This is a genomic window from Rhodococcus sp. W8901 (genome assembly GCF_013348805.1).
In the GTDB taxonomy this organism is placed as follows: domain Bacteria; phylum Actinomycetota; class Actinomycetes; order Mycobacteriales; family Mycobacteriaceae; genus Prescottella.
Map to the genome: position 1 here is coordinate 3540227 of NZ_CP054690.1, position 230686 is coordinate 3770912.

Sequence of the window (230686 nt, forward strand, 5' to 3'; positions counted from 1 at the left end):
GGCAGGGCCGCCACGGCGGGGAACCACCACGCCTGATCCATCAGACCGGTGGTGGCACCGACCTCCTGCGCGAGCCGGATCGCGTCACCGGTATTACCTTCCGCACCGAGGCTCTCGTGATCACCGAGCTGCTCGGACTGGTACTTGTGCCGCATCGCCATGTCGTGGTCGAACCCGCCGGCCGCGAGCACCACGCCCCGGCGCGCGGTGACGGTGACCTCGCGGCCGCCCTGCGCGACGACGGCGCCCGTGACCCGATCGCCCTCCGTGACCAGACGCACCAGCTCGGTCTCGGTCCAGACGGGAATGCCCGCGCGCACCACGCCTGCGAACAGACCCGCAGCCAACGCCTGTCCACCGGCCATGTACTCGCGGCGCAGCGCGAGGCCACCGACTCCCTGGGCGAGACGCTTGACGACACGCGGGATGCCCTTGGTGGGCACCCGCGCCATGAGGTTCATCCACTTGTAGTCGGCGCCGGTGGTGGGCATCGGCATAGGCGCTTCCATCAGGCCCGGGCGCAGACGCGGCCGCTCCGCCCCGAGGACCGAGGCGTCGAACGGGCGGCACTCACAGGTGCGACCGATCGCCGATCCGCCCGGCAGCTCGGGGTGGTAATCCGAGTAGCCCTCGGCCCAGAAGAACTTCATCGGCGTCGTGCGCTGCAGCAATTCGACCGTGGCAGAAGAATTCTCGACGAAGGCGGTGCCGCGTTCGGCGGGCGCTGTGCCGCCGACGACGGAACGCACGTAGGTTTCCGCCCGCTCGCGAGAGTCTCCGGCGCCCGCTTCACGCAGGATCGGGTTGTCGGGCAGCCAGAAGGCACCGCCCGAGCGGGCCGTCGATCCGCCCACGTACTTCGTCTTCTCGACGATGAGCGTGGACAGCCCCAACTCGTTCGCGGTCAGGGCGGCGGCCATGCCGGTGCCGGCCCCGACGACGAGTAGGTCGACGGTGATGTCGCGTGCGGGGGTAGGGGTCGGTGCGGGACGGGTGGTCATAGTGCTCCTTCGCCTAGTTCTGGTGTGGAGGCTAGGAAGGTCCGCCGCGCACCGAAACCTGCAATCCCATCCGCTGGGATGTCGCGGCGGTCCGGGTTCCGGCGGGGACCCTCCCACGCAGCGGGACAGCTCCTGACATGTGATCTTCCCCACTCCAGAATGGGTGGGCGGAGTGTCGGCCACAGGCTCGGTCGGCCCCCCCGGCCGTGGTCCACATCCGTTGCCCCGTCGCGTCGGTTCGCCGACCGCCACTCGACCGAAGGAACACCACCGTGCGATTCACCTACGCAGAGGCCATGACCGACCCCGCCTTCTACGTGCCGCTGGCGCAGGCCGCCGAACGCGTCGGCTTCGACTCCATGACAGTTGCGGACAGCATCTGCTACCCGGAAGATTCGGATTCGGTCTACCCGTATACGCCCGACGGGAACCGCGAGTTCCTCGAGAACAAGCCGTTCGTGGAGGCGATGATCCTCGCCATGGCCCTGGGCGCGGCGACGAGCACGCTGCGGTTCACGACCTTCGTGCTCAAGCTCCCCATCCGCCCACCGGTGCTCGTCGCCAAGCAGGCCGCCTCGGTGGCATACATGACGAACAACCGGCTGCGGCTCGGCGTCGGGGTGAGCCCGTGGCCCGAGGACTTCCAGGTGATGGGGGTGCCGTGGGAGCGACGCGGCAAGCGCACGGACGAGGCGATCGACATCGTGCGGGGACTCACCGGCGGCGGCTACTTCGAGTACCACGGTGAGATCTACGACGTGCCGTCGATCAAGCTCAATCCGGTTCCCACCCAACCCGTCCCGATCCTGATCGGTGGGCACAGCGACGCAGCACTGCGCCGGGCCGTGGTGCGCGGGGACGGCTGGACGCACGCCGGCGGCGACCCCGCCGAACTCGATCGGATGCTGGAGAAGCTGCAGAAGATCCGCGTCGCGGAGGGCAAGGCGGAGACACCGTTCGAAATCCACGTCGCCTCGGCGGACGCCTTCACCGTGGACGGAGTCCGACGACTCGAGGACAAGGGCGTCACCGACGTAATCGTGGGCTTCCGCAACTCCTACGAGGTCGCGCCCGACGCCGAGCCGCTGGATCGGAAGATCGCGAACCTGGAGCGCTACGCGGAATCGGTGATCGCCAGGATGTCCTGACCACGGCGGGCATCGCGGGCCGTGGAGGCCGGCTCGCGATGCCCGTGCACGGCCACTACCGAACCCCGGCCACCCGACTAGGTAACCGGTCCACCGCCCGCAACGTCGTGTCAACCAGGTCGCGATCTCGATGGCGTCGAAAGGCATGCTGGGCACGATGTTCCCGCAGTTCCTCGACACCCCGGTGGTCGCGGGCAACGACTTCGTCCCGAACGTCGAGCACATCCTGAGCCTGAACCCGGACGTCGTGATCCAGTGGGGCGACAAGGGTGACGACATCGTCGCGCCGCTGCGCAACGCCGGCCTGAAGGTGATCCTGCTCGAGTAAGGCACGCAGGAGGACCTCGAAGCCTGGATCACGATCTTCGGCAAACTGCTCGGCAAGAAGTCCGAGGTGGACGCGGTTCTCGCCAAGATAGCCGGCGACCGCGCGATGGTCGAGAAGACCGCCGCGTCCCACGCCTCGGCCGCCCCGCGCGCGATGTACCTCTACAACGCGCCCGAGATCAAGGTCGGTGCCGACAACAGCTACATGGACTTCTGGATCAAGCTGGCCGGCGGCAAGAACGTCGCATCGGGCGCGGGCAGCGGATCGAGTTTCGCCGTCACCCGCGAACAGGTTCTGGGTTGGGACCCGGAGGTGCTGATCCTCGGCAACTTCGAGCCCACCACCCCGGCCGACGTCTACGCCGACCCCAAGTGGGCCTCGCTGTCCGCGGTGAAGAACAAGCGCGTCTACAAGGCCCCGATCGGCGGCTTCTCGTGGGATCCGCCGTCCAACGAGGCCAACCTGATGTGGCTGTGGGTCAACTCGGTCTTCTTCCCCGACGTCGACCACGAACTGCGCGAGCGCATCCGGGAGACGTACCGCACGCTGTACGCGTACGACGTGACCGACGCCGACATCGACCGGATCCTGATCAACGAGGCGGTCACGCTCCCCCGCACGTGGACGGATGCCGAGGCGAACGTCGTTCTCGGCGTGCGGCTTCCGCGCGTGTTGCTCGGCATGCTCGTCGGTGGCGGTCTCGCGCTCGGCGGCGCCGCGCTGCAGGCCGCGTTCCGGAACCCGTTGGTGAGCCCGCAGATCCTCGGCGTCTCGTCCGGTGCGTCGTTCGGTGGCGTGTTGGCAGTCATGCTCGGCCTCGGCTCGACGTTCCTCGTCGGCGGCGCGTTCCTGTTCGGCCTCGTGGCCCTCGGCATGGTGCTGCTGATCGGGCGCAGCCGGTCCGGCGGCGCGATCCTGATGATCGTCCTCGGCGGCGTGGTAACGAGCGCGTTCTTCTCGGCGCTGGTCTCGTTCATCACGTACATCGCCGACCCGTATTCGACGCTGCCGTCGATCGTGTTCTGGCTCATGGGGTCTCTCGCGACTGCCGACATGGCGAAGGTCGCGGTCGCGGCCGTGCCGATCCTGCTGGGCGCCGCGCTGATCCTGCGGTGGCGGATCAACATCCTCTCCCTCGGCGACGACGACGCCGCCTCGCTCGGGGTGAACCCGGGACAGCTGCGCGCGGTGCTGCTGATGATGGTCGCACTCATGACAGCCGGCGCCGTCGCGGTGTCCGGCGTGATCGGCTGGGTGGGCCTGGTGGTTCCGCACATCGCCCGACTGTGGGTGGGCCCCGATCACCGGATCTCGATGCCGACGACGTTCGTTCTCGGCGCCGCCTATCTGACGATCATCGACACGCTCTCGCGCACCGTCACTTCCGGGGAGATCCCGCTCGGCATCCTGACCGCGATCATCGGTGCGCCGGTGTTCGTTCTGCTGCTTCAGAATTCGCGTAGACAGGCCTTCATCGATGCTTGAGGTTCATGGCGGCCTCGAAATGCGGGACGGCGGTTTCCACTATCCCCGCCGCGACTGGGTGTTCCGCCACGCGAACCTGCGGGTCGAGGGCGGCATCACCTCCATCCTGGGCCCCAACGGCCAAGGCAAGACGACGCTGCTGCGCTGCATCGCCGGGCTGACGCCGCTGCGCGAAGGGCACGTCGAGCGCGACAATGCGATCGGGTACGTCCCGCAGGCGAGCCTGTCGAGCTTCGCTTACTCGGCGCTGGCGTCGGACGCCACGTTCATGATCCTCGACGAGCCTGTCTCGGCGCTGGACCTGCGCAATCAGGCCCGGGTGCTGGAACTGCTGCGCGACCTCGCGGCCGACGGCATGGGAATCCTCCTCACGACGCACCATCCGGACCATGCCCTTCACCTGGGCGGCAATGCCATCGTGATGCGAGCACCCGAGGACATCCGGCTGGGCCCTGTCACCGAACTGGTCACCGACGGCATGCTCACCGAGCTGTACGGCATCGAGGTGGTCAGTGCCACCGTCGACGACCGCGGCGCCCCGCGCACCGTTCTCTACACCCGCTACGACAATTTCACGGCCGGGGAACCGGCCACACTTGGGAAAGTACCTCGATGACACTCGATTCGGCTGCGCCGCAGTCCCTTTCACCCGTCCTGCATCTGGTGATGGGTTCGAACACCGGCATGTCGGGCGGCACCACCGCCGCCCGGCTGGTCCGGCCGGTCGACCTCTACGACCTCGACACCTTGGACCTCGCCGGCGTGCACGGTCTCCTGATCAACGGCAACTGCGACCAGATATTCCTCGAGCGGCGCCGCGGCGTGCTCACCGACTTCGTCACCGCCGGTGGCCGCATCGCGATCATGGGCCACCCGCTCACCGACTTCCTGCCCGGCCTCGGCCAGTGGCGCAAGCTGCAGTACTCGGGCCCCAAGGATCTGGCGATCACCGCCGGCGACCCGCACCCCGTGTGGGACGGCGTCGATCCCGCCGACGTCAGCTTCCGGCGGGGCGTCTCCGGCTTCTACGGCCGCGGCTACAGCCAGAAGCTGCCCCACGGCGCCGTGGTCACCAACCGCATCGGCCGGCACGCGCTGCCCGTCGACTACGTCTACCCACTCGGAACGGGCCAGGTGCTGGTCCACGGCGGCATCGATCTCGCTGTCTACCAGGAGGATCCGAACACCTCCGCGCGCATCTTCCCGCAGCTGCTGACGTGGCTCGGCCAGCAGGAGGCACAGGCATGACCACCATCGAACCGTTCGCCCGCACCGACCGCGCACCCCGCTCGCGCCGCCGGCTCGCACTCGTGCACGGCGGATCCCACTTCCACCTGCAGACGCTGAAGGATCCGGCGGTGATCGCGCACCAGCCCGAGTTCCTGTATCTCGCGGGTCTGACCGACGGCGACCTCGACGCGTTCGACACCGTCATCCTTGCCGACCGTCTGCACCCCGAACTGCTTCGCAGGCACACCGCGCAGATCCTCGCGGTCGCGCAGCGTGGCGGCACGCTCGTGGTGCTGGGTGAGAACGCCGCGCACACGTGGTTGCCCGGCATGTCGTGGACGGCGCGGCCCACCAACTTCTGGTGGTGGCTCGAGGGCGAGGATCCGTTGATCCGCACCCGTAGCCCCGAACACGAGGCGTGGGAATACCTTTCGACCAAATCGGCGATCTGGCACCACCACGGCCTGCTGCACACCGACGCCGACGTCGTGCCGCTGCTGGTGTCGGAGGAGCCCGACGAGAACGGCGACCTCCACGACGCCGGGATGATGCTGTTCGAGGACACCGTCACCACGCCGGGCCGGATCATCGCGACCACACTCGACCCGACGTACCACCACGGCAACAACTTCATGCCGGGGTCCACGCGCTTCCTCTACGCGCTGCTGCGCTGGCTGGACAACACCGGGTCCTGGTCAGGAAGTGTGCATCAGCCCACCGATCCCAGTGGCAGGCCGAGTCCCGCGAGCGATCCGAGCGACCCGGTACCGGGGCCCTCCGAGATCGGACAGTGGATCGCGACCGTGCGGTGACCGCCTGCCGCGATGGCGGTGTAGACCCGACCTTCCGGCGGTGCGGGAAGGTCCAACTGGCCCTTGTCGTTCTGGCCGACCGCCACGATTTGCCCCGTCGAGGTCAGCGCCACCGAGTGGTAGGTGCCCGCCGAGATCGCCGTGTAGGTCACTCCCGACGGGAAGGCGAACTGCGAACTTCCGCTGGAACCCCATCCGACGACCTGTCCGCCGGAGGTCAGGTCTACACCGACATCGCGGTCGGCGGTGGACACTCGCTGCTCCTGCGATCCGACGGCAGGATCGTCGCGATCGGGCGCGGCGACAACTACCTGCAGACCATCGTCCCGGCGTTGCCGGAAGGCGTGACCGTCACCGCCGCCGTCGCCGGAATGAACCACTCGGTGGCACTACGTTCCGACGGTCAGGTCCTCGCGTTCGGCAAGAGCACGGAGGGACAGTTGCTGTTCCCGCCGGCACCGGAGGGCACCCGGTAGCTGTCCGTGGCCGCGGGTGAGGACTTCTCCCTCGCGGTCCGAACCCTCGCCCCCGGCGGCGAGGGCCCCGGGGAGCCCGGAACCGGTTCGCTGGGAAGTCTTTTCGGCAACTGAGCCCGCGCCCGGGTGAAGGGACCCCTCGAGCGCTGACAGGCGCCGAGGGGTCCCTTCAGCCGTCACGCCGGTGTGTCAGTCGACGTCGTAGACCTCGGTGGCCGACGCCGCGAGCAACCGATCGGTCATCTCGTGCTCGAGCACGACCAGGCGCGCCTCGTCCGTACCGGCCACCCGTGACGGCCCGCGTGACCATCTCGAACGCGTCCCGAACACCCGGCCCCCGTGCGCGGTGGCGATCTCGACCTCGCGGCGCTCAGCCGGCCCCTCGGGATCGAGCAGCGGCAGCGCCCGCTCGAGCACCTTGAAGGCGTGCGCGACGCCGCCCGGTGCGTTCGGGCCGTGGTACTTTATCAGGTCGTCGAACGAGACGGTGATCGGCGTGCCCAGCTCGGCCACCTCCAGTCGAGCCACGGCCGCCACTACTCGCCTCCGAACACGCGCTGCACCACGGCCTTTGCCCGGCGGGTGACGCGGAGGTAGTTGTCGAGGAACTCGTTCGCGTCGCCGCCCGGCCAGCCGGCGACCTGCGCGACCGCCGCGAGGATCTTGCCCGGCCCGGGGAGCTGGTCGGTCGGCTTGCCGCGCACCAGCACCAGCGCGTTGCGCGCCTTGGTCGCGGTGAGCCACGCATCGCGCAGCAGCTCGATGTCGGTCTCGCTCAACAGCTCCGCCCCGCCGATCGCATCGAGCGTCTCGAGGGTCGACGTGTTGTGCAGTGACGGGATCTCGTGGGCGTGCCGCAACTGGATCAGCTGCACCGTCCATTCGATGTCGGCGAGACCGCCGCGGCCGAGCTTGGTGTGCGTGGCCGGGTCGGCACCGCGTGGAAGTCGCTCGGAGTCGACGCGGGCCTTGATCCGACGGATCTCGCGCACCGCTTGCTCGGAGACGCCGCCCTCCGGGTAGCGGGTCTTGTCGATCATGTGCAGGAATCGCAGACCCAGATCGGCGTCACCCGCGACGGCGTGGGCCCGCAGCAGCGCCTGGACCTCCCACGCCTGGGCCCACTGCGCGTAGTACGCCTCGTACGACGTCAGGGTCCGCACCAGCGGTCCGCTGCGCCCCTCCGGCCGCAGTCCGATGTCCACCTCGAGCGGCGGATCGGTGCTGGGCGCGCCGAGCAGGGTCCGGACGCGGTCACCGACGATGTTGGCCCACTTGACCGCCCGGGTCTCGTCGACTCCCTCGCGGGGCTCGCACACGAACAGCACATCGGCGTCCGAGCCGTAGCCGAGCTCTCCGCCGCCGAGCCGACCCATGCCGATCACGGCGAACTTCGCGGGCGCGGGCGCACCGGTCTCGGCCTCGCTCGACCGGATGACGGCGGCGAGAGAGGCATTGAGCACCGCCGCCCACACCGACGACAACGCCCGACACACCTGCGGGACGTCGAGCATGCCGAGGATGTCGGCGCTCGCGATCCGCGCCAGTTCGTAGCGGCGCAGCGATCGCGCCGCCCCGACCGCGCGGGCGGGGTCGACGTACCGCGAGGACGACGACAGGATGCCCCGCGCGACGTCCTCGGGTCGGGGGTCGAGCAGGCGCGGACCGGAGGGACCGTCCGCGAACAGCCGGATCACGTCGGGCGCCTTGATCAGCAGGTCCGGGATGTAGGCGGACGAGCCGAGCACCGTCATCAGTCGCTGGGCCACCGACGCCTCGTCGCGCAGCAGACGCAGGAACCACGTCGCGTCCACGAGCGCGTCGGACAGGCGCCGGTAGGCCAACAGGCCCGCATCGGGATCCGGGGTGTCGCTGAGCCATTCGAGCAGAGTCGGCAACAGCAGCGCCTGGATGCGCCCCTTGCGGGAGGCTCCGCCGGTGAGTGCGGTGAGGTGACCGAGCGCGTTCTCCGGCGCCGAGTAGCCGAGGGCCGACAGCTGTCGCACCGCGGCGTCGGGGCTCAGCCGCAGGGCCTCCTTGTCGATCCGGGCGACCGACTCGAGCAGCGGCCGGTAGAACAGCTTGGCGTGCAGCCGCCGCACCCGGTGCGAGTTGCGCTTGATCTCGGCGTTCAGCACGCCGAGCGCGTCGTTGCGGCCGTCCGGCCGCATGTGCGCGGCGCGGGCGAGCCAGCGCAGCGCCTCCTCGTCCTCCGGCGGCGGAAGGGTGTGCGTGCGCTTGAGCTTCTGCAACTGCAGCCGGTGCTCGAGCAGTCGCAGGAACTCGTACGAGGCGGTCAGGTTCGCGGCGTCGTCGCGTCCGACGTAGCCGCCGGCCGCGAGCGCGGTCAGGGCGTCGACGGTGCTCTTGACCCGTAGCGACGCGTCGGCGCGGCCGTGCACGAGTTGCAGGAGCTGGACGGCGAACTCGACGTCGCGGAGGCTGCCACGGCCCAGCTTGAGCTCCCGCTCGCGCAACTCCGGCGGCACCGATTCCTCCACCCGGCGGCGCATCGCCTGCACCTCGGGCACGAAGTCCTCACGCTCGGCCGCCGTCCACACCATGGGGCCCAGCGCGTCGGTGTACTGCCGGCCCAGGTCGAGGTCGCCGGTCATGGGCCGGGCCTTGAGCAGCGCCTGGAACTCCCACGTCTTGGCCCACCGCTTGTAGTAGGCGATGTGCGAGTCGAGCGTGCGGACCAGCTCGCCACGCTTGCCCTCCGGCCGCAGCGCCGCGTCCACCTCGAAGAAGGCCGACGATCCGATGCGCATCATCTCGCCGGCGATGCGGCTCGACACCGCGTTGGACGGCTCCGCCACGAACACGACGTCGACGTCGCTGACGTAGTTCAGTTCGCGCGCACCGCACTTGCCCATCGCGATCACCGCGATCCGGACGGGACACGGCTCGTCCGGGCACACCGCGGCCACGGCCACCGACAGCGCGGCCGTCAGTGCCGCGTCCGCCATGTCCGAGAGCTGATGTCCCACAGTCTGATACGGGACCACCGGCTCGTTCTCCACCGTCGCGGCCAGGTCGGCCGCGGCCAGGACCATCATCTGGTCGCGGTAACAATCCCGCAGGGCCGCAACCGCTTCCGGCCCGGTGACGGCAGCGCGATAGAACATCGAGGACGCGTTGGGGCCGGTCTCGGGCACCGCGCCGACACACGCCAGCAGGCGCCGGGTCAGCTCGTCCTTCGACGGCAGCGTCATGTCACCGGCGAGCAGCTTCCACGACATCGGGTGCGCGACGAGGTGATCGCCGAACGCACTGGACGCGCCGATCAGCCCCAGAAGCCTCCCGCGCAGACCCTTGTCGGTGCGCAGCGCCGCGTCGAGCTCGGCCCAACCGTCACCCAGGCTCTCCTGCAGCCGTACCAGCGTCCGCAACGCCAGGTCCGCGTTCGCGGCCCGCGACAGCGACCACAGCAACTCCACCCCGTCGAGGTTGGACCAGCCCAGCACCTTCAGCTCTTCCGGAGCGGTCGGCTCGACCAGGCCCAGCCGACCCGCACCGGGCACCGCCGAACGGGCGTACGGAGGCTTCACCGGATCACCCCGACCCAGACGTCGTCACGATCGGAACGTGGACTGACCGGACAGGGCACGCGTGTCACCTCTTCGGGGATCGTACGGTTCGGGTGGGCCGTTCTACAGGCCCAGGTACGCCTTCAATTCGAACGGCGTCACCTGGCTGCGGTAGTCCTCCCACTCCCGGCGCTTGTTGCGGAGGAAGAAGTCGAAGACGTGCTCGCCCAGCGCCTCCGCCACGAGTTCGGACTTCTCCATCTCGAGCAGTGCTTCCTGGAGGCTCCCCGGCAGCGACTTGTAGCCCATCGCCCGTCGCTCGGCGTTGGTCAGCGACCACACGTCGTCCTCGGCCTCGGCGGGCAGTTCGTAGCCCTTCTCGATGCCCCGCAGACCGGCCGCGAGCAGCACCGCGAACGCCAGGTAGGGGTTGCACGCGGAGTCGGGGCTGCGGATCTCGACGCGACGCGAGGACGCCTTGTTGGGCGTGTACATCGGGACACGGATCAGCGCGGACCGGTTCGACGGCCCCCACGTGGCCGCGGTGGGCGCCTCGCCGCCGTGCACCAGACGCTTGTAGGAGTTGACCCACTGGTTGGTGACGGCACTGATCTCGTTGGCGTGCTCGAGGATGCCGGCGATGAACGCCTTACCGGTCGCCGACAACTGCATCGGATCGTCCGGGTTGTGGAACGCGTTGGTGTCGCCCTCGAACAGGCTCATGTGCGTGTGCATCGCCGAGCCGGCCTGATCGCCGAACGGCTTGGGCATGAACGACGCCCGGACGCCCTCGTCGATCGCGACCTCCTTGACGACGTAGCGGAACGTCATCACGTTGTCGGCCATCGACAGCGCGTCGGCGTAGCGCAGGTCGATCTCCTGCTGGCCGGGTGCGGCCTCGTGGTGGCTGAACTCCACCGAGATGCCCATCGACTCGAGCGCGTCGATCGCGTGGCGCCGGAAGTTCGGCGCGCGATCGTGCACGGCCTGGTCGAAGTAGCCGCCGCTGTCGGCCGGTACCGGCGGGGTGCCGTCGATCGGCCCGTTCTCCAACAGGAAGAACTCGATCTCGGGGTGCACGTAGCACGAGAAGCCGAGGTCGCTGGCCTTGCTCAGCTGACGCCGCAGCACGTGCCGCGGGTCGGCCCAGGACGGCGTGCCGTCGGGCATCGCGATGTCGCAGAACATGCGTGCCGAGTGCTGAGCGCCGTCCTTGTGCGCCCATGGCAGGATCTGGAACGTCGACGCGTCCGGCTTGGCGACGGTGTCGGCCTCCGAGACGCGGGAGAAGCCCTCGATCGCCGAGCCGTCGAATCCGATGCCTTCCTCGAAGGCACCCTCCAGCTCCGCGGGGGCGATCGCCACCGATTTGAGGTACCCGAGCACGTCGGTGAACCACAACCGCACGAACCGAATATCGCGCTCTTCGAGGGTGCGAAGCACGAACTCCTTTTGGCGATCCATGTCCGCGAGACTAAGCAAACCGCGTTAAATCTGTGTTACATCGTGAAATCGGTCTCGTCCGGCCAGCTCAACACGTCAGGTCCGGATCGGGAACGGTGCGATCGACGAAGTACGCGGAGACCGGATCGTCGACGCAGGCGACGCCGTCGAACACCGCGGTGTGCTGGGTCCCGCGGTACGTGATCAGCGCACCGCCGAGCTGCTTCGCCAGATTCACCCCCGCCTGGTAGGGCGTCGCCGGGTCCTCGGTGGTCGAGACCACGACCACCGTCGGCAGGCCCTGGAGTGCCGCCGCATCGATCGTGTGCGGCGCGCCGGTGTTCGGCACCGGCCAGAACGCGCACGCATCGAGCGGGGCGTTGCCGGTGCCGCGACCGTCGTCGAGGAACGGCGCCGCCTGCCGGTACCGCGTGTCCGCCTCCCCCTCGATCGCGCGGTCGGTCACCGGCGGATCGTCGACGCAACGGACCGCGTTGAAGGCGTCCTCGAGGTTCGAGTAGCTGCCGTCGTCCAGGCGACCCTCGTACATGTCGGCGAGCAGCAGCAGCTCGTCGCCGCGCCCCGCGGAGAGTTCCTTCAGCCCGGCGCGCAACGGCCGCCACAGGCTCGGTGAGTACAGCGCCTGCTGCACGCCGGTGATCGCGTCGCCGTAGCTCAGCCCTCGTGGATCCGTCGTCGCAGCAGGGCGGTCCACCAGCGGGTCGACCAGCGCCCGGAACCGGGCGTCGACCCGGCTGGGGTCGGATCCCAGCGGGCAGTCCGCCGACCGCGCGCAGTCGACGGCGAAACCGTCGAACGCCTGCTGGAAGCCCGCGCCCTGCAACACCACTTCCTCGACCGGATCCTGCTCGGGGTCGAGCGCCCCGTCGAGCACCATCGCGCGCACGTTGCCGGGGAAGGTCTCGGCGTACGCCGTGCCGATCCGGGTGCCGTACGAGAAGCCGAGATAGTTCAGCTGCGGATCACCGAGCACCGAGCGGATGACGTCCATGTCGCGGACCACCTCGCGGGTCCCGACGTGCGCCAGCAGCGGCACACCGGACCGTTCGGCACAGCGCGCCGCGTAGGTGCGGTTCTTGTCCTCGGTCCGCGCGATGCCCGCCGGACTCATGTCGACATTCGGCTCGCGCCGCTCGGCGTCGGTTTCCTGCGGGGTCTGGCACCGGACCTGCGGAGTGGACGCACCGACGCCCCGCGGATCGAACCCGATGACATCGAAACGCTCGGCCACGTCGGTGCCGTCCGCGACCGACGCCGTGCTCAGCCCCGACGCCCCCGGACCACCCGGATTGACCAGCAGCGAGCCCACGCGCGCGCCCGTCGCGGCCGACCGCGAGATCGCGATCTGCGCGGTATCCCCGCCCGGGTTGTCGTAGTCGAGGGGCACGGTGACCTTCGCGCACTCGAGGGTCGGGCTCAGCTCGCCGCCGTCGGTAGCGAAGCCGTCGCACGAGCCCCACCGGATCTGCTGCGTGTAGAACGCTTCGAGACCCGGTGGAACGGTCCCCGCTCCCGCCTCACCCGCCTCGGCCGCCACCGGGGTGCCGGAGACGGTCCCGGACGACGGTTCGGTGGTGCATCCGACGGCCAGCACGGTCACCGCCGCGATCGTGGCGACGAGCAGTGTTCGACGTCCGGTCCGCATACCTCCGATCGTGCCATGCCCCGTCGAACGCCCAGGAAACACAGCATCCGAGGCCCATTCCGGCGGCGCTGCGCGCGTGCCCACGGCACGCCCGCCGATGTGACGAACTGCACTGGAAGCGCACTTCGTGGGCCTCGGTCGCGGTGGCAGACTGAAGGCGTCATCACCCAACCCGGGGACCCGCAGAGGCGGGCCTCGAGGCCAGAAAGGGACAACGATGTCCGAGACCGCTCCGTACGGCTCAACAAGCTCGACTTCTTCCGACGCCCCCAAGCGCAAGACCCGGATCCATCACCTGCAGGCGATGAAGTCCGAGGGCACCCGCTGGGCCGAGCTGACCGCGTACGACTACTCCAGTGCTCGCCTCTTCGAGGAGGCCGGCATCCCCGTCCTGCTCGTCGGCGACTCGGCCGCCAACGTCGTGTACGGCTACGACACCACCGTTCCCGTCACGATCGACGAGATGCTCCCGCTCGTGCGCGGTGTCGTCCGCGGCGCGCCGCACGCCCTCGTCATCGCCGACCTCCCGTTCGGCACGTACGAGGCCTCACCGCAGCAGGCACTCGAGACCGCCTTCCGCTTCATGAAGGAAGGCCAGGCGCACGCCGTCAAGCTCGAGGGCGGCGAGCGGGTGGCCCCGCAGATCGCGGCGCTCACCGCGGCCGGGATCCCGGTCCAGGCGCACATCGGCTTCACCCCGCAGTCCGTCAACAGCCTCGGCGGCTTCCGTGTACAGGGTCGCGGGGACGGCGCCGAGCAGCTCATCGCCGACGCCATCGCGGTGCAGGAGGCCGGCGCCTTCTCCGTCGTGATGGAGATGGTGCCCGCCGAGCTCGCCGGTCAGGTCACCCGCAAGCTCACGATCCCGACCGTCGGCATCGGCGCAGGTCACGAGTGCGACGCCCAGGTGCTCGTGTGGCAGGACATGGCGGGCTTCACCAGTGGGAAGACCGCCAAGTTCGTCAAGCGCTTCGGCGAGGTCGGCGGCGCCCTGCGCGACGCGGCCGCGGCGTACGCGGCCGAGGTCGGTGCCGGCACGTTCCCCGGCCCCGAACACAGCTTCTGACGTCACCGCGTTTCGGTTCCGAGATCGGGGACCCCGGTCGAGAAATCGGACGGGGTCCCCGATCTTTGGCACACTCGACATTCCGGGCTCACCGTGAGCCGGCCCCGACAGAAAGCTCAGGTGCACCATGCTCGAACGCCGCGGACGTCTCGCCGCCACCGTCGCCGCGACCGCTGCAGTGGCCGCGCTGATCGGCGGGTGCAGCAGCACCGAGTCCCCGACGCCGGAACAGAGCGCGCACACCGCGGAGTCGACCTCGCCCTCGAAGACGCCGCCGGCGACCACCGGGAACTCCGGGAACTCCGGCGCGGGCGGCGGTGCCGTCGCCGGCGTGACGGCGGAGCAGGCGGCACAGCTGTGCTCGGACATCGACGAGCAGTTGCAGAGCTGGCGCACCTACACCCCGACCATCGGGAAGGGTGGGCTCAACACGGTCGTCGTCACCTGGGCCACCTCCAACGGGATGAACCTGATCGAGCTCGCGGGTGACCGCGATCGGATCGACGCGATCACCACCGCGCAGTGCCCGCAGGTGCGGGACGGGGCGCTCTATGCGCTCGAACTGCCCACTCTCGCGGCCGGGTTGATCGGATTCTGATCGAGGTGCGCACCCTGTACCCCGAGATCGTCCCGCACGAAACCGGTTTCCTGGCTGCCGGCGACGACCAGCACGTGTACTGGGAGGTCAGCGGGAACCCGGACGGCAAACCGGTGGTGTTCCTCCACGGCGGACCCGGCGGGGGCACCGACCCGGCACACCGACGGTTCTTCGATCCCGACGCCTATCGCATCGTGCTGTTCGATCAGCGGGGCTGCGGCCGCTCCACTCCGCACGTCGCCGAGGGGGCGGACCTGACGGTGAACACCACCGACCACCTCCTCGCCGACATCGAGTTGTTGCGTGGGCATCTCGGCGTCGAGCGCTGGCAGGTGTTCGGCGGATCCTGGGGTTCGACACTCGCACTCGCCTACGCCCAGCGGTTCCCGCAGCGCGTCACCGAGCTGGTGTTGCGCGGCATCTTCCTGCTGCGGCGCAGCGAGATCGACTGGTACTACAACGGCGGGGCCGGGCACATGTTCCCGGAGCGGTGGGCGGAGTTCCTGGCGCCGGTGCCGGTCGCCGAGCGCACCGGCGATCTGGTGGAGGCCTACCACCGGCTGCTGCACGCCGACGACCCGGACACGGCGCTGCGTGCGGCCATCGCATGGTCGAGCTGGGAGGGCGCGACCAGCTCGTTGCTGCCCAAGCCCGAACGGGTCGCCGAGACGTCCGAGCCGCGGTTCGCGTTGGCGTTCGCGAGGATCGAGAACCACTACTTCCGCAACGCGGGCTTCATCGAGGAAGCACAGTTGCTCCGCGACGCCGGGGTCCTGGCATCGATACCCGGGGTGATCGTCCAGGGCCGCTACGACGTGGTGTGCCCCGCGACGAGCGCGTGGGAACTGCACCGGGCGTGGCCGGCGTCGGAACTCCACATCGTCGACGACGCCGGGCACGCGGCCGCCGAGCCCGGGATCACCCACCACCTGGTGGAGGCGACGGACCGCTTCCGCGGCTGACGGTTTCGGTCCTCGACTGGACCTGTGTGCACTGGTAGACCTGAACTGTGGCAGGACGGAAGCAGGGATCCGGCAGTACCGTCACCGACGTGATCGTCCCCGCGGCACGGGGCCACTACGAGCGGTTGGTCTCGCTCGCCGCCGACGTGCGGGACGACGCCGACGACTCCGTGCACCAGATGCGGGTTTCCGCGCGCCGCCTGCGCAGTCTGCTGGGCACCTACCGTGACGCCTTTCCCCCGGACGCGACGGTCACCGCCCGCTCCGAACTACGGTGGCTCGGATCGGTTCTCGGCAAGGCCCGCGACGCAGAGGTGCTCGCGGCCCGGTTCTGCGAACTGATCGACGCCCAGCCCGCCGATCTGGTGGTCGGCTCCGTCCACCAGCGACTGGTCGGGACACAGGAGGATCTGTACCGGGCCGCTCACGCGGACGCGGTCGACGAGTTCGCCCGGCCGCGCTACGCGGCGCTGTGCGCGCTGCTCGAGGAGGTCACCTCCGGGCGCGAGGCGGCGCCGGTGGATCTGACGCTGCGCAGCGGCCTCGACAAGGCGTACCGACAGCTCCGCAAGGCCGCGAAGAAGGTTCGCGCGCTGCGGCACGAGGACGGCGCGGATCTCGGGCCCGCCCTGCACCGGGTCCGCAAGCGCGCCAAGAAGCTGCGCTATGCCGCCGAGGCGGTCTCGGCAGCGGAGCCGTCGGCCGCGGATCTCGGGTCGGCGGCCAAGGCCCTGCAGTCGATGCTCGGCGACCACCAGGACGGCGTCCTCGCGCGAGACTGGATCATCGACGCCGTCGCGCAGGCGCGCATCGACGACGAGGACACCTTCACCTACGGACTGCTGTACGCCGCCGAGGAAGCACGTGCGGCCCGGACCACGAGCGAACTTCCACGGCTCGTCAAGGCCATCAAGAAGGCGCACCGCACGCTCGACCTCCGAACGTGACCTAGGCGGGGAACGCGAACTGGACCGAGCGCCCCGCGACGTCGGCGCCCACCAGGCGCACCTTCACCTCGTCGCCCTCGGCCGGGTCGCCCGCGCACTTCGCAATGACCGACACCGCCGGCACGAACACCTCCGCACCCCTCTTGTCCCCCGCCGCGCGCAGCACGGTCGCGTCGAACACCTCGCCGACCCGGCCGGCCAACAGGGTCGCCTCGGTGAGGTCCACGCACGCCCGGTCGATCTTGCCCGCACGGGAGTCCGACGCCCTCATCAGCGCGGGCAGGGTGGGCAACGCCTCCCGCACCCATTCGGGTACGGGCTCCCCCGCCGACACCGCGAGGCACACCTCTGTCGTGAACCGGTCCGACAGACGACGCAGCGGCGCGGTGACGTGCGCGTAGGGTCCGCCGATCCCGGAATGGGCCACCACCGCGGGAAGCTCACCGTCGAAGGCCACGTAGTCGGCGCCCCGCATCAGGGAGGTCGCCTCCGTCATCATCACCAGTGACGCCGCCGCGTTCGGATCGAGCCCGGCGAGCACCTCACCCACCCGGGTGCCGTCCGCCCAGGCGACGCCGAGCGCACTTGCGGTGCGCCGCAGCGACTCCACCGCGCGCGTCGCGGGCGGCGGCATCGTCCGCAGCAGCCCGACACCCGCGTCGAGCATCAGCCGCGCCGCGCACATCCCGGTCAACAACGACACCTCGGCATTCCAGTCGTCGGCCTCGGTGCGCGGCTCCATCTCGACCCGCCAGCCGTTGCCGTGGCGCACCACTCGCTGTTCGGGCAGTCGCAGTTCGATCGCGCCACGCTCGGTCGCCGCGACCGCCCGCAGCCTGCCGAACGCGGGCAGTGCCGCGATCGACGGATGCAGGGTCCCGGACGCGGAATGCGCCTGCACGGTGGCGTAGTCGAAGCGGGCGACCGACCGCACCAACGCACGGGTGACGGCCACCCGGACCGGCTCGGCGTGCTCGTCCAGGTCCATCCGCCACAGCACCGCGGGGCGCACGACGTCGGGCAGCAGGCTCGCCGCGTCCTCCGACAGATCCCGCGGATGCAGCGGCACCGAACCGTCGGGGAGATAGAAGGTCTGGCCGCGGTCACGCGTCTCGCGGTCCAGTGCACCACCCGGCAGCACCACCGCGGCCACATCGGCGATCGCGTAGTGCAGCACGAAGCCGTCGCCGTTGCGCTCGAGGTGCAGCGCCTGGTCGAGATCCATGGACCCCGGCGGGTCGATCGTCACGAACGCGAGATCGGTCCGGTCCTCCCGCTCCCCGGCGCGCGCGTCCACGGCGGCGGCCACCTCCGCGAGCACGGCCTCCGAGAATCCTTCCCGGAGCGCGAATTCGGCTCGCACCGCGTCGAAATCGACGCCGCGCGCGATGACCCGGGCCATCCCGACCGGCCGCGGGCTACCGTTCAGTCGTTCCACTCGGCGTCGGCGTCGTCGGCCGCCTTGTTGCGTTCGGCCGCGATCTGCAACGCGCGTTCGGCGCTCTCCCGGTCGGGATACGGTCCCATCCGGTCGAAGACGTTGCTCGCCTTGCCCTGGGTGACCGAGCCGTCGGAGGGGCTGAAATACCACTGCTGGTCGTCGTCGCTCATGTCCTCAGTGTGCCTCGGACGCGGCGTCGTCACCATCGCAACGCGAGGGAAGGGGCATAGGTCTGTGACATCGCCGCTCAGGCTGCTAATCTCTGCGCGTACCGCGCTTTCTCGTCGACGCACCGCGTCACCGAACCATCGACGCGCTGCGTCAAAGATCGGAGCCCCGCATGTCCTACATCCTCTTCGATACGCTTCTCCCCGTTCTCGGCAAGACCGGCGCCGAATACTGGGCCAAGCTGCTGATGATCAACCCGCTCAGCGGCATCCAGGCGTAGTACCCGCAGACAACGAGAAAGGCCCCCGGCAGCGCCGGGGGCCTTTCTCGTGTGTGATTCGGGCGGACGAGTTGGCGTGTAAGCCGGATCCTGTCCCCGACGCGAGCGCCGGGTGGCGACCATCCATCTGGGCACACCGTTGCCGGGTACCTCAAGCGGTTCACCCGCAGGCTCGGGCGAGCAGCCCTCGAACACCTGCGCAGCCGCACCATGTCCCGGAGGACACCGGTGCGGCCTTCAACCTTGCTCCGGGCGGGGTTTACCTAGCCGCCCCAGTCACCTGGGGCGCTGGTGCGCTCTTACCGCACCTTTTCACCCTCACCGACCGCTGTGTCACAAGGACACAGCCGCATCGGCGGTCTGTTTTCTGTGGCACTGTCCCGCGAGTCACCTCGGGTTGCCGTTAGCAACCGCCCTGCTCTGTGGAGTCCGGACTTTCCTCGGCATCGGGCCTGACATCTCGAGGATGTCGGTTCCCGTCGCCGCGGCCGCCCGGCCAACTCGTCCGCACGGTAAGCCTACTGGGTCGCCGCGCCGTGTCCGAACCGGCGGTGTCGGAGTGCCGGGCTAGGGTCCGGAACATGACCCGATACGTGTCACTGCTGCGAGGCATCAACGTCGGTGGAATCAACATCAAGATGGCCGATCTGAGCCGGGTGTTCACCGAGTTGGGCTTCGACGACGTCAAGACCGTGCTGGCCTCCGGGAACGTCCTGTTCTCCAGCGACTCGACGGACATCCCGGCGCTGAAGTCGGACATCGAGGCCGCGTTGCGCGCCGCATTCGGCTACGAGGCGTGGGTGTTCGTGCTCAGCACCGAGACATTGGCCCGAATCGTTGCGTCCTACCCGTTCGACCCCGCGCACGACGGCTGGCATCCGTACGTGATGTTCACTGCGGAGCCGACGGTCCTCGCGGGTCTTCTCGACGCACATACCGACCTCGATCCGGACATCGAGCGGATCCGGGGCGGCGACGGCGTCCTGTACTGGGAGGTCGAGCGCGGGATGACACTGAAGAGCAGTTTCGGTAAGAACACCGGCAAGCCGAAACTCAAGGCGGTCACCACCACTCGCAATCTGCGGACCCTGGTGAAGCTCCTGAAGTAACCGCGGGCCCCCGGTTCTCACGGGCAACAGCCGCCGGCCCGAGCTCGGTTCGTTCGAGCTCGGGCCGGTCACCATCCCACTGACGATCCTCGGCGCCCGTCACCGCGCTGTGGGCGGTGCGGTAGGCGCCGTGGCCGTCAGCTCCGGGCCGGCTCCAGCGACTCGTCCGCGAACGGATCGCCCTGGCGCGGCGCGTTGTACAGCGTCTCGTCCAGGATCTTCTCGCGCTTGGCGACGATGGTCGGCACCAGCGCCTGACCGGTCACGTTGAGCGCGGTGCGCCCCATGTCGACGATCGGTTCGACCGCGAGCAGCAGGCCGACACCGGCCAGCGGCAGACCGAGCGTGGACAGCGTCAGCGTGAGCATGACGGTCGCACCGGTGGTGCCGGCGGTGGCCGTCGAACCGATCACCGACACCACGATGATGAGCAGGTAGTCGGTCAGGCTCAGGTCGATACCGTAGAACTGGGCGACGAAGATCGCCGCGATCGCCGGGTACACCGCGGCGCAGCCGTCCATCTTGGTGGTCGCGCCGAGCGGCACCGCGAACGACGCGTACTCGCGCGGCACACCGAGATTGCGTTCGGTGACCCGCTCGGTGAGCGGCAGTGTGCCGATCGAGGAGCGTGAGACGAACCCGAGTTGCGTGGCCGGCCACACTCCCGTGAAGAAGTTCTTCACCGAAAGCCCGTGCACCCGAATCAGAATCGGGTAGACGACGAAGAAGACGATCGCCAGTCCGATGTACACGGCGAGGGTGAACACGCCGAGCTGACCGATCGCGTCCCAACCGTAGGTGGCGACGGCCTTGCCGATGAGGGCGGCGGTGCCGATCGGCGCGAGGCGGATGATCCACCACAGCACCTTCTGCACGATCGCCAGCAGCGCGGCGTTGAAGTTCAGGAACGGCTCGGCCTTCTCCCCCACCTTCAGGGCGGCGATGCCGATCGCGATCGCGACGACGAGCAACTGCAGGACGTTGAAGCTCAGCGACGTGGTCGCCGAGAAGCCGGAGGCGGCGTCACCGGTGACGGTGGTCCGGGCGCCGAGGCCGAGGAAGTTCTGCGGCACCAGACCGGTGAGGAACGCCCACCACGATCCGGAACTCTTCGGCTCGGAGGCCGTCGTCGCGTCGACCGTGGTGTTCGCGCCGGGCTGCATGACCAGGCCGACGGCGATACCGATCAGCACCGCGATGAACGCGGTGATTGCGAACCACAGCAGCGTCTGGACCGCGAGGCGGGCCGCGTTCGCGACGTTCCGCAGATTCGCGATGGAGCTGACGATCGCGGTGAAGATCAGCGGTATCACCGCGACGGTGAGGAGGGCGACGTAGCTGGAACCGATGGTCTTGACGGTTCCGACCAGCCAGTTCTCGTTGCCGTCGGCGGCATCGGGCATGGACCGGGCGATCAGACCGATGACGACGCCGAGGATCAGGCCGGCGACGATCTGCGGGCCGAACGAGGTTGCCCACTTGGGCAGGGCGCGCCGGGGCGCGTCGAGGGTGGGGGCCGACATGAGGGCCTTTCGGGTGGAGATGTGGAGACGGCGCACGACGACGCGCGCGACCGAAGGGGACGCACGGAGGGCTCAGAGGGAGGAGCCGTCCCGGGACTCGAGATGTCTACCGGGTGTCAGGCGTGACAGACCGCGCTCGCCTGCAGACAGTTGTCGACGTAGCGGCGACAGGTCAGCAGGGCGTTCACAACGAGGAAGGGTACGCCCATACCGGGCATCGATTCCAACCGGGCGGCACCGGCGAGCGAATCGGCGGACAATGGGACCACGATCGACGACACCGGCCGCGGAAGATCGCGGCCGCCGGAGGAGCGATTGTCATGGACGAGTCCGAGGGCTTGGCCCGGACCACGACTCAATTGGCGGCGACCGTCGTCGCCGCGATCATCCTGTCGATAGGCATCGTCGGGTTCGTTCCGGGCATCACGTCCGACGTCGGCGACATCACCTGGGCCGGCCCCGGGACCGACGCGCGACTGCTCGGCACCGTGGAGGTGTCGATCCTGCACAACCTCGCGCACATCGCGGCCGGCGCCGTCGGTCTGGCGATGTCCCGCACACTGGCCTCCGCCGAGATGTTCCTCATCGGCGCCGGATTCCTGTCGGCGATGCTCGCCGTGTACGGGTTGGTCATCGACGCCGCGACGGCGTCGAACTTCATGCCGATCGACACCGCCGGGAGCTGGCTGCACCTGCTCGCCGGCGTCGGACTGGTGTTCCTGGGCGTCGCGCTGCCGCGACACGACGACGGACCTACAGATGCGACGTATCGTTGACCAGCCGCACCGACGAGCCACCGTCCGGGTAGAACTCCGCGATGCTCAGCGACGCCAGATCCAGGTGCAGGCGGTACAGCAACGACGGACCCACGTCGAGCGCCAGTTGCAGCAGTGTCTTGATCGGCGTCACGTGCGTGACCACCAGGATGTTCGAGCCCGCATACGACGCGGTGAGCTCGTCACGCACCCGCTCGATCCGGGCCCGGACCTCGTCGAAGCTCTCGCCCTCGGGTGGGCGCACGGACGTGTCCGACAGCCACCGGCGATGCAGGTCGGGGTCCCGCTCGGCGGCCTCACCGAACGTCAGGCCCTCCCACTTACCGAAGTCCGTCTCGGTGAGTCCCTCGTGCACCGTGACCGGCAGTCCCAACGCGCGGGCGGCCGCGTCCGCGGTCTCCCGGGCTCGCCCGAGCGGCGACGACACCACCGCGGCGATCGCGCCGCGCTCGGCGATCCGCTCCGCCGCCGACCGGGCCTGCGACCGGCCGAACGCCGTGAGTTCGGGATTGCCGCGGCCCGAATAGCGCCGTTCGACGGACAGTTCGGTCTGGCCGTGCCGCAGCAGCAGCATCCGGGTGGGGGCGCCGACCGCGCCGGTCCAACCCGGAGCGGTGGCCGCGGCCGGCTCCGCCGCGGATTCCTCGGTGGTCTCGGCGACCGCACCGGAGGTGATCGCGTCCTCCCCGTCCATCGCCTCGTTCGCGAGCCGGTCGGCGTGGGAGTTCTCGGCGCGCGGGATCCACGTGTACGTGACCCGCGCGAACGATCCCGCCAGCGTCCGCGCCTGCTCGGCGAGCGGAATCATGTCCGGGTGCTTGATCTTCCAGCGCCCGGACATCTGCTCGACGACGAGTTTGGAGTCCATCCGGACGTCCACCTCGCGGGCGCCGAGGTCGCGGGCCGCGGTCAGGCCCGCGACGAGGCCGCGGTACTCGGCGACGTTGTTGGTGGCGACACCGAGGAACTCGCGGCGCTCGGCGAGCACCCGGTTCCGATCGGCATCGAACACCACCGCGCCGTACCCGGCCGGGCCCGGGTTACCCCTCGATCCGCCGTCGGCCTCGACGACGACCCGGTCAAGAGTCACAGACCGGACTCCTTGGTGCGCACCATGATTGCGCCGCATTCGGGGCAGCGGACGACGACGTCCGCAGCGGTGCCGGCGATCCGGGAGATCTCGCCGCGGTCGATCTCGATGCGGCACGCGCCGCAGCGACGGGCCTGCAGCAGGGCCGCGCCGACACCGCGCTGCTCGCGCTGCTTCTCGTAGATCGCGAGCAGGTCCTCGGGGAACTGACCGACCAGGGCGGCGCGGTCGGTGTCGCAGCGCTGCTGCGTCTTCTCGAGGTCCGCGACGGCGTCGTCGCGGCGACGCTCTGCGTCGATCAGTTCGTCCTCGACCTGCGTCAGGCGGGCACCGGCGTGGTCGTGATCGGCCTGCGACGCCTCCCGGCGCTCCATCACCTCGAGCAGTTCGTCCTCGAGCACGCTCTGTCGACGCTCCAGGCTGCTGAGCTCGTGCTGCAACTCCGACAGCTGCTTCGCGCCGACGGTGCCGCCCTCGAGCAGCTTCCGGTCCCGCACCTCGCGCTGGCGGACCGCGTCGACCTCGCCTTCGAGCTTCTTGATGTCCCGGTCGAGGTCGTCGAGGACGATCTCGACGGACACCGCCGCGTCCTTACGGGAGAGGCGCTCGGCTTCGAGTCGCTCCACTTCCTGCTGCTCGGGCAGTGTCGAGCGACGGTGCGCGAGCCGTGCCAGCTCGGTGTCCACACCCGCGAGCTCGAGAAGCTTGGACTGCACTGAGGGATCGACGTTCACGCGTGGAAGCTCCTGCTGTGTTCTTGATGTTCTTGGGGTCGGACCAGTGGTCGTTCGTCGTAGCCGACGAACTCGTACCGGCCGAGATCAGGTGTCAACCGTACCCCGACAATGCGGTGCGCCGACCACATCAGCCGACCGCTTCACCGGCACCCGTCAGTGGCACGCGACGGTCCACGGGTCGGTGCGCAGTTCCGTCACCCGCACCTCCCAGCCGTCGACGTCCGAGAACCGCTCGTCGAGCACGCCCTTCGCCTGTGCGCACCACGGTTGTTCGCTGGCCCAGTGCGCCACGTCCACGAGCGCCGGCCCGCCCTGCCGCAGATGCTCGTCGGCGGGGTGGTGACGCAGGTCCGCGGTCACATAGGCGTCGACGCCGAGGCCGGTCACGGTGTCGAGCAGCGAGTCGCCCGAGCCCCCGCAGACCGCGACAGTGCGGACGATCCGGTCCGGATCTCCGGCTGCGCGAACACCCCATTCGGTGCGCGGCAGCGCCGCCGCGACCCGTTCGGTGAACTCGCGCAGCGTCTGCGGCCGCGGCAGCTCCCCGACCCGGCCGAGGCCCCGGCTGCCGGGGAAGTCGACGGTCTCGAACACGTCGAACGCGGGCTCCTCGTACGGGTGCGCCGCCCGCAGGGCGCGCAGCACGCGTGTTCGGGCCGAGCGCGGCGCGATCACCTCGACGCGGTCCTCGCGCACCGCCTCCACCTCGCCGACGGTGCCCAGCGTCGGGTTGGCGCCGGCGAGCGGCCGGAACTGTCCGTCGCCGGTCGCCGTCCAACTGCACTCGCGGTAGTCACCGAGCTCGCCGGCGCCGGCCGCGAACAGTGCGTCGCGCACTCGGCCCGTGTCGGTCGTGGGGACCATCACCACCCACTTGTCGGTCACCGTGTCGGGGATCGGGACCAGCGGGCGCGTGTCCACGAGGCCCAGCGCGCCCGCGAGCGCGTCGGACACGCCCGGATCGGCGCGGTCGGCGTTGGTGTGCGCGCTGTACAGCGCGCATCCGCCGCGGATCAGCCGGTGCAGCAGCGCCCCCTTCGGCGTGTGCGCGCCGACGGTGTCGACGCCGCGCAGCAACAGCGGGTGGTGCACCAGCAGCAGTTGTGCACCGGTCGCCAGCGCCTCGTCCACGACCGCGGCGGTCGCGTCGACGGCGACGACCACCTTGCGGACCTCGTCGGCGGGGTCGCCGGCCACCAGGCCGACCGAGTCCCACGACTCGGCGAGGGCCGGCGGGTAGGCCGTCTCGAGGGCCGCGATCACCTCGGCCAGCGTCGGGGTCGTCGTCGGGGTTGTCATCACGGCATCTCCCTCGTCAGTTCACTCATGGCGGCGATAAGTTGCTCGGCCTTCCCGCGCGGCCGGACCGCGACGCGCAGGAAGTCCGGGCCCAGGCCCGGGAAGGTGTCGCAGCGGCGGACCGCGATCCCCCGCTCGCGCAGGTGGGCGCGCGCACGCTCGCCGTCCGGCAGACGCAGCAGCAGGAACGGCGCCGACGCCGGCAGGTGGACGTCCACCCCGGCGTCGCGGAGCAGCGCGGCCATGTCGCCGCGGTCGGCGGCGATCCGGTTCGCCATCTCCCCGGCCTGCTCGACGGCGGCGGGTTCGCTGCACGCGGTGATCGCCTCGAGTTGCAGGCTGCCCACCGGCCAGTGCGCGCGCCCGTGCTGCATCCGCGCCAGCACGTCCGGGTGGCCCAGCGCGTAGCCGCACCGCAGCCCGGCCAGCGCCCACGTCTTCGTCAGGCTCCGCAGCACCAGGACGTCGGGCAGCGAGAGGCCGGCTACCGACTCGGTCTCCCCCGGGACCGAGTCCATGAACGCCTCGTCGACGACGAGGATCCGGCCGGGCCGGCGCAGCGCGAGGACGTCATCCGCCGCGTGCAGCACCGACGTCGGGTTGGTGGGGTTGCCGAGCACCACGAGATCGGCGGAGTCCGGCACGGCGGCGGGATCGAGGCGGTACGGCGCCTCCAGGGTCACGTGCGTCACCGGGACGCCGGCCTCGCGCAGTGCGAGTTCGGGCTCGGTGAACGACGGATGGATCAGCGCCGCCTTGCGCACCCCGAGCCGCGGCAGCATCGCGAACCCCTCGGCGCCGCCGGCCAGTGGCAGCACCTCCTCCGGCGTCCGGCCGTGCCGGACGGCCACCTGTTCGCGGGCGCACCGGTCGGCGTCGGCGGCCGGATACCTGCCCAGGCCCGCCAGGGCGTCGGCAAGCCTGCGCCGCAACCACTCCGGCGGCCCGTCTCCCTGCACGTTCACCGCGAAGTCGAGCAGTCCGGGGCCGGTCTCGGCGTCGCCGTGGTGCCGCAGGGCCGCGAGAGTGTCCGCCGCCGATCCCGATCCGAATTCCATAGCCGTCGAGCCTACGGCGCGTGCGGTGGCGCACCTGCCCGGGCGTCGGTGGACGTCGGCAGCACAATGGAGCCGTGACACTTTCCTCTTCCTCCCCCGGCCTCGCCTCGACACCCACGACGATCGCCCCGGTCATTCTGTTCGACCTCGACGGCACCCTCACCGACTCCGCGCTCGGCATCCACAACGGCTTCCGGCACGCCCTCGCCGCGGTCGGCGGTCCCGAGCCCACCGCGGAGATGCTGGCGACGGTAATCGGCCCGCCGCTGATGGACTCGATGCGCGGGATGGGACTCGACGCCGACACCACCGCGGCGGCGCTGGCCGCGTACTTCGAGCGGTACGACGCGATCGGCTGGTCGGAGAACGAGGTGTACGAGGGCATCGAGCCGATGCTGACGGCCGCCCGGGGCACCGGCGCCCGCCTCGCGGTCGCGACGTCGAAGACCGAGAAGTTCGCGATCCGGATCCTCGAGCACTTCGGCCTCGCCGACTACTTCGAGGTGATCGGCGGGGCCAGCAGCGACGGGTCGCGCCGCGCGAAGGCCGACGTCGTCGAGCACGTCCTCGGCGGGCTGGGCCTGCCGGCGACCGTGGGCGGCACCGCCGACGTCGTGATGATCGGCGACCGCGAGCACGACGTGCACGGCGCGGGGCACTGGGGCATCCCGACGGTGTTCGTCGAGTGGGGCTACGGCACGGCAGACGAGGCGGCCGCCGCCCGCTGGACGGCGCCCACCGTCGCGCATCTCGAGCGGATCCTCACGCGGGCCGGGTGAGCCGGGCATGATTCACGTCACCTTCGTGTGCACCGGCAACATCTGCCGGTCCCCCATGGCGGAGCGCATCTTCGCCGAGCACGTGCGCCGCGCCGGTCTCGACGATCGGGTGCGGGTCAGCAGCGCGGGCACCCACGGCTACCACGTCGGCGACGGCGCCGACGGCCGCACCGACCGGGTGCTCGTCGATGCCGGCTACCCGACCGGGCACCGCGCCGAGCAGGTCGGGGACGACCATCTGGCCGCCGACCTGGTGGTCGCGCTCGACCGTGGACACGATCGGGCCCTCGCTCATCTCGGGGTGCCCACCGAGCGCCGCCGACTGCTCCGCAGCTTCGATCCGGATGCGGACGGCGATTCGGTGCCCGACCCGTACTACGGCGACATGACCGACTTCGAACTGGTCCGCGACCAGATCGAGGCAGCCGTTCCGGGCCTGCTGAACTGGGTGCGGGGGAGCTGACCGGCAGCCGAGCCGCTACCGTGGACACGTGCGAAGGCTGAAGTTTCTGCTGCGTCCCGGCTGGCTTGCGTTGGCGGCCGTGGTAGCCGGTTTCGCCTTCATGTGTTTCACCGTCCTGGCGCCGTGGCAGCTCGGCAAGAACACCAGGACCGAGGAACGCAACGGGCTGCTCGAACAGTCCATCAACGCCGACGCGGTGTCGATCGACACCCTGCTCGGTGGTGCCGGCCCGGCCCCGGACGACGAGTGGCGCAAGGTCGTCGCGACGGGAACCTATCTTCCCGACAGCGACCTCCTGGTCCGGCTCCGCTCGGTGGAGGACGCGCCCGCGTACGAGGTGCTCACCCCGATGCGACTGAGCGACGGCGCCACCCTGCTCGTCAACCGCGGTTACGTGCGCCCTGTGCAGGGCACCGAGGCGCCGCCCATCCCGGCGCCGCCCACCGGCGAGGTGTCCGTCGAGGGCCGCGTCCGCATGTCCGAGGGCACGGTTCCGGGCAAGGAACCGATCACCGAGGCCGGCACCGAGCAGGTGTACTACATCGACTCCGGCCAGATCGGGCAGTTCATCGGCACCGACCTGGTCAACGGCTACCTGCAACTCGACGACGCCCAGCCGGGCGGGCTCGGCACCATCCCGCTGCCGATGCTCGACGCCGGGCCGTACCTGTCGTACGGGTTGCAGTGGCTGGCGTTCGGCATCATGGCGCCGCTGGGTCTGGCCTACTTCGTCCGCGCCGAACTCCGCGAGCGCCGCAAGACCAAGGCGACCGCGGCGGCGCCGCCGGCGCCGGAACCGGCCGACGAACCAACCACCGCGACGCCACCGGTCGACGAGACTCCGGCCGGTGCGGCTCCCGAACCCACCGTCGACGAGTTCGCACTGCCCACCCGCCGCCGTGGACTGCGCAAGAAGGACGCGGCCCCCAGCGCGCCGCTGTCCGCCAGCGAGGCCAAGATGGCCGACCGCTACGGCAGACGTCGCTGACCCGGTCCCCCCACCGACACGGAGAAGCCGCCGGCCCCTCGCGGGTATCGGCGGCTTCTCTTTATGACAACGCCGCCCGGCCCCCGGTATTCCGATCCCCCGGTATTCCGATCCCCCGGTATTCCGATCCCCCGGTATTCCGATCCCCCGGTATTCCGATCTCGGCCTCGGCCCGGGGTCAGAGCGCGGTACCGCTGTCGCATTCGAACTCACTCACCTGCGCCTGGACGATTCGGGCGCCGAGATCCTCGCCGGATCCGTCCCCGCGAAAAGCGGTCAGAGTGTGCCGGTCCTGCCACCGTTCGAGGACGTTGATCCGGTCGGGTTCGATCGGATCGGGACTGAGGGCGAAGTCCAGGCATCCGTCGGCGGCCCGCGCCGCCGTCACGACGCTCCGGCAGGCAACCAGGTAGCCCTCGCGGTCGTCCGGGGCGACCCGCAGATATCCGGCCACGATGATCATGGTTCTGACTCCGTTCGTCTCGAGCTGTCGTGAGGACAGACTCCGGCGGACCGGAGAACTCGTCGCAGCCGGTCAGCGTCGTCGGCGCCGACCGACGACGAGGGCCAGCGCCGCGGACGTGACGGCCGCCCCCGCCTGGACGATCGTCGACAGCCGCGCCGCTCGCTCGAGGTCGGCGACGACCGGCGCCGGGCCCGATCCAAGGGTCGGCCGCATCTCCACGCCGTACGCGTACTCGGTGCGTCCGCCGAGTTGGATCCCGAGCGCTCCAGCTGTGGATGCCTCCGCGACGCCCGCGTTGGGGCTCGGATGATTCGACGCGTCCCGCCGCCACGCCTGGAGGGCGTCCCGAGCCGAGCCGCCCACGGCGGGTGCCAGGGCCACGGTCAGCGCGCCGGCGAGGCGGGCGGGCGCCAGATTCACGACGTCGTCCCAGCGCGCCGCAGCCCACCCGAAGCGGTTGTACTTCGCCGAGCGGTAGCCGATCATCGCGTCGAGCGTGTTGGACGCGCGGTACGCCAGCAGCCCCGGCACCCCGGCCACCGCGCCCCAGAAGAGTGCGCCGACGGTCGCGTCGGAGGTGTTCTCGGCGACCGATTCGAGGCTCGCGCGGGCCAGCCCGTCGGCGTCGAGCACGCTCGGATCGCGACCGCACAGCGACGGCAGCAGCGAACGTGCCGACTCCAGGTCCCCGGCTTCGAGGTGTCTTGCCATTGTCCGGCCGGTGCCCGCGAGGGAGGTACCTCCGAGTACGGTCCACGTCGCCGCCGCGGTCACCGCCGTCTCCCCGACCCAGCCGCACTTCGCGCCCAGGCGCTGCGCGAGCACACCGCCGACAGCGGTCGCGCCCACCAGGATCGTGGTGTGCGCGGCTCCGGACAGCCGACTGTCGGCGTACGTCCGCTTCTCCAGTTCCATTGCAGCAAGACCGAATCCGGCGACCGGATGCCACCGCCGCGGGTCCGCGAACACGCGATCCGCGGCGTAGCCGAGGAGCAGGCCGACAGCCCTCGCGGTGGAGCTCGGACGACGAACAGCGGGTTCCCGACGGGAGTTGTGGAGCACGACGGTATTTCTATCAATGCCTAGGTCGACGGGCCGGCACCGGGCTGTGGGGATATGCCCGTCGGAGCACATGGGGTCGAGGTGCTGTGTCTCCCCCGGTCCACGTCGTGCTGCAGCGGTGACGGTGGCAGGCTCGAACCATGCCCGATTCCACCGCGTCGCCATCCGTCCTACTCGTCGAGGACGACGCCCCACTCACCGATCTGCTGTGCGATCTGCTCGCGGAGGAGGGTTACGCCGTGGAGGTCGCGACCGACGGTCACCGGGGGCTCCACCTGGGGCTGACCCGCCGGTTCGATCTGATCGTGCTGGACCGCGGGCTTCCCGTCCTGAGCGGTCTCGAGGTGCTGCGTGCACTGCGCCGACAGGCGGTGGACACTCCCACTCTCGTGCTCACGGCCAGGGGCGCACTCGACGACAGGGTCGAGGGTCTCGACGCGGGCGCCGAGGACTACCTGGTCAAGCCGTTCGAGGTGCCGGAGCTGCTCGCCCGGCTGCGCGCGTTGCGCAGACGCCGATTCGAGGGCGCGGAGCAACTCCCGGTGGGCCGACGCCGCCTGGACCTGGCGAGCCGGACGGTGATCGGGCACGACACGGCTGTCGAGTTGTCTGCCAGCGAGTGCGCTCTGCTCGCCGTCCTCGCCGAAGCGCCGGGTCAGGTCTTCACCCGGTCGCAATTGTTGCTGTCGGCGTTCGACGGCGCCGACGACCCGGGCACCGTCGATACCTACGTGCATTACCTGCGACGCAAACTCGGTCGCGACGTCGTGCAGACCGTGCGCGGTGTCGGATACCGGCTCGGTGCCCGATGAGGCGTCGGCGGCGACCGACCGTCGCGACCCGCCCGGCCGCCGTCATCGGCGACGAACAGTTGCTGCGCCGCGCCGGACGTTTCGCAGCACTGCAAGCCGCGGCGGCTCTCGCACTCGTGCTGCTGGTGGTGGGCCTGGTGGCGTATCTCGTCGACGCCCGCGTCCAGTCACGGCAGATCGACACGCAACTGCAATCCGTGGTCGACACCGTCGAGGACGTCGACGATCCCCCGCCCGGCACGGCACTCGCGTTGCGGGGACCCGACGGTGAGACGCAGGTCAGCGCCGGCGCACCACCGCAGATCGCGGGGCTGCTCGACGGACCCGCCGGGTTCTCCGACCTACGTGCGGGCGGACGGTACTACCGCGTACTGGTCGGCGGCAACACTCACGGCCAGGTTGCCGCGGCCCTCGACCTCGAGCCGTTCGAAGCGGGACGCCATCGACTGCTCTCGGCCCTGATCCTCGCGGAGATCGCCGGTATCGCAGCATCCGCGGTCGTGGTGATCCTGCTGTCCCGCAGATCGATTCGGCCACTGACCCTGGCGCTGTCGCTGCAGCGACGTTTCGTCGCCGATGCGTCGCACGAACTGCGTGCCCCGCTCACGGTCCTGCATACCCGCGCGCAACTACTCGCCCACCGTGTCGGACGACTCGAGCCCGAGGAGGTCTCCCGCCAGCTCGACGGGATCGTCGCCGATACCCGCGCGCTCGGTGAACTGGTGGAGGATCTGCTCCTCTCGGCGGCCATGGAGACCGGACCCGACACCCGGGAACCTGTCGACGTCGCCGCGCTCTGCGAGCAGGTCCGCGACAGCGTCGAGGCGCACGCGCGATCGCTGGGCGTCGACGTCGATATCGTGCGCGGCGACGCGCCCTGCGTCGTGAGCGGGTCTCGCCCGGCATTGCGACGCGCAGTGTACGGACTCGTCGACAATGCCGTCACCCATGTACGCCCCGGCGGACGGGTCACGCTCCGTGTCGACGGCGACACCGACGTGGTGCGAATCGCTGTGACCGACACTGGTCCGGGGATCGAACCTCAGCAGCTGAGTCGACTGTTCACCCGCTTCGCGCACGGCCCTGAGCAACCGGCCGGAGGCCGCCGGTATGGCATCGGGCTTGCTCTCGTCCGTGAAATCGCGACCGCCCACGACGGCGAGATACTGGTCGATCCGAGGCCTGGTCGCGGGGCCACCTTCACGCTCGTCCTGCCGAGGCACGCCTAAGACGTTCCCAGAAGGCTCCAAGAATTCGCGCCTACCGTGAGAACCGGAACACCGGGAACACGCGACGGAGGCGAGTCATCATGGGGCCCACAACGTTCAACGGCCTGCCCATCCACCCGTTGCTCGTGCATTTCGTAGTGGTGCTGGTACCGCTCTCCGCACTGCTTCTACTGCTGTCCGTATGTTGGCCCGCAGCGAGGCGACGGATCGGGGTCTTCTCCCCCGTGGTCGCCCTCATCGCCCTGGTTCTCGTGCCACTCACGACCCACGCCGGCGAGTGGCTCGAACACCGCACCGCGCCTGATCCGCTGGTGCGGATCCACGCTGAACTCGGGGACCAACTGATCTACTGGTCGGCCGGTCTCTTCGTCGCCGCACTGGGATGGTGGGCCATCCACAACCCCCGTTTCCAGGCGTGGCGGGCCGAACGCGGCGGGTCGACGAGCAGTACGGCGTCGCGGGTCGTCGCCACCGGACTTTCCGTCGTCGCGGTGGTGCTGGCAGTCGGATCGACGGTGCAGGTCTACCGGATCGGCGAGAGCGGCGCGGCCGCCGTCTGGAGCGATACGACGGCTGCCGATTCCCCGGCCGCACAGTGACGCCGGACCACTTCGGACAGCCTTGCATAGCTGGTGACACCGTGGCGTCGGCAATACGATTCGCGCTGTGACCTCGAACCAGGAGTCCCCGAATGCCGGCGAGCAGGCCGGAACCCATGCAGCGGAGCCGCACACCGCAGGGTTGTCGTCGCGCCTGAACTGGCTTCGCGCGGGGGTACTCGGCGCGAACGACGGCATCGTCTCGGTAGCGGGTCTCGTCGTCGGTGTCGCCGCGGCAACCACCGACCGCGGCCCGATCCTCACCGCCGGTCTGGCAGGGCTCGCGGCCGGCGCCGTCTCGATGGCGCTGGGCGAGTATGTCTCCGTGAGCACCCAGCGTGACACCGAGCGCGCTCTGCTGGAGAAGGAGCGCCTCGAACTGACCACCATCCCCGACGCCGAACTCGACGAACTGGCATCCCTGTACGAGGCGAAGGGTCTGTCCCCCGCCACCGCCCGTACCGTCGCCGAGGAGCTCACCGCGCACGACGCGTTCGCGGCGCACGCCGAGGCCGAGTTGGGCATCGACCCGAACGACCTCACCAACCCCTGGCAGGCTGCGTCTGCATCCGCGATCGCGTTCACCGTCGGCGCGATTCTGCCGATGCTCGCGATCCTGCTTCCGCCGGCGAGCGCGCGCATTCCGGTCACATTCGTGGCCATGCTGGTCGCCCTTGCCATCACCGGCAGCATCAGCGCCCGACTCGGCGGCGCCGACCGGTCCCGGGCGGTGATCCGTGTGGTCAGCGGTGGCGCGCTCGCGATGGCCGTCACCTACGGGATAGGGCAGCTACTCGGCGTCGCCGGGGTCTGACGCGGGGTCCGGCGACCCCTCGCCCCTGGATCGCCCCAGCAACCAGGCCTCGAACGACGGGTTGCACAGGCAGGCCGGCGACCGCCGCGCCCGGAGCAACGCCACCGCGCCGGCCGGGTCCGCCTCGCCGGACAGCACCATCGCCCGACCCGCGATCAGACTCGACCGGTTGAGCCCCACCTGACAGTGCACGAGAACCGGACCTGTCTTGCGGCACGCGTTCACCCAGGCGGCGAGGGCATCGACCTGATCGAAGCCCTGTTCGGCACTGTCGTACATGCGGACGTAGACCTCGGAATCGACGACGTGCGCGATCTCGTACTGCTCCCACGGGTACAGCGACACGAGGTGGGTGACGAACGTCGGCAGCAGCAGTCCGTCGCGGCAACCGCCCTGCCACAGATTCGGGGCGATCTCGCTGATGACCGGAACGTCGAAGGGCAGGTGTCCGTGCGCCGTGATCCCGACCAGGCGCTGGCGCAACGGGTCGAGCCTGATGTCGATCGCGGTCGGATCGACGGAGTCGTCGTTCACGCTCGGGGTCCGTTCGGAGTGTCGGCCGGGGATTCCAGTATCGCCTGGTTCCCGACCGTCGCGCGTTCCGAACACTTCCCAGACTTCCCTGGTCGTTTCGGCGGACCAGTGGTCGGGTTCGGGCTACGATCCCCCGGACGCGCAGCCTGAGCGCGAGAAATATTTGGGGGAGGTTCCGAAGTGCCTGATCGATCAGTCATGTCCGTGCGCAAGCCGACGAATTGGGTTGCGGGAGCGGTCGCCGCAGCGGCCACAGTAGCGATTGCGGCGGGCGGGGCCGGGGTGGCATCAGCCGCTGACGCCGGCTCTTCCGGATCGCTGGGCGTAACCCCGTCGAGGATCTTGATGGACGGCGTCTACAAAGTCGGCTTCGACGTTCAGCCGGGAACGTACACGACGGCCGGCGCCTGGCCCGGCAGTCTGCTGCCCTGCTCGTGGACCCGCATCGAGGCGCTGCCTACCGGCGGCATCAACGCGATCGAACGCGGGGTTTCCTACGGACCGGTCACCGTCACGATTGCGCCGGACGACGACGGGTTCGAGACCGCCGGCTGCCGCGGGTGGAATCCAGTTCGTGAGCCCGACTCCGTCGACGCCGGATCTTCGAGTGGTTCGCTCGACTTCGGCTCACTGAGCACGGGCTCGCTCGGCTCCTGATCGGCTTCGGCTTCCGGCCACGACGAAGTCGTATCGAGACCCATCAAGACCCATCGAGACCCACGGATTCAATCCAACTTTCGCCCATGCATTTTCGATCGTGGGCCGACCGATCGAGCTCCCCGGAACGCCCCGCCCCGTGCGGGGCGTTCTGCGTTTCGACTACGGGTGTATCGACCGTGTCGCGGGAACTGTCGAGCGATCTGACTGAAGTTGGCCGGCATCCGTGCCACGATCCGCGAATGAACGACTGCTTGTGGGCGCGGAGGGTTTCGAACCCCCGACCGCTGGTGTGTAAAACCAGAGCTCTACCACTGAGCTACACGCCCGAATTCCGGCGGTGGAATTCCGCCGGAATCGCATCAGGACTTTAGCGCGGTGAGCGCTTTCTCCCAAGCTGCCTGGTCACGGGGCTCGCCGGGGCCGTTCATCTCCGCGAAGCGGATGATGCCGTCCTTGTCGATCGCGAACGTGCCGCGGTTGGCGAATCCGAGCTTGTCGTTGAACACCCCGTACGCCTCGGCAATCGCGCCGTGCGGCCAGAAGTCGGACAGCAACGGGAAGGTGTAGCCCTGTTCGGCGGCCCAGATCTTGTGGGTCGGCGACGGGCCCACCGAGATCGCGAGGATCTCGGCGTCGTCGTTCTGGAACTTCGGCAGTTCGTCCCGCACACGGCACAGTTCGCCCTGGCACACACCCGTGAACGCGAGCGGGTAGAAGACGAGCAGGACGTTCTTCTTGCCACGGAAGTCCGACAGCGTGACTTCCTGGTTGTTCTGGTCCTTGAGGGTGAAATCGGGCGCAGTGGCGCCCACTTCGAGAGGCATGCCTGGTCCTAACATCGGGTACGTCGGCGCATCCGTCACGACAAACGTACGCCGCACGGATGAACCGAATGTGGTCTCGGCGAGATCAGCGCTTGGGTGCGCGAGCCTTCGGCTGCACCAGCCGGCTACCGCTCCACATCCCGAGGTTCGCGGCCGACGTCTGGGTCAGCCCCGCCGTGGGCGCCGATTCGGCGATCTCGCTGGGCTCGACATGCCCGGACTGGCCGGTCTTGGGGGTGAGTACCCACACGAAGCCCTCGTCGGACAGCGGTCCGATCGCGTCCATCAGGGCGTCGACCAGGTCACCGTCGCCGTCGCGCCACCACAGCACCACGACGTCCATGACCTCGTCGGAGTCCTCGTCGACCATCTCTCCACCGATGGCCTCCTCCACCGCCGAACGAATGTCGTCGTCGGTGTCCTCGTCCCAGCCCAGTTCCTGAACCACCATGTCGTGGGTAATGCCAAGCTTCTGAGCGTAGTTCTGAGCGTCCGCCGCGGCGACCACGGTGGTGTCCTCCTCTGTTCGGTGGGTGGCGGGCCCGAATGGGCCCGACCGACTCCAGTGACGATCGAGCGTGTGTCGATCAATAGGTGAAAGCGAACATGGTCGAAGCCGTTCGCGCAAGCCGACGTCCCCGAAAATCTCGAGAAAGTGCGATCGGCACGCCGTCGACGACGGTTGCCAGGGCGAATTCCGACCCCCACCGTATCCCGCGACGCGCCGAAGACCGAACAGCAGGAGTGGGGGTGCCTCCGCGGACTGGATGGTGAAAGATGAGGGTTGCGCCATATTCATATGGAAACTCGGGCGGCCCTAACAAGGACCGTCCGGATGGAGCGGACGCGACACCGCGCGTCCCACCACAATGAGGAGCACACCTTGTCAGACCTGATCCAGGGGCCCGCGTCTCAACCGAACGCCGACACACCAGGCGTATCCGGAGCGGCCTCGTCACCCGCCGCGAACGCGCAACCCGGCACAGACGGCCGGGTCCGCGTCATCCGCGAGGGCGTGGCTTCCTACCTGCCGGACATCGATCCGGACGAGACCACCGAATGGCTCGAATCGTTCGACGGTCTGCTCGACCGCTCGGGAGCCGCCCGCGCCCGCTACCTGATGCTGCGCATGCTCGAGCGCGCCGGCGAGAAGCACGTGGCGATCCCCGCACTCACCTCTACCGACTACGTCAACACCATCCCGACCGAGAACGAGCCGTGGTTCCCCGGCGACGAAGAGGTCGAGCGCCGCTACCGCGCGTGGATCCGCTGGAACGCCGCGATCATGGTGCATCGCGCGCAGCGGCCGGGCGTGGGCGTCGGTGGTCATATCTCGACGTACGCGTCGTCGGCCGCGCTCTACGAGGTCGGTTTCAACCACTTCTTCCGCGGTAAGGACCACCCGGGCGGCGGCGACCACATCTTCGTGCAGGGCCACGCCTCGCCGGGCATCTACGCCCGCGCGTTCCTCGAGGGCCGGATCCCGGCCGAGCAGCTCGACGGCTTCCGCCAGGAGGCCAGCCACGCGCAGTCCGGCGGCGGCCTGCCGTCGTACCCGCACCCGCGCCTGCTGCCCGATTTCTGGGAGTTCCCGACGGTGTCGATGGGCCTCGGCCCGATGAACGCCATCTACCAGGCCCGCTTCAACCACTACCTGCACGACCGCGGCATCAAGGACACCGCGGATCAGCACGTGTGGGCGTTCCTCGGCGACGGCGAGATGGACGAGCCGGAGTCGCGCGGTCTGGCGCACGTCGCGGCCACCGAGGGCCTCGACAACCTGACCTTCGTCGTGAACTGCAACCTGCAGCGCCTCGACGGACCGGTCCGCGGCAACGGCAAGATCATCCAGGAGCTCGAGTCGTTCTTCCGCGGCGCCGGCTGGAACGTCATCAAGGTCGTCTGGGGCCGCGAGTGGGACGCGCTGCTGCACGCCGACAAGGACGGCGCGCTCGTCAACCTGATGAACGAGACGCCCGACGGCGACTACCAGACGTACAAGGCCAACGACGGCGCGTTCGTCCGCGAGCACTTCTTCGGGCGGGACCCGCGCACCAAGGCCCTGGTCGACAATCTCTCGGATCAGGAGATCTGGAACCTCAAGCGCGGCGGCCACGACTACCGCAAGATCTACGCGGCGTATGCGGCGGCGATGGCGCACAAGGGTCAGCCGACGGTGATCCTGGCGCACACCATCAAGGGCTACACCCTCGGCAAGCACTTCGAGGGCCGCAATGCCACGCACCAGATGAAGAAGCTGACGCTCGACGATCTCAAGCGGTTCCGCGACATCCAGCGCATCCCGATCTCCGACGAGGAGCTCGAGAAGGATCCGTACCTGCCCCCGTACTACCACCCCGGTACGGACTCCCCCGAGATCCAGTACATGCTGCAGCGGCGCAAGGCGCTCGGCGGCTTCCTGCCGTCCCGCCGCACCGACTCCACACCGCTCGCGCAGCCCGCGGACAAGACGTACGACGTCGTCCGCAAGGGCTCGGGCAAGCAGGAGGTCGCGACGACGATGGCCGTCGTCCGCATCCTCAAGGAACTGTTGCGGGACAAGGAGATCGGCAAGCGGATCGTGCCGATCATCCCGGACGAGGCGCGCACGTTCGGCATGGACTCGTGGTTCCCGTCGCTGAAGATCTACAACCGCAACGGACAGCTGTACACGTCCGTCGATGCGGAACTGATGCTCGCCTACAAGGAGAGCGAGATCGGCCAGATCCTGCACGAGGGCATCAACGAGGCCGGCTCGACGGCGTCGTTCACCGCGGTGGGCACGTCGTACGCCACCCACGGCGAGCCGATGATCCCGGTGTACATCTTCTACTCGATGTTCGGCTTCCAGCGGACCGGCGACGGCCTGTGGGCGGCGGCGGACCAGATGGCCCGCGGCTTCGTCCTCGGCGCCACCGCCGGCCGCACCACGCTCACCGGTGAGGGTCTGCAGCACGCCGATGGTCACTCGCTGCTGCTGGCGTCGACCAACCCGGCCGCGGTGTCGTACGACCCGTCGTTCTCGTACGAGATCGCGCACATCGTCAAGGACGGTCTGCGCCGCATGTACGGCGGCACGACGTCGGCGGACGGAACGCTCGAGCCGGGCTTCGGTGGAGAGAACATCTTCTACTACCTCACCGTCTACAACGAGCCGTACCAGCAGCCCGCCGAGCCGGAGAACCTCGATGTCGAGGGCCTGCTCAAGGGCATCTACCTGTTCAAGCCGGCCGAGAGCTCGGGCGTCCCGGAGGGGCGCTCCGCAGGCTCCGCACCGCGCGCGCAGATCCTGGTCTCGGGCGTCACGATGCCGGACGGTCTGCGCGCACAGCAGCTGCTCGCGGACGAGTGGGGCGTCGCCGCCGACGTGTGGTCGGTGACCTCGTGGGGCGAGCTGCGCCGCGACGGCATCGAGTGCGAGCGCGAGGCGCTGCGCAACCCAGGTGTCGACGCACCGGAGCCGTACGTCACGAAGGCGCTGTCCCAGGCGCAGGGTCCGTTCGTGGCGGCCTCGGACTGGATGCGTGCGGTCCCGGACCAGATCCGTCAGTGGGTCCCCGGCTCGTACACCACGCTCGGCACCGACGGGTTCGGTTTCTCCGACACCCGCCCGGCGGCGCGACGGTTCTTCAACGTCGACGCCGAGTCGATCACCGTCGCGGTGCTCTCGGCGCTGGCGAAGTCCGGTGAGATCGACCGCTCGAAGGCGGCCGAGGCGGCCGCCCGCTACCGGATCGACGACGTGCTCGCCGCTCCGAAGCAGACGTCGGATCCCGGCGTCGCCTGAAGCGGCCCGATCGGCACGCTGATCGACAACTGATCACGCCCGCCGCTTGCACGAGTGTCCCGGAGACGCCGTGCAGGCGGCGGGCGTAAGTTCCTCTCATGGCCGAGGATCTGCCCGAGACGTCGAACAGCTCGTCGGAGCCGCCCGCGCTGCGCGAGGCGCCGACCCCGAACTCGCCGCGACGCGTCCGCTATCAACCTCCGGCCCCCAGGTCGGACGGCAGGCCCACTCGCGATTCACTTCCGGACGCACTGCTGCGCCGGGTCAAGCAGTTCTCCGGACGGCTGTCCACCGAGGCCATCGCCTCGATGCAGGACCAGCTGCCGTTCTTCGCCGACCTCGACGCCGAACAGCGCGCGAGCGTCCAGATGATCGTCCAGAAGTCGGTGGTCAACTTCCTCGAGTGGCTCACCGACTCCGACAGCGACATCCGATTCACCATCGACGCGTACCAGGTGATTCCGCAGGACCTCGCCCGACGACTGACCCTCCGCCAGACGGTCGACATGGTGCGGGTCGCAATGGAGTTCTTCGAGCAGCGTCTCCCGGCTCTGGCCCGAAACGACCGGCAGCTGGTGGCGCTCACCGAGGCGATCCTGCGCTACGGGCGCGAGCTCGGTTTCGCGGCCGCCTCCGTCTACGCCAGTGCCGCGGAGTCCCGCGGTGCATGGGACACCCGGCTGGAGGCCCTGGTGGTCGACGCGGTTGTCCGCGGCGACACCGGTTCCGACCTGCAGTCCCGGGCGGCAACCCTGAACTGGGACGCCACCGCGCCCGCGACGGTCATCGTCGGCACGCCTCCCCCGGAACAGGGCGTGTCGGTGATCGGCACGGTGCACAGCGCAGCGCAGCGCCACGATCGCGGGGCCCTCGCCGTGATCCAGGGCGATCGGCTCGTCCTCGTCGTCAGCGGTGAGCTGCACGGCACCAAGGCGGCGCGGGAGTTCATGACCGATCTCATGGACAAGTTCTCCGCCGGCCCCGTCGTGATCGGACCCACCACCCCCAGTCTGGGGGCCGCACACTTCAGTGCGGTCGAGGCGCTGGCCGGCATGGAAGCCGTCGCGGGTTGGCGGGGCGCTCCGCGGCCCGTCTTCGCCGCCGACCTTCTACCCGAACGCGCCCTTCTCGGAGACACCGCGGCCGTCGTTGCCCTAAACGAACGTTTGATCCAGCCGTTGTCGGCCGCCGGCTCGGCACTGTCCGACACGCTCGACGCCTACCTGGATTCCGGTGGGGCCGTAGAGGCTTGTGCCCGTCAGCTGTTTGTTCATCCAAATACTGTCCGCTACCGCCTGAAGCGAATTGCCGAAGTCACCCGCCGGGATCCGACCAACTCGAGGGACGCATATGTGCTCCGCGTCGCAACCACGGTGGGCCGACTAGCTCAAACACGTCACGAAACGTCGACTTCTGACACATCAGTCACAAAATTCACATTTAGGAATGTCGGGACGTAACACGGAGGCGCCCGAATTCGATAACGGCGGCCGACGTGCTTTTTTGTAGGAAACCTACAAAACACGTGTCCAGGTTTCATCCCCGACAACATCTCGCAGACCTGCACCCGCAGTGTTCCCTTGAAAGCGTGATTTCGTTGCTAGCCCCGGGTCAGGGCTCTCAGACCCCCGGCATGCTCAGCCCATGGCTGGAGCTGCCGGGTGCACACGATCGCGTGGCTCTGTGGTCCAAGGCCTCCGGCCTCGATCTCGTACGCCTGGGCACTACCGCCTCGGCCGAGGAGATCACGGACACCGCAGTGACCCAGCCGCTGGTCGTGGCTGCCGCGCTCCTCGCCTACGAGGAGCTCGAACGTCGCGGCCAGATCCCCTCCGACACCATCGCCGCCGGTCACTCCGTCGGCGAACTCGCTGCGGCCGCGGTCGCCGGCGTGCTCTCCTCCGACGACGCGGTGATGCTCGCCGCGATCCGGGGTGGCGAGATGGCGAAGGCGTGTGCGTTGGAGCCCACCGGAATGTCGGCGGTGCTCGGCGGGGACGAGGACGCCGTCCTGTCCCGGCTCGAGGAACTCGATCTCACGCCGGCCAACCGCAACGCGGCGGGCCAGATCGTGGCGGCCGGGCGACTCGACGCACTCGAGCAGCTCGCCGCGAACCCGCCCGAGAAGGCCCGCGTACGGGCACTTCCGGTGGCGGGTGCGTTCCACACCCGGTTCATGGCGCCTGCTCAGGACGCCGTGGCCGAGGCCGCGTCGCGGATCACACCCAACGATCCGTCCCGCACTCTGCTCTCCAACTCGGACGGCGCGCCGGTGACCTCCGGTGCCGATGCCCTGACTAAGCTGGCCGCGCAGGTGACCCGACCTGTGCGCTGGGACCTGTGTACCGCGAGCCTGCGGGCCGCGCAGGTCTCGGCGATCGCGGAACTCCCCCCGGCGGGCACCCTGATCGGAATCGCCAAGCGCGAAATGCGCGGCACCCCGACCGCGGCGCTCAAGGAACCCGGGGATCTCTCCGCACTGACCGAGTTCACCGAAGTCGGTTAGCTTGCTGCGCGCTCACGATGCGCGCACCGGGTCGGCCCCGGCCGCCCCGGACCCACAGAAGACAACACATCGAATGAAGAAGGGAGCCACGTAGTGGCCGCCAACCAGGAAGACATCATCGCCAACCTCGCCGAGATCATCGAAGAGGTCACCGGAATCGAGCCGTCCGAGGTCACGATCGAGAAGTCGTTCGTCGACGACCTCGACATCGACTCGCTGTCCATGGTCGAGATCGCGGTCCAGACCGAGGACAAGTACGGCGTGAAGATCCCGGACGAGGATCTCGCGAGCCTGCGCACCGTCGGCGATGTCGTCGCCTACATCCAGAAGGTCGAGGCCGAGGGCGGCGAGACCGCGGAGACCGTCAAGGCCAAGCTCGAGGCCGCCAAGAACGACGACGAGTGAGCCGAACGTGACTTCCGCTTCTACCCGAGGGAGATTCCCCAACATCGTCGTCACCAGCCTTGCGGCTACGACGTCGGTCGCCGGAGATGTGGATGGCACGTGGAAGGGCCTGCTGGCCGGTGAGAGCGGCATCGACGTGCTCGATGGCTCATTCGTGGAGGAATTCGATCTACCAGTGCGTTTCGGTGGCCAGTTGAAGGTCCCGTTCGACGACGCACTGTCCCGGGTCGAGATCCGCCGGATGAGCTTCGTCGAACGTCTCGCTCTCGTTCTGGGTCGTCAGGTCTGGCAGAACGCCGGCAGCCCCGAGGTCGACAAGGATCGCCTCGGGGTTGTCATCGGCACCGGACTCGGCGGCGGCGAGGCGCTCGTCGACGCCGTCGACAAGCTGCGCGCAGGCGGGTACCGCAAGGTGTCCCCGTTCGCGGTTCAGATGGTGATGCCGAACGGTCCGTCGGCCACCGTCGGACTGGAACTCGGCGCGCGCGCCGGTGTCATCACGCCGGTCTCGGCGTGTTCGTCCGGCTCGGAGGCCATCGCGCATGCGTTCCGCATGATCGCGATGGGCGACGCGGACATCGTCGTCGCGGGCGGAGTCGAGGGCAACATCGGCTCCGTGCCGATCGCGAGCTTCGCAATGATGCGCGCGCTCAGCACTCGCAACGACGACCCGAAGGCGGCTTCGCGCCCCTTCGACAAGGACCGGGACGGTTTCGTCTTCGGCGAAGCGGGCGCAATGATGGTCCTCGAGACGGAGGAGCATGCGAAGGCACGCGGGGCGACGATTCACGCCCGCCTGCTGGGCGCCGGCATCACCTCGGACGGATTCCACATCGTGGCGCCCGATCCGGAAGGCACGGGTGCGGCTCGCGCCATGACCCGGGCCATCGAGACCGCCGGTCTCACCAAGTCCGACATCAAGCACATCAACGCACACGCCACCGCGACCCCGATCGGCGACATCGCCGAGGCACTGGCCATCCAGGCCGCGGTCGGCACGCATGCTGCGGTGTATGCGCCCAAGTCGGCACTGGGCCACTCGATCGGCGCCGTCGGCGCCCTCGAGGCCGTGCTCACGGTCCTGAGTGTGCGTGAGGGCGTCATTCCCCCCACGCTCAATCTCGACAACCAGGATCCAGAGATCGATCTCGACGTCGTGAAGGGTGAACCCCGGTACGGCGACATCGATTTCGCGATCAACAACTCGTTCGGTTTCGGTGGGCACAACGTCGCGCTCGCCTTCGGCCGGGCTTGATCCCAGCCGAACTTCGCTGGACAGCCAGGTGGGGGGCCCCGCACCCCGGGGTCCCCACCCCCGAACCCTCGCCCCATATGGGCTCGCTCAAGGAGGACTCGATGACCGTCATGGCCCCCGCGACGAACACCGAAGCATCAACCGATCCGCGCGATCCGCTCGCGCGTCTCGCCAAGTTGTTCGATGCCGGTACCGTCGTGCCCCTACATCCCCGCGACAAGTCCGGAGTACTCGCCGCATCCGGTGAGATCGACGGCGTTCGCACCATCGCCTACTGCTCCGACGCCACCGTCATGGGCGGCGCCATGGGCATCGAAGGCTGCAAGCACATCGTTGCCGCCATCGACACCGCCATCGCCGAGAAGGCGCCCGTCATCGGACTGTGGCATTCGGGCGGCGCACGCCTCGCCGAAGGCGTCGAGGCGCTGCACGCCGTCGGACTGGTCTTCGAGGCCATGGTCCGTGCGTCCGGCCTCGTCCCGCAGATCTCCGTCGTCCTCGGCTTCGCGGCCGGCGGCGCCGCCTACGGCCCCGCGCTCACCGACATCGTGATCATGGCCCCCGAGGGCCGCGTGTTCGTCACCGGACCCGACGTCGTCAAGAGCGTGACCGGCGAGCAGGTCGACATGGCCTCGCTCGGCGGCCCCGATACGCACACCAAGAAGTCCGGCGTCGCGCACATCGCTGCACACGACGAGGACGACGCCTACCATCGCGCCCGCCGCCTGGTGTCGATGTTCTGCGAGCAGGGCGAGTTCGATCTCGCTGCCGCCGAGCACGGCGACACCGACCTGCGGGCGCTGATGCCCGAGTCGGCCAAGCGCGCGTACGACGTTCGCCCGATCGTGCACGAGCTGCTCGACAACGTCGAGGGCGAGTCGAGTTTCGAAGAGCTGCAGGGCAATTGGGCGCGCAGCATCGTCACCGGCCTGGGACGCCTCGGCGGCCGCACGGTGGGTGTGATCGCCAACAACCCGCTCCGCCTGGGCGGCTGCCTCAACTCGGAGAGCGCGGAGAAGTCCGCCCGCTTCGTCCGCCTGTGCAACGCCTTCGGCATCCCGCTGGTCGTGGTCGTCGACGTCCCCGGCTACCTGCCCGGTGTCAGCCAGGAATGGGAAGGCGTCGTGCGCCGCGGCGCGAAGCTGCTGCACGCCTTCGCCGAGGCCACGGTTCCCCGCGTCACGCTGGTCACCCGGAAGATCTACGGCGGCGCCTACATCGCGATGAACTCGCGCGCGCTGGGCGCCACCGCGGTGTACGCGTGGCCCGAGTCCGAGGTTGCGGTCATGGGCGCCAAGGCTGCCGTCGGCATCCTGCACAAGCGCGCCCTGGCCGCCGCGCCGGAGGAGGAGCGCGAGGCGCTGCACGATCGCCTCGCCGCCGAGCACGAGGCCATCGCCGGCGGTGTCGGCCGCGCCATCTCCATCGGCGTGGTGGACGAGACGATCGATCCGGCCAAGACGCGCAGCGTCATCACCGCGGCCCTCGCCGCGGCACCGGCCGGCCGTGGACAGCACAAGAACATTCCGCTGTGACACGACGACACTGAGTGATGGGGCCCCGCACCGCGGGGCCCCATCACTTTTGGGTCCCGACGGCCCACTCCACTGCCGGGCCGAGACTCACCACCCTCGTCGACGCCGTCCGGTTTGCCGGATCTCGTTGCACCACAGAGAAATCGGCCACACCCGGAAAAGGACACGACCGAACCGACTCAGCCGACGTCGCGGCGCAGCCAGGTCACCTCGGCGCCCTCGCCACCGCTGCGGTAGGGCTCGAGCACCTCGTCCCACGGCGTGCCGAGGGCGTGCTCCACGGCGGCGGCGAAACCGTCGGCGCCCTTCGCGAGCAGCGCCCGCAGTCGCATCTCGCCGACGACGACGTCCCCGTTCGCACTCGTCGAACCGCGCCACAGCCCGAGGCCCGGCACGTGGCTGAATCGTTCGCCGTCCACGCCGTCACTCGGGTTCTCCGTCACCTCGAAGTACAGCAGGGGCCAGGCCCGCAGGCCCGCCGCGAGCCTGGACCCGGTACCGACAGGGCCGGACCAGTCGCAGGTTGCCCGTAGTGTGCCGCCGACCGCGGGCTGAGCCGTCCAGCGAAGGTTGGCGCGGGCATCGAGAATCGAGGTGAGGGCCCACTCGACGTGTGGACAGACGGCGGCGGGCGACGAGTGGACGTAGATCACTCCGGTCGTCGCATCCGCGAACTGGTTCAACGAGCGCACTGCAACACCTCCAGCTTCGACGAGGGACGTCTTCCCCAACGACCTCGATCAAGTGGAGCCGGCTGTGTCGCAATCGCGACTTCACAGAGCGACACAACGTCGACCAGTGTGCCCTGTGATGCCACTGTTACGCCAGTGATAGCAGTAAATTGATCTACCGACGGGCGCGCAACTCGGCGACGACGCCGTCACTCAATGCCGGCCACAGCGGCTTCGCCCAGTCCCCGAAAGCCCTATCCGTCAGCACGACGCACGCGGCGTCGACGGCCGGGTCCACCCAGAGGAAGGTCCCGGACTGGCCGAAGTGCCCGTAGGTGGCCGAGGAGTTGCCCGAGCCGGTCCAGTGCGGACTCTTGCCGTCCCGGATCTCGAAGCCGAGCCCCCAGTCGTTGGGCCGCTGCGGGCCGTAGCCGGGCAGCAGGCCGGCAAGTCCGGGGAACTGCACGCTGGTGGCCTCGGTGTGGGTCTGCGGCGAGATCAGGATGGGGCGCAGCAGTTCGGCGGCGAACCGCGCGAGGTCGGCCGTGCTCGCCTGTCCCCCGTGCCCGGCGGAACCGACGAGGGCGGAGTTCACCATCCCCAACGGCGCGAACACTGCCTCGGCCACGTAGTCGGCGAACCCGATCCCGGTCTCGGTCTCGACGAAGTCCGCCAGCACCTCGAACCCGGCGCTGGAGTAGATGCGCTTGGCGCCCGGCTCCGCCTGCACCTTGTGTTCGCCGAATGCCAGACCCGACGTGTGCGCGAGCAGGTGTCGCACCGTGGCGCCGGGTGGGCCGGCGGGCTGGTCGAGTTCGATCGCCCCTTCTTCGACGGCCACGAGAGCGGCATACGCGCACAACAGCTTCGTCACGGACGCGAGTGGATACACCCGCTCCTGGTCACCGAAATGCGCAACGCCTCGGCCACCGTCGACGACGGCAGCCGAGGCGTTGTCCACCGGCCATTGCCCGATCCGATCGAGAGTCTGCACCCGATCAGACTACGAGGGGCGTCCGATCAGAGGTTCACCAGTCCGCTTCGGTGTAGCGGACCACACCGCGAATGTTCTTACCGTCGAGCATGTCCTGGTAACCCTCGTTGAGCTGCTCGAGCGAGTACGTGTTGGTGACCATGTCCTCGAGATTGAGCAGGCCCGCCCGGTACAGGTTCAGCAGGTTCGGGATGTCCACGCGGGCGTTGCAGCCACCGTAGATGTTGCCCTGCAGGTCCTTCTGCAGCATCGCGAACAGGAACGCGTTGAGCTTGACGTCCATGTCGGCCATGTGGCCCATCGCGGTGACGACGCAGCGACCGTTCTTGGCGGTGAGTGTGAGGGCCGGGTCGACGTACTCGCCCTTCATCTCACCGACCGTGATGATCGTCTTCTGGCACATGCGGCCCCAGGTGATCTCCATGATCGGCGCGATCGCCTCTTCCATCGAGGCGAAGGCATGCGTGGCGCCGAACTTGAGGGCCTGCTCGCGCTTGAACGGCACCGGGTCGATCGCGAACACGTGGCGTGCACCCGACGCGACGGCACCCTGCAGGGCGCTCATACCGACGCCGCCGACACCGATGATGGCGACCGAGTCACCCGGCTTGACGTCGGCGACGTGCGTCGCCGAACCCCATCCGGTCGGGACACCGCAGCCCACGAGGGCGGCGAGCTCGAACGGGATGTCCTTCTCGATCTTGACGACCGACGTCTGGTGCACCGTCATGTAGGGCGAGAACGTGCCGAGCAGGCTCATCGGGATCACGTTCTCCCCGCGCGCCTGGATGCGGTAGGTGCCGTCGGCGATGGCCTGGCCGCTGAGCAGCCCCATGCCGAGGTCGCAGAGGTTCGAATGGCCCGACGAACACGACGGGCAGCGTCCACAGGCCGGGATGAACGAGAGCACGACGTGGTCGCCGACCTCGAGATCCGTGACGCCCTCGCCGACCTTGGTGATCACACCCGCGCCCTCGTGGCCGCCCATGGCCGGGTAGGACGCCATCGGCGTCGCACCGGTGACGATGTGGTGGTCGGAGTGGCACATGCCGGCGGCTTCCATGCGGATCTGAACCTCGCCGGCGACCGGGTCACCGAGTTCGATCTCCTCGATCGACCACTTCTCGTTGATGCCCCACAGCAACGCGCCCTTGGTCTTCATTTGCAACCGCCCTTCCATACCTAACAACCGATTGCTGTGACGATAGCCACAAATCTTCTAAATTGGAACACGTTCTAGGCGGTGAGTAGGAAACCGGCCCACTGAGTGGGAGAACTTCCCAGGTCACCGCCCGTTCACGGCGCCGGACTCCCGCCGAGCCCACCCGGACCGACTGGACGCTCGACCTGATCTGTCGGTATCCCGTGAGACGTTTCCGTTGTCGAGTTGGCTTCAGGGGAGGAACTCAGCAGTTCGTGTCCGACATCGTCTCAGTCTTCGTCCTTGCGCTCGTCGTGACATCGATGGGCCTGACCGTCAAGCAACTGGCACGCAGCCGAGCTCGTCGCGCGACGTACCTACGGACCGTCCGCGCGATCCGGTGGTGGATGGTGCCCGCCGCAGCCATGCAACTCACCGTTGTCGCGGGAACCTTCTGGGTGTTGTCCGAGGCCGTGCCGATCCTGAGGTTCGGATGGTGGTCGGCGCTCGGCGGTAGCGGCAACATCGCGCTGGGGCAGACCGACAACAGCGGATTCGTATGGTCGGCACTGTCCCTCGCGATACCCGCGGCGCTCGTCCTACTGGTGCCCTTCCTCGCCCACGACGAGGAGCGCACCTTCCGAGCCGGCGCCGAGGAGTGGACGATGGCCACCCGCGTCCGAACCCAGGTCACGTTCGGGCTGATCCACCTGGCGATGGGAATCCCCGTCGCAGCCGGCATCGCCCTGATCGTCAGCGGGTTCTACTTCGAACGCCTGTATCTGGTGGCGGTGCGCGGGAACCGAGAGCGGATCGCGGAGCTGCGCAACGTGCCCCCACCGGCCGTGATCGACTGTCCCCCGCTTCCCGTCGGCGCCCCCTATGATCCGCACCACTGGGATCGGGTGCAGGCCGAGCGGGCGGCAGTGCGAGCCGAGAACACGCGCCTGCGCCTCGCCTGGGAGGACGGGGAGGACGAGGCAAGCCGACGCGCCCGCTCCCTCAGGGCCGAGCTTCGAGCCCCGGCACTCGCGACGGCGGCCGCGGCCCATGCGGTCTCGAACTGGATCGTCTGCGCCCTGCTGTTCGTGTTCATGCTGACGACGTAGCGACACGACAGCGGACGGCCAGGGCCGCGTCGAGTCGGACATGCCGTTCACGTCACCGTCACCGGATGTATTCGCCGAGTCATCGGTCCGGACATCCCGCGCGGGGATGGTGTGCACCCGACCACACGCCACCACCCTCGAACCGGAGTGTCCATCCATGCACCTCGCCCGTCGCACCGCGTTCACGGCCCTCGCCGTTGCCACCCTCGCCGCTCCGGGTGCAGTGGGCCTGGCCACTGCTGCTCCGCACACCGTCGCGCAGCGGGCCCCGATCTGCGACGGAGCGGGCGCGTTCGGTTCGCTGTCGACGGGGTCGCTGTCCACCGGTTCCCTGCCGGGCACCGACTATCTGTGCGCCCAGCCCGGTGATCTGCTCGACGTGCGCATCGGCGACGTCCACGCCACGCAGCCGTCGCTCGGCTACGACGAGGTCTACTACAAGCTCGGCCGCTACACCCTCGGCAAGGATGCGATCAACAAGAAGTTCGACGACTGGTGCGAGGCCAACGGCCAAGCGAAGGCTGCGACCGCCGCGCCGACGGCCACTCTCGCCGATCCCGCGTCGTTCACGTGCGAGGTGCCGGTGGGACAGGAGACCGAGGACACGATCGCGCCGATGAAGACCGTCGTGATCGGCCCGGGTGGAGCGCTGTATCTGACCGACGGCCACCACACGTTGACGTCGTTCTACGAACTGGCCGACGGCGGCCCGAACCTGCACGTCCGCCTGCGGGTGCTCGACAATCTCAGCCAGCTCTCCACCCAGGACTTCTGGGCCGAGATGAAGAAGGGCAAGTGGGTGTGGGACCGCGATGTGGACGGCCATACGGTTCCGGTGGAGCAACTTCCGGCCGGTGTCGGGCTCGCCAACTTCGCCGATGACAAGTACCGCAGCCTGATGTACTTCTCGCGGGACATCGGTTTCACCGCCGGCACCATCCCGTTCCAGGAGTTCTACTGGGGTGCCTGGGTCCGCGAGACGTCCGGCATCGACCTGACCGACTGGAACCGCAACGACCTCGCCGGCTACCTCGACACCGTCCAGCGCGCCACCCGGGCGCAGACCGCGCTTCCGGCCGACTCCGCGGTCCAGAGCGGCTTCACCGCCCGCGAACTCGGCGTCCTCCCCCAGTGGAACGACGGCAAGGCCGAATCGAAGGGCGAGTTCGCGAAGCTGTCGAAGCCGTACTCGGACGACAAGCCCGGAAAGATCGCCTACGCAATCGAATACAAGCGCAGCCTCTCCCGCTGACGCCTCATCGCCGCAATGGCCGCATTGGCCGCACTGGCCGCGCGGCCGTCACATGGCCCAGACGAAGGCCGTCGTGACCGCCCCGATCGCGGCCAGTGCGAGCAGTCCCCAAGCGCGGACACCGCGCCGGAAGGACCACGCCGCTGTTCCGGTCACGCCGACCAGAGCGGACGTCGCGACGGCTCGCCCCCACATGCGCGCCTCGTCGGCACGCTCGAGACTCGTCAACGACGGCGCCTCCCCGAAGAACGACGCCTCGGATATCAGGACGACGTTGCAGAGCCAGGCCGGCACCACGAGCAGTCCGATCACCCCTACACACCAGGCGATCGCGCGGGCCACATCGACTGCGATCGGGGTGCTCGGACGATCGCGGAAGTCGGGTGAGCCGTCGGACGAGTCCCGCACCGGTGTGCCCATTCCCCGATTGTCGGCTATGCCACCGCATCCGGAACGTCGCGTCGCGCGCCAACCCACCGTGTCGCTATGACCCGAACGAGTGAAAGAACGCTTCGATCTGGAGCGAGAGCACCCGAGTGAAGTCGGTCAACGCGTTGCTCCAGTTCTGGAGATCGATGGTGCTGACTGCAGCCCTCATGGCGAGCTCCTCGCGAGCGAGTGGCCCCGCTACAGGATGCAGGGGCTGTCCCTGTATCTCGCCCCGGCAGAAGCAGCTGTTACGCCGACGTCTGCCGGGTCACTGGCCGAGGCGTGGCCATTCGCACCGATGAGACTTGCCGCAGCCCTCCTACATGTTGAGATCGCCCGCTTCTGAAATTCAGATCCATGGCGCCGCTGTCGGCGACCGACCGTGCTGCGTCTTTCGGAACGGAATCACGTTCCGGCGCTGCGGGCCGATCGGTCGATTGTTTGAAATTCCTTCTGACCTGCGGCTACTCGTCGAGAACATTCGCGATCGAGCGTGACTTTCGACGCGCATCCCGCCTAGTCTCAGTTCGCCGCCCCTCCCCCCGGGGCGGCAACCCGTGGCCCCATCCCCCCTGTGCGGGGTCACGCGGGCGGCGCTTCTCGCCTCGCGAGTGCCTACACCGCCCTACCACTGACTGATCGCCCCGCCGCCGCTGTGACCAGGCGGGGCGATCAGTCACCGGCCCGTCCCCTGGCCGCCACGAGTGCGGTGTCCAGTGGGCGTGGCGCCCGTGCGGCACCCGGGTTCGGTCCAGGTTTCGCAGCGGCGACTCGCTTCACACGAACACCAGAACAGGTATACGAGTAGGTAGTACGGACGCGTTGTCGGCGGCTCCGATCGGTCAAGCTCGATCTACCCCGATCACCCGATATCACGATGAAGCGAGGCACCATGAGCGGCTGGCTCCCTACCTTGATCATCCGCAAGTGGCGCCTGGCCGGCTCGAGACTGTTCCGGCGATCGACCACCTCGACCCCGCCTCCACATCGAAGCGAGGGACCCCTGTGCGAGTACGACAGCCTCGGCCTGTAGCTCCTCTGAGGCCGGTCCGCAGGCTGGATGTGCTTCGTGTGGGGCGGTTTCCCGTTGTGGCAGCGCTACCCGACAGAACCGCTGCCATCAGCGAAGAACAGACAACGAATGCCCCTTTCTCGACGTCGAGAAAGGGGCATTGGCGTGGGGCGGGCGGGGCTCGAACCCGCGACCAATGGATTCGCGAGTGGGGACACTCGAGGAACCTCATCGGTTCCCTATAAAGACTGCGGCACAGTCGGTTTGAGTTCGAACAAAGCTTGCCGAGTCGCAGCAATTCCCGCCCATTCTCGCTCATAAACGACGAATAGGCGTCGGATCGGATCCAAGGCGAGAGTGATGCGATGACGCTCCCTGCTTTGATGGCTGAACGTCGTGGACTGCCGTCCCAAGAGAGGAGGTCCGGCGCCCGTGGACCCCTTTACGTGGGCGCAAGCTCACGTCAAGCGGGACTGCTGCACGGTTAGGTGACGCAGTCCCCTGCCGTCCACACTCCCCTCACGTCGTAGCGCATCACCGACTCCGCCTCCCACAACCCGGTCAGATATTGACGAGGACGACGAGGGCAAAACATCCTGAGCGCGATAGAGCGTAGTGGGACTGGCGCAGGCCTCGGCTGCGTGACCTGCAACTTTGCTGACGCAAGTAGGGAATGGGGGCAAGCCGTTCCGGGTGGTGGCTGGCCGAACATGTTGGGGGCGGCATCTTTTGCAGCTCCCGTGGGGTGGGGCCCGAAATTTTTGAACCCTCCGCACCCTTTTCTGCCCTCACAGTCGGCGGAGGAAGCAGGACCCGTCTGGCGGTACCCCGTGGGTGGTGGTGTGTAGGCAGATCTAGGTCGGACCCAGGGGGGATTGCCAGATTGAGCGTAGTGCTGGCCGCCGTTGACACGCGTGGCTGGATGGTTCGCCGCGGCGGTGACTTTGGTGGGTGGTGGTGACCGGCTTAGCGTGTGTGCGGGGCGATTTGTCGGCGGTCTGGAAGGATCGCCGCCGTGCTGATTCCATTCCACCTGCAGGCTGTACCTGTCGGTTCTCCGGTGTCTGATCCTGGTTGGCTTACTCAGCCGGTCGCGACAGTTATCGCTGCTGGTGTCGCCTTGGTGGTGGCTTGTGTGACTCTGCTGGGTATCTGGTTGAACCATCGACAGCACCTGGAGAAGGAAACCTCGGCGGCCGTGGAGCGCCGGCGTAACGAGGCGCGCGAGGCGTTGGTTGAGGCTCTTGACGTATCCGGTCGCGCTTGGTCGCTCGTTGGTGATGCGCACAGTCTCCATATGGGTCTGATCACGGATGGGAACGTGAGGATGGCTGAAACCCGTGAGGCGTTGGCCCAGTGCCGAGCGGCGCAGGCCAAGCTTGAGTTGTTGGCGCTCGACGGTGACGGCGCTATGCGCGATCTGACCCAGGTTCTCGGTCAGATCTGGTACGACATTGCCGAGAACCCTGGTCCCGGCTACGTCGATTTCAAGCCAGCGTGGGCGGCACATGGAGCCGCGATCAGCTCGTTCAGGACCACGATGAATCGGCTACGCACCAAGTATGACCCACTAATCACCGAGCTACCCCTCGCGGAGCCGGAGCGCTTCTGCGGGCGCGAAGGCAGCGAAGCACCCGCTGCAACCTGAGGTGGCCGATCGATTCGTATCTCTGCTGTCTTTCGGGTAGGCGACATTGGTGGCGGCTTGTTCAACTTCGCGGCGTTCGTAGATGGTGAGGCGGGCACAGAGGAAGTCGCGTTCGTCGGTCGTGATGCGGAGTTGTGCTTCGAGTTCGAAGGTGGTGGGGCGGAGGTCGTCGACGGTGGCCTCGGTGTCGCCGACGTCGGTGTCGCCCGTGTCGTTGCGGTCGTCGCCTGTGAATGCGAACTCGGCTCGCAGCTTATCTACGTTCGCCGCATCCTTGAAAGCATCTCTAAACGTTGAAGCGGAACTATCTCCTGCGCGTTTGCAGCTCGTGGGGATTATTGCTGAGCATGGTTGACCAGCGCATTCATGTGCTGGCGCCGTTGGCAAGCGATGGCACTTCGCGAACCTGCTGCGGACGCTCTGCGGACGACCGCGACGTCTTCCAATTTCGGAGCGGCGTGAGAACTCTCGCTGACCGACTCGGAGCGATCACCGCTGAAGGCCGCATCTGCCTTGCGTCAACCTGCTGGCGGGACTTTCGACCTCGTCGAGGCGAGCACCGGCCTCCCACGGCTGCGAACACGACTTCTGTGCCGCCGATATCACTATTGGCCGGAGGCGCCGGGTCCAACGAGGGCGCGACCGTCCACTCACAGAAGACGGGGCCGCGGGCTCACAACGTCTCTATGAATGTCTCGCATTGGATCCGCCCAGAGGCACGCACCAGTATCGGGTCGCCGTCGATGCTCGTCGCTTTACCGGTCACCTCAAATGTCACCGTCGGATCAGTGTCGCTTGCGGCGATCGTGGCGTTCTTCCCGTGCACACCAATGAGCGTGTAGTGCCGGCCGTCCGGATTCGAGAAGCGGATCCTTGCAAATGGCGGCGAGGGAGTCCCGTCCGGGTACGTTTCGCGGTCGAAGGCGGTGACGTCGAGATCGAAGTCCCGCCCTGGGTTTTCACCGCCGCTGTCGTAGTCCGCGAAGTCGCTGGTCTTCGCCGTGTACTCGCGGGAATCACCCGTGTGCGGCAGACGCCAACATTCGGGGTTGCGTGGGGCGGGCAAGTCAACCTGTTCGGGCCACGCCCCAGCCAGCCGGAGCCACGTGCCCGATTCCGATCCAGCGCCCACCGCGGTCGAGGTATCCGGTGTCTCCGGCGGCGCGGATGTTCCGCATCCGGCGACCACCATGGCCGCGGCCGCGATCGTTGCTGACGCTGCGACTCGCTTGTCCCCACCCCGCATGGCCTCCACCGCATTTCGGCGCGGCGCACCCTGCGAGGTCGGCTGTCGGTCTGGGCCACCGAGCATCAGGAACGCACCTCACGGCCGTGAAGCATCGCGACAAACAGGCTCGGCAACCCGTTGACCGCGACGAGCATGGTCACGACGATCGCGATACTCAGCCCCGGTCTCGAAACCAAGAGCGGGTCGCCGATCGAGAGAGCGCCGACAATGCTCGCGATCCATCCGGCGGTGTGCAGACGCCGAACGACCTGCGACGACCTGCCCGGATGGCGCGCCCACGCCACCGGCAGTGCTCGGTCACAATCGTCACGGGCTGAACGATAAGCCCCGGCGGTATGGAACACGGCGCTCAGCAGTAGAGCGCACACTCCGATCAGCACATTCCCCCCATTCGTCGATCGAACTGCCTCGACCGTATCCCGAGAATCCCCGGATGGCGTCTGATCGTCGTCGCCAGGTGGCGGCGCAGCAGACATCCAACCAAAACCGGAACCTCCGTCGACCAACTATCTTCTTCCCGATCACGGCCGAACACCCATCACCAACCCGGAGCAATCGTGGTGGAACCGTTTGCGGCCGGGTTGCGTCAAACCAAAAAGGGCTTCGCTGTGAACCTCGTGCAGCCATGCTCAGGACTTCACATGGCGCAGACGGACTTGGAGGGGTGCATTGGGAGATCCGCTGGGTGTCAACACCGAGGCGTTGCGTTCGCTCGCTGCGTCGTTGACAGGCGAGGCCGATCGGATCTCGGGCATCGACCCGTCGGGTCCGATCGACGCCGCCACCGCCGCAATGCCGGGATCGTCGGTCGGTGCGGCCGCGGCCCGCGCCGGGCACCCGCTGCTCCGGTCCTACCGCGACGCCGCCGAGCGGCTGCGTCAGATGGCAGCCACCGCGGAGGCGAACGCCCGCGTCTACGACGACGCCGACCACGCCTTCCGCCGCGCTCTCGACACCACGGCCGGGGGCCTCTAGATGGTCACACTGTCGCAGTTGCGCGCATGGCGCCCGGACGAGCTCGCCGCCGCCGGCACCGCGGTCGCCGCATCGAACCGCACCTTCGGCGACGCAATGAACGCGACCGGATCGCACTTCACCGACGCACTGTCGAGTTGGCAGGGCGCTGCCGCCGAGGCCGCCGGATCACGCTCCGCGACGGAACAGGACGCGGCCCGCCGCATCGCGACAGCGGTCACCGCCCAGGCCGACGCATTGACGAATGCCGCGGCCTCGATCGGTCCCGCCCGACTCACCGCCCTCTCGATCGCCGACGAGGCGATCGCCTCCGGATTCGCGGTCGCCGACGACGGCCGGGTCGGCGCCCCACCGTTCGTCAGCGGTAACCCGGTCGCAGACCTGCTGATTCAGGCACAACTGGGCGAACAAGCGACCGTGCTCGAGGCCCGACTGATGCCCGCTCTCGCGACGGTCGGCGAACTCGACGCCCGTGCCGGCGCCGCCCTGGACACCGCGACCGCCCAGCTCGGCGACCCCGGTGCGGCCCGAGCGGGGAACCTCGGAACCGATGGGCTCCCCGAGCCGATACCCGGTGCCACGGCCGCCGACAACAAGAAGTACTGGGACTCGCTCACCGAGGACCAGCGACGCCGGATCATCGACGAGCATCCGGACTGGGTCGGCAACCGCGACGGTATCCCCTCCTCCGTGCGTCACGAGGCGAACGTGAGCCGGTTCGACGACGAACGCTCCCGCCTCGAAGCCGAACGCGACCGCCTGCAGACGAACCTCGACGACAACTTCTTCGGCGGCACGTTCACCAACGACGACGCGGCGCTCTGGTACACCGAGCAGAAACTGCGCGACCTCGACGAAATCGAGGGCATCGTGGCGGACAACCCCGACGGCCGCCTGATGCTGCTCGATCTGCAGTCCGGCGAACGCGGCATGGCTGCGTTCGCCGTCGGCGACCCCGACACCGCCGACCACATCTCCGTCACCACCCCCGGACTGAACACCAACATCGACGGCTCCTTCAACGGCATGGTCGACGAGGCAAAAAACCTGCGGAGCGAGGCGGAAGAGCAACTCGAAGCCGTCGGTCGGGACGAGACTGTAGCGAGCATCGCGTGGTTGGGATACGAACCACCGCAGGCGGACACCGGCGCGTCGAATGCGTTCATGGACGGCGTACGCGGCTACGGCGATGTCGTCCAGACTGATCGTGCGAACGCGGGCGCCGCGAAGCTCGCCGGGTTCTACGACGGCCTCGATGTCGCGTCGACGCATCCGGACCCGCACATCACCGCCCTCGGGCATTCCTACGGATCCTTGACTACCGGTCTGGCCCTGCAGGACCCCGGACCCGGCCAACCCATCGACGACGCCGTGTTCTACGGATCACCTGGCATCAACGCCGGCGACGAATCCGACCTCGGCCTCGCCGAAGGACACGGCTACGTGATGGAGGCGGACGGCGACGTCCTGATCCCCGAAGCTGGCAAGATTCACGTGTTCGGACCCGACCCCAGCACCTCCGATTTCGAACAACTCTCCGTCAACGCAGGCACCAGCCCCGACGGCGTAATGCGAGATGGCGTCGGGTCGCACAGTGAATACCCAACACTCGGCAACAACGGGGAGCTTCGAATGTCGGGATACAACATGGCCTCGATCGTGGCCGGACTACCCGAACAGGTCGTGCGCTGATGAACCGACGAACCCTGCCGCTGCTGGCGGCGCTGGCAACAACCGTGACAATCCTGACCACCGGATGCGGAGACCTCGAGACCATGGGCAACCCCTACAACCACACCGACGAGGAGATCGCCGCCGCGGCCGCCCTGCTGCCCACTCTGCCCTCACTCGAGGACACCGAGAAGCAGATCACCGAGGCCGTGGTGCAGATCGCCGACGCCGCCACAGCCATCGCACCGGAACTGCAGTGGGAGTGGCGACGCGAGCGGAGCCAGTCCAGCTGCGGCGGCGCGTTCGGCAAGACCGACGGGCTCGAGATCCAACTGCAGATGTACGTCTCTCTCACCCCGATCTCCGACGCAGACTGGCCCCGTATCCTCCAGGCCGCCCACGACATCGCCGCACCCCTCGGCATCACCCAGCTGACCGTGCGCGTCGACAAGCCGGGCAAGCACGACGTGGTGCTCACCAGCGATGACGGCAGCCGGATCTTCCTCGGCTCGGACGTGCGCGCCGTCATCAGCGCCCAAACCGGCTGCCGTCTCCCCACCGAGCAGACCGACCCGACCCCGTAACGCGTCAACCCCCGATTGCCGCCCGCCCAGCACACCCGGCCGACCACTCCGAGAGCGACACCATGACCCACAGCGCACCACTCGACGACCTCGCCGTGAATGCACGCCGAGTTCACGAGGCAGTGACACTCGTACGCGGACGGGCCCAATCCGCGGGCGGGCACGTCACCACCGAAGTCGACGCCACCGGCCGCATCACCGCGCTGACCATCACCGACACCGCCCTCGCGGGCGGCGCCGCCGCGCTCGCGGCGATCGTCACCGAAACCCACCGCGCAGCATGCACCGAAGCGGAGGGAGCAGCCCAAGCCCTTCGTGGCGAGTTGGCTGCGGATCCCCGAGTCGCACAGGTCATCGCCGGAACACGCACCACCGCCCGCGCTGCGCCTCGCCACCACCCCGGACCTGAGGAAGACGACGACGCGTACTACGCCACCAGGTCGATCCTCCGGAGCATCTGACAACAGCGATCTGGCCACAACGCCATCGGTCCAAGCGGCGCGGACAGCGCACGGCTGCTCGGACTCGAGGTCGGTGGCCGGTACCGCTACCCACTGTTCCAATTCGCCTTCACCCGGGATCGGCGTGGCATTTCGCCGGTCGCCGGGTACGCACACGAGGTGATGGAATGCGACCTCGACACGTGGGGCACGCTCGACTGGTGGTTCACCGCGAACCTCGGAATCCGCCATGAACGCCCGGTGGACCGCCTGACCGCCGGTCTCCTGACCGAAGCGGACGTCGACCGGCTGATCGCGCTCGATCTGCAGGGCATGGACTAATGGGCGGTGCCAAGCCCGGCCGGTCCGGAGCCTGTCCGCTGATCGGGTCGAGGGCGGGTCTCCCGCAGTGGTGGGAATCGGGGTGCGACCTCAAGCCCTGTTCGGGGGTGGCCCCAATGGTTCTCGGCAAGTCGCAGCGGCATTTCCGGCCAGCAGTACGATTCGGACATGGCGAGTTGGGTGCGGTGGACTCCGCAGAATATCTATGTTCCGTGCAAGTCGTGCAACTCCGACGACTCGGTGTTCTGGCCGTCAAGGCTGGCGACCCGGGCCGACTCGGAAGACGAGTATGGGCGACAGTTGGACACCCGTCGGAACGACGAGTGCCCACACGAGCAGCATTCTCCGTCGTACTTCACTAAGACCAGTGAGAGCGACCCGCGGGCTGAATGGCTCGACATCGACTGGGATCCGCCGGCCCCACTGTGAAGTCCCTGCGGCTGATCAGCGACGAGTACAAGCCCTCACGGCGCAGATACGCGCCACCCTCGTTCGCCTCACAGGCCTGCTCGTGCGCGACCAGATACGCGAGCTTGTCCGCCCGGTGAAAAAGCGCGGCGTCGAAGCGGGCCGTCCGAACGAGGCGGCGAGGGTTCCATGCAGACATTGTCCCCGGCCACGGCCAGGCTGGACATTGTCATCGAAGAGTTGATCCGCATCTCGCCCCGCAGGAGGGGTTGCTGTGAACCACTGCACTCAACTCCCCATGGAACGCAGGGCACCGGGCTGAACGCTCGACACACGACTTCTCACCGAAAGACCGGAAAGCGCGGGTCAGAACGGGTGATGATGGTGATACTTGGCATGCGTCCGGGGAAGTTCCGGCAAGTGACCGCCAAGGGTCGGCCACCCCGTCCTCAGGTTCTTCACCCTGCCGCGAAGTCGTTCTCGGGCCGCATCACTCGTCGCAGATCCAGCCTGAGCCTCAAGAAATGAACGATAGTCCTCACGCTGGCTACGCGCCCAGGCGGACTGACATCTCGTCAGAAAGCCCGGACTGCACGACACCAACGGATCGTCCTTACTTTCAACCAATGACCGCAATGAGCGCCCCTCGGGCAGAGCACTGATGGGCTCAATCGAGTACCGGCGGAGCATGACGTATGCGAGCCGAGCTGCGGCCAGCGCAGCCCCGACGTCCCGCGGGTCCGGATGCGGGGAGTATTCGACACCGTAATGCCTGCACACATCAGCGAGAGCCCTCGGGCCCTTCCGATATTTGTCGCCAGCTCGGTCGAGCACGAGTGGATCGAGGACCGGACCACCAAGAGACCACTGTTCGGGGACGAACACGCGGTTGAACTCGTTCTCGACGATCGTCAGGTGAGCCGCTGCGTCGAATGTAACCAGAATGAACCCCGTTTCCCATGCGCAGGAGAGCGCCTCACTGATGTCACGGAGTCCTTCGACGTACTCATCCGATGTATAGGACGGCACCATGGACGGACCTTCCTCGGCGACGAGCCTGCGAACGGCGTCCATGTCGGGCGCGTTGTCCCAACGCGGATCGAGCACCCAGTCCAGAGTCTCGACCGTCGGCGCAGCGCCGTCGAGACCGAGCTCGATCAAAGTGAGTTGCGCCGAAGCAATATGCGCCGTTACGGGATCGGACGCGAGGGAGGTCGTGTGGAACGCCGCGATGGGCATTTCCCCGACCAACAACGTTCTCGACCCTGAACCAGAGGACTGGTCACTCTCACCCGCCCAGACTGACTTACCGGACGAACCCGGCAACGATCCCTGACCGCCACCCATTGCACTCCACCTCTATCCTCAGCAGTCTCAAAATCGATCTGACCGTTATGCACCATCTCGGAAGCCCTGGCACCGTACCGTGGCGTGCCGACCCCCAACGGACAGTTGGGATCGGATCACAGTTGGCGACGGGACGCTTCGAGGCACGCCAGACTCCCAGAGCATGCTTGGCATACAAGTCGGCGAGGCAGATCCGTTCCTGCACGATCACCAGCTCTCGCTCTTGCATCATGTCGCGATTGCGTTGCCCCACCTCACCGGCGTCATGCAGTCGGTGCGCACATTCGACGATCTTCCCAAGTTGATGGTGCAACAGGGCAGGTTGCCTGGGTCGGCCAACTTGTACGTTTCCTCAGTTCGCTCATGGCGGTGGATCGACCTCGCCAATCCTGCAGCGATCAGCTGCAGGAGGACAGAGGTGCTGGTCCAACATCATTCGACCAGCCCCTCTGCCATTGGTTCATCAGTTCCCGAGCAGACGCTTCGCGACGGCGAGTTGGTCGGGGACCGGGCCCGTCTCAGCGAGGGCTGCCGTGATGTCGTGAGGCGTGACATAGATGGTCTGTACAACATCAAAGCCGCCGTCCTCTGCCACCGTGATGCACCGCCCCTTCGCTGACCGCGGGATCTCGGCCGGCCGCGGTGCATCGTCGGGCAGCACCCCGAGGACTGTCGTGCCCTGCTCGCGGGTCGTCACCTTGAACGCGATCCTCAGCCCGCTATTGTCGCGGATCACGGTGGGGATGGATTTCGCGTCGGGCTTCTGGGTAGTCAGGACGACGATAATCCCGGACGAACGACCCTTCTGGATCAGCTGCCGGATCCCCTTAGTGATGACCGCACCCAACTCGCGCTCCTCCTTGTCCATGCCAGAGGTATCCAACCAAGTCTGGCACTCGTCGATCACCACAACGACCGGATACAGAGCCATCTCCATACGCACCTGCAGCGGAACGTTCCAGAAGTTCGAGATCCCGGTGCGCGTGTAGAGCGCCCGCGACCGCGCCACCCGTAGCTGCTCGACCCTCTCGAGCACGTCGACAAGCTGTCCGTCGATGTCGCCGCTGTTGTCGAACGTTCTGGCGATTGGCCGCAGTGGTTCTAGGTCGAAGCCAGCCTTGCCGTCGAATACATGTAACTCAGCGTGCCCGGCCATGCCAGCGAAGACAGGCAGCATTGATGCTGTCTTGCCGGACCCCGGAGTACCTCCGACCACCAACCCACTGTTACCCGCCCAGGTAATGCATGCGTCGTCGCCGGTCTCGGTCTGTCCGAGGTAGGAGCGACCGGCGACCGCGTCGTACGGCACCGGGCCTGTCCGGGTCAGCTTGGTGGGCATTTCCGGCGGTGTCACGTCGTGGGTTCCGACGACGATGCGTCGGCCCCGCTGTTCGACGGTCAAGGTGGTCATGCCCAGTTCGACGCCGAGCACGCCCAGGGCGGACTGCCAGGTGGCGACCGATTGTCCGGGCAGCGGGGTGAACTCGAGTTCGATCCCGTCGACGACATCCGCGATTGCCACGAGTGTCGGAAGCTGCTCGGACACGAGTTTGGTGGTCGATCCGTCAGGGTTCTTCCTGGGGGTGGTCGTTTTCACGCCCAGGCCGGCGGTGCGGAGTAATTCGGTGACGGGGCGGTGACCGTGGGCCCCGATCGATCGGATGAGCGGGTACCGCTGGACGAGGTCGGCGCCAGCGGTACGCCACTGGGCGACGGCGGCCTCGACCTCGGCTTGCTCTTTCGCTGCTGCTTCCGCAGCCGCGTCGGCAGCACGCGCGGCTGCGGCGTCGGCCGGAGACATACGGCGGATGGCTGCTTCCCGTGCGGCGCGCCGGCGTTCATCCGGGGACATGGCGGCCAGCCGGGCATGGGCCTGCACGCGTGCCAGGACCAGCGAGTGGGCGGCAGAGTCTGGATGGCCGGCCTCGGCTGCGAATTCTGTTGTCTCGGCAAGCCGGCCGCGCAGATCCCGGGTGAGGGCCTTCCACGGGTCCGCCAGGTCGGGGTATGAGGTGGTCATTCGGCTAGCAATGTCTCCGACAGCAGAGACCACCGACTGTGTCTGGACGATTGCAGGACGCAGGGCCTGATTCAGCACTGCGGCTGCTCTGTGCCACGTGTCGTCACGCAACTGTGCATCGCCGAAGATCGGTTTCCAGTCGTTCTCGATGGCAGAGAGCCAGGCCGTCGACACCTTCGCAACCCGTGCAGTGAGCGTGTCCAGCACTGCGGAAGCGATCTCCTGGCACGCTGCGTGCGCGGCCGCCGATGCCTGCTCCGGCGCTGTGAACAGCCGCTCCTCGAGCTCCCGGATCTGTGCGGTCAGATCGTCGCCGAGATCGGCCCAGCCGCCGGCTTCACACATCGGAGACCCGGCCTCGGCCATGGCCGTGATCGCATCGGTGATGCGCTCCGATTGTGCCTCCGTCTGGGCCATCCGATCGAGATCACGCACGGGGCCTTCGGCTGGTTGCCGCGGTTCCGTCGCTGGCTCTGGTTCCGGACTTGCCTCCAGTTGTGTCACCAGCTCGGGGTTACTCGGCCGGGGTGTCTCCGGCATGACCTCAAGTTGCGTGTCCTGAATCTGTGGTTCTGTCTCGGTCTCGGTTTCGTGTGTCTGTCCGAGCTGTTTCTGGATTCGGGCCCGGTGGGCCCGCATCTCGGCGATAAAGTCGTCGTTCTTCCTAGCCACGTTGCGCCCCGTGGCCTGTGTTGATGGTGATCTGCCACAGGCCGGCCGGGGTGGGTGACAAGGTGGCGGGGCGTATCGCCCGGTGCGAGCGCAACTCGATCGGCGAGTTCGGGATCGGTAGATCGAGCATGTCCTCGGCCGGGTAGTGAACGATCCGGTCGTTGGTCAGGATCTGGATGATCCGAGCGGATCGGTCCACGCGCTCGGTTTTCAAGACCCGGTTGATCCGGAGGCTGGTCAGCATCTGGTCGGCCACCTGGGACAACACCGCCGGATGAGCCCTCGGCCCCAGCAATTCCCACTCGATGATCACCGAATCCGTCTCCCCGGTCATCCGCTGATACGCGACCGGCAGACACCCGGTGTAGTTCCGCTCCGCCGGACCGTCCAAGAGCGTGTCCCAGAACCCCTGGGCGGGCGGTTCGGTCCACCGCAGGACCCCGACCGCCCGCGCGAGCTGCCGCAGCCCCTCGAGCTCCAGGGCGTCTACCTCGTCGAACGCGGTCCGTGTCACGGTCGGCCCGCTTCGCGCAGCACCTTGCCGACCCACCAGGACGACATGTTCACCATCTCGCCCAGTTCCTCGTGCGTGTAAACGCCCGCCAATGCAATCACGATCTCCCGTCGCACCGTCGTCGCGACCTCATCGATGGTCGCGTACAGCACCCCACTCGTCCCCGCGACCTGCGGCGACCACGGAGCCGTCGCGTCGACGTCGTCCAACAGCTGCGCAGCCTGGCTCTGCAACGACCGGGCCGCCCGAACGAGTGCCGCCTGCGCCGCCACTCGCCCCATCGCGATTTCCTCCGGAGTACGCGCTCGATGTCGTGGCACGACCTCTCCATTCAGTTGCATCATGCAGATATTTCCTGCTGAAATCAGCTGATACGCCAGCCATCGGAGATGACCGCACTCATCCTATCGGGCGTTGTACAGGTATTTTCGGCCCTCGTTCCGATCACGGGACACCAGTGGCATCGTCCATATTCATGACCCCCTCACCAAGAACCCGGGCACCCAGCCATCTGAATCGCCCCGGTGAGTCCGGAGACCGTCCTTCAACGCGCGGCCCGCTGTAGCTGCCACCCATAGAATCGAGACCACCTGCATGACTGTGTACTGCCGTACCGGCGTGGTCGCCGCGACGACAGTCACCGTGATCGCCGGCTGTTTGCCGGACGGCCCGGTCGCCGAGCCCGTGACCTTCGGCACCGCGCCCGCTACTGCCGCCGACACATTCACGGTCGGCTCGGCGGTGTTCTTCGCAGATCTGCCCGATGGCGCCCGCGTGTTCCACATCGACGACGGCGACGACGCGCGCGTCACGAGGTATTCAGACAGCCCGTGGAGACGATCAACAAGTTTTGAGTACCCGCGGGGATCGCTCTCAGCTCCCGGAACCTCGGCTTCCATCCTGTGAGTCACTGCCCGCTTCAGTCGGCTTCAGGGCCAGGTCAACGCACTCCGAATCGCGCCGAGCCAGTAATGACTTACACCAGATCCGGCCTGTGCAAGTCAGACGAGATGACATTCCTCACCGAGCAGTGAACAAAGATAGAGCCCATGCTCGCAGGGAGCTGCGAACCGAGAGCGGCCCACCGTGTGGGTGCACACGGTGGGCCGCTCTCGGCTCCAAGGAGCCGTCACTTCTGGGTCTTGCCGCTCTTCATGACCGTCCATCCATTGAGGTAGGTCACGGGGTAGTCGGACCAGCCGGTTTCCACGTCTTCGCCCGTCGTCGCGTCTAGCGTGACGGTCTCGTCCGAGGTCTCGAAGTACACTTTCTTGTCGTAGAGCGAGAGGACCTCCATCTTGAGGTCGCCGACCTGCTCGGAGGGCATCTCGTAGACGATGCTCATGTCGTCTCGGTTCACCACCTGGAGGAGAGGTCCGGGAGAAGACGTTGCCCTACCCGAGTCGAAAAGCACGGAGAGATTCGACTTGGGATCGCGGAACTCGTAAATGGTCTCTCGCAGCTCTGCCGGTCGACCGGTGTCGTTGGACAGGTAAAAGGTTCCTCGGATGTCGCTCCCATTGGCGTAGGCCTTGATTCTCGTGAACGATGGGCCCACACTGTCGGGCACCAAGGTCCAGCACATCTGATCAGAGAGGCTGGAGAGAAGCCCACTCGTACCGGGCTTCACCTCCCACACCGGCTTGCCGTCTTCGAGCGAGTACCTTCCGATGGAGGAGCAGGTGTCGAGGAAGTCCCTCCATTCCTGCTCGATAGTCACGGACCCATTGAAGGAGCCATAGACGGAAGCCCTGGCTTCCACCATAGTTCCGTCAACCTTCCAGGTCTCCTTACCGGTGGACAGATCAGCCCCGGTGACGAAGGGTGCCTTGTCGGAAGGTGTGTGCTGGAGAGCGACGTAGTTTCCGCTGCCTGAGGCCATGTTGGTGATGTCCTCGGAAAGGTCGTACACCTTGTCGAGAACGTACTCGTCCAGATTCATCGTCGCCAGGACGGTCTTGTTGCGCGCAGGCTCAGTGCCGGAAGACGGAGTCCGAACAACAGCGAGGACGATTCCGAAGGGGTCGCCGTCACCTGCCGCAATGTCGAAGTCGAGAATCTCGAATGTGGCCTTCGAGTTGTCAGTTCCTGTCAGTTTCTCCTTGAATCCCACTCCTCCAGGAGTGAACAGTCCACTGGCGTCTCCCATGCCCTTCCTGCCAGGAACGCATCTGGCAAGCCTCTTGTCCGAGTCACCTTCCCAGTAGTAGAGGGGAACCATGTTGTCCGGGACTTTCTTGATGTCCGCAGGCGTGCAGTGCTCCAGCGCCACGCCCTGAGCCTCGACCGTCTGGGTGCCGCCAGAGGCGTTCTCGGTCTGGGCGTCACCCTCCGATGAACAGGCCGAGAGAAGGGCGACAGCGGACACCGATCCGATCACTACAGCCTGCTTGAGACGTTTCAATTCCTGATCTCCTTGATAGTTCTACTGTTGCACTTATCATTCACTTCAGTCAGGTTTCGGCTCTGGCCTAGACGGTTCGTGCGATCTCGACGGCAAGCCGGCCGTCCGCGGTGGGTGTGACGCGGGAGTCGATGTGCAGGAAGGACTTTCGGACTGCGGCGATCTTGCCGGTGCGCAGGTCCCGGGCGACGACGCTCGCAAGCTGCCGGCGGCCACGGTCGTAAAGCTTCCAGGTAAGCCATTCACCGGGCCGTGTGCTCGCCAGCGCCATGAGTTATTCCGTAGCCCAGTCGCTTGTGAGCTTCCTGCACCAGATCCTCGAAGAGGATTTGATCGGCAGCCTGCTCCGCCGCGGCGGACTGTACTCGCTCGACTTCCTGTGCTGCCGCGGCTTCCCGGGCTACGGCAGCCTCCCGCGCAGCTTGCTCGGACGCCGCTTGCTCGAGAGCAGCACACTTCATCCTGCACTCCTCCGCCTCAGCGTCAGCCGAGGCAACAACTTGCTCGACCACTGCAGCGTTCGCCCTCTTCGCAACCTTCTCGAGCACGATCAGCGCAACCGCGAAGGTCAGGATCCCTCCGGGAATCATCTCTTTTCCCGCGCTCAACGCCAGGAGGATGCTGGTAGCCAATCCGAGGACCGCGGATATCTTCCAGATCCGCACCCTCGTCCAGGGAAGATCCTGGGTCGCCCCATCCATGCCGTTCATCGGTGGTATTTCCTGAGTCATGCACCCTCCCCGCCCCCATTGTTCCATGCAGATACGGCAACGCATCCACACTGGATCTATCTGCGTATCGTGCAGATAGAATGCAGCTTAAAGAAGTTTCGTGCAAAAATTCCTCCCACCGAAGCCCGAGAACTGGGACCAGGACGAGTGTGCACACTATGCAGATTCGGTCGCGGTCTTATTAGAAAGTCAGGCTGGCCGCCTGCTGGCACCGCGCCACTTCTGTACGCACGCGCGCGGGATCGGGCAGGGCGGCTGCGCAGGTCGCGGACAAGCGATAGGTCACAGGATCCGTACGAGATCCGGTTCGATATAGAGCCAGAAATGTCGGTTGATGTTCGTGACGACGTCCGCCCCTGCGGGCAGCCTTCGTTCCAGCTCGTCGGCCAGGCTCAGGAACTCCCACGGGTCTGCATCCGGCCCCAAGGTGACGAGTAGATCGAGGTCACTGTCCGGGCGGGCGGTACCCCGCGCATAGCTCCCGAACACATACGTCTCGACAACCCCGTAGCGACGCAATATCTCCCGCAGCTCCGGCAGCGGGATCGGTAGCACCAGTTCTCCGGCGTCACGGGCCATACCATCGAGCCTAGAAGGTCGTTCGATCCAGGAAAGCCGGCAGGAAGGTCCCCCGCAGCCACGACGACAACGCCGAAGGAGTTCCGTGTGAGAGCCCAGCATCCGTGCACCGCCGACGAGCTGGACTATCTGCATCTCGTTCCCAGGGCACGCCGGAGCGTAGGCGCCGCACGAAGCGGGCCTCGGCCCGCCGCGATAGCCGTCTCCAGCTCACTGCCGAGTTCCGGCGCAATCTGCTCTGAAGGTGGCCGGAGGCGGGGCGGTTTCACCGCGTCGGCGGTTGTTTCCCGGCCTCGCGATACCGCCGCTTCTCTTCGTCTGTCACCGGCAGCGCGCGCCCCAACGCGGCTTCTGACCGATGACGGCGTGCCGTGATCTCTTCCGGTGTTGCGGCGCGATGCCGACGAACCTGCATGTGGTCTCCGGTCAACGCCGACATCGCCACCTCCGGAGTCGCAATCCGCTACCGCGCTCGACGACGGCGGCGGCTCTCTCACCCAACCTACGGCAGCAACGACGCGAACAGGGTCGATGACCGGGCGTCAGCTGCGGACGGTTCCCATAAATGGATGACATTATCCATTTATGGGTAACGTCCGGGGACGCACGGTTCGCGGCAACGGTCAGTTCAGTCGGCGGATGCGGTCCGGAGGACGCTTGTCCGCGCACCGATCACACAGATTCTGCTGCCGGTAATGGTCGGTCCGCATCCGCACCCCAGAACCGGCGTCCCCGCATTCTTCGCACACCAACTCGGCAGCAGCCTCCGCCGCGTCGACGAGTGCGCACATCGCCTTCCGGAGTTCGTCCTGCTCGGTGCGGAAGTAGTACTTGAGACCACCGAACTTTTCCTTGACCTGATGCACCTGATAGTCCGGGTCGAGGGCGGCGAGATCCTCGTCAAGTCGGACGATGATCGGATACCAGCCCTTACTCGCCCGGATCCAACGTCCCCACCCGTCCGGGATCCGCAGCAGGATCCGCCGTAAACCCTCGGTGTACTCGCCGGCATCCTCCGGCACATGCAGACACTCCCGCACCCGATTCCAGTCGATCCCGATCTGCCTCATCTGCTGGATCACAGCGAACGCCCCTTCACCGTCTGCATCGGCAAACGCATCACGAAAAGACGTCACCGCTGAACCCACGGCCTTCAACTGGGCTCGGTCACGCTCGGTCAACTCCGGAGGCTGCTCACGGTCGGACATACCCATCAGTCTCCCCTCTCACGCCAGGGAACACGATCCAACCGAACGCCAGTGCACAGCCGAGCCAGGAACTCAGTGCCGCCACCAGTCGGCGACGTGGTCCTCCAAGGGTTCGACAACGGTGGCACTGGCGTCGGAGTGACCTGATCCGTCCAGAGCCGGAGCAACAACCCCGATCGCGAGCACCGTGCCGTCGGCCTCGTAAACCCACACCGGGGAGCCGGAACTTCCTCGGCCGGAGGCGAAGTGGAACACAAGCTTCGACGACGGAGTTTCGACCGCACGAGTCAACTGGCCGCAAGTCGGACGCGAAACCTGGTCGAGGCTGCAGGCGACCGGGTCCACTCGTTGCACTTCTGCACGGGTGAGCATCCCCTCCGGGATCCCCACTCCGGGGATGCTGTCGTCGACAGTGACAGCGTCAGGATGGAAGGAAACAAGAGCAGTGTGGCTGGCGCCGACGTCTTGCCGCCCATCTACCGTAGAACCTTCCGAGACCATGATCCGTCCGATCGGTCGACCTTCCGCAGTTTCTACGACGTCACCGTCGCTCCCGCAGGGTCCTGAAACAACCGCTTGCGGCACGCCTTCCGCGGTGGTCCGCGCGAACCCAAGCCTGCAGGCGGTCGCGGTACCGTCACCATTAGCAACGACAACCTGATCGGTTACTCGAATAGTTTGTGGCTCAACACCGGTCACCGCAGGTGCGATCGCGCTAGCCACGATCGCAACGGCCGCAATTGCTGTCGCTCCCCCAAGTGCCTTCATCATGGCATTCACACTATCAACGACTTCGATGCCAGTTCCCTGTCCTCCGATCGGGAATACCGCTTGCAGGCAATGCCTTTGAGAAAAATGATCATCGACCGCGATCGTATACCGCACACTCGCAGAAGACTGAGCCAGCGCCGCGCCGCCGGCATCAGGTGCGGTCTCGACACCACCGATCTGTCTGGTATCCGTGTCTTCCGCACACCAATTCCGGTGCAGTTGACCACTGTCGGCCTTCGAGCCAACGCAGCACTGCCGCCGGCATCGCGCCGTCTGCGCTGACGCCGACGCCAGCAACCAGAGGCCCGTCCCCACATCGCTCGCACGTGACCGCGACGACCTGTTCACGAGGCTGGCACCGGACACAGTGTCGGCGCTCGCTGATCTCACCGGGCGGGTCAAGGTGCAGCCAGACCGTGTCGAGGTCGTCGCGATGTGCAGTCACATCTTGTCGCGTCGATGGCCGGTAGCCGCACGTGGGGCATGTCAATCTGTCGGCCACGGGACTACCTGCAGCAGCGGCAACCGTCGAGGCCAGCGGCGGGGGCTTGGTCGAAGACTCAGGCGTCGGCGGGCCCACAACGACAGGGAACTGCTCGGCAACTCTCCGCGGCAAGTGCCGGTACAGGGTTGAGCGCGTCAGACCAGTCTTGGCAACGATCTCGGCGGCGGTGGCCCCCGAGTCCCTCAACTGGATCGCGTGGGCGAGTTGAGATTCGGTAACTACCGACGGCCGACCAGTGCGCCGCCCCTTCGCAGTGGCGACATCGCGAGCGTGCGCAGCGCGCTCTAGTGTGTACGTGCGTTCCATCTGCGCAAACAGTGCCAGCAACACCACTGCCAGCTGACCGATCGGATCATCTGGATTAGTCGAGTCGATTCGGATCGGGTCCGCGAGGTTGCGAACCCCGATCTCACGCTCACGTAGATCGTGAATGAGGTTCAAGGTGTCGCGCACGTTCCGCCCGAGCCGATCGAGAGTATGCGTAACGATGACGTCGCCGGCACGAGCGTACTTGAGCAGCGCCGACAGTCCAGGACGGTCGGTGGTGGCTCCGGATTTTCGATCCACGTAGATGCGGTCCGTCGCTATGCCCGCGGCGGTCAGGGCAACAATCTGCCGTTCAAGGTCCTGCTTGGTCGTAGACACTCGCGCATACCCTAGATCCACACCCGCGAGAGTACCGAAAGTTGTTCCTGCCGTAGTCTTTTGAAGAATCATTTTGGAACTAACCTTTGAGACGGTTTCTCCTGCCGCGATGCGTTCCGGCACACGCAAGCACTTGGCCGTCCCACAACCAAGGTTACGGAACGTTGGGACTGCCACTATCTCGATGGCTCGATGACCTGCACCACGGGGACTTACCCCGTGGTCTCACCCAGAATGACGTGTGCATTCACGCCGTCCTTGCTCAAGACCTTTGAGATCGGGTCATAGACGTCTCGATGAGCCGCGATCACGAGCAATTCTTGTGCTCGGGAGGCGCCCACATACAGGACGCGGCGAGCTTCACCGGGCTCGTCGGCACACCACTGTTGCACCCCATCTTCCTCACGAGACCTGGAGGGTTTGGGAACAACCAACGCCACGGCGGGCGCTTGAAGACCCTTATAGCCGTGGACGGTCGAGTATGCGAACGCCTCTGCGGCCGCGTCCGGTTCGATAGGCCACACATCGCCGTCGGGTCTGCGGACTCCCTCCAGCGACCATCCAAGGACGTGTTGGCTCTCCTCCTGCGAGAGCAGATACGTTTTGAACTGCGACGGGCTACAACTGAACGGAGGCACAGATCCCACAGCCAACCGCAGGCATCGCTCACGGAACTGCGAGGCTGTCAGTCGGCGATCATCGAGATACGCGTCGAAGGTGAGCGCAGCAAGCTCGTCCGGGCAGAGTTCCTGCAGATATCGCTCCAGCAACCGCAATGCTCGCGCGCGATCCGGACCGAAGGACTCCTTGTCCTGTATCCGGTGGATCAGCATGGCCAAGCGGACGAGTTTGTTGCTCTTCGGGCTAGGCGATTTCGCGGAGCCTGCTAGCTTTCGTGCCTTGTCAGCGTGGTGCGCCAGGACCACCATCTCTCTGCGGTCGACGCTGAGGCGGTCGAGGAGCTGTCCGATCGCCTGTCGCGCATCATGCTCGGCGGTGTACGACAGCAGGTACACAGGATGATCAACGTCTTTGTCTTTTCCGACCGGATCGTCGGACGCACCGCCATAGCGCAGGCTGTCGACCGCTCGGCAGATGGCCGGCGAACTACGGAAATTTCCGTTCAATCGTTCGCCGTGGGGCACCTGATCCAGGAGAGTGTCCAGTTGCGTCTCGCCTGTGTCTTGTCGGAATCCATAGATCGCTTGGTCTGGATCACCGACCATGATCAATCGCACGCCGGAATCGAGAAGTAGCTTCAGCACGGCAACGTCTTCACGGCTACAGTCCTGGACTTCGTCGACGATGACTTCGGAGAAACGCGCACTCAACACCTCTGCGAGACGCTCGCGATAGCTTCCCCGGAGGTACTCCGCCAGACACACCCGCGAGGCCTCCGCGTCGAGGATGCCCTTGCGCACCAGGGAAAGCCAGAGTGCTGAGGCCTTGGATTCCAACGCGTCGGTCTTCCAGGGCTCTTGGCTTGCCAGCCATCCCCTGCTTTCCCATGGCACGCGCTTGATCCGGAATTTCGCGGTACCCGCGGCGTCGAAGGAGAACCAGTCGAGTTCTGCCCTAAGCCCGTGTGCTTGCACTGTTGTTCCTGGCACCGTCGCCCAAGTGTCACGGAAGGATGGCGAGATACCTTTGCGTGAGCGAAATACCGGACCTACGACGAATCGATTGATGAAGCTGTCGATGGTGCCCACGAAGTTGGGAACCTGCAGAAGCGCCGGATCAGCGCTGCATCGTGTGCGCGCCTCATCGATCACGGCGTTGGTGAACGAGATGAGACCGACTCCGCGTCGAGGATCGCTCGCCGGCCGGTCGATAAATCGCTGGACGATCGCCTGGGTCTTTCCCGCCCCTGGGCATGCCTCTACATAGATCGATGACTTCGTCCTGATGAGGGCACGCTGGGCGCGAGTGAAGTTTAGGGGCGGCATGCTTACGGAACCGGCTTCCGGACCGATACGGCGATAGCTTCAACTAGGTAAGCCGGGCATTCGAACGATGCCCCATCGACGATCCTCCGTGCGACGTCGTGTGCGAATTGGCCCTTGCTGATCAGCCCCTTGGAGTTACGCAACCGCACGTAGAATTCCCGGGCTGGATCAGAACTCTGGGTGATTTCCCCCCACTGTCGCTGCGATTTTGGGTGTTGGTCGAGGTAGGCCTGACCCAAGACGACGTGATTCATGGTGCCGGAAACCAGCAGGTCAGCTTCGAGGGTGTGTGGAGCTTCCGCTATATGGAGTAGGTCGTCGCCGACACCGAGGGACTCCCGCAGGGCCCGTAGGTCTGCCGCACGGTTGTACAGGACCTTGTCATTGTCCTCGTTGTCATCGTCTTCGTCGGACGCCAACTCCGGCTCTGCGGCGAGTGAGTCGTTGATGTTTCCGGGACTCGGCTGTGGCGCCTCCTCGCCGGCAGCATCTCTCTTTTTGCTCTTGCTGTTCTTGCTCCGCTTCTCTTCGGGGGTGAGTGCTGGATCGGCATCGGTGACCACGACCAGGCGGTCAGCCAGCCGACTACCGTTCACCTCCTGCATCAGCAGCTTGATGTAGGGCTTGAAGTCGACGGAGCCGACGTTGACAACCGACACACCACGAAAAGCTCGGCGGAGCTGCTGCTCGGATTGAGTGGATCCGTTGAAGACGCAGTGTCGCGCCAGCACCGGGACGAGAACGGCCTCGGCGATTCCTTCTACCAGTACCACCGACCGGGCGAACAGCAGCTCCGAGCGGGTCACATCGAGATACTGATCGATCTTCCGACGTTCGTTCGGCTCAAGTGAAATGTCCGCCAAGGGGATCACTGCGGTGCCGGTATCTCCGCTCGATCCATGCCTAACGACGACCACATTCTCGGTCTCCAGGGCACTCGCCAGGTTCGGCGAGTGCGTCGTGGCAATGACCTGGATCCGTCCGGCCGGCCCCTCCCGGTCATCGCGCACTGACGTGGCGGCTTGGTCAACCAGGAACTCCATGAGCACGGCCTGCAACTGCGGATGCAGATGTGCTTCCGGTTCCTCGACCAGGAACAGCGTCAGCTCCGAATCTCGGGCATTTTGCAGTTCCAGGATCACTGTGGCCATGAAGAGCAAATTGGCGTATCCGAGGCCGGACATGGTCAGATCTGCCGGCCTGAGCTCGTGCTCAGCCATCTTGAGTCGCAAGCTGCGCGCAAGACGCTCAAGACGCGGTCGTTCAAATCCGAGGTGAACCTTCTGCGCGCGCACCGGATCAGTCAGCTTGGACAAATGCCCCTGAATGCCGCTATTCACACCCGTGACAGCCGGGTGCCCCTCGAGATCATCCAGCGCTTCCTGCGCCTGCGTGACGAACTCGTTCCGATCGCTCTCCTCGACAAGATGTTGCATTATCAATGCCAGCCGGTTCCCCGAAGCTGAATCGAGCTCGCGTTGTGCATCCCGGAGGGGGGCCAGATAGACGTGATTTATCTGCTCACGCTTCTCCGGTTCAGGATCTGGCGAGCATGCGCGCCCAACCAGATGCTCGACACGCCCCCGGCGGACACCGTCCGGCGACGGCCGAAAACGCGTCACATGGACAGCGTCATCGTTCGCAAGGTCCAGCGCACCGATGAGATGCGCGCGTTGGAACGCCGTCAACCCCGAGAACTGGGACGTCAGGAGCACCTGCTCTGTGTCGCCGTCCCTCACATCGTCGATCTCGAAGTATCGAGTCCGCCGCCCGCTCAGTGGAGCGGTCGCCAATCGCAACGCTTCGATGATGTTGGACTTGCCTGCATTGTTCTCGCCGACTAGCAAGGTCACCGTCGGGCCCAGGGGAATCGTGACCTTTCCGCACGATCGGAACCCCTCTATCGTGAAGCTCCGAAGGTACATCCCTTCTACCGGTGCCCCTTCTGTGATTGTCGAGGCCGTCGCCGTTGTCACAGGTCCCCTTGTCTCAGCACCGACGCGATTGCCAACGAGTCGACGATCGTCATCGTCTCGACCGCAACGGTGGTCACCCGCTTGATCAGATCGACGATGTAGCGCGGGTCGTCGCGCTCGTCGCACCAGTCGTTGGGGTCGTTGACGATCCCGGACGCCTTGTCGGTCTTGACCTGGTAGCGATCGATGATCCACGCCAACGCTGACCGGGAGCCGAGCATGTACCGTTCAGCAGCCTCGGGGATGCCCGCGATGGTGACCTTCGGGTTGAAGACGATGCTGGTTCGGTCGTCGACGTTCTTGCCGGTCTCGGGGTCCCTCTTCTTGCCCCACTTCATCTTCGACACCCGCCATGTCTCACGATCCTCCGCTGAGACGTCCTTCTTCAGCTGCACATCGAGGTCGTACGGCTCCACGGTCCCGTAGTTCACGTGCAGGTCCGCCAGCTTCCTGCCGGCAGCGACCAACTGCTCGAACCGGTCCCGAAACTCGGGCGTCGGGATGTGCGGGAGCATCTTCTTCAGATCCGCGGCGTAGGTTTCGCGGTAGGCGGGGTCGTGGAGCAGACCGTAGACGTAGTAGAAGATGTCGTCCTTCGTGACCTGGTCGCCGACCGCGCCGCGGTAGAGAGCGAGGATGCCGTCGGTGATGTTGTCGACCCGACGGTAGCCGTGCTCGTCGACGCCAGCAGTGTCTGCCGCCGCGAAGTCGAGTTCACCATCAGCCGATTCAGCCTTGCTGTAGGTCCAGCGAGGGAAGAACTGTCCGGTATCGAGCAGATGCAGGTTCGGCAGAAGGTCCGTCATGAACGGTGTGAACTCGAAGTGCGACGCCGGTGCCGTCAGCACGATCCCGATGTTCTTGTGGTGTGGTGTGGGGAACATCGACGGAGTGAGGCCAACGATGTGGTTCAACGTGCGGTCGAAGTAGACGTTCTGTTTGCAGAAGGGGCGGTACGAGCCCACGACCAGTCCGTCTGGAGCGAAGCTGGCCGGACGATTGGAGATCAGCCGATTCTTGAGGCTCAGGGTCCAGCTGATCTTATGGCCGTCGTTGACCGTATCTCCGCAGTCCTTGAAGAAGCGATCACGGCTCTCCTTCTTTCTGCCAAGCCCCTTCTCGCTCAGCCAAGTTGAGTAGAGACCCTCGACGTGCGAATAGAACTCGAGAGTGGCCCGACAGTTCTGCTCAACCTTCGGCGCGGAGTAGTTGTAGACCCAGACGTCGCGTCCCGTCTCCAAGCCTCTTGAATACGAGTCGAACACCGTGCAACTCGTCACGACGTGCTTCTCTCCGATCGCAGGCCACCCCTCGAACGCGTCGTTGCGCTGATTGATCCAGTCTCCGTGGGTATTCGGGGTGATGGCCTGCCAGTCGACGGTCGCGAGGTTGCCGTCGTCGACAATACGGAGTTTGTCCTCGCGGCTGAGGTAGTCGCCGATGTCGCGGTAGAAGATCTCACAGAGGCCAACGTAGGCGGGGTTCTTGACACCAATAAGGATCGCGACTGTATTGCGACTGCCGGAGCCAAATACCTTGCCGCCCTCCTTGCGGGAAAGTTCGCCAGCGGTGCGCTGGTTGCCACGGAGGTTGTAGACGTAGATACGGGAGTACTCGTCGGTGAGGGACATCCGTAGCCCAGCCGCGGTGTTGCCGTCGATCCAACCGCCATTGGAGACGAACGCGACGATCCCGGCGTCGCCGATACGGTCGGTCGCCCATCTGAACGCACGAATGTACGAGTCGAACAACGAGTTGCTGCCGCCGCGTCCACGATCTGCCAGATATGTCTCTCGTATCCGGCCGTCCAATGTGGGGTACGCGACGTTCTCATTGTTGTCGTTGGCAGAGTCTTGGCCTACCGAGTACGGCGGGTTGCCGACCACCACGTTGATCGGGATTGCGTTCTGACGGATGATGCGGTCGTTGTTCTGCGGGAACATCACCGCGTCGAGGCTGTCGCCGTCCTCGGTGATCTGGAAGGTGTCCGCAAGCACGATGCCCTCGAACGGAACATACTCGGAGGCAGCCTCTTTGCCGATGAGGGCGTGGTAGGTGGACTCGATGTTCACCGCCGCGATGTAGTAGGCAAGCAGCATGATCTCGTTGGCGTGCAACTCGCACGCGTACTTGCGGGCCAGATCGGCGGGGTCGATGAGTCCGGACTGCAGTAGCCGGGTCATGAAGGTGCCGGTGCCGGTGAACGGATCCAGGATATGAACATCTTCGTCGGTCAGGCCGCGGCCGAACGCATCCCGGGACGCGTGGTCGGCGGCGCGGAGGATGAAGTCGACGACTTCGACAGGGGTGTAGACGATGCCGAGGGCTTCGGACTGCTTGCGGAAGCCGAGACGGAAGAACTTCTCGTAGAGTTCGGCGATCACCTTCTGCTTGCCGTCCGCGGTGGTCACCTCGGCGGCGCGGGTGCGGACGGAGGCGTAGAAGCCGTCGAGTTTCGCAGTCTCGGCCTCCAATCCGGAGTCGCCGAGGGTGGCGACCATCGCCTCCATCACCTTCGAGACAGGGTTGTGGGAGGCGAAATCGTGTTCGGCGAACAGGGCGTCGAACACCGGCTTGGTGATCAGATGCTGCGAGAGCATCGAAATCGCGTCATCGCGGCTGATGGAGTCGTTGAGATTGTCCTTCAGCCCCTGATGGAACCTCTCGAACGCCGCCGCCACCTCCGGGGACGCCCCGGCCAGCAAGTGCCGGATGCGGGTGATCTGGGCGGCGGCGATGTCGGCGACGTCGGCGGCCCAGTCTTCCCAGTAGGCACGGGTACCGACCTTGTCGACGATCTTCGCGACGATCGCTTCCTGCCACTCCGACAGCGAGAACAACGCCATCTGCGTCGCCATCTGCCCACCATCTGCGCCACCTTCGGCCACAGAACTGGGCGCATCGGTGGTGCCGGTGGCATCGGTGGACGAACCGGTGCCGGCGACGGATTCGTTGTCGCTGCTCACGGGGCCGATGTGGTCGCCCATCAACATGGTCGAGCCCTTGCCGGTCTTCTTCGCCTCGGTGGTGGCGTTGAGGGCGATGGAGTTGACCATCGCGTTGAACCGGTCGTCGTGCGCGCGGAGCGCGTTGAGGACCTGCCACACGACCTTGAAGCGGCGGTTGTCCGACAACGCCTGCGACGGGGACACGCCGACAGGGACGGCGACGGGCAGGATGATGTAGCCGTAGTCCTTGCCGTCGGCCTTCCTCATCACCCGACCCACGGACTGCACCACGTCGACGACGGAGTTGCGGGGGTTGAGGAACATCACCGCATCCAGCGCCGGCACGTCCACTCCCTCAGACAGGCAGCGGGCGTTGGTCAGGATCCGGCACTCCCCCTCCGGCACCGGGGCCTTCAACCACGAGAGTTCGGCGTTGCGCTGCAGGGCGTTGAACGTGCCGTCCACGTGATGCACCGAGCACGCCAGGTCCCGGTTCGTCGACGACACCGCATGTCCGTCGTTCTCGTTCTCCTCGAGCAGGTCCCGATACGCATCCACCACGGACGGGAACACCTCGGCGACCTGCTTGGAGGCGGCGATGTCCTTGGCGAACACCACCGCACGTCGCATCGGTGGCTCCCCCGGCGCGAACCCGGTGCCGTCCGGGGAGCGGCCGGCACGTTTGGCGAGACCGTTCCAGCAGCCGACGATCTTCGAGGCGTCGTCGAGCTTGAGTTCGGAGAACTCACCGGCCAGCTGGGCCTGCAGCGGGGAGGCGACCAGGTTCTCGTCGACGGTCAGCACGATCACCTTGTAGTCGGTGAGCAGGCCGCGTTCGACCGCGTCCCCGAACGACAGGCGGTGGAACTCGGGGCCGTAGACGGTCTCGTCGTCCATCGAGGCGAGTTCGGCCGAATGCTCGGCGGCCTGGTCCTTGACCTTGTCGTCGAACAGCCGCGGGGTTGCCGTCATGTACAGCCGGCGTGACGCTTTGAGGAAGTCGCCGTCGTGCACCTTGACGAAGTTCGACTCGTCCTCCCCTGCCAACGTGACGCCGGTGGTGCGGTGCGCCTCGTCGCAGATCACCAGATCGAACCCGTCCACCCCCTGCTGCTGCGCCTTCGCGACGACGGGCAGGGACTGATAAGTGGTGAACACCACCGTCAGGCCCTTGGCCCGTTTGCGGTGCCCCATCTCGGCGGCGAGGGTGGCCGGGTCGGTGGTGACCGGGATCGCGACATCGACCGCGCCGATGTCCTCGGCGGCGCGGGAGACCTTCGTGTCCGAGCACACCGCGAACGCCCGCAGGTCCAGCTGGGTCTGCGCGGTCCACTCCCGCAAGGTCTGCGAGAGCAGGGAGATCGACGGCACCGCGAACAGGATCCGGGCCGACCCGCTCTGCTCGAGCGCGGTGCGTTCGGCGATCTTGAGCGCGGTGAACGTCTTGCCGGTGCCGCACGCCATGATCAGCTTGCCGCGGTCGTTGCCAGCCTCGAACCCGGCAAACACGGCATCGATGGCTGCCTGCTGGTGCGGGCGCGGATCGTGGCGCTTGGCCTCGGTGAGTTCGACGTGCAGTTCACCGGCCGGCCAGGCGATGTCCCAGTCGATCGGGGACTCTGCGATCTCCGCCAACCCGATCCGCTGCACCGGGGTGTGCTGATCCTCGAGCGCCGCCTCAGCGTTCTTCCCCCACCGGTCGGTGGTCGAGATGATCACCCGGTTCGTGAACGGCTTCTTCCCCGACGCCGTGAAAAATGAATCGATATCGCCCTTGGCGAGCGTGTGGGTGGGTTCGTAGAACTTGCACTGGACCGCCGTGAACGCGCCGGTGTCGCGCTCCCGGGCGACCAGGTCGATCCCGGTATCGGGCTTCCCGTCCCGGCCGGGCCAATCCGTCCACCGCCACACCTGGTCGTACTGCTGCGACAACAACGGATCGAGCTCGAAGTAGCGGACCATCAACTGCTCGAACTTCGTGCCCCGTTCCGAGTTCGACGGCGCCTGACGGAACGCCTCGATGACCTCGTGAACAGAACCCATGACCAACCCGCCCCTTCGCAGACCCGACAACACTCGGAATGACATCTTGCCCGGTCTCATCCCGGTCTTGATGTGCAGGTACGACCCGGCCGTGTCGGATGGCCATCCCCCGCATTCTGTTCTCTTCAAACCCGCGTCGAGGGCGGGCCATAGGCCCGCCCTCGACGGCCGGTGAGAGGTCTCGTTCTCGGACAATCGCTATGAACCGAGGCTGACACCTCAGGTCACAGCGACACAGACTGACAGTGCTTCCGCTTCCACCGGTAGACGGTGGTTCTGTGGACGCCAACCTGGTCGGCGACATCCTGAGCTGGCATTCCTCCAACCAGAAGTTCGATCGCGAGAGCACGGGCAGCGTCGTCACTACGAGCGTCAGCTGCAACGTCCTCGTCGACAGGCGCAACCGTGTCGCGGCGCGAAGCCGCGGGACTGGCCACGGTCGGCTCGGTCAGAGCAAGCGCCGTGCCGTGGTACTCGTCACCCCCACCGACCAGATCCTCGTCTCCGCCGCTATCGCAGATTGGATCGCTTGTCCGGACCGAGGTGTCGCACGCTGCAGTCTGAGTAGCAGACGACGCTCGTCGCAGACGCACCGCAAGATGTGTGACTGCGACGAGCGCTACAGGTGGAACTGCGGCGACTGTCGCACGAAGCCACACGGGTAGCGCCTCATCGGGAAGCGCGGCATGCAACGCGTTCCCCGCAACCGAGACCAATGCACCGACGATTAACAGTCCCCAGGCGTAACGCCCAGCGCCCGCGACTACAGCGACAGTCGCAACAACGACTACGCCATCGACTATCGCGGGCCACAACGCAGGAACCGCGACACCGGAGCGAGCGGCGAGATCGCTCAAGGCCGTGAATGACAGCACCGCCGCAGCAACACCGATGCCGGTGGTTCCCACCACAGCCACCAAGGCTGGCCACCGCGCCGTCATCGCACAGTCGCCACGGTCGAGGGACTGACCCTGACCTGCTGCCGGGCGAGTACCGCGCGGACACGCGCGGCCCCGCGGCGGTTGACCTCGTCCTGCGAGAGGTCGTGGCTGCAGATGCCGCCCATGCGATAGCCACTGCTGTCACACATCACGCACGCCGCGATTCTGCGGCGCCGAGCATCGGCGGCCGTGAGACGGGCTGCGGCCTGGGCAGCTGCCACCTCGTTAGCACGGCGACGAGTCCATGCCTCACGCTGCTCACGAGCGCTGGCACATGCACCACACGGCTTGGCGGTGCCGTCTGGATGCTCAAAGCAGTATCTGGATGGGGCGCCTCCCGCGAGCGCGCCTGCTTGCGCGCGCGACCCCCGGGAATCACTCACGGGGTTCTCTAAGGGAAGTGGGACATCTGGAAGTCTCCCCAAAAATTCGGATTTGTCCCCCGGTTCCATCAGATTCGTCGTCCCAGCTTCACTCTGCGAGGACGCTCGGGTGTCCTCCGAATCAGGCGACTCATCTGACTCTTGCGCCTCACTTAGGCTCTTGAGTAGCTCGATCCGGTAGAGTGTCGCGACCCCCTTTTCGACAGTCTCACCCGTCACCGGATCGAACGACCGGGCCCGCCGTCGAGGACCTTCAACGACCACGACGATGCCGGCTTGGACGAGCTCTTGTAGCGCGCGTGTCGCGGTACGCTCCGTAGCGCCGAGGACAGCAGCGATGCGAGCACGAGCCACATGCCCCTCGCGACTGGGCTCACGGCAGCCCTCAGCAATCACAGTCAGCGCCATGAGGGCCCGCTGAGAGAGCCCTCGATCCCGCAAGCGCTGCGCGTTGTCCATCACCTGTCCGACGATTCGCCCCGCCACCGCTACAGACCCCGGAATTCTGAGTCGGCGCTGCCAGCCGCCGCCCCCGGCAGATCCTCGATCGCCCCGGACAGCACCGGCGAAACGACAGACTCGCCAGCCGACCGTTCGAGATCCGCGAGTACGGCGACCACGGCATCGACCAGATCGACCGAGTCAGTCACTGACAGACTGAGATGCACAGGTCCGCAATTGATTCGAACGCCATGCGCAGTCGTCTCTGCACAGACTGACCAGCGCAGGGCGCTGTCGGCGACAATTCGGTACTCGAGCACGTCGCCAGTCCCGAGCGTGGCGGACATCGCGGCGAAATCGAACGTCCTACACGTGCCGAGGTCGTCGGCACACGTCGATGCGTGGGTGATCGCGGCGTCCATCGCGGCCACGTGCGTCTGAAACGTTCCGAGCTGGTCAACGTGGCCAGTGTCGAGATGGCAGGACACGACGTAGCGGGTAAAATCAGTCATCGAGCCTTCTTCTTGGTAGAGGTTGGATTCACTGCCCGTCCGGTGTTCGAGCACCGGGCGGGCGTTTTCGTTCGTGACCGCGGCGACCATCAGGCCGCGCCGCCGGTGACCTGGTTGTCCTCCCAGGCGACAATGTCGCTGAATTTGTAGCGGGCGAATCGGCCAATCTTCGAGAAGCGCGGTCCTTTCTTCTGCGTTGCCCACTGCGCCAACGTCTTCGGGGGCACCTTCAGCCGACCCGCGACCTCTTCGCGACTCAGCCAGTAGTCCTCGCTGGTGTGCATCTTCCCTCCACGTATCTCGTTATTCGATGAGCTCAATCGACTAACACGATACATGACGAGATTCGTTGGTCAGTACCGCAAAACGCGATACCCTACCGTCGTGGACGCAGACGAAGCAGTTGGCAAGCGAATCGAGGATCTGAGAAGCGCCCGGGGGCTCAGCCAGGGGCAACTGTCGGACCTAGTCCGTGCAGCCGGCCTGAACTGGTCACAAGGAACGGTCTCGCGAGTCGAGGCAGGGACTCGCCCAGTTCGGTTCACCGAAGCATTCACTGTGGCCAAGGCTCTCGGCGTTGAAGTCGTAGCGTTGGCACACACAGGTGGCGGGCTTGAGTACGTCTACCAGCAGGATCTCGGCACGGTCATTGCGGCGCGGCGACACCTACGGAAGAGCGAAAGGCAGGTCGAACAATCGATCGCCATGGCTCAGGTCATGCGGTTCGCGGTCGAACTTTCCGAGGGTCGACAGGGCCCGTACGTCGTGCACTCGTCGACTGCCTCAATTACATACTGGCTAGCAGGCCATCTGCGGACACCCGTAGAGGGTGTGCTGGAACTGTTGGGTATCCCGCGGGCGGTCGCCGACCACCAGTTGGCCCGCGCCGACAGCGACTTTCAATCCATCGAAAAGTCCGGCCTCGACCCGGAATGGGACGGGCCCGACTACGCGCCGAACCTTGGCGAGTGGATCCGTCGCCACATGGACGACAACGGATCAGACCCAGCTCTGCAAGATAGCCAGGGATGGAGGGACCTGCTTGACGATCTCCACGACCAACTGCGCTCAGCTGCAGTAGTCAGCCTGTGGCGTCGCTACTTCCCGTTCGTAACGGAGGTCCCGCATGTTTGGTACGGCGGAATGACGAAGGACACACCCCCCATCGTCGAGGGAATCGACACCACCGACATTGACGAGCAGATGAATCTGCCCGTGCAATTTCTTCTGCCCGCATCTGCGCTAGAAGTACTAGACGGACATAGGTACTAGATGGCCGCCGGTAGACCGCCGCTGCGGATCGGGCAGCACGGGAAGATCACCCGGCGCGACCTCGGCGGCGGAGTCTGGCTGGCGCACTGCCGGTTCCGCGACACAGACGGCGTCGTCCGTCGCGTCGAGCGGCGCACGCCCGCCGGCCGCCGGGACCAGCACGGGAAGGTCGCCGAGCGGGAGCTGCTAGACCACCTCGACGCACGCCGAGCGCCGAGCGAGGAGGACGTCACCGACGCGACGACCATCACCGCACTGGTCCGGACGTACCTCGGCCGTCTCGAAGAGGAGGGGCGGTCGGCCGCGACGATGGACACCTATAGGTTCGCCGCCGGGAAACTCGAGAGCAAGATCGGCGGCGTGCGGGTGGGTGAGGCCACGGCCGGACGAATCGACACGGCCATACGTGCGATGGCCAAAGCGCACGGGCCGACGATGGCGCGGCAGGCGAAGACGATCCTTCGCGGCGCCCTCGGCATCGCGGTGATCGCCGGGGCAGTGGACTCGAACCCCGTGCGCGATGTCTCCCCCATCAAGTCCAAGACGCCTCCGAAGGGGGCACGGCCGCTCACGGCCGACGAGCTGCGCGCGCTGCTCGTCGCGCTCGGCGAGTCGGAGTACTGCGCGGCGAACGATCTGGTCGACCCGATCACGCTGTTGATCGCGACGGGCCTACGGCGGTCGGAGCTGCTCGCGCTGCGGTGGTCCGACGTCGATGACGAGGCCGGCACCGTGACCGTGTCAGGAAAGGTCGTCCGGGCAAAGGGCGCCGGGTTGCAGCGCGTCCAGGCGGCGAAGACAGCAGCGGGACTGCGGACCATCGCCTTGCCGCTGTTCGCGCTCGAGGCGTTGAAGCGTCGGGCCGACGAGCCGCAGCTCGGGCAGCTCGGCGTGATCTTCCCGTCAACGTCCGGAACCCTGCGCGACCCGAACAACTTCGGGAAGCAGTGGCGGAAGGTCCGCGACGACCTCGGGGTGCCGGAGGTGACGACGCACAGTTTCCGCAAGGCGCTCGCCACGCTCATTGACGAAGGCGGCCTGTCGGCCCGCGTGGGCGCCGATCACCTCGGGCATCGACATGTCAGCATGACGATGGACCGGTACATGAGTCGTGGCCGGACGCACACCGCGGTGGCGGATCTGCTGGACAGTGTCGTCGCCGTAAACGACGAATAAACGACGGATGGCACCTCACCCGATCAGGAAAAGTGCCATCTACGTGGGGCGGGCGGGGCTCGAACCCGCGACCAATGGATTATGAGTCCACGGCTCTAACCGACTGAGCTACCGCCCCCTGCCGCGGCGGTACGCCGCGGACAGCCGAATGTTACCGCCCGCCCTCGACAGTTCCCGTCTGCGGGGTGGCGCATGTCGCGTGCCCGACAGGGCGTGTCGGTGCCTGCCCGCAGACTGGGCGGCGACACGATCGAACGGCACGATCCCGCGACACCCGAAGGACCTCGAATTGAAGAACTGGACCACCCGACCGATCTGCGCGTTCGATCTGGAAACAACTGGCCGAGACCCGCTCTCGGCGCGAATCGTCACCGCATGCGTGGTCACCGTCGAGGGTGGGCGGCCCCGGTCACGCAACTGGATCGTCGATCCGGGTGTCGACATCCCCGAGGACGCCAGCTCCATCCACGGCATCTCGACGGCCCACGCGCGCGAGCACGGCACGGATTACGCAGTCGGGTACCGGGAGATCCGGCAGGCCCTCACCGACGCGTGGGCGGCCGGCTACGCCGTCGTCGCGTTCAACGCCTCGTACGACCTCACCGTGATGGACGCCGAGGGCCGCCGCCTCGGTCTGCCACCGATGGACGACTACGGGCTCGTCGTCGACCCGTACGTGATCGATCGGGAGGTCGACCGCTACCGCCGCGGCAAGCGCACGCTGGGCGCGCTGTGCGAGCACTACGGGATCGAGTTGGGGTCGGCGCACGAGGCGGAGTCCGACGCCCTCGCTGCCGCCGAACTGGCGCAGATCCTGCCGCAGCGGTTCCCCGAACTCGCCGCGCTCGACGACGTGATGACGAGTCAGGCAGGCTGGCATGCCGAGCGCCAGCGCGACTTCGCCGAGTACCTGCAGCGCGAGGGCCGCGACGCGTCGGACGTCGACGGGCAGTGGCCGATCCGGCTCGCGGCCTGACGCCACAGCGCCCGGAGTGCTCCCCGGTCTGCGATGATGCCGTGAACCAGCACACACCAGACCGGGGAGGCTGAGTTGGACGAGCACAATCCCACCCTGCCCGTGGCCTTCGACATCACCGCGCTGGTGGTCGCGCTCCTATGGCTCGTGCTGGTGGTGGCGGTCCTCGGCGCACTCGCACGGCTGCTGATGGGCAACAAACCCGGCGCCGCCGATATGCGTTCGGATTCCCCGCCCCGCTGATCGTTCCGAAACGCAGAAGGCCCCTCACCCGCTAGGGTGAGGGGCCTTCTGTTCGGCTCCCCCGGCTGGACTCGAACCAGCAACCGTTCGATTAACAGTCGAATGCTCTGCCAATTGAGCTACAGGGGATTACCTGGGCGGCACTGCCGTTTCCCGCGGTGCCTGGAAAACTGTAGCCCATACCCCCACCCAAGTACCAAATCGCCTGAACAGAGACGGATCAGGCAGGATGTATGCAGGCAGTTCGACGGGAGGAATCCGGAAATGTTGCGGTTGTTGGTAGGCGTTGCGGCGGGTTACGTGCTGGGCACCCGAGCGGGACGAGCCCGGTACGAACAGATCAGCAAGGCCGCGAAGGCCGTGGCAAGCAGCCCCGCCACCAAGAAGGTCATCGAGACGGGTCGGCAGAAGCTGTCGGATTCGCTCAGCACGCAGCCCAAGCTCGAGCCGATGAAGCCGATCGACGAGCGGACCACGATCCTGGTCCCCCACGACCAGCTGCGGAGGAACTAGCGGCACCTCGGTTCGGCACCGGCGGCGCCGACCGTCAGGCGATACCTTCGCCGCTGGTGTCGCCGATCGCCTGATCGAGCAGGCTGCGCCGGTACTGCTCGAGTGCGACCAGATCACCGAGCAGGGAATGGAACTCGTCGGAGTCGGTGGTCGGCGAGACGCGCTGCAGCTTGGACTTGAGCTCGGCGACCTGTTCGCCGACCCAGACCTCCTGCAGTCGTGCCAGCACGCCGCGGATGTAGCGAGGAATGATGTCCTCGTCGGCGGGCAGCGGCTCGACTGCGAGTTCCATCACGATCGACTGCACGACGAGGTCGCCCGCATTGCGCCCGACCGCGTCCACCCATTCACCACCACCGAGACCGGCGGATGTACCGCCGGCCGCGGCGACCGCCTCCCGGACGGCCGCATAGGCCGGATGGGCGAACGTCTCCCCCGGCAGCGAATCGAAGACCGTGCCCGCAATGGCCGGGTACTGCAGGGCCGCCTTGAGGGCGTCGCGCTGCGGCCACAGCGCCGGGTCGTTGGGCCGCGGGCGGGACACACCGGCCGCCGGAGCCGACGCCGACGCTCCCGGGGAGTCGTCGACGGGACGACGCTTCGTCGGTGCCCCGCCTCCGCCACGCGCGATCTTGCGCGCCTCGTCCCCGACCCGACGGCGCACCGCCGGAATTTCCTCGCCGACCCAGCCCGACAGCTGCACGGCGTACTGATTGCGCAGCGTCGGTTCCTTGATCCGCGCGACCACCGGCACGGTGCGACGCAACGCCTCCACCCGCCCCTCGGCGGTGTCCAGATCATGTTCGGCGAGAAGGGATTTGACAACGAACTCGAACATCGGGGTGCGGCGCGCGACCAGATCGCGGACGGCCGCGTCACCCGACTGCTGACGCAACTCGCACGGATCCATTCCGTCCGGCGCGATCGCGACGAAGGTCTGCCCCGCCATCTTCTGGTCGCCCTCGAACGCCTTCAGCGCGGCCGCCTGGCCCGCGGCGTCGCCGTCGAAGGTGTAGATCACCTCACCGCGGAAGTAGCTGTCGTCCATGAGGAGTCGGCGCAGCATCGCGAGATGTTCGTCACCGAATGCGGTGCCGCAGGATGCAACGGCGGTCTTCACGCCGGCCAGGTGCATCGCCATCACGTCGGTGTAGCCCTCGACGACCACCGCCTGGTGGCCCTTCGCAATGTCCCGCTTGGCCAGGTCCAGACCGAACAGCACGTTCGACTTCTTGTAGAGGATCGTCTCGGGGGTGTTGACGTACTTGCCAGGCATCGTGTCGTCGTCGAACAGCTTGCGGGCGCCGAAGCCGATGACGTCGCCGGAGAGATTGCGGATGGGCCACAGCAGCCGCCGATGGAACCGGTCGATCGGTCCGCGTCGACCCTCCTTGGACAGCCCGGCGGCCTCGAGTTCCTTCGCCTCGAAGCCCTTGCCCATCAGGTGCTTGGTCAGGGTGTCCCAGCCGTCCGGGGCGTAGCCGCAGCCGAACTGCGCGGCCGCGGCCGCGTCGAAGTTGCGTTCGGTGAGGTAGTCGCGGGCCGCCTGCGCGTCGGGCTCCTTCAGACGCGCCGCGTAGAACTCCTGCGCCGCCGCGTTGGCGGCGACGAGGCGCGCCCGGGTACCCCGGTCGCGCTGCACGGACGTGCCGCCGCCCTCGTACGAGATCTGGTAGCCGATCCGATCGGCGAGCTGCTCGACCGCCTCCACGAAACTGACGTGTTCGATCTTCTGCAGGAACGAGTAGACGTCGCCGCCCTCACCACAGCCGAAGCAGTGGAAGTGGCCGTGATTGGGCCGGACATGGAACGAGGGCGACTTCTCGTCGTGGAAGGGGCACAGCCCCTTCATCGAATCGCCGCCCGCGCGCTTGAGCGAGACGTACTCGCCGACGATGTCCTCGATCCGAGTGCGTTCGCGAACGGCCGCGATGTCTCTGTCAGGGATTCGGCCGGCCACGAAGGCAGTCTAGGCCCTCACCGCAGGCGAACACCTATCCCCAGCTCGCCTGGGCGCCCAGGCTCTGCTTGTCGATCCGTTCCAGACGACTCTCGGTGCACGACGCGATCTGGTCGACGATCACCCGCACCCGCGCGGCGTCGTCGGCGGCGGCGTGCCACGCGGGCAGGAACAACGGATCCAGACCGGACGGTGCGGTGCGCAGCAGCCACTCGGCCACCCGGTGCACCCGGTCCCGCTGCCGGTCCTGGCGGTTCTTGTGCCCGGCGTCGGACATCACATAGTGCAACGCGACGGTCTTGAGTAGGGCCACCTCGGCCGCCACGATCGAGGGCACCACGAGGTCGGCCTGATACCGCGTGAGCGGGCCGGGCCCGACCGCCTCTCGGGTGCCGCCGACGGCGGCCGACGCGAACCGGCCCACCAGCTCGCTGGTGAGGTTCTTCAGCGCCACCGAACTGGTCAGCGTCCCATCGTAGTCGCCGACGGAGGTCACCACAGGCAGCCTCGACAGGCGTTCGGCCGCCTCCGCCAGCTCGTCGACGACGAGGCCCGAGAACTGCCTGGCCCCCAATTCGGCCAGCGCACGAACCTCGATCGCGTCGCCCAGCACGCGCAGGTCGATGCGGCCGGCGATCACACCGTCCTCGACGTCGTGCACCGAGTAGGCGACGTCGTCGGCCCAGTCCATCACCTGCGCTTCCATGCACTGCCGCCCCTCGGGCGCGCCCTCGCGCACCCACGCCAGCACCGCCGCGTCGTCGTCGTACGCGCCGAATTTCGCCCCGGGCCGCGGCCGGGTCCACGGGTACTTGATGGCGGCGTCGAGCGATGCCCGGGTGAGGTTGAGCCCGACACTGCGCCCCTCCGGGTCCAGGACCTTGGGCTCGAGGCTCGTGAGGATCCGCAGGTTCTGCGCGTTGCCCTCGAAGCCGCCGCAGCTCTCCGCGACCTCGTCGAGCGCCTTCTCCCCGTTGTGTCCGTACGGCGGATGCCCGATGTCGTGGGCCAGGCCGGCCAGGTCGACGAGGTCGGGGTCGAGTCCCAGCCCGTCGGCGATGCCGCGGCCGATCTGCGCCACCTCGATCGAATGCGTCAGCCGGGTCCGCGGGGTGTCGCCGTCACGCGGACCGACCACCTGGGTCTTGTCCGCGAGACGCCGCAGTGCGGCCGAGTGCTGGACGCGGGCGCGGTCGCGCGAGAACGCCGAGCGGTGCTGCGACGACTCCGCGGCCGCGATCAGTCCCGCGGTCTTGGGCGCCTCGGACACGAGTCGGTCGAGATCGTGCGAGGTGTACGGCGCCCGTGTGTCGCGGCCGATCACTGGCCCGCCGTGTACGGGAAGTCTGCCGAGAAGTGAGTGAGCTGATACCACAGCAAAGCACCTGTCTCCCTCGTTATTCCGTGCAGCTGCGATTCCCGGGTGATCACCGCGGGACCCTGCCGGGTGGGTGCGGTCCACGCCTCGAGACCCGCGTCGCGGGCCATGGTGCGGGTCCGGAGAGAATGCCACGGATCGCTCACCAGCACCGCCGACTGCATGCCCTGCTGCCCCATCTCGCGGCTGACCGCCTCGATGCTCAGCAGGGTGTCGGAGCCTTCCTCGACGGCGGTGATCCGATCCCCAGGCACTCCCTGGTCCATCAGGTAGTTCCGGCCCGACGCCGCCTCGGTGTACTCGTCACCCTCCTGCTTGCCACCGACCGTGACTATGGCCGGCGCGACACCCTGTTCGTAGAGCTTGCGGGCCTGGTCCAGGCGGGCCTCGAACACCGACGACGGGGTGCCCGCGTACTGAGCGGCACCGAGTACGACGATCGCGTCGGCCGGTGTGGTGTCGGTGATCCGCGCCACCTGCCACACCCGGAAGGCCGTGCCCCCGACCAGAACGAGGCCGATCAACGCGGCGCCGAGCACAGCCCGACCGGCCCAACGAGCCACCGCGGCACCGAACGAACGGCGCGGCACGGGGCGGGGCGACAGCTCCGGGGGGTCGTAACTGGGGGCGGTACTCACTCCCCGATTCTGCCAGTCACCCGCCCGGGCCGCCGATGACGACGCGCGGCACCGGATAGATTCGTCCTATGGCACACGCACCGTCGCGTTCACCCGCTCGCCAGTACACGCCGCGCCGATCGGTGGCCGCGACCGCCGTCGCCGCGCTGCTCACACTGGGCGCCTTCCTGTTCGCGCCCGCGACCGCCACGGCCGAGGCCCCGCTGCGGCTGCCGGACCACATCACCGACCTGTCCGGGGTTCTCGACTCCGGTCAGCGCTCCGACGTCCAGGACGCGCTCGACACGCTCTACGACGAGCACAAGGTCGCGCTCTGGGTGGTGTACGTCGCTGACTTCGACGGACTCTCCGAGAAGGCGTGGACGGAGCAGACCGCGAAGCTCAGCGGTCTGGGGAACAAGGACGCGCTGCTCGCGGTCGCCACGACCGACCGCGCGTACTACTTCGATGTCCCACAGGCGCTCTCGGAGGTCACCGACGCGGAGGTCACCTCGATCCGCACCGATTCGGTGGAACCGGCCCTGCGCGAGCGGGACTGGTCCGGGGCCGCGATCGCCGCGGCGGGCGGGCTCGGGGACGCGATGACCGCCTCGGGCGCATCGCTGAAGGTTCTCGGCGTCGGTGTCGGCATGGTGGCGCTGGCCGGCGGCGGTGTCTACCTCTACTCCCGCAAGAAGCGGGGCGACCGTCTCGAGGCGACCGTCGCCGCAGCCCGGCAGGTGGATCCCACCGATCCCGAAGCTCTTGCCGCGCTGCCCGTTCCAGCCCTCGATGCGCTCGCCAAGGACGCCCTCGTCGAGATGGACAACGCGATCCGCACCAGCGAGGAGGAGCTGAACCTGGCCGTCGGCGAGTTCGGCGCCGATGCCACCGCGCCGTTCACGACCGCCTTCGAGCAGGCCCGCCGGACGCTGGCGTCCGCGTTCACGATCCGCCAGCGACTCGACGACGACATTCCCGAGACGCCGCAGCAGCAGCGCGAGATGCTCACCGAACTCATCACGACCTGCGGACGCGCGGACCGCGAACTCAACGCCCGGGTAGCGGAGTTCGACGCGATGCGCGACCTCCTGATCGACGCACCTTCCCGGCTGGACGCCCTCACGCAGGACGTCGTCTCACTGACCGTCCGCGTCCCGTCCGCGGAGGCGACGCTCGCGTCGCTACGGGGCGAGTTCCCGGCCTCGGTCCTGGCGACAGTCGAGAAGAATCCCGAGATGGCGCGCGAGCGGATCACGTTCGCGGAGCAGAACATCGCGGCCGGACGCGATGCCACAACGCTCCCGGCCGGAAAGCAGGGCCCGGCGGTGGTCGCGATCCGGGCGGCGGAGGGCGCGCTGAACCAGGCCCGTCAACTGCTCGACGCCGTCGCGCGGGCCGACACCGACATCCGGCACGCCATCGCGACGCTGCCGGCGGCGATGGCCGACGTGCAGGAGGGCATCACCGCCGCGGCCGCGCTCACTGCGCAGGGCGGACAGAAGCTCGCCGACGCGACGGCCGCCGCCGAGGAGGCGCTGCGGAATGCGCAGGCCGCGAAGGACACCGATCCGCTGGGCAGCTTCACCAAGGTCGTCGACGCGGACGCGAAGCTCGACGCCGTGCTCGCCGAGGCACAGGAGGCGCGGCAGCAGGCCGACCGCGCACGGCAGCGGCTCGACCAGGATCTCACCGCGGCCGAGGCCCAGGTGAGCGCGGCATCGGACTTCATCTCCACCCGGCGCGGCGCCGTCGGGGCCGAGGCCCGCACCCGCCTGTCGGAGGCGCAGCGGCACCTGCAGGCCGCGCAGCAGCTCACCGGCTCGGATCCGTCGAAGGCACTGCAGCACGCACAGTCCGCCACCGAACTGGCGTCGCGGGCACTATGGGCGGCGCAGGCGGACGTGAACCGCTACCAGGACGACCAGCGCAACCAGCGACCGCCGAGCGGTGGCGTGTCCGGGGGCGGCGGCAATGCGGCCGGCGCGATCCTCGGCGGCATCCTGATCGACAGCATGCTCCGCGGCAGCAGGGGCGGGAACTGGGGTGGCCGCGGCAGCGGTGGGTGGGGCGGACCCGGACCCGGGTCCTTCGGAGGCCCGAGCAGTTCGGGCCGTATCGGGCGCGGCGGCGGAGGCCGTTTCTGAACCCCGCCCGAATGGCCGAATGTCACATGCGTTCAGTTGGACTGAACGCATGTGACATTCGGCCGGGAAATCAGGCGCCGATCAGGCGCTGCGCGAGGTAGCCCTCGACCTGGTCGAGAGCAACGCGCTCCTGCGCCATGGTGTCGCGCTCACGGACGGTGACCGCGTGGTCCTCGAGCGTGTCGAAGTCGACCGTGATGCAGAACGGGGTACCGATCTCGTCCTGGCGACGGTAGCGGCGGCCGATGGCGCCGGCATCGTCGAACTCGACGTTCCAGTGCTGACGCAGCGTGGTCGCGAGGTCCTTCGCCTTCGGCGTGAGGTCGGCGTTGCGACTCAGCGGCAGCACCGCGGCCTTGACCGGGGCCAGGCGACGGTCCAGGCGCAGCACGGTGCGGGTGTCGACGCCGCCCTTGGCGTTGGGCGCCTCGTCCTCGGTGTACGCGTCGACGAGGAACGCCATGAGCGAACGGGTCAGGCCCGCGGCCGGCTCGATGACGTACGGCGTGTAGCGCTCACCGCTGGTCTGATCGAAGTAGTTCAGATCCGTGCCCGACGCCTTGGAGTGCGTCGCCAGGTCGTAGTCGGTGCGGTTCGCGATGCCCTCGAGCTCGCCCCACTCGCTGCCCTGGAAGTGGAAGCGGTACTCGATGTCGACGGTGCGCTTGGAGTAGTGCGACAGCTTCTCCTGCGCGTGCTCGTACAGGCGCAGGTTGTCCTTGTTGATACCCAGGCCGGTGTACCAGTCCATGCGGTAGTCGATCCAGTACTGGTGCCACTCCTCGTCCTCACCCGGCTTGACGAAGAACTCCATCTCCATCTGCTCGAACTCGCGGGTGCGGAAGATGAAGTTGCCGGGGGTGATCTCGTTGCGGAAGCTCTTGCCGATCTGGCCGATGCCGAACGGCGGCTTCTTGCGCGACGTGGTGAGCACGTTCGCGAAGTTCACGAAGATGCCCTGCGCGGTCTCCGGACGCAGGTAGTGCAGGCCGGTCTCGCTGTCGACCGGGCCGAGGTAGGTCTTGAGCAGGCCGGAGAAGGCCTTGGGCTCGGTCCACTGCCCCTTGGTGCCGCAGTCCGGGCACACGATCTCGGTCATCGCCACGGCGTCCGGGTCATCGAGCTTGTGCTTCTCCGCGTACGCCTCCTGCAGGTGGTCCTGGCGGTGACGCTTGTGGCAGTTGAGGCACTCGACGAGCGGATCGGTGAACACGTCGACGTGGCCGGAGGCCTCCCACACCTGGCGGGGCAGGATCACCGACGAGTCGAGGCCGACGACGTCCTCACGGCTGGTGACCATGTTGCGCCACCACTGCTTCTTGATGTTCTCCTTGAGCTCGACGCCGAGTGGACCGTAGTCCCAGGCCGACTTGGTACCGCCGTAGATCTCACCGCAGGGGTAGACGAGCCCCCGGCGCTTGGCGAGGTTGGCGACGGTATCGATCTTGGACTTGGGTGCCACTTGGGTGCTCTCCATCTGGGTAATAGATGCGTGGTTCACGTGCGGTTTTCGCCAGTCCAGCCTATCGGTACCCGCGCCGACGTCCACTCACCCGGTTGACATGCACATTCGTGCATATCAAAATGGATATGATTTGCAATAAGGTGGCATGTCCGACCCTGTCCGATCCCAGACGAGGAGCTACACCGTGAGCGTTGCCGACGCGGGCGACCTGCGAGCCGACGCACACGACCACGGGCCCTGCACCGAGACCCCGGCGGCTCCGATGCCGTCGAAGGAGACACTCATCTCGGCGGGCGAGATCCTGCGCGCTCTCGCCGCGCCGGTCCGCATCGCGATCGTGCTCCAACTGCGCGAGTCGCAGCGGTGCGTCCACGAACTGGTCGGCGCGCTGGGCGTCACCCAGCCACTGATCAGCCAGCACCTCCGCGTCCTCAAGGCGGCCGGGGTAGTACACGGCGAACGCAACGGACGTGAAGTGATGTACCGACTGGTGGACGACCACCTCGCCCACATCGTCGTCGACGCCGTGGCCCACGCAGAGGAAGAAGGATGACCGAAAACGTGACGGACGGAACCGACCGACGCCGACGTGCCGCCGTCGGCGTGCGCTCGACCAAGCAGCGCAGCGCGATCTCCGCGCTCCTCGACGAGATCACCGAGTTCCGCTCCGCCCAGGAACTGCACGACGAGCTCCGCAAGCGCGGCGAGGGCATCGGCCTCACCACCGTCTACCGGACGCTGCAGACGCTCGCCGATGCCGGCACCGTCGACGTGCTCCGCACCGACACCGGCGAATCGGTGTACCGCCGGTGCTCGAGCGGCCATCACCACCATCTCGTCTGCCGCGGTTGCGGATTCACCGTCGAGGTCGACGGACCCGCCGTCGAGCAGTGGTCGCAGACCATCGCCGACAGCAACGGCTTCACCGACGTCAGCCACACCGTCGAGATCTTCGGAACCTGTCGGGACTGCGCCCAGGCGCGGTAGCCCGGCAGGCTCGACCGCACCAATTCGAGCCGATGCCGACAGACGGTTCCCGGCGGCCACGCAGCTCGCCTGTTACGCCAGCAGCCCCTTCCGGGCATCCTCGGCCCCGGACAACACCAGCAGCAGCATCGTGGTGAGCGGCGCGTCGGCCAACCCCGTCGCCGGGAAGGTGTAGCGCAGCACGACATCGGCGAACTTGCCGCGGGTGATCACATTGATCGACCCGAACTGGAGCTGCGCGTTGCGCTCGGCCACCCGCTTGTGGAGCGCCGGCTTGACCGTCCGGTCCCACGCCAACACTCCCGTCAACGACAGCACGTCGAGCCCGTCCGCGAGTGTGACCGCACGCAGCGAGCACAGTGCGCCGCCGTACTCGAACCGCAACGAGCCGTCGTCGTCCGAGTCGACGGCGACGAAGCCGCCGAGCGCCTCGCGCACCCGGGCCTGCAGAGCCTCCGAGGAATCCATCGACGGCCTCACTGGTACTTGACGCCGCCGAAGCGGCGGTCGCGGGAGGCGTACTCGACGCACGCGGCCCACAGGTCGCGGCGGTCGAAATCGGGAAACAGCTTCTCCTGGAACACCATTTCCGCGTAGGCGGCCTGCCAGATCAGGAAGTTCGACGTCCGCTGCTCACCGGAAGGCCGCAGGAACAGGTCGACGTCGGGCATGTCCGGCTCGTCGAGGTACTTCGCGAATGTGGCCTCGGTGATCTTCTCCGGGTCGATCTCACCGGCAGCGGCCCGGCGGGCGATCTCCCGTGCCGCGTCGGCGATCTCGGCGCGGCCACCATAGTTGACGCACATCGTCAGCGTCATGACGGTGTTGTTCCTGGTGAGTTCCTCGGCGATCTCGAGTTCCTTGATCACGCTGCGCCACAGACGCGGTCGACGACCCGCCCAGCGCACGCGCACACCCATCTCGTGCATCTCGTCGCGCCGTCGGCGAATGACGTCCCTGTTGAAGCCCATCAGGAACTTGACCTCGTCCGGGCTTCGCTTCCAGTTCTCGGTGGAGAATGCGTACGCGGACAGCCACTTCACACCGATCTCGATGCATCCCTCGAGGGTGTCCATGAGGACCGCCTCGCCGCGCTCGTGGCCCGCAGTCCGCGGCAGCCCCCGATCCTGCGCCCAGCGGCCGTTGCCGTCCATCACGAGCGCCACATGATTGGGGATCAGCTCGGGCTGCAGAATCGGCGGACGGGCGCCCGAGGGGTGCGGGGAGGGAGGGCGGATCCCCCGGTCAGGCTGAGCTTGCGGTTCGCGTCGTCGAATCACGCTCCCCATCCTGCCTGACCGTGTCCGGGTCCCCGACCGCCGCATGCGGACGCGACCGTTCGATCAGGGGCAACGTGCGCAACTGCCGCTCGAGATGCCACTGCAGGTGCGCGGCGATGAGCCCGCTGGCCTGGCTGCGCATCGACGACGTCGCACTCTCGGTGTCCTGCCACTGGCCGTGCACCAGCGCGTCCATGAAGTCGAGAACACCCGGAGACGGTGTGGCCGCACCGGGCGGACGGCAGTGCACACACACTGCGCCACCGGCCGCGACGTGGAAGGCGCGGTGCGGTCCGGGAGCCGCGCACCGGGCGCACTCGTTCAATGCCGGCGCCCATCCCGCGTAGCCCATGGCACGCAGCAGAAAGGCGTCGAGAATCAGCTCGACGGGCCGGGCCTGGTCCCCGATCGCCCGCAACGCCCCGACGGTGAGACTGTGCAGTCGCGGGGCCGGGGCCCGCTCCTCGCCGGCCAACCGTTCGGCAGTCTCGAGGATCGCGCAGGCCGTGGTGTAGCGGCCGTAGTCGTCGACGATGTCCGCACCGAACGCGTCGACCGTGTGGACCTGGGTGACGACGTCCAGGCTGCGGCCGGGGTACAGCTGCACGTCGATGTGCGCGAACGGCTCGAGCCGGCCTCCGAACTTGGACTTGGTACGACGCACCCCCTTGGCGACCGCCCGGACCAGTCCGTGCTGCCGGGTCAACAGGGTCACGATGCGATCGGCCTCGCCCAGCTTGTGCTGGCGCAACACCACCGCATAGTCCCGGTACAACCTCACGACAACCTCACCTGGCCAGTCTCCCACGCCGCACCGACGAGTCTCGACAGGCGCGGGCGGCAAAACCCCACCCCGAAAACTGGAACGCGTTACTGTTCGTTCGAACGAACAGTCGGCATGACGGGGCGGGAATGAGCACTGAACTGCAAGAACACGACGTCGAACAGCACGCTCCGGGGCTCGAGGAGCAGGCCGTGGCGCTGGCCGCCGGACGCACCTCGTCCGTCGCGGCCGTCACCGCCGCCCTCGATCGGATCGAGGCCACCCAGACCACACTCAACGCGTTCCGGATCGTGCGCCGGGCCGCCGCACTCGACGAGGCGGCCGCAGCCGACCGCCGACTCGCGGCCGGGGAGCGCCAGCCGCTGCTCGGTGTCCCGATCGCCGTCAAGGACGACGTCGACGTCACCGGCGAACCCACCGCGTTCGGATGTCCGGGCGAGTTCCCCGCCAAGACCGCCGACTCCGAGGTGGTTCGCCGACTGCGCGCCGCCGGCGCGGTGATCGTCGGCAAGACCAACAGCCCCGAACTCGGGCAGTGGCCGTTCACCGGGGGCAGCGCGTTCGGTCACACCCGCAATCCATGGGACCGCGGGCGCACACCGGGCGGATCCTCGGGCGGCAGCGCCGCGGCGGTGGCGGCGGGGCTGGTGTCCGCCGCGATCGGCTCCGACGGCGCCGGCTCCGTCCGGATCCCGGCGGCGTGGACCCACCTCGTCGGGATCAAGCCGCAGCGCGGGCGGATCTCGACATGGCCCGAGCCCGAGGCGTTCCACGGCATCACCGTCAACGGACCGCTCGCACGCACCGTCGCCGACGCGGCGCTGCTGTTCGACGTCGTCGCGGGCAACCACGACGGCGATCTGCACAAGCCACCACCGGTCACGGTCCGCGACGCCGTCGGCCGCGATCCGGGACGGTTGAAGATCGCCCTGTCGCTGCGGATCCCGTTCACCGCCACGCCCACCGCACTGCACCCCGAGATCCGGGCCGCGGTCGGCCGCACCGCGCACGCGCTGCGCCGACTCGGACACGACGTGACCGTCGACGACCCGGAGTACGGAATCCTGTTGGGCCTCAACTTCCTTCCCCGGTCGCTCGCCGGTGTGGACGCGTGGCTGGGGCAGCTCCCGGATCCGTCGTTGGTCGACCCACGCACCCGTGCCAACGCCCGCACCGGACGTCTGCTGTCCGGCCTGCCGCTGCGCGCGGCCCGAGCCGCCGAACCCCGGATGCGACGTCGGGTCGGGGAGATCTTCGACGACTACGACGTGATCCTCGCCCCCACCACCGCCACTCCCCCGCCGCGGGTGGAGGGGTTGGACGCGATCGGCGGCGTCGAGACCGACAAGGTGATCACCGCGGCGTGCCCGTACACGTGGCCGTGGAACATCCTGGGCTGGCCGAGCGTCAACGTCCCCGCCGGCCTCACCGCCGACGGGCTCCCGATCGGCGTCCAGTTGATGGGCCACGACAACACCGAACCGATGCTGGTTTCGCTTGCGGCGCAACTCGAGTCGGTCCAGCGTTGGCAGGACCACCGCCCGACCCGGTGGTGGTGACCGGTGGGCTCGACGGAGGTGCGTGACCGAATTCTCGCGGCGGCGCTGCGCATCGTCGGCACCGACGGCGTGCCCGCCGTCACGAACCGGCGGATCGCCGCCGAGGCCGGGGTCTCGCTCGGCTCGATCACCTACCACTTCCCCACGCAGTCCGACCTGCTGCGGGCCGCGCTGACAGGGTTCGTGGCCGAGGAGACCACTCGACTTCGCCACCTCGCCGAAACCTACCGCGACAAGGGGCTGAGCCTCGAGGACGCCGCGGCGCTCACCGAGCAGGTCGCGCGGGATCTGGACTTCTCGGCCGAGCGAATCGCCCCGTTCGAGATCTACATCCAGGCCGGCCGGGATCCCGAACTCCGTGAGGCGTCGGCCGAGTGCTTCGCGGCGTACGACGAGCTGACGGCGACGATCCTGACCGCGCTCGGCGTCCCACAGCCGGAGTCGCTGGCCCCCACCCTGGTGGCGACCATCGCCGGCCTGCAACTGCGTCGGCTCGCCACCGGCGATGCGGGGCAGGACATCTCGACGGCCATCCTGCAACTGGTCCGCGGGGCGTACCTCCCGGCGCCCTGACCGCGTCGGGTCACGCGCTCTCGGGGGTCAGGACCATCACCGGGATCCGCCGGGCGACCCGCTTCTCGTACTCCGCCCATCCGGGATAGAACTCCAGCGCCCGAGCCCACAACCGTTCACGCTCCGCGCCCTCCGCCTCGTACGCCCGCACCGGCCGCGAGGCGCCGCCAGCGACCGTCATCGAGGCCCGCGGATGTGCGCGCAGGTTGTAGAACCACGCCGGGTTGTCGGGCCGCCCGTAGCTCGAGGCGATCACGACCATCCGGTCCCCGTCCCGCATACCGACCAGCGGGAGCGTCCGGCGCGCTCCACTTTTCGCGCCGACGGTCGTGAGCATCACGATCGGCCACCCCAGCACCAGGCTCGTCAGCGTGTGCCGGCCCCGAGTGATCCCGAAGACCACCCGATCGATGTGCCGCTGCCCCGGAGCGAGCACCCGGCCCGTCGTCGCCGACGCACCCTGCCTGATCAGATATCGACGCACCGGGTTCGCCTCACGATAGGTTCCCTCATTCGACATCGGACCCTCACCTCGTCTCGAGCCGGTCGAGGTCTCCATCGTCGCACGTCGACAGGGTGCCGCGCCGGAAACAGTCGTGCCGCTCCCCCGACCGGAGGAGCGGCACGACGAAAACCGGAGCGGCGGATCGCTAGAAGCCGAGACGGCCCAACTGCTTGGGGTCGCGCTGCCAGTCCTTGGCGACCTTCACATGCAGTTCCAGGAAGATCTTGGTGCCGAGCAGCTTCTCGATCTGCTTGCGGGCGGTGGTGCCGACCTCGCGCAGGCGGGCGCCGCCCTTGCCGATGACGATGCCCTTCTGACTGGGACGCTCGACGTACAGCAGCGCGTGCACGTCCAGCAGTTCGCCCTGCTTCTCGGTGCGGCCCTCACGCGGGATGACCTCTTCGATGACGACGGCCAGCGAGTGCGGCAGTTCGTCGCCCAGGCCCTCGAGTGCCGCCTCGCGGATCAGCTCCGCCATCAGGGTTTCCTCGGGCTCGTCGGTGAGCTCGCCGTCCGGGTAGAAGGCCGGCCCCTCCGGCATCGCCTTCGCCAGCACCTCGACCAGCAGCTCCACCTGCTCGCCCGACTGGGCCGACACCGGAATCACCTCGGTGTCCGGTCCGAGCACCTTCGACAGCGCCAGCAACTGCTCGGCGACGCGGTCCTTGCTGACCTTGTCGATCTTGGTGACGATGCCGATCAGCTTGGTCTTCGGCGCCATCTGCCGGACCTGGTCCAGGATCCACCGGTCACCGGGGCCGATCTTCTCGTCCGCCGGGATACACAGGCAGATGACGTCGACCTCGGAGTACGTGTCGCGCACCAGGTCGTTGAGGCGCTGCCCCAGCAGCGTGCGCGGACGGTGCAGACCCGGCGTGTCGACCAGGATCAACTGGGCGAAGTCGCGGTGCACGATGCCGCGGATCGTGTGTCGGGTGGTCTGCGGCCGCGACGACGTGATCGCGATCTTGCTGCCCACCAGCGCATTCGTCAGCGTCGACTTGCCCGTGTTGGGCCGTCCGACGAAACAGACGAAGCCGGAACGGAATTCGTTATCGGTCATGGTCACTCCTGGCTCACGTTTCCGTCTTCGTCCACATGGTCGTTCTCGGTATGTTCTTCGGTCGCCACGCGCTCGACGTGAACGGTGCTGATCCGCACGCGCCCGCGTACGTCGGCTCCGCCCTCGCCGCGCAGTCGCAGGCCCGCGGTCTCGACCTGCGAACCGGGCAGCGGCACGCGGCCGAGCTCGTAGCCGAGCAGTCCGCCGACCGTCTCGACCTCGTCGTTCTCGATCTCGATGTCGAACAGCTCGCCCAGGTCCTCGACGGGCAACCGCGCCGACACCCGGTAGGTGCCGTCACCGAGGTCCTCGATGGGCGGGGTCTCGTCGGTGTCGTACTCGTCGGCGATCTCACCGACGATCTCCTCGATCACATCCTCGATGGTGACCAGGCCCGCGATGCCGCCGTACTCGTCGACCAGCACCGCCATGTGGTTGCGGTCGCGCTGCATCTCGGCGAGGAGGCTGTCCAGCGGCTTCGAATCCGGCACGAACACGGCGGGGCGCATCACCTGCGCCACCGTGACGCTGCGGCCACCGTCGGACGAGTAGTACGTCTGCTGCACCAGGTCCTTGAGGTACACCACGCCCAGCACGTCGTCGACGTTTTCGCCGACCACGGGGATCCGCGAGTGCCCGGAGCGCACCGCAAGCGACGTGGCCTGGCCGGCACTCTTGTCCGCCTCGATCCACACCATCTCGGTCCGCGGCACCATCACCTCGCGGGCGGAGGTGTCGCCGAGTTCGAACACCGACTGGATCATCCGGCGTTCCTCGTCGGCCACCACGCCGCGTTCCTGTGCCAGATCCACCAGCTCGCGCAGTTCGATCTCCGACGCGAACGGGCCCGCCCGGAACCCCTTACCGGGGGTGAGCGCGTTGCCGACGACGATCAGCAGCCTGCTGACCGGGCTGAGCAACGTGCCCAGCGCGACCAGCGGAACCGCCGACGCCAGGGCGAGCGGATACGCGCGCTGCCGACCCAGGGTGCGGGGGCCGACACCGATGGCCACGTAGTCGACGAGCACCATCACCACGATCGTGACGACCATGCCCCATACGGCTCCGAGCAGATCGATCAGCGCGCCCGCGAGCAGGACGGCGGCCGCGATCTCGCAGAGGATCCGCAGCAGGACCATGAGATTGACGTAGCGGGGACGGTCGGAGACGATCCGCACCAGCCGCGCCGCGCCCGGACGGTCGTCCTTGGCCAACTCGTCCACCCGCGCCGGGGAGAGCGTGTTCAGCGCCGAATCGACGGCAGCGAACAGACCACCGAGCGGGACCAGGACGACGGCGAGAACGATCAGGACGACGGCGTCACTCACCGGCCGATCACCGTCCGCCGGACATCACTGTTCGGGGCCATCGAAGAACCCGGCCTTGCCCAGCAACCGCTGGTCCCGGGCGGCGAGTTCGGCCTCACGTTCGGCGCGGCGCAGATCCTCGTACCATTCGGCCAGCAGCTGATTCTGCAGCCCGAACATCTCCTTCTCCTCCTCCGGCTCGGCATGGTCGTAGCCGAGGAGGTGAAGGACACCGTGGACGGTCAGCAGCGCCAGCTCGTGATCGAGCGAATGGCCCGCGTTCTGCGCCTGGTCGGCGGCGAAGGACGGGCACAGCACGATGTCACCGAGCATCGACGGACCCGGCTCCGGCGCGTCCGGGCGACCGCCGGGCTCGAGCTCGTCCATCGGGAACGACATCACGTCGGTGGGGCCGGGCAGGTCCATCCAGCGCATGTGCAGATCGGCCATCGTGGCCGAATCCACGAGCACCATCGACAGTTCCGCCGCGGGATGGACGTCCATCCGGGCGATCACGAAGCGCGCGACGCTGATCAGGTCCTCGTCGGAGACTTCCATCCCCGATTCGTTGGAGATCTCGATACTCATTTACGTCGCTCTTTCGTCGTCCGCGGGCGCGCGGTAGCCGTGCTGGGGCGGAAACAACCCTACCGCCGCTGCGAGCGCGACTGGACCGCTCGTCGGTGCGCACGGTTCCCCAGCGGCATGTCGGCCGCGCGGGTCGACTCGAAGCGGTCGTACGCGTCGACGATGTCGGAGACCAGGCGGTGCCGGACCACGTCGCTGCTGTCGAGAATCGCGAAGTGAATGCCGTCGATGTCGTCGAGGATCTCGGTGGCCGCCCGCAGGCCCGAGCGCGCCCCACCCGGCAGGTCGACCTGCGTGACGTCGCCGGTGACGACGATCTTGGAGCCGAACCCGAGTCGGGTGAGGAACATCTTCATCTGCTCGGCCGTGGTGTTCTGCGCCTCGTCGAGGATGATGAACGCGTCGTTGAGGGTGCGGCCACGCATGTACGCGAGCGGCGCGACCTCGATGACGCCGGCCTGCATGAGCTTCGGGATCGCCTCGGGATCCATCATGTCGTGCAGCGCGTCGTGCAACGGACGCAGATACGGGTCGATCTTCTCGTGCAGCGTGCCCGGCAGGAAGCCCAGGCGCTCGCCGGCCTCGACGGCCGGACGGGTCAGGATGATCCGCGTCACCTGCTTGCTCTGCAACGCCTGCACGGCCTTCGCCATCGCGAGGTACGTCTTGCCGGTACCGGCCGGGCCGACACCGAACACGATGGTGTTCTCGTCGATCGCATCGACGTAGCGCTTCTGGTTGAGCGTCTTCGGCCGGATCGTCTTGCCGCGCCGCGACAAGATGTCCAGGCTCAACACGTCGGCCGGCGACTCGGACAGACCCTGCGTGAGCATGCCGACGGTCCGGCGCACCGCGTCCGGCGTGATGGGCTGATTGCGGCGAACCAACGCGGCGAGCTGCTCGAGCACCCGCTCGGCGAGCGCGACGTCGGCGGGGGTGCCGGTGAGGGTGACCGCATTGCCGCGGACATGGATGTCGGCGTCGAGGACCTGTTCGAGAGCGGTCAGGTTCTCATCGGAAGACCCGAGCAGGGGCGGCACCACCTCGGGCGGGAGTTCCATGCTCGAGCGCACGGTGCGCTCGGCCGGCTGCGTGGGATCCTGCGGGGAGTCGCTGTAACGCGACCTGCCGTTCTCGACTTGTTCACTCACGTGAGGGCTATGGCCTACTTTCAGGTCCGATCCGTCCACGACGGGCTGTCATGTGTGCCCAAAGTCTAGCGCCCGACAGTGATCACGCCCACCGAGTTACCCCTCGGACCTACCGCCCGGTTCGCCCGGATCCCGCAACCAGCGCGCCGCCTCCGCCACGATGTCGGCCGCACGCTCGGGCGGCAGACCCAGCAGTACCAGACTCGCGGTCGCGAAGGTCTCGCCGCGGTCGTTGATCACACCCTGATTCGCGCGCTCGAGCAGTGTCAACGTCATACCCTCGTCCATCGCGACCAGAAGGTCGGCGGGCAGGTACGACGAGAACACCCCGTCCCGTTGGCCCCGCTCGACATTGCCGACCGTGGTCGCCCGCAGCGGGTCGAGCAGGTCGTGGATTCGGTCCTCCCCCAGTTCGCGACGAGCGAACGAGAGCAGAACCCGGAAGCGGTCGCCGATCGGCCACGTACGCAGCGCCAGCACCGCGAGCGCCAGGTCGGGTCGTTCGGGCAGGGGCGGGCCGGTGACGAGGCTCACCGCGATCGCGGCGGACGCCTCGGCGACCAACCCTTCGATCAGCGCGTCCCGGTTCGGGAAATGCGAGTACACGGTCCGGCGCACCACCCCCGCCGCACGGGCCACCTCGTCCATGCTGGAGTCCGGATCGGCCGCGAACGCCGTGATCGCCGCCTCGAGAATGCGGGCACGGTTCGCCCGCGCCTGCGGCCGCTGTTGCGGCGGTGGCGAGGGGGACGTCGAGGACTCGGAACTCACGAAGCCATCCTCCCCCACCCGCCCGCCGCGCCGCTCGAACGTCGGATACCGGCAGGCGTGTTCGATCCGCGACCACGTGGCCTCCATCACACCCTTCTTGCACACTCGTGTGCAGATAGCTAACTTGCACATCAGTGTGCAATGTTCTCGGCGCGGAGGACGCCCGGGGGTAGGGAGGGAACGACGATGACGGTCACGCTGACGCGATTGCCGGGTCTGGCCACCACACCGGTGGACCGCATGACGGAGCCCTATCGGCGACGATGGGCGGCACTGGGAGTGCTCTGTCTGAGCCTGCTGATCGTGGTGATGGCAAACACCGCCCTCATCGTCGCGGCGCCGGACATGACCCGCGACCTGCAGCTGACGAGTTCGGACCTGCAGTGGGTCATCGACGGGTACACCGTCCCCTACGCGGCGCTGATGCTGCTGTTCGGGGTCATCGGCGACAAGTACAGCCGCCGCGGCGCCCTGTTCGCCGGCCTGCTCGTCTTCGGCGGCGGCGCCGTGTTCGGCAGCCTCGCCGACAGCACGACGTCGGTGATCGCGGCCCGGATGATCATGGGCGTGGGTGCCGCGATCATCATGCCGGCGACCCTGTCCCTGCTGGTTGCGACGTTCCCCGCCGCGGAACGCGCCCGGGCGATCGCCGCGTGGGCCGCGACGTCGGGGCTGGCGATCGCACTCGGACCGCTGCTCGCGGGCTGGCTGCTCGAAAGCCGCTCGTGGCACTCGACCTTCCTCATCAATGTGCCGATCGCCGCGTTCGCGATCGTCGCCGCACTCGTGCTGGTCCCGCCGTCGAAGGCGCACGGCCTGGGCCGGATCGACTGGATCGGCGGGCTGCTGTCGGTGGTGACGATCGGCGCGCTCGTGTTCGCGATCATCGACGGATTCCACTTCGGCTGGACCTCGCGAGCGGTTGCCGCGGCCGTCGTCTCCGCTGTCGGACTCGCCGCGTTCGCGCTCTGGGAACTGCGGCACGAACAGCCCCTCCTCAACGTGCGCAAACTCGGCGAACGCAAGGTCGGCGGCGCGGCGCTCGCGGTGCTGCTGGTGTTCCTCGCCGCGTTCGGCGCGATGTTCTTCGTCGCCCAGCAGTTCCAGTTCGTGCTGGGCTTCGGCCCGCTCGCGACCGGCGTCCGGTTGCTGCCGCTCGCGGTGGCGGTCTCGGTCGGCGCCGCGGCCAGCGCCCGCCTGGTCCCTCGGATCGGCACCCGCGCCGCCGTCGCCGGAGGGATGGCGGTGGCTGCGATCGGCGTGTTGCTGCTCGTCCGCGTCGACGCCGCGTCCGGGTACGCCGACTTCGTCCCGACGCTGGTGCTGCTCGGAATCGGTGTCGGGCTGTCGGTCTCACCCGCCACCGATGCGCTCATGGGCAGCTTCCCCGACAGCGACCTCGGTGCGGCCGGCGGACTCAACGACACCGCGATCGAACTCGGCGGATCGCTCGGCATCGCCATCCTCGGCTCGGTCCTCGCCTCGGCCTACAAGGACGGCATCTCCGGATTCCTCGCTGCGCTCCCGATCCCGAAACTCACGGGGCCACAGGCGGATCTGGTGGCGCAGGGACTCGAGGCCTCCGGCGAGTCGGTGGGCGGAGCCGCGATCGTCGCCGAGGAGATGTCGCAGAACATGCTCGCGCAGGCGCAGGCACAGCCGCTGATGGAGGCCGCCACCGCGGCATTCGCCGATGCGATCTCGCAGGCCAGTCTCGTGGGCGGCCTCGCGCTCGCGGTCGGCGCGGTGGTGGTCGCGGGCATCCTGCCCGGTCGGACCGTCGACCGTGTCGGCATGGACAACTAAGGTACGGCGTCGGCCGATCATGCTGCTTGCGCGGTCGCACCAGCCAGTTTGCGGCCCGCGGGAAGCGAGAGGAGCGGCATCATGACGGAGGACGCGTCGTCGGGTGGTTTCCCGGACCTACAACGGGCTGCCCTACATCGGCCTGATCGAGGACGTGCGAGAGAGGTCGCCCGATGACTGACTGCCGAATCGCCGAGGTCGGGTTCACTGACACACACATCGTGCTGGCGCTCACGAACGGCGACGTACTGACGACCCCGATCGTGCGGTACATCCGCGTCGAGAAGGCGACACCCGCCGAGCGCGCCCGCTGGGTGCTCGCCGACGACGGGCACGGTGTGAACTGGCCGGAGCTGTGGAAACCCGACGACGAGGGCATGGTGAGCGTCTGGGAGATCCTCCAGAACCGGCTCTACGAGGCCGCGCTCGGTCGCTTGCAGCAGGCCGGCTGGGACGTGGATACCGTGTCGCAGCGCGACCACGAGCTGGTCGCCCTGTGGCGCCTGGAGGCCGACGTCAACAACGGCGGGTTCTTGCAGTTCTTCGGAAACTGGGGCGAGCGAAACCATCTCACCGCTGTCGCCGCGCTCGACCTGATCGGTGCACGCAGGGCCGCAGAGCTCGTCCGCAGGATGTACGCGGTGATCGAGCCGTACGCCGACGAGGTCGTCTCACTCGCCGATCTTCCGGGTCTGCTCACCGACGCCGACCACGACCGGCTGCAGGAGCTCGACGAGGCGTTCTGGGAGTACCCAGACCGGCTCGCGCGGCTCGTCGTGCAGCACTACGGCGTCGACACACACGACGACGGTGGCACACGATGATCACGACCGAAGAGATCGAACGCCGCACCGACGGCGACCGGCTGCCGCTTCTGACGCTGTCCGAGTTCTTCGACGGAAACACCCAGGAGGATTCCTTAGCGCCGAACCAGTGGGGCTACGGTCGTTCGCCGCTCGCGGAGATCGCCACGCGACTACGTGTACTCGAGGCGTCCTCCGACATCGCCTGGGTGCGTGTCGAGTTGCACCCCGACACCGGCGACGGCGTGATCGAGGCACCGCACGGAGGCGCGCCATGACCGAATCTGAATCACGTGCATTCGTCCCGACAGTGGGGGATGTTCTCGTGTTTCCCATCGAGCGGATCGACCGGTACGGGGCGTGTCAGGTCGTCGCGGCCGACGAGACCGAGCGGCTGGCAACGGTCGCGGTGCTCGCGTGGACGGGCGCAGCGGTGCCTGACGTCACCGCGTTGGCCGGCGTGCCACGGATGGTGAAGGACTTCATGTTCTGGCGCCCCGAGGAGGTCGTGATGGAGGTGGCGCTCCCGGTGCCCGAGTCGTATCGGCGGATCGGGAGTCTGCCCGTGACCGGCGAGACCGTCTCGCGGTCCTCCGGGTCATGGGATTTCGAGCACGACATCGCGCGCCAGCATCGGTGGGACGTCACGCCGACCGAAACGACCTCGGCGTTCAAGGCGGCCCTGGACAGCGAGGAGATCGCGACAACTCCGGGCCTCGTCTACGCGCGCAACGGTGACCCGTACGAGGCGCGCTTGGCCGCGGCGCGCAGCTTCAGAGACGACGCCGGGTACCGGGTCGGCGACGATTTCTGCATGGAGTCGCTGCGGGCCTGGCCCGCGCTGTACCAGGTCACACTCCACTCCTGGCGCGATGACCTCGTGCCGTTCCTGGAATCGTCCCCGCTGGTCAACGAGTTGACCCTCACCGGGCACGGCCGGCGTGAACTCGACCTCTCCCGCACGAGCCTGGACCGACTGTCGGTGGACATCACGGGGCTGGAACGACTCGTACTCCCGCCGAGCCTGGACCTTCTGCTCCTGCACGGCGCGGGTGCGGTGAATCGCTTCGACTCGCGCGACGGTCTGCTCGACGGCCCGAGCGCCGAGACACCCGAGGCGCTCGCGATGCTGCAGGTCGTCGCCGATCAGGACGGCCGCTGGATCTCGGTGCAACTCACCGGGACGGTGCCGCCGGTGCGCGGACTCGACCGCGTGCAGGGACTGCGGATCGGAGCCATCGACGACCTGGACATCTCCGATGTCGCCGAGTGCTTCCCGAACACTTCCTGGCTGCACCTGTTCGGTGCGCCCGGTCTGCTCCGCGGACTGTCCGAGTTGCCGGCGCTGCCGACCTTGGAGACGCTGTGGCTGTGCGACCTGTTCGGCTACGAGCCCGGCGACTTCCCGGGGCCGGGCGAGCTGCCGGCGCTCACGAGCCTCGACCTCGACAGCATCCCGACCGACGTCGCCACCCGCGTGCGCGCGATGTACAAGAAGGCGTCGCACGTCTCGCTGAGCGTGCGCAGGCCCCGCAAACCCGAGTGGCTGGCCGAGAACTTCGAGAACCCGCTGCGGCACTGGGACGGACGCGACGGCATCCCGGCAGCAACAGCGAAGCAGGCCCGCACCGCATTCGTCACGGCGCTGCGGCAGGTGCGCGACGCCGACGCGTCCCGCACCGACGAGACCGGCTACGCGAAGACCGTGACGGCCTCGGTCACCGAATTCCTCGACGTCATCTCGGGCCTCAACCGCAAGCGCCAGTTCCTGTACACCCTGGAACGCGACGAGGTGATCGACGCCGTCGACACCCTGACCACCGGTCTCCCGCCCGAGGCCAACCGCACTCTCGAACCGCTCATCGAGGAGGCACTCGACGACTGAACACCGCCGGGTCCTCGAACGGGAGCCAGTGACCGCTATGCCTCGCCACCGACGGACCAAGGAGCCGGATCCAGGGCCGCGCGCAGCGACAGTTCCCAGGACCGCGAGCCGCGGTCGAGGAAATCGTTGTGGCCCTCCCCAGGCACCTCCCACAGCACCGCCCGATCCCCCGCCGCGACGGCCCTCTCCACGTACACGCGGCTGCCCGAGGCCGGGATACGCAGGTCCTCGGCACCGTGGAGGCACACCGTCGGGATCCCGGTCGGGACCCGGTGCAGTGGGGAGGCGTCGAGATAGATCTGCGGATCGCTCGCGTGGTCCACCCCGAACAGATCTTCGAGGACGACGCCGCCACGCCGGGTCGCGGACCGCGAGGCCAGGTCCAGGGCCCCGGCCTGGGACACCACCCGCTCGGGTCGGACGAGCGAATCTCGTTGCCCGGCAACCCAGACCGCGAGTTGCGCACCGGCCGAATGGCCGACGATCCGGACGTTGCCGAGATCCAGCGGAATCGGCGAGTGCTCCGGCAACAGCGTCGCGGTCGCGGCGAGCGCGGCAGCGATGTCCGCGCTCGTCTCGGCCCAGCGGCCGCCGGCACCGACACGGCGGTACTCGACGTTCCATGCCGCGACACCACGCCGGGCGAGCTCGACCGCAAACGCGGTCGCCAGATTCAGGTGGAAGTCGGCACTCCAATAGCCACCGTGGATCAGCATCACCACCGGCACCGGCACCGGCGCCTGCGCGCCGTTCGGAAGGTAGAGATGCCCGAACTGCTGTGGTTCGGGGCCGTACTCGATCTTCGTTCTGCTCATGACTATTGGAGCGGTGCCGTCGTCCAGCGATCCGTCAGCACACCGATCGCACCCAACGCGACGGCCGCGGCCGTCGACGTCCGCAGCACCGTCGGACCCAGCAGGACCGCGGTCGCGCCGGCCGCGGTGAGCGCGGCGACCTCGTCGTCGGATAGCCCGCCCTCGGGGCCGACGACCAGCATCACCTCGGGGGCGTCCCGCAGTGGGAGCGACGCGAGCGGCAACTGCGCCGACTCGTGCAGCACGGCGACGACGCCACCGCGTCCGACCACGTCGCGCACCCGCTCGAGCACCTGCGGGGTGTGATGGAGTTCGGCGACCTCGGGGACCAACGCACGGCGCGCCTGCTTGGCCGCGGCCACCGCGGTGTTCCGCCAGCGCGTGACACCCTTCTGAGTCTTGGCGCCCTCCCAGCGGGCCACGCACCGCGACGACTGCCACGGCACCACCGCGTCGATCCCGGCCTCGGTGGCCAGCTCGACGGCCAACTCGGAGCGTTCGGCCTTGGGCAGCGCCTGCACCAGCGTCACCGCCGGCGACGGCGGCCGCTGATCGCGGCGCGCGGTCACCTCGAGGTCGAGCCGGTCCTTTGCAGCGGCCGTGACCGTCGCGTCGGCGATCCCACCGCGACCGTCGGCGAGGAGCAGTCGCTCCCCCGGCTTGATGCGCCGCACCGTCGCGGCGTGACGGCCCTCGGGCCCGTCGAGCACGGCAAGCTGCCCGACGTCGGGCAGCGGATCGAGATAGAAGACGGTGGCGGCCATCAGCGGACCCCGCGTCGGTCAGCGTCCACTGAACGCATCACGCAGGCGGGAGAACAGGCCCCCGCTGTTCTGCGAACCGGTGGACACGACCTCTGCGTGGTCGCGGTCGCGGTGGTTCTTGAACTCCTGCAGCAGCTTGCTCTGCTTGCCGTCGAGGCGCGACGGGATCACCACCTCGAGGTGGGCGTGCACGTCGCCGCGGACACCCGAGCGCAGCTTCGGCATCCCGTGGCCGCGCAGGATCGACACCGATCCGGGCTGGGTGCCGGGGTCGACGGTGATCTCGGTGGGTCCGTCGATGATGGTGTCGAGCGTGACCGAGGTGCCGAGCGCGGCGTCGACCATGGGGACGCGGATGGTGCAGTGCAGGTCGTCGCCGTCGCGGACGAACACGTCGTGCGGCTGCTCGATCACCTCGACGTACAGGTCGCCGGGGTGGCCGCCGCCGGGGCCGACCTCACCCTGCGCAGCGAGCCGGATACGCATGCCGTTGCTGACACCGGCGGGCACCTTGACGGAGATGTCGCGGCGGGCGCGGACGCGGCCGTCGCCGCCGCACTTGTGGCAGGGGTCCGGGATGGTCTCACCGGCGCCACGGCACGTCGGACACGGACGCGACGTCATCACCTGGCCGAGGAACGACCGCTGCACGGACTGGACCTCACCCGCGCCGCCACACGTCTCGCAGCGGACCGGCTGCGAATCGCCGTGCGTGCCCGAGCCGGTGCAGCTGTCGCACAGGATCGCGGTGTCGACGGTGATGTGCTTGGTGACACCGGTGGCGCACTCGTCGAGGGTCAGCTTGGTGCGCAGCAGCGAATCGGCGCCCGGCTGCACGCGCCCCTTGGGCCCGCGACCGCCGCCACCGCCGCCACCGAAGAACGCCTCGAAGACGTCACCGAGACCACCGAAACCGGCTCCACCGAAGCCACCGGCACCCGCGCCACCGCCGGACTCCATCGGATCGCCGCCGAGATCGACGATGCGCCGCTTCTCCGGATCCGTGAGCACCTCGTACGCAGTGGAGACCTCGCGGAACCGCGCCTGCGCCGACTCGTCCGGGTTGACGTCGGGGTGCAGCTCGCGGGCGAGCTTCCGGTATGCGCGCTTGATCTCCTGGTCGGTCGCGTTCGGCCCGACGCCGAGCGTGCCGTAGTAATCCCGTGCCACTTTGGGTATCTCGTCCTTCTCTACTTCGTTCGCATCACACGGTGAGCAGCTCCGGTGCCGGAAGATCCGGGACCGGTGCGGGTGCCCGGCCGCACGCTATCGCTCGGCGAGTACCTCGCCGATGTACCTGGCAACGGCAGCCACCGAGGCAATTGTTCCCGGATAGTCCATCCGAGTCGGTCCGAGGACCCCCACACCGCCGAGGACGGTGCCGGCGGCCCCGTAACCGGTGGAGACCACCGACGTGCCGCGCATCTCCGCGACCTGGGTCTCCTCGCCGATCCGCACGGTCACGCGACCGGCATCCTGGGTGGCGGCCAACAGCTTGAGCACCACCACCTGCTCTTCGAGCGCCTCGAGCACCGAACGCAGCGACCCCGGCAATCCTGCCTGCATCGTGAAGTCGGCCGCATTGCGGGTGAGGTTGGCGGTGCCGCCGAGGACCAGCCGATCCTCGGGATGCTCCACCAGCGTCTCGACCAGCACAGTCGCCGACCGGACCACGGCGTCACGCAGGTTCTCCGGCGCATCCTCCGCGAGTTCGGACACCGCGATGGACGCCGCCGCGAGTCGCTTGCCCTCGAGCGCCCCGCCGAGCAGGGCCCGCAACCGCGACAGGTCCTCCTCGTCGATCACGTCACCGAGCTCGACGATCCGCTGGTCGACGCGCCCCGAGTCGGTGATCAGCACCAGCAGCAGGCGTGCCGGCGTGAGCGCCACCACCTCGAGGTGACGCACCGACGACGCCGACAACGTCGGGTACTGCACGACGGCGACCTGGCGGGTGAGTTGTGCGAGCAATCGCACACCGCGACGCAGGACGTCATCCAGGTCCACACCGGACTCGAGGAACTCGAGGATGGCGCGCCGCTCGGCCGACGACAGCGGCTTGACCTGGGCGATGCGGTCGACGAACTGCCGGTACCCCTTGTCGGTGGGCACCCGGCCCGAACTGGTGTGCGGCTGCGTGATGTAGCCCTCGGCCTCGAGTACCGCCATGTCGTTCCGGATCGTCGCGCTGGAAACGCCCAGGTTGTGGCGTTCCACCAGCGCCTTCGATCCGATGGGCTCCTGGGTGGCGACATAGTCGGCGACGATCGCCCGGAGAACCTCGAATCTCCGTTCATCCGTACTCGACACCGCTGCCCACCTCCACTTCGCCACGAGAACGGGACCCGACGTGGTGGCCCCCGGTACGCGGGCACCGCCGTGCTTCGTGCCCACCTCGCTACCCAGTCTAATGGCCGGCGCGATTCCGAACGCCGCAGGCCGCGCCGGGCATTCGGTACGAACCGAACAGCCGTCGCAGGCCGTAGGGTGACCGTCGGGGTGACCGGCATTGGTGATCCGGTCCACACGAGGAACTCAGGCGGCTAGAGCGATGATCTTCAAGGGTGTCAGGGACGGCAAGCCGTATCCGGAGCACGGGTTGACGCTGCGGGACTGGGCGCAGATCCCCCCGCGCCAGGTGCGACTGGACGAGATCGTCACCACCACGAGAGTCCTGGAACTCGATCGACTGCTGTCGGAGGACTCCACGTTCTACGGCGACCTGTTCCCGCACGCGGTGCTGTGGGAGGGCAACATCTACCTCGAGGACGGCGTCCACCACGCGGTCCGGTCCGCCCTGCGCAATCGCGTCGTCCTGCACGCCCGGGTCTACGACTACGACGCCGCCCTCGCCGACGACTGATACCCCCGCCCCTCCGGTTCAGTCGAGGACGTCCCGGACCACGGCGTCGGCGAGCAGCCGACCGCGGTCAGTGAGGATCAGGTGGTCGTCGGCGATCGTCGCGAGTCCGTCGGCGACGACCCGCTCGGCGGCCGCACGCTCACCCTCGGACAGGTCCGCCAGCGGCAACCCGGTCCGCAGCCGCACGGTGAGCATCACCCGCTCCACGTGCACGTCCTCGGCACTGAGGGTCTCGCTGCCGCCGACCGGCAGCTCCCCGGCGGACAGGCGGTCCGCGTACCGCGCGGGGTGCTTGACGTTCCACCACCGCACTCCGCCGATGTGACTGTGCGCTCCGGGGCCGGCGCCCCACCAGTCGCCGCCGTCCCAGTAGCCCAGGTTGTGGAAGCAGCGGGCGTCGTCGTCGGCCGCCCAGTTCGACACCTCGTACCAGCGCAGGCCCGCCTCGGCGAGACGCGCGTCGATGCGCTCGTAGCGGGACGCGAGGACGTCGTCGTCGGGAGCAGGCAGCTCGCCGCGCCGGACCTTGCGGGCCAGCGCGGTGCCGTCCTCGACGATGAGCGCGTACGCGGACACATGGTCGACGCCGGCACCGAGCACCGCGTCGAGCGAGGCGTCCAGGTCGGCGTCGCCCTCTCCGGGCGTGCCGTAGATGAGATCCAGGTTGACGTGGTCGAACCCGGCTGCGCGCGCCTCACGCGCGGCGGCCACGGCCCGCCCCGGCGTGTGGGTGCGGTCGAGGACCTTGAGCACGTGCGGTGCCGCGGACTGCATCCCGAGCGAGATCCGCGTGTAGCCGGCGCCGCGCAGCGCGCCGAAGAACTCGGGTGACGTGGACTCGGGATTCGACTCGGTGGTGACCTCCGCCCCGGGAGCCAGCCCGAAGCTGCCGCGCACGGCCCCGAGAACCTCCGCCAAACCGTCCGCACCGAGCAGCGAGGGCGTGCCCCCGCCCACGAAGACGGTGTCGACCGCGGGCCCACCCGTGATGTCGGCGGCCTGCGCCAACTCCCGCTTCAGAGCCTCGAGCCAGGACTGCGGGGACGCGGACGTGCCCAGCTCCCCCGCGGTGTAGGTGTTGAAATCGCAGTAGCCGCACCGCGTGGCGCAGAACGGCACGTGGACGTAGATCCCGAACGGACGCGTCCCCACTCCCGCCAGGGCCGAGTCGGGAAGCTCGAAGGGTATCGAGTCGACGGCAGGGGTCGAGGCAGCAGATCCACTCACGTCTCCAGTGTCCCAGCCGCCGTCATCGGCGCCACGTTCCCCCACGAGATCGGGACATTTCCCGAGAATTTGGGGGAAATATGTCCCCAGTGGTCGGCAGACGGCAAATCCCATGGCAGAATGGCCGCCATGACAGATACCGGGGTGCGATTGGTGGCCAGACGCCACGTCGACCTCAAGCGTGTCTGTAGCTGTTGTTGTCTGCCCTGCGGCGTGTAAAGCAGCCCGGCGTCCCCCTGCCCTGAGTGCAGTCGACGCTCGCCTGTGTTCGTCTCCCCGTTTCTGCCCGCTTATCCCGGCCGGCCGAGGACGATCCCCGCGAGGAAACAGCCCTCCTCCCCCGTCTTCGACCGGTGCACCGTGAGATTCACGAAATTCAGGAGCACCCATGACGTCGACCACCGACGCCGAATCTGCCGTGAGCCCGCCGGCGCGCACCGCGCGTCCGAAGAAGCGTGTCTCCGAGGGCCAGTGGGCCCTCGGCTACCGCGAGCCGCTCAACGCGAACGAGCAGATCAAGAAGGACGACAACCCGCTCAACGTCCGCGCGCGCATCGAGAACATCTACTCGAAGCAGGGTTTCGACAGCATCGACAAGGCCGACCTGCGCGGGCGTATGCGCTGGTGGGGCCTGTACACGCAGCGCGAAGAGGGCTACGACGGCACCTTCACCGGCGACGAGAACATCGACCTGCTCGAGGCCAAGTACTTCATGATGCGGGTGCGGTGCGACGCGGGCGCGCTCACCGCCGAGCAACTGCGCACGGTCGGCGAACTGTCCACCGAGTTCGGTCGTGACACCGCCGACCTCTCGGACCGCGAGAACGTCCAGTACCACTGGATCGAGATCGAGAACGTCCCGGAGATCTGGAAGCGACTCGAGGCCGTCGGACTCAAGACCACCGAGGCGTGCGGCGACTGCCCGCGCGTCGTGCTCGGCTCTCCCCTGGCCGGCGAGTCGTTCGACGAGGTCCTCGACCCGACGCCGGCGATCGACGAGATCGTCCGCCGCTACATCGGCGATCCCGAATACTCGAACCTGCCGCGCAAGTTCAAGACAGCGATCTCCGGACAGCAGGACGTGGTGCACGAGATCAACGACGTCGCGTTCGTGGGCGTCAACCACCCCGAGCACGGCCCGGGCCTGGACCTGTGGGTGGGCGGCGGCCTGTCGACCAACCCCATGCTGGCGCAGCGTGTCGGCGTGTGGGTGCCGCTGGACGAGGTCCCGGACGTGTGGGAGGCCGTGGTCTCGATCTTCCGCGACTACGGCTACCGCCGTCTGCGTGCGAAGGCGCGGCTGAAGTTCCTGATCAAGGATTGGGGAATCGAGAAGTTCCGTGAGGTGCTCGAGACCGAGTACCTGAAGCGCAAGCTCATCGACGGCCTCGCGCCGGAGAAGCCGGAGCGCCCGATCGATCACATCGGTGTCCAGAAGCTGCGTAACGGCCTCAACGCGATCGGGTTCTCCCCCATCGCCGGTCGTGTGTCGGGCACGATCCTCACCAAGGTGGCCGACGCGGCGGAGCGGATCGGTTCCGACCGCATCCGCTTCACGCCCTACCAGAAGCTGATCGTGCTCGACGTCGCCGACGACAAGGTCGAGGAGCTGATCGCCGAACTGCAGCCGCTCGGCCTGCACGCGCGGCCGTCGCACTGGCGCCGGAACCTGCTGGCGTGCAGCGGTATCGAGTTCTGCAAACTGTCGTTCGTGGAGACCCGCAAGCGCTCGCAGGTGCTCGCACCCGAGCTCGAGGAGCGGCTCGCGGACATCAACGCCCAGCTCGACGTCCCGATCACGATCAACATCAACGGCTGCCCCAACTCGTGCGGCCGGTCCCAGATCGCCGACATCGGCTTCAAGGGCCAGTTGGTCGACGACGGCGAGGGCAACCAGATCGAGGGCTTCCAGGTGCACCTGGGCGGCAGCCTCGGCCTGGACAGCGCCTTCGGCCGGAAGCTGCGCCAGCACAAGGTGACCAGCGCGGAACTCGGCGACTACATCGACCGGGTGGTGCGCAACTTCGTGAAGCACCGCAACGAGGGTGAACGCTTCGCACAGTGGGCAGTTCGAGCAGACGAGGGGGATTTGCGATGACGGTTGATCTGACGACGGCGACCGAGGACGACCTCCGCGCGTTGGCCGCGCGGGGTGCCACGGAACTGGACGGCGCCTCCGCGCGGGAACTGCTGCGGTGGACGGAGGACACCTTCGGGGCCGGGGCGAGCGAAGCGACGGGGTATCGCAACAGCTACATCGTGGCATCCAACATGCAGGACGGGGTGCTCGTTCACCTTGCGGCACAGGTTCATCCCGGCGTGGACGTGCTGTTCCTGGAGACCGGCTACCACTTCCCGGAGACCATCGGCACCCGCGACGCGGTGGAGCAGGTGTACGGCGTCAACGTCATCAACGCGCAAGCCGAGGCCTCGGTCGCCGAGCAGGACGCGGCCGAGGGCAAGGACCTGTTCGCCCGCGAGCCCAATCGCTGCTGCGCGCTGCGCAAGGTCGCGCCGCTGAAGGCGACGCTGAAGAACTACCGGGCGTGGGTCACCGGCATCCGCCGGGTCGAGTCCCCCACCCGGGCGAACGCCCCGCTGATCTCCTTCGACGAGGCGTTCGGACTGGTGAAGATCAATCCCATCGCCGCATGGTCGGACGACGACATGCAGGCGTACATCGACGAGCATTCGATCCTGGTGAATCCGCTCGTCGACGAGGGATATCCGTCCATCGGGTGCGCTCCGTGCACCGCCAAACCTCTCCCCGGCGCCGATCCGCGTAGCGGTCGGTGGGCCGGTTCCGCCAAGACAGAATGCGGGTTGCACGCCTCATGACAATCGACATCTCACTCCCCGAGCCGCGGCTTCAGCTGGACGGCACCAAGTTCGACACCCTCGACGCCCTCGAGTCCGAGGCCATCCACATCTTCCGTGAGGTGGCGGGCGAGTTCGAGCGCCCCGTGATCCTGTTCTCGGGCGGCAAGGACTCGACGGTGCTGCTGCACCTCGCGATCAAGGCCTTCTGGCCGGCGCCGCTGCCGTTCGCGCTGCTGCACGTGGACACCGGGCACAACCTGCAGGAGGTGCTCGACTTCCGCGACCACGTGGTCGCGAAGTACAACCTGCGCCTGCACGTGGCCAAGGTCGAGGACTACCTCGCCGACGGCCGGCTCACCGAACGCCCCGACGGCATCCGCAACCCGTTGCAGACGGTCCCGCTGCTGGACGCGATCGCCGAGAACCGCTTCGACGCGGTGTTCGGCGGCGCCCGCCGCGACGAGGAGCGGGCCCGCGCCAAGGAGCGGATCTTCTCGCTGCGCAACGCGTTCGGCCAGTGGGATCCCAAGAAGCAGCGCCCCGAGCTGTGGAACCTGTACAACGGCCGGCACTCCCCCGGCGAGCAGGTGCGCGTGTTCCCGCTCAGCAACTTCACCGAACTCGACATCTGGCGCTACATCGCGCGCGACAACGTCGAGCTGGCCAGCATCTACTACGCGCACCAGCGTCCGGTCTACCAGCGCGACGGCATGTGGATGACGCCGGGCGTGTGGGGCGGACCGGCCGACGGCGAAGAGCTGCAGACGCTCTCGGTGCGCTACCGCACCGTCGGCGACGGCTCGACCACCGGCGCGGTCCTGTCCGACGCCGCCGACAACGAGGCGATCCTCGCCGAGGTCGCCGCGTCGCGTCTCACCGAGCGCGGCGCCACCCGTGGTGACGACCGAGTTTCCGAAGCGGCCATGGAAGACCGCAAGCGAGAGGGCTACTTCTGATCATGAGCGACCTTCACGAGCGTAGCCAGCGGAGCGAGACGAAGCTCCTGCGCCTGGCTACGGCCGGCAGTGTCGACGACGGCAAGTCCACTCTCGTGGGCCGGCTGCTGTACGACACCAAATCCGTTCTGGCCGACCAGATCGACGCCGTCACCCGCGCGTCGGTCGACAAGGGCCTGTCCACCCCCGACCTGTCACTGCTCGTCGACGGCCTGCGCGCCGAACGCGAGCAGGGCATCACGATCGACGTCGCGTACCGCTACTTCGCGACCCCGCGCCGCTCGTTCGTCCTCGCCGACACCCCGGGGCACGTGCAATACACCCGCAACACCGTCTCGGGTGCCTCCACCGCGCAGCTTGTGATCCTGCTGGTCGACGCGCGCAAGGGCGTCATCTCGCAGACCCGCAAGCACGCCGCGGTGCTGGCGCTGCTCGGGGTGCCGCGACTGGTGCTGGCGGTCAACAAGATCGACCTCGTGGAGGATCCGGCGACGGTCTTCGCCGACATCTCCGCCGAGTTCCGGTCCCTGACCGGTTCGCTCGGCTGGGCCGCCGAGGACGTCCTGGAGATCCCGGTGTCCGCGCTGCACGGCGACAATGTCGCGGTGCGGTCGGAGAAGACGCCGTACTACGACGGGCCGACGCTGATCGAGCATCTGGAGTCGGTGCCGGTGGACAGCGACAATGAAGGCAAGCACGCTGTGGGCCTGCGCTTCCCGGTGCAGTACGTGATCCGTCCGCGCACCGCCGAGTTCCCGGACTACCGCGGCTACGCCGGACAGGTCGCGGCGGGGTCCGTCGCCCCCGGCGACGAGGTGGTGATCCTGCCGTCCGGAACCCGGACGACGGTCGCCCGGATCGATACCGCCGACGGCGAACTCGACTCCGCGCATGCGGGACGCAGTGTGACGCTGGTGCTCGCCGACGACGTGGACGTCTCGCGTGGCGATACCATCGCCTCGCCGATCTCCGCCCCCGAGCCGATCGACACGTTCGACGCCACCGTGTGCTGGCTGGCCGAGAAGCCGCTGCGGCCGGGTGCGCGTCTGCTGCTCAAGCACGGCACCCGCACCACGCAGGCCATCGTCGGGGCCCTCGTCGAGCGCCTCGACGAGCAGGAGCTGACGTCCGAGCTGAGCCCGGAAACCCTCGAGCTCAACGAGATCGGCAAGATCACGGTGCGCGTCGCGGAGCAGATCGTGGCGGACGACTACACCGTCAACCGCCACACCGGCTGCTTCCTGCTGATCGACCCGGCCGGCGGCAACACCCTCGCCGCCGGACTCGTCGGCGATGCGATCGCGGCCGTCGAACTCGGTGAGCGGGTCTGAGACCGTGACGCGGCTGATCACGGCGGCGATGCCGCCAATGATCGCTGTCGCCCACGGCAGCCGTGACCCCCGATCCGCTCGGGTGGTCTCGGCTGCCGTGGCGGCGATCCGCGCCCGGCGGCCGGAACTCGACGTGCGGCTGTGCTTCCTGGACCTGAACGCGCCGTCGGTCGATCAGGTGGTCGATGCGGTTGCCGCCGAGGGACATTCGTCGGCAGTCGCCGTCCCGTTGCTGCTCGGCAGCGCATTCCATGCTCGGGTGGATCTGCCCGGAATCCTCGCCGCTGCCCGGGCCCGGCATCCGCAGCTGACCGTGCTGCAGTCGGGCGTCCTCGGGCACGACCGTCGACTGATCGACGCGGTGCGCAGCCGGATCACCACGGCCGGCGCCACCGCCGACGACGCCGACACCGGGGTCGTGCTCGCGGCGGTCGGATCGTCACACACCGCCGCGAACGACGACACCCGTAGGCTGGCCGCGGTCCTCGCGGAGGGTACGCGGTGGGCCGGCGCTGTCACCTGTTTCGCGACCTCCGCGGAGCCCACCGTCGGTCAGGCAATCTCCCTGCTGCGCTCGAGAGGGGTCGAACGCATCGTGATCGCCCCGTGGTTCCTCGCTCCCGGCCGCCTCACCGACCGCCTCGGTGCCGCAGCATTGGCGGCTGCCCCCGAGGTGCTGTTCGCCGACACCATCGGTGCACACCCCCATCTCGCGGACGTCGCGCTCGATCGATACGAAGCAACGCTCGCCGTGGACGCCCGGATCGAACGGTCCGCTTGACGGTTCCTCGGTACTCGTTGCGGCTCAGGTGATGAGGCCTATTCCGGACAGGTCGGGCGTTGCGTGTCCGTCGCCATGCGCTGACCGCAATCGCCACTGCTGCCACCGACAGGAGATCGGAGACCGTCAGACCGTGTTCCGGGCTCAGGCTCCACAGGACACCGCCCTCCAACGGGCCGTTGGCGAACACCCACACGACCGCAACGGAAACCAGTGCTGTGGCGGCGGGCCGAATCGGCTTCGCCAGGCACCACGCCGAGAGAACAACCAAGATGTTCATCGTGAGGGCGGGATAGAAGTAGTCAGCCATCGAAAGTCTCCTGGTTCACACCGGCGATTGCGCACCATTCTCCCTTCTGCTCAGCCGGGCGAGCTGTTCGCCCCGTCCCGCTGAATCACGTTCGAAAGGCCATCCCGCGATCACCCAACGCCTCACCGAGGATCCGGATCGCCTTCGGGCCCACGCCGTGCATCGCAAGCAGTTCGGATTCGGTGTGCCGGGCAACGTCCTCGAGTGACGACAGTCCCGCACCGGCGAGCGCCCTGGTTGCGGGCCGACCGATCGCGGGAGGCAGGTCACCGCTGCCGGGCTCGGACACCTCGGGCATCGCCATCGCGGCCTTGCGGAGGTGACGGATCGTCGTCATACGAGGGATCGTAGGTGCCCGGACCGACGGCCGTGGCGTTCGGCACAACCGCTTTACCTCGAGTGAACTTCAGGTTCTAGCGTCGAGGACGACCCCCTGACGCCCCGACGAAGGACCTCGCGTTGACGACCGCCACCCCGATTTCTCAGCTCAACGGCGACTTCCGCCGGGCGTTCCGCGGCCACCCCGCCGGTGTCGCGATCATCACCGCGCAGGGCCACGACGGGCCTGTCGGACTGACGTCGTCGTCGGTGTCGTCCGTCGCGGTGGACCCGCCGATCCTCGGGTTCTCGCTGCAGTCCGATCGGGGCTCGGCCGCCGTCGTCGGATCCGCCGCCAGCTTCCTGGTGCACCTCCTGACCGCCGAGAACGTCGCCCTGGCACGGCTGTTCGCCACACCCGGGACCCGACGCTTCGGCCCCGAGATGTCCTGGTCGCACCTCGAGACCGGTGAACCCATGATCCACGGAACCGGGCACGTCCTGCGCTGTACGCCCCTGTCGAGCGTGCATGCCGGCCCGGCGACCGTTCTGACCGCCGCCGTGGAGGACATCTACGCACCCGAGCACCTCGGGGCGCCACTGGTATACCAGGACCGGAGCTACCACTGCGTGAGTCCGTGGACGGCACTCCCCTGATCATTCGCTCGTTCGACTCGTCGATAGTCGCGCGAAAATCTTTACCGCAGCTTTATTCTCGTGGCCATGCAGCGAACTCTCCGCCGAGCCCGCCGACGGGTCGGCGCCACGGCGTTCACCCTCGCCGCCACAGCATCACTCGCACTCACCACCGCCACCGCGCCGGCATCCGCAGCAACTCCGGTGCTCCCGAATCCGGGATCCGTGATCGGTGACCCCTGGGAACTCCAGACGGTCATGCGCGCCGCGGCCGCGGTCGTCGACCACAGCGCACCCGGCATGTCGATCGCGATCGTCAAGCCCGACCCACACCAGCCGGGCGAGTCGATCACCACGACCTATTACTTCGGGTTGGCGGACAAGGAGAACAAACACAAGGTCGGCCCGCAGACGCAGTTCGAGATCGCATCGGAGACCAAGACGTTCACGGGTGCACTGCTCGCGAAGAGGATCTATCGGGGCCTGGCGGAGCTCGACGACCCCGCCCAGGACTACGAGCAGAACGTCACGTTCCCGACGATGGACGGATCTGCCATCACGCTCGGGGATCTCGTCACCCACCGGTCCGGACTCACCGACGATCCGGGCAACCTGCATGCGGGCTGCCCGGGCGACGACCCCAAATGTGTGGACGCGAAGGCCCTGTACAACCGGACCCTCCTGTGGGAGGGGCTCGAGGCCCCCGGCACACTCGCGAATCCCCCAGGCTCGACGCAGATGGGCATGGCCTGGCAGCTGTACCCGGCACAGAAGGGCATCGCGTATCCCTACGCGTTCAAGGACGGCGCCTCGAACGGCAGCACCAGCGCCACCTACCTCCTGCCCTCCGCGGGTTGGGGCGTGACCGTGCTCGCGAACGGTAAGAACGTGCTTCCCGACGACCAGGAGAACCCGACGACCGATCTCGCCGCGCTCGAGCTGATGCGTGAACTGGCTCCCGCCGGCCCGCTGGCGGAGGGAAGCAGCAGCGGATCACTGTCCTTCGGTTCCCTCGGCTCCTGAACCGGTACCGGATACACGAAGGCCCGGCCCCGTGCGGGACCGGGCCTTCGTCCTTTCCGCGCTACCCGGTGATGTCGGTGGGCCGGACATACACCGTCTCGCCCTCCCGCAGGCCGAGGACCTCGGCGTCGCTGCGGGTGATCTGGGCCGAGAGTTCCTGCGCGCCGGTCTTGGGCTGCAACTCCACCCGCACCTCGAACCCGAGGTGCACGACGCGGGAGACCGTGGCCGCGAACGACTGCGGGATCTGGGTGCGCTCGAGCCGCAGATCGTGCGGGCGCACCAGCTGCCCGTTGAGCCGCGCCACGGGCCCGAGGAACGACATCACGAAGTCGTTGGCCGGGGTGTCGTACAGCTCCTGTGGGGTACCGACCTGCTCGATCCGCCCCTTGTTGAGCACCGCGATCCGGTCGGCGACGTCGAGCGCCTCCTCCTGGTCGTGGGTGACCAGGACCGTGGTCACGTGCACCTCGTCGTGCAGGCGCCGCAGCCACGTGCGCAGGTCGTCGCGCACCTTGGCGTCGAGCGCGCCGAACGGCTCGTCGAGCAGCAGCACCTGCGGGTCTACGGCGAGGGCACGGGCCAGCGCCATGCGCTGACGCTGACCACCGGACAGCTGCGCCGGGTAGCGGTGCTGGAAGCCGTCGAGTCCGACGATCGCGAGCAGGTCGTCGACCTTCTTGGCGATCTCGGCCTTGGGACGCTTGCGGATCTTGAGGCCGAACGCGACGTTGTCGCGCACCGTCATGTGCTTGAACGCCGCGTAGTGCTGGAACACGAAGCCGATGTCGCGCTTCTGCGGCGGGACCCCGGTGACGTCCTTCCCGGCGATCGTGATGGTGCCCGAGTCGGGCTGCTCGAGGCCGGCGATGGACCGCAGCAGCGTCGACTTGCCCGAACCGCTGGGCCCGAGCAGCGCCGTGAGCGAGCCCGACGGGATGTCGAGGGTGACGTCGTCGAGCGCGGCGAAATCGCCGTAGTTCTTGCGTGCCCCGGTCACGGTAATCATGTCGTGCTCCTCTTACGGTCGAGCAGAGTCATCAGCAGGAGGGTCACCACAGCGATCGACATCAGCAGTGTCGCCGCGGCGTAGGCCCCGAAGGTGTTGTGGTCATCGATGTAACGGGAGTGCACGAGCAGGGTCAGGGTCTGCGACTGGCCGGGAATGCCCGACGAGACCATGATGACGGCACCGAACTCGCCGAGAGCGCGGGCGACGGTGAGGACGATGCCGTACGTCAGGCCCCAGCGGATCGCCGGAAGGGTGATCCGGGAGAACGTCTGCCACTTGGACGCCCCGAGCGTGGCCGCGGCCTGCTCCTGCTCGTCCCCGATCTCGTGCAGCACGGGTTCCACCTCGCGCACCACGAACGGCAGGGTCACGAAGATCGTGGCGATCACCATGCCGGGCAACCCGAAGATCACCTTGAGGCCGAGCGACTCGACGCCGCCGAACCACCCGTTCGCACCCCACAGCAGGATCAGCGAGACGCCGACAACGATCGGCGACACCGCGAACGGAAGGTCGACGACGGACTGGAGCAGCCCGCGGCCGGGAAAACGACCCCGCACGAGGGCCAGCGCGGTGACGATGCCGAAGATGACGTTGATCGGCACCACGATCGCGACGATCAGCAGCGACAGGTTGAGCGCCGAGATCGCGGCCGGGGTGCTGATCGCGTGGTAGAAGGCGACGAATCCGTGCTCGAAGGTGCGGTACAGGATCACGCCGATCGGCACGATCAGGAGTACGAACAGGTAGCCGAGGACGATGGTGCGCAGGCTTATCCGCGCCAAGGGTGAGATCTTCACTGCGCCTGCTCCTCTCGGCGCTGGTTGCGCGCGGCGAAGATCCGCAGCACGAACAACGTCGCGAAGGCGATTGCCAGCAGGGTCACCGACACCGCCGCCGCACTGACGGGACGGTCGATCTCGATCTGCTGCTGAATGTACTGCGAGGCAACCTGGGTCTCGCGCGGGATGTTGCCGCCGATCAGCACCACCGAGCCGTACTCGCCGATCGCGCGGGCGAAGGCGAGCCCGGCGCCACTGATGATCGCGGGTGCGAGCGTCGGCAGCACCACTCGACGGAAGATCGTCCAGTTGTTCGCGCCGAGCGACGCCGCGGCCTGCTCCACCTCGCGGTCGGCCTCCATCAGCACCGGCTGCACCGACCGGACCACGAACGGAAGGGTGACGAACGCGAGCGCCACGATCAGGCCGGGCTGAGTCGCATTGAGGTGCACGTCGATCGGGCTCTGCGGCCCGTACAGCGACAGCAGCACGATGCTGGCGACGATGGTCGGCAACGCGAACGGAAGATCGATCAGCGAGCCCACGATCCGCTTGCCCGGGAACTCGTCCCGCACCAGCACCCACGCGATCATCGTGCCCATCACCACGTTGATCAGGGCGACGATCACCGACACCACGATCGTCACGCGGAGCGCCGCCAGGGCGCCGGGCGCGGTGACCGCGTCCCAGAACCCGGACCACCCGTCCTCGAACGATGTCACTGTCAGCGCCGCCAAGGGCAGCAACACGATGATGCTGAGCCACAACGCCGCGATCCCGATCCCCAACGGACCGACCGCGCCGGTGACGGCGAACCGGCGCCGGAAGCGTCCCTTCGGTCTCCGTGGTGGTGCGGCCTGCACGGTCGGCTGTGGCGCCTGAGTCGTCACTGTCGTCATCACTTCGTCGCGTTCTCGTAGATAGTGGCGATCCGGCCCGAGTCCTGCTCGAACAGATCCTTGTCGACGGTGTCCCAGCCACCGAGGTCGGCGACGGTCCACAGCTGCTGCGGTTCCGGGAAGTCGGCGGCGTACTCGGCCATGACGGCCGGGTCGACGGGCCGGAAGCCGGCCTCCGCCCACTGCCGTTGCGCCGCGGGGGTATACAGGAAATCACGGAACGTGACCGCGGTGGATGCGTTCCGACCGGTCGAGACCACCGCCACCGGGTTCTCGACCTTGAAGGTCGCCGTCGGGGTCACGTGCTCCACCGGATCACCCTTGCGTTCGGTGAACAGCGCCTCGTTCTCGTAGCTGAGCAGCACGTCACCGGTCCCCTGCAGGAACATCTCGGTCGCCTCGCGGCCGGACTTCGGCTGCACCTTCACGTGCTCACCGATCAGCTTGCCGAGATAGTCGAGACCGGCCTGCGGATTCCGCCCGCCGTCGCTCGCGGCCGCATAGGGAGCCAACAGGTTCCACTTCGCCGACCCGGAGCTGAACGGGTTCGGGGTCACGACCTCGACGCCCGGCCGGAGCAGGTCGTCCCAGTCGCGGAGGTTCTTCGGATTGCCCTCGCGGACGACGAGCGTCACCACGGACCCGAACGGGACACCGCCGTAGGTGTCCTTGTTCCAGCTGTCGTCGACCAGCCCCTCCTCGACGAGGCGCGTGATCTCCGGCTCGACGGAGAAGCTGACGAGGTCCGCCTGGGCACCGTCCTTCACCTTCCGCGACTGGTCGCCGGACGCCCCGTACGACGGGTTGAACCGCACCCCAGCGCCCTCGCCGGTCTGGGCGAACGCGGCGGTCACCTTGTCGTAGCCGGGCTTCGGGACTCCGTACGCGAACATGTTGATCGTGCCGCCGCTGCCGTCCGCACCGACGTCGACTCCGCCCATGACATCGCTCGAGCCGCCGCTACACCCGGCGAGAGCGACTGCTCCGACCGCGACGAGCGCAGTCAGGAACGAGCGGAACCGATGCTTCATACGGATTTACCTTCCTACGGTGCCGGCAGATGCAGAAGAGCTCGCGCCGGAGACCCCGACCGGACGGTCGGTCGGTTCGAATGAGGCCTGGATGCGGGGAGGTGTTCGCGGTGCACGTCACCGCTGAGCGGAACGGGAGGAGAGAGCGCGTTCGGATCGAACGCGCGTGTCACGACAGAGCGAACACCGAGACAGGAATCAACAACAGTCGATGTCGGCGACTGCGAGTCGGCCGACAGCGATCAACGCCAGTTCATGGCGGACCTGGTGCGCGACGACTACAGACACGCGGCAGACTTTAGCAGAGCACGGAACCGACGTCCGAATGGCGCGATCCGCCGGCACGGACGGTCAGCGGGTGAAGTACCAGGCGATGACGACCAGGACGATCAGCGCGATCAGCGCCAAGGTCACGCGTGAGCGCGGCATCAGGAACCCTCCACCTTCGTGTGTGCGTCCACCCGGACGTCGGAATCGGCCGGATCGGGGCGACCGACCGCCGCGAACAGCGCGGACAGCACGCGGTCGAGCGCCCAGGCGATCCCGAAGCAGGCAGGAATCATCACCACGATCACCAGGACGACCTGGGGGATGAACGGCAGGCCGGCGACCCACAGTTCGGCGCCGTCCCACCAGTTCGCGAGTTGATCCACCCGACCACCCTAGCCGCTGACGAAACGGTGACCGAACACGGCGCATCAGTCGCCATGTTCGGTCACCGGCGGCACGGGAACCCGCGCGGTCCCTACTTCGTCGCGTTCTCGTAGATGACGGCGATACTGCCCGTCCCCTGCTTGAAGAGTTCCGCGTCGACGGCGGACCAGCCGCCCAGGTCCGCGATGGTCCACAACTGCTGCGGCTGCGGGAAGTCAGCCGCGAACTCCTTCGCGACAGCCGGATCGACAGGCCGGAAACCGGCCTCCGCCCACAGCTTCTGCGCCTCCGACGTGTACAGGTAGTCACGGAAGGCGGTCGCCTGGGCAATGTTCGGACTGTTCGAGATCACCGCCACCGGGTTCTCGATCTTGAAGGTGGTCGGCGGGGTCACGTGCTCGACCGGATCACCGTTCCGTTCGGTGAAGAGCGCCTCGTTCTCGTAGCTGAGCAGCACGTCACCGGTCCCCTGCAGGAACGTCTCGGTGGCCTCGCGCCCCGACTTCGGCTGCACCTTGACGTGCTCGCCGACCAGCTTGCCGAGGTAGTCGAGACCGGCCTGCGGGTTCTTGCCACCGTCACTCTTCGCGGCATAGGGGGCCAACAGATTCCACTTCGCCGAGCCGGAGCTGAACGGGTTCGGGGTCACGACCTCGATGCCGGGCCGGAGCAGGTCGTCCCAGTCCTGGATGTTCTTCGGGTTGCCCTCACGGACGACGATCGTCACGACCGACCCGAACGGAATCCCCTTGTAGGCGTCGTTGTTCCAGTCCTCGTCGACGAGGCCGGCATCGACGAGGCGGGTGATGTCGGGTTCGACCGAGAAGTTCACGAAGTCGGCCTGCGCGCCGTCCTTGACCTTCCGCGACTGGTCACCCGAGGCCCCGTAGGACGGGTTGAATCGCACCCCCTTGCCCTCCTCGGTCTCGGCAAATGCGGCGGTGACCTTGTCGAATCCCGGCTTGGGAACCGCGTATGCGAACAAATTGATCGTGCCGCCGCTGCCGTCGGCGCCGGTATCGGCGCCACCGACGACGTCACTCGAGCCGCCGCCGCACGCGGTCAGCGCGACTGCGCCGATCGCGGCGAGTGCGGTCAGGAACGAACGGGAACGGTGCCTCATGGATTGCCTTCCTACCAGGCTCACAGGTGCTGTGGATGCCGTACGAGAACCGACCCGGCACATGCCGGGTCGAGAAGAGCGGAACGGAAAACGGAACACTGAAGTCGGAACTCGGACAGATGTCCTGGAGTTGACGGCGTTCGGCACGAGCCGCGCACGGGAAGTTCCCCGCGACCGGCGGGGAACTGGGGTTACGACAGAGGTGCGGTCGAGACCGGATCTACGCGCAAGCGAACGCCGAGACCCGCATCAGCAACAGTGAATATCCGCAACTGCAAGCCCGCCGACGGCAATCAACGCCAGTTCATGGCGGATGCGGTGAGCGGCGGCAGCAGACACGTCGCCGACGATAGCAGACGTCCGTCCGTAATCGAACAGTCGGAACGATGCCGAAGAACCCGAACAACCCTGCCGGAGACCTCCGCCGAACTGTGGACGCTGACCGACGCACGGTCGATGATGAGGGGATGACGTCGCAGGCCGAGCAGTCCGTGACCACGCCGATCAGAGATTCCGACGAGGTCGCACCGAGGCGTCGCAGCGTCTTCCCGCCGATCGACGACTACGCCTTCCTCTCCGACTGCGAGACGAACTGCCTCGTCGCACGCAACGGCGCGGTCGAGTGGATGTGCGTCCCGCGCCCCGACTCCCCCAGTGTGTTCGGCGCGATCCTCGACCGTAGCGCCGGACACTTCCAGATCGGACCGTACGGCCAGAACGTGCCGTCTGCGCGGCGCTACCTGCCGGGTGGGCTGATCCTCGAGACCACGTGGCAGACCCAGACCGGCTGGCTGATCGTGCGTGACGCACTCGTGATGGGCCCGTGGCACGCCAACGAACAGCGCTCCCCCACGCGCCGTCGGACACCGTCGGACTGGGACGCCGAACACATCCTGTTGCGGACCGTCAAGTGCGTGAGCGGCACCGTCGAGTTGGAGATGAGTTGTGAGCCGGCGTTCGACTACCACCGCGCCCCGGCGCACTGGGAGTACACCGGAAACGTGTACGAGGAGGCCACCGCCACGTGCCGCACCGCCTCCCCGGGCGAGCAGCCGACGCTGCGGCTGACGTCGAATCTGCGGCTCGGACTCGAGGGGCGCGAGGCCCGCGCGCGCACCCGCATGGTGGAGGGCGACAACGCGTTCGTGGCCTTGTCGTGGTCGGAGCCGACGGCCCCGCAGACCTTCGAGGAAGCCGCCGACAAGATGTGGCAGACCACCGAGTGCTGGAGACAATGGGTGACGATCGGGCGTTTCCCCGACCATCCGTGGCGGAGCCACCTGCAGAGCAGCGCACTGACTCTCAAGGGCCTGACCTACGCACCGACCGGCGCCCTGCTCGCCGCACCCACCACGTCACTGCCGGAAACCCCCGGTGGCGAACGTAACTGGGACTACCGGTACGCATGGGTGCGGGATTCGACGTTCGCGCTCTGGGGCCTCTACACCCTCGGGCTCGATCGTGAAGCCAACGACTTCTTCTCGTTCATCTTCGACGCTGCGCAGTCGGACGACGGCGATCCGGCCCCACTGCAGGTGATGTACGGCGTCGGCGGCGAGCACACCCTCGTCGAAGAGGAGCTCAGTCACCTGAAGGGATACGACGGGGCCCTGCCGGTGCGGGTCGGCAACGACGCCTACAACCAGAACCAGCACGACATCTGGGGAACCCTGCTCGACTCGGTGTACCTGCACGTCCGGTCCCGCGACCAGGTCCCCGAGACGTTGTGGCCGCTGCTCGAGCGGCAGGTCCAGGAGGTCATCGAACACTGGCGTGAGCCGGACCGCGGGATCTGGGAGGTGCGCGGCGAGCCGCAGCACTTCACATCGTCGAAGATCATGTGCTGGGTGGCGCTCGACCGCGGCGTCAAGCTCGCCAACCTGCACGGCGAGAAGGCCTACGCGGCGCAGTGGTCCGAGATCGCCGACGAAGTCAAGGCCGACATCCTCGAGCACGGCGTCGACGAACGCGGGGTATTCACGCAGCGCTACGGGCACCCGTCCCTCGACGCCTCACTGCTGCTGGCACCACTGCTGCGGTTCCTGCCCGCCGACGACCCCCGGATCCGGGCGACGGTCCTGGCGATCGCGGACGAACTCACCGAGGACGGACTCGTGCTCCGCTACCGCGTCGAGTCCACCGACGACGGCCTGTCCGGCAAGGAGGGCACGTTCACGATCTGCTCGTTCCTGCTCGTGTCCGCGCTCGTCGAGATCGGGGAGGTGCAGCGGGCCAGGGACCTGTGTGAACGGCTGCTTTCGTTCGCGAGCCCGCTCAAGCTCTACGGCGAGGAGATCGACCCCAAGAGTGGCCGACACCTGGGCAACTTCCCGCAGGCGTTCACCCACCTGGCCCTCATCAATGCCGTCGTCCACGTCATCCGCGCCGAGGAAACCGGCCACACCGGGACGTTCCAGCCCGCGCACGGCCCTTCGTGATCGTTGCGGAACGGCCGCGAATGTCGGTGGCCTGTGTGACGATCGACGCATGCTGGATCACCTCGGAATCCAATGTGCCGACCCTGCAGTCGGTGCGGCCTTCTACGACGCGGTGCTCGCTCCGCTCGGCGGTGTTCGAATCAAGGAGTACGGACCCGTCATCGGGTACGGCGTCCCGCCGCATCCGGACTTCTGGATCAGCCCGCGGGTACCCGCCGACGCCGGGTTCCGCGAGTCGCACATCGCGTTCGTGGCCGAGTCTCGCGCCGCGGTCGACGCGTTCTTCGCCGCGGCGGTCGAGTCCGGGGCGGAGGTGCTGCACAAGCCGCGTATCTGGCCGGAGTACCACCCGGACTACTACGGCGCGTTCGTGCGCGATCCCGACGGCAACAACGTCGAGGCGGTCTGCCACCGCCCGGAGTAGTTGCGCCGACTCAGAACGTCCGGCGGAGCAGACTCTCCGCGTCGGCCGCGATCGCGCGCACCACATCGCCCGCCGGTCGTTCCGACGTCACGAGCCCGGCCGCCTCCCCCGCGTACACAACACCCTGATTGCTGTCCGCCGGATCGTAAGCGGCGGCGAGGGTTTCGTTGTCCGCACCCTTAGCGTGCCACTTCGCGGTGTAGTCGTTGGACAGCGCGCGACCACCCCAGCGGGCCGGCCACGGCTGATCGCGGGCCTGGTCGAAGATCGACGTGTAGACGGTGTCGGCGCTGCCGGCCTCGATCAGCTTCCTCCGCGCATACTCCGGGCCGATCGTCTCGGGGCTCGCGAGCAGAGCGGTGCCGATCATCGCGCCCACCGCACCTGCGGCGATCACCGCCGCCAGGCCGCGGCCGGTGCCGATGCCGCCGGCCGCGAGTACGGGCAGGCTCGTGGCGTCGAGTACCTCCTGCAGCAGCGGCAGCGTACCGATCCGTCCGGTGTGCCCGCCGGCCTCGCCGCCCTGCGCGATCACGAGGTCGACGCCCGCCCGCTCCACCACACGGAGATCCTCGACGGTGTTGACCTGCGAGACCGCCAATGCGCCGGCTGCGTGCACCCGGTCGACGTAGGGTGCCGGATCACCGAACGACAGCGACACGACACGCGGCTTCTCGGCGAGCGCCGCCTCGAGCAGCGAGTCGTCGGCGTCGAGCGACCACGTCATGAGGCCGATGCCGAGTGGCCCGCCACCGATCTCGCGGGCGACCGCCGACTCCGCCGCGATCCACTCCGGCGTCGAATAGCGCGCCGCACCGAGCAGCCCCAGCCCGCCCGCCCGAGTGACCTGACCGGCCAGTTCGCCGCCGGCCCGTCCGCCCATCGGGGCACCGAAGATCGGCACCTCCAGCCCGAGCTCACGGGTCAACCAGGTGCCGATCATCGCGTCCCCTCCTACTTGCCCTTGGGCTTGTCCGCCACCGACTCGTTCGACAGCGCCGCGACGAAGGCTTCCTGCGGGACCTCGACGCGACCGATGGTCTTCATCCGCTTCTTGCCCTCCTTCTGCTTCTCGAGCAGCTTGCGCTTACGGCTGATGTCGCCGCCGTAGCACTTCGCGAGCACGTCCTTGCGGATCGCGCGAATGTTCTCGCGCGCAATGATCTTCGAGCCGATCGCGGCCTGGATCGGCACCTCGAACTGCTGACGCGGGATCAGCTCGCGCAGCTTGGTGGTCATCTTGTTGCCGTAGGCGAACGCGGCGTCCTTGTGCACGATCGCGCTGAACGCGTCGACGGTCTCGCCCTGCAGCAGGATGTCCACCTTCACCAGCGCCGCCTGCTGCTCACCCGACTCCTCGTAGTCGAGGCTCGCGTAGCCCTTGGTCCGCGACTTGAGGGCGTCGAAGAAGTCGAACATGATCTCGCCCATCGGCAGCGTGTAGCGCAGCTCGACGCGGGTCTCCGAGAGGTAGTCCATGCCACCGAGCTCACCGCGTCGGGACTGACACAGCTCCATGATCGCGCCGGTGTACTCGCTCGGCGCGATCACGGTGCACTTGGCCATCGGCTCGTACACCTCGCGCACCTTGCCCTCCGGCCAGTACGACGGGTTGGTCACCTCGTGCTCGGCGCCGTCCTCCATTACGACTCGGTAGACCACGTTCGGCGCGGTGGAGATGAGGTCGAGGCCGAACTCGCGCTCGAGTCGGTCCCGGGTGATCTCCATGTGCAGCAGGCCGAGGAACCCACAACGGAAGCCGAAACCGAGGGCCACCGAGGTTTCCGGCTCGTAGGCGAGCGCCGCGTCGTTGAGCCGCAGCTTGTCGAGCGCGTCACGCAGCACCGGGTAGTCGGAACCGTCCATCGGGTACAGGCCCGAGTAGACCATCGGCTTGGGGTCGCGGTAACCGGTCAACGGCTCGGACGCGCCGTTACGGAAGGTGGTGACCGTGTCGCCGACCCTCGACTGCCGCACGTCCTTCACACCGGTGATCAAATAGCCGACCTCCCCGACGCCGAGGCCGACGGTGGCCTTGGGCTCGGGCGAGATGATTCCCACCTCGAGCAGCTCGTGCGTGGTGCCGGTCGACATCATCGTGATCTTCTCGCGGGGACGGATCTTGCCGTCCACCACACGCACGTAGGTGACGACGCCGCGGTACGCGTCGTACACGGAGTCGAAGATCATCGCGCGCGCCGGACCGTCCGCGTCGCCGACCGGGGCGGGCACCTGCTTGACGACCTCGTCGAGCAGTTCCTTCACACCGACACCGGTCTTGCCGGAGACCCGCAGCACGTCCTCGGGTTCACAGCCGACGATGTGCGCGATCTCCGCGGCGTACCGGTCGGGATCGGCGGCCGGCAGGTCGATCTTGTTGAGCACCGGGATGATGGTGAGGTCCTTCTCCATCGCCAGGTATAGGTTGGCCAGAGTCTGCGCCTCGATGCCCTGGGCGGCATCGACGAGCAGCACCGCACCCTCACACGCCTCGAGCGCGCGAGAGACCTCGTAGGTGAAGTCGACGTGGCCCGGCGTGTCGATGAGGTGCAGGACGATCTCTTCGGTCGTGCCGTCCTCGTTCTCGACCGTCCATGGCAGCCGCACGTTCTGCGCCTTGATCGTGATGCCGCGCTCACGCTCGATATCCATGCGGTCCAGGTACTGGGCGCGCATCGCGCGCTCCTCGACGACCCCGGTCAGCTGCAGCATCCGGTCCGCCAGCGTCGACTTGCCGTGGTCGATGTGCGCGATGATGCAGAAGTTCCGGATCTTCGCGGGATCCGTGAATGTTTTCTCTGCGAAGTTGCTGGTCAAGCCCTATTCCCTCGTCTCACTCGCGCACCTACATCGACCCGGTCCGGTTGCCTGTCCCGCACTGGTCCCGCACCAGAACCATATCCACCGCGTCCCGTGCCCGTTCATCATCTCCCGGCCACAGGTGCGCATAGACGTCCAGTGTGACAGCTGGCGACTTATGTCCTAAATACTGAGCCACCATCGGGACCGACGCACCCGCGAAAATCAGCGTCGACGCGAAGAAGTGCCGGAGGTCGTGGAAGCTCTTCCCGTCAGGCAGACCGCAGTCCCGGCGCACGATGACGCGTTGACGGAGAAGGCGGATCTTGGGCCTGATGTGAAGGTTCTGCAGGCGCAGCTTCCGGTGGTGTCGAAGACGGATGTTGGCCTCGGCCAGGTCGACAACACCAAGGATGCCGACAAGCCGGTGTCTGGCCCGCAGGCTGCTGCTTTGGCTCCGAAGGAGTCTCCGACGTTTACGGGGACGGTGTCTGTGTGGTCTGTGAAGTTCACGTCTGGCGCTGTTGCGGGTCGGGTGTGGACGGCGTCGGCGGCGGATGGGTCTGGGTCGTGGCAGGCTGTGGCGTCGGGTGCGCCGGGCGTGGTGGTGAACGGCAACCGTGGCAATCCGCCGACAGGGACTACCGCGACAGGTGATGGCTCGATCGCGATCGGACGCAACGCGGCAATGACGTCCCCGTCAGGAACGGGCCATGTGGTGATTGGATCCGGGGCAACGGTGACTGTTCCCGTCATAGGGAACGGCTCTGTCGCGATTCGACTCAACTCATCTGCGGGAGCCACCGCGGCAGCAGTCGGCTGCTCTGCTCAGGCGGCAGACAATGCCACTGCTGTCGGATATACGGCAAAAGCGACCGGAACCTACGACACCGCTTTCGGCTTCAGCACCACCGCCAGTGGCGGGTTCGGCGTGGCTCTTGGGCGGAATGCCGCAACGTCTGGCGGCCAGAATGGCACGGCCATTGGATCTGGCGCGAAGTCGACCCACGCGAACTGGTCGTGAAGATCGGCGGCACCGACATCGTCATCGCAACCCAGCCATAGGAGCACCATGCAAATCACCTTCGAACTACCCGACGAACACATGCCCCGCGCATACCGAGTCGCCTGCTACAGCCTCAGTGGACACGATCCCGACACCTGCGCTGTGCACCTGCAACGATTCGCACAGAAAATGGCGCTCGAACACGTCGCCTTCACCGAACGCCGGATGGCGGAACAGGAAGCCGTCGATGCACTCGAACCACTGGCATGACAATGGCCCCCACCCTCACCCGAGGAGTGGGGGCCATTTCTGCGTTCACAGGAACGGTTTCGCGTGCCAGTCAGCTAGCGGCGCTCAGTGCACCGGCGATGCCGAGGATAACGAGACCTCCGAAAGCCCAGCTGACAATGCCGGCAATGTTTTCGACCAGCGTGAACTCGGAGAACGAACCCATAGCTAACTCCTTCAAGTGATAGTGGCTGTACGGCAAATTCTGCCGGATGCCGAAAAACTAGCCGCTTGTGCTGGCTGTGTCACGTTGTGGTGTGGGGAGGGTATAGGTGAAATCGGCAAATTGACAGCCTCCCGAAGGTATGGCTGGGCGCCCCACTCAAAGGGGGGTGAGGCGCCCGGGACGGCTGCCGCCGGCTTCCGGCTTGTATGGCGTGGCGGCGGGTGTTCGAACTGACGGGTTCGTAGCGTGCCGTAGGAGACCGTGGGGGTGGCCCGGAGGCTTCCTGCCACTCGACCGGCCGGAGAGTTGGCTCTCAGAGGGTTCTGCCTCCCCGCGGTCTCCGTTCGCTGCCTGGCTCGACACAGGAACGTCACTACTTGGTGGTGGCCGGAAGCCGAAATGCCGACAGCGGATACCCCCCGTCCACCAGCACACGGAGGCACACCCACGGTGATCGTGATCGGAATCGACCCGCACAAGTCCACCCACACCGCAACCGCCGTCGACTCGGCGACCAACAGGGATCTCGGATCACTCCGGATCCGGTCGTCATTCGACGACTATGCCCAGCTGATGACCTGGTCCAAGCAGTGGCCGGACAGGATCTGGGCGGTGGAGAACGCGTCCGGACTCGGTCACCACCTCACTCAATGGATGATCAGCCGAGGCGAGGCTGTCGTCGACATCCCGTCGACCGCGACCGCACGGGTGCGCGAACTGTCCCGTGGCGGCCGGCGGAAGAACGACCGCATCGACGCTGCAGCGGCGGCGTGTGTCGCGTTCTCGCAGGGCGACTTCCGGCCGGTCGCCCCGGAAGGCCACACCGACGTGCTGCGGATCCTCGACGAACGGCGGATCGACCTGGTCAAACAGAACGGCAGGCTCGTCAACCAGCTCCATGCCCTGCTGCGGGAGCTGTTCCCAGGTGGTCTGGAACGCGAGTTCGACACCGAAGCCGCCGCCCAGCAGCTGAAAGCCTTCGGTCCGGACAGTGGGGCGGATGCGATGAGAAAGAACATCGCCCTCGACATCATCGGCGACCTCCGCCGACTCCGCTTTCAGATCGACGACCTCACCAACCGGATCAAGACCGAACTCGCCGCCTGCGGCACCACGCTGCCGAAGATCCCAGGCGTCGGAACAGTGACTGCCGCCCGAATCCTCGCTCGCACCGGCAACCCGATGCGGTTCGCGAACGAAGCCGCGTTCGCGAACTACACCGGCACCGCGCCCGTCGAGATCGCCAGCGCCGACAAACAACGGCACCGGCCATCCCGCAGTGGCGACCGAATGCTCAACTCGGCCATCCATATCGTCGCCGTCACCCAGGCCAGGACACCCAGCAGCGACGGCTACGCCTACCACCAGCGGAAGATGGCCGAGGCAAGACCTCACGCGAAGCAATGCGCTGCCTCAAACGGCAAGTCGCGAAACGACTCTGGCGAACAATGCGGGACGACTTCGAGTGGCAGCTCGTGATGCCCCGCGTCTCCTAGAGCGCAGTAGCGAGCAGCGAGATTTCAGCAGCCACGGCCGCCGGATCTGCGCTGACAGTGACATGCGCGACGGTGTCGAGACTCGCGTGCGATCCGACCCGTACTGCCCGCTCCGCGTTCTTCAGCAGGTCGAAGTCATTGAGGTCATTGCCGAACGCGACGTAGTTCGTGTGCCCCAACGACTCCAGGGCCTCCCACTTAGTGGTGGACCCCGGCGCGAAGTCGATGATCCCTTCCTCAAGGTGGTGGTTGACCGTCAGTCCCAGAGCTCGACCGGCCGCCGCGAGTGCCGGCATGTCGTTCGCCCCGAGAACCAGGAACTTCACCACCTCAGGCAAGTCGGCAAATCCGACCATCTGCGCGAGATTGCCTTGATCGACCCGTCCACGGATCGGATGGTCATGCGCGCCGGTGTAGGCGTAATCCCAGGGCCCGTCCGCGAGATACGTTGCGTCGAAATGTTCGACGGCGTCCATCAGCTCCTGCAGCACGGCAGCGTCAAATGCGGCGCGGGCCTGTACCTGTCCGCCGACTGACACGAGACTTCCATTCCCGCCGATCAGCGTCGCGGACGCAAAGGCGCCGTCAAGGACAGGCAGGAGGTCGCGGATGGGGCGCGCTGACGCGAAAACTGGATGGTATTCGGCTCGTTCGCATTCCTCGATTGCCGCCAGGATTCGGTCATCAATCGTCCGGCCGTCAAAGCAGAGTGTGCCGTCGATGTCGAAAACTACTGTCCGGGCGTCGAGAGTGAGCATCGGAACATCCTACTAACCGACGATGGTCTGACCGAAAGGCCAAGGTGGTGTCGGCCAGCGCTTCCCTCGCTGGCCGACACCAGGCTTTGACCCACTGCGATGTTCGAAGGATCCTGCGATTGACAAACACACAGGAACCCTCCGTCCACATCGCGCAACCTACGCGCCGGGTCCGACAATCACATCCGAGCCAGCAGCTCCGCCTTCTTCGTCGCGAACTCGTCCTCACCGAGCACGCCCATATCCGGCAGCTCCGCGAGCTTCTTGATCTGGTCGGCAATATCCGGCGCCGCGGCGGCCTGCATCACGATCGGGGCGGGAGCTGACGGAGCCGACGCATCGGCCTTCACCTTCCTGAACGCCTGGATGAACGTCTCAGCGCGGCCGTGCGCAACCTGCTTGATCTCTGCCGAACGGCCCGAAATCGAGATGCTGATGACCTCGCCGCCCATCTTCTTCGCGTGACCCAGTGACCCGATGGCTGAGAACTCGAACTCTTCAACCTGCGCGCCGAGGAGCGACTTGTCGAAGAAGAACAGGCGCTGCGTGGTCAGGACGAGCATGCCCTGCTTGCCGCCATAGACGCCCTGGGCGGGCTCGACGACGCGCTCATCGGTGTGGACGCACGGAGTGAGGGCTGAGGCCTCCTGGAATCCGAAGAACCGGCCCATCTTCACTGGTCCCACACCAGCGCCGAAAGCGGGCAGGTTCAGCCGACTCAACCGAACCTATAAAACAGCTTGACCTGCAGTAATGCGATCAGCCCAGGTGGTGGGACTCGCCGTGCACGATGTGCGCGATGATGCAGGAGTTCCGGATCTTCGCGGGATCCGTGAACGTCTTGTCGGCGAAGCTGCTGATTTCTGGACCCCTTACCGGGACTGGCACCGGCCCGTTGGCGGGCCACTGTCACGGCGCAAGGATGGTCCAATCACACGCAACGCCGATTTCTCGGTGCACGGTCGGCGGCACCGGACACAACTAAGCTCGGGCACCATGGCGAGCACGTGGGGCAGCATCGGCAGAAAGCTGGGAGACTTCGCCGTCGCGCAGGGCCCGAAGCTGCTGAAGCAATTACAGAACTCCGGGACCGTCAAACGCGCGACCGAGGCGATCAGTGGATCCGGACACCCGGGGGTCAAGCCCGGCCGCCCCGTCGCACACTCTTCGGCGCCCACCGCGCACCGCGCCCGCCGGATCGAATACTCCCCCAGCCTCGACGGGCAGGCCGATCCGGGCGAGGTCGTCTGGACGTGGGTCGCTTACGAAGAGGACCCGCGTCAGGGCAAGGACCGTCCAGTCCTCGTCGTCGGGCGGGACGGCCACACATTGCTGGGGTTGATGCTGTCGTCGAACCGCGAGCGGGACGACGACCGCAACTGGTTGGCCCTGGGCACCGGCACGTGGGATTCGGAGCACCGCCCCAGCTGGGTTCGCCTCGATCGCGTCCTGGACGTCCCGGAGGCGGGCATCCGTCGCGAGGGCGCCATTCTCGATCGCCCCCGCTTCGAGGCGATCGCCGCGCGCCTGCGATCGGACTACAGCTGGAGCTGAGTTCTCGAACAAACGAAAGGAAGGGTCCGCCGCATCCCGTGCGGCGAACCCTTCCGTCACTTATTGCGGTCAGTCGTTGAGACGATCGAATCGACCGAACAGCGCGCGATAGATGACTGCACCGAGCGCGCCGCCGATCAGCGGGAAGACGATGAACAACCACACCTGACCCATTGCACCGTCCTGGAACGGAGCAACCGCGAAGCTGCGGGCCGGGTTTACGGACGTGTTGTCGATCGGGATCGAGATGAGGTGGATCACCGCGAGGGTGAAGCCGATGGAAACACCCGCGAGGGGCACATCCGAAAGCTGATCGGTCGAGGCGAGGACGACGAACACGAGCAGTGCCGTCAGCAGGATCTCGATCGTCATCGCCGCACCGATGCCGTAGCCGGGCTCGATGAGCTTGCCCAGCGGTCCGCTCTCCGCCGACGGACTGTGGATGCCCCAGCCGTTCGCGGCGAGTCCGTCGGTCTTTCGGTCGTAGGTCGGCAGGCTCTGCGCGATCGCATACACCGCCAACCCGGCGAAAAGACCACCGATCACCTGCGCGAGCGCGTACAGGCCGGCCTTGGCTGCGGAGATGCGGCCGAGGATGAAGTGGCCCAACGTCACCGCGGGGTTCACGTGGCATCCCGAGATCGGGCCGATCGAGTAGACGAGGAACATCAGCGTCAGACCGAACGCAAGCGCGATACCGAGCTGACCGACCTTGGCCCCCGCGAAAACTGCAGTACCGATTGCGGAGAAGACGAGCACGAAGGTCCCTACGCCCTCGGCCAGGTACTTCTTCAGATCGGAGATCGGCTCCTTCTCCGCAATCTCCTGTGCCGTGCCCTCAGCCCGGTACTTCTTCAGGCCGGAATTCGACCCCTCGTCCGCAATATCCTTGGCTGTCGACATACACCCACCTCTCGAACCGCGTTGCCTGCGTTGTCGATCGGACTTTACGTACAAGAAGGTCGGTTTCCCGGGATTTCGGATAGGCCCGAGTCCGAATCGGTATGCGGGAGCGCCGGTTCCGCCACGAAAACGCGAACCGGACGATCGTCGGTTTGAGATCGCCGTGCCGATGCTGGTAGTGTCGTCGGTCGGCGCACCCTTGCGCTCAGAGCTTTTCGACAGTAACCAGCAAAGACGACAGGATTTTACGCGTGGCCAACATCAAGTCCCAGGTGAAGCGGATCCGCACCAACGAGCGCAACCGACTCCGCAACCAGTCGGTCAAGTCCTCGCTGCGTACGGCGATCCGTTCCTTCCGCGAGGCCGCGGCAGCCGGTGACAAGGACAAGGCCAACGAGCTCCTCGTCGCCACCAGCCGCAAGCTCGACAAGGCAGCCAGCAAGGGCGTCATTCACGCCAACCAGGCTGCCAACAAGAAGTCGGCGCTTGCGCAGGTCGCCAACTCTCTCTGACAAGTTTCTGACGGTTCCGCCGTCGCAAGCTCTGTAGAAAAAAGCCCCCGATCATCGATCGGGGGCTCTTTTCCGTGCGCGGACGAGGCGGTGTGGAAGTACTCGGACTGGCGGGAGACGGATCCGGCCGGGACACGACCCCGACCCCGCCCGAATCCGGCCGGTCGGCGCCCGTCAGCGGCCGCCGTGGAGCGCCACGACCCGCTGGACCGCCCACTCGACGGCGAAGTCGGCGTCGGCGGCCTGGCCCTTCACGTCGGCATTGAGCTTGGCGACAACCTGCAGCGCCTCACCGATCGATGCCGGGTCCCATCCGCGCGCCTGTCCCTGCGCTTTCTTGATCTTCCACGGCGGCATTCCCAGCTCCGACGCCATCCGGAACGGGTCGCCTCGGCCAGCCGAGCCGACCCGCGCGATGGTGTGGACCGCGTCAGCGAGGGCATCGGCGAGGAGGACGTGCGGGACACCGCGATGCATGGCCCACCGTAGGGCCTCCATGGCGCCACGCCGATCGCCGGCCACCGCCTTGTCGGCGACATCGAAGCCCGACACCTCTGCCTTGCCGGAGTAGTACCGCTGGACCGCGACGGCGTCGATCTTGCCACCGGTATCGGCCACCAGCTGCGAACACGCGGCGGCCAGTTCACGCAGGTCCGATCCCACGGATTCGACGACCAACTCGATTACCTCGGGCGAGACTCGCACACCCGCGGCACGGAACTCTCCCCGGACGAATTCCACCCGCTCACCGGGCTTGAGCTTGGCGCACTGGTGCACGGTGGCACCCGACTTCTGGAGCACACCTGCCATCGCCTTCGCCCGGCCGGCGCCGGAGTGGAGCACGATCAGCACCACGCCCTCGGGGAGGTCCGCGGCCGCGTCCTGCACGAGGGCCACCGCGTCCTTGCCGGCCTCGGCCGCGGCCTCGAGCACGAGCACCCGATCCTCCGCGAACAGGGAGGGGCTGAGCAGTTCCGCCAACTCCGGAGCACTGGTGTCCCCCGCGCGCAACCGCGAGACCGGAACGTCCTCCGCCGCCGAACCGGCCGCGGCGCGGACGGCGGCGATGACCGAGGCGACCGCCCGCTCGACCAACAACTCCTCGTCACCGAGAACGAGGTGGAGCGATTCGGGCCGCGTAGAGGTGCTCACCGGACGATGGTGCCATGAGAGCGCCCCACCACCGCAAGTGCCCCGGACCCGGACCGAACCACCGCGACGTCGCCGTCGCGGTCGGTTCGCATCGTCACCGCGCCGAGTGCGCCGACCTTCGCGACGATGCCGGGATTGGGATGCCCGAACAGGTTGTCGGCGCCCACGCTCACGACCGCGACCCGGGGCCGGACCGCGGTGAGGAATTCCGGTGCGGTGGTGCGGGATCCGTGGTGCGGCAACTTCAGGACGTCCGCGCGCAGCGACACCCCCGAGCGCAGCAACGCCCGCTGGCCGGACTCCTCCACGTCGCCGGTCAGCAGGATGCGGCCGGCGGGAGTCTCGGCCATGATCACCAGCGAGCCGTCGTTGGCGGCGTCGTCGGCGGCCGCGGGGTCACGCGGCGTCGGGACCAGAGGACCCAGCACCGTCATCCGCAGGTCGGCCACCGTCAGTTCGCGCCCCGGTTCGAGCCGCAGCAGCCCGGCTCCGGCCCGTGAGGCGGCGGCCGACACGAAGCGGAAGCCGCCCCGGGGAAGGTCGGCCGGACCGATCGCCACCGCGCCGACTGCCCGGTCGCCGAGGACGCCGTCGAGTCCGCCGTAATGGTCGGCGTGTAGGTGGGTGATGATCACGAGCGCGATCTCGTCCACACCGAGACGGCGCAGGCACTGGTCCATTGCCCGCGGCTCGGGTCCCGCATCGACGACGACGGCCCGACCGTCGCCCGCCGCCAGGACCAGACCGTCGCCCTGACCGACGTCGCACGCGACGAACCGCCAACCGGCCGCGGGCCATCCCGGCGAGTACAGCCGCGTCGGTACCCATATCGTCGCGACACCGATGCCGAGCGCCAGCAGCATGCGGCGCGAGGATCGGTACCGCATCGCCAACCCCGCCAGCACGACGCCGACCGACACGATCACCGCTCCGGTCAGCCCACCGGCGACGACCACCGTCCCTCCCGGCACCGCCGCGGCCCGGTCCGCCGCCTCGAGGAGCCACCACAGCGGCGGGCCCGCGATCCGGACGACGAGGGCGGCCGCCGGGAGCCACACGGACGCCAGGATCGCCGTCACCGCCCCGACGATCGTGATCGGTGCGACCACCGGCGCGACGAGGACGTTCGCGACGATCGACACCACGCTCACCGTGCCCGACATCGCGGCCACGAGCGGTGCGGTCACGACGAACGCCGCCACCGCGACCGCCCACGTCTCGGCGAGCCAACGCGGCCAGCCCCGCGCCCGGAGCCGTTCCACCAACACCGGAGACACCAGCACCAGTCCGGCGGTCGCGGCCACCGACAGCGCGAACCCGAAATCGACAGCGAGCGCCGGAAACAGCGCGAGCAGCACGATCACCGAGCCGGCGAGTGCGGGGATCGCCTGCTTCCGCCGTCCGGTCGTCAACGCCAACAGTGCGATACAGCCCATCGCCGCGGCGCGCAGCACACTCGGGGAGGGCCGGGCGACCACGACGAAGGCAGCCAGCGCCACGCCCGCCAACAGCGCCCCGGCGCGCGGGCCAACCCCGATCCCCCGCACCACCAACAGGACTGCACCGAGGACGATCGAAATGTTCGCGCCGGACACGGCCGTCAGGTGCGAGAGCCCGGCCGCGGTGAACTCGTCCTTCACCTCCTGCGGCAGCGCGGAGACATCGCCGACGACGAGTCCGGGCAACAACCCGGCCTGATCCGCCGGGAGTGCCTCGGCGGTCGCCGTCGCCAGCCGATCACGGATCGCCCCCGCCCAGCGCTGGATCACGGGCGGTGGGCCGACGCCGGACGGCGGACCGGTGGCCCGCACCACGGCGACGGTGAGGTCACTGCGCTGCGGTGTGTCGAGACGGCCCCGCAGTGTGAGCCGCTGTCCGGGAAGCAGGGCAGCCCATTCGGGCCCCTCCGCGAACACCAGAACCGCGCCGCCCGCGCGGATCTCCGTTCCGCGGTCGGTGACCGCGCGCAACGACGCCCGGATCATCAGCTGACGCCCGCCCCCGAACCCTGCGCTCCGCAGCGGCTTCGGATCGTCGTCGACGATCACGGACAGGGTTGCCGAACCACCCGCTGCCGCGCGCACCGCGAGAGGATGGGCTTCCACGGCGTGGGTGCGCACCGCGATCGCCACCGCAAACCCGGATCCGATCAGCGTGGCCGCCAGGAGACCCGCCGCGATCATCGCCCACCGCGATCCGCGCGCGTCGGCGCCGGTCCGACGGCGCACGAGAATCGGAACGGCCAGCACCGTCCCGACGCACGCGAGGACCACCGCCGCCACCACCGCGCAGCGCCACCCGGCGTGCAGTCCCAGGAGCATGACACCCCAACTCACGAGCGCGGCCGGAACCAGTCTGAGATCGAGCTGGTGCTCCCGCTCCGTCACAGCACCACCAGTTCGCGCAGCTTCGCCAGCCGCGCCGGACCGATGCCGTCCACCTCCCCCAGTTGCGCGATGTCGGTGAACTTGCCGTTGGTCTGGCGCCACGCCACGATCGCGGCGGCGGTGACCGGGCCCACCCCCGGCAGCGCGTCCAGCTCCGCCTCCCCGGCGGTGTTCAGGTTGACCTTGCCGACGGCCTTCGCGGTCGCGCCGGGTGTGGCCGCCGCCGCGCTCGCCCCCGAGCTCACGCGGGCGCTGCCGACCGTGACCGGCGCGCCCTCAGCCGGGGCGACCCCCACCAGTATCTGGTCGCCGTCGTCGACACGCTCGGCCATGTTGAGCCCCAACACATCCGCGCCGGGTCGCGGGCCGCCGGCCGCGGCGAGCGCGTCGGCGATCCTCGACCCCGGTGGCAGCAGCACCAGACCCGCCTGATTGACCAGGCCCACGACACTCACCACCACCTGGGCAGCCGGTTCCGGGGGTGCGGGCGGCGCCGCCTGTGAGGAGACGCTCTCGGCAACTTCGGTGTCTCCGGCCCCGACGTCCCGGACCTCCACGGCAGGCAGCGGCGGAACCACCTGTGCGGTGGGCCTGTCCCGCCACACCGTCACCGCCGCGATTCCCGCCGCCACCAGCGCGACGACGACGAGCGCCGCGGCACCACGACGACCGGGACTCAGCCGGGCGCCGGGCCAGCGCGGAGACGGACGTTCGGGGCCCGGTTCGGCGGAGAAATCGTCCGCCTCGGTTGCCTCGGCCAGCCACTCGGGAGCCCAGGCGCGTGGGTGCGCCTCCCCCACAGCGTTATCGGAGTCGTCGTCGTGGTCGCGGCCGCTCGACCCGACACGAGCCGACGGCGGCAGCACGGCAGCCGAGGCGAGCCGTCGCCGCACCCGCGCACGATCCTGATCGGTACCCATGACGCCGACGGTAGGGTCCCGCCGCGACGGCGGAACCCCGGAGAGCCCGCCGGAAAGAAATCCTGTGGATCAGAGATCGGCTGTGGATGACGGGCCGGAATCGTGTTCCGGCAGCGCCGCGTCCGCGCCCCCGGGACAGACGACGATGCCGATCGCACCCGGTCCGACGTGCGCGCCGAGCACGGACCCGATCTCGGTGACGATCAGTTCGCTGACATCCGGGATCCGTTCCTTCAGCTGAGCGGCGATCTCCTCGGCACGCTCGGGCGCCTGCGAATGATGCACCGCGATCGCCGCGCGCTCCGCGCCCGCCTGCTCCACGGCCGCATCGACCAGTTTCGCGAGCGCCTTCGTCGAGGTCCGTGTCTTCTCGCGCAGCACCAGCTTGCCGTCGACCAGGTGCAGGACCGGCTTCATCGCCAACGCGGTGCCGAGCAGCGCCGCAGCGGTTCCGATCCGGCCACCGCGTCGCAGATGGTCCAGGCGGTCGACGACGATCGACGTCCGTCCGCGCGCCGCGACCTCGACCGCTCTCTGATACACCGACTTGAGGCTGCCTCCCGCGCGCGCGACCCGCGCCGCGGCCAGCGCCGGGTAACCCAGACCCATCCCCGTCGACTCCGAGTCGACGATGCGGACCATCTCCCCCAGCTTGTGCGCCGCCTGCCGGCCCGCCTCCCACGTGCCCGACAGCTGCCGCGAGATGTGGACGGCCACCACCCCGTCGCCGCCACTGTCGGCCAATGCCGCCGCATACGCGTCGCCGAGTTCTCCCGGAGACGCGCCCGAGGTGGTCACCCCCGACAGATCGTCCGGGACGTCGTCGATGCCGTCACGCAGATCCGTGCCACCGCTGAGCAGATGCAGCGGCACGACCCGAATGCCGTACCGGTCCACCAGTTCGGGCGACAGACAGGCGGAGGAGTCGGTGACTACGACGACAGGCACGCCACTACCCTATTTCGATCTCGTCGGAGGTGGTCGAGCGACGGACGTTCTTGATCGCGTCGATCATCGCGGCCGCCACCTCCTCGTGCGCGTCCCAGCCCCAATGGATTCCGTCCGGATTCGCACGATCCGAGAAGACGTTCTCCCGCACCGCGGCCGCGAGATCCACCATCGGCACACCCTTGTCCGACGACCATGCCTCGAGGGCACGGACCGCGGGGGCACGCCCGGTGTGCACACGACCGTAGGCATCGCAGCGATGCACGGACGGATAGGTGCCGATCACCGGCAGGTCCGGGCGGATCGCTGCCAACGCGTCGCGGCAGCTCTCCAGGTACTCCACCGACAGCTTGGGCGGCAACGCCACCGGACGGCCCAGCTTCGACAGCCGTGGCTGCAGCCATTGGTAACCGGACCGGACGACGCGCCGCAACGCCGGCGGCCGGATGTAGCGCAGCTGTTCACGCAGCGCCGTCGGCAGCGGTGACGGCAGCGAATCCATGCCGCCGACCGCGAAGACGACGGCACCGGCCTGCGGCACCGCGGCCCACACCCGCGGGTCCTGTGTGATCGCCCACCACGCGTCACGGCTGGTCCAGCCGATGCGCGCGACGAGTTCCACCCGCCAGCCCAGATCCTTCGCGACCAGGGTCGGCCAGATCCGCGGATGGTCGGCCGGCAGCCCGCCCTTCGGCCCGTAGTAGGCCAACGAGTCGGCGACGACCAGCAGCACCGGCTGCCCCGAGCTGTCACCGACGGCGGGGCCGTCAGAGGACGTCACGACGGCGGGGCCGTCAGCGGACGTCACGACGGCGGGGCCGTCAGAGGACGTCACTGGCCACGCTCGCTGACGCGTTCCACACATCCAATCGCCATACCGGATCTGTCCCCTCCCCGTGTCCGCTGAGCTGCACCCAGCTGGTGTTTCCTAGTCCACCGAGCACCGGCCACCGATCCACCGGCAGGTCGAGCAGTCGCGCCGTGAGCGCGGCGATGAGGCCGCCGTGTGCGACCAGCACCAACGGATCCGAACCCCAGGATCCGTACCGTTCGAGCTGATCGAGCACGACGGGCAGGCTGCGGGCCGCGACGTCGATCCGGCTCTCACCGGCGGGCGGCGCCCATTCGGCGTCGGTGCGCCACCGTGCGCGCGCACCGGGCGAGATGACGTCGACGTCGGTGTGGGTGAGGCCCTGCCAGTCCCCCAGGTGGGTCTCCCGGAGCCGGGCATCGGTCTCCACCGGCAACCCGATGTGGTCGCCGAGCGCGAGCGCGGTGTCGTGCGCGCGGCGCAGATCCGACGACACGATCGCGAACGGACGCTTGTCGGCGAGCGCCTGCGCCGCCGTCTTCGCCTGCGCGCGGCCCAGATCGGACAGGTCGGTGTCGAGCTGTCCCTGCATCCGGTCCGACGCGTTGTATTCCGTCTGACCGTGCCGCAGCAGGATCAGACGTTTGACCGCGGGCCCCGCCGCGGCCGAGGTCACTGCTCCGGCTCCCCGGCGTCGTCCGCCGGATCGGGCTCGATCGACAGCTGCCGCGGCTCGACACCCTCGACCGGGATCTCCGGGCAGTCCTTCCACAGCCGATCCAGCGCATAGAAGTTGCGCTCGTCGGTGTGCTGGACGTGGACGACGATGTCGACGTAGTCGAGCAGCGCCCAGCGACCCTCACGGGTGCCCTCGCGTCGCACGGGCTTGTGCCCGGCCTCGCGCAGCTTGTCCTCGACGTTCTCGACGATCGCGTTGACCTGACGCTCGTTGGGGGCGGAGGCGATGACGAAACAGTCCGTGATCACCAACTGCTCCGAGACGTCGAGCACCACCACGTCCGAGGCCAACTTCTCGTCGGCCGCCAGTGCCGCGATGCGTGCCATCTCCATGGCGTCGTTCGATGCGCTCACTCAGTGTTCTCCCGGTTCTGCTTGTACTGAAGATTGTGAAGGGTCTGCGGGTGCTTCGCCGGGCGACTGTCGCGCCGGAACCGGCTCGGACATCGTGACCGCACCGTCCAGGCGTGCCACACCGCTCGGCTGGTACAGGTTGCGCTTGCTGATGTACTGGACCACGCCGTCCGGCACGAGGTACCAGACGGGCCGGTGTTCGCTGGCCCGCAGTCGGCACTCCGTCGACGAGATCGCCAGGGCCGGGATCTCGATCAGGGTCACCGCGTCGCGCGGCAGCCGCTCGAGGTGCGACGAGAGGTGCTCGGTGTGCAGCTCGTAGCCGGGCCGCGAGACGCCGACGAACTTGGCGAGCGCGAACAGTTCCTCCCAGTCCTGCCACGACAGGATGCTCTCGAGCGCGTCGGCGCCCGTGATGAAGAACAGTTCGGCGTCGGGATGCTGCGTTCGCAGGTCCCGCAGCGTGTCCACCGTGTAGGTGACCTTGGCTCGGTCCACGTCGACGCGGCTCACCGAGAACCGCGGATTCGACGCCGTGGCGATCACCGTCATCAGGTAGCGGTCCTCGGCGGGGCTGACCTCGCGATCGTCCTTCTGCCACGGCTGACCGGTGGGCACGAAGATCACCTCGTCGAGGTCGAATCGATCCGCGACCTCACTGGCCGCCACGAGGTGCCCGTGGTGGATCGGATCGAAGGTGCCACCCATCACGCCCAGGCGGCGCCGTCGGGTGATCGCTGTCGGCTGCTGCACGATGATCCAGCTTACGGGTTGACGCAGCTCACGAATTCACACAGGCAGCAAACCGGCAACCACCGCGGCCAGTTGCTGCGCGGATCGGCACTCGTGCATGTCGATCACCTCGTTGTAGACCAGCGCCGCCGAGTCACCCGTACCCCACTGACCATGCGGTTCCGGGTTGAGCCAGTGCGCGTGCTTGGCGACCGACACCAGGTGTTCGAGCGCGGGAAGACCGGGATCACGGTAGTTGTTGCGCCCGTCACCCAGGACCAGCAGCGAGCTGCGGCTGGTGATGGATTGCGCGTACCGCTCCGCGAACACCCCGAGCGCGTGACCGTAGTCCGAGTGTCCGTCGTACGTGATCAGGTCGGCTTCCCGGACCATCCGCGACATCGCGACGCCCAGGTCGGAGCCCGTGTCGAAGAACCGGGTGACCTCGTCGGTGGTGTCGATGAACGCGAACACCCGCACCCGCGAGAACTGCTCACGCAGAGCATGGACCAACAGCAACGTGAAATGGGAGAACCCGGCCACCGAGCCGGAGACGTCACACAGCAGCACCAGCTCGGGCCGGGCCGGGCGCGGCTTACGCTGTACCAGATCGATCGGGACGCCGCCGGTGGACATGGACTTGCGCAGCGTTCGACGCAGGTCGATCGCGCCCGCCCGCGCCCGACTGCGACGCACCGCCAGCCGGCTCGCCAGCAGCCGCGCCAGCGGGGTGACGCTGCGCCGCAGGGCCGTCAGCTCCGCGTCCGACGCACGCAGGAAGTCCACCTCCTCGGCGAGCTTGGGCACGCCGTAGCTCGCGACCCTCTCCTTGCCGATCTGTTCCGCGGACCTCCGCCGGGTCTCCGACTCGACCATCTTGCGGAAGTCCGTGATCCGCTGCACCGCGGCGCGCTTGGCCACCTCGGAGGCGTAGTCCCCCGCAGGTCGTTCGCCGTCCTGCTGATTGCCGAGCAACCCGGAGAGGATCTTCTCGATCAGCCTGTCGGGGGCGACGTTGCGCAGCGCCTGGTACGCCGAGAACGACGGCCCGTTGGACGATTCGTACCGGCCGAGTTCGTCGACCATCTGCGCGACCAGCACCTCGAGCTGTTCGAGGGCCTCGGGCGAGTCGCCGGAGAGGAGTTCGGCCAACAGCTCCCGCAGCGCGTCGAGGTCGACCTCGCCGTCGGGCGACCGTGGCAGCGACCGGTCGATGCCACTGTCGTCGCGCGCACCGACTCCGACGGGGAACCACAGGTCGAACAGCGCGTCGAAGGTCGCGCGGTGCGTCGGGCGGCGCAGCAGCGAGCAGGCGAGCCCCTCGCGCAGCGCCTCGCGGTCCAGGAGATCGAGAACCGACATCACCTGGCCGGCATCGACGGTCTCGGACGGGCCGACCGAGATCCCGCGGCGCCGCAGCGCCTCGACGAAGTCGACGAGATGACCCGGAATTCCGTGCGGCGCCGGCGGACCTCCACGGCGGTGTGCTGGCGACGTGGCCATCGGCTCGATCCCCTCAGTTGAGGCGCAGCTCGGCGGCGGCGCGCTGCTGATCGGCCCGATGCTTGAGCACGACACCCATCGTGGCGCGGACCGCGTCGTCGTCGAGAGTGTCGAGACCGAGCGCGAGCAGCGTGCGACCCCAGTCGATGGTCTCCGACACCGACGGCACCTTCTTGAGCTGCATGCCGCGCAGCACGTTGACGGTGCGCACGAGTTGCTCGGCGATGGCCTCCGGCAGTTCCGGGACGCGGCTCGCGAGGATCCGGCGCTCGAGCTCTGCGTCGGGGAACTCGAGGTGCAGGAACAGGCAGCGACGCTTGAGCGCCTCCGACAGCTCCCGTGTCGCGTTGGAGGTGAGCACCGCGAAGGGCTTGCGCGTCGCGGTGATCGTGCCGAGCTCGGGAATGGTGACCGCGAAGTCGCTGAGGACCTCGAGTAGCAGACCCTCGATCTCGACGTCCGCCTTGTCGACCTCGTCGATCAGCAGCACGGTCGGGTCCTCGCGGCGGATCGCGGTCAGCAACGGGCGCGACAGCAGGAACTCCTCGGAGAACACGTCCTGCTTGGTGGCGTCCCAGCTGTGATCGCTGCCGGCCTGGATCCTGAGGATCTGCTTGGCGTGGTTCCACTCGTACAACGCGCGAGACTCGTCGACGCCCTCGTAGCACTGCAGGCGCACCAGTTCCGCGCCCGACGTCTGCGCGACGGCGCGGGCCAGTTCGGTCTTGCCGACGCCGGCGGGGCCCTCGATCAGGAGCGGCTTGCCCAATCGGTCAGCGAGGAACACCGCGGTGGCGGTCGCCTTGTCGGAGAGGTAGCCGGTCTCGGCGAGTCGCGCGATGACGTCGTCGACGCTCGCGAACAGCGGCGGTGCAGTCGGCAGGGCCCGGTCCACACTCGCTCCTTTCGGGCCGTCAGGCCGGTCGGGTATGACCGTCTCCCCAGACAGTCCACTTGGTCGAGGTGAGCTCGCCCAGGCCCATGGGGCCGCGGGCGTGGAGCTTCTGCGTGGAGATCCCGATCTCTGCGCCGAACCCGAACTGTTCACCGTCGGTGAATGCGGTCGAGGCGTTGACCATAACCGCGGCGGCGTCGACGCGGGCGGTGAACTCGCGCGCGGCGGACAAATCGGACGTCACGATGGCCTCGGTGTGGCCGGTGCCGTACCGGTCGATGTGCTCGACGGCCGCGTCGAGACCGTCGACGACCTTGAGCGCGATGTCGAGAGTCAGGTACTCCTCGGACCAGTCCTCCTCCGTGGCCGGCACCAGTCCGGGCAGGTCGCCGTGCACGGTGACGCTCTGCATCTGCAGGGCCTGCAGCAGCTGCGGCACCGCGGTGTCGGCGATCGCGGCGTCGATCAGCAGCGTCTCCGCGGTGTTGCACACGCTGGGACGCCGGGTCTTGGCGTTGAGGACGATCTTCTCGGCCATGTCCAGGTCGGCCGCGGAGTGGATGTAGACGTGGCAGTTGCCGACACCGGTCTCGATGGTGGGCACGGTGGCGTCGCGCACCACCGCGTTGATCAGCCCGGCGCCACCGCGCGGGATGACGACGTCGACCAGACCGCGGGCCTGGATCAGGTGGGTGACACTCGAGCGGTCCGCGCTGGGCAGCAGCTGCACAGCGTCCTCGGGCAGTCCCTCCGTCGCGAGGGCGGCGCGCAGCACCTTCACGAGCGCGGCGTTGGACTCGGCCGCCGACGACGATCCGCGCAGCAGCGCCGCGTTGCCGGACTTGAGCGCGAGGCCGAACGCATCGACCGTGACGTTGGGGCGGGCCTCGTAGACCATGCCGACCACACCGAGCGGGACGCGGACCTGGCGGATCTCGAGCCCGTTGGGCAGCGTGGAACCGCGGACGATCTCGCCGACCGGATCCTGCAGGCCCGCGACCTGACGCAGGCCGGACGCGATGCCCTCGACCCGATCGGCGGTCAGCCGCAGCCGGTCGAGCAGCGATTCCTCGGTACCGGCCGCACGCGCGGCCTCGATGTCCTCGGCATTGGCGGCCAGGACGGCGTCGGTCGCGGCGAGAACGGCATCCGCAGCCGCATGCAGGGCGGCGTCCTTCTGCGCGGTGGTCAGCAGCGCCAGCACACGGGACGCGACACGCGCGCGGCGAGCGGCGCCGTGCACCGCCTCCCGAGTGTCCCCGGCTTCGCCGGCTGCGGGTGAAGTATGCGTCGCGGCAGTCATCTCTACAGATTAGCGACCGCGCCGGGCGCATAATCTATCTGCCCACGCGCCGTCTGCGTAAGGAAATGTCATTGTCACGACACGAGACGATCCCCGAAGCGCCCTCGGAGGGGTACAGCCGCGGACTGAACTCGCGCACCATCCAGATGATCGCCCTCGGCGGCGCGATCGGCACCGGGTTGTTCTACGGCGCCGGCGGTGCGATCGAGGAGGCCGGACCGTCACTGATCCTGGTCTACCTCGCGGCCGGTCTCGTGATCTTCGTCATCATGCGGGCGCTCGGCGAACTCCTCACCTACCGGCCGATCTCGGGCAGCTTCGCCGAGTACGCCGAGGAGTTCCTGGGCCGGTTCTTCGGGTTCGCGACCGGCTGGGCGTACTGGGCGGTGTGGGCCGCGACCTGTATGGCCGAGATCACCGTCGCCGGCAAGTACGTCGAGTACTGGTGGCCGAGTGTGCCCACGTGGCTGACTGCACTGGTGGTGCTGCTCGTGTTGTTCGGCGCCAATCTGATCTCGGTGAAGCTCTTCGGTGAGGCCGAGTTCTGGTTCTCGGCCATCAAGATCACCGCGATCCTGGGCATGATCCTCATCGGCATCGGGGTGCTCACGATCGGCTTCGGTCACGCGACCAACCCGACCGTGACGAACCTGTGGGCCGACGGCGGTGTGTTCCCGAACGGATTCGGCAGCGCACTGATGAGCCTGCAAGTGGTGATGTTCGCGTACGTCGGCGTGGAACTGGTCGGTGTGACGGCGGGCGAGGCCGAGAATCCCAAACAGACGTTGCGCAAGGCGATCAACACCCTGCCGTTCCGCATCGGGCTGTTCTATGTCGGTTCTCTCATCGTCATCCTGTCGGTCGCGAGCTGGCGGGACTTCGAGGCCGGCAAGAGCCCGTTCGTGGAGGTGTTCGAGCAGATCGGCATCCCGGCAGCCGCCGGCATCATGAACTTCGTGCTCCTCACCGCGGCACTGTCGTCGTGCAACTCCGGCATCTACTCGACGGGCCGGATGCTGCGGAGCCTCTCGCTGCGCCGCCAGGCGCCCGCGGCGTTGAGCCGGCTCAGCAGCCGGCAGGTTCCGTACGCGGGTCTCACCATGTCGGCCGGCGCAATGGTCATCGGCGTCATCGTGAACGTCCTGTCTCCCGATCGCGCCTTCGTCTACATCACGTCGGTGTCGACGATCGGGATCATCTTCGTGTGGGGCGTGATCCTCATGTGCCACCTCCGCTACCGCCGATTCGTCAACAGCGGCGCGCTGCCGGCGTCCGACTACCGACTGCCCGGCGCGCCCTACACTAACTGGATCGCACTCACATTCCTGGCGTTCGTCGTCGTGCTGCTCTTCTTCACCGAGACCGGCCGGATCGCGCTCGCCGTCGGCGCCGTGTTCGGCGCGTTGGTCGTCGGCGGCTACTACGCCCTCCTCGGGCGCGCTTCCTCTCGCTACTGAGGGCACGGTCACCGACGACGCCGCCGTCGAGCGTGCCGTCGGGGCCACGGTGCTCGGAAATGCCATCGACTAGTTCTGCGCTTACGCCTACCTCACGACCACGATCGGCAAGGCCTTCGTCCCGGACGTCGGCGCTCGTCGTTCTCGTCCGAGGGCGAGCGTCTCGGCCCCTAGGAGGACGAGCGCGACCAGGGCGAGGGCTGCGCCGATCCAGCCGACACTGGGGTACCCGAATCCGGCAGTGAGTACGAGTCCACCGAGCCAGGGGCCGACGCTGATGCCGACGTTGAACGAGGCGGTACTGCCTGCCGCGACGAGCGCCGGTGCCGCCGGAGCGATTCCGAAGACCCGCGCGTTGAGCGCGGGGTTGGCACCGAACCCTGTCGCTCCGAGGAGGAACACCAGGATCACCATCGGAAGAACCGATTCGGCGGTCAGCGCGATCAAGGCCGAGCAGACGAGCAATCCGGCGAACCCGACCCCGAGGACCCGAACGGGCCACCTGTCGAAAGCCCGACCCCCGAGCGCGATGCCCAGCAGCGCCCCGACTCCGTAGACCGACAGCACCGCGGGAACCCACGCCGGCGCAAGCCCGGTGGTGTCGATCAGCAAGGCGCCCAGGTAGGAGAACGTGACGAGCAGCGCGGCCGTCGAAGCCGCGGTCATGGCATAGGACAGCCACAGACGGGGCCGCGCCATCGCTCGAAGCTCATCACGAACCCGCGGCGGCTCACTCGGCGTCAGGGCGGGCACCCGCGCCGCGACACCGGCCATCGCCGGCAACGACAGGACGACCACCGCCCAGAATGCACCACGCCAACCGAAGTTCTGCCCGATCCAGGTACCGGCGGGCAGCCCGATCACCGTCGCCACGGTGAGTCCACCGGCGACGATGCTCATCGCGCGGCCGCGCCGGTGACCGGGAACCAGTTCCATCGCGGTGCTCGCGGCGACGGCCCAGAACCCCGCGTACACGAACGCACCGATGAACCGGCTTGCGAACAGCGTCTCGAAGCTCGAGCTCGTGGCCCCCACCACGTGCGCGAGGACGAACACCCCGGTGAACAGCAGCAGAGCGCGACGACGGGGCCACCGCAAGGTCGCGATCGTGAGGACCGGGGCTCCGATGACCATCCCGAGCCCGAAACCTGAGATCAACAGGCCCGCCTGCGGGACCGAAACGCCCAGGTCGACAGCAATATCGGGAACCAGCCCGGCCAGCATCAGTTCGCTGGTGCCCTGGGCGAAGATCGCGAAACCGAGGACGAAAACTGTCGTCGGCATCAGAGCATCACCCCGCCGCCGACGCCGATCCACTGTCCCTCAGCCGTAGCCCGCCGATCCATGTACCCCACTCCATTTCTTTAGTGACCGTTACAGAAAGAAGACCCTAGCACCTTGTGTAGCGCTTGCTCTAAAATGTGACCCATGGTGACAACGCTTCGCGGGCGCCCTCGCTCGTTCGATCGAGATGCGGCGTTGGACAAGGCGATCCGGCTGTTCTGGCGTCAGGGCTACGAGGCCACCTCGGTGCGCGATCTCACCGAAGAACTCGGTATCGGGGCCCCGAGCCTGTACAACGCGTTCGGCGACAAGCAGCAACTCTTCGCCGAGGCGCTTCAGGTGTATGTCGAGCGCTACGGCGGCTTCATCGACCGCGCGCTGGCCGAGGAGCCGACCGCGAAGGCGGCAGCAGCCCGGGTCTTCCGCGACGGCCCGCTGCGCTACACCCGCCCAGACCTTCCGGCCGGCTGCCTCGTTGTCGATGGCGACGCGGGCACATCCAACGCCGAGGTCGCAGCGTTGCTGACCGAACTCCGCACGAGCAACGTCACGGCGTTCGCCGCAAAGATCCGGACCGATATCCACGCGCACGTTCTGCCGGCCGACACGGACGCCGTCACACTGAGCCGCTACACATTGACGGTGCTGAACGGCTTGGCCCACGCCGCCCGCCAGGGGGCCGGCCGGGTCCAACTCGAGGGCGTCGCCGAGCTTGCCCTGCGCGCCTGGCCCTGAGCGGCCGCCACCGCAACCCCAATCGTCGGACGAACGCCGACCCGCGGCCAGACGGCACGCTCCAGGCGCGCCGACCTCGCCGCGCCTAGGGTCGAGGGATGTCCGCGAACAGAGTGGTCGTAGTCGGCAGCATCAACATGGACCTGGTGGCCCGGACACCTCGGATGCCCGCGCCGGGCGAGACGATCCTGGGCACAACCTTCGCGACCACCCCGGGCGGCAAGGGTGCCAACCAGGCGATCGCGGCCGCCAGGGCGGGCGCGGACGTCGCCTTCGTCGGCGCGGTGGGCGACGACACCTTCGCGCTCGACCTCCGCCAGGCTCTCGTCGACGCCGAGGTCGACGCCGAGCGACTGCGGGAGGTGTCGGGACCCAGCGGGGTCGCCGTGATCACTGTCGACGACGACGGGCAGAACTCGATCGTCGTGCTCCCCGGCGCCAACTCGCGCGTCCTCGACCTCACCGACGAGGAGCTGAGGCCGGTCGCCGACGCCGACGTCCTGTTGTGCCAGTTGGAGATTCCGGTCGAGACGGTGACCGCGGCGGCCCGGCACGGCTCCGCGCACGACACCGTCGTGATGCTCAATCCCTCTCCGGCACGGCCCCTTCCGGACGAATTGATCGCTTCGGTCGATGTCCTCGTCGTCAACGAGACCGAGGAGCAGCAGCTCGGCCGGGACACCCTCGCGCGGGTGGCGCACGTCGTGACGACCCTCGGCGCAGACGGCGCGCGCTACCGCGGCCCGCAGGGCGACCGGGTGCAGGTCGGCTCCCCCGACGTCGATGCCGTCGACACCACGGGAGCCGGCGACGCCTTCACCGGCGCACTCGCGTTCGCGTGGGACCGCGGCCCGCGCGACGCCCTGACCTTCGCCTGCGCGGCGGGCGCGCTGGCCACCACCCGACCGGGCGCGAGCGCCGCGTCGCCGACGCGCGCGGAGATCGAGGCGCTCCTGTCCGAGAACACCTGATACCGAATTCACTTGGCACGCTCGGCGTCCGTCCGTACGGTCCCCCTGTGAACACACCGATCGCACCCGCGCTGCGCCCGTGCCTCGGGCCTCGGGAGTGGCCCGCCCTCGTGCGCATCTGGCGCAGCGCCGTCGAGGCCACCCACGACTTCCTGACACCGGACGACGTCGACTTCTACGAGTCACGGATGCTCGGCGACTACCTCCCCGCCGTCGAGGTGACGGTCGCGACGGTCGACGGGCTACCGGCCGGATTCTCGGGGCTGGCCGGAAGCTCCCTCGAGATGCTCTTCGTCGACGGCGCACGCCTCGGTCGCGGCGTCGGATCCGCACTTCTGCGCCGAGCGGTAGCCGAGCATCCCGATCTGCATCTGGATGTGAACGAACAGAATCCCCGCGCGGTCGACTTCTACCGGCACCACGGCTTCGTCACGACGGGTCGCTCGGCCACCGATGACGACGGGCGCCCGTTCCCGATCCTGCACATGGCACGCGCGACACACCCCAGCGACGGGCGTTCCCGCCGCTGATCCGACCGTCGTCGCCGACCTGTCGGCCCCCTCGGGCACGATGGACCCATGACGACCGCGACCACTGCAGATCTCCGTGACGAGGCCGAACGGTTGCTCCGGGAGCTGGCCGGCCCGCAGGCCACGCTCCGCGAGGACCAGTGGACCGCGATCGAGGCGCTGGTCGTCGGACGACGGCGCGCGCTGGTGGTGCAGCGCACCGGCTGGGGCAAGTCGGCGGTGTACTTCATCGCCGCGAAGCTGCTGCGGGCGCACGGGCACGGGCCGACCGTCATCGTCTCGCCGCTGCTCGCCCTGATGCGCAACCAGGTGGCCTCGGCCGAACGCGCCGGCGTGCGCGCGGCGACGATCAACTCCGGCAACATGACGGAGTGGGACGAGATCCACCAGCGCGTCGCGGCCCGGGAACTGGACGTGCTGCTGGTCAGCCCCGAGCGTCTCAACAATCCCGACTTCCGGGACCAGGTGCTGCCGTCGCTCGCCGCCGACGCCGGTCTGGTCGTGGTCGACGAGGCGCACTGCGTCTCGGACTGGGGTCACGACTTCCGGCCCGACTACCGCCGGATCCGCACCCTCGTGGAGGAACTGGGCGAGGGGATTCCCGTCCTCGCGACGACCGCGACCGCCAACGACCGCGTCGTCGCGGACGTCTCGGCGCAGCTGGGTGTCGGCGGCGCCGAGACCCTCGTGTTGCGCGGCGGCCTCGAGCGCGAGTCGCTGCACATGTCGGTGGTCCGGATCGCGAACGCCACCCAGCGCGCCGCGTGGCTCGCCGAGCACCTCGACGAACTGCCCGGATCCGGGATCATCTACACCCTGACCGTGTCCGCGGCGCGGGACCTGGCGAGCCTGCTGGCCGACCGCGGCCACCGCGTCGCCGCGTACACCGGGCAGACCGACGCCGCCGAGCGGGAGGCACTCGAGACCGACCTGCTGAACAACGACGTCAAGGCGCTGGTCGCCACGTCGGCGCTGGGGATGGGCTTCGACAAGCCGGATCTGGGTTTCGTGGTGCACCTCGGCGCACCCTCGTCCCCGATCTCGTACTACCAGCAGGTGGGCCGCGCCGGCCGATCGACCGACAGCGCCGAGGTGGTGCTGCTGCCCGGCAGCGAGGACCAGCAGATCTGGAGCTACTTCGCCTCGGTGTCGTTCCCCCGCGAACACATCGTCCGGAAGGTGATCGACGTCCTCGACACCGAACGTCCGCAGTCCACGCAGGCCCTCGAACCGCTCGTCGAACTCAACCGGACGCGACTCGAACTGGTCCTCAAGGTCCTCGACGTCGACGGCGCGGTGCGTCGGGTCCGTGGCGGCTGGGTCGCCACGGGGCAGCCCTGGACGTACGACGCGGAACGCTACGGCCGCCTCGAGGTGGCACGCCAGGCCGAGCAGGAAGCCATGCTCGAGTACGAGCGCACCGACGAGTGCCGCATGACGTTCCTGCGCCGCCAGCTCGACGACCCCGGGCTGGGCGACGGGGACGGGCGCTGCGGCCGCTGCGACAACTGCGCGGGCCCCAAGTACAGCGCCACGGTCAGCGAGGCGGCGGTCGCCGACACCAGGCAGCGGCTCGAACGGCCCGGCATCGACCTGCTCCCCCGCAAGCAGTGGCCCACCGGCATGGCGAAGCTCGGAATCAGCCTGTCCGGCAAGATCACCGACGGCCCCGACACCGGCCGCGTCCTGGGCCGACTGTCCGACCTCGGCTGGGGACAGCGCCTGCGGACGCTGCTCGACGGCCCCGACGCGCCCGTGCCCGACGCCGTCGTCGATGCGTGCATCAAGGTCCTGGCGGCCTGGGATTGGGCGGAGCGGCCCGCCGCCGTCATGTGCCTCGAGTCCACCACCCACCCGGTGCTCATGCGGTCCCTGACCGCCCGGCTCGCCGAGGTGGGTCGCCTCACCGACCTGGGAGTGCTGCACGAGCGGCCGGACCATCCGCCCGTCTCGGCGGCCAACTCGGCCTACCGTGTCGCGGGTCTCGACGGCGCGTGGGAGGTGCCCGATCTCACCGGAATCGACAGCCCGGTGCTGCTGCTCGACGCCGTCACCGACACGGGTTGGACGCTGACGATGGCGGCGCGGATCCTCCGCCGGGCAGGAGCTCCCTCCGTCCTTCCTTTCGCGCTCGCCACCCCCAAGTGATACCGAACGTGACCAGGCTCACATTGAGTGCCCCACCTGCACGACTGCGGGGTCTCATCTGCCCGATTTCCGGGGATCCGTGAAATCGTGACGCAGGGTTGTTACGTTCGATTCATCAATGACGCCAATACAAACGCGAGTTACCCCGACCACCGTGCCGGACGCGGTGGAGTTCCGTAAGCCACAGATCTCAGACGGAGTCCGGCTCTGGGAGATCGCCAAGGATTCACAGACGCTCGACGTCAACTCGAGCTACTCATACCTGTTGTGGTGTAGAGACTTTCAAGACACGTCGATCGTCTCCACCGTCGACGGCCGGGTGACCGGATTCGTCACCGGATACATTCGCCCCGAGGCCCCGAACACCCTGTTCGTGTGGCAGGTGGCCGTCGATGCCGCCCAGCGAGGCCGGGGACTGGCCGGACGCATGCTGAACGATCTCCTCGACCGCGTTGCGCTGCAAGGCGTCTGGAATCTGGAGACCACGATCAGCCCGGACAATGTCGCGTCGATCGCGCTGTTCACGTCCGTCGCCCATCGCAGAGGTTCGACGATCACCGACCGGAAGCTGTTTTCCCCGAACGACTTTCCCGACGCGCATGCAGCTGAGAATCTCTACACGATCTCGCCGCAGCACGCTTCCTGAGGAAGGAACACTCACTCATGACCACTGTCGAGACCAGCATTTTCGAATCCCTCGAGTCCGAGGTGCGGAGCTACAGCCGGAACTGGCCGACCGTCTTCGAGTCAGCGTCCGGAGCCTGGATCCGCGACGAGGCCGGCCGCGACTACCTGGACTTCTTCGCCGGGGCGGGCGCCCTCAACTACGGGCACAACAACCCCGTCATGAAACAGGCCCTGATCGACTACATCGCGAGCGACGGCATCACCCACGGCCTGGACATGTCGACCGTGGCCAAACGCGACTTCCTGAAGAGCTTCCAGCGCAACATCCTCGAGCCCCGCGGGCTCGACTACAAGGTCCAGTTCCCCGGTCCCACCGGAACGAACTCGGTGGAGGCCGCACTGAAACTGGCCCGCAAGGCCACCGGCCGCGAGTCGGTCATCAACTTCACCAACGCTTTTCACGGTATGACGTTGGGTGCACTGTCGGTCACCGGCAACTCCATGAAACGTGCCGGCGCAGGTGTGCCGTTGGTGCACGCGACGCCGATGCCGTTCGACAACTACTTCGGTGGAGTCATGGAGGACTTCCACTGGTTCGAGCGCGTCCTGGACGACTCGGGTAGTGGACTCAACCGCCCGGCCGCGGTGATCGTCGAGACCGTGCAGGGCGAGGGCGGCGTCAACGTTGCCCGGCCGGAATGGCTGCGCGCCCTCTCCGAGCTGTGCACCCGCCGCGACATCCTGCTGATCGTCGACGACGTGCAGATGGGGTGCGGACGCACCGGCCCGTTCTTCTCGTTCGAGGTCGCGGGCATCACCCCGGACATCGTCACGCTGTCGAAGTCGATCGGCGGTTACGGCCTGCCGATGGCGCTGACCCTCTTCAAGCCGGAGCTGGACCTGTGGGCGCCGGGCGAGCACAACGGCACGTTCCGCGGCAACAACCCCGCGTTCGTGACCGCGACGGCCGCCCTGGACCACTACTGGTCGGACGACGCACTGCATCGGGCCACGCTCGCCAAGGGCGCGCGGATCAACCAGATCTTCTCGAACCTGGCTGTCACCTTCGACGGCGTGAGCACGCGCGGCCGCGGCATGGTCCAGGGTCTCGTGTTCGACGATCCCGGGATGGCCGTGAAGGTGTGCGGCATCGCGTTCGACGAGGGACTGCTGGCCGAGACGTCCGGCCCGTCGGACGAGGTGGTCAAGCTGCTGCCGCCGCTCACCATCACCGACGCCGAACTCGATCACGGGCTGAGCATCCTGGCCGAGGCCACCGCCAAGGTCTTCGCCTGACCGCGCCCACGCCCACACTTCAGCGACGAGAGGAACTCTCATGATCGTTCGCACGACCGACGACATCACCGACACCGACCGCGACATCACGAGCGACGACGGCAACTGGCGCAGCAAGCGCATCGTTCTCGCCGGCGACGGCGTGGGATTCTCGTTCCACGAGACCACGATTCGCGCCGGATCGGTCAACGAATTCCACTACGCCAACCACATCGAGGCGGTCTGGCTGGTCGAGGGCGACGGCATCCTCACCGACCTCGACAGCGGCGAGGTGTACCAGTTGCGGCCCGGGTCGATGTACCTGTTGAACGGCCACGAACGGCACCGCGTGGAGCCCGTCACCCAGATGCGCATGCTGTGCGTGTTCAACCCCCCGGTGACCGGTCGCGAGGTGCACGACGAGAACGGCGTCTACCCGCTCGTCTCCCTCGACGAGACCGATGCCGCGGCGTCGTAGGTTCCGCCCACAGCGCGCGAAGACACGTGGTGGCCGGGTCGATTCGTCGACCCGGCCACCACCGTCGTCAGTTCCGGCCCGCCGGCCGCAGGGATCAGCCGATCCGCTGCATCTCGATGGTCGGATCCTCCATCGGGGGAATCTCGTCCGCCGCCGGTTCCTGCCGGCGGCGCCACCAGATGGTGAAGGCCACCGCCACGACGACGAGCGCGGCGAGTGCCGCGACCGCGATCCAGAAGCGCGGCCCGTAGTACCCGACGAGCACCATGCGGATCGCGTTGCGGGCCCACGTCAGCGGCATCAGCGCGTGCAGCCACTGCACCGGCGTCGGCATCTGCTCGATCGGATAGACCGCGCCGAACGCGAAGATCTGGATCATCAACGCGCCGAGCGCGATGAAGGTGCCGTTGACCGCACCGAAGACGACGGTGAACAGCCGACCGGACGCGACCGCCGCCGCGCCGACCAGGATCATCACCGCGATCATCGCGACCACACTCGGCGGGTCCACATCGGCCACCACGAACGCCACCACCGACAGCGTCAGGGCCGCGACGAGGGTCACCAGCGCCGGGATCCGGTAGCGGCGCAGGCCCTCCCGGACGACGCCCGCGTGGACGCGCTGCGGGCGGCCCGGCCGCGGTCGGACCACGAACCACATCAGGATGCCGCAGAGGAACAGCAGCACGGACATCACCGCGGGCACGGCGCCCGGACCGAACCCGGCGGCCGGGTTGGGGTTGCGTTCGGCAACCGCGACCGGCGAGGACAGCAGGTTCGCGGTGGTGGCGCGCTCCTCCTCGCTGAACTGCGGCACCTGCTTGGCGCCGTCGGACAGTCCGGTCGCGAGCTGGGTGCTGCCTTCGTCGAGCTGGCCGACGCCCTTCGAGAGTTCGCCGAGGCCGTCACGCAGCTGGACACTGCCGGGGGCGAGCTGCCCGAGCCCGGCCGACAGTTCGTTCGCACCGGTCGCGAGCTGGTGCGCGCCCTGCGAGAGCTGGCCGAGCCCCGAGTTCAGCTCGCCCGCGCCCGCCGTGGCCGCCATCAGGCCGCCGCGGTAGTCGGCCGTCGGGTCGGTGAGCTGACGCGCGAGTTCGCGTGCCCCGTCCCGCAGTTCCGCGAGCTGACCGCCGATCTCGCCCGACTCACCGACGATGGCCAGCACGGGGCCGGTCACCATGTCGACGATCTCGCTGATCTGCTTGGCGCCGGCACCGAGCTCGTCGGTGCCACCGACGAGCTGGTTCAACCCGGCGCCGAGTTCACCAGATCCGGCGGCCGCTTCGTCGGCGCCCGTCGCGAGCTGGCCCGCGCCGGTGGCGAGTTCCTTGCCTCCCGCGTTCGCCTGCCCGAGTCCGGTCGCGAGCTCCTGACTGCCCGCGTACAGCTGGTTGGTGCCGGCCAGAGCCTCTCCGGTGCCGTCGGAGAGCTGCTGCGCGCCGGCGGCCGCCTCACCCATCCCCTTGCCCACGTCGCCGAGTCCGACGAGGACCTGGTCGACGGACTGCTCACCGATCGACTCGGAGACCGCGGACCGCACCTGTGCCATCACGCTCTCGCCGACAGGAGTCGCGACGAGGCTGTTGTAGTCGTTGTAGACGACGTCGAGCTGGGCCTTGCGCCCGTTCCCCGTCGCGGCACTCGCGACGTCGGCGCTGAACGTCTCCGGGATGACGACGGAGAAGTAGTAGGTGCCATCGTCGACACCGGTCTGTGCTTCCTGCGGCGAGACCACCTTCCACGAGACGTCGCCACTCTCGACGAGGGCGGCCACTACCTCGTCTCCGGCGACGATGCGAGTGCCGTCGACGTCGGCGCCCGCATCGGAGTTCACGATCGCGACGGGCATCCGGTTCACGGTGTCGCCCGGATCCCACAGGGCCCACATGTAGAACGCCGCGAAGGACAGCGGCGCGATCACGACGATCGCGAGGATCGTGCGAATCACGTGAGCGCGGCGAGCCGACGGGCCTGCGGCACTGCTCTGGGTTGGCACCATGAAGGGCTCTCTCTCGTGGTCCGAGGCGCGCCGGACGAACGTGTGGCCGCCGACGACGCTGGACATACGTCCAAATCGGACACGATAGAGAGTGCCGGACCTCGGGGTGGGCGCTTTCACGAAATTGCCCACCCCGATCGGCCGATCAGCTCACGGGGTCGGGGAAGAACAGCTCCCGCGCCCGGCGGGCCACCTCCTCCGGTGGGACGTCCTCGACCCGGGTGCAGACGGCCCAGCGGTGGCCGAACGGGTCGAGGAACACCCCGTGCCGGTCACCCGAGAAGGTGTCCGCCACGGCCGTGATCAGGTGCGCGCCCGCACGCACGGCGGCGTCGACGAACGCGTCGGTGTCCTCGACGTACACGACGAGCGACGAATGCACCCAACCCTGCTCGGGCGCCTTCAGCCCGAAGTCCGGCATCTCCTGGGAGAGTTGGAGCATCGAGTCGCCGATCCGGATCTCGGCGTGCATCACGGTGCCGTCCGGGGCGTCCATCCGGTCGACGATCACCGCGCCCAGACCGCGGACGTAGAAGTTCAGGGCGGCGTCCCCGTCGGGGACGGCCAGGTACGGCGTCAGGGTTCGGTATCCGTCGGGGATCGGTTTCACTGTGGTCATGGCGACAATTCTCGAACGCCGACGGCGGTCGTGGATTGAACGGATCGGACACGCGCCTACCCTGGATCGGGTGATCGACCGAATGCTCGACCTGCTCCGCGGCCGTCGCGTGTGCGTACTGACCGGCGCGGGCATCTCCACCGATTCCGGGATCCCGGACTACCGCGGACCCGACTCTCCCCCGCGCAACCCGATGACCTACCAGCAGTTCGTCGGCGACCCGTCGTTCCGGCGGCACTACTGGGCCCGCAATCACCTCGGGTGGCGGCACATGGATGCGGCCCGGCCCAACGCGGGCCACCGCGCGCTCGCGGCACTCGAGAACGCCGGCGTCGTGCAGGGCGTGATCACCCAGAACGTCGACCTGCTGCACACCAAGGCCGGCAGCCGGCACGTCATCGATCTGCACGGCAGCTATGCGCAGGTCCGTTGCCTCGACTGCGGCAACCGGATGTCGCGGATGACGCTCGCCGAGCGCCTCGACGCCGCCAACCCCGGCTTTGCCGAGACCGTCTCCGCCGCAAGCGGTGTGGAGATCGCCCCCGATGCCGACGCTGTCGTCGAGAGCACCGAGCACTTCCGGATGGTCGACTGCGCCGCGTGCGGAGGCATGCTCAAACCGGACATCGTGTACTTCGGCGAGAGTGTCCCGAAACCGCGGGTCGCGGCGTCGTTCCAGATGGTCACCGACGCCGACGCCCTGCTGGTCGTCGGCTCGTCGCTCACCGTCATGTCCGGGCTGCGATTCGTGCGCCGCGCCGCCCGCGACGGCATCCCGGTCGTCATCGTCAACCGCGGTACCACCCGCGGCGACGAGTTCGCCGCCCTCAAACTCGAGCAGGGCAGCTCCGAGGTCCTGCAGTCCCTCGTCGCCGCCCTGCCAGGCTGATCGGGCTCGCTACAGCGGCACCAGATCGTCGGCGTGGACCACCGGGCGGTGCATGTCCGCCGGCAGATCCGTGGTCGAGCGCCCCAGCATCTCCTCGATCTCGGTCGAGTCGTACGCCACCACGCCGCGCGCCACCGGACGTTCCTCCGGGCCGATCAGCGAGACCACGTCGCCGCCGTAGAAGCGGCCGCCGACCGCGGTGATGCCGGCGGGCAGCAGCGATCGCCGACGCTCCACGACTGCCCGTACCGCGCCGGCGTCCAGGTGCAGCGCGCCCTGGGTGTCGGCCGCATGACGCACCCAGAACTTGCGCGCCGACATGCGATGCGGCCGAGCCGCGAAGACCGTGCCGACATCGGCGGTGGTGAGGGCGGTCGCCGCGTCGGAGGCCGCGGTCAGCAGCACCGGGACACCCGAATCGGCGGCCAGACGCGCGGCGGAGAGCTTGGACGCCATCCCGCCGGTGCCGAGCGCGCCCCCGGAGCCTGCCACCACACCGTCGAGATCCTCGGGGCTGTTGACCTCGGGAATCAGTGTGGCCCCGCCCTTTCGGGGATCACCGTCGTACAGTCCGTCGACATCGGAGAGCAGCACCAGCGCGTCCGCACCCACCAGGTGCGCGACCAGCGCAGCGAGCCGGTCGTTGTCACCGAACCGCAGTTCGGTGGTCGCGACGGTGTCGTTCTCGTTGACGATCGCGACCGCATGTAGCGCCCGCAACCGGTCGAGAGTGCGCTGCGCGTTGCGGTGCTGCGTGCGACGGGCGATGTCGTCGGCGGTGAGCAGCACCTGACCGACGGTGCGGCCGTACCGCGCGAACGACGTACCCCACGCGTGGGCCAGCGCCAGCTGACCCACGCTCGCCGCAGCCTGCTTGGTCGCGAGATCCCTTGGGCGGTGGGTCAACCCGAGCGGCGCCAGGCCCGCGCCGACCGCGCCGGACGAGACGACGACCACGTCGGACCCGGCCCGCATCCGTGCCTCGAGCGCGTCCGCGAGCAGGTTGAGCCGGCCCACATCCAGTCCGCCGATCAAGCTGGTGATCGCCGACGACCCGATCTTGACGACGATGCTGCGCGCCGACGCGATGGAGGCTCTGGTCTCACTCACTTGTCTTTGGGATCCTCACTCGGCAGTCCGCGCCGCGCCCGCTGCGCATGCTTACGTTCGGGGGCTCCGATGCGGTCGACCTGGTCCAGTCGCGCGTCGGTGCCGCGGCCGGTGCGGACGATGTCCACGCCCGCCGCCGTCTGCGGCTCCCACTCGAAGCCGACGTCGCCGATGGTCACGAACGCGCCGGGCTCGGCGCCCTGCTTGACCAACTCGTCCTCGACGCCGAGGCGGGCCAGGCGGTCCGCCAGGTAGCCCACGGCCTCGTCGTTGTCGAACGCCGTCTGTCGCACCCACCGCTCGGGCTGGGTGCCGCGGACGATGAAGCCGCCCGGGTTCTCCGGGTCGGCAATGACGCTGAATCCGGTCTCCTTCGCGGCGATCGGACGGATCACCTGCCGCTTCGGCTCCGCCTTGGGATGCGCCTCGCGGTAGTCGTCAACCATCTTCGCGAGCGCGAAGGTCATGGGCCGCAATCCGTCTCGGCTCACCGCGGAGATCGTGAACACCGGCCAGCCGCGGGCCTCGAAGTCCGGGGTCACCATCTCGGCGAGCTCGGCGGCCTCGGGCACGTCGGCCTTGTTGAGGATCACGATGCGCGGCCGGTCGGCGAGGTCACCGAGGCCGGCGTCGCCCTGGAGCGCGGGCTGGTACGCCGCCAACTCGGCCTCGAGCGCGTCGACGTCGGAGATGGGGTCCCGACCCGGCTCGAGGGTCGCGCAGTCCACGACGTGCGCGAGCACCGCGCACCGCTCGAGATGCCGCAGGAAGTCCAGGCCGAGGCCACGACCCTGGCTGGCCCCCGGGATCAGCCCCGGCACGTCGGCCACCGTGAACGTCGTGTCACCACTCGACACCACACCGAGGTTCGGCTGGAGCGTCGTGAACGGGTAGTCGCCGATCTTCGGCTTGGCAGCGGAGAGGACGGACACCAGCGACGACTTGCCGGCGGACGGGAAGCCCACCAGCCCGACGTCGGCGACGGACTTGAGCTCGAGGACCAGGTCCCCTTCCTCGCCGTCCTCGCCGAGCAGCGCGAAGCCCGGGGCCTTGCGCGCCTTGGACGCCAGCGAGGCGTTGCCGAGGCCACCGCGACCGCCACGGGCTGCGACGAATCGGGTACCGACCCCGACGAGGTCGGCCAGGATGTTGCCCGCCTTGTCGAGGACGACGGTGCCGTCGGGCACCCTGAGGGTCAGATCGGAGCCGTTGGCACCCTCACGGTTGCCACCCATCCCCTGGGTGCCGTTGGTCGCCTTCGCGCGGGGATGGAAGTGGAAGTCGAGAAGGGTGTGGACGTTGCCGTCCACCTCGAGCACGACATCCCCGCCGCGACCACCGTTTCCACCATCGGGGCCGCCGAGCGGCTTGAACTTCTCGCGGTGGACGGAGGCGCAACCATTGCCGCCTTTTCCGGCGCTGACGTGCAGCACCACGCGGTCAATGAATCGGGACATGACTGCCGGATCCTTCCTCAGTCAAAGATCTTGCGGTTGATGCAGTGTGACGGAGACGACGCACTGCGGTGAAAACGACAGTAGGGGCGGGCAGGGTTTGAGACCCTGGCCCGCCCCTACTGGGAGATCGGAACGGAATCGGACTCGTCACCGAGTCCGAACCGTAAGTGGCAGCAGACCTAGGCCTCTGCCGCGACCGGAACGATGTTCACGGTCTTGCGCCCGCGCTTGGTGCCGAACTCGACGGCGCCCGCAGCGAGAGCGAACAGGGTGTCGTCACCGCCACGACCGACGTTGACGCCGGGGTGGAAGTGGGTGCCACGCTGGCGCACGAGGATCTCACCGGCGCTGACGGACTGGCCGCCGAAGCGCTTGACGCCGAGTCGCTGTGCGTTTGAATCGCGACCGTTACGGGAGCTGGATGCGCCCTTCTTATGTGCCATGTCGAATCCCTCCAGGAATCGGTGAAAAGCTCGAGCTACTTGATGCCGGTGACCTTGAGGACCGTCAGCTTCTGACGGTGACCCTGGCGCTTGTGGTAGCCGGTCTTGTTCTTGAACTTGTGGATCCGGATCTTCGGGCCCTTGGTGTGCTCGACGACCTCACCGGTCACGGAGATCTTCGCCAGCTTGTCGGCGTCGGTGGTCAGCTCGGACCCATCGACCACGAGGACCGGGGCAAGCGAGACAGCGGTGCCGGGCTCACCCTCGATCTTCTCGACCTTGACGAGGTCACCAACAGCGACCTTGTACTGCTTTCCGCCGGTCTTGACGATCGCGTACGTTGCCATCGGACGGCTACCCCTTGCTACTTCGAACGTGCTCGCGCCGCTGCCCTAAAGGCTTTCAGTGCTGCGCGACTGGTCTGGTGTGGCGGCTACCCCTTGCGCGCCCGTGGTATGCCCAAATCGGGCGCAGCAGAGCGGTATCGCCGGGTAGCGACCGGTCAAGATTACGGGACGGCGACCGTCAGGGTCAAACTGGCCGGTCGACCGGTCCCGATGTGGCACTCCGCCGCCCCGTGTCACATACGGAGCGGCGGCCTACCACAGTATTCGTCAAGCCTCGGCATCCACCGGCGGGCCCGCGGGACGTGCAGCGGCACGACGGCGGCGCGGACGACGTGCCGGGGGCACCTCACCGTCCGACGACTCCGAGGGCCCTGCTGCCTCCACTGACGCCTCTGCGACCGCAGGAGCCGCCTCTTTGGGCGCCTCGGGGGCAGCGGACGGCACCGACTCGGGCTCCGGAGCGGACTCGGGCTCCGTGACCGGAATCACGAACACCGTTCCCGTGTCGGAGGTCTCACCGACCGGGGCGGCTGCCGCACGGGACACCCGCCGGCTGCGGCGGCGTCCCCGGGGGGCCGCCTCCTTCTCCGTGTCGGCGTCGGACGCCGCGGGCGTCTCGGGTTCGGGCTTCGTCTCGGGTTCGGGCTTCGGCTCGGACTTCGCCTGGGGCTGGGGTTCGAGTTCGACCCCGGCCTCGTGCGACGCGTGCTCGTCCGGATGCGACTCGTGCTCGCCGTGATGCGAGGCCATCGCGAGCGCCACCGGATGCGCCCGCTTCACGGTCGCGTCCGCAGCCGACTCTTCCGGACTCGGGTGCGGATGCGCCTGCTGCCCGTCTGCCACGGGTTCCGGCGCAGCCGCGGCGGCGCGGTCACGACCGCGCTTCTTGCGGCCACCCGACTCCTTGGACTGGCCCCGGCCACCGTCGTCGGTCGACTTCACCTCGACGGGTTCGCTGTGCACGATGATCCCGCGACCGTGGCAGTGCTCACACGTCGTCGAGAATGCCTCGACCAGTCCGGTGCCCAGCTTCTTGCGGGTCATCTGGACCAGGCCGAGCGACGTGACCTCGGATACCTGGTGCCGCGTGCGGTCCCGACCGAGCGCCTCGGTGAGTCGACGCAGGACGAGATCGCGGTTGGACTCGAGCACCATGTCGATGAAGTCGACGACGATCATGCCGCCGATGTCGCGCAGGCGCATCTGCCGCACGATCTCCTCGGCCGCTTCGAGGTTGTTACGGGTGACCGTCTCCTCGAGATTGCCGCCGGCACCGGTGAACTTGCCGGTGTTGACGTCCACGACGGTCATCGCCTCGGTGCGGTCGATCACCAGCGTGCCACCCGAGGGCAGCCACACCTTGCGGTCGAGCGCCTTGGCGAGCTGCTCGTCGATGCGATGCGTCTCGAAGACGTCCGGGGTGCCGGACTCCACGACGTGCCGCTCCACCCGCGGCAGCAGATCCGGTGCGACGGTCTTGATGTAGGTCTCGACCGTGCTCCAGGCCTTCTCGCCCTCGATCACGAGCTTCGAGAAATCCTCGTTGAACAGGTCGCGGACGACCTTCACGAGCAGATCGGGCTCCTCGTACAGCGCCTGCGGCGTGCCCGACTTGCCCTCCTTCGCCTTCGCGGCCTGTTCCTCGATGGTCGCCCACTGCGTCTGCAGTCGGGTGACGTCGCGCGACAGCTCTTCCTCGCTGACGCCCTCGGACGCCGTGCGAATGATCACACCGGCGTCGGCCGGGACGATCTCGCGGAGGATCTCCTTGAGGCGCTTGCGCTCGGTGTCGGGCAGCTTGCGGCTGATACCGGTCGACGTGCCACCCGGCACGTACACCAGGAATCGTCCGGCCAGGCTGATCTGCGTCGTCAGGCGCGCGCCCTTGTGACCGACCGGATCCTTGCTGACCTGGACCAGCACCTGGTCGCCGGGCCGCAGGGCCTGTTCGATCTTGCGGGAATTGCCGCCGAGACCGGCCGCCTCCCAGTTGACCTCACCGGCGTAAAGCACGCCGTTGCGGCCACGCCCGATGTCGATGAACGCGGCCTCCATGCTGGGCAGCACGTTCTGGACGCGACCGAGGTAGACGTTGCCGACCATCGACGACGAGGACGACCCCGTGACGAAGTGCTCCACCAGAACGCCGTCCTCGAGGACCGCGACCTGCGTGGATGCCGCCGGGTTGGTGCCGCCGACCTTCTCGCGGACAACCATGACCCGGTCGACCGCCTCGCGGCGTGCCAGGAACTCGGACTCGCTCAGGATCGGGGGACGGCGACGGCCGGCGTCGCGGCCGTCACGACGGCGCTGACGCTTGGCCTCGAGCCGCGTCGAGCCGCTGATGCCCTGGACCTCGTCCTTGACGGCGCGGGCCTTGTTGCGCGGTTCACGCTCGTGGACGACGGTGTTCGGCGGATCGTCCTCGGACGAGACCTCCCCGTCGCTGCCGCCCTTGCGCCGACGGCGGCGGCGACGACGACGGCTGCTGTCGCCGGACTCGTCCGACTCGGCGTGCTCGTCCTCGGCGGACTCGGGAGCCTCGGCCGCTTCCACGGCGTCGTCCTCGGAAGCCGTCGCCTTGTCGGCCTCGTGAGCCTTCTCGGCGTTGTCGGCCTCGTCTGTGTCGTCCGACTCGGCGCCGTCGGCCTGCTGCTCTCCACGGCCTCGACCGCGGCCACGGCGTCCACGACGACGGCGGCGCTGCTGCTCACCGCCCTCGCTCTCGCCGCCGTCGGCGCTCTCGGCGCCCGCGGCGGTTTCGGTGTCTTCGGTGCTCTCCGTGTCTTCCCGGGCACCGGAGGTCGCCTCCGCGTCCTCGGCGACGGCGGCCGGCGCGGCTTCGTCGGCCGCGGTCTGCGACTCGTCGGTCACCTCGGGGGCGGCGGCCGCGCGACGGCTGCGACGACGACGCGGTGCGGTCTCGGCGGCGGCCGCTTCGGGCTGGAGGAACAGCGGGGCCTGCACCACCGCGGGTGCGGCGGCCGACTCGTGCTCGGTGCCGAGTTCGACGTTGGTGAAGAGCCCGGTGAAGTCGTCGCCGGAGCGGGCCGGCTCGACGGGCGTGGCCTCGGCGGGGGCTTCGGTCTCGGTGGCGGCCTCGATCACCGGCTCTGCGGCGACCTCGACCTTCGGGGCGGCCTTCTTGCGCGCCCGCTTGCGGGGCGCGGGCTTCTCGGCGGGCGCGGGCTCCGCGGCGGGCTCGGGCTCGACCGGGGCAGCCTCGGCGGAGGCGGTCTCCACGACAGGCTCGGCGGCAGGCTCCGCCGGAGCGGTCTGCGCGGCACCGGACACGGTGGCGTGGATGCGCTCGGCGATATCGCGCTGGAGGCTGGACTGCGCGCTGCGCAAATCGGTGCCCAGCGCTGCGGCCTCCGCGAGCACCTGCTTGCTCGTGACACCGAGCAGCTTGGCGAGCGCGTGCACGCGGATCTTCTCGGGGAGCACCGGGGTGGTACTCGGGTCGACCGACGCTTCCGCGATCGGTTCCTGAACAGTTTCGGGCGGCGCTTGATCGGCCACGTATTCTCCTCGAGCCCCCGGGCGCGTCCACCCGTCTTTCATCGGATGTGACGCGGCCGCGCGGGGGCGATGGTTGTGTACTCGCACCGGGGGTACGAGATTGTATGGTCTCGCTCCACGTGGTTCACAGTGTCCGTTAATCACTGCGGAATCGCGCGGTGCCTGGCTGGATGGCGGCGATCCACGGCGCGAGCGCCTGACCGTTCACGACGTGAGCGCCTGATCATCCAGCGTGCCGCACGGAACAGGGATTACCTGCGCCGGTAGGGCAGCGATGACGGGCTTCGCACCGTGGTGTCATCCGATCGGATCCGCGTGGAGCAAAATTGCGGTCCGACCGATTTCAGTATCCCACACCTGGGCCGGGTGTCCTCTCATCGGCGCACCGGTAGGTGGCAAAACAAAGGGACGCTCCGCGGGCACGACGGCCCGGGAGCGTCCCGAGTTGTGGGCCTCAGGCCCGAGCGAGCTGGGGAAACCAGAGCGCGATCTCACGCTCGGCCGACTCGACGGAGTCGGATCCGTGGACCAGATTCTGTCCGCCGTCGAGGGCCAGGTCGGCACGGATGGTGCCGGGGACCGCCTTCTCGACCGGGTCGGTACCACCGGCGATCTGACGGAACGCGGCGATCGCGCGCGGGCCTTCGAGCACAGCGGCCACGAGCGGCCCGGAGGTGATGAAGTCGAGCAGCCCCGGGTAGAACGGCTTGCCTTCGTGTTCGGCGTAATGCGTCGCGGCGACATCGCCGGGCGCCGTCCGCAGTTCCATCGCCGCAATGGTCAGACCCTTGCGTTCGATGCGGGAGAGGATCTCGCCGACATAGCCACGGGCCACGCCGTCGGGCTTGATCAGTACCAGGGTGCGCTCAGTCACGGCGAACAGCCTAGACGGTCAGTCTCGTTGCCCCGGCAGCAGACCCCGCTCGATCCGGCGCGCGATGTCCTTGCGCAGGTACACGATGTACAGCCACACCGCACCGAACAGAAGACCGATCACGCCGAGCGCGGTGTCGATGAAGAAGCCGAGGATCGTGAGAACCTGCAGCGTGAGGTTGAACTTCATCGCCCACGGTCGTCCCTGCACTCCGGCGCCCAGGATCATCAGCAGCGCCAGCACACAGATGTACAGGCCCGACGCCCACGTCAGGCCCTTCGAGTTGACGACGGCAACGACGGGTAGCGCCAACAGCACCACGATCGCCTCGAGGATGAGGGTTCCCGCCATCACACCGCGGAAGCCCTTCCACGGATCCTTCGCCGGCGGCTGGAACTGGGGTTCTGGGGTGTCGCTCACGCGGGGTCCTTTCCGAACAGGGAGCGGGCAACGCCCGCGGTGACGACCGAACCGGTGACGACGACGCCCGCCCCCGAGACTGCCTCACCGGGCTCGGCGACCTCCTCGGCCAGCCCGATCGCGGTCTCGAGCGCGTCGGCCAGGGTGGGCGCGACGACGACCCGCTCGTCGCCGAACCGTGCCACGGCACGGTTCGCGAGGTCCTCGACATCCATCGCCCGAGGCGATCCGTTGTGCGTGACGACGAGCTCGTCGAATACAGGCTCGAGTGCGTCGAGGATGCCGTCGACGTCCTTGTCCCCCATGACGCTGACGACACCGACGAGCTTGCGGAAGTCGAACTCGGCAACCAGCGCGGCCGCCAGGGCCTGCGCCCCGTGCGGGTTGTGCGCGGCATCGAGGAACACGGTCGGCGCGCTGCGGACCCGTTCGAGACGGCCCGGGTTGACGACGGACGCGAAGCCCGCACGGATCGCATCCGCGTCGAGCTGCCGGTCGGGTCCGGCACCGAAGAACGCCTCGACCGCGGCGAGCGCGAGCGACGCGTTGCGCGCCTGGTGCTCGCCATGCAGCGGCAGGAAGATGTCCTCGTACACGCCGCCGAGGCCCTGCAGCTCGAGCTGCTGGCCGCCGATCGCGATCTGCCGACGCAGTACCCGGAACTCCGAGCCCTCACGCGCCACCGCGGCGTCCGCCTCGACGGCCCGGCGCAGCAGCACGTCCATCGCCTCGGGGCTCTGCTCGGCGATGATCGCGACGGTGTCGATCGGGGCGACGCCCTCGACTCCGCTCTCGCGACCCTTCTTGATGATCCCGGCCTTCTCCCCCGCGATCGACTCGAGGTCGGGGCCCAGGTACTCGACGTGGTCGAGCCCGATCGGCGTGATCACCGCGACCTGGGCGTTGATGACGTTGGTGGCATCCCACTTGCCGCCCAGACCGGTCTCGACGACCGCGACGTCGACCGGCGCCTCCGCGAAGGCGGCGTAGGCCATCGCCGTGGTGACCTCGAACTTGCTCATCGCGGGACCACCGGCAGCCTCGGACTGCCTGTCGATCATCGCGATGTACGGCTCGAGCTCGCGGTACGTGTCGATGTAGGTGCGCACCGGGATCGGCGCGCCGTCGATGCTGATCCGCTCGGTCGCCAGCTGCAGGTGCGGACTGGTGGTCCGGCCGGTCCGCCGATGCAGGTGGGTGAGCAGGGCGTCGATCATCCGCGTCACCGACGTCTTGCCGTTGGTGCCGGCGACATGGATGGCCGGGTAGCTGAGCTGCGGCGAGCCGAGCAGATCCATCAACGCGGAGATCCGGGTCAGCGACGGCTCGATCTTGGTCTCGGGCCAGCGCTTGTCCAGTTCCGCCTCGACGAGCGCGAGTTCGGCGAGGTCGACCGGGGTGGGATCTCCCGGGCGTTCGGTGCTCACGCTCCGCCCAGCTCCTTCAGACGTGCGGACATGCGGGCGATCTCCTCCTGCGCCACCTGCTGACGGGCGCGGATCTTGTCGACGACCGCGTCGGGGGCCTTCGCGAGGAACGCCTCGTTGGACAGCTTCGCGGTGGTGCCCGCAAGCTCCTTCTCGGCGGCCGCGAGGTCCTTCTCCAGACGCTTCTTCTCGGCGCCCAGGTCGACGGTGCCCGACGTGTCGAGTTCCACGGTCACGGTGGCCTTGCTCAGGCGCACCTCGACCGAGGCGGTCGCGGAGAAGCCGTCGGCGGGCTCGGTGAGCTTGGCGAGTGCCGCCACCGAGGCGAGCTGGCCCTCGACGTCGGCGTCGGCCGCACCGGACAGGCGCGCGGCCACCTTCTGCGACGGCTTGAGGCCCTGGTCGCTGCGGAAACGACGCACCTCGGTGACGAGGCGCTGCATGTCCTCGATCCGCTGCGCGGCAACGGGATCCGCGGCAACGCCGGTGGCGGTCGGCCAGTCGGCGATCACGACGGACTCGCCACCGGTGAGCACCTTCCACAGCGTCTCGGTGACGAACGGGATCACCGGGTGCAGCATCCGCAGCAGCGTGTCGAGGACGTTTCCGAGGACCGCCTTGGTGCCCTCGGCGTGGTCGGAGCCCTCCGCCAGCTGCACCTTGGCGAGCTCGAGGTACCAGTCGCACACCTCGTCCCACGCGAAGTGGTAGAGCGCCTCGCACGCCTTGGAGAACTCGAACTTCTCGAATGCCTCGTCGACCTCGGTACGGACCTGCTCGAGCCGGTCCAGGATCCAGCGGTCGGCGTCGGTGAGCTGATCGCGCGCCGGCAGGTCCGCGACGACGGCACCGTTCATCAGCGCGAACTTGGTGGCGTTGAACAGCTTGTTCGCGAAGTTCCGCGACGACTGCGCATGGTCCTCACCGACGGCGAGGTCGCTGCCCGGGTTGGCGCCGCGGGCGAGCGTGAAGCGCAGCGCGTCGGCGCCGAAGCGGTCGACCCAGTCGAGCGGGTCGATGCCGTTGCCGCGCGACTTCGACATCTTCTTGCCGAACTGGTCGCGGACCAGGCCGTGCAGGAACAGGTCCTGGAACGGCACCTTGCCGCCGCCCACCGCGTCGTCGCCGGCCACGTACGTGCCGAACATCATCATCCGGGCCACCCAGAAGAACAGGATGTCGTAGCCGGTGACGAGAACGCTGGTGGGGTAGAACTTCTCGATCTCGGGGGTCTTGTCGGGCCAGCCCATCGTGGAGAACGGCCACAGGCCCGACGAGAACCACGTGTCGAGGACGTCGGGGTCCTGCTCCCAGCCCTCGGGTGCGGTCTCGTCCGGGCCGAAGCACTGCACCTCGCCGTTCGGTCCGTACCAGATCGGGATGCGGTGGCCCCACCACAGCTGGCGCGAGATGCACCAGTCGTGCATGTTGTCGACCCATGCGAACCAGCGCGGCTCCTGGCTGGCGGGGTGAATGACGGTGTCGCCGTTGCGAACCGCGTCACCGGCGGCCTTGGCGAGCGCATCGACCTTGACCCACCACTGCATCGACAGCCGCGGCTCGATGGTCTCGCCCGAACGCTCGGAGTGGCCGACGCTGTGCACGTACGGGCGCTTCTCGGCGACGACGCGGCCCTGCTCGGCGAGCACCTCGCGGACCTTCACGCGGGCCTCGAAGCGGTCCATGCCGTCGAACTGCGTTCCGGTGTCGGCGATCTTGCCGGTCTTGTCCATGATGGTCGGCATCGGCAGGCTGTGCCGGACGCCCATCTCGAAGTCGTTGGGGTCGTGCGCGGGCGTGATCTTCACGGCGCCGGTGCCGAACGCGGGGTCGACGTAGTCGTCGGCGATGATCGGGATCTGCCGGCCGGTGAAGGGGTGCTCGAGCGTGGTGCCGACGAGGTGCTTGTAGCGCTCGTCGTCGGGGTGGACGGCGACCGCGGTGTCACCGAGCATCGTCTCGACACGGGTGGTCGCGACGATGACGTGCGGCTCGTCGTCGTTCAGCGAGCCGTAGCGCAGCGAGACGAGCTCGCCCTCGACCTCCTCGAACTTCACCTCGATGTCCGAGATCGCGGTCTGCAGCACCGGCGACCAGTTGACGAGGCGCTCGGCGCGGTAGATGAGGCCGTCGTCGTACAGGCGCTTGAAGATGGTCTGGACGGCGCGCGAGAGGCCCTCGTCCATCGTGAAGCGGTCGCGGGACCAGTCGACGCCGTCGCCGATGCGACGCATCTGGCCCTGGATGGTGCCGCCGGACTCGCGCTTCCAGTCCCAGACCTTCTCGATGAACTGCTCGCGGCCGAAGTCTTCCTTCTTCTTGCCGTCCGCGGCCAACTGCTTCTCGACGATCGTCTGCGTCGCGATGCCGGCGTGATCCATGCCGGGCAGCCACAGCACCTCGAAGCCCTGCATGCGCTTGCGGCGGCACAGCGCGTCCATCAGGGTGTGGTCGAGCGCATGGCCCATGTGGAGGCTGCCGGTGACGTTCGGCGGCGGCAGCACGATCGAGTAGCCGGGATTGTCGCTCGACGGGTCGGCCGTGAAGTAACCGGCGTCTACCCAGCCCTGATACAAGTCGGCCTCTACCGCACTGGGATCCCAGCTCTTGGGGAGGGCGTCTGCGGGGTTCTGGGGAGTCTCTGGCGCACTGGTCACCCCCCAATCGTAGTCAGTGCCGCCGAATCGTCCGGACCCGGCTCGGCGCCCCCATCGCCCCCGCCCCCCCCCCTCGCGTTTTGCGCACTTATCGGTCCCGGCTCGGCCCGTCCAGGAACGACAAGTGCGCAAATCGGCGGATCAGGATCCCAGTACATCGGGCAGTGGCACGTCCTCCTCGAGCACGTGCTCGGCGAGGAACGACTCCACCACCTGGTACCAGATCTTGGCGTGCTGGGGGCTGAGCACCCAGTGGTTCTCGTCGGGGAAGTACAGGAACCGGTGGTCGGTCTCCCCCTGGGCGTCGGCGGGCAGCCCCGACTCGGACAGCAGTTCGTACCAGAGCCGCAGTCCCTCACCGATCGGCACGCGGTAGTCCTTGTCGCCATGGATCACCAGCATCGGGGTGACGATGTCGGCGACGTACAGGTGCGGGGAGTTCTCGAACGCCATCTCGGGCGTCATCTCGCGCTGCCAGTACCAGGCGGCGTCGGTGGTGGGACCGAACTGGTCCAGCGCCCACAGGCTCGCGTGCGTGACGATCGCCTTGAAGCGGTCGGTGTGGCCGGCGATCCAGTTCGCCATGTAGCCGCCGAACGAGCCGCCCATCGCGGCCGTTCGCTTCGCGTCGATCTCCGGCAGCGCCTCCGCGGCGTCGGTGATCGCCATCAGATCGGTGTAGGGCGCCTTGCCCCACTGTCCCCAGCCGCGTTGGACGAAGTCCTGACCGTATCCGGTGGACAGCGCGGGATCCGGCAGCAGCACCGCGTACCCCTTGGCGACCAGCAGCCACGGGTTCCAGCGCCACGACCACGTGTTCCACGAATTCAGCGGGCCGCCGTGCACCCACAGCAGCAGCGGCGCCGGGCGTTCCGCCGACGCCGAGTCGGGCAGTGCCAGCCACGAGCGCAGCGGGGTGCCGTCGGCGGCCTGCCCCACTACCTCGGCGAGGCGGCCGGGCAGCCGGGGCGACACCGACGGGGCACGCAGTTCCGTGACGGAGCCGACGTCGCCGACGAGGGCGATCCGCACCGGGTGCGGCGGCCGCGCGTACGAGGCGCGCATCGCGTACACCGCGGAGCCGTCCGGGGCCGGACGCAGATCGGTGTAGGCGGCGTCGTCGGTCGTGAGCGCCGCCGGTGTATCGCCGCGCAGCAGGAAGATCGGGCCGCGACCGCGGTCGTCGGCGGTGACGAGCAGGCCGTCACCGCCCGGCAGCCACGCGACGGCCGTCGGCCAACGATCCCAGCCCGGGGCGAGATCCTCGACGACCCGGCTCGCGAAGGTGATGCGGTGCAGCGTGATTCGTGGCGCCTGCTCCGGATCCCCGTGGGATTCACGCAGGTACACGACCTGCGTGCCGTCGGGCGAGATCGCCGGATGCAACAAGTCCGCCGTGTCGTCCTCGACGAGCGTGGTGCGCTCCCCCGTCGCCACGTCGATCCGCACCAGGATCGTGCGCATCGTGCCGAGTACACCCGGGACCGACCAGGTGCTGACGACGAACGATCCGTCGTCGGCGAGCGCGTAGTCGGCGTCGCGCAGCGCGACGCCCGGCATCGGCGTCAGGTCGTCGAGCACGATTTCCTCGGCGGCACCGCCGCTGGTGGCACCTGCCAGCAGGTGCGGGACGTCGGGGCCGAGGTCGTGGTCCCAGTGCCGCACCGGGTATCCGGTGTGCAGGACGGCCGAGACCTTCTTGTCCTTGCGCTCGCCGCGGATCCGCTCGTCGTCCTCGACCGTCCCGGAGGCCCCGAGGACACCGGTGCTCACCACGACGCGCGCCGCCGACCGCGCGGCACGCACGCCCGCGATCCCGCCACCGCGTCCGGCCACCCGGCAGGCCTCGCCACCGGCGGCGGGCAGGCGCCACAGTGACGCCGCCGTGTCGTCGGAGTCGTCGGGCGAGGGCCGCGTCGACGTGAACAGCAGATCGCCGTCGTGGGTGAACGCGGCGCCGGATTCGCCCTTCGATCCCCACGTGAGCCGCCGCGCGGGGCCCGCACCGGCCGGATCGATCTCCCACAGCGCGGACACGTACTTGGTGGCCGTGTCGTCGAGCACCGCCTGCGCGACGACGAGCCGGGTGCCGTCCGGGGACAGCTCGAGGCCGGACATGCGAGGCAGGGCGAGGTAGTCGTCCAGGTCCTGGAAGGGGGTGCCGAGAGAGTGCTGCGGGGTCGAGGTCACCCCTGATTGGTACCACGCCGAGACGGCCCGTGACGGCCGTCACGGTGCACGTTCACGATGCGATCACCGCGGATTGCGCCACATCTTCCACAGTGTCGGACCACCGTTCGGGATCACGATCTCTCCGGTGACCTCGAACCCGAAGCGTTCGTAGTAGGGGATGTTCGCGTGCTTGCTGGATTCGAGGTAGGCCGGCGCCGCCTCGGCATCGCAGCGGGACAGGCGCGAGTTCAGCAGTGCCTTGCCGTAACCGCCACCGCGGCCTGCCGAGGAGGTGCCGATGGTCGCCAGATACCAGTGCGGTTCGGTGGGATGTGCCGACTCGAGCGCATGCGAGACCTCGGCACCGACGCGCAGGTACCGGCCCAGTGCGCGCGCCACGGTCGGCAGGCTCAGGAAGGAATCGAACGCCGACTGCTTCCACCGGCCCGGCGGATCCCACAGCGCACCGCCGACGATGGTGCCGTCGGCCGACTCGGCCAGCTCCGCACCCCCGCCGGAGAGATGGTGGTAGCGGATCTCCGCCGCGAACAACCGGGCCAGGCCGGCCGGCCGCTTCGAGGCGTCGGGCAACATCCAGCTCATCACGGGATCGTCGTCGAACGCCTCGGCCAGCGCACGTGAGAGCGCGGGAATGTCCGGTCGGGTCACGGGTCGCACGACGGCTGCCATAACCGCGAGAGTACCGGCCGGGTCAGCCCAGCAGCGGTGCGATTCGGGGCGGGATCTGCTGCAACGCGTACGGCAGGCTCAGCACGGTGCTCCACGTCATGGCCTCCGCCGCCTCGTCGTCGAGGATGACCGCGCGCCCGTCCTCGACGACGTCGAGTGTCCGATAGATCGGCGTCTTCGCGAGCTCGGCGCGGAGATCGTCGCCGAACCCGCCCCCCGCGTACCAGACGAGGAGGTCGACGTTCGCGAGCGACAGCTGCTCGGTACTGATCTCGGCAAAGTTCGTCTTGCGGATCTGCTCGGCCACAGGCGGATTCACGAATCCGAGTTCGCTGAAGAAGCGAACCTTGGGGTCCTCCGGTCCGTACACCCCGAACTGGCCGGGCCCCTTCAGCGCCCCGACGAGCACCGTCTTGCCGGCGAACACCGGGTTGGCGAGCGCGACATCGGTGAACTGCTGCTGCACCCCCGACACCAGTTCGGCGGCTCGGTCCTGCCGCCCCAGTGCCTCCCCCAGGATCATGGTCTGGTCCTGCCAGCGCACGCCGTAGTCCGCGACCCCGGCCGGTTGCGCCACCGTCGGGGCGATCGCGGAGAGCTTGTCGCACTGGCCCTGCGTGAGGCCCGAATACGTACCCACGATGAGGTCGGGGGCGACGCCCGCCACCTTCTCGATATCGATGCCGGTGCTCGCGCTGCCGATGACCGGCAGTTCCGCCTCACCCAATTCGTCCTGCGCCCACGGCCACACCGCGCTCGGGTAGTCGCCGTACCAGTCGAACACCCCGACCGGCACCGTCCCGAGAGCCAGCAGTGCGTCCTGGTCGTTGTAGCCGACGCTCACCACCCGCTTGGGCTGGGCGGGCACCGTGGTCTGCCCGTACTTGTGGGCCACGGTCGCGCCGGGGGCGTCGTCGGAATCGCCGCCACCGGATTCCGCGCCGGCGCATGCCGCCGCGAACGCGAGCAGCGCACCGGTGCCACCGATCAGGAACCCCCTCCGCGAGAGGGCACCCATGTCCCGGCGTCCGACCGTCCCGAAGCCGTGTCCAGGTCCGCAATCCCCCATAGGTAGACCCTCCGTTCGCGACCACAGCCAGCACTCGAGTAGGTAAGGCTCACCGACCCTACCCCGCGGTTCGGTGCGTCGGACCGTGCATCGCGGGAATTCGGGGGCCAGTATGGGTCCATGACGCGTAAGGGTCCCCGGGAAGACATCGACGAGAACGACCTCGTCGTCAGCCACACGAAGGACTACGCGGCCGGCGTGCCGGCCGTGCTCGTATCGATGGAGCGCGCCGTGGAGCAGATGGGCATCGCCCGCACCGCGCGCACCCTCACCCGCCTCAACCAACGCCACGGGTTCGACTGCCCCGGCTGCGCCTGGCCCGAGACGCCCGGACACCGCAAGCCCGCCGAGTTCTGCGAGAACGGCGCCAAGGCGGTCGCCGAGGAGGCCACGCTCCGGACCGTCACCCCCGAGTTCTTCGCCGCGCACCGGATCTCCGAGCTGGATGAGCACACCGACTACTGGTTGGGCCAGCAGGGCCGGCTCGCGCACCCGATGGTGCTGCGCCCCGGCAGCGAGCACTACGAACCGATCGGGTGGGACGACGCCTACCGACTGATCGGCGACCACCTGCGCGGGCTCGGCAGCCCCGACGAGGCCGTGTTCTACACGTCCGGCCGCACCAGCAACGAGGCGGCGTTCCTCTACCAGTTGATGATTCGCAGCTTCGGCACCAACAACATGCCGGACTGCTCCAACATGTGCCACGAGTCGTCGGGCAGCGCGCTCACCGAGGCGATCGGCATCGGCAAGGGCTCGGTGTCGGTACCCGACCTCGAGCAGGCCGATCTCATTCTCATCGCGGGACAGAACCCGGGCACCAACCACCCGCGCATGCTGTCCACCCTCGAGAAGGCGAAGGCCAACGGCGCCAGGATCATTGCGATCAACCCGTTGCCGGAGGCAGGCCTGCGCCGGTTCAAGGACCCCCAGAAGGTCGGCGGCGTCCTCGGCCGCGGAGTCGACATCGCCGACGACTTCCTGCAGATCCGACTCGGCGGGGACATGGCGCTCTTCCAGGGCCTGGGCCGACTGCTGCTCGAGGCCGAGGACCGCGCACCGGGCACCGTCGTCGACCGCGCGTTCGTCGATCGGCACTGCGCCGGGTTCGAGGAGTACGCCGACCACGTGCGCGCCGTCGACCTGGACACGGTCGTGGAGGCGACCGGCCTGACGATGCAGCAACTCGAGGACACCGCCCGCGCGCTGGCCGAATCCGACCGCACCGTCACGTGCTGGGCGATGGGACTCACCCAGCAGACGCACGCGGTCGCCACCATCCAGGAGGCCGTGAACCTGTTGCTCATGCGCGGCATGATCGGCAAGCCGGGCGCCGGCGTGTGCCCGGTCCGCGGCCACTCCAACGTTCAGGGCGACCGCACCATGGGCATCTGGGAGAAGATGCCGGAGGAGTTCCTGGCCGCCCTGGACACCGAGTTCTCGATCGAGAGCCCGCGGCGGCACGGGTGGGACACCGTCGACGCGATCCGGGCGATGCGCGACGGCCGCGCCCGGGTGTTCATGGCAATGGGCGGCAACTTCGTCGCCGCCACCCCGGACACCGCGGCCACCGAGCAGGCGCTGCGGAACTGCGAACTGACCGTGCAGGTTTCGACCAAGCTCAACCGCAGCCACGTCGTGCACGGGCGCACCGCGCTGATCCTGCCCACCCTCGGCCGCACCGACCTCGACGTCCAGGCCACCGGCAAGCAGTTGGTGTCGGTGGAGGATTCGATGTCGATGGTGCATCTGTCCCGCGGACGGCTGAAGCCGGTGAGTGAGCACCTGCACAGCGAGGTCGCGATCGTCTGCCGGCTCGCACGCGAACTGCTCGGGTCCGAGCATTCGGTGCCGTGGGCCGAGTTCGAGGGCGACTACGACCTGATCCGGGATTCGATTTCCCGCGTCGTGCCGGGCTGCGAGGACTACAACACCCGGGTGCGCCGACCCGACGGCTTCCAGCTACCGCATCCGCCGCGAGACGCACGCGAGTTCCGGACCCACACCGGCAGGGCCAATTTCGCGGTCAACGCGCTCGAGTGGGTGCCGACCCCGCCCGGACGGTTGATCCTGCAGACGATGCGCAGCCACGACCAGTACAACACCACGATCTACGGCCTCGACGACCGCTACCGCGGTGTCAAGGGTGGGCGGAAAGTGGTCTTCGTCAGCGCCGCCGACATCGCCGAGATGGGTCTGTCCGACGGGCAATCGGTGGACGTGGTCTCCGAATGGACCACCGCGGACGGCACGGTCGAGGAGCGGCGCGTCCACGACTTCCGGATCGTCGAGTACAGCACGCCCCGCGGCAACGCGGCCGCCTACTACCCCGAGACGAATCCGCTGGTTCCCCTGGATCACGTTGCTGCCAAGTCGAATACACCCGTATCCAAGGCTATCGTCGTCCGGCTCGAACCGGCCCGGGCCGGCTGATGGGACGCGTCACCGCCCGGCGGCCCGTCCTGCGCATCACCCCGGACGGGACCCGGCACCGCCCGGACACCCTGGCCGTCGAGGAACCTCTCGAGATCCGCCTCGGCGGGCGGTCCCTCACCGTCACGATGCGCACGCCCGGCAACGACATCGACCTGGTCCACGGGTTCCTGCTGGCCGAGGGCATCATCGGCAGCGTCCAGGACGTCTCGGTGATCCGGTACTGCGACGGCGTCGACGACGACGGCGCCAACACCTACAACGTCCTCGACGTCGAACTCGGGCCCGACGTTCCGGATCCGGGCACCCGGGGTCGACGCGAGTTCCTCACCACGTCGGCGTGCGGGGTGTGCGGGAAGGCATCGCTCGACGAGGTCGCGACCCGCAGCCGCTTCACACTGTCCGACAGCACAATCGAGGTCACCGCAGCCGCGCTGTCCTCGATGCCACCCACTCTGCGTCGGGGCCAACGGGTGTTCGAGGCCACCGGCGGGCTGCACGCCGCCGGGTTGTTCACGACCGACGGCGCGCTCCTCGCGCTGCGTGAGGACGTCGGTCGCCACAACGCGGTCGACAAGGTCGTCGGCTGGGCGCTGACCGGGCGCCGGATCCCCCTGTCCGATGCCGTCCTGATCGTCAGTGGCCGGGCCTCGTTCGAACTCGTGCAGAAGGCCGCGATGGCCGGCATCCCACTGCTCGGCGCCGTGTCGGCGCCGTCCTCACTGGCGGTCGACCTGGCCCGGGACCAGGGGATGACACTCGTCGGGTTCCTCCGCGGCGAGAGCATGAACGTCTACACCGGCGAGCACCGCATCAAGCGGTGACGGCACTACCACGTCACCGCGCAGTGCGACGACGACGACGGTGTCGTCGAACTCGTCGACACCGTCGCCACCGGTGAACTCGTGGGCAATCCCCCGCGCTACTCGCAGCTGCTTTGACCGTTCTAGCAGGTGCCCGCGGGTGTCCCCCCCGCCTGCAACTGCTGGAAGAACTGCTCGGCGTCGCCGAAGGAGTCCGCAACCGCGGCGCGATGATCGGCGCCCTCGTAGGTCTTGTAGCCGACCGTCGACCCGCTGTCGCACAACGCCTTCGCCAACGCCTTCGATCCCGGCTCGGCGACCAGCGTGTCGGCGGTGCCCTGCAGGATCATCGTCGGAACCGAGAGCTTCAGCTGCGCCGGCTCCTGCTTCTTCAGATAGCCGATCAACTTGTCCATATCCGCGCCGGGCGCGAACGCCTGGTCGACGGGCACCGACGGGATCACGTCGCGGATCTGCGCGACGCAGCCGTTGCGGGCCGCGGTCAGCAACGCCTTGGAGGTCGGTGTGACGTACGAATCCGCGTCGATTGACGGATCGGCCGCCTCCGCGCCGAGCAGGATCAGCGGCAGGAACGCGAGGGCCGGTGCCACTGCGGGGTTTCCGGAGGCCAGGTACGCCGGCGTCTGGCTCGTGCCGTTGCCCGGCGCGATCGCGACCGCGCCCCGCAGATCCAGCTCCGGTGCCCGCTCCGCACCCTGCGCGGCGGTGAACAGCGTGGCGTGCCCACCCTGGCTGTGCCCCATCGCGTACCACTGGTTGCTGATCGAATCGTCGAGTTCGCGGCTCGCGCGCACGATGTCGACGACGGCGTTGGCCTCCGTCCCACCGTCCATGTACGGGTGCCCGCCCGGCGTGCCCATGCCGACGTAGTCGGTCTGCACGACGACGTACCCGTCGGCGACGTAGCGATCGAGGGTCTCGTCGACCACGCCGAGGTAGTCGTGCGCGAGGCCGTCGTCCGAATCGGCGGACGGCGCGCAGATGTCGGAGACACCCGTGGTGCCGTGGGCCCAGCTGAGGACGGGCCACCCGCCGTCGGGTGCGGAGGTCTTCGGAATCGACACCGTGCCCGACACGACCACGGGATCGCCCTGCGCGTTCTGCGAGACGTACGTGATGAGCTCGCTGCGGGCCGCGCTGGGCAGGACCGGGGCGCCCCGCAATTGCTGACTCGACAGCAGCTGACCCGGTTCCAGCGTCGCCGCACCGTCGGCCTCGGCCGAGCTGTTACTGCTGCATCCCGCCGCCACCAGCGCGACCGACGTGGCCGCCACGAGCGTGAAGAGTCCCACGCCCCGTGTGCGGCCGCTCCCGGCCTTCGTCAGTGTGTTCACGAACAACCTCCAGATTAAGAAACGCGTCTTAGCCCGATGAAGATAGCTCATTCAGTACGCTGTCGGCTATGAATTCGCCGAACGCTCGCGACACGATCCTCGAAGTCGCCGAACGTCTCATCGCCGAACGAGGCATGCACGGGGTGTCCGCGAGGGAGATCGTGAGAACCGCGGGGCAGCGCAACAATTCGGCACTCACCTACCATTTCGGCTCGTGGGACGGCCTGCTCGAAGCGATCTGGCTCGAGCACATGGGCTCCATCAACGCGCTCCGCGCCGACATGCTCGCGAACTCCGGCGACTCCGACCGCCTCGCCCATCTGGTCGCTTGCTACATCCACCCCTTCGTCGCGGAGGTCGCGGCCCGCGAGCCGTCGTCCTACTGGGCACGGTTCAACGAACAGTGGCTCACCGGGGTCCACCTGGACTTCGTCTCGACACCGACATCGCTGGTCCCCGCCGATCCCAGGTACCCCCGGATCGGCGGGATGAAACTACTCCAGGAACTGTTCGCCGGCATCACCGACGAACTCACCCACCTGACTCCCGACGCCCGCGCACGGAGGGTGGCCATGATGGCCCGATTCGTCGTGTCGGCGATGGCCACCTGGGAGCGAGAAGCCACCGCCGGGACGACTCGCGACCTCGAGGCGTTCGAAACCGAGCTGACCTCGCTCGCGATCGCAGTTCTGCGCGCCACCTGAGACGGCCGGATGCTGGTGCACCACATCGGAATCGGAGGGACACTGCCCCGCACGCGCCGCGGGTGCGACGAGGGCCCTGAGCCGACACCGGAACCCGGTCGGCGCACAGCAACGTGCGCCCGGCCGATTCGGACCTGATCCGAATCAACCGGGCGCACGAGGCGTGGTGGAACTGGCGGAGAGTCCTTGTTCAGGACCACCCGGTACCTATGCCGACTTGTCGCGACGCTCCCGCTCCGGCTTGCGCGGCACGATCGTCGGCAGGACGTTGTCGTTGACGGTCTCCGCGGTGACGACCACCTTCGCGACATCGTCACGACTGGGGATGTCGTACATCACCGGGAGCAGGACTTCCTCCATGATCGCGCGCAGCCCACGGGCACCCGTGCCACGGTGGATCGCCTGATCCGCGATCGCCTCCAGCGCGTCCACCGTGAACTCGAGTTCGACGCCGTCCATGTCGAACAGGCGGGTGTACTGCTTGACGAGCGCGTTCTTCGGCTCGGAGAGGATCTTGACCAGAGATTCCTTGTCGAGATTGGTCACCGACGCCACGACCGGAAGCCGGCCGATGAACTCGGGAATAAGACCGAACTTGATCAGGTCCTCGGGCATGACCTCCGCGAAGTGGTCCTGCGTGTCGATCTCGGCCTTCGAGCGGACCTCGGCGCCGAAGCCGATGCCGCGCTTGCCGACCCGATCGGAGACGATCTTTTCGAGACCGGCGAACGCACCCGCCACGATGAAGAGCACGTTGGTGGTGTCGATCTGGATGAACTCCTGGTGCGGGTGCTTGCGCCCACCCTGCGGCGGCACACTCGCCTGCGTGCCCTCGAGGATCTTCAGCAGCGCCTGCTGCACACCCTCACCGGACACGTCCCGCGTGATCGACGGGTTCTCGCTCTTGCGGGCGATCTTGTCGACCTCGTCGATGTAGATGATGCCGGTCTCGGCGCGCTTGACGTCGTAGTCGGCGGCCTGGATCAGCTTCAGCAGGATGTTCTCGACATCCTCACCGACGTATCCGGCCTCGGTCAGTGCCGTCGCGTCCGCGATCGCGAAGGGCACGTTGAGCATCTTCGCCAGCGTCTGCGCGAGGTAGGTCTTGCCGCAGCCGGTGGGGCCGAGCATGAGGATGTTCGACTTCGCCAACTCGACGGTCTCACCGCGCGCGTCCCGACTGCGGTCGCCCGCCTGGATGCGCTTGTAATGGTTGTAGACCGCCACCGCCAACGTCCGCTTCGCAGCGTCCTGACCGATCACATAGTTCTCGAGGAAGTCGCGGATCTCCGCGGGCTTGGGCAGCTCGTCGAGCTTGACCTCACTGGACTCCGCCAGCTCTTCCTCGATGATCTCGTTGCACAGATCGATGCATTCGTCGCAGATGTAGACCCCGGGTCCCGCAATGAGCTTCTTGACCTGCTTCTGGCTCTTACCGCAGAACGAGCACTTGAGCAGATCGCCGCCGTCACCGATGCGTGCCATCTCGTAAGGTCCCTACTTCCTTGTCTACGTGCGAGCACCCTCACCCGAATCCCCGCGGATCGCTGTTCAGCGATCGCGTGCCCTCGGCTCAGGATCGAAGGCCCATGGTGTGACCGTACCCGCAGATCGGGAACGAGGTCGACCAAAAGCCGGTGATTCCCACACGGCGAACACGATTCCGACACATGAATCACATCCGCGTGAAGAACGCGGAATGCCCCAGCTTGACGGGTGTGCACCCCGGTCCGCCGCAATCCGATCACTCGGCGTGTCGGCGAACCGGGATGCCCCACATCACTTCTGGGCGGACAGCTTCCGGTACTGGAGGACGTCGTCGATGATGCCGTACTCCTTCGCCTCTTCCGCCGTCAGAATCTTGTCGCGGTCGGTGTCCTTGCGGATGACGTCAGGATCCCGGCCGGTGTGCTTCGAGAGCGTGGTCTCCATCAGTCGGCGCATGCGCTCGATCTCCGCGGCCTGGATCTCCAGATCGGAGACCTGACCCTGGATGCCACCGGTCGCGGGCTGATGGATCAGCACACGGGCGTTCGGCAGCGCGAGGCGCTTGCCGGGCGTGCCGGCAGCGAGCAGGACGGCCGCGGCCGACGCGGCCTGGCCGAGGCAGACCGTCGTGATGTCGGCCCGCACGTACTGCATCGTGTCGTAGATCGCCATCAGCGACGTGAACGAGCCGCCCGGCGAGTTGATGTACATGGTGATGTCGCGGTCCGGGTCGAGCGACTCGAGCACCAGCAGCTGCGCCATGACGTCGTTCGCCGACGCGTCGTCCACCTGCACGCCGAGGAAGATGATGCGCTCCTCGAACAGCTTGTTGTAGGGGTTGGACTCCTTGACGCCGTAGCTGGAGTGCTCGATGAACGAGGGCAGGATGTAGCGCGACTGGGCGCCGGCCGGAGCCTGGCCGCCGAGCGCGTGGGCGGCACGGGGATCGAAGAGGTTGGTCATCAGTTCTCCAAGATGGTGTGGGCGGAAGGTCGGATGCGTTGCGGGCTAGTTGCCTGCGCCGCCCGCCTGCCGCGCGCGGGTGATGACGTGGTCGACGAAGCCGTACTGGAGCGCTTCCTTCGCGGTGAACCAGCGGTCACGGTCCGAGTCCGCAGTGATCTGCTCGACGGTCTGGCCGGTGTGCTCCGCGATGAGCTCGGCCATCTCGCGCTTGGTGTGCGCGAACTGCTCCGCCATGATCGCGATGTCGGACGCGGTGCCGCCGATGCCGGCCGACGGCTGGTGCATCATGATCCGCGCGTGCGGCAGGGCGTACCGCTTGCCCTTGGTGCCGGCCGACAGGAGGAACTGCCCCATCGAGGCGGCCAGGCCCATGCCGAAAGTCGCGACGTCGCACTCGGCGAACTGCATGGTGTCGAAGATCGCCATGCCTGCCGTGACCGAGCCGCCAGGCGAGTTGATGTACAGGGAGATGTCCCGGGTGGGGTCCTCTGCCGACAGCAGCAGGATCTGGGCGCACAGCTTGTTCGCGATGTCGTCGTCCACCTGCGTACCGAGGAAGATGATGCGCTCGCGAAGCAGGCGTTCGTACACCGAGTCGCTGAGATTCAGACCGGAGGTGGCTGAAGTCATGGCGGGATTCTGGTAAGTCACGGTACCTGCCTTCTCGATAAGTCGTTGGTTCCTGACACTGACACTAACGAAGTAGGGCGGCACCGGAGTCCCGGTGCCGCCCTACTTCGCTGAAAGCGGAAATACTCGCGCCCACCGGGGGTGGCAGGCGTCATTCCGCCGGGGTGCTACTTGTCGTCGCCCTCGGCGTCGGCCTCGTCGGCCTCCGCCTCTGCGGTGCCGAACATCTCAGCGGTGTCGATCGCCGCACCGGCGGTGTCGGTAACGGTCGCAGCGTCGACGACACCGGCAAGCGCCTTGCCACGTCGCACGTCCGCGAAGACGGCGCCGAGCTGGTTGGCCTGCTGGATCTGCTGGATGAACTGCTCCGGAGCCATGCCGTAGCGCTGCGCCTGGAACAGGATGCGCTCGGTGAGCTCGTCCTGGCCGACGGTGGTGCCCGCGGCGTCGGCGATGGCGTCGAGCAGCAGCTGGGTCTTCACCGAGCGCTCGGCAGCCTCCTTGGCGTCCGCGTCGAACTGCTCACGCGTGGTGCCCTGCGACTCGAGGAGCTCGTTCAGCTTCTCCTCGTTGTGGTCCAGACCGTGGATCGCGTCGTGCAGCGCGGCGTCGACCTCGGCCTTGACGACGGCCTCGGGCAGCGGGACCTCGACGGTCTCGAGCAGAGCCTCGAGCACCTTGTCGCGGATCTGGCCGGCCTGCTCGACCTTGCGGACGCGTGCGACGCGCTCACGCAGGTCGGCCTCGAGCTCTTCGAGGGTGTCGAACTCGCTTGCCATCTGGGCGAACTCGTCGTCGGCCTCGGGCAGCTCGCGCTCCTTGACGGAACCGACGGTGACGGTGATGACCGCCTCCTGGCCCGCGAACTCGCCGGCGACCAGCTTGGAGGTGAAGTCCTTCGACTCGCCGGCCTTGACGCCGACGATGGCCTCGTCGAGGCCCTCGATCAGCTGTCCCGAGCCGACCTCGTGGGACAGACCCGACGCGGTGGCCTCCGGAACGGCCTGGCCGTCGACGGTGGCGGACAGGTCGATCGACACGAAGTCGCCGTCCTGAACCTCACGCTCGACACCCTTCAGGGTGCCGAAGCGCTGACGCAGCGACAGCAGCTGCTCGGCGACTGCCTCGTCGGTGACCTCGATCGGGTCGACCGTGACGGCGACGGTGGAGAAGTCCGGCAGGGTGATCTCGGGGCGGACGTCGACCTCGGCGGTGAACGTGAGCTCCTGGCCGTCCTCGAGCTTGGTGATCTCGATCTCCGGCTGGCCGATGACCTTCACCTCGGAGGCGTTGACGGCCTCGGAGTAGCGGGACGGGAGGGCGTCGTTGACGACCTGCTCGAGCACCGCGCCACGACCGACACGAGCCTCGAGCAGCTTGGCCGGAGCCTTGCCCGGACGGAAGCCGGGGAGACGGATCTGCTGCGCGAGCGCCTTGTAGGCCTTGTCGAAATCAGGCTTGAGCTCCTCGAAGGGCACCTCAACGTTGATACGGACTCGCGTCGGGCTGAGCTGCTCGACGGTGCTCTTCACGGATCTGGCTCCTTCGTGTGGTGGTGCTCTTTGATTCGATATCTCGTGTCTCTTCGTGGCAGGACCGGATTGTCGGCCCTGCCACGCGTCTGGTCGGGGTGACAGGATTTGAACCTGCGACCCTCCGCTCCCAAAGCGGATGCGCTACCAAGCTGCGCCACACCCCGTCAGAACAGGCCTCCGCCAACCTCGCGAGGACCCGAGGCAGAATCCTACGGCCCCCCGATTATGAAATCCAAAGCGAGGTTGGGTACAGTCTCATCTCGCAGACGACATCGCTGGCGATCCCACAAATGTCGTATGCACGGGGATGTAGCTCAATGGTAGAGCCTCAGTCTTCCAAACTGATTACGCGGGTTCGATTCCCGTCATCCCCTCCACGCGGAGGAAACCCCCACCGTTCGGATATATGTCCGAACGGTGGGGGTTTTTCTTGTTTCCGCCCCTTCGGAACCCATCACCCATCCGACCCCGGGCCGCCCCCGCCGAGCGCGCGCAAATCCGCCGCCCGACCAGACCACCGTCGAGTGACTCTTGTCACATTACTCGGAGCTTCGGCCGCTTCGTGATTCCCGCCGCACACCAGGGATGCCTGACCTAAGTTGGAACCTGTTACAGATTTCCGACTTCCCCCCCCGAAGGAGTGCCGGATGCACACCCCACTCTGCGACGATCTCGGAATCGAGTTCCCGATCTTCGCCTTCACCCATTGCCGCGACGTCGTGCTCGCCGTCAGCAAGGCCGGCGGATTCGGCGTTCTCGGCGCCGTGGGGTTCACACCCGAGGAACTCGAGATCGAGCTGAAGTGGATCGACGAGCACATCGGCGACCACCCCTACGGCGTCGACATCGTGATCCCGAACAAGTACGAGGGCATGGACTCGAATCTGTCCGCCGACGAACTGACCAAGATGCTGCAGTCGATGGTGCCGCAGGAGACGCTCGACTTCGCTCGCGGCATCCTCACCGATCACGGTGTCCCCACGCCGGCCGACGGCCACGAGAACGCGCTGCAGCTGCTCGGCTGGACCGAGGCCACCGCCACCCCGCAGGTCGAGGTGGCACTCCAGCACCCGAAGGTCACGCTGATCGCCAATGCCCTCGGCACCCCGCCCGCGGACATGATCGAGCACATCCACGCGTCGGGCCGGAAGGTCGCGGCGCTGTGCGGATCGCCCTACCAGGCCCGCAAGCACGCGGACGCCGGCGTCGACATCATCATCGCGCAGGGCGGCGAGGGCGGCGGCCACTGCGGCGAGGTCGGCTCGATCGTGCTGTGGCCGCAGGTCGTCAAGGAGGTTGCCCCGATTCCCGTGCTGGCGGCGGGTGGCATCGGCAGCGGCCAGCAGATCGCGGCCGCGCTCGCCATGGGCGCCCAGGGCGCGTGGTCGGGTTCGCAGTGGCTCATGGTCGAGGAGGCCGAGAACACCGCCGTCCAGCAGGCCGCCTACGCGAATGCCGGCAGTCGCGACACGGTGCGCAGCCGCTCGTTCACCGGCCAGCCCTGCCGGATGCTGCGCAACGACTGGACCGAGGTGTGGGAGAAGGCAGGCAACCCGGAGCCCCTCGGCATGCCGCTGCAGTACATGGTGTCCGGCATGGCCGTGGCCGCCACCCACAAGTACCCCGACGAGACCGTCGACGTCGCGTTCAACCCCGTGGGTCAGGTCGTCGGCCAGTTCACCAAGGTGGAGAAGACCGCGGCGGTCATCGAACGTTGGGTGCGGGAGTACCTCGAGGCCACCGGAACCCTGGAGCGTCTGAACGAGGCCGCCAACGGCTGACCGGCACTCGCACTAGTCGGGCAGGAGCGGGAGGCTGTCACCACCGTCGCGACCGAGCAGCGCGGCGCGGGTGACCGCGACCGATCCGAATTTCGCCCGCACCGCGTCGAGCGCGCCGTCGAGGCGGACACCGTCGGACTCCTTCGACGAGCTCCCGGTGTCCGGCTCGAACGGCAGCGCGAGCTGTTCGGCGCCTTCCGCGTCCAGGTTCGACAGCGCCACACCGATCAGCGTCAGTCCCCGCTCGGCGATCAGCGGCCGCGAATGCTCCAGCAACGATCGCACCGCACCGAGAATGGTCTCGGTTCGTGCCGAGGCCTCGCCGAGGGTGACCGAGCGGGTGGCACGCCCGAAGTCCGCGAACCTCATCCGGATCACCACCGTGCGGCACACCCGTCCGGCCGCCCGCAGACGCCTCGCCACACGGTCCACCAGCGCGGCGGCGATCGTCTCGATCTCGGCGAAGCTTCGCACGCGACGCCCGAGGGCACTCTGCGCCCCGATCGACCGACGCCGTCGCCCCGTCTCGACCCGCCGCGGATCGCGCGCCCACGCCAGCGCGTGCAGGTGCCGGGCGGATCCCGATCCGACCACGGTGGACAGTTCGCGCTCGGACAGCGCCGCGAGTTCCGCGACGGTCCGAACGCCGTATCCGTGCAGCTTCGCGGAGGTCACGGCCCCGACACCCCACAGTCGTTCGATCGGCAGTGGATGCAGGAACTCGAGCTCGCGATCCGGCGGCACCAGCAGCAGCCCGTCGGGTTTCCCCACTGCACTGGCGACCTTGGCCAGGAACTTCGTCCGCGCGATGCCGACCGTGATCGGCAGCCCCACCTGTTCGCGCACGTCTCGGCGCAACCGCTCCGCGATCTGTCGCGGACTGCCGCTGATCCGGCTCAACCCGCCGACGTCGAGGAATGCCTCGTCGATCGAGATGCCCTCGACCAGGGGTGTCGTGTTCCGGAAGACGTCGAACACCTCGCGGCTGGCCCGCGCATACGCGGACATCCGGGGCGGGACGACGATCGCGTGCGGGCATCGCCGCCGCGCCTCCGATCCGCTGCTCGCGGTGCGCACCCCGTACGCCTTCGCCTCGTAGCTGGCCGCGAGGACCACTCCCCCGCCCACGATCACCGGCCACCCCCGCAGGCCCGGATCGTCGCGCTGCTCCACCGAGGCGTAGAACGCGTCCAGATCGGCGTGCAGGATCGTCGCCTCGGCACGCGGCGGCGGGGAACGATCGACGACGTCAGACACGAACATATGTTCGCATCGACCACCGACAGGATTCGAGACACGATCACGCCACGCCCGCCCCCGGTATCCTTGACAATGTCCGATTTGACACCTCCGGAAGGTCCCCCGTGGAACTCCTCCTCATCGTCGCCGTGATCGGCGCCGTCGTCTTTCTGGTGATGAAGAGCCAGAACAAGAACAAGGGCCACTCGGCGAACCAACTCGAAGACGCCAAGGCGGATGCCCGCCAGTCGATCGAGCGCCTGGGTGGCCAGGTCTACAACCTCGTCGGCAGCGACGACGCCTCCAAGCAGGCTCTCGCCGACGCCTCCGAGCGGTACACCGCCGCCGGTTCGCAGATCGAACAGGCCACGACGCCCGTGCAGGCGCGTCTGGCGAAGCAGACCGCACTCGAGGGTCTGTACTACATCCGCGCCGCGCGCTCCGCGATGGGCATGGATCCGGGTCCCGAGATCCCGAGCATCGACGGCCAGAAGTCGGCCGGCTCGGTCACCGAGGACCGCGACATCGAGTTCGAGGGCCGTCAGGTCTCGGCGTCACCCAATCCGTCGGCTCGCACACCCAACTACTACCCCGGCGGCCGCGTCGCCGGACGTCCGGTCCCCGCAGGCTGGTACTCCGAGCCGTGGTGGAAGCCCGCGCTCGTCGCCGGCGCGTGGGGTGTCGGTTCGATGTTCCTGTTCTCTGCGATGTTCTCCGGGATGTCCGGGGTGGGATACGACGCGCAGGGGTTCGCCGACGGCTACCAGGACGGCATGGACGCAGCCGACGGTGACGGCGGCGACGCCGGCACTGACGGCGGAGACGGCGGAGACGCTGGCGGCGATGTCGACTACGGCGCCGCGGGCGACGGCGGCGGCGACTACGGCGGAGACTGGGGCGGCGGAGATTTCGGCGGGGGCGACTTCGGCGGAGGCGACTTCGGCGGAGGCGACTTCGGGGGCTTCGACTTCTAGTCGGCCTGACAACCGGGGCACCAGAACAGGTTGCGCCCCTTCATAACCGAGTGAGAGATCGGCGTGCTGCAGATGCGGCACGCCGATCCTGCTCTGCGGTAGGTGTAGGTCCGCGGCCGGTCCTTCGCGTACGACGGCTCGCCGTGGTCGTCCTCGGGCCGCACGACGTGCATCCTGCCGCGGCGGACCCCGACCTTCATCAGTTCGACGAGGTCGTCCCACATCGCGTCGAACTCGGCGCGGCTGACGCGCTTGCCGGGCCGCTCCGGGTGGATCCCGTGCCGGAACAGGACCTCGGCACGGTAGACGTTGCCGACGCCGGCCAACACGGCCTGATCCATCAGCATCGCGCCGATCGGTGTCTGCGACTTCGAGATCCGCGCCCACGCCCGGTCCGGGTTGGCGTCCTTGCGCAGCGGATCGGGACCCAGGCGGGCCTCGATCGCGGCGACCTGCGGCGGATGCAGCACCTCACAGGCGGTGGGACCGCGCAGGTCGGTGCCGAACTCGGCGCCGATCATGCGCATCCGGACCTGCCCGACGGGCGCCTCGAGCGGGAGCGCGGACTCGGTGAACTTGCCGTACAACCCCAGGTGGACGTGCACCACGAGACCGTTCTCGTAGTGGTGCCACAGGTGCTTGCCCCACGCGTCGGAACGCACGAGGACGCGGCCGTCGATCAGGGCCGCGTCCTCGGCAAATCTGCCCTGCGGGCTCGACACGTACACCGGCGATCCCGCGAAACGCTGCTGATGCAGGCGCGCGAGACGGTGGAGAGTGTGGCCCTCGGGCACGTTCTGCTTACCTGTTCGTTCAGGCTTCGGGGGCCGCGGGCACGGCCGGCGCCACACCCGTCTTCTCGTACTCGGCGAGGATGTCGATGCGACGCTGGTGACGCTCCTCGTCGGACCACTCGGTGGCGAGGAAGGCGTCGACGATCGCGAGGGTCTCCTCGAGGGAGTGCATGCGGCCGCCGATGCCGATGAGCTGCGCGTTGTTGTGCTGGCGGGCCAGCTGCGCGGTCTCGACGCTCCACGCGAGGGCGCAGCGGGCGCCAGGAACCTTGTTCGCGGCGATCTGCTCACCGTTGCCGCTGCCACCGAGGACCAGGCCCAGGCTGCCCGGTTCGGCGACGACGCGGCGGGCCGCCTCGATGCAGAAGGCCGGGTAGTCGTCGACGGCGTCGTAGACGTGTGCACCGCAGTCGATGGCCTCATGGCCGTTCGCGGTGAGGTGTTCGATGATCTGGTTCTTGCGTTCGAAGCCGGCGTGGTCGGCACCCAGGTATACGCGCATGATCTCAATTCTGACAGGTCACGTCGCCGCGGCGATCGTGGGGACTCGAGGAGGAGAAACCCGCGCGTCGAGTCACCCGGTACCGGCGCCGGGAGCGCCGGCCCGTCGAAACGTCGATCCACGCCAGGTGGGCATGGGCCGCTTCCCCACCGCGACCTCGAGCGCCGCGCGTCCGGAGAGCCGCGTGGAATCCAGAATCGGCAGTGGCGAGTGCTCGGGCCGCACGAGCAGAGGAATCTCGGTACACACCAACGCAACCGCGTCGCAGCCGGCGGAAGCGAGCCTCTCGATGAGTGCGACGAACGACGCCCGCGTCTGTGGCCGGAAATCCCCGTGGACCAGTTCGTCGAAGACTGCCGAGTGGACCATGGCCTGATCGGCGGTATCCGGAACGACGGCGTCGATGCCCCGCGCGGCCAGTTCTCGGGGGTACAGCGGTCCCTGCATCGTGAAGCGCGTTCCCAGGATGCCGACGCGGGCGTGCCCGGCCTGCTGGGCAGCATCCGCGACGATGTCGACCACATGCAGCCCGGGCAGGGCGAGGTGATCACCGTCGGCCTCGAGAGCGAGATGCGCCGTGTTGTCCGGGCAGACGAAGAAGTCGCACCCGGCTCGCGCGAGGCGTTCGACACTGGTGGCGAGCACCGCACGCACCCTCTCTCTCGCCCCCCCCCGGAACGGTCACTCGGCGACCGGACCTCAGTCGAACTGGGGATCCTCGGTGCGGGTCCGCTTGAGCTCGAAGAAGTGCGGGTACGACGCCAGGGCGACGGTGCCGTCCCACACCTTGCCGGCATCCTCACCGCGCGGGATGCGCGAGAGGACCGGGCCGAAGAACGCGGTGCCGTTGACGTGGATGGTGGGGGTACCGACGTCGTCGCCGACCTTGTCCATGCCGGCGTGGTGGCTGCGGCGCAGTTCGGCGTCGAACTCGTCGGTGTCGGCGGCCGCCGCCAGCTCGGCGGGCAGGCCCAGTTCGGCGAGGGACTCGACGACGACGTTCGTCAGATCCTGGTCGCCGCCGTTGTGGATCCGCGTGCCCATCGCCGTGTAGAGCGGCAGCAGGATGTCGTCGCCGCGCTGCTGGGCAGCCGCGATGAGAACCCGCACCGGGCCCCAGGCCTTGCCCATCTTCTCGCGGTACTCCTCGGGAAGCTCGCGTCCCTCGTTGAGGACGGCGAGGCTCATGACGTGGAATTTGGCCTCGATGTCGCGGACCTCGGTCACCTCGAGGATCCAGCGCGACGTGATCCAGCACCAGGGGCACAGCGGGTCGAACCAGAAGTCGACGGTGTCCTTCTTGCCGGTCTTGCCGGAGTTTGTCTGTGCTTCCGCGCTCACGCGTGTCTCCCTCGTTCTGCGGTGCGACAGATCCACGTCACACCTCTCGATTGATAGACAACCATGCGCGTGCGGGAATGCTTCCCGCACACCTCGGAGCAACGTTACTGTCGATGGAGGACAGCCAGTAGCCACACTGGAACGGAGCCTCCCCGTGACATCCCACGAGTCATCGAATCGCACGTTCGTCATCGTCGGCGGCGGCCTGGCCGGCGCCAAGATCGCAGAATCGTTGAGAGACAGAGATTTCGACGGGTCCATCGTCCTCCTCAGCCAGGAGGACCATCTCCCCTACGAGCGACCACCACTTTCCAAGGAACATGTCGCCGGCAAGAAGGGGCTGCCCGATTTCACCGTCCAGCACGGGGACTGGTACCGAGACCACCACGTGGACCTGCGTCTGGGCACCACCGCGACGGCGCTCGATCGCGACCGCAAGTGCGTGGTGCTGCCGGACGGTTCGACACTCGGCTACGACCGACTCGCGCTCGCGACCGGATCCCGTTCGCGTCGCCCACCGATCCCCGGCGCCGACGCGGCGGGCGTGCACTACCTGCGCACCATCGACGAATCCGACGCCCTGATCGCGGCGCTCTCCCCGGGAGCCCGACTGGTGATCGTCGGCGCGGGCTGGATCGGACTCGAGATCGCGTCGGGGGCGCGCGGTCGCGATGTCGCGGTCACGATCGTGGAGTCGGCCGAATTGCCGCTGCTCGCAGCGCTGGGCAGGGAGATGGGTGCCGTGTTCGCCGATCTGCACCGCGAACACGGCGTCGACTTCCGTTTCGGGTCCAAGGTCGAGGAGATCACCGTCACCGACGGGCGTGCGGACGGCGTCCGACTGGGCGACGGGACGGTGCTGCCCGCCGACGCGGTGCTGGTCGCTGTCGGCGCGCAACCCAACATCGAGATCGCCGAGGCCGCCGGGCTTTCGGTCGACGGTGGCATCCTCGTGGACGGCACGCTCACCACGAGCGACCCGGACATCGTCGCGGTCGGCGACATCGCCGCCCAGCAACATCCGCTGCTGGCGGCCCGCGTCCGCGTCGAACACTGGGCCAACGCGCTGAACCAGCCCGCGATCGCGGCCGCGACCATGCTCGGCCACCCGGTCGAGTACACCAACCTGCCGTACTTCTTCACCGACCAGTACGACCTGGGCATGGAATATGTGGGCTGGGCACCGAAGTACTCGAAGGTGGTGACCCGCGGCGACGTCGGAGCACGAGAGTTCCTGGCGTTCTGGCTCGACGAGGAGAACCGGGTGCTCGCCGGCATGAACGTCAACATCTGGGATGTCACCGACGACATCAAGGCGCTCGTCGCGTTCTCCGGTCCTGTCGACCCCACCCGGCTCGCCGACCCCGCCGTCCCCCTCACCGAACTCGCCACCTGACCCCGCGATTTGCGCACTTCTCGGTGCCGCGGGTGTCCGCGTCGCAACGATAAGTGCAAATCGCGAGAGGAGGGCGGCGCGTGATGGGATAGCGGGGAGTCGATTGTCCATCCGTGATGAGGAGATCTTTGTGGCCCCACCGAATCTGACCCGCGAACAGGCCGCCGAACGCTCGGCGCTGCTGACCGTCGACAACTATCGCATCGAACTCGATCTCACCGACGGCGACGGCCGACCGGGCGAGAGCACCTTCCGGTCCCGCACCACCGTCACGTTCGCGGCGACGGCCGGAGCGTCGACGTTCATCGACATCATCGCCGACACAGTGCATTCGGCGGTCCTCAACGGCACCCCGGTCGACGTGTCGTCGTACGACGAGGCCACCGGGATCACGCTGAGCGGCCTCGCGGACAGCAATGAGCTCGTCGTCGAGGCCGACTGCCTCTACACCAACACCGGCGAGGGACTGCACCGCTTCGTCGACCCCACCGACAATGCGGTGTACCTGTACTCGCAGTTCGAAACCGCCGACGCCAAGCGGATGTTCGCGTGCTTCGACCAGCCGGATCTCAAGGCCACCTTCGACATCTCCGTCGTCGCGGCGGAGGACTGGAAGGTCATCTCCAACGCCGAGACCGTCGAGCCGCTGGCGGCCGCTCCGGGCCGCCACGTCTTCCGCACGACCCCGCGCATGAGTACGTACCTGGTGGCACTGATCGCCGGCCCGTACGCGCAGTGGACCGACAGCTATTCCGACGAGCACGGACACATCCCGCTCGGCATCTACTGCCGTGCATCGCTCGCCGAGTACATGGATGCCGAACGCCTGTTCACCGAAACCAAACAGGGCTTCGGCTTCTACCACCGCAACTTCGGTGTGCCGTACGCGTTCGGCAAATACGACCAGCTGTTCGTGCCGGAGTTCAATGCGGGCGCGATGGAGAACGCCGGCGCGGTGACCTTCCTCGAGGACTACGTGTTCCGCTCCAAGGTCACCCGCTACTCGTACGAGCGGCGCGCCGAGACGGTGCTGCACGAGATGGCCCACATGTGGTTCGGCGATCTGGTCACGATGCGCTGGTGGGACGACCTGTGGCTCAACGAGTCGTTCGCGACGTTCGCGTCGGTGCTGTGCCAGACCGAGGCCACCGAGTACACCAACGCATGGACCACCTTCGCCAACGTGGAGAAGTCCTGGGCGTACCGGCAGGACCAGCTGCCGTCGACGCATCCGATCGCCGCGGACATCCCCGACCTCGCGGCCGTCGAGGTGAACTTCGACGGCATCACGTACGCCAAGGGCGCCAGCGTGCTCAAGCAGCTCGTCGCATACGTCGGGCTCGAGCCGTTCCTGTCGGGTCTGCGGGACTACTTCGCCGAGCATGCGTTCGCCAACGCGACGTTCGACGACCTGCTACGGGCGCTGGAGAAGGCGTCGGGCCGCGACCTGTCGGGGTGGGGTGCGCAGTGGCTCAAGACGACGGGCCTCAACATCCTGCGCCCCGACTTCCAGATCGAGCCCGACGGCACGTTCTCCCGGTTCGCGGTGTTGCAGGAGGGCGCCGCTCCGGGTGCCGGCGAGACCCGTGTGCACCGTCTCGCGGTCGGCATCTACGACGACGACCCTGCCACCGGCAAGCTGGTCCGTACGCACCGCGTCGAGCTCGACGTCGAGGGCGCGAGCACCGACGTGCCCGAGCTGGTCGGGGTGCCGCGCGGCAAGCTGATCCTCGTCAACGACGACGATCTCACCTACTGCTCGCTGCGGCTGGACCGCGATTCGCTCGACACCCTGGTCGGCCGGATCGGCGACATCGCCGAGCCGCTCCCCCGCACCCTCGCATGGTCGGCGGCGTGGGAGATGACCCGGCAGGCGGAGATGCGGGCACGCGATTTCGTGAGCCTCGTCCAGCGCGGCATCGGCGCCGAGACCGAGGTGGGTGTCGTCCAGCGACTGCTGCTCCAGGCACAGACGGCGCTGTCGGCGTACGCCGAGCCCGGCTGGGCGGACGCATTCGGCTGGCCCGCGTTCGCGGACCGGCTGCTCGAGCTGGCCCGCGAGGCCGAGCCCGGCTCCGACCACCAGTTGGCGTTCGTCAACGCGCTCACCGGGTCGCAGCTGTCGGCATGGCACACCGAGGTGCTGCAGGAGCTGCTCGACGCCGACCCCGCGAAGCTCGGACTGTCCGGGCTGGTCGTGGACACCGACTTGCGCTGGCGGCTCGTCCACGCGCTGGCCGCGGCCGGTCAGGTGGACACGGACGGTACCGAGACGCCGTTCATCGACGCGGAGGCGGAGCGCGACCCCACCGCCGCGGGTGCCCGTCAGGCGGCGTCGGCGGCGGCGGCCCGGCCCCAGGCCGCGGTCAAGGAGCAGGCCTGGACGACCGTGTTCGACGACGACACCGTCCCGAACATCACCGCCCGCGCGATCATCGGCGGCATCGTCGCGCCCGGCCAATCCGAACTACTCGAGCCGTACGTGGCCCGATACTTCGCGGAGATCCCGGCGGTGTGGGAGCGGCGGTCGAGCGAGGTGGCGCAGACCGTGGTGGTCGGCCTGTACCCTTCCTGGTCGATCAGCGAGGCGTCCGTGGCCGCGGCCGACGAGTTCCTGTCGGGTGAGCACCCGCCGGCGCTGCGCCGCCTCGTCGTCGAGGGCAAGGCAGGCATCGTCCGGTCGCTGAAGGCCCGGGCGTTCGACGCGACCTGACCGACAGCGTCCGATCCCCGGAACGCCGATGACCCGATGTCACAGCGGTTCAGTTCGACTGAACGCATGTGACATCGGGTCACCGGGGTGAAGCGGAAAGTGCAGGGACTACTTCGGGGCGATCGCGGAGCTCATCACGCGCAGCGCCGAGACGAGACCGTCGATGAGGTCGCCCTCGCCGAAGGACGCGACGGCGGCGGTGACACCGAGCTGCGTGATCCGGTCGGTGACACGGTTCTCGACGCCGCGGCCACCACGGATCTCGACGACACGCTGGTTCGGCGACACGGCGATCAGGATCGATCGCTCGGCCTCCGGGGTGTTCGGGAAGACCGCGTCCGCACCGGCGGCCGGGTTCTCGCCCAGGTCACCGACGTAGATGTTGAAGCGCACCTTCGTGGCGCGCGTCGCGTCCGTGAGGGCGTCATCGAGGGCCACCAGCTGGTCGGTGGTGAAAGGCAGCAGGTCGTCGAAGGACTCGCCGATGCGGTGCACACCGGAGATGCGACCGCCGGAGGTCACGACGGTGCCCACCGGCAGATCCGCCGCCGCTACCGCCGAGGACTGGAGAACGTCACCACTTGCCACTTGCCGAACCTCCGATCAGATCTGCACCGGCAGCGTGTCCGGCGTGGTGACCATGCGAGGTCACCTCGTCGACAGCGCTCCACAGGACCGGCTGATGGGTCCAGCGCTGACCGAGGCGGTACTCGGTCGGAACGAAGCCGGGCGACTTCTTGGTCATGAAGGACAGTCCCGCGACGATCGCGATCACCAAGACGGGAATCCCTACGAATATCAGCACTGTCTCGAGAATGCTCACACCGCAAACCGTAGCCGAGTCCTGCCGAAATGGAAGCGTCGGGGCCGAATCATGCCTCGGCTCGCGTGGTGACACATAAATGCATCAGGCCGCACCCTCGCCCAGATAGGGCAGCCAGGTCGGATGCACCTCGGTGGTAGTCGACAGCAGCCGCCAGTGCGGACCGGACGGGGGCACCAGCGCGGTCCTGAGCGTCCACCCCAGTTCGGTGAGCAGTTTGTCCGCTTTGCGGTGATTACACGGCGCGCAGCACGCGACGCAGTTCTCCCACGAATGCCCGCCGCCGCGGCTGCGCGGCACGACATGATCGATGGTCTCGGCCTTGTCCCCGCAGTATCCGCAGCGGAAGCGGTCGCGGTGCATGAGCGCGGCGCGGGTCATCGGGACACGGGTCCGGTACGGAACCCGAACGTAGTTACGGAGCCGGATGACGAAGGGCACCTGGAGGGAGTAGCCCTCCGAGTGGATCACGGGGCCGAGCGGATCCTCGTGGACCGGGTCGGCTTTGTCGCAGACCATCAGCACGACGGCGCGTCGCGCGGGCAGAGCGGTGAGAGGTTCGAACGTGGCATTGAGCAGCAGCACCCGACGTTTGTTCCAGGAGGTCACGGTGCCGAGACCCGGCAGACCGAGCCCGGACGATCCGGGCTCGGGGATGACGTGCAGCGGAAAAGCCCCCGACGTGCAGTTTCCCCGCACATCAGTGGGCACGAGTTGTCGATGCGCTCGCGCGCTCTGTCGATGTGTCATGCGACCTCCGCGAAGACTGACCCCAGTTGACCACGGATGATCGGCTCCCGCACACCCATTTCCGCGAAAAATTTGCCGCACGGGCGGTGAACGAACGGTGCCGTGCACCACACCCGGACCGGCTGAGGCATCCTCGAGGCATGCTCGACTCGAAACCGGGCACAATGGGACGGGACATGACTGAAACGAACCCCACCACGCAGCAGACCTTCTACGAGGCAGTGGGCGGAGCCGAGACGTTCCGCAAGCTCACTGCGCGCTTCTACGAGGAGGTGGCGACGGACGAGGTGGTCCGGCCGCTGTATCCCGAGGAGGACCTCGGGCCGGCCGAGCGCCGCATGCGTATGTTCCTCGAGCAGTACTGGGGCGGGCCACGCACCTACTCCGAGGAGCGCGGACATCCCCGCCTGCGGATGCGCCACAATCCGTTCCGGATCGGCCCGATCGAACGGGACGCGTGGCTGCGCTGCATGCACACCGCGATCGCCTCGATCGACGAGCAGACGCTGGACGAACCGCACCGCCGCGCCCTGATCGACTACATGGACATGGCGGCCGCGTCGATGGTCAACTCGCCGGTGTAGCAGCCACAGTTTCCGGACGGATCGTTCGAAGGTCCTCGATGCGGCACTATGAATGACTGTGACGCCCCGCGAGGACCAGCCGACCAGCCGCATCACCGGCGACGCCCGTTCGTGGTGGTCCGACGCCGTTTTCTACCAGGTCTATCCGCGGTCGTTCTCCGACTCGAACGGCGACGGCATCGGCGATCTGGGCGGCGTGATCGACCGCCTCGGCTACCTCGAACTGCTTGGCGTCGACGCGCTCTGGCTCAGCCCCGTGATGCGGTCGCCGATGGCCGATCACGGCTACGACGTCTCCGATCCGCGGGACATCGACCCCCTGTTCGGCGACCTCGCGACGATGGACGAGCTGATCGTCGAGGCGCACGCGCGCGGCATCCGGGTCACGATGGACCTCGTTCCCAACCACACGTCCAGTGAGCATCCCTGGTTCCGGGAGGCCCTCGCCGACGGTCCGGGCAGCAGCACCCGAGACCGCTACATCTTCCGCGACGGCCGCGGCCCGGACGGCGCGCAGCCGCCCAACAACTGGCCGAGTGTCTTCGGCGGGCCCGCGTGGACGCGGATCACCGAGCCCGACGGCACCCCGGGCCAGTGGTACCTGCACATCTTCGCGCGCGAGCAGCCCGACCTGAACTGGGACAACCCCGAGGTGTTCGCCGACCTCGAGAAGACCCTGCGGTTCTGGTTGCACCGCGGCATCGACGGGTTCCGCATCGACGTCGCCCACGGCATGGCCAAACCGGAGGGGCTCCCCGACCACGACTGGAACACCAACGAGCTCCTGAAGAACGACGACGACGATCCGCGGTTCAACAACCCGGCGGTGCACGAGATCCATCGGGGGATCCGCCGGGTCATGAACGAGTACCCGCACGCGATGGCGGTCGGCGAGATCTGGGTGCGCGACAACGAGCGGTTCGGCGAGTACGTCCGCCCCGACGAACTGCACCTCGGCTTCAATTTCCGGCTCGCCGAGACGGCGTTCGACGCCGACGCGGTGCGCGCCGCGATCGAGAACTCGCTCGACGCCGTGGCGCATGTCGGTGGCACCCCCACGTGGACACTGTCGAACCACGACGTGGAACGCGAGGTGACCCGGTACGGCGGCGGCACCCGCGGCGTGACCCGCGCCCGCGCGATGGCACTGGTGGAGCTCGCGTTGCCGGGCGCGGCGTTCATCTACAACGGCGCCGAGCTCGGCCTCCCCAACGTCGATCTCCCCGACGCAGCCCTCCAGGACCCGACGTGGGAGCGATCCGGCCACACCGAGCGCGGGCGCGACGGGTGCCGGGTCCCAGTGCCGTGGGAGGGCGACCGACCGCCCTTCGGCTTCTCGACGTCGCCCGACACGTGGCTGCCGATCCCGCCGGCGTGGACTCCACTGACTGTGGAGTCCCAGCTCGAGGACGTCGACTCGACCCTGTCGCTGTACCGCGCAGCACTCGAGATGCGAGCCAACCTCCCGGAATGCTCCGGGCCCGGAATCGATTGGTACGGAAGCCCTCCCGGCTGCTTCGCGTTCCGTCGCAGCGGCGGCCTCATCTGTGTGTTGAACACGACGGACGCCCCGATCCAGCTGCCTCCGGGCACGGTGCTGCTCGCGAGTGCACCCCTCGCCGACGGGCTGCTGCCGGCCGATTCGGCGGCCTGGCTGGTCTGATTCGCGGGTCTCCCGCCCAGCGGGAGATTCGATTTCGGACCCCTCCGAGCGCTCCCTAGTGTCGTGGACGCGACGTGACGTGCCACACAGGCACTGTGTGCCGCGTCCCCCAGGCACCCCGAGGAGACCCGCGATGTCCGCGACCGATTCGATCCAGACCGACCAGTCCGCCGAGCCCACCTGGGATCACGAGGTGGATCTGCTGGTGGTCGGCAGCGGCGCAGGCGGTTTCACCGCCGCGCTGGCCGGCGCCGCCGAACGACTGGACACCCTGCTCATCGAGAAGGCGGGTGTCTACGGTGGCGCCACGGCATTGTCCGGCGGCGGTGTGTGGGTACCGAACAACCCGCTGCTGATCCGCGAGGGCCTGGCCGACTCCCGCGAGGACGTCCGCCGCTACCTCGATGCGGTCCTCGGCGACCGGGTTCCGTCGGCGAACCTCGATGCCTTCATCGACGAGGGCCCCAAGACGCTCGCGTTCCTGGAGACGTCGAGCCGCCACATGCGATTCCAGTGGTGCACGGGCTACTCCGACTACCACCCCGAGCAGCCCGGCGGCCGTCCTGCGGGACGCACCATCGAGCCGCTGCCGGTCGACCTCAAGGAACTGGGCGCCGACCAGGATCTGCTGCGCCCGGCCGCGCTCGCGACCCCGCCCGGACTGTTCATCACGTCCAAGGACTTCGTGCAGCTCAACATGGTGATGCGGACGTGGAAGGCCCGGCGCACCGCGCTCAAGACCGGGTTCAATGCCGTCAAGGCGATCCTGCTGCGGCGCCACATGGAACCCTCGGCCGTGCCCTGATCGCCCGGCTCCGCCTGGCGCTCAAAGACGCCGGGGTGCCGCTGTGGCTGAACACGCCCATGCAATCCCTCGTGACGGATTCCTCGGGCGCCGTCATCGGACTGGTCGCCGAGCGCGGCGGCCGACCGGTGCGAATCCGGGCCCGCCACGGCGTGCTGCTCGCGACCGGAAGGTTCGAGTTCAACGACGACATGCGCAAGGCGAACCTGCCGGAAGGCGGCCGCGACAACTTCAGTGCCGCGTCGTCCGACAACACCGGCGACGGCATCATCGCGGGCCGGAACGTCGGCGCTGCAGTCGATCTCATGGACGACGCGTGGTGGATGCCGTCGTTCCAGCGGCCCGACGGCATCGTCCAGGTGATGGTCGCCGAGCGGTCCGTCCCGCGGTCGATCATCGTGGATCAGCACGGCAAGCGGTTCACCAACGAGGCCGCCCCGTACGTGACGTTCGTGCACGATCAGCTGGCCAGCGGTCACGAACCCACGTGGTTCGTCTTCGACGAGCGCGCCAAGAAGCGCTACCCGATCGGTGGCATCATGCCGGGCCGGAAGTTCCCCAAGGCGTGGATCGACGGCGGCCTGATCGCCGTCGCCGACACGATCGAGGAGCTGGCCCGCAAGATCGATGTCCCGGTCGCCGGACTCACCGAAACCCTCTCGCGTTTCAACGGATTCGCTCGAAACGGACGGGACGGCGACTTCCACCGCGGCGAGAGCGCGTACGACAACTACTACGGCGACCCGAGCCTGCCGCACCCCACGCTCGACGTCATCGACACCGCCCCGTACTACGCACTGCGGATGCGGGCCGGAGACCTGGGAACCAAGGGCGGACTCATGTACAACGAGAACGGTCAGGTCCTGCGCGCGGACGGCAGCGTCATCGACGGCCTGTACGCGACCGGTAACACGTCCGCCTCGGTCATGGGCAACGACTACGCCGGCGCGGGTGCCACCATCGGTCCCGCGATGGTCTTCGGCTACATCGGTGCCCGCCACGCCGCCCGCGGCAAGTGACGTCGCGTCTCGGAAGGAAGGTTGAACCCATGAGTGAGGATTCGAATATGCTGTCCGACAAGGTCGTTCTTGTCACCGGCGGTGCCCGCGGGCTCGGCGCGGCATTCGCCCGCCAGATCGTCGAAACCGGCGGCAAGGTGGTGATCGGCGACGTCCTCGACGACGACGGCCGCGCCACGGCCGCCGACCTCGGCGACGCCGCACGTTACGTCCACCTCGACGTCACGGATGCCGAAGGGCGGCGTGCTGCAGTCGAATTCACGCTCACCGAGTTCAGAACGCTGAACGGCCTGGTCAACAATGCGGGCATCTCCACGGGCCAGTACATCGAGCACGAACCGCTCGAGCACTTCCGGAAGGTCCTCGACATCAACCTGGTCGGCGTCTTCAACGGAATCCAGGCGGTCGTCGCGCCGATGCGCGCGGCCGGCGGCGGATCGATCGTGAACATCTCGTCCGCGGCCGGGCTCATGGGATTGGCCCTCACGGCCGGCTACGGCGCCTCCAAGTGGGGCGTGCGCGGGCTGTCGAAGATCGCCGCCGTCGAACTCGGGACGGACCGCATCCGCGTCAACTCGGTGCACCCCGGCATGACGTACACGCCGATGACCGCCGACATCGGGATCCAGCCGGGTGAGGGCACACCCCGATGGGGCGCATGGGCGAGGCCGACGAGATCGCGGGCGCGGTGACGTATCTGCTCTCCGATGGGGCGTCGTACGTCACCGGCGCAGAGATCGCGGTGGACGGCGGCTGGACCACCGGTCCGACCGTGAATCGCGTCATGGGTCAATAGCGCCGTTCGGCAGAACCCCGGCCGTGGGTGCCCGCTTCGGGCAGCTAGCCCAGCCCATGGCCGGGGTTCGCCGCATCTCGGAACCCTTGACAAACTTCGTGATCTGTCTCACTGTCGAAACATGACGACGACGATGTCCGGCCAAGCGTCCTACGTCCCCCGCTCGGGTGAGTCCTGGCGCGACCCATGGGGGATGTATGCGGCCCTGCGCGACCACGATCCCGTGCACAACGTCGTGCCGGCCGACTCGCCCACGGACGATTTCTGGGTGCTCACCCGCCACGAGGACGTGTACGCGGCATCGCGGGACGCCGAGACCTTCTCGTCCGCCGAGGGGCTGACCATGACCTACGGCGAGCTCGACAAGATCGGGCTCCGGGACAATCCCCCGCTGGTGATGCTCGATCCGCCGGTGCACACCAACTTCCGCCGGCTGGTGGCGCGTGGCTTCACCCCGCGTCAGGTGGAGGCCGTCGAACCCGAGGTCCGCAGGTTCGTCGTCGAGCGACTCGAGGAACTGCGCGCCGCCGGCGAGGGCGACATCGTCACGGCCCTGTTCAAGCCGCTGCCCAGCATGGTGGTCGCCCACTACCTGGGTGTGCCGGCGGAGGATCGCGGCCAGTTCGACGGCTGGACCGACGCGATCGTCGCGGCCAACGCCACCGGCGATCCGCTCGAGGCGGCAACCGCGGTCGGCGACCTCATGGGCTACTTCGGCGGCCTCATCGAGCGCCGCCGAGCCGAGGCCGACGCAGGCAATTCCGGCGACGACACCATCTCGCATCTCGTCGCGGCCGGGATGGGCTCCGACGGCGACTTCGCGGGCATCCTGTCGATCCTCGGATTCGCGTTCACGATGGTCACCGGCGGCAATGACACCACCACCGGAATGCTCGGCGGCGCAGTGCAACTGCTCACGCAGCGCCGGGACCAGCGTCAGCTGCTGCTGGACGATCCGTCGCGCATCAACGTCGCCATCGAGGAACTCCTGCGACTGACGTCCCCCGTGCAGGGCCTGGCCCGCACCACCACCCGCGACGTCACCATCGACGACGTCCCCATTCCCGCGGGACGCAAGGTGCTGTTGGTGTACGGCTCCGCGAACCGTGATCCCCGCGTGTACGGCCCGGATTCCGAGGAACTCGACGTGCTGCGTAACCCGCGGCAGATCATGACCTTCAGCAACGGCAACCACCACTGCCTCGGTGCGGCGGCCGCCCGCATGCAGGCGCGGGTGGCGCTCGAGGAACTGCTCGCCCGATGCCCGGACTTCGAGGTCGACATCGACGGTGTCGAGTACGCCGCCGGCAACTACGTCCGCCGGCCCACCCACGTCCCGTTCCGAGCCGTCGGACGATGACCTCCGAAACCGTCGGGGCGCCCGGCACTTCCGGATCCTGGCTGCAGGACGAACGCAACGAGGCGGCGGCCGGGAAGATCCTCGACGCCGCCGCCGAGTTGTTCGTCGAACGCGGTGTCTCGGCAACGGGAATGGCCGAGGTCGCCAAGGCCGCCGGGTGTTCGCGCGCCACGCTGTACCGCTACTTCGAGAACCGTCGCGCGCTGCACCGGGCGTACGTCCACCGGGAGGCACGTCGACTCGGTGAGCAGATCGCCGCGAGGGTCGCACCCATCGACGACGCCCGGGCGCGGGTGACCGAGGCCGTCCTGCTGGCGATCGACGAGGTTCGCTCCACCCCGACACTGGCGGCGTGGTTCGGCCTCGGCGACGCCGGCCTCGCATCGGAACTGGCGAGCACGTCCGAGGTGATCGAAGTGATCGGCACCGCATTCCTCGCCGATGTCTGGCACAGCGATCACGCCGAAACCGTCCGCCGCGCACGCTGGTTGGTACGCGCCATCGTCTCGCTGCTGACGGTGCCCGGTGCCGACGCCGCGGACGAGCGGACGATGGTCGAGCAGTTCCTGGTGCCGGTGCTGATCGCGCCCGGGACGGCCGACCGTCCTACGCCGTGAAGAGCGGGATCGCGCCCGCACGGCGCGCGTAGACCGACCCGAACCGGGCGTCCAGGCGCACCCACGACGGGTGGGCGCGCACCCGGACCAGTTCGTCCTCGGCGATGCGGTCCAGTTCGGTGTCGGCGGTCGCGGCACCGCCGTCGGCCAGCGGCACGAATCCCATTCCGGTGAGCGCGAACACGGTGCGCATCGAGACGTCGACCCGGGCATCCCCGCCCTCGACCTCGAGAACCTTCTGCTCGAGCAGCGACGTGGGCGGGCCCTGCGCGCTGCCGTGCTCCTTCGCCAGCGCGGCGCCGCGCTGCGCCAGCCCGAGCAGGACCCGGGCGGGCACGTCGTCCACGTGCACGAATCCCGACTCGGGCGGCAACGCGCCGCGCCACGCCGAATCCATCGCGAAACCCGGGTCGATCTCCGCGCCTGCACCGGGCTCCGACAGCGCCCGCAGCAGGACGTCGGCACCCGCCGTCGTGTCCTGCGGACGAATCCCACCGGCCACGACTCGCGCCGCGATGGCATCGAATCCTGTTGCCGCCCAGACAGACAGCCTGCCGTCCGACCGCTGCCGCAACCGCACCACCGCGGCCTCGTCGAGACGCAGGGCGCGCCCGACGAACACCGCCAGATCGGCGCGATCCGCGGGGCCCGGAACCGTCAGAACGCGCTCACGCACGCTTCCAGCTCTCCAGGTACTCGCGCTCGGGGGCCGTCAGCCGACGCAACCGCTGGGTGCCGATGTCGAAGGCCGCGATCTGGGTGGACGCGACGATCGCCGGCGGCGTCGTGGGCGCGGCGCCCCCGGGCCGGACCTCGTACGCGATCGTGAAGTCGACGGCGCGGACCTGCTCGATCCACATCAACACGTCGAGCGGGCTGTCGTCGTGCCGGAGCTGTCCGCGGTAGCGCACGTGCAGGTCGGCGATCACCGCGCCGTCGCGCAGCGTCACCGTCGGCGAGTTGTCCTCGAACAGCCACGGGATCCGCGCCTCCTCGAGCAGCGTCACCATCCGCGCGTGGTTGATGTGCTGGAACGCGTCCATGTCGGACCAGCGCACGACCACCTTCGTGTGGAATCCGACGTGCGTGCCGACGACCGCGCCGTTCGATCCCACTTCCTGCGAAACGCTCAGTAATGACTCTCGCGACCCGCTCAACGTCCAACCTCCGATCGGGTGCCCACTCCCCGCACCATGCTGCGTACCTGACGCGCCGCCACCGAGAGCGTCGCGAGGTCCAGCGTTCCAGACTCGAAGATCTCCGCGAGCGCGGACCTCGCCCGCGCCAGTCGCGACGCGTTGGTCGACTCCCAGTAGTCGATCTTCTCCTGCGACGTCTCCGTCGGTTCACCGCCGACCAGCACCTCCAGCGTCAGCGAGCGCAGCGACCCGTACAGGTCGTCCCGCAGCGCGAGCCGCGCCAGCGAATGCCAGCGGTCGCCGCGCGCCAGATCGGAGACCGCCGTGAGCAACCAGTCGATGCCCAGGTGCGCGTCGAGCGAGTAGTACAGCTCGGCTACCTCCTCGCCGTCCCGCTCGCAGATGTCGGCGACGTCCATGATGTCCAACAGCGGATACAGGTCCAGCAGGCGGTACACCTCGAGTGCGAGATCCCGTGGTGCGCCGTCCGCGATGGCCGCCCGCGACCGCTTCTCGAGGTCCGTCACATGGTGTCCGCGCAGCCAACCGGGAACCTTCGGCGCCAGCCGTCGGTACCCGGTGGAGTAGCGGCTGATCTCGGCGCCGACCGCGATCGGCTGCGGCCGGCTCGACAGGAACCACCGCGATGCCCGGTCGAGCACCCGGCGCGACTGCAGCATCAGCACGTCCGAGACGGCCGACGGCATGTCGGCGACGCGGACCCGCTCCCACACGTCGTGCAGGCCGAAGATCTCGGTGGCCGCCGCGTAGGCGCGGATCGCGTCCGTGCTCGACGCGCCGGCGTCCTCCGCGAGCCGGTAGGCGTAGGTGATGCCGCCGTTGTCGATCGCCTCGTTCGCGAGCATCGTCGCGACGATCTGCCGCCGCAGCGGGTGTGCGCGGATCGCCGAGTTGAACCGCTCACGCAGGGGCAGCGGGAAGTAGCCGGGCAGCCTGGACGCAAAGAAGTCGCTGTCCGGCAGTTCGGTCCCGAGCAGGTCCTGTTCGAACGCCAGCTTCACGTGCGCCATCACGGTCGCCAGCTCGGGTGACGTCAGGCCGGCGCCGGCCTGAGCCCGACGGTTGAACTCCGCCTCGGTGGGCAGCGCCTCGAGCTTCCGGTCGAGGCCGTGGTGCGAGATCAGGGTCGCGATCAGTCGACGGTGCACGCCGAGCGTCTGCGACGCACTGGCGCGGGACATACCCAGCTGGTTGTTCTGGGCGATGTTGTCCGCCAACACCAGTCGCGCCACGTCGTCGGTCATCGACTCGAGCAGAGGATCACGGTCGTCCTGCCCGAGAGCCCCGCTGCTGACCAGCGAGTCGAGCAGGATCTTGATGTTGACCTCGTGATCGGAGCAGTCGACCCCGGCCGAGTTGTCGATCGCGTCGGTATTGATCTTGCCGCCGTGCAAGGCGTACTCGATCCGACCGAGTTGCGTGACACCGAGATTGCCGCCCTCCCCGACCACGCGGGCCCGCAGGTCGGCTCCGTGCACCCGCACGGCGTCGTTGCTCTTGTCGCCCACCGCCGCGTCCGACTCGGACGCCGCCTTGACGTAGGTGCCGATACCGCCGTTCCACAGCAGATCCACCGGCGCGGTCAGAATCGCCTTCACCAGGTCGGGCGGTGCCATCGTGGTCACGTCGGCGTCGAGTCCGAGCGCCTCGCGCACCTGGGCACTGACGGGCACCGACTTCGCGGTGCGGGCGTAGACGCCACCGCCCTCGCTGATGAGAGCGGAATCGTAATCCGCCCACGACGACCGCGGCAGCGCGAACATCCGGCGCCGCTCGGCGAACGAGCGGGCCGCGTCCGGATCGGGATCGAGGAAGATGTGCCGGTGGTCGAACGCGGCCACCAGTCGGATGTGTTCGCTCAGCAGCATGCCGTTGCCGAACACGTCGCCGCTCATGTCACCGATCCCGACCACCGTGAAATCGTCTGCCGCAACGTCGAGTCCGAGTTCCCGGAAGTGCCGCTTGACGCTCTCCCACGCGCCGCGGGCGGTGATGCCCATCTCCTTGTGGTCGTAGCCGGCCGAGCCTCCCGACGCGAACGCGTCGCCGAGCCAGAAGCCGTAGCTCGCCGCAACGTCGTTGGCGATGTCGGAGAACGTGGCCGTCCCCTTGTCGGCCGCGACCACGAGGTACGTGTCGTCCTCGTCGCGCCGGACCACCCGCTGCGGCGGCACGACGGCGCCGCTCACGCGGTCGACGTTGTCGGTGACATCGAGCAGGCCCGAGATGAACGTCCGGTAGCAGGCGATGCCCTGATCACGCACGGCCTGCCGGTCGACACCCGGATCACCCGTCGGCGCAACGGGCTGCTTGACGACGAACCCACCCTTCGCGCCGACAGGCACGATCACCGCGTTCTTGACCGCCTGAGCCTTGGCGAGGCCCAGGATCTCGGTGCGGAAGTCGTCTCGCCGGTCCGACCAGCGCAGGCCGCCGCGCGCGACGGGACCGAACCGCAGGTGGACGCCCTCGACCTCGGGCGAGTACACGAACACCTCGAATCGCGGCCTCGGCTTGGGCAGTTCCGAGATCCGACTCGGCTCGAACTTCAGGGACAGGAAGTCCCGCGGTGCGCCGTCGTCGCCGCGCACGAAGTGGTTGGTGCGCAGTGTCGCCTGCACCAGACCGAACAGCGCGCGCAGGATGCGGTCCACATCGAGGCTCACCACCTCGCCGATCGTGGCCCGCAGGTCGCGCTCGAGGGCCCTGGCCTGCTTCGGGGATGCGGCCTCCGGGTCGAACAGGGCCTCGAACAGGTCGATCAACGACCGGGCGATCTCCGGGTGCGCCAGCACCACCGACTCGATGTGCGCCTGGCTGTACGCGAACCCGGCCTGCCTCAGGTACTTCACGTACGCCCGCAGGACCGACACCTGACGCCAGTCGAGACCCGCCCGCAACACCAACTCGTTGAACCGATCCGCCTCACAGAGCCCGTGCCACACCGCGGTGAACGCCGCTGTGAAGCGTGACCGCAGGAGCTCCCCCGGGCCACCGTCACGGAGATCCTCGATCGAGTCGCGCAGCAACTCCGGAGGCACGGACAAGCCGAAGTCGTATATCCAGCAGTGCATCCCGTCCGGCCGCACGATCAGGTACGGCCGCTCGTCGAGGACCTCCACCCCGAGGCTGTGCAGCACCGGGAGCACGTGCGAGAGCGAGATGCCCTCGCCCGCGAGGTACAGCGCGAACTGCCACTGCCCCTCCGGCGCCGAACTGTCGTGATAGAGCCGCAGAGCGATCGCGTCGGGCTGCAGGGCGCAGAGCCGGCCGATATCGGCGATCGCTCGTCCCGCGTCGAAGTCCTCCTTGTAGCTCTCCGGAAGGATCGCGGCATACTGTTGCGCCAGAACAGGGTCCACCGACGGATCATCGGCGACCGCATCCGCGAAATGGTCGTCCCAGCTACGGCTCGCCGCGGCCAGCAGGTTCTGGATCCGCAGCCGGTTCTCCTCCGACGTATCGACCGGCGCGTGCGGGCGCCCGACCGGTTTGCGAATCGTCACGTGCAACAGGGCCAGATCGCCCTCGGTGACACGCGCGGTGTATTCGAGCGAGCCACCGCCCAGCTCGTCGAGCAGGATCTGTTGCATCGCCAGCCGCACCCGCGTCGTGTAGCGATCCCGCGGGAGATAGACGAGACACGAGACGAACCGGCCGAATCCGTCCTCCCGCATGAACAACCGGACCTGACGGCGAAGCCCGATGTTGAGCACCGCGGTGATCGTGTCGAGGAGCGTGTCGGTGTCGATCGAGAACAGTTCGGTGCGGGGGAACGACTGGACCACCTCGAGCATCGCCTGCCCCGAGAACGACCCCAGGTCGAACCCGGCCCGTTCGATCGCCGTCCGCACGCGCCGCGCGATCACCGGGATCTCGAGGACGTTCTCGTGCATCGCGGTCACCGTGAACACCCCCAGGAAGCGGTGTTCACCGACGATCGCGCCGTCGTCGGCGAGGATGCTGACCCCCACGAAGTACGGATACACCGAGCGGTGCACGGTCGCCGGCGCCGATCCCTGCGTCAGCACCAGCAATGGCCGATCCGGAATATCAGCCGCGAGAGGAAGATTGACGCGCTCGTCGGCGAGAACGTCCGACCGCAGCACACCCAGGCCGCTGTCCGGCACCGACCGCTGGGCCCGTCCGCCGGCCGTGTCCCGCTCGCCCAGCTCGTAGCGCCGATACCCGAGCACCGCGTAGTGACCGTCGGCCAGCCAGCGCAACAGGTTCGCGCAGTCCTTCAGCTCGTCGGCCGACCGCCCGGGCGGTGGGTCGCCCGCACGGACGGCGAGTTCGGTCGCGAGCACCAGCTGCAGGGCCCGCATCGATTCGGTGTCGGCCACCACCTGACTCACGTCCGAGAGGACGTCGCCGATGGACGCCTCGAGTGCGTCGAGCACCGCGCCCTCGGTCGCCGGATGCAGCTGCACATGCATCCACGACTCTTCCAGGCAGCCGGGAGACGGATCGTGGATCGACGCGGCCGGCAGGACCGCCTCCAGATCGCCGGCGGCGTCGCGGCGCACCTCGAAGATCGGGTGCACCACCTCGCTGATGGCCGCGTCGAGGCGGCCGACGAGGGCGGTGACGGACTCGACGAGCAGCGGCATGTCGTCGGTGACGATCTGCAGCGCCGCGCCGAGCCCGGTGCCGTCCGACGGGCGGTGGACCCGAGTCACGGCCCACCCCGGTTTCCGGTGGCGGGCGAGCGTGACGTGCTCGCGCAGAATGGCGTCCGAACGACCGTTCAGGACGCTGTCGCCTTCACCGGCCGACGTGTGGCGGAAGTAGGCGGCCGCGAGATCCGGCAGACAGGCCCGCAACTCGGCGGGCAGTTCGAGAGACCAGTCGGAATCGGCAGAATCCGTCATTACGACGCTCCATCCCTGTTCGAGGTCACCGCGGGTGGCTCACTGGCGAGCCTAACCGCGGTGACCCCGAGCGGGGTGGATCTCCCGTCCGACCGGGGTGTGCGAGGTCTTCGGTGCCGCTACGCGGGCGCCGCCGCCGGCAGGTAGCGACCCAGAACCGCGCGCTCGGGCTCGGTGAGCGGTCGCGACCGCTCGGCCCGGACATCGAACGCCACCATCAGGGCGTCACCGGATGCACACACGTTGCCGTCCGCGTCCTCGATGACGTGGCGCAGGGTGAACGACGACGTCCCCAGGTGCACCACCGACACCGTCACCCGGACCGTGCCGGAGGTGGCGGTGATGGGACGGAGGAACTCGGCGTCCATCTTGCGGACGACGGCCGCCCCGGGTGCGGTGTCCACGGACGCCGCACCCTCGGCCAGGAAGAGCGGACGCGCCTCCTGCAGGTACTCCACTATGCGGGTGTTGTTGACATGTCCGAGCCTGTCGGAGTCACCCCACCGCACCTGGATCTCGCAGCTGTAGACCAGGGACGGAGCGGACACGGGATCAGTCCCGGGTGAGCTTGCGGTGCGTGACGCGATGCGGACGGGCCGCGTCGGCGCCGAGGCGCGCAACCTTGTTCTCCTCGTATGCCTCGAAGTTGCCCTCGAACCAGTACCAGGCGGCCTCGTTGTCGCCGAAGGCACCTTCCCACGCCAGGATGTGCGTGCAGGTCCGGTCCAGGAACCAACGGTCGTGGGAGATCACGACGGCACAGCCGGGGAACTCCTGCAGCGCGTTCTCGAGCGAGCTCAGGGTCTCGACGTCGAGGTCGTTGGTCGGCTCGTCGAGCAGGATCAGGTTGCCGCCCTCCTTGAGGGTCAGCGCCAGGTTCAGGCGGTTGCGCTCACCACCGGAGAGCACGCCCGCCGGCTTCTGCTGGTCCGGGCCCTTGAAACCGAACGCGCTGACGTAGGCACGCGACGGCATCTCGTTCTGGCCGACCTCGATGAAGTCGAGTCCGTCGGAGACGACCTCCCACACGTTCTTCGTCGGGTCGATGTTGGCGCGATTCTGGTCGACGTAGCTGAGCTTGACCGTCTCGCCGACCTTCACGGTGCCGGAATCCGGCTGCTCGAGCCCGACGATGGTCTTGAACAGCGTGGTCTTGCCGACGCCGTTGGGGCCGATTACACCGACGATGCCGTTGCGCGGCAGCGTGAACGAGAGGTCCTTGATGAGCAGACGGCCGTCGAAGCCCTTGTCGAGGTTCTCGACCTCGACCACCACGTTGCCGAGGCGCGGCGGGGTCGGGATCTGGATCTCCTCGAAGTCCAGCTTGCGGTGCTTCTCGGCCTCCGTGACCATCTCGTCGTAGCGGTCGAGGCGCGCCTTGTTCTTCGCCTGACGGGCCTTGGCGCCCGAGCGGACCCACGCGAGCTCGTCCTTGAGGCGCTTCTGCAGCTTCTGGTCCTTCTTGCCCTGGACCTCGAGACGGGCGGCCTTCTGCTCCAGGTAGGTGGAGTAGTTGCCCTCGTAACCGTGCAGGCGTCCGCGGTCGACCTCACAGATCCACTGCGCGACGTGATCGAGGAAGTAGCGATCGTGGGTGACCGCCAGGATGGCGCCGGGGTAGGCGGCCAGGTGCTGCTCGAGCCACAGGACCGACTCGGCGTCGAGGTGGTTGGTGGGCTCGTCGAGGAGCAGCAGGTCGGGCTTGCTCAGCAGCAGCTTGCACAGCGCGACGCGGCGCTTCTCACCACCCGAGAGGTGGGTGACGGGCTCGTCCGGCGGCGGGCAGCGCAGCGCGTCCATCGCCTGCTCGAGCTGCGAGTCGATCTCCCACGCATTGGCATGGTCGAGCTTCTCCTGAAGGGTGCCCATTTCCTCCATCAGCTCGTCCGAGTAGTCGGTGGCCATCAGCTCGGCGATCTCGTTGTACCGCTTGAGCTGCACCATCGTTTCGCCGAGACCCTCCTCGACGTTCTCGCGGACCGTCTTGGTCTCGTCGAGGTGCGGCTCCTGCATCAGGATGCCGACCGATGCGCCGGGCGCGAGGAAGGCCTCGCCGTTGCCCGGCTGGTCCAGCCCGGCCATGATCTTGAGGATGCTCGACTTACCGGCGCCGTTCGGGCCCACCACACCGATCTTGGCGCCCGGGTAGAAGCTCATGGTGACGTCATCGAGGATGACCTTGTCGCCATGCGCCTTGCGCACCTTTTTCATCGTGTAAATGAACTCAGCCACCCAAAGGCTCCAATCTGGAACGGAAATGCGCAGCTCACCGGCTGCGAGAACGTACGACTCGACCGCCAGCCTACCGCGCCCGCCCCGCGCCTCTCCCCGCGCGAGCGGTTTCGCGCGGGGAGAGCGGTACAGCCCTTCCCTGGTCAGAGCCGCTGGCGCACGAACGGCGTCGAATCGGGCAGCGACGCAGCCATCGTCCCGTCGTGGTTGGTCGGGTAGGTCATGTACGTCGCGTCGACACCGGCGAGTCGCAGATCGGCGATGAGCTTGAACGACAGCGGTGCCGGGACCACCGTGTCGAGCAGGCCCTGCGCGATGAACAGTGATCGGTCGTACCCGGTGGTCGGTACCGCGAGATACTCGGTGAGGGCCGCCCGGAACTCGGGGTCGCCGAGGGGACGGCTCAGCAGTGCTCCGACGGATATTCCCTTCACCTTCTCGGCCTGCGCCTCGTAGCAGAGGTTCTCGGCAGCATCCACGATCTCTCGTCCCGCCGGAGTCAGGTAGCTGTTCACGTCGGCCTCCGGCATGGTCGCGCGCATACCGGCGAGGATGTAGCTCGTGAACACCGTCAGCCCGTCGAGCCCGAGATCCGGGATCCACGGCCCGCCGAACGGGAAGACATTCTCGAGGTTCGACGGCGCACCCGTGGTGACCGCGCCTCGGTAGTCGAGTTCGGGCGCGTAGCGGGTCGCCTGGTTCGCGGTGAACAGTGCGGCGTGGCCGCCCTGGGACTGACCGATCGCCATCCACCGCGACGACAGTTCGGGCACCACCGCGCGGCCGGCGCGGACCATGTCGATCACGGCGGTCGCCTCGGAGTCGCCCTCGAGGTACGGGTGCACACCGGGCGTGCCGAGCCCGATGTAGTCCGTGGCGACGATCGCATACCCCTGGGAGAGCCAATGCCCCAGATAGTTCGCGTCGCGGGCCGACCGCGGATTCCGCGACGGCGCGCACGCGTCCCCCAGACCGACGGTGCCGTGCGCCCACGAGAGCACCGGCCAGCCGCCCGCCGGTGCCGCACCCGCCGGCACGAAGACCACCCCGGAACTCGGCGCGGGATGCCCCGCGGCGTCCCGCGTCGAGTAGGTGATCCGGTAGGCGGCCGAGGTGCCGGGCAGCCCGAGCTCGGGCGGCAGCGCCTCCACCGTCTGCACGCTCCCAGGCTCCTGTCCGGCGGGCAGACCGCCGGCGGATGCTGTGGTCGGAGCAAACGTCACCGCGGCCACCACCGCGAGCAACGCCAACGTTCGGCCTGGCTTCCCCCGTGTCCTGCAGCCCATCGAACCCTCCCGTGTGGTCGCCGTCACTCGATACCGATCCGCAATCACCTTCGCAGACAACGACACCCGACCACCCCCGAACCGCGCGATTCCCACGTCCGCTATCCGGCGAGCGCGGGTACCGCATCGTCGACGTCGCGCTGCCCGTCGTCCGGGACCTCCTCCGCCTCGTCGGGCTGCGCGGTCGACTCGTCGGCCCCGCCGGACCCTGCCGGACCGCGCGAGCGCCACGACCGGTCGAGCTTGGCGGTGCAGCGGGCCAGGTCCGGTCCGATCGAGGTGGCGCGCATCTCGAGGTCGGAGCGCGGCTCCCCGTCCCGCGTCTTGTACTCGTTGGTGCGCAGCTCGCCGTGCGCGATGATCGGGTCGCCCTTCATGAGCGATGCCCCCACCCCCTGCACGAGCCTGCGCCAGCAGCTCACCGTCAAGTACAGCGTCCCGCCGTCGGTCCATTCCCCCGTCTCGCGGTCACGCCGGCGAACGTTGCTCGCCATCCGGAAGCTCATGACCTCTTCACCGGACGCGGTCTCCCGCTTGACCGGGTCGGTGATCACGGTGCCCACCACCGTGCCGTGTGTCTCGTACATCGACTTCCCCCTCGCGAATCCGTCCTCGTCGCGTCCCCGAAACGGCGAACGCACCGCCCGATCGGGACGGTGCGTTCGACGATGCCGTGGATTCGAGCCCTGATCCGGGTCGGGGCGAATCTGTGGACGAACCGAAGTCGTGTCCACAACCCCGCGCGGGAGCGGCCTTCGCCGGCGGTTCGTGTCGTGCCGGTGTGCTACAGACCGGCCTCCCGGTCACGGCGGGCCAATTCGGCGAACATCGCGTTGTGCGCGGCCAGGTCGGCGTCATCGTCGCGGTCGGCGGCCCGGTCGACGCGCTTGGCGGTCTTCTGATCGCTGCGCGACCACTGCACCAGCAGCGCGAGCATGACGAGCACCAGCGGGACCTCGCCGGTGGCCCACGCGATGGAACCGCCCAGCTGCTGATCCTTGAGCAGGTCGGCGTTCCAGCCGAGACCCAGCGAGCGGTAGAACGTCGCACCCATGACCTCGCCCATGCTCATCAGTGCGATGCCGAAGAACGCGTGGAACGGTAGCGATCCGAACACCATCGCCAGCTTGGTGATGGGCTGCAGCTGCCGCGGCGACGGATCGACGCCGATGACGACCCAGTAGAACAGGTACCCGCTGAGGATGAAGTGCACGTTCATCAGCAGGTGCGCGGTGTGGCTGTCGACGTTCGCACCGAAGATGCCACCGAGGTACAGCGCGTAGAAGCCGCCGACGAACAGCACCGACGCGATGATCGGCTGGGTGAGGAACCGCGAGATCGGGCTGTGCAGGAACGCGAGCAGCCACTCCCGGGGCCCCGGCACGCCGTCCTTGCCGGCCGGTCGCATCGCCCGCAGCGCGAGGGTGAACGGGCCACCGAGCACCAGCAGGACGGGCGCGAGCATCGACAGTGCCATGTGCGCGCCCATGTGGACGCTGAACATCGCGGGGGCGTACCGCCCGACACCGGACGAGGTCCCGATCAGCAGCACGGCGCAGCCGCACATCCACGCGATCGTGCGACCGACGGGCCAGCTGTCGCCGCGCTTGCGCAGCGTGCGCAGCCCGACGATGTAGAGCACCGCGAGGATGATCGCGGCGGTGCCGAAGACCAGGTCGAAGCGCCAGTCCAGGACGAATCGCGCGAAGGTCGGCGGACCGTCGAGGTTGTAGCCGATCTCCACCTCGGTGAGCGTCGGCAGAGAGGCCGGGGGCGGCGGCGGGGTGCGGCCCAGGCCGACCGCGATGCCGATCGTCGCGGCGAACACGAGTGCCTCGGCGCCCGCGAACCGGATCAGCGCGCCGCGGGATTCCGGGTCGGCGGCGAGCGCCGGCAGGGCCCGTCGTCGCTGCATCCACCCGAACACGCCGAGCAGGACCAGCGCGACGACCTTGGCGACGATGAGGCGGCCGTACGTGGTGGTGAACAGGTCGTCGATGGGCAGACGCACGAGCGCGTTGATCACACCGCTCAGTGCCATCGCGACGAAGCAGATGGTCGCCACGAAGGAGAACCGGCGCGCCGCGACGTCGGTGTAGGCCCCGCGACGACGGGCGTGCGCGAGGAGCGCGAACAGGCCGCCGGCCCAGAACGCCGCCCCGACGAGGTGCCAGATCAGGCTGTTGGTCGCGACGTCGTGCGAACCGCCGGACGACGAGTGTCCGGTGAGTGCCAGCGGCATCATCGTCGCGACGCTGAGCGCCAACAGGAAGGGCGTCCACGACCAGCGCAGCACGATCCGCGACAGCACCGCCAGCACGACGGCGAGGATCGCGGTCCACTGCCACGCGACGGCGGTCTCGACCTGCCCGATCGCGGAGAACAGGTTGGCCGGCTTCACCGCCTCCGAGAACGGCTGGCCCGACGTGTCCGACAGGGTCAGCGGCACCAGGATCGCGGAGCACAGCGCCCACACGAATGCCGCGGCCGAGGCGGTCCGGACCGCGCGGTAGCCGTCGACGTCGAGGACGCCCGACTTCTGGGGCGGCACCATGAACGCCGCGAACAGCAGCGATCCGACCGCGATGACGGCGGCGACCTCGCTGGCCGCGCGCAGCGCGGGTAGGCCGTACGTGGTGAACGGTCCCGGGTCGGGGATGCCCATCAATACCAGCGCCTGGGACGCGGACAGCGCCACGACCAGCGCGGCGACGACCCCGGCGAGGACACCGCTGACCGCGTAGATGACGCTGGATCCTGCTCGGGGGTGACTGACGGGAGCGTGGTCGGACTGCTCGCGCAGGGGTGTTGCCATACCGACAAGGGTAGGACCTACGACAATCTGTCGGACTTACCCCTCACCCGAGTCGCGGGCGCGCGCGACTCCGGCGCTCCGGGCGACGGTCGTCAGCATTTCCCCGAGCGTGGCGATCGTGTGCGCCGAGAGGAAGTGGTCGCAATGTGGCAACGCCGCCGCCATCGGGCCTGCGGCCGGCTCGAATCCTGGTGCCGCCGCACGAGGATTGAGCCACACCACCCGGTGGGCCCGCCGCCGGATCCGGGCGACGGCCCGGGCCAGATCGGCAGGCTCGTCGCTGTCCCAGCCGTCCGACGCGACGATCACGACGGCACCGCGCAGCGCACTTCCGTGTGGCGAGGACAACAGTGCCGCGAGGCTGCCGGCGATGTGTGTTCCCCCGAACCTGTCGACGACGCGCTCGCTGGCACGCGCGACGGCCACGTCCGCGCTGCGGTGCGCGAGGACGGGCGTCAGCCGGGTCAGGTGGGTAGAGAACGCGAACACCTCCGCGTTGCCCCGCACCACCGCGGCCCGCATCAGGTGCACGTACACATCGGCGTAGCCGTGCATCGATCGGCTCACGTCGCACAGCAGGACGATCCGCCTGGGTCGCTCGCGCGGTCGGCACCGGACCAGGCGGACGGGCTCGAAGCCGGTGCCGCGGGCCCGGCGGATCGTGGCGCGCAGATCGACCCGGCCGTGCCGGTGCGGTTCGCGGCGGCGGCTCGGCCGGCGGGGCCAGTTCGGCTCGGTCTGTTCGAGCCAACGCCCCAGCAGTCGCAGATCGTCGTCGCGCAGCTGTCCGAACGGTTCGTCGGCGATCGCCTCGAGCGGGCTCGGCAGCCGCAGCGTCACCGCTGTCGCCCCGTCGTCCGCGCTCCGATCCGGCACCGGGATGGCGGCGTCGTCGAGGGTCGCCCACGGCGGCGCGGCACGCCGTCGGGGCCCGGCCGACGCTCGCCCGTCGCCGGACCTTCCGTCGGCGCGTGTCCGGCTCGTGTTCGAGGCCGACGCCCGCGCGGCCGGGTCGAGCGCGAGTACCGCGTCGTCGAACACCGCCGCGAACACCGCGTCGAACCGGTCGATGTCGCTGTGCCGGCCGACCAGGCTGACCCGTGCGGTCCAGTACAGCCGGCGCCGGTCGGTGGGCGGCAGCACCCGCAGCGCCTCGGTGAACCGGGCGGCGCCGCTCGCCGAAACGTCGACGCCGGCGCGGCGGGCGCGGGTGACGAGCGCGACGGCGAACGCGGCCAGATCGATGCCGCGCAGCAGTGCCGCCGACCCGGTCACGTCCGTCGTGATCGCAGGATCGTGAAGACCACGACGGCTGCGACGACCGCGACGATCCACGGCAGCGCGCGCCGGGCCGTCGATCCGCCGGCCAGCTCGATCAGGTCGATGGGCTGCACCTCCGGTGGCGCTGCCGAACCGACCGGCATCGGCACGACGTCGTTCGGGGCGGCCGGCTCCGCGCTGCCGGACGCGAGCTTGTCCTCGAGCGACGCCGCGAACTGCCCCATCAGCTTCTCCGACACCTGCGCGATCATGCCGCTGCCGAACTGGGCCAGCTTGCCGACGATCTTCATGTCGGTGTCGACGGTGACGCGGGTGGCGCCGCCGTCGTCGTGGAGGCGGGCGGTGATCGTCGCCGCCGCGTTGCCGCTGCCGCGCTTCTCCCGGCCGCGCGCATCGATCACCGCGGTGTGCGACTGCTCGTCCTTCGAGGCGAACGACGCCCGCCCGGCGAACTCGCTCGTCACCGGACCGACCTTGATCTTCACGGTGCCCAGGTAGTCGTCGCCGTCCCGTCCGGTCATCGTCGCGCCGGGCAGCAGCGGCGCGATGCCCTCGAGATCGGTGAGGACCTCCCACGCCTGGTCGATCGGTGCATCGACGGTGAACTCGTCTGCGATCTTCATGCTGGTCCTCTCGGTCCTGTCGGTCCTGTTACTGGGTTGTCCGGCCGGCCACGTACTCGCCGACCGCCTCGGCCAGCGCGACGCGGTCGTCGGGAGTCTTCGCGATCGCCCCGAGACTCGCGAGGGCGGCGGTCGGCGCCAGGTCGGCCGCCCCGAGCGCCGCGAGCGCGGACACCCAGTCGATGGCCTCCGCGATCCCGGGCGCCTTGTCGAGGTCGAGGGACCGGGCCGTTGCCACGAAATCGGTGACGTCGGCGATCAGGGCGGTGTCGGCGCCCGGCACGGTGCGGCGCAGGATCGCTGCCGCCCGCGCGGGCGCCGGGTAGTCGATCCAGTGATAGAGACAACGGCGGCGCAGCGCGTCGTGCAGGTCTCGACTGCGGTTGGACGTCAGGACCACGGTGGGCGGCTGCTCGGCGACGAACGTACCCAGTTCGGGGACGGTGACCGAGGATTCGCCGAGAAACTCGAGCAGCAGCGCCTCGAATTCGTCGTCGGCACGGTCGATCTCGTCGATCAGCAGGACCGGCGGGAGCGGACCGCGGTGTCGGACGCACCGCAGGATCGGACGCTCCTGCAGGAACTGCTCGGTGAACAGGTCCGCCTCCTGCAGTCGCTCCCCGTGCGCCTCCGACAGCCGCACCGCGAGCAACTGGCGCTGGTAATTCCAGTCGTACAGGGCCTCGTCGGCACCGAGACCCTCGTAGCACTGGAGCCGCACCAGCGGGGTGCCCAGCGCGGCGGCGAGCGCCTTGGCCGCCGTCGTCTTACCGACCCCCGGCTCACCCTCGAGCAGCAGCGGTCGACCCAGGCGCAGCGCAAGGTACAGCGCCGTCGCCGTGCCCTCGTCGAGCAGGTAGTCCTGCGCGTCGAACCGCCGCGTCAGATCCTCGATGTCCGCGAATCCGGGGGCGGCTGCAGCGATCACGACGCGTCCCGGTCCTGGTCGAGCAGTGCGCGGTAGCCGTCCCACGTGTCGACGTCGAGCGGGATCCGGCCCTCGGCCGGGATCTCGAACGTGTCGGCAGCTTCCCGGTCGAAGAGCTTCCACACGGCCTTGTCGCCGTACAGCTCGGCGATGTCACCGAACACGCTGCGCCCCAACCACAGTGGATGTCCCGGGCCGTCGGAGTAGCGGCACATGCCGAGGTTCTCGAGCCGCCCCTGCGCCACCAGCGCGCGCACGGTCGCCGGCGTGACACCGGGCTGATCGCCGAGCATCAGCACGATCCCGGACGCCAGCGGCTCGACCTCCGTCAGGGCCGCCTTCACCGATGCCGAGCATCCACTGCCCGAGTCGGGGCAGTGCACGATCGTGCAGCCGCGCAGGTCGACGAGGTCCTCGATCGCGTCCGCCGAGCCGGGCACGGTCACCAGCAACTGCTGGAACCGGCACGCGCGCGCGACGGCGAGAGTGGCGTCGAGCAGCGTCGCGCCGCGGTACGGCAGCAGTTGCTTCGGCCGCCCCAGACGCCGCGACCCGCCGGCCGCCAGGACGAGTCCGGTCACGAACATCGCGCACGCTCCTTCTCATAGGTGCGGCGGCAGCCGGGCGCACAGAACCAGTAGTCCTCGCCGTCGATCTGCAGGTGCGGCGTGTCGTCGACGACGGTGACGGTCATGCCGCACACCGGGTCGATCACGGTCAACGCGGCCCCGATCTCCCCCGCGACCGTCTCCTCTGCCTCGTAACGACTTCCGATGGGAAGCTGCTCGACGCGGATCGCCCGCACCAGCTCGGCGAGAATCGACAGTGCGATCTCGCCGGCAGTGCGGGCACCGATCGGCAGCCCCGCGGGCGTGTGCACGACGGCACGTTGCTCGGGATCCAGGTCCAGTTCGGCGACGACCGCGGCGCCCCGCACCCGGCCGGCAACGAGCCCGATGTACCCGGCACCGGCGTCGAGCGCCTCCCGGATCGCCGTCGGCTCGTCCCCGCCGAGGCTCGCCACGATCACTGCGGTCTCGTCCTCGACGGGCTCGGCACCGCGTCGGACGTCCAGGCCGAGGCGGCCGGCCAGGTCCGCGACGGCGTCGGCCACCGGTGTCGCGCCGACCACCCGCACGATCGGGGCGGGCAGGCACGGCTCGAGGAAGATCTCCATCGCGCCACCGGACAGACACGGATTGACGACGACACTCGCGCCGGGCGCCTCCGGGTAGTCGACCCCGCCGTCGGGCAGGATCCGCAGCAGCAGGCTCTCGCCCGATTCGAGGACGTCGGCCGCCGCACCGCGCACCGAGTTCTGGGCGCAGTGCCCGCCGACGAAGCCCTCGATCGTGCCGTCCCCCAACACGATCGCACGGTCACCCGGCGACGCCGACGTCGGCTGCTGCGCGCGGACCACCGTCGCGCGCACGAACGGACGCCGCTCGCCCGTCAGCTGCGCGGCGCGCGCACTCAGGTCCATCGCACTCTCCTGTCAGATCGGCGGGGTCGCTCGACCCTGCATCGCCTCCCACACCCGCGACGGTGTCAGCGGCATGTCGGCGTGCCGCACCCCGAACGGCTTCAACGCGTCGACGACGGCATTGACGACGGCCGGCGGCGACCCCACGGTCGCGCTCTCCCCGATCCCCTTGGCCCCGATCGGGTGGTGCGGCGACGGGGTGACGGTGAAGCCGGTCTCGAGGTGCGGCACCTCCAGCGCGGTGGGGATGAGGTAGTCCATCAGCGAGCCGCCCAGGCAGTTGCCGTCCTCGTCGAACGCGATGATCTCCATCAGTGCCATGCCGATCCCGTCGGTGATGCCGCCGTGCACCTGCCCCTCGATGATCATCGGGTTGATGCGGGTGCCGCAGTCGTCGACCGCGAGGAAGCGGCGCACCTTCACCACGCCGGTGCCCGGATCGATGTCGACCACGCAGAAGTACGCGCCGTACGGGTAGGTGAGATTCTCAGGGTTGTAACAGATCTGGGCCTCGAGACCGCCCTCGACGCCGTCCGGCAGATCCCCCGCGCCGTACGAGCGCATCGCGATGTCCTGGATCGTCACGGCCGCAGAGGGATCGCCCTTGACGTGGAAGTTGCCCTTCTCCCATTCGAGGTCCGAGACGGACACCTCGAGCATGCCCGACGCGATGATCCGCGCCTTGTCGCGCACCTTGCGCGACACCAGCGCGGCCGCGGCGCCGGACACCGGGGTGGACCGACTGCCGTACGTGCCGAGCCCGAACGGGGTGTTGTCGGTGTCGCCGTGCACCACGTCGACGTCCTCGGGTGGGATCCCGAGTTCCTCGGCGACGATCTGCGCGAACGTCGTCTCGTGCCCCTGCCCCTGGGTCTGCACCGAGATCCGGACCACGGCCTTGCCGGTGGGGTGCACGGTCAACTCGCAGCCGTCGGCCATGCCCAGGCCGAGGATGTCCATGTCCTTGCGCGGGCCGGCGCCGACGGCCTCGGTGAAGAACGACATCCCGATGCCCATCAGCTCACCGCGTTCACTCTTCTCGGCCTGCTCGCGGCGCAGGGCGTCGTACCCGATCATGTCCATGGCCTTGCGCATCGTGGTGGCGTAGTCGCCGGAGTCGTACTTCCACCCCGTCTTGCTGGTGTACGGGAACTGTTCGGGCCGAAGCAGATTCCGCAGCCGCAGCTCCGCCGGATCCATGTCGAGGTCGTATGCGAGGCAGTCGACCAGGCGCTCCACCAGGTACACCGCCTCGGTGATCCGGAACGAGCACGCGTAGGCCACCCCGCCCGGCGCCTTGTTGGTGTAGACCGCCGTCATCGTGCAGTACGCGGCCTCGAGGTCGTAGCTGCCGGTGAACACCCCGAAAAAGCCGGCCGGGTACTTCACCGGCGCCGCGGTGCCGTTGAACGCGCCGTGGTCGGCGAGGACGTCGGTGCGGATCGCGAGGATCTTGCCCTCGCTCGTCGCGGCGATCTCCCCGACCATGATGTAGTCGCGGGCGAAGCCGGTGCTGGTGAGGTTCTCGCTGCGGTCCTCCATCCACTTGACGGGCTTGCCGGTGAGCAGCGACCCGACGATCGCGCACACGTATCCCGGATAGATCGGAACCTTGTTGCCGAACCCGCCGCCGATGTCGGGGGAGATGACGCGGATCTTGTGTTCGGGCAGTCCCGCCACCAGCGCGTACAGCGTGCGGTGCGCGTGCGGCGCCTGGCTCGTGGACCACAGCGTCAGCTTGCCGTCCACCGCGTCGTAGTCGGCGACGGCGCCGCACGTCTCCATCGGGGCCGGATGGACCCGCGGGTAGACGATCTCCTGGCGCACCACGACGTCTGCCTTCGCGAACGCCGCCTCGGTGGCGTCCGCGTCCCCTGTTTCCCAATCGAAACAGTGGTTGTCGGTCTTGCCGTCGAGGTCGGTGCGGATCACCGGGGCGTCGGGCTCGAGGGCGCGCCGCGCGTCGATCACCGGATCGAGAATCTCGTACTCGACGTCGATCAACTCCAGCGCGTCGCGGGCGGAGTAGCGGTCCTCGGCGACGACGAACGCCACCTCCTGGCCCTGGAACCGGACCTTGTCGGTGGCGAGGACGGCCTGCACGTCGTTCGACAGCGTCGGCATCCACGCCAGGCTCTTCTCGGCGAGGTCCGCACCGGTCACCACCGCCGCCACCTTCGGGTGCGCCTGCGCCGCGGTCGTGTCGATGCGCACGACGCGGGCGTGCGCGACCGGCGAGCGGAGGATCGCCAGATGCAGCATGCCGGGCAGTTGGACGTCGTCGACGTAGTGGCCCCGGCCCCGGATGAACCGCGGATCCTCCTTGCGGAGCATCCGGCCGTGCCCGCACGGCTTCTCGTCGTTCGCGACGCGGTCCGGGTCCAACTCGGCCGGTTCGTCCAGCGTGGTCACGACGCGCCTCCCGTCGTCACGGTGTCGGTCGTCGTCCCGCCGTGCTCGGCCGCCCACCGGACCGACCGGACGATGGTCGTGTAGCCGGTGCAGCGGCAGATCTGGCCGGAGATGGCCTCGCGGATGGTCGCCTCGTCGGGGTCCGGATCGCGGTCGAGCAGGGCGCGGGCGGTGATCATCATGCCGGGGGTGCAGAATCCGCACTGCAGTCCGTGGCACTGCATGAACCCCTCCTGCACGGGATCGAGCACCCCGTCGTTCGCGAGACCCTCGACGGTGCGGACGTCCCGGCCGCCGGCCATCACGGCGAGCATCGTGCACGACTTCACCGGCTCGCCGTCGACCGAGACCACGCACGTGCCGCAGTTGCTGGTGTCGCAGCCCCAGTGGGTTCCGGTGAGCCCCAGGCGGTCCCGTAGGAAATGGACCAGGAGCATCCGCGGCTCGATGTCCTCGGCGACCTCGGTGCCGTTGACCGTCATCGTCACCTGCATTTCACAACTCCGTTCCGTCGAGTGTGCCCGCGGCGCGTTGTGCGGCCGTGCGCAGCGCGCGGACGGTCAGTTCCCCGGCGAGGTGGCGCTTGTAGGCGGCGGTCCCGCGCGGGTCGGTCACCGGATCGCACGCCTGCCCGGCGAGGACACCGGCCTCGATGAACACGTCCTCGGACAGTGCCAGTCCGCCGAGGTACTCCCCGATCGCGGCGACGCGGTCGGCATCGGGTTGCACCGCGGTGAGCCCCACCCGGGCGCCGCCGATCCGGTCGTCGTCCAGCCACATCGAGGCGCCCGCGGCAGCGATGGCCCAGTCCCCCACCCGCCGTTCCACTTTCGCGTAGGCGCTCCCGCCGGCATGCTCCCGCGGGATGCGCACCTCGACGAGGATCTCGTTGCCGCGCACCGCGGTCTCGTAGGGTCCGACGAGGAAGTCGGCCATCGGCACCTCACGCACGCCCGTCGGCCCGCGGATCACGCACACGGCCCCGACCACCGAGCACACCGTCGTCAGGTCCTCGGCGGGGTCGGCCTGACACAGCGACCCGCCGATCGTGCCGCGGTTGCGGACGACCGGGTCGGCGATCACCCGTTCGGCGTCCCGGAAGATCGGGAACAACGCGGCAAGGTCGTCGGACTCGAGGATCTGCCGGTGGCGCACCATCGCACCGATCCGCACGGCGCCGGGTTCGACGGTGATGTCCCCCAGTTCGGCGACCAGATCGTTGATGTCGATCAGATACTCGGGGTTGGCGAGGCGCAGCTTCATCATCGGCAGCAGGCTGTGCCCGCCGGCCACGACACGCGCCTCGTCGCCGAGTCGGTCGAGCAGCGCGATCGCGTGCTCGACGTCGGTCGCTCGTTCGTATTCGAACAGTCCCGGAACCTGCATGTGATACCCCTCACACCGCCGGATGTCCTTCCAGCCTGTGCCCGGCCGGGGTCGCCGTCAAGCACGATTCAGCGATCACTTGATCACGCCGGCACCGGCCCTGTCGTGATCATCCGGATTGCTCGTGGTGGATTCGTCCGTGCAGGTCACGCAGTGGAAGCCCGCCTCCGCCCCACCGGCGGGCGATGATCTCGGCCGCGATCGACACCGCCGTCTCCTCCGGCGTCCGGGCCCCGAGATCCAGACCGATCGGGCTCGACAGCCGGGCCAGTTCCTCGTCGGCCAGCCCCGC

Annotated in this window: 216 protein-coding genes, 5 tRNA genes, 1 other RNA gene and 6 pseudogenes (2 of these 228 cut by a window edge); 92 read left to right on the forward strand and 136 right to left on the reverse strand. The window is 68.2% G+C overall.

Translation table 11 applies throughout. The annotated features are described in order from the left end of the window. A protein-coding gene (locus HUN07_RS16550; RefSeq protein WP_174911126.1) for a 3-ketosteroid-delta-1-dehydrogenase crosses the window boundary here: on the reverse strand, positions 1-1001 show its 5' portion. The gene continues 706 nt to the left of window position 1, outside the view; only the first 1001 of its 1707 coding nucleotides appear in the window; the start codon lies at positions 999-1001; the stop codon falls past the left edge of the window. Between the two features lie 272 nt (positions 1002-1273). On the opposite strand from HUN07_RS16550, the gene HUN07_RS16555 reads away from it, so the two are divergent. The 7 genes and pseudogenes from HUN07_RS16555 to HUN07_RS16580 form a co-directional block, all read left to right on the forward strand. Beyond that, the gene (locus HUN07_RS16555) at positions 1274-2149 is read left to right on the forward strand and encodes a TIGR03619 family F420-dependent LLM class oxidoreductase (RefSeq protein ID WP_174911128.1); all 876 of its coding nucleotides are present in this window, start codon (positions 1274-1276) and stop codon (positions 2147-2149) included. A 130-nt stretch (positions 2150-2279) separates the two neighbouring features. Further along, positions 2280-2477: a hypothetical protein gene (locus HUN07_RS27060; RefSeq protein WP_254622561.1), complete on the forward strand. Its 198-nt coding sequence runs from the start codon at positions 2280-2282 to the stop codon at positions 2475-2477. 66 nt (positions 2478-2543) lie between these two features. Further along, positions 2544-2834: pseudogene (locus HUN07_RS27065) on the forward strand (ABC transporter substrate-binding protein); the annotation flags it as partial. A gap of 222 nt (positions 2835-3056) precedes the next feature. Next, a pseudogene (locus HUN07_RS16565) lies at positions 3057-3962 on the forward strand (FecCD family ABC transporter permease); the annotation flags it as partial. Further along, positions 3955-4578: an AAA family ATPase gene (locus tag HUN07_RS16570; RefSeq protein ID WP_174911130.1), complete on the forward strand. Its 624-nt coding sequence runs from the start codon at positions 3955-3957 to the stop codon at positions 4576-4578. The pseudogene HUN07_RS16565 and the gene HUN07_RS16570, both read left to right, overlap by 8 nt. After that, positions 4575-5210 carry a hypothetical protein gene (locus HUN07_RS16575; RefSeq protein ID WP_174911132.1) on the forward strand — a complete coding sequence of 212 codons (636 nt, stop codon included), beginning with the start codon at positions 4575-4577 and terminating at the stop codon, positions 5208-5210. The genes HUN07_RS16570 and HUN07_RS16575 overlap by 4 nt, the downstream gene beginning before the upstream one ends. Beyond that, positions 5207-5884: pseudogene (locus tag HUN07_RS16580) on the forward strand (hypothetical protein); the annotation flags it as partial. The gene HUN07_RS16575 and the pseudogene HUN07_RS16580, both read left to right, overlap by 4 nt. Before the next feature lie 17 nt (positions 5885-5901). On the opposite strand, the gene HUN07_RS27500 reads toward HUN07_RS16580, so the two are convergent. Beyond that, positions 5902-6156 carry an RCC1 domain-containing protein gene (locus HUN07_RS27500; protein ID WP_368077019.1) on the reverse strand — a complete coding sequence of 85 codons (255 nt, stop codon included), beginning with the start codon at positions 6154-6156 and terminating at the stop codon, positions 5902-5904. Here HUN07_RS27500 and HUN07_RS27070 point away from each other — a divergent pair. Then, entirely contained in the window at positions 6121-6480 is a 360-nt protein-coding gene (locus HUN07_RS27070) for a hypothetical protein (RefSeq protein WP_254622563.1), read from the forward strand. The two genes, HUN07_RS27500 and HUN07_RS27070, sit on opposite strands and share 36 nt — an antisense overlap. Before the next feature lie 189 nt (positions 6481-6669). Here HUN07_RS27070 and HUN07_RS16595 read toward each other — a convergent pair whose 3' ends face one another. The 4 genes from HUN07_RS16595 to HUN07_RS16610 all read right to left on the reverse strand — a co-directional run bounded on the left by HUN07_RS16595 (position 6670) and on the right by HUN07_RS16610 (position 13119). Then, positions 6670-7008, reverse strand: a complete 339-nt coding sequence (locus HUN07_RS16595; protein ID WP_254622564.1) for a hypothetical protein — start codon at positions 7006-7008, stop codon at positions 6670-6672. Positions 7009-7016: 8 nt separating this feature from the next. Beyond that, positions 7017-10031 carry a bifunctional [glutamine synthetase] adenylyltransferase/[glutamine synthetase]-adenylyl-L-tyrosine phosphorylase gene (locus HUN07_RS16600; RefSeq protein ID WP_114719222.1) on the reverse strand — a complete coding sequence of 1005 codons (3015 nt, stop codon included), beginning with the start codon at positions 10029-10031 and terminating at the stop codon, positions 7017-7019. A 102-nt stretch (positions 10032-10133) separates the two neighbouring features. Further along, positions 10134-11474 carry a glutamine synthetase family protein gene (locus HUN07_RS16605; protein WP_114719221.1) on the reverse strand — a complete coding sequence of 447 codons (1341 nt, stop codon included), beginning with the start codon at positions 11472-11474 and terminating at the stop codon, positions 10134-10136. 67 nt (positions 11475-11541) lie between these two features. Then, a complete protein-coding gene (locus HUN07_RS16610; protein ID WP_174911138.1) occupies positions 11542-13119 on the reverse strand; it encodes an alpha/beta hydrolase in 1578 nt (525 codons plus the stop codon). 217 nt (positions 13120-13336) lie between these two features. Here HUN07_RS16610 and panB point away from each other — a divergent pair, with 217 nt between their 5' ends. The 4 genes from panB (at position 13337) to HUN07_RS16630 (ending at position 16692) form a co-directional block, all read left to right on the forward strand. Then, entirely contained in the window at positions 13337-14185 is an 849-nt protein-coding gene (gene panB / locus HUN07_RS16615; RefSeq protein ID WP_114719219.1) for a 3-methyl-2-oxobutanoate hydroxymethyltransferase, read from the forward strand. Between the two features lie 127 nt (positions 14186-14312). Beyond that, positions 14313-14783 (forward strand): hypothetical protein, encoded by a 471-nt coding sequence (locus HUN07_RS16620; protein WP_114719218.1) that lies wholly within the window; start codon positions 14313-14315, stop codon positions 14781-14783. After that, positions 14780-15745 carry a prolyl aminopeptidase gene (gene pip, locus HUN07_RS16625; RefSeq protein ID WP_174914812.1) on the forward strand — a complete coding sequence of 322 codons (966 nt, stop codon included), beginning with the start codon at positions 14780-14782 and terminating at the stop codon, positions 15743-15745. Before HUN07_RS16620 ends, pip begins: the two co-directional genes overlap by 4 nt. A gap of 47 nt (positions 15746-15792) precedes the next feature. Next, the gene (locus tag HUN07_RS16630) at positions 15793-16692 is read left to right on the forward strand and encodes a CHAD domain-containing protein (protein WP_174911141.1); all 900 of its coding nucleotides are present in this window, start codon (positions 15793-15795) and stop codon (positions 16690-16692) included. 1 nt (position 16693) lies between these two features. Here the strand turns inward: HUN07_RS16630 and HUN07_RS16635 are convergent, their stop codons facing one another. The 3 genes from HUN07_RS16635 to rnpB all read right to left on the reverse strand — a co-directional run bounded on the left by HUN07_RS16635 (position 16694) and on the right by rnpB (position 19085). After that, a complete protein-coding gene (locus HUN07_RS16635; protein WP_114719215.1) occupies positions 16694-18094 on the reverse strand; it encodes an RNB domain-containing ribonuclease in 1401 nt (466 codons plus the stop codon). Between the two features lie 23 nt (positions 18095-18117). After that, a complete protein-coding gene (locus HUN07_RS16640) occupies positions 18118-18303 on the reverse strand; it encodes a hypothetical protein (protein WP_114719214.1) in 186 nt (61 codons plus the stop codon). A gap of 341 nt (positions 18304-18644) precedes the next feature. After that, positions 18645-19085: RNase P RNA component class A (gene rnpB, locus HUN07_RS16645), an RNA gene on the reverse strand. Positions 19086-19162: 77 nt separating this feature from the next. On the opposite strand from rnpB, the gene HUN07_RS16650 reads away from it, so the two are divergent. Beyond that, on the forward strand, positions 19163-19690 hold the full coding sequence (locus HUN07_RS16650; RefSeq protein ID WP_114719213.1) for a DUF1697 domain-containing protein: 528 nt from the start codon (positions 19163-19165) through the stop codon (positions 19688-19690). A 137-nt stretch (positions 19691-19827) separates the two neighbouring features. Here the strand turns inward: HUN07_RS16650 and HUN07_RS16655 are convergent, their stop codons facing one another. Beyond that, positions 19828-21213: a dicarboxylate/amino acid:cation symporter gene (locus HUN07_RS16655; protein ID WP_174911143.1), complete on the reverse strand. Its 1386-nt coding sequence runs from the start codon at positions 21211-21213 to the stop codon at positions 19828-19830. A 116-nt stretch (positions 21214-21329) separates the two neighbouring features. Further along, complete coding sequence (locus HUN07_RS16660; RefSeq protein WP_174911145.1) at positions 21330-21473, reverse strand: hypothetical protein; 144 nt, start codon at positions 21471-21473, stop codon at positions 21330-21332. Between the two features lie 60 nt (positions 21474-21533). On the opposite strand from HUN07_RS16660, the gene HUN07_RS16665 reads away from it, so the two are divergent. Then, positions 21534-21989: a DUF4383 domain-containing protein gene (locus HUN07_RS16665; protein WP_114719212.1), complete on the forward strand. Its 456-nt coding sequence runs from the start codon at positions 21534-21536 to the stop codon at positions 21987-21989. Here HUN07_RS16665 and HUN07_RS16670 read toward each other — a convergent pair. The 4 genes from HUN07_RS16670 to cobC form a co-directional block, all read right to left on the reverse strand. Next, complete coding sequence (locus HUN07_RS16670; protein ID WP_174911148.1) at positions 21967-23079, reverse strand: bifunctional RNase H/acid phosphatase; 1113 nt, start codon at positions 23077-23079, stop codon at positions 21967-21969. The two genes, HUN07_RS16665 and HUN07_RS16670, sit on opposite strands and share 23 nt — an antisense overlap. Further along, the gene (locus HUN07_RS16675) at positions 23076-23813 is read right to left on the reverse strand and encodes a zinc ribbon domain-containing protein (RefSeq protein ID WP_114719210.1); all 738 of its coding nucleotides are present in this window, start codon (positions 23811-23813) and stop codon (positions 23076-23078) included. Before HUN07_RS16675 ends, HUN07_RS16670 begins: the two co-directional genes overlap by 4 nt. A gap of 156 nt (positions 23814-23969) precedes the next feature. Continuing rightward, a complete protein-coding gene (locus tag HUN07_RS16680) occupies positions 23970-25115 on the reverse strand; it encodes a Nif3-like dinuclear metal center hexameric protein (RefSeq protein WP_174911151.1) in 1146 nt (381 codons plus the stop codon). Beyond that, positions 25115-26173, reverse strand: coding sequence for an Rv2231c family pyridoxal phosphate-dependent protein CobC (gene cobC / locus HUN07_RS16685; RefSeq protein ID WP_174911154.1), 1059 nt, complete (start codon positions 26171-26173; stop codon positions 25115-25117). The genes HUN07_RS16680 and cobC overlap by 1 nt, the downstream gene beginning before the upstream one ends. A gap of 74 nt (positions 26174-26247) precedes the next feature. Here cobC and HUN07_RS16690 point away from each other — a divergent pair, with 74 nt between their 5' ends. The 3 genes from HUN07_RS16690 to HUN07_RS16700 are packed head-to-tail and all read left to right on the forward strand — an operon-like array spanning position 26248 to position 28403. Continuing rightward, positions 26248-26952: an HAD hydrolase-like protein gene (locus HUN07_RS16690; RefSeq protein WP_174911157.1), complete on the forward strand. Its 705-nt coding sequence runs from the start codon at positions 26248-26250 to the stop codon at positions 26950-26952. 7 nt (positions 26953-26959) lie between these two features. After that, positions 26960-27415, forward strand: a complete 456-nt coding sequence (locus HUN07_RS16695) for a low molecular weight protein-tyrosine-phosphatase (protein WP_114719206.1) — start codon at positions 26960-26962, stop codon at positions 27413-27415. Between the two features lie 28 nt (positions 27416-27443). Next, on the forward strand, positions 27444-28403 hold the full coding sequence (locus tag HUN07_RS16700) for an SURF1 family cytochrome oxidase biogenesis protein (protein ID WP_174911160.1): 960 nt from the start codon (positions 27444-27446) through the stop codon (positions 28401-28403). A gap of 178 nt (positions 28404-28581) precedes the next feature. On the opposite strand, the gene HUN07_RS16705 is transcribed toward HUN07_RS16700, so the two are convergent. Continuing rightward, positions 28582-28866, reverse strand: a complete 285-nt coding sequence (locus HUN07_RS16705) for a putative quinol monooxygenase (RefSeq protein ID WP_174911163.1) — start codon at positions 28864-28866, stop codon at positions 28582-28584. A 72-nt stretch (positions 28867-28938) separates the two neighbouring features. Then, positions 28939-29931 carry a cobalamin biosynthesis protein gene (locus tag HUN07_RS16710; RefSeq protein ID WP_254622565.1) on the reverse strand — a complete coding sequence of 331 codons (993 nt, stop codon included), beginning with the start codon at positions 29929-29931 and terminating at the stop codon, positions 28939-28941. Positions 29932-30071: 140 nt separating this feature from the next. Here HUN07_RS16710 and HUN07_RS16715 point away from each other — a divergent pair, with 140 nt between their 5' ends. From HUN07_RS16715 to HUN07_RS16730, 4 genes are all read left to right on the forward strand, one after another. Continuing rightward, positions 30072-30743, forward strand: coding sequence for a response regulator transcription factor (locus HUN07_RS16715; RefSeq protein ID WP_174911165.1), 672 nt, complete (start codon positions 30072-30074; stop codon positions 30741-30743). Next, on the forward strand, positions 30740-31972 hold the full coding sequence (locus HUN07_RS16720) for a sensor histidine kinase (RefSeq protein ID WP_174911168.1): 1233 nt from the start codon (positions 30740-30742) through the stop codon (positions 31970-31972). The genes HUN07_RS16715 and HUN07_RS16720 overlap by 4 nt, the downstream gene beginning before the upstream one ends. Before the next feature lie 80 nt (positions 31973-32052). Further along, complete coding sequence (locus HUN07_RS16725) at positions 32053-32571, forward strand: DUF2231 domain-containing protein (protein WP_174911171.1); 519 nt, start codon at positions 32053-32055, stop codon at positions 32569-32571. A 67-nt stretch (positions 32572-32638) separates the two neighbouring features. Further along, positions 32639-33385 carry a VIT1/CCC1 transporter family protein gene (locus HUN07_RS16730; protein WP_114719199.1) on the forward strand — a complete coding sequence of 249 codons (747 nt, stop codon included), beginning with the start codon at positions 32639-32641 and terminating at the stop codon, positions 33383-33385. On the opposite strand, the gene HUN07_RS16735 is transcribed toward HUN07_RS16730, so the two are convergent. Continuing rightward, positions 33362-33919, reverse strand: a complete 558-nt coding sequence (locus HUN07_RS16735) for a protein-tyrosine phosphatase family protein (protein WP_174911174.1) — start codon at positions 33917-33919, stop codon at positions 33362-33364. The two genes, HUN07_RS16730 and HUN07_RS16735, sit on opposite strands and share 24 nt — an antisense overlap. Positions 33920-34264: 345 nt before the next feature. On the opposite strand from HUN07_RS16735, the gene HUN07_RS16740 reads away from it, so the two are divergent. Further along, positions 34265-34576: a hypothetical protein gene (locus HUN07_RS16740; protein WP_114719197.1), complete on the forward strand. Its 312-nt coding sequence runs from the start codon at positions 34265-34267 to the stop codon at positions 34574-34576. Between the two features lie 257 nt (positions 34577-34833). Here HUN07_RS16740 and HUN07_RS16745 read toward each other — a convergent pair. From HUN07_RS16745 to HUN07_RS16755, 3 genes are all read right to left on the reverse strand, one after another. After that, positions 34834-34905: transfer RNA gene (locus tag HUN07_RS16745), tRNA-Val, on the reverse strand. A 33-nt stretch (positions 34906-34938) separates the two neighbouring features. Further along, positions 34939-35403, reverse strand: coding sequence for a peroxiredoxin (locus HUN07_RS16750; RefSeq protein WP_174911177.1), 465 nt, complete (start codon positions 35401-35403; stop codon positions 34939-34941). A gap of 85 nt (positions 35404-35488) precedes the next feature. Next, the gene (locus HUN07_RS16755; RefSeq protein WP_114719195.1) at positions 35489-35911 is read right to left on the reverse strand and encodes a DUF3052 domain-containing protein; all 423 of its coding nucleotides are present in this window, start codon (positions 35909-35911) and stop codon (positions 35489-35491) included. A 375-nt stretch (positions 35912-36286) separates the two neighbouring features. Between HUN07_RS16755 and aceE the strand changes: the two genes are divergently transcribed. The 6 genes from aceE (at position 36287) to HUN07_RS16785 (ending at position 44891) form a co-directional block, all read left to right on the forward strand. Further along, the gene (aceE, locus tag HUN07_RS16760) at positions 36287-39190 is read left to right on the forward strand and encodes a pyruvate dehydrogenase (acetyl-transferring), homodimeric type (protein ID WP_114719407.1); all 2904 of its coding nucleotides are present in this window, start codon (positions 36287-36289) and stop codon (positions 39188-39190) included. Positions 39191-39288: 98 nt separating this feature from the next. Then, complete coding sequence (locus tag HUN07_RS16765) at positions 39289-40650, forward strand: PucR family transcriptional regulator (RefSeq protein ID WP_174911180.1); 1362 nt, start codon at positions 39289-39291, stop codon at positions 40648-40650. A 128-nt stretch (positions 40651-40778) separates the two neighbouring features. Further along, complete coding sequence (locus tag HUN07_RS16770; RefSeq protein WP_174911183.1) at positions 40779-41696, forward strand: ACP S-malonyltransferase; 918 nt, start codon at positions 40779-40781, stop codon at positions 41694-41696. A gap of 93 nt (positions 41697-41789) precedes the next feature. Next, the gene (gene acpM, locus HUN07_RS16775) at positions 41790-42101 is read left to right on the forward strand and encodes a meromycolate extension acyl carrier protein AcpM (protein ID WP_114719192.1); all 312 of its coding nucleotides are present in this window, start codon (positions 41790-41792) and stop codon (positions 42099-42101) included. Between the two features lie 7 nt (positions 42102-42108). Continuing rightward, positions 42109-43356 carry a KasA/KasB family beta-ketoacyl-ACP synthase gene (locus tag HUN07_RS16780; RefSeq protein ID WP_114719191.1) on the forward strand — a complete coding sequence of 416 codons (1248 nt, stop codon included), beginning with the start codon at positions 42109-42111 and terminating at the stop codon, positions 43354-43356. A gap of 101 nt (positions 43357-43457) precedes the next feature. Further along, positions 43458-44891: an acyl-CoA carboxylase subunit beta gene (locus HUN07_RS16785; protein ID WP_174911186.1), complete on the forward strand. Its 1434-nt coding sequence runs from the start codon at positions 43458-43460 to the stop codon at positions 44889-44891. A gap of 179 nt (positions 44892-45070) precedes the next feature. Here the strand turns inward: HUN07_RS16785 and HUN07_RS16790 are convergent, their stop codons facing one another. The 3 genes from HUN07_RS16790 to HUN07_RS16800 all read right to left on the reverse strand — a co-directional run bounded on the left by HUN07_RS16790 (position 45071) and on the right by HUN07_RS16800 (position 47718). Then, a complete protein-coding gene (locus HUN07_RS16790; protein ID WP_114719190.1) occupies positions 45071-45583 on the reverse strand; it encodes a DUF3145 domain-containing protein in 513 nt (170 codons plus the stop codon). A gap of 154 nt (positions 45584-45737) precedes the next feature. Next, entirely contained in the window at positions 45738-46556 is an 819-nt protein-coding gene (locus HUN07_RS16795; protein WP_174911188.1) for a serine hydrolase domain-containing protein, read from the reverse strand. Positions 46557-46590: 34 nt separating this feature from the next. Continuing rightward, positions 46591-47718, reverse strand: a complete 1128-nt coding sequence (locus HUN07_RS16800) for an NDMA-dependent alcohol dehydrogenase (RefSeq protein WP_174911191.1) — start codon at positions 47716-47718, stop codon at positions 46591-46593. A gap of 254 nt (positions 47719-47972) precedes the next feature. On the opposite strand from HUN07_RS16800, the gene HUN07_RS16805 reads away from it, so the two are divergent. Further along, a complete protein-coding gene (locus HUN07_RS16805; RefSeq protein WP_174911194.1) occupies positions 47973-48806 on the forward strand; it encodes a hypothetical protein in 834 nt (277 codons plus the stop codon). 157 nt (positions 48807-48963) lie between these two features. After that, entirely contained in the window at positions 48964-50058 is a 1095-nt protein-coding gene (locus tag HUN07_RS16810; protein ID WP_174911197.1) for a ParB/Srx family N-terminal domain-containing protein, read from the forward strand. A gap of 48 nt (positions 50059-50106) precedes the next feature. Here HUN07_RS16810 and HUN07_RS16815 read toward each other — a convergent pair whose 3' ends face one another. After that, positions 50107-50478 carry a hypothetical protein gene (locus HUN07_RS16815; RefSeq protein ID WP_174911200.1) on the reverse strand — a complete coding sequence of 124 codons (372 nt, stop codon included), beginning with the start codon at positions 50476-50478 and terminating at the stop codon, positions 50107-50109. A 2036-nt stretch (positions 50479-52514) separates the two neighbouring features. Between HUN07_RS16815 and HUN07_RS16820 the strand changes: the two genes are divergently transcribed. Together HUN07_RS16820 and HUN07_RS16825 are read left to right on the forward strand one after the other, a co-directional pair. After that, positions 52515-53147, forward strand: coding sequence for a hypothetical protein (locus tag HUN07_RS16820; RefSeq protein WP_174911203.1), 633 nt, complete (start codon positions 52515-52517; stop codon positions 53145-53147). A gap of 57 nt (positions 53148-53204) precedes the next feature. Beyond that, positions 53205-53444 (forward strand): hypothetical protein, encoded by a 240-nt coding sequence (locus HUN07_RS16825; protein WP_174911207.1) that lies wholly within the window; start codon positions 53205-53207, stop codon positions 53442-53444. A gap of 376 nt (positions 53445-53820) precedes the next feature. On the opposite strand, the gene HUN07_RS16830 is transcribed toward HUN07_RS16825, so the two are convergent. Further along, positions 53821-54339: a hypothetical protein gene (locus HUN07_RS16830; protein ID WP_174911210.1), complete on the reverse strand. Its 519-nt coding sequence runs from the start codon at positions 54337-54339 to the stop codon at positions 53821-53823. Between the two features lie 119 nt (positions 54340-54458). Next, on the reverse strand, positions 54459-54776 hold the full coding sequence (locus HUN07_RS16835) for a hypothetical protein (protein ID WP_174911213.1): 318 nt from the start codon (positions 54774-54776) through the stop codon (positions 54459-54461). A 289-nt stretch (positions 54777-55065) separates the two neighbouring features. Here HUN07_RS16835 and HUN07_RS16840 point away from each other — a divergent pair, with 289 nt between their 5' ends. From HUN07_RS16840 to HUN07_RS16860, 5 genes are all read left to right on the forward strand, one after another. Then, entirely contained in the window at positions 55066-55371 is a 306-nt protein-coding gene (locus HUN07_RS16840) for a type VII secretion target (RefSeq protein WP_174911215.1), read from the forward strand. Next, positions 55372-57063, forward strand: a complete 1692-nt coding sequence (locus HUN07_RS16845; protein WP_254622566.1) for an alpha/beta hydrolase — start codon at positions 55372-55374, stop codon at positions 57061-57063. Beyond that, on the forward strand, positions 57063-57626 hold the full coding sequence (locus HUN07_RS16850; RefSeq protein ID WP_174911218.1) for an LppA family lipoprotein: 564 nt from the start codon (positions 57063-57065) through the stop codon (positions 57624-57626). The genes HUN07_RS16845 and HUN07_RS16850 overlap by 1 nt, the downstream gene beginning before the upstream one ends. 62 nt (positions 57627-57688) lie before the next feature. Further along, entirely contained in the window at positions 57689-58087 is a 399-nt protein-coding gene (locus tag HUN07_RS16855; protein ID WP_174911221.1) for a YbaB/EbfC family nucleoid-associated protein, read from the forward strand. 159 nt (positions 58088-58246) lie between these two features. After that, a complete protein-coding gene (locus HUN07_RS16860; RefSeq protein ID WP_174911224.1) occupies positions 58247-58408 on the forward strand; it encodes a hypothetical protein in 162 nt (53 codons plus the stop codon). A gap of 774 nt (positions 58409-59182) precedes the next feature. On the opposite strand, the gene HUN07_RS16865 is transcribed toward HUN07_RS16860, so the two are convergent. The 4 genes from HUN07_RS16865 to HUN07_RS16880 form a co-directional block, all read right to left on the reverse strand. Next, positions 59183-60055: a hypothetical protein gene (locus HUN07_RS16865; protein WP_174911227.1), complete on the reverse strand. Its 873-nt coding sequence runs from the start codon at positions 60053-60055 to the stop codon at positions 59183-59185. Between the two features lie 571 nt (positions 60056-60626). After that, positions 60627-62855: a hypothetical protein gene (locus tag HUN07_RS16870; RefSeq protein ID WP_174911229.1), complete on the reverse strand. Its 2229-nt coding sequence runs from the start codon at positions 62853-62855 to the stop codon at positions 60627-60629. Continuing rightward, a complete protein-coding gene (locus HUN07_RS16875; RefSeq protein WP_174911232.1) occupies positions 62848-63369 on the reverse strand; it encodes a hypothetical protein in 522 nt (173 codons plus the stop codon). The genes HUN07_RS16870 and HUN07_RS16875 overlap by 8 nt, the downstream gene beginning before the upstream one ends. Further along, positions 63366-63650, reverse strand: coding sequence for a hypothetical protein (locus tag HUN07_RS16880; protein ID WP_174911235.1), 285 nt, complete (start codon positions 63648-63650; stop codon positions 63366-63368). The genes HUN07_RS16875 and HUN07_RS16880 overlap by 4 nt, the downstream gene beginning before the upstream one ends. Positions 63651-63963: 313 nt before the next feature. Here HUN07_RS16880 and HUN07_RS16885 point away from each other — a divergent pair, with 313 nt between their 5' ends. After that, positions 63964-64275 (forward strand): hypothetical protein, encoded by a 312-nt coding sequence (locus HUN07_RS16885; protein WP_174911237.1) that lies wholly within the window; start codon positions 63964-63966, stop codon positions 64273-64275. A gap of 223 nt (positions 64276-64498) precedes the next feature. On the opposite strand, the gene HUN07_RS16890 is transcribed toward HUN07_RS16885, so the two are convergent. The 13 genes from HUN07_RS16890 to HUN07_RS16950 form a co-directional block, all read right to left on the reverse strand. Next, complete coding sequence (locus tag HUN07_RS16890; RefSeq protein ID WP_174911239.1) at positions 64499-65773, reverse strand: hypothetical protein; 1275 nt, start codon at positions 65771-65773, stop codon at positions 64499-64501. 67 nt (positions 65774-65840) lie between these two features. Then, entirely contained in the window at positions 65841-66044 is a 204-nt protein-coding gene (locus HUN07_RS16895) for a hypothetical protein (protein ID WP_174907157.1), read from the reverse strand. Further along, on the reverse strand, positions 66016-66504 hold the full coding sequence (locus tag HUN07_RS16900; RefSeq protein WP_174911242.1) for a hypothetical protein: 489 nt from the start codon (positions 66502-66504) through the stop codon (positions 66016-66018). The genes HUN07_RS16895 and HUN07_RS16900 overlap by 29 nt, the downstream gene beginning before the upstream one ends. A 282-nt stretch (positions 66505-66786) precedes the next feature. Continuing rightward, positions 66787-67083, reverse strand: a complete 297-nt coding sequence (locus HUN07_RS16905; protein WP_174911245.1) for a nucleotidyltransferase family protein — start codon at positions 67081-67083, stop codon at positions 66787-66789. 623 nt (positions 67084-67706) lie between these two features. Next, positions 67707-68153 (reverse strand): hypothetical protein, encoded by a 447-nt coding sequence (locus tag HUN07_RS16910; RefSeq protein WP_174911248.1) that lies wholly within the window; start codon positions 68151-68153, stop codon positions 67707-67709. 210 nt (positions 68154-68363) lie between these two features. Further along, positions 68364-69176 (reverse strand): hypothetical protein, encoded by an 813-nt coding sequence (locus HUN07_RS16915; RefSeq protein WP_174911251.1) that lies wholly within the window; start codon positions 69174-69176, stop codon positions 68364-68366. 37 nt (positions 69177-69213) lie between these two features. Next, on the reverse strand, positions 69214-70212 hold the full coding sequence (locus tag HUN07_RS16920; protein ID WP_368077020.1) for a recombinase family protein: 999 nt from the start codon (positions 70210-70212) through the stop codon (positions 69214-69216). Positions 70213-70424: 212 nt separating this feature from the next. Beyond that, a complete protein-coding gene (locus HUN07_RS16925) occupies positions 70425-72158 on the reverse strand; it encodes a UvrD-helicase domain-containing protein (protein WP_174911257.1) in 1734 nt (577 codons plus the stop codon). 2 nt (positions 72159-72160) lie between these two features. Beyond that, on the reverse strand, positions 72161-74083 hold the full coding sequence (locus HUN07_RS16930) for an ATP-dependent nuclease (protein WP_254623008.1): 1923 nt from the start codon (positions 74081-74083) through the stop codon (positions 72161-72163). Between the two features lie 47 nt (positions 74084-74130). Further along, on the reverse strand, positions 74131-79125 hold the full coding sequence (locus HUN07_RS16935) for a DEAD/DEAH box helicase (protein ID WP_174911261.1): 4995 nt from the start codon (positions 79123-79125) through the stop codon (positions 74131-74133). Positions 79126-79349: 224 nt separating this feature from the next. Continuing rightward, positions 79350-80033, reverse strand: a complete 684-nt coding sequence (locus HUN07_RS16940) for a helix-turn-helix domain-containing protein (protein WP_254622567.1) — start codon at positions 80031-80033, stop codon at positions 79350-79352. Between the two features lie 904 nt (positions 80034-80937). Then, the gene (locus HUN07_RS16945; protein WP_174911267.1) at positions 80938-81492 is read right to left on the reverse strand and encodes a hypothetical protein; all 555 of its coding nucleotides are present in this window, start codon (positions 81490-81492) and stop codon (positions 80938-80940) included. Further along, positions 81492-81686, reverse strand: coding sequence for a helix-turn-helix transcriptional regulator (locus tag HUN07_RS16950; RefSeq protein ID WP_174911270.1), 195 nt, complete (start codon positions 81684-81686; stop codon positions 81492-81494). Before HUN07_RS16950 ends, HUN07_RS16945 begins: the two co-directional genes overlap by 1 nt. Positions 81687-81786: 100 nt before the next feature. On the opposite strand from HUN07_RS16950, the gene HUN07_RS16955 reads away from it, so the two are divergent. After that, the gene (locus HUN07_RS16955; RefSeq protein WP_174911273.1) at positions 81787-82674 is read left to right on the forward strand and encodes a helix-turn-helix domain-containing protein; all 888 of its coding nucleotides are present in this window, start codon (positions 81787-81789) and stop codon (positions 82672-82674) included. Continuing rightward, on the forward strand, positions 82675-83850 hold the full coding sequence (locus HUN07_RS16960) for a tyrosine-type recombinase/integrase (protein WP_174911276.1): 1176 nt from the start codon (positions 82675-82677) through the stop codon (positions 83848-83850). A 44-nt stretch (positions 83851-83894) separates the two neighbouring features. Here HUN07_RS16960 and HUN07_RS16965 read toward each other — a convergent pair. After that, a tRNA-Ile gene (locus tag HUN07_RS16965) sits at positions 83895-83968 on the reverse strand. Between the two features lie 171 nt (positions 83969-84139). Here HUN07_RS16965 and HUN07_RS16970 point away from each other — a divergent pair. Both HUN07_RS16970 and HUN07_RS16975 read left to right on the forward strand, forming a co-directional pair. Next, positions 84140-84826, forward strand: coding sequence for a 3'-5' exonuclease (locus tag HUN07_RS16970; RefSeq protein WP_114719112.1), 687 nt, complete (start codon positions 84140-84142; stop codon positions 84824-84826). A gap of 75 nt (positions 84827-84901) precedes the next feature. After that, positions 84902-85069 (forward strand): hypothetical protein, encoded by a 168-nt coding sequence (locus tag HUN07_RS16975; protein ID WP_174911278.1) that lies wholly within the window; start codon positions 84902-84904, stop codon positions 85067-85069. Between the two features lie 56 nt (positions 85070-85125). Here HUN07_RS16975 and HUN07_RS16980 read toward each other — a convergent pair. Next, a tRNA-Asn gene (locus HUN07_RS16980) sits at positions 85126-85198 on the reverse strand. Between the two features lie 135 nt (positions 85199-85333). On the opposite strand from HUN07_RS16980, the gene HUN07_RS16985 reads away from it, so the two are divergent. Further along, positions 85334-85582, forward strand: coding sequence for a hypothetical protein (locus tag HUN07_RS16985; RefSeq protein WP_174911281.1), 249 nt, complete (start codon positions 85334-85336; stop codon positions 85580-85582). Positions 85583-85616: 34 nt separating this feature from the next. Here the strand turns inward: HUN07_RS16985 and dnaG are convergent, their stop codons facing one another. The 3 genes from dnaG to HUN07_RS17000 are packed head-to-tail and all read right to left on the reverse strand — an operon-like array spanning position 85617 to position 89558. Next, positions 85617-87542 carry a DNA primase gene (dnaG, locus tag HUN07_RS16990; protein ID WP_174911283.1) on the reverse strand — a complete coding sequence of 642 codons (1926 nt, stop codon included), beginning with the start codon at positions 87540-87542 and terminating at the stop codon, positions 85617-85619. Positions 87543-87576: 34 nt separating this feature from the next. Next, positions 87577-88866, reverse strand: a complete 1290-nt coding sequence (locus HUN07_RS16995; protein ID WP_174911286.1) for a deoxyguanosinetriphosphate triphosphohydrolase — start codon at positions 88864-88866, stop codon at positions 87577-87579. Then, the gene (locus HUN07_RS17000) at positions 88863-89558 is read right to left on the reverse strand and encodes a YdcF family protein (RefSeq protein WP_114719107.1); all 696 of its coding nucleotides are present in this window, start codon (positions 89556-89558) and stop codon (positions 88863-88865) included. The genes HUN07_RS16995 and HUN07_RS17000 overlap by 4 nt, the downstream gene beginning before the upstream one ends. A 68-nt stretch (positions 89559-89626) precedes the next feature. On the opposite strand from HUN07_RS17000, the gene HUN07_RS17005 reads away from it, so the two are divergent. Next, a complete protein-coding gene (locus HUN07_RS17005) occupies positions 89627-91684 on the forward strand; it encodes a TPM domain-containing protein (RefSeq protein ID WP_174911288.1) in 2058 nt (685 codons plus the stop codon). Between the two features lie 70 nt (positions 91685-91754). Here HUN07_RS17005 and HUN07_RS17010 read toward each other — a convergent pair whose 3' ends face one another. Further along, positions 91755-93146, reverse strand: a complete 1392-nt coding sequence (locus HUN07_RS17010; protein ID WP_114719401.1) for a glycine--tRNA ligase — start codon at positions 93144-93146, stop codon at positions 91755-91757. Between the two features lie 187 nt (positions 93147-93333). On the opposite strand from HUN07_RS17010, the gene HUN07_RS17015 reads away from it, so the two are divergent. Together HUN07_RS17015 and HUN07_RS17020 are read left to right on the forward strand one after the other, a co-directional pair. Continuing rightward, positions 93334-93702: an ArsR/SmtB family transcription factor gene (locus HUN07_RS17015; protein ID WP_397484324.1), complete on the forward strand. Its 369-nt coding sequence runs from the start codon at positions 93334-93336 to the stop codon at positions 93700-93702. Further along, positions 93699-94136: a Fur family transcriptional regulator gene (locus tag HUN07_RS17020; RefSeq protein ID WP_114719105.1), complete on the forward strand. Its 438-nt coding sequence runs from the start codon at positions 93699-93701 to the stop codon at positions 94134-94136. The genes HUN07_RS17015 and HUN07_RS17020 overlap by 4 nt, the downstream gene beginning before the upstream one ends. 72 nt (positions 94137-94208) lie before the next feature. Here the strand turns inward: HUN07_RS17020 and HUN07_RS17025 are convergent, their stop codons facing one another. The 3 genes from HUN07_RS17025 to recO are packed head-to-tail and all read right to left on the reverse strand — an operon-like array spanning position 94209 to position 96197. Continuing rightward, the gene (locus HUN07_RS17025) at positions 94209-94604 is read right to left on the reverse strand and encodes a hypothetical protein (RefSeq protein ID WP_114719104.1); all 396 of its coding nucleotides are present in this window, start codon (positions 94602-94604) and stop codon (positions 94209-94211) included. Between the two features lie 8 nt (positions 94605-94612). Further along, a complete protein-coding gene (locus tag HUN07_RS17030) occupies positions 94613-95425 on the reverse strand; it encodes an isoprenyl transferase (protein ID WP_254622569.1) in 813 nt (270 codons plus the stop codon). Next, a complete protein-coding gene (recO, locus tag HUN07_RS17035) occupies positions 95382-96197 on the reverse strand; it encodes a DNA repair protein RecO (protein ID WP_114719397.1) in 816 nt (271 codons plus the stop codon). Before recO ends, HUN07_RS17030 begins: the two co-directional genes overlap by 44 nt. Positions 96198-96328: 131 nt before the next feature. Between recO and HUN07_RS17040 the strand changes: the two genes are divergently transcribed. Next, positions 96329-97759 (forward strand): amidase, encoded by a 1431-nt coding sequence (locus HUN07_RS17040; RefSeq protein ID WP_114719102.1) that lies wholly within the window; start codon positions 96329-96331, stop codon positions 97757-97759. Positions 97760-97762: 3 nt separating this feature from the next. Continuing rightward, on the forward strand, positions 97763-98332 hold the full coding sequence (locus tag HUN07_RS17045; protein WP_174911294.1) for a TetR/AcrR family transcriptional regulator: 570 nt from the start codon (positions 97763-97765) through the stop codon (positions 98330-98332). Positions 98333-98342: 10 nt separating this feature from the next. On the opposite strand, the gene HUN07_RS17050 is transcribed toward HUN07_RS17045, so the two are convergent. From HUN07_RS17050 to HUN07_RS17075, 6 genes are all read right to left on the reverse strand, one after another. Next, positions 98343-98852, reverse strand: a complete 510-nt coding sequence (locus tag HUN07_RS17050) for a nitroreductase/quinone reductase family protein (RefSeq protein ID WP_174911297.1) — start codon at positions 98850-98852, stop codon at positions 98343-98345. 130 nt (positions 98853-98982) lie between these two features. Next, on the reverse strand, positions 98983-99900 hold the full coding sequence (gene era, locus HUN07_RS17055; RefSeq protein ID WP_114719099.1) for a GTPase Era: 918 nt from the start codon (positions 99898-99900) through the stop codon (positions 98983-98985). A gap of 2 nt (positions 99901-99902) precedes the next feature. Beyond that, complete coding sequence (locus HUN07_RS17060) at positions 99903-101228, reverse strand: hemolysin family protein (protein ID WP_174911300.1); 1326 nt, start codon at positions 101226-101228, stop codon at positions 99903-99905. 24 nt (positions 101229-101252) lie between these two features. Beyond that, complete coding sequence (gene ybeY / locus HUN07_RS17065; RefSeq protein ID WP_114719097.1) at positions 101253-101795, reverse strand: rRNA maturation RNase YbeY; 543 nt, start codon at positions 101793-101795, stop codon at positions 101253-101255. Between the two features lie 59 nt (positions 101796-101854). Then, positions 101855-102946, reverse strand: coding sequence for a PhoH family protein (locus HUN07_RS17070; RefSeq protein ID WP_174911303.1), 1092 nt, complete (start codon positions 102944-102946; stop codon positions 101855-101857). A gap of 96 nt (positions 102947-103042) precedes the next feature. Continuing rightward, a complete protein-coding gene (locus HUN07_RS17075) occupies positions 103043-103717 on the reverse strand; it encodes a TetR/AcrR family transcriptional regulator (protein ID WP_114719395.1) in 675 nt (224 codons plus the stop codon). A gap of 186 nt (positions 103718-103903) precedes the next feature. On the opposite strand from HUN07_RS17075, the gene HUN07_RS17080 reads away from it, so the two are divergent. The 4 genes from HUN07_RS17080 (at position 103904) to HUN07_RS17095 (ending at position 108211) form a co-directional block, all read left to right on the forward strand. Next, positions 103904-105523: an MFS transporter gene (locus tag HUN07_RS17080; protein WP_174911309.1), complete on the forward strand. Its 1620-nt coding sequence runs from the start codon at positions 103904-103906 to the stop codon at positions 105521-105523. 173 nt (positions 105524-105696) lie between these two features. Next, a complete protein-coding gene (locus HUN07_RS17085) occupies positions 105697-106347 on the forward strand; it encodes a DMP19 family protein (RefSeq protein WP_174911312.1) in 651 nt (216 codons plus the stop codon). After that, the gene (locus HUN07_RS17090; protein WP_114719093.1) at positions 106344-106604 is read left to right on the forward strand and encodes a hypothetical protein; all 261 of its coding nucleotides are present in this window, start codon (positions 106344-106346) and stop codon (positions 106602-106604) included. The genes HUN07_RS17085 and HUN07_RS17090 overlap by 4 nt, the downstream gene beginning before the upstream one ends. Next, positions 106601-108211 (forward strand): hypothetical protein, encoded by a 1611-nt coding sequence (locus HUN07_RS17095; RefSeq protein WP_174911315.1) that lies wholly within the window; start codon positions 106601-106603, stop codon positions 108209-108211. Before HUN07_RS17090 ends, HUN07_RS17095 begins: the two co-directional genes overlap by 4 nt. A gap of 35 nt (positions 108212-108246) precedes the next feature. Here HUN07_RS17095 and HUN07_RS17100 read toward each other — a convergent pair whose 3' ends face one another. From HUN07_RS17100 to hrcA, 4 genes are all read right to left on the reverse strand, one after another. After that, positions 108247-109026, reverse strand: a complete 780-nt coding sequence (locus HUN07_RS17100) for an alpha/beta hydrolase family protein (RefSeq protein ID WP_174911318.1) — start codon at positions 109024-109026, stop codon at positions 108247-108249. Positions 109027-109028: 2 nt separating this feature from the next. Beyond that, entirely contained in the window at positions 109029-109790 is a 762-nt protein-coding gene (locus HUN07_RS17105) for a 16S rRNA (uracil(1498)-N(3))-methyltransferase (RefSeq protein ID WP_174911321.1), read from the reverse strand. 18 nt (positions 109791-109808) lie between these two features. After that, entirely contained in the window at positions 109809-110960 is a 1152-nt protein-coding gene (dnaJ, locus tag HUN07_RS17110) for a molecular chaperone DnaJ (protein WP_114719089.1), read from the reverse strand. Positions 110961-111056: 96 nt separating this feature from the next. After that, a complete protein-coding gene (gene hrcA / locus HUN07_RS17115) occupies positions 111057-112100 on the reverse strand; it encodes a heat-inducible transcriptional repressor HrcA (protein ID WP_114719393.1) in 1044 nt (347 codons plus the stop codon). A 241-nt stretch (positions 112101-112341) separates the two neighbouring features. Between hrcA and HUN07_RS17120 the strand changes: the two genes are divergently transcribed. Continuing rightward, a complete protein-coding gene (locus HUN07_RS17120) occupies positions 112342-112653 on the forward strand; it encodes a type II toxin-antitoxin system VapB family antitoxin (protein WP_031938276.1) in 312 nt (103 codons plus the stop codon). 18 nt (positions 112654-112671) lie between these two features. Here HUN07_RS17120 and hemW read toward each other — a convergent pair whose 3' ends face one another. After that, on the reverse strand, positions 112672-113880 hold the full coding sequence (gene hemW / locus HUN07_RS17125) for a radical SAM family heme chaperone HemW (protein WP_254622570.1): 1209 nt from the start codon (positions 113878-113880) through the stop codon (positions 112672-112674). A gap of 129 nt (positions 113881-114009) precedes the next feature. Here hemW and HUN07_RS27505 point away from each other — a divergent pair, with 129 nt between their 5' ends. The 6 genes from HUN07_RS27505 to HUN07_RS17150 all read left to right on the forward strand — a co-directional run bounded on the left by HUN07_RS27505 (position 114010) and on the right by HUN07_RS17150 (position 119768). Then, positions 114010-114099 (forward strand): Ms4527A family Cys-rich leader peptide, encoded by a 90-nt coding sequence (locus HUN07_RS27505; protein WP_368076962.1) that lies wholly within the window; start codon positions 114010-114012, stop codon positions 114097-114099. Positions 114100-114268: 169 nt separating this feature from the next. Continuing rightward, a complete protein-coding gene (locus tag HUN07_RS17130) occupies positions 114269-115978 on the forward strand; it encodes a nitrite/sulfite reductase (protein ID WP_174911327.1) in 1710 nt (569 codons plus the stop codon). Further along, positions 115975-116718 carry a phosphoadenylyl-sulfate reductase gene (locus tag HUN07_RS17135; protein ID WP_174911330.1) on the forward strand — a complete coding sequence of 248 codons (744 nt, stop codon included), beginning with the start codon at positions 115975-115977 and terminating at the stop codon, positions 116716-116718. The genes HUN07_RS17130 and HUN07_RS17135 overlap by 4 nt, the downstream gene beginning before the upstream one ends. Beyond that, a complete protein-coding gene (gene cysD / locus HUN07_RS17140) occupies positions 116715-117656 on the forward strand; it encodes a sulfate adenylyltransferase subunit CysD (protein WP_174911333.1) in 942 nt (313 codons plus the stop codon). The genes HUN07_RS17135 and cysD overlap by 4 nt, the downstream gene beginning before the upstream one ends. A 2-nt stretch (positions 117657-117658) precedes the next feature. Continuing rightward, positions 117659-118987: a sulfate adenylyltransferase subunit 1 gene (locus tag HUN07_RS17145; protein WP_174911336.1), complete on the forward strand. Its 1329-nt coding sequence runs from the start codon at positions 117659-117661 to the stop codon at positions 118985-118987. Positions 118988-119015: 28 nt separating this feature from the next. Next, complete coding sequence (locus HUN07_RS17150) at positions 119016-119768, forward strand: sirohydrochlorin chelatase (RefSeq protein WP_174914818.1); 753 nt, start codon at positions 119016-119018, stop codon at positions 119766-119768. Between the two features lie 395 nt (positions 119769-120163). Here the strand turns inward: HUN07_RS17150 and HUN07_RS17155 are convergent, their stop codons facing one another. After that, positions 120164-120415 carry a hypothetical protein gene (locus HUN07_RS17155; protein ID WP_254622571.1) on the reverse strand — a complete coding sequence of 84 codons (252 nt, stop codon included), beginning with the start codon at positions 120413-120415 and terminating at the stop codon, positions 120164-120166. 122 nt (positions 120416-120537) lie between these two features. Here HUN07_RS17155 and HUN07_RS17160 point away from each other — a divergent pair, with 122 nt between their 5' ends. After that, positions 120538-121053: a flavin reductase family protein gene (locus HUN07_RS17160; protein ID WP_174911339.1), complete on the forward strand. Its 516-nt coding sequence runs from the start codon at positions 120538-120540 to the stop codon at positions 121051-121053. 66 nt (positions 121054-121119) lie between these two features. Further along, the gene (locus tag HUN07_RS17165) at positions 121120-122055 is read left to right on the forward strand and encodes a serine hydrolase domain-containing protein (protein ID WP_174911341.1); all 936 of its coding nucleotides are present in this window, start codon (positions 121120-121122) and stop codon (positions 122053-122055) included. Between the two features lie 61 nt (positions 122056-122116). Here the strand turns inward: HUN07_RS17165 and HUN07_RS17170 are convergent, their stop codons facing one another. From HUN07_RS17170 to HUN07_RS27515, 8 genes are all read right to left on the reverse strand, one after another. Then, positions 122117-123064, reverse strand: coding sequence for a sulfate/molybdate ABC transporter ATP-binding protein (locus HUN07_RS17170; protein WP_174911344.1), 948 nt, complete (start codon positions 123062-123064; stop codon positions 122117-122119). After that, complete coding sequence (cysW, locus tag HUN07_RS17175; RefSeq protein WP_174911347.1) at positions 123061-123867, reverse strand: sulfate ABC transporter permease subunit CysW; 807 nt, start codon at positions 123865-123867, stop codon at positions 123061-123063. The genes HUN07_RS17170 and cysW overlap by 4 nt, the downstream gene beginning before the upstream one ends. Further along, positions 123864-124748, reverse strand: a complete 885-nt coding sequence (gene cysT / locus HUN07_RS17180) for a sulfate ABC transporter permease subunit CysT (RefSeq protein WP_174911350.1) — start codon at positions 124746-124748, stop codon at positions 123864-123866. The genes cysW and cysT overlap by 4 nt, the downstream gene beginning before the upstream one ends. Beyond that, positions 124748-125779: a sulfate ABC transporter substrate-binding protein gene (locus tag HUN07_RS17185; RefSeq protein ID WP_174911353.1), complete on the reverse strand. Its 1032-nt coding sequence runs from the start codon at positions 125777-125779 to the stop codon at positions 124748-124750. Before HUN07_RS17185 ends, cysT begins: the two co-directional genes overlap by 1 nt. A gap of 198 nt (positions 125780-125977) precedes the next feature. Further along, the gene (locus tag HUN07_RS27510; protein WP_368077021.1) at positions 125978-126124 is read right to left on the reverse strand and encodes an Ms4533A family Cys-rich leader peptide; all 147 of its coding nucleotides are present in this window, start codon (positions 126122-126124) and stop codon (positions 125978-125980) included. 83 nt (positions 126125-126207) lie between these two features. Next, entirely contained in the window at positions 126208-126432 is a 225-nt protein-coding gene (locus HUN07_RS17190; protein ID WP_174911356.1) for a hypothetical protein, read from the reverse strand. 92 nt (positions 126433-126524) lie between these two features. Next, positions 126525-127556 (reverse strand): sulfate ABC transporter substrate-binding protein, encoded by a 1032-nt coding sequence (locus tag HUN07_RS17195; RefSeq protein WP_114719074.1) that lies wholly within the window; start codon positions 127554-127556, stop codon positions 126525-126527. A gap of 249 nt (positions 127557-127805) precedes the next feature. Further along, positions 127806-127895: an Ms4533A family Cys-rich leader peptide gene (locus HUN07_RS27515; protein WP_368077022.1), complete on the reverse strand. Its 90-nt coding sequence runs from the start codon at positions 127893-127895 to the stop codon at positions 127806-127808. Positions 127896-128023: 128 nt separating this feature from the next. Here HUN07_RS27515 and HUN07_RS17200 point away from each other — a divergent pair, with 128 nt between their 5' ends. Together HUN07_RS17200 and HUN07_RS17205 are read left to right on the forward strand one after the other, a co-directional pair. Continuing rightward, positions 128024-129994 (forward strand): glycoside hydrolase family 15 protein, encoded by a 1971-nt coding sequence (locus HUN07_RS17200; RefSeq protein WP_174911359.1) that lies wholly within the window; start codon positions 128024-128026, stop codon positions 129992-129994. Positions 129995-130043: 49 nt separating this feature from the next. Beyond that, positions 130044-130418 carry a VOC family protein gene (locus HUN07_RS17205; RefSeq protein WP_174911361.1) on the forward strand — a complete coding sequence of 125 codons (375 nt, stop codon included), beginning with the start codon at positions 130044-130046 and terminating at the stop codon, positions 130416-130418. A gap of 10 nt (positions 130419-130428) precedes the next feature. Here HUN07_RS17205 and HUN07_RS17210 read toward each other — a convergent pair whose 3' ends face one another. From HUN07_RS17210 to HUN07_RS27520, 3 genes are read right to left on the reverse strand one after another with little or no spacing between them, the layout of a single operon-like run. Next, complete coding sequence (locus HUN07_RS17210; RefSeq protein ID WP_114719072.1) at positions 130429-131361, reverse strand: NAD(P)H-dependent flavin oxidoreductase; 933 nt, start codon at positions 131359-131361, stop codon at positions 130429-130431. Between the two features lie 11 nt (positions 131362-131372). Continuing rightward, positions 131373-133235, reverse strand: a complete 1863-nt coding sequence (gene lepA, locus HUN07_RS17215; RefSeq protein WP_114719071.1) for a translation elongation factor 4 — start codon at positions 133233-133235, stop codon at positions 131373-131375. Positions 133236-133263: 28 nt separating this feature from the next. Beyond that, on the reverse strand, positions 133264-133515 hold the full coding sequence (locus HUN07_RS27520) for a tyrosine-type recombinase/integrase (protein WP_217487138.1): 252 nt from the start codon (positions 133513-133515) through the stop codon (positions 133264-133266). A 9-nt stretch (positions 133516-133524) separates the two neighbouring features. On the opposite strand from HUN07_RS27520, the gene HUN07_RS26660 reads away from it, so the two are divergent. The 3 genes and pseudogenes from HUN07_RS26660 to HUN07_RS17230 all read left to right on the forward strand — a co-directional run bounded on the left by HUN07_RS26660 (position 133525) and on the right by HUN07_RS17230 (position 136173). Then, a complete protein-coding gene (locus HUN07_RS26660; RefSeq protein ID WP_217487139.1) occupies positions 133525-134241 on the forward strand; it encodes a hypothetical protein in 717 nt (238 codons plus the stop codon). Between the two features lie 48 nt (positions 134242-134289). Beyond that, the gene (locus HUN07_RS17225; protein WP_174911364.1) at positions 134290-134493 is read left to right on the forward strand and encodes a hypothetical protein; all 204 of its coding nucleotides are present in this window, start codon (positions 134290-134292) and stop codon (positions 134491-134493) included. A gap of 634 nt (positions 134494-135127) precedes the next feature. After that, positions 135128-136173: pseudogene (locus HUN07_RS17230) on the forward strand (IS110 family transposase). Here HUN07_RS17230 and HUN07_RS17235 read toward each other — a convergent pair. Continuing rightward, positions 136170-136931: an HAD-IIB family hydrolase gene (locus tag HUN07_RS17235; protein WP_174911367.1), complete on the reverse strand. Its 762-nt coding sequence runs from the start codon at positions 136929-136931 to the stop codon at positions 136170-136172. The pseudogene HUN07_RS17230 and the gene HUN07_RS17235 overlap by 4 nt on opposite strands. Positions 136932-137110: 179 nt before the next feature. Next, the gene (locus HUN07_RS17240; protein ID WP_174911370.1) at positions 137111-137602 is read right to left on the reverse strand and encodes a PH domain-containing protein; all 492 of its coding nucleotides are present in this window, start codon (positions 137600-137602) and stop codon (positions 137111-137113) included. Positions 137603-137927: 325 nt separating this feature from the next. Between HUN07_RS17240 and HUN07_RS17245 the strand changes: the two genes are divergently transcribed. Continuing rightward, entirely contained in the window at positions 137928-138485 is a 558-nt protein-coding gene (locus tag HUN07_RS17245; protein WP_114719067.1) for a type II toxin-antitoxin system PemK/MazF family toxin, read from the forward strand. Positions 138486-138554: 69 nt separating this feature from the next. Here the strand turns inward: HUN07_RS17245 and HUN07_RS17250 are convergent, their stop codons facing one another. After that, positions 138555-139388: an aquaporin gene (locus HUN07_RS17250; protein WP_114719066.1), complete on the reverse strand. Its 834-nt coding sequence runs from the start codon at positions 139386-139388 to the stop codon at positions 138555-138557. Between the two features lie 251 nt (positions 139389-139639). Between HUN07_RS17250 and rpsT the strand changes: the two genes are divergently transcribed. Beyond that, positions 139640-139900 (forward strand): 30S ribosomal protein S20, encoded by a 261-nt coding sequence (gene rpsT, locus HUN07_RS17255; protein WP_114719065.1) that lies wholly within the window; start codon positions 139640-139642, stop codon positions 139898-139900. Between the two features lie 174 nt (positions 139901-140074). Here the strand turns inward: rpsT and holA are convergent, their stop codons facing one another. The 11 genes from holA to HUN07_RS17310 form a co-directional block, all read right to left on the reverse strand. Continuing rightward, the gene (gene holA / locus HUN07_RS17260) at positions 140075-141052 is read right to left on the reverse strand and encodes a DNA polymerase III subunit delta (RefSeq protein ID WP_174911373.1); all 978 of its coding nucleotides are present in this window, start codon (positions 141050-141052) and stop codon (positions 140075-140077) included. Further along, positions 141049-143439 carry a ComEC/Rec2 family competence protein gene (locus HUN07_RS17265; RefSeq protein ID WP_174911375.1) on the reverse strand — a complete coding sequence of 797 codons (2391 nt, stop codon included), beginning with the start codon at positions 143437-143439 and terminating at the stop codon, positions 141049-141051. Before HUN07_RS17265 ends, holA begins: the two co-directional genes overlap by 4 nt. Continuing rightward, positions 143436-144359: a ComEA family DNA-binding protein gene (locus HUN07_RS17270; RefSeq protein ID WP_174911378.1), complete on the reverse strand. Its 924-nt coding sequence runs from the start codon at positions 144357-144359 to the stop codon at positions 143436-143438. Before HUN07_RS17270 ends, HUN07_RS17265 begins: the two co-directional genes overlap by 4 nt. 69 nt (positions 144360-144428) lie before the next feature. Then, positions 144429-145307 carry a DegV family protein gene (locus HUN07_RS17275; protein ID WP_174911380.1) on the reverse strand — a complete coding sequence of 293 codons (879 nt, stop codon included), beginning with the start codon at positions 145305-145307 and terminating at the stop codon, positions 144429-144431. A gap of 4 nt (positions 145308-145311) precedes the next feature. Continuing rightward, the gene (gene octT / locus HUN07_RS17280) at positions 145312-146088 is read right to left on the reverse strand and encodes a diglucosylglycerate octanoyltransferase (protein WP_174914821.1); all 777 of its coding nucleotides are present in this window, start codon (positions 146086-146088) and stop codon (positions 145312-145314) included. 40 nt (positions 146089-146128) lie between these two features. Then, complete coding sequence (locus HUN07_RS17285) at positions 146129-146794, reverse strand: histidine phosphatase family protein (RefSeq protein WP_174911383.1); 666 nt, start codon at positions 146792-146794, stop codon at positions 146129-146131. Beyond that, on the reverse strand, positions 146791-147210 hold the full coding sequence (gene rsfS / locus HUN07_RS17290) for a ribosome silencing factor (RefSeq protein ID WP_114719058.1): 420 nt from the start codon (positions 147208-147210) through the stop codon (positions 146791-146793). Before rsfS ends, HUN07_RS17285 begins: the two co-directional genes overlap by 4 nt. Beyond that, on the reverse strand, positions 147211-147918 hold the full coding sequence (gene nadD / locus HUN07_RS17295; RefSeq protein ID WP_254623011.1) for a nicotinate-nucleotide adenylyltransferase: 708 nt from the start codon (positions 147916-147918) through the stop codon (positions 147211-147213). An 81-nt stretch (positions 147919-147999) separates the two neighbouring features. Beyond that, entirely contained in the window at positions 148000-149445 is a 1446-nt protein-coding gene (locus HUN07_RS17300; protein WP_174911386.1) for a vWA domain-containing protein, read from the reverse strand. 13 nt (positions 149446-149458) lie between these two features. Next, the gene (locus tag HUN07_RS17305) at positions 149459-150340 is read right to left on the reverse strand and encodes an AAA family ATPase (protein ID WP_114719055.1); all 882 of its coding nucleotides are present in this window, start codon (positions 150338-150340) and stop codon (positions 149459-149461) included. Between the two features lie 19 nt (positions 150341-150359). Next, a complete protein-coding gene (locus HUN07_RS17310) occupies positions 150360-151643 on the reverse strand; it encodes a glutamate-5-semialdehyde dehydrogenase (RefSeq protein WP_174911389.1) in 1284 nt (427 codons plus the stop codon). 65 nt (positions 151644-151708) lie between these two features. Here HUN07_RS17310 and HUN07_RS17315 point away from each other — a divergent pair, with 65 nt between their 5' ends. Beyond that, complete coding sequence (locus tag HUN07_RS17315) at positions 151709-153100, forward strand: amino acid permease (protein WP_114719053.1); 1392 nt, start codon at positions 151709-151711, stop codon at positions 153098-153100. Between the two features lie 87 nt (positions 153101-153187). Here HUN07_RS17315 and HUN07_RS17320 read toward each other — a convergent pair whose 3' ends face one another. After that, positions 153188-154384 (reverse strand): Cmx/CmrA family chloramphenicol efflux MFS transporter, encoded by a 1197-nt coding sequence (locus HUN07_RS17320; protein ID WP_174911392.1) that lies wholly within the window; start codon positions 154382-154384, stop codon positions 153188-153190. Between the two features lie 195 nt (positions 154385-154579). Between HUN07_RS17320 and HUN07_RS17325 the strand changes: the two genes are divergently transcribed. The 7 genes from HUN07_RS17325 (at position 154580) to HUN07_RS17355 (ending at position 161148) form a co-directional block, all read left to right on the forward strand. Then, positions 154580-155119 carry a TetR/AcrR family transcriptional regulator gene (locus tag HUN07_RS17325; protein ID WP_254622573.1) on the forward strand — a complete coding sequence of 180 codons (540 nt, stop codon included), beginning with the start codon at positions 154580-154582 and terminating at the stop codon, positions 155117-155119. 98 nt (positions 155120-155217) lie between these two features. Further along, on the forward strand, positions 155218-156090 hold the full coding sequence (locus tag HUN07_RS17330) for a ribokinase (RefSeq protein ID WP_174911398.1): 873 nt from the start codon (positions 155218-155220) through the stop codon (positions 156088-156090). 47 nt (positions 156091-156137) lie between these two features. Beyond that, positions 156138-156620 carry a GNAT family N-acetyltransferase gene (locus HUN07_RS17335; protein WP_174911400.1) on the forward strand — a complete coding sequence of 161 codons (483 nt, stop codon included), beginning with the start codon at positions 156138-156140 and terminating at the stop codon, positions 156618-156620. A gap of 48 nt (positions 156621-156668) precedes the next feature. Beyond that, a complete protein-coding gene (locus tag HUN07_RS17340; RefSeq protein ID WP_174911403.1) occupies positions 156669-158768 on the forward strand; it encodes a RecQ family ATP-dependent DNA helicase in 2100 nt (699 codons plus the stop codon). Between the two features lie 118 nt (positions 158769-158886). Continuing rightward, entirely contained in the window at positions 158887-159414 is a 528-nt protein-coding gene (gene ectA, locus HUN07_RS17345; protein WP_174911406.1) for a diaminobutyrate acetyltransferase, read from the forward strand. 17 nt (positions 159415-159431) lie between these two features. Next, positions 159432-160691 carry a diaminobutyrate--2-oxoglutarate transaminase gene (ectB, locus tag HUN07_RS17350; RefSeq protein WP_174911408.1) on the forward strand — a complete coding sequence of 420 codons (1260 nt, stop codon included), beginning with the start codon at positions 159432-159434 and terminating at the stop codon, positions 160689-160691. A gap of 40 nt (positions 160692-160731) precedes the next feature. Beyond that, positions 160732-161148: an ectoine synthase gene (locus HUN07_RS17355; protein ID WP_174911411.1), complete on the forward strand. Its 417-nt coding sequence runs from the start codon at positions 160732-160734 to the stop codon at positions 161146-161148. Positions 161149-161242: 94 nt separating this feature from the next. On the opposite strand, the gene HUN07_RS17360 is transcribed toward HUN07_RS17355, so the two are convergent. Together HUN07_RS17360 and HUN07_RS17365 are read right to left on the reverse strand one after the other, a co-directional pair. Further along, positions 161243-163147, reverse strand: coding sequence for a YhgE/Pip domain-containing protein (locus tag HUN07_RS17360; protein ID WP_174911414.1), 1905 nt, complete (start codon positions 163145-163147; stop codon positions 161243-161245). Positions 163148-163292: 145 nt separating this feature from the next. Beyond that, positions 163293-163766, reverse strand: coding sequence for a VOC family protein (locus tag HUN07_RS17365; protein ID WP_114719045.1), 474 nt, complete (start codon positions 163764-163766; stop codon positions 163293-163295). A 70-nt stretch (positions 163767-163836) separates the two neighbouring features. Here HUN07_RS17365 and HUN07_RS17370 point away from each other — a divergent pair, with 70 nt between their 5' ends. Next, the gene (locus HUN07_RS17370; protein WP_217487140.1) at positions 163837-164655 is read left to right on the forward strand and encodes an NAD-dependent protein deacetylase; all 819 of its coding nucleotides are present in this window, start codon (positions 163837-163839) and stop codon (positions 164653-164655) included. Positions 164656-164664: 9 nt separating this feature from the next. Here the strand turns inward: HUN07_RS17370 and proB are convergent, their stop codons facing one another. The 12 genes from proB to HUN07_RS17430 form a co-directional block, all read right to left on the reverse strand. Further along, the gene (gene proB / locus HUN07_RS17375; protein WP_114719043.1) at positions 164665-165765 is read right to left on the reverse strand and encodes a glutamate 5-kinase; all 1101 of its coding nucleotides are present in this window, start codon (positions 165763-165765) and stop codon (positions 164665-164667) included. Further along, entirely contained in the window at positions 165762-167222 is a 1461-nt protein-coding gene (gene obgE, locus HUN07_RS17380; protein WP_174911419.1) for a GTPase ObgE, read from the reverse strand. The genes proB and obgE overlap by 4 nt, the downstream gene beginning before the upstream one ends. Positions 167223-167401: 179 nt before the next feature. Next, a complete protein-coding gene (gene rpmA, locus HUN07_RS17385; protein WP_013416501.1) occupies positions 167402-167665 on the reverse strand; it encodes a 50S ribosomal protein L27 in 264 nt (87 codons plus the stop codon). A gap of 35 nt (positions 167666-167700) precedes the next feature. Then, positions 167701-168012, reverse strand: a complete 312-nt coding sequence (rplU, locus tag HUN07_RS17390) for a 50S ribosomal protein L21 (RefSeq protein ID WP_005512259.1) — start codon at positions 168010-168012, stop codon at positions 167701-167703. A 267-nt stretch (positions 168013-168279) separates the two neighbouring features. Next, the gene (locus HUN07_RS17395; RefSeq protein ID WP_217487141.1) at positions 168280-171534 is read right to left on the reverse strand and encodes a translation initiation factor IF-2 N-terminal domain-containing protein; all 3255 of its coding nucleotides are present in this window, start codon (positions 171532-171534) and stop codon (positions 168280-168282) included. 454 nt (positions 171535-171988) lie between these two features. Continuing rightward, positions 171989-172408: a nucleoside-diphosphate kinase gene (gene ndk / locus HUN07_RS17400; RefSeq protein WP_114719040.1), complete on the reverse strand. Its 420-nt coding sequence runs from the start codon at positions 172406-172408 to the stop codon at positions 171989-171991. Between the two features lie 18 nt (positions 172409-172426). Further along, positions 172427-172828, reverse strand: coding sequence for a DUF4233 domain-containing protein (locus tag HUN07_RS17405; RefSeq protein WP_254622574.1), 402 nt, complete (start codon positions 172826-172828; stop codon positions 172427-172429). Further along, positions 172825-174255: a bifunctional tetrahydrofolate synthase/dihydrofolate synthase gene (folC, locus tag HUN07_RS17410; protein ID WP_174911425.1), complete on the reverse strand. Its 1431-nt coding sequence runs from the start codon at positions 174253-174255 to the stop codon at positions 172825-172827. Before folC ends, HUN07_RS17405 begins: the two co-directional genes overlap by 4 nt. Continuing rightward, positions 174252-176912 (reverse strand): valine--tRNA ligase, encoded by a 2661-nt coding sequence (locus tag HUN07_RS17415; RefSeq protein ID WP_174911428.1) that lies wholly within the window; start codon positions 176910-176912, stop codon positions 174252-174254. Before HUN07_RS17415 ends, folC begins: the two co-directional genes overlap by 4 nt. A gap of 141 nt (positions 176913-177053) precedes the next feature. Further along, on the reverse strand, positions 177054-179030 hold the full coding sequence (locus HUN07_RS17420) for an alpha/beta fold hydrolase (RefSeq protein ID WP_441346825.1): 1977 nt from the start codon (positions 179028-179030) through the stop codon (positions 177054-177056). A 135-nt stretch (positions 179031-179165) separates the two neighbouring features. Continuing rightward, the gene (locus tag HUN07_RS17425) at positions 179166-179774 is read right to left on the reverse strand and encodes a GNAT family N-acetyltransferase (RefSeq protein WP_174911433.1); all 609 of its coding nucleotides are present in this window, start codon (positions 179772-179774) and stop codon (positions 179166-179168) included. Positions 179775-179796: 22 nt separating this feature from the next. Then, positions 179797-180792 (reverse strand): iron-siderophore ABC transporter substrate-binding protein, encoded by a 996-nt coding sequence (locus HUN07_RS17430; protein WP_174911436.1) that lies wholly within the window; start codon positions 180790-180792, stop codon positions 179797-179799. 171 nt (positions 180793-180963) lie between these two features. On the opposite strand from HUN07_RS17430, the gene HUN07_RS17435 reads away from it, so the two are divergent. Both HUN07_RS17435 and fdhD read left to right on the forward strand, forming a co-directional pair. Continuing rightward, positions 180964-183276 carry an FdhF/YdeP family oxidoreductase gene (locus HUN07_RS17435; protein ID WP_174911439.1) on the forward strand — a complete coding sequence of 771 codons (2313 nt, stop codon included), beginning with the start codon at positions 180964-180966 and terminating at the stop codon, positions 183274-183276. Then, complete coding sequence (gene fdhD / locus HUN07_RS17440; protein WP_114719032.1) at positions 183276-184100, forward strand: formate dehydrogenase accessory sulfurtransferase FdhD; 825 nt, start codon at positions 183276-183278, stop codon at positions 184098-184100. Before HUN07_RS17435 ends, fdhD begins: the two co-directional genes overlap by 1 nt. Positions 184101-184222: 122 nt before the next feature. Here fdhD and HUN07_RS17445 read toward each other — a convergent pair whose 3' ends face one another. Further along, positions 184223-185425, reverse strand: coding sequence for an alpha/beta hydrolase family protein (locus HUN07_RS17445; protein ID WP_441346826.1), 1203 nt, complete (start codon positions 185423-185425; stop codon positions 184223-184225). 77 nt (positions 185426-185502) lie between these two features. Between HUN07_RS17445 and HUN07_RS17450 the strand changes: the two genes are divergently transcribed. After that, the gene (locus HUN07_RS17450) at positions 185503-186138 is read left to right on the forward strand and encodes a TetR/AcrR family transcriptional regulator (RefSeq protein WP_174911445.1); all 636 of its coding nucleotides are present in this window, start codon (positions 185503-185505) and stop codon (positions 186136-186138) included. Positions 186139-186345: 207 nt separating this feature from the next. Here HUN07_RS17450 and clpX read toward each other — a convergent pair whose 3' ends face one another. The 5 genes from clpX to HUN07_RS17475 all read right to left on the reverse strand — a co-directional run bounded on the left by clpX (position 186346) and on the right by HUN07_RS17475 (position 190921). After that, positions 186346-187623 (reverse strand): ATP-dependent Clp protease ATP-binding subunit ClpX, encoded by a 1278-nt coding sequence (clpX, locus tag HUN07_RS17455; protein ID WP_114719029.1) that lies wholly within the window; start codon positions 187621-187623, stop codon positions 186346-186348. Positions 187624-187917: 294 nt separating this feature from the next. Next, positions 187918-188589, reverse strand: a complete 672-nt coding sequence (locus HUN07_RS17460) for an ATP-dependent Clp protease proteolytic subunit (RefSeq protein ID WP_114719028.1) — start codon at positions 188587-188589, stop codon at positions 187918-187920. Between the two features lie 45 nt (positions 188590-188634). Continuing rightward, positions 188635-189243, reverse strand: coding sequence for an ATP-dependent Clp protease proteolytic subunit (locus HUN07_RS17465; RefSeq protein WP_258557635.1), 609 nt, complete (start codon positions 189241-189243; stop codon positions 188635-188637). Positions 189244-189389: 146 nt separating this feature from the next. Beyond that, positions 189390-190754, reverse strand: coding sequence for a trigger factor (gene tig / locus HUN07_RS17470; protein ID WP_174911448.1), 1365 nt, complete (start codon positions 190752-190754; stop codon positions 189390-189392). A 90-nt stretch (positions 190755-190844) separates the two neighbouring features. Beyond that, a tRNA-Pro gene (locus tag HUN07_RS17475) sits at positions 190845-190921 on the reverse strand. A 139-nt stretch (positions 190922-191060) separates the two neighbouring features. Between HUN07_RS17475 and HUN07_RS17480 the strand changes: the two genes are divergently transcribed. Both HUN07_RS17480 and HUN07_RS17485 read left to right on the forward strand, forming a co-directional pair. Next, positions 191061-191134 (forward strand) — tRNA-Gly (locus HUN07_RS17480). A 270-nt stretch (positions 191135-191404) separates the two neighbouring features. Continuing rightward, the gene (locus tag HUN07_RS17485; protein WP_174911451.1) at positions 191405-192538 is read left to right on the forward strand and encodes a nitronate monooxygenase; all 1134 of its coding nucleotides are present in this window, start codon (positions 191405-191407) and stop codon (positions 192536-192538) included. 12 nt (positions 192539-192550) lie between these two features. On the opposite strand, the gene dinB is transcribed toward HUN07_RS17485, so the two are convergent. After that, on the reverse strand, positions 192551-193801 hold the full coding sequence (gene dinB / locus HUN07_RS17490; protein WP_174911454.1) for a DNA polymerase IV: 1251 nt from the start codon (positions 193799-193801) through the stop codon (positions 192551-192553). Between the two features lie 101 nt (positions 193802-193902). Between dinB and HUN07_RS17495 the strand changes: the two genes are divergently transcribed. Then, positions 193903-194751, forward strand: coding sequence for a GA module-containing protein (locus HUN07_RS17495; RefSeq protein WP_174911457.1), 849 nt, complete (start codon positions 193903-193905; stop codon positions 194749-194751). Here HUN07_RS17495 and HUN07_RS17500 read toward each other — a convergent pair. The 4 genes and pseudogenes from HUN07_RS17500 to HUN07_RS17515 all read right to left on the reverse strand — a co-directional run bounded on the left by HUN07_RS17500 (position 194748) and on the right by HUN07_RS17515 (position 197388). After that, entirely contained in the window at positions 194748-195545 is a 798-nt protein-coding gene (locus tag HUN07_RS17500; protein WP_174911460.1) for an Fpg/Nei family DNA glycosylase, read from the reverse strand. The genes HUN07_RS17495 and HUN07_RS17500 overlap by 4 nt on opposite strands. A gap of 19 nt (positions 195546-195564) precedes the next feature. Beyond that, positions 195565-196047 carry a ribose-5-phosphate isomerase gene (locus HUN07_RS17505; RefSeq protein WP_174911462.1) on the reverse strand — a complete coding sequence of 161 codons (483 nt, stop codon included), beginning with the start codon at positions 196045-196047 and terminating at the stop codon, positions 195565-195567. Positions 196048-196119: 72 nt separating this feature from the next. Further along, positions 196120-196707 (reverse strand): annotated as a pseudogene (locus HUN07_RS17510) (aspartate/glutamate racemase family protein); the annotation flags it as partial. A 39-nt stretch (positions 196708-196746) separates the two neighbouring features. Continuing rightward, positions 196747-197388, reverse strand: a complete 642-nt coding sequence (locus HUN07_RS17515) for a DsbA family oxidoreductase (RefSeq protein ID WP_174911468.1) — start codon at positions 197386-197388, stop codon at positions 196747-196749. Positions 197389-197542: 154 nt separating this feature from the next. Between HUN07_RS17515 and HUN07_RS17520 the strand changes: the two genes are divergently transcribed. Further along, on the forward strand, positions 197543-198784 hold the full coding sequence (locus tag HUN07_RS17520) for an NAD(P)/FAD-dependent oxidoreductase (RefSeq protein WP_174911471.1): 1242 nt from the start codon (positions 197543-197545) through the stop codon (positions 198782-198784). A gap of 130 nt (positions 198785-198914) precedes the next feature. After that, positions 198915-201497, forward strand: a complete 2583-nt coding sequence (gene pepN / locus HUN07_RS17525) for an aminopeptidase N (protein WP_174911474.1) — start codon at positions 198915-198917, stop codon at positions 201495-201497. 108 nt (positions 201498-201605) lie between these two features. Here the strand turns inward: pepN and HUN07_RS17530 are convergent, their stop codons facing one another. The 3 genes from HUN07_RS17530 to HUN07_RS17540 form a co-directional block, all read right to left on the reverse strand. Continuing rightward, the gene (locus tag HUN07_RS17530; protein ID WP_174911477.1) at positions 201606-202085 is read right to left on the reverse strand and encodes a DUF5130 domain-containing protein; all 480 of its coding nucleotides are present in this window, start codon (positions 202083-202085) and stop codon (positions 201606-201608) included. Continuing rightward, positions 202072-202320, reverse strand: a complete 249-nt coding sequence (ctaJ, locus tag HUN07_RS17535) for an aa3-type cytochrome oxidase subunit CtaJ (RefSeq protein ID WP_114719017.1) — start codon at positions 202318-202320, stop codon at positions 202072-202074. The genes HUN07_RS17530 and ctaJ overlap by 14 nt, the downstream gene beginning before the upstream one ends. Before the next feature lie 84 nt (positions 202321-202404). Next, entirely contained in the window at positions 202405-203070 is a 666-nt protein-coding gene (locus HUN07_RS17540) for an HNH endonuclease (protein WP_114719016.1), read from the reverse strand. A gap of 176 nt (positions 203071-203246) precedes the next feature. Between HUN07_RS17540 and HUN07_RS17545 the strand changes: the two genes are divergently transcribed. The 7 genes and pseudogenes from HUN07_RS17545 (at position 203247) to HUN07_RS17570 (ending at position 209914) form a co-directional block, all read left to right on the forward strand. Beyond that, positions 203247-203654, forward strand: a complete 408-nt coding sequence (locus HUN07_RS17545) for a globin (protein ID WP_174911480.1) — start codon at positions 203247-203249, stop codon at positions 203652-203654. A gap of 52 nt (positions 203655-203706) precedes the next feature. Continuing rightward, on the forward strand, positions 203707-205317 hold the full coding sequence (locus tag HUN07_RS17550) for a glycoside hydrolase family 13 protein (protein WP_174911483.1): 1611 nt from the start codon (positions 203707-203709) through the stop codon (positions 205315-205317). Between the two features lie 133 nt (positions 205318-205450). After that, complete coding sequence (locus HUN07_RS27080) at positions 205451-206122, forward strand: FAD-binding protein (RefSeq protein WP_254622578.1); 672 nt, start codon at positions 205451-205453, stop codon at positions 206120-206122. Continuing rightward, positions 206029-207141: an FAD-binding protein gene (locus HUN07_RS17555; protein ID WP_254622579.1), complete on the forward strand. Its 1113-nt coding sequence runs from the start codon at positions 206029-206031 to the stop codon at positions 207139-207141. Before HUN07_RS27080 ends, HUN07_RS17555 begins: the two co-directional genes overlap by 94 nt. A gap of 29 nt (positions 207142-207170) precedes the next feature. Next, positions 207171-207937 (forward strand): annotated as a pseudogene (locus HUN07_RS17560) (SDR family oxidoreductase). A gap of 121 nt (positions 207938-208058) precedes the next feature. Next, positions 208059-209297: a cytochrome P450 gene (locus HUN07_RS17565; protein WP_114719012.1), complete on the forward strand. Its 1239-nt coding sequence runs from the start codon at positions 208059-208061 to the stop codon at positions 209295-209297. Then, a complete protein-coding gene (locus HUN07_RS17570; RefSeq protein ID WP_114719011.1) occupies positions 209294-209914 on the forward strand; it encodes a TetR/AcrR family transcriptional regulator in 621 nt (206 codons plus the stop codon). Before HUN07_RS17565 ends, HUN07_RS17570 begins: the two co-directional genes overlap by 4 nt. Here the strand turns inward: HUN07_RS17570 and HUN07_RS17575 are convergent. The 17 genes from HUN07_RS17575 to HUN07_RS17655 form a co-directional block, all read right to left on the reverse strand. Continuing rightward, complete coding sequence (locus HUN07_RS17575; RefSeq protein ID WP_114719010.1) at positions 209904-210590, reverse strand: hypothetical protein; 687 nt, start codon at positions 210588-210590, stop codon at positions 209904-209906. The genes HUN07_RS17570 and HUN07_RS17575 overlap by 11 nt on opposite strands. After that, on the reverse strand, positions 210583-211029 hold the full coding sequence (locus tag HUN07_RS17580) for an acyl-CoA thioesterase (RefSeq protein WP_302675458.1): 447 nt from the start codon (positions 211027-211029) through the stop codon (positions 210583-210585). Before HUN07_RS17580 ends, HUN07_RS17575 begins: the two co-directional genes overlap by 8 nt. 38 nt (positions 211030-211067) lie before the next feature. After that, on the reverse strand, positions 211068-215948 hold the full coding sequence (locus HUN07_RS17585) for an NAD-glutamate dehydrogenase (protein ID WP_174911486.1): 4881 nt from the start codon (positions 215946-215948) through the stop codon (positions 211068-211070). A 119-nt stretch (positions 215949-216067) separates the two neighbouring features. Then, complete coding sequence (locus tag HUN07_RS17590; protein WP_174911489.1) at positions 216068-216496, reverse strand: acyl-CoA thioesterase; 429 nt, start codon at positions 216494-216496, stop codon at positions 216068-216070. Positions 216497-216500: 4 nt separating this feature from the next. After that, complete coding sequence (ettA, locus tag HUN07_RS17595) at positions 216501-218180, reverse strand: energy-dependent translational throttle protein EttA (RefSeq protein WP_114719374.1); 1680 nt, start codon at positions 218178-218180, stop codon at positions 216501-216503. Between the two features lie 143 nt (positions 218181-218323). Then, positions 218324-219466 carry an alpha/beta hydrolase family protein gene (locus HUN07_RS17600; RefSeq protein ID WP_114724115.1) on the reverse strand — a complete coding sequence of 381 codons (1143 nt, stop codon included), beginning with the start codon at positions 219464-219466 and terminating at the stop codon, positions 218324-218326. A gap of 101 nt (positions 219467-219567) precedes the next feature. Continuing rightward, positions 219568-220053 carry a single-stranded DNA-binding protein gene (gene ssb, locus HUN07_RS17605; RefSeq protein WP_174911492.1) on the reverse strand — a complete coding sequence of 162 codons (486 nt, stop codon included), beginning with the start codon at positions 220051-220053 and terminating at the stop codon, positions 219568-219570. A 197-nt stretch (positions 220054-220250) separates the two neighbouring features. After that, positions 220251-222281, reverse strand: a complete 2031-nt coding sequence (locus tag HUN07_RS17610) for a cytochrome c oxidase assembly protein (protein ID WP_114724104.1) — start codon at positions 222279-222281, stop codon at positions 220251-220253. A 36-nt stretch (positions 222282-222317) separates the two neighbouring features. Continuing rightward, a complete protein-coding gene (locus HUN07_RS17615) occupies positions 222318-223556 on the reverse strand; it encodes a vWA domain-containing protein (protein ID WP_254622581.1) in 1239 nt (412 codons plus the stop codon). Further along, positions 223553-224185 (reverse strand): SRPBCC family protein, encoded by a 633-nt coding sequence (locus tag HUN07_RS17620; protein WP_174911495.1) that lies wholly within the window; start codon positions 224183-224185, stop codon positions 223553-223555. Before HUN07_RS17620 ends, HUN07_RS17615 begins: the two co-directional genes overlap by 4 nt. 28 nt (positions 224186-224213) lie before the next feature. Beyond that, positions 224214-225113, reverse strand: a complete 900-nt coding sequence (locus tag HUN07_RS17625; RefSeq protein WP_254622582.1) for an AAA family ATPase — start codon at positions 225111-225113, stop codon at positions 224214-224216. Beyond that, a complete protein-coding gene (locus HUN07_RS17630; protein WP_174911498.1) occupies positions 225110-225700 on the reverse strand; it encodes a nucleotidyltransferase family protein in 591 nt (196 codons plus the stop codon). The genes HUN07_RS17625 and HUN07_RS17630 overlap by 4 nt, the downstream gene beginning before the upstream one ends. Then, positions 225691-226596 (reverse strand): XdhC family protein, encoded by a 906-nt coding sequence (locus tag HUN07_RS17635; protein WP_174911501.1) that lies wholly within the window; start codon positions 226594-226596, stop codon positions 225691-225693. Before HUN07_RS17635 ends, HUN07_RS17630 begins: the two co-directional genes overlap by 10 nt. Before the next feature lie 12 nt (positions 226597-226608). Continuing rightward, positions 226609-229008 (reverse strand): aerobic carbon-monoxide dehydrogenase large subunit, encoded by a 2400-nt coding sequence (locus HUN07_RS17640; RefSeq protein ID WP_174911504.1) that lies wholly within the window; start codon positions 229006-229008, stop codon positions 226609-226611. Continuing rightward, positions 229005-229502 carry a (2Fe-2S)-binding protein gene (locus tag HUN07_RS17645; protein ID WP_114724098.1) on the reverse strand — a complete coding sequence of 166 codons (498 nt, stop codon included), beginning with the start codon at positions 229500-229502 and terminating at the stop codon, positions 229005-229007. The genes HUN07_RS17640 and HUN07_RS17645 overlap by 4 nt, the downstream gene beginning before the upstream one ends. A gap of 1 nt (position 229503) precedes the next feature. Further along, complete coding sequence (locus tag HUN07_RS17650) at positions 229504-230394, reverse strand: FAD binding domain-containing protein (RefSeq protein WP_174911507.1); 891 nt, start codon at positions 230392-230394, stop codon at positions 229504-229506. Positions 230395-230503: 109 nt separating this feature from the next. Continuing rightward, positions 230504-230686 carry the end of an XdhC family protein gene (locus HUN07_RS17655; protein ID WP_174911509.1) on the reverse strand. It continues 945 nt past the right edge of the window, so the window shows 183 of its 1128 coding nt (coding positions 946-1128); its start codon lies beyond the right edge, outside the window — the gene reads right to left on this strand; the stop codon is at positions 230504-230506.

Excerpts from the sequence above, each read along its gene's own strand:
- HUN07_RS27060 (WP_254622561.1), top strand. The coding sequence starts at position 2,280 with ATGGCGTCGAAAGGCATGCTGGGCACGATGTTCCCGCAGTTCCTCGAC.
- HUN07_RS16570 (WP_174911130.1), top strand. The coding sequence starts at position 3,955 with ATGCTTGAGGTTCATGGCGGCCTCGAAATGCGGGACGGCGGTTTCCAC.
- HUN07_RS16575 (WP_174911132.1), top strand. The coding sequence starts at position 4,575 with ATGACACTCGATTCGGCTGCGCCGCAGTCCCTTTCACCCGTCCTGCAT.
- HUN07_RS16605 (WP_114719221.1), bottom strand. The coding sequence starts at position 11,474 with ATGGATCGCCAAAAGGAGTTCGTGCTTCGCACCCTCGAAGAGCGCGAT.
- HUN07_RS16610 (WP_174911138.1), bottom strand. The coding sequence starts at position 13,119 with ATGCGGACCGGACGTCGAACACTGCTCGTCGCCACGATCGCGGCGGTG.
- panB (WP_114719219.1), top strand. The coding sequence starts at position 13,337 with ATGTCCGAGACCGCTCCGTACGGCTCAACAAGCTCGACTTCTTCCGAC.
- HUN07_RS16620 (WP_114719218.1), top strand. The coding sequence starts at position 14,313 with ATGCTCGAACGCCGCGGACGTCTCGCCGCCACCGTCGCCGCGACCGCT.
- HUN07_RS16635 (WP_114719215.1), bottom strand. The coding sequence starts at position 18,094 with ATGGCCCGGGTCATCGCGCGCGGCGTCGATTTCGACGCGGTGCGAGCC.
- HUN07_RS16640 (WP_114719214.1), bottom strand. The coding sequence starts at position 18,303 with ATGAGCGACGACGACCAGCAGTGGTATTTCAGCCCCTCCGACGGCTCG.
- HUN07_RS16650 (WP_114719213.1), top strand. The coding sequence starts at position 19,163 with ATGACCCGATACGTGTCACTGCTGCGAGGCATCAACGTCGGTGGAATC.
- HUN07_RS16655 (WP_174911143.1), bottom strand. The coding sequence starts at position 21,213 with ATGTCGGCCCCCACCCTCGACGCGCCCCGGCGCGCCCTGCCCAAGTGG.
- HUN07_RS16665 (WP_114719212.1), top strand. The coding sequence starts at position 21,534 with ATGGACGAGTCCGAGGGCTTGGCCCGGACCACGACTCAATTGGCGGCG.
- HUN07_RS16680 (WP_174911151.1), bottom strand. The coding sequence starts at position 25,115 with ATGACAACCCCGACGACGACCCCGACGCTGGCCGAGGTGATCGCGGCC.
- cobC (WP_174911154.1), bottom strand. The coding sequence starts at position 26,173 with ATGGAATTCGGATCGGGATCGGCGGCGGACACTCTCGCGGCCCTGCGG.
- HUN07_RS16695 (WP_114719206.1), top strand. The coding sequence starts at position 26,960 with ATGATTCACGTCACCTTCGTGTGCACCGGCAACATCTGCCGGTCCCCC.
- HUN07_RS16705 (WP_174911163.1), bottom strand. The coding sequence starts at position 28,866 with ATGATCATCGTGGCCGGATATCTGCGGGTCGCCCCGGACGACCGCGAG.
- HUN07_RS16715 (WP_174911165.1), top strand. The coding sequence starts at position 30,072 with ATGCCCGATTCCACCGCGTCGCCATCCGTCCTACTCGTCGAGGACGAC.
- HUN07_RS16720 (WP_174911168.1), top strand. The coding sequence starts at position 30,740 with ATGAGGCGTCGGCGGCGACCGACCGTCGCGACCCGCCCGGCCGCCGTC.
- HUN07_RS16725 (WP_174911171.1), top strand. The coding sequence starts at position 32,053 with ATGGGGCCCACAACGTTCAACGGCCTGCCCATCCACCCGTTGCTCGTG.
- HUN07_RS16740 (WP_114719197.1), top strand. The coding sequence starts at position 34,265 with ATGGACGGCGTCTACAAAGTCGGCTTCGACGTTCAGCCGGGAACGTAC.
- HUN07_RS16750 (WP_174911177.1), bottom strand. The coding sequence starts at position 35,403 with ATGCCTCTCGAAGTGGGCGCCACTGCGCCCGATTTCACCCTCAAGGAC.
- HUN07_RS16765 (WP_174911180.1), top strand. The coding sequence starts at position 39,289 with ATGGCCGAGGATCTGCCCGAGACGTCGAACAGCTCGTCGGAGCCGCCC.
- HUN07_RS16785 (WP_174911186.1), top strand. The coding sequence starts at position 43,458 with ATGACCGTCATGGCCCCCGCGACGAACACCGAAGCATCAACCGATCCG.
- HUN07_RS16800 (WP_174911191.1), bottom strand. The coding sequence starts at position 47,718 with ATGAAGACCAAGGGCGCGTTGCTGTGGGGCATCAACGAGAAGTGGTCG.
- HUN07_RS16810 (WP_174911197.1), top strand. The coding sequence starts at position 48,964 with ATGCACCTCGCCCGTCGCACCGCGTTCACGGCCCTCGCCGTTGCCACC.
- HUN07_RS16815 (WP_174911200.1), bottom strand. The coding sequence starts at position 50,478 with ATGGGCACACCGGTGCGGGACTCGTCCGACGGCTCACCCGACTTCCGC.
- HUN07_RS16830 (WP_174911210.1), bottom strand. The coding sequence starts at position 54,339 with ATGGTGGTCGCCGGATGCGGAACATCCGCGCCGCCGGAGACACCGGAT.
- HUN07_RS16845 (WP_254622566.1), top strand. The coding sequence starts at position 55,372 with ATGGTCACACTGTCGCAGTTGCGCGCATGGCGCCCGGACGAGCTCGCC.
- HUN07_RS16850 (WP_174911218.1), top strand. The coding sequence starts at position 57,063 with ATGAACCGACGAACCCTGCCGCTGCTGGCGGCGCTGGCAACAACCGTG.
- HUN07_RS16855 (WP_174911221.1), top strand. The coding sequence starts at position 57,689 with ATGACCCACAGCGCACCACTCGACGACCTCGCCGTGAATGCACGCCGA.
- HUN07_RS16865 (WP_174911227.1), bottom strand. The coding sequence starts at position 60,055 with ATGCCCATCGCGGCGTTCCACACGACCTCCCTCGCGTCCGATCCCGTA.
- HUN07_RS16880 (WP_174911235.1), bottom strand. The coding sequence starts at position 63,650 with ATGGGGCGAGTGGCGGCGCAGGCGGCACTCGTTCGGGCGGCCCGGTCG.
- HUN07_RS16885 (WP_174911237.1), top strand. The coding sequence starts at position 63,964 with ATGACTGTGTACTGCCGTACCGGCGTGGTCGCCGCGACGACAGTCACC.
- HUN07_RS16895 (WP_174907157.1), bottom strand. The coding sequence starts at position 66,044 with ATGGCGCTGGCGAGCACACGGCCCGGTGAATGGCTTACCTGGAAGCTT.
- HUN07_RS16900 (WP_174911242.1), bottom strand. The coding sequence starts at position 66,504 with ATGACTCAGGAAATACCACCGATGAACGGCATGGATGGGGCGACCCAG.
- HUN07_RS16905 (WP_174911245.1), bottom strand. The coding sequence starts at position 67,083 with ATGGCCCGTGACGCCGGAGAACTGGTGCTACCGATCCCGCTGCCGGAG.
- HUN07_RS16910 (WP_174911248.1), bottom strand. The coding sequence starts at position 68,153 with ATGAGGCAGATCGGGATCGACTGGAATCGGGTGCGGGAGTGTCTGCAT.
- HUN07_RS16925 (WP_174911257.1), bottom strand. The coding sequence starts at position 72,158 with ATGCCGCCCCTAAACTTCACTCGCGCCCAGCGTGCCCTCATCAGGACG.
- HUN07_RS16930 (WP_254623008.1), bottom strand. The coding sequence starts at position 74,083 with ATGTACCTTCGGAGCTTCACGATAGAGGGGTTCCGATCGTGCGGAAAG.
- HUN07_RS16935 (WP_174911261.1), bottom strand. The coding sequence starts at position 79,125 with ATGGGTTCTGTTCACGAGGTCATCGAGGCGTTCCGTCAGGCGCCGTCG.
- HUN07_RS16945 (WP_174911267.1), bottom strand. The coding sequence starts at position 81,492 with ATGGTCGCCGCGGTCACGAACGAAAACGCCCGCCCGGTGCTCGAACAC.
- HUN07_RS16950 (WP_174911270.1), bottom strand. The coding sequence starts at position 81,686 with ATGCACACCAGCGAGGACTACTGGCTGAGTCGCGAAGAGGTCGCGGGT.
- HUN07_RS16960 (WP_174911276.1), top strand. The coding sequence starts at position 82,675 with ATGGCCGCCGGTAGACCGCCGCTGCGGATCGGGCAGCACGGGAAGATC.
- HUN07_RS16985 (WP_174911281.1), top strand. The coding sequence starts at position 85,334 with ATGTTGCGGTTGTTGGTAGGCGTTGCGGCGGGTTACGTGCTGGGCACC.
- HUN07_RS17005 (WP_174911288.1), top strand. The coding sequence starts at position 89,627 with ATGGCACACGCACCGTCGCGTTCACCCGCTCGCCAGTACACGCCGCGC.
- HUN07_RS17020 (WP_114719105.1), top strand. The coding sequence starts at position 93,699 with ATGACCGAAAACGTGACGGACGGAACCGACCGACGCCGACGTGCCGCC.
- HUN07_RS17025 (WP_114719104.1), bottom strand. The coding sequence starts at position 94,604 with ATGGATTCCTCGGAGGCTCTGCAGGCCCGGGTGCGCGAGGCGCTCGGC.
- HUN07_RS17030 (WP_254622569.1), bottom strand. The coding sequence starts at position 95,425 with ATGGGGAGCGTGATTCGACGACGCGAACCGCAAGCTCAGCCTGACCGG.
- HUN07_RS17040 (WP_114719102.1), top strand. The coding sequence starts at position 96,329 with ATGAGCACTGAACTGCAAGAACACGACGTCGAACAGCACGCTCCGGGG.
- HUN07_RS17050 (WP_174911297.1), bottom strand. The coding sequence starts at position 98,852 with ATGTCGAATGAGGGAACCTATCGTGAGGCGAACCCGGTGCGTCGATAT.
- era (WP_114719099.1), bottom strand. The coding sequence starts at position 99,900 with ATGACCGATAACGAATTCCGTTCCGGCTTCGTCTGTTTCGTCGGACGG.
- ybeY (WP_114719097.1), bottom strand. The coding sequence starts at position 101,795 with ATGAGTATCGAGATCTCCAACGAATCGGGGATGGAAGTCTCCGACGAG.
- HUN07_RS17080 (WP_174911309.1), top strand. The coding sequence starts at position 103,904 with ATGACGGTCACGCTGACGCGATTGCCGGGTCTGGCCACCACACCGGTG.
- HUN07_RS17085 (WP_174911312.1), top strand. The coding sequence starts at position 105,697 with ATGACTGACTGCCGAATCGCCGAGGTCGGGTTCACTGACACACACATC.
- HUN07_RS17090 (WP_114719093.1), top strand. The coding sequence starts at position 106,344 with ATGATCACGACCGAAGAGATCGAACGCCGCACCGACGGCGACCGGCTG.
- HUN07_RS17095 (WP_174911315.1), top strand. The coding sequence starts at position 106,601 with ATGACCGAATCTGAATCACGTGCATTCGTCCCGACAGTGGGGGATGTT.
- HUN07_RS17100 (WP_174911318.1), bottom strand. The coding sequence starts at position 109,026 with ATGAGCAGAACGAAGATCGAGTACGGCCCCGAACCACAGCAGTTCGGG.
- HUN07_RS17105 (WP_174911321.1), bottom strand. The coding sequence starts at position 109,790 with ATGGCCGCCACCGTCTTCTATCTCGATCCGCTGCCCGACGTCGGGCAG.
- HUN07_RS17120 (WP_031938276.1), top strand. The coding sequence starts at position 112,342 with ATGATCTTCAAGGGTGTCAGGGACGGCAAGCCGTATCCGGAGCACGGG.
- HUN07_RS27505 (WP_368076962.1), top strand. The coding sequence starts at position 114,010 with ATGACAGATACCGGGGTGCGATTGGTGGCCAGACGCCACGTCGACCTC.
- HUN07_RS17130 (WP_174911327.1), top strand. The coding sequence starts at position 114,269 with ATGACGTCGACCACCGACGCCGAATCTGCCGTGAGCCCGCCGGCGCGC.
- HUN07_RS17135 (WP_174911330.1), top strand. The coding sequence starts at position 115,975 with ATGACGGTTGATCTGACGACGGCGACCGAGGACGACCTCCGCGCGTTG.
- cysD (WP_174911333.1), top strand. The coding sequence starts at position 116,715 with ATGACAATCGACATCTCACTCCCCGAGCCGCGGCTTCAGCTGGACGGC.
- HUN07_RS17145 (WP_174911336.1), top strand. The coding sequence starts at position 117,659 with ATGAGCGACCTTCACGAGCGTAGCCAGCGGAGCGAGACGAAGCTCCTG.
- HUN07_RS17150 (WP_174914818.1), top strand. The coding sequence starts at position 119,016 with ATGCCGCCAATGATCGCTGTCGCCCACGGCAGCCGTGACCCCCGATCC.
- HUN07_RS17155 (WP_254622571.1), bottom strand. The coding sequence starts at position 120,415 with ATGACGACGATCCGTCACCTCCGCAAGGCCGCGATGGCGATGCCCGAG.
- HUN07_RS17165 (WP_174911341.1), top strand. The coding sequence starts at position 121,120 with ATGCAGCGAACTCTCCGCCGAGCCCGCCGACGGGTCGGCGCCACGGCG.
- HUN07_RS17170 (WP_174911344.1), bottom strand. The coding sequence starts at position 123,064 with ATGATTACCGTGACCGGGGCACGCAAGAACTACGGCGATTTCGCCGCG.
- cysT (WP_174911350.1), bottom strand. The coding sequence starts at position 124,748 with ATGACGACAGTGACGACTCAGGCGCCACAGCCGACCGTGCAGGCCGCA.
- HUN07_RS17185 (WP_174911353.1), bottom strand. The coding sequence starts at position 125,779 with ATGAAGCATCGGTTCCGCTCGTTCCTGACTGCGCTCGTCGCGGTCGGA.
- HUN07_RS17195 (WP_114719074.1), bottom strand. The coding sequence starts at position 127,556 with ATGAGGCACCGTTCCCGTTCGTTCCTGACCGCACTCGCCGCGATCGGC.
- HUN07_RS17200 (WP_174911359.1), top strand. The coding sequence starts at position 128,024 with ATGACGTCGCAGGCCGAGCAGTCCGTGACCACGCCGATCAGAGATTCC.
- HUN07_RS17205 (WP_174911361.1), top strand. The coding sequence starts at position 130,044 with ATGCTGGATCACCTCGGAATCCAATGTGCCGACCCTGCAGTCGGTGCG.
- HUN07_RS17210 (WP_114719072.1), bottom strand. The coding sequence starts at position 131,361 with ATGATCGGCACCTGGTTGACCCGTGAGCTCGGGCTGGAGGTGCCGATC.
- HUN07_RS17225 (WP_174911364.1), top strand. The coding sequence starts at position 134,290 with ATGCAAATCACCTTCGAACTACCCGACGAACACATGCCCCGCGCATAC.
- HUN07_RS17235 (WP_174911367.1), bottom strand. The coding sequence starts at position 136,931 with ATGCTCACTCTCGACGCCCGGACAGTAGTTTTCGACATCGACGGCACA.
- HUN07_RS17240 (WP_174911370.1), bottom strand. The coding sequence starts at position 137,602 with ATGGGCCGGTTCTTCGGATTCCAGGAGGCCTCAGCCCTCACTCCGTGC.
- HUN07_RS17245 (WP_114719067.1), top strand. The coding sequence starts at position 137,928 with ATGGCGAGCACGTGGGGCAGCATCGGCAGAAAGCTGGGAGACTTCGCC.
- HUN07_RS17250 (WP_114719066.1), bottom strand. The coding sequence starts at position 139,388 with ATGTCGACAGCCAAGGATATTGCGGACGAGGGGTCGAATTCCGGCCTG.
- HUN07_RS17270 (WP_174911378.1), bottom strand. The coding sequence starts at position 144,359 with ATGGGTACCGATCAGGATCGTGCGCGGGTGCGGCGACGGCTCGCCTCG.
- nadD (WP_254623011.1), bottom strand. The coding sequence starts at position 147,918 with ATGGGTGGCACCTTCGATCCGATCCACCACGGGCACCTCGTGGCGGCC.
- HUN07_RS17300 (WP_174911386.1), bottom strand. The coding sequence starts at position 149,445 with ATGGCCACGTCGCCAGCACACCGCCGTGGAGGTCCGCCGGCGCCGCAC.
- HUN07_RS17310 (WP_174911389.1), bottom strand. The coding sequence starts at position 151,643 with ATGACTGCCGCGACGCATACTTCACCCGCAGCCGGCGAAGCCGGGGAC.
- HUN07_RS17315 (WP_114719053.1), top strand. The coding sequence starts at position 151,709 with ATGTCATTGTCACGACACGAGACGATCCCCGAAGCGCCCTCGGAGGGG.
- HUN07_RS17320 (WP_174911392.1), bottom strand. The coding sequence starts at position 154,384 with ATGCCGACGACAGTTTTCGTCCTCGGTTTCGCGATCTTCGCCCAGGGC.
- HUN07_RS17330 (WP_174911398.1), top strand. The coding sequence starts at position 155,218 with ATGTCCGCGAACAGAGTGGTCGTAGTCGGCAGCATCAACATGGACCTG.
- HUN07_RS17340 (WP_174911403.1), top strand. The coding sequence starts at position 156,669 with ATGACGACCGCGACCACTGCAGATCTCCGTGACGAGGCCGAACGGTTG.
- ectA (WP_174911406.1), top strand. The coding sequence starts at position 158,887 with ATGACGCCAATACAAACGCGAGTTACCCCGACCACCGTGCCGGACGCG.
- ectB (WP_174911408.1), top strand. The coding sequence starts at position 159,432 with ATGACCACTGTCGAGACCAGCATTTTCGAATCCCTCGAGTCCGAGGTG.
- HUN07_RS17355 (WP_174911411.1), top strand. The coding sequence starts at position 160,732 with ATGATCGTTCGCACGACCGACGACATCACCGACACCGACCGCGACATC.
- HUN07_RS17360 (WP_174911414.1), bottom strand. The coding sequence starts at position 163,147 with ATGGTGCCAACCCAGAGCAGTGCCGCAGGCCCGTCGGCTCGCCGCGCT.
- HUN07_RS17365 (WP_114719045.1), bottom strand. The coding sequence starts at position 163,766 with ATGACCACAGTGAAACCGATCCCCGACGGATACCGAACCCTGACGCCG.
- obgE (WP_174911419.1), bottom strand. The coding sequence starts at position 167,222 with ATGTCCCGATTCATTGACCGCGTGGTGCTGCACGTCAGCGCCGGAAAA.
- rpmA (WP_013416501.1), bottom strand. The coding sequence starts at position 167,665 with ATGGCACATAAGAAGGGCGCATCCAGCTCCCGTAACGGTCGCGATTCA.
- rplU (WP_005512259.1), bottom strand. The coding sequence starts at position 168,012 with ATGGCAACGTACGCGATCGTCAAGACCGGCGGAAAGCAGTACAAGGTC.
- HUN07_RS17420 (WP_441346825.1), bottom strand. The coding sequence starts at position 179,030 with ATGTCCGGCCTCGAGCTGTCCCCGGACGGCACCCGGCTCGTCGTCGCG.
- HUN07_RS17425 (WP_174911433.1), bottom strand. The coding sequence starts at position 179,774 with ATGGCAGCCGTCGTGCGACCCGTGACCCGACCGGACATTCCCGCGCTC.
- HUN07_RS17430 (WP_174911436.1), bottom strand. The coding sequence starts at position 180,792 with ATGGGTGCCCTCTCGCGGAGGGGGTTCCTGATCGGTGGCACCGGTGCG.
- HUN07_RS17435 (WP_174911439.1), top strand. The coding sequence starts at position 180,964 with ATGACGCGTAAGGGTCCCCGGGAAGACATCGACGAGAACGACCTCGTC.
- fdhD (WP_114719032.1), top strand. The coding sequence starts at position 183,276 with ATGGGACGCGTCACCGCCCGGCGGCCCGTCCTGCGCATCACCCCGGAC.
- HUN07_RS17450 (WP_174911445.1), top strand. The coding sequence starts at position 185,503 with ATGAATTCGCCGAACGCTCGCGACACGATCCTCGAAGTCGCCGAACGT.
- clpX (WP_114719029.1), bottom strand. The coding sequence starts at position 187,623 with ATGGCACGCATCGGTGACGGCGGCGATCTGCTCAAGTGCTCGTTCTGC.
- HUN07_RS17460 (WP_114719028.1), bottom strand. The coding sequence starts at position 188,589 with ATGACCAACCTCTTCGATCCCCGTGCCGCCCACGCGCTCGGCGGCCAG.
- HUN07_RS17485 (WP_174911451.1), top strand. The coding sequence starts at position 191,405 with ATGCACACCCCACTCTGCGACGATCTCGGAATCGAGTTCCCGATCTTC.
- dinB (WP_174911454.1), bottom strand. The coding sequence starts at position 193,801 with ATGTTCGTGTCTGACGTCGTCGATCGTTCCCCGCCGCCGCGTGCCGAG.
- HUN07_RS17505 (WP_174911462.1), bottom strand. The coding sequence starts at position 196,047 with ATGCGCGTATACCTGGGTGCCGACCACGCCGGCTTCGAACGCAAGAAC.
- HUN07_RS17540 (WP_114719016.1), bottom strand. The coding sequence starts at position 203,070 with ATGACACATCGACAGAGCGCGCGAGCGCATCGACAACTCGTGCCCACT.
- HUN07_RS17545 (WP_174911480.1), top strand. The coding sequence starts at position 203,247 with ATGACTGAAACGAACCCCACCACGCAGCAGACCTTCTACGAGGCAGTG.
- HUN07_RS17550 (WP_174911483.1), top strand. The coding sequence starts at position 203,707 with ATGACTGTGACGCCCCGCGAGGACCAGCCGACCAGCCGCATCACCGGC.
- HUN07_RS27080 (WP_254622578.1), top strand. The coding sequence starts at position 205,451 with ATGTCCGCGACCGATTCGATCCAGACCGACCAGTCCGCCGAGCCCACC.
- HUN07_RS17565 (WP_114719012.1), top strand. The coding sequence starts at position 208,059 with ATGACGACGACGATGTCCGGCCAAGCGTCCTACGTCCCCCGCTCGGGT.
- HUN07_RS17570 (WP_114719011.1), top strand. The coding sequence starts at position 209,294 with ATGACCTCCGAAACCGTCGGGGCGCCCGGCACTTCCGGATCCTGGCTG.
- HUN07_RS17585 (WP_174911486.1), bottom strand. The coding sequence starts at position 215,948 with ATGACGGATTCTGCCGATTCCGACTGGTCTCTCGAACTGCCCGCCGAG.
- HUN07_RS17600 (WP_114724115.1), bottom strand. The coding sequence starts at position 219,466 with ATGGGCTGCAGGACACGGGGGAAGCCAGGCCGAACGTTGGCGTTGCTC.
- ssb (WP_174911492.1), bottom strand. The coding sequence starts at position 220,053 with ATGTACGAGACACACGGCACGGTGGTGGGCACCGTGATCACCGACCCG.
- HUN07_RS17610 (WP_114724104.1), bottom strand. The coding sequence starts at position 222,281 with ATGGCAACACCCCTGCGCGAGCAGTCCGACCACGCTCCCGTCAGTCAC.
- HUN07_RS17620 (WP_174911495.1), bottom strand. The coding sequence starts at position 224,185 with ATGAAGATCGCAGACGAGTTCACCGTCGATGCACCGATCGACCAGGCG.
- HUN07_RS17630 (WP_174911498.1), bottom strand. The coding sequence starts at position 225,700 with ATGTTCGTGACCGGACTCGTCCTGGCGGCCGGCGGGTCGCGGCGTCTG.
- HUN07_RS17635 (WP_174911501.1), bottom strand. The coding sequence starts at position 226,596 with ATGGACCTGAGTGCGCGCGCCGCGCAGCTGACGGGCGAGCGGCGTCCG.
- HUN07_RS17645 (WP_114724098.1), bottom strand. The coding sequence starts at position 229,502 with ATGCAGGTGACGATGACGGTCAACGGCACCGAGGTCGCCGAGGACATC.
- HUN07_RS17650 (WP_174911507.1), bottom strand. The coding sequence starts at position 230,394 with ATGCAGGTTCCGGGACTGTTCGAATACGAACGAGCGACCGACGTCGAG.